At 57.9% G+C, this 230,686-nt stretch carries 203 protein-coding genes, 6 tRNA genes, 3 rRNA genes, 4 pseudogenes and 1 riboswitch (2 of these 217 running past the window's edge); of the genes and pseudogenes, 102 read left to right on the forward strand and 114 right to left on the reverse strand.

Annotated elements, in window-relative coordinates; genetic code table 11:
* Positions 1–1,480, reverse strand: partial view of a transketolase gene (tkt, locus tag ACKFRY_RS08120; protein ID WP_408923421.1) — the 5' portion only. The gene continues 593 nt to the left of window position 1, outside the view; the window shows 1,480 of its 2,073 coding nt (coding positions 1–1,480); its start codon is at positions 1,478–1,480; its stop codon lies off the left edge, out of view.
* Positions 1,481–1,828: 348 nt separating this feature from the next.
* Here tkt and ACKFRY_RS08125 point away from each other — a divergent pair, with 348 nt between their 5' ends.
* Positions 1,829–2,773, forward strand: a complete 945-nt coding sequence (locus ACKFRY_RS08125) for a heme o synthase (RefSeq protein ID WP_150850955.1) — start codon at positions 1,829–1,831, stop codon at positions 2,771–2,773.
* An 87-nt stretch (positions 2,774–2,860) separates the two neighbouring features.
* On the opposite strand, the gene ACKFRY_RS08130 is transcribed toward ACKFRY_RS08125, so the two are convergent.
* The 5 genes from ACKFRY_RS08130 to mptB all read right to left on the reverse strand — a co-directional run bounded on the left by ACKFRY_RS08130 (position 2,861) and on the right by mptB (position 8,483).
* A complete protein-coding gene (locus tag ACKFRY_RS08130) occupies positions 2,861–3,838 on the reverse strand; it encodes a quinone oxidoreductase (protein WP_200435647.1) in 978 nt (325 codons plus the stop codon).
* A gap of 64 nt (positions 3,839–3,902) precedes the next feature.
* A complete protein-coding gene (locus tag ACKFRY_RS08135; protein WP_408922636.1) occupies positions 3,903–4,931 on the reverse strand; it encodes a COX15/CtaA family protein in 1,029 nt (342 codons plus the stop codon).
* A 69-nt stretch (positions 4,932–5,000) separates the two neighbouring features.
* Complete coding sequence (locus tag ACKFRY_RS08140) at positions 5,001–5,765, reverse strand: ABC transporter permease (protein ID WP_200435645.1); 765 nt, start codon at positions 5,763–5,765, stop codon at positions 5,001–5,003.
* Between the two features lie 57 nt (positions 5,766–5,822).
* Positions 5,823–6,752, reverse strand: coding sequence for an ABC transporter ATP-binding protein (locus ACKFRY_RS08145; protein ID WP_408922637.1), 930 nt, complete (start codon positions 6,750–6,752; stop codon positions 5,823–5,825).
* 6 nt (positions 6,753–6,758) lie between these two features.
* Complete coding sequence (gene mptB / locus ACKFRY_RS08150; protein WP_302257751.1) at positions 6,759–8,483, reverse strand: polyprenol phosphomannose-dependent alpha 1,6 mannosyltransferase MptB; 1,725 nt, start codon at positions 8,481–8,483, stop codon at positions 6,759–6,761.
* A gap of 269 nt (positions 8,484–8,752) precedes the next feature.
* Here mptB and ACKFRY_RS08155 point away from each other — a divergent pair, with 269 nt between their 5' ends.
* The 9 genes from ACKFRY_RS08155 (at position 8,753) to ACKFRY_RS08195 (ending at position 18,100) form a co-directional block, all read left to right on the forward strand.
* Positions 8,753–9,490 carry a metalloregulator ArsR/SmtB family transcription factor gene (locus tag ACKFRY_RS08155; RefSeq protein ID WP_005324839.1) on the forward strand — a complete coding sequence of 246 codons (738 nt, stop codon included), beginning with the start codon at positions 8,753–8,755 and terminating at the stop codon, positions 9,488–9,490.
* On the forward strand, positions 9,487–10,926 hold the full coding sequence (sufB, locus tag ACKFRY_RS08160) for a Fe-S cluster assembly protein SufB (RefSeq protein ID WP_275431205.1): 1,440 nt from the start codon (positions 9,487–9,489) through the stop codon (positions 10,924–10,926). The genes ACKFRY_RS08155 and sufB overlap by 4 nt, the downstream gene beginning before the upstream one ends.
* A 5-nt stretch (positions 10,927–10,931) precedes the next feature.
* Positions 10,932–12,086, forward strand: a complete 1,155-nt coding sequence (gene sufD, locus ACKFRY_RS08165) for a Fe-S cluster assembly protein SufD (RefSeq protein WP_005324835.1) — start codon at positions 10,932–10,934, stop codon at positions 12,084–12,086.
* 30 nt (positions 12,087–12,116) lie between these two features.
* The gene (sufC, locus tag ACKFRY_RS08170) at positions 12,117–12,875 is read left to right on the forward strand and encodes a Fe-S cluster assembly ATPase SufC (protein ID WP_005324834.1); all 759 of its coding nucleotides are present in this window, start codon (positions 12,117–12,119) and stop codon (positions 12,873–12,875) included.
* Positions 12,876–12,920: 45 nt separating this feature from the next.
* Complete coding sequence (locus ACKFRY_RS08175; RefSeq protein ID WP_005324833.1) at positions 12,921–14,168, forward strand: cysteine desulfurase; 1,248 nt, start codon at positions 12,921–12,923, stop codon at positions 14,166–14,168.
* A complete protein-coding gene (sufU, locus tag ACKFRY_RS08180; protein WP_005324831.1) occupies positions 14,165–14,617 on the forward strand; it encodes a Fe-S cluster assembly sulfur transfer protein SufU in 453 nt (150 codons plus the stop codon). Before ACKFRY_RS08175 ends, sufU begins: the two co-directional genes overlap by 4 nt.
* The gene (locus ACKFRY_RS08185) at positions 14,618–15,025 is read left to right on the forward strand and encodes a metal-sulfur cluster assembly factor (RefSeq protein ID WP_005324830.1); all 408 of its coding nucleotides are present in this window, start codon (positions 14,618–14,620) and stop codon (positions 15,023–15,025) included. It begins immediately after the preceding gene.
* Between the two features lie 114 nt (positions 15,026–15,139).
* Complete coding sequence (locus tag ACKFRY_RS08190; RefSeq protein ID WP_005328391.1) at positions 15,140–16,771, forward strand: ABC-F family ATP-binding cassette domain-containing protein; 1,632 nt, start codon at positions 15,140–15,142, stop codon at positions 16,769–16,771.
* 6 nt (positions 16,772–16,777) lie between these two features.
* Complete coding sequence (locus tag ACKFRY_RS08195) at positions 16,778–18,100, forward strand: DUF2254 domain-containing protein (RefSeq protein ID WP_005324828.1); 1,323 nt, start codon at positions 16,778–16,780, stop codon at positions 18,098–18,100.
* Positions 18,101–18,124: 24 nt separating this feature from the next.
* Here the strand turns inward: ACKFRY_RS08195 and ACKFRY_RS08200 are convergent, their stop codons facing one another.
* Both ACKFRY_RS08200 and ACKFRY_RS08205 read right to left on the reverse strand, forming a co-directional pair.
* Complete coding sequence (locus ACKFRY_RS08200; protein ID WP_250408547.1) at positions 18,125–19,489, reverse strand: PFL family protein; 1,365 nt, start codon at positions 19,487–19,489, stop codon at positions 18,125–18,127.
* 1 nt (position 19,490) lies between these two features.
* Positions 19,491–19,760: an ACT domain-containing protein gene (locus ACKFRY_RS08205; RefSeq protein ID WP_250408549.1), complete on the reverse strand. Its 270-nt coding sequence runs from the start codon at positions 19,758–19,760 to the stop codon at positions 19,491–19,493.
* 104 nt (positions 19,761–19,864) lie between these two features.
* Here ACKFRY_RS08205 and ACKFRY_RS08210 point away from each other — a divergent pair, with 104 nt between their 5' ends.
* From ACKFRY_RS08210 to ACKFRY_RS08230, 5 genes are all read left to right on the forward strand, one after another.
* Complete coding sequence (locus ACKFRY_RS08210; protein WP_005324825.1) at positions 19,865–20,539, forward strand: NAD(P)H-binding protein; 675 nt, start codon at positions 19,865–19,867, stop codon at positions 20,537–20,539.
* Between the two features lie 21 nt (positions 20,540–20,560).
* Positions 20,561–21,532, forward strand: a complete 972-nt coding sequence (locus ACKFRY_RS08215; protein ID WP_408922638.1) for a nucleoside hydrolase — start codon at positions 20,561–20,563, stop codon at positions 21,530–21,532.
* Between the two features lie 182 nt (positions 21,533–21,714).
* A complete protein-coding gene (locus ACKFRY_RS08220; RefSeq protein WP_179387566.1) occupies positions 21,715–22,425 on the forward strand; it encodes an ECF transporter S component in 711 nt (236 codons plus the stop codon).
* Positions 22,425–23,117 (forward strand): energy-coupling factor transporter transmembrane component T family protein, encoded by a 693-nt coding sequence (locus ACKFRY_RS08225; protein WP_408922639.1) that lies wholly within the window; start codon positions 22,425–22,427, stop codon positions 23,115–23,117. Before ACKFRY_RS08220 ends, ACKFRY_RS08225 begins: the two co-directional genes overlap by 1 nt.
* A complete protein-coding gene (locus ACKFRY_RS08230) occupies positions 23,108–24,244 on the forward strand; it encodes an ATP-binding cassette domain-containing protein (RefSeq protein WP_408922640.1) in 1,137 nt (378 codons plus the stop codon). The genes ACKFRY_RS08225 and ACKFRY_RS08230 overlap by 10 nt, the downstream gene beginning before the upstream one ends.
* Before the next feature lie 77 nt (positions 24,245–24,321).
* On the opposite strand, the gene ACKFRY_RS08235 is transcribed toward ACKFRY_RS08230, so the two are convergent.
* Both ACKFRY_RS08235 and can read right to left on the reverse strand, forming a co-directional pair.
* Positions 24,322–24,897, reverse strand: coding sequence for a TetR/AcrR family transcriptional regulator (locus ACKFRY_RS08235; RefSeq protein WP_204609017.1), 576 nt, complete (start codon positions 24,895–24,897; stop codon positions 24,322–24,324).
* Between the two features lie 191 nt (positions 24,898–25,088).
* Positions 25,089–27,902, reverse strand: coding sequence for an aconitate hydratase (gene can / locus ACKFRY_RS08240; RefSeq protein WP_408922641.1), 2,814 nt, complete (start codon positions 27,900–27,902; stop codon positions 25,089–25,091).
* Between the two features lie 328 nt (positions 27,903–28,230).
* On the opposite strand from can, the gene ACKFRY_RS08245 reads away from it, so the two are divergent.
* From ACKFRY_RS08245 to ACKFRY_RS08255, 3 genes are all read left to right on the forward strand, one after another.
* A complete protein-coding gene (locus ACKFRY_RS08245) occupies positions 28,231–28,695 on the forward strand; it encodes a DUF6676 family protein (protein WP_040425242.1) in 465 nt (154 codons plus the stop codon).
* A gap of 1,717 nt (positions 28,696–30,412) precedes the next feature.
* The gene (locus ACKFRY_RS08250; RefSeq protein WP_200435639.1) at positions 30,413–31,867 is read left to right on the forward strand and encodes an NlpC/P60 family protein; all 1,455 of its coding nucleotides are present in this window, start codon (positions 30,413–30,415) and stop codon (positions 31,865–31,867) included.
* Positions 31,868–31,898: 31 nt separating this feature from the next.
* A complete protein-coding gene (locus tag ACKFRY_RS08255) occupies positions 31,899–32,972 on the forward strand; it encodes a ferrochelatase (protein WP_200435638.1) in 1,074 nt (357 codons plus the stop codon).
* On the opposite strand, the gene ACKFRY_RS08260 is transcribed toward ACKFRY_RS08255, so the two are convergent.
* Positions 32,969–33,742, reverse strand: a complete 774-nt coding sequence (locus ACKFRY_RS08260; protein ID WP_200435637.1) for a hypothetical protein — start codon at positions 33,740–33,742, stop codon at positions 32,969–32,971. The two genes, ACKFRY_RS08255 and ACKFRY_RS08260, sit on opposite strands and share 4 nt — an antisense overlap.
* Positions 33,743–33,775: 33 nt before the next feature.
* On the opposite strand from ACKFRY_RS08260, the gene ACKFRY_RS08265 reads away from it, so the two are divergent.
* Entirely contained in the window at positions 33,776–34,615 is an 840-nt protein-coding gene (locus ACKFRY_RS08265) for a DUF3097 domain-containing protein (protein WP_200435636.1), read from the forward strand.
* Here the strand turns inward: ACKFRY_RS08265 and ACKFRY_RS08270 are convergent.
* Together ACKFRY_RS08270 and ACKFRY_RS08275 are read right to left on the reverse strand one after the other, a co-directional pair.
* Positions 34,612–35,190 carry a MarR family transcriptional regulator gene (locus ACKFRY_RS08270; RefSeq protein WP_198493063.1) on the reverse strand — a complete coding sequence of 193 codons (579 nt, stop codon included), beginning with the start codon at positions 35,188–35,190 and terminating at the stop codon, positions 34,612–34,614. The two genes, ACKFRY_RS08265 and ACKFRY_RS08270, sit on opposite strands and share 4 nt — an antisense overlap.
* A gap of 53 nt (positions 35,191–35,243) precedes the next feature.
* A complete protein-coding gene (locus ACKFRY_RS08275) occupies positions 35,244–35,960 on the reverse strand; it encodes a TVP38/TMEM64 family protein (protein ID WP_005324807.1) in 717 nt (238 codons plus the stop codon).
* A gap of 252 nt (positions 35,961–36,212) precedes the next feature.
* Between ACKFRY_RS08275 and ACKFRY_RS08280 the strand changes: the two are divergent.
* Positions 36,213–37,415 (forward strand): annotated as a pseudogene (locus tag ACKFRY_RS08280) (IS481 family transposase).
* A gap of 53 nt (positions 37,416–37,468) precedes the next feature.
* Here the strand turns inward: ACKFRY_RS08280 and ACKFRY_RS08285 are convergent.
* Positions 37,469–37,554 (reverse strand) — tRNA-Leu (locus ACKFRY_RS08285).
* Between the two features lie 227 nt (positions 37,555–37,781).
* On the opposite strand from ACKFRY_RS08285, the gene ACKFRY_RS08290 reads away from it, so the two are divergent.
* Complete coding sequence (locus ACKFRY_RS08290) at positions 37,782–38,321, forward strand: YbhB/YbcL family Raf kinase inhibitor-like protein (RefSeq protein ID WP_005324806.1); 540 nt, start codon at positions 37,782–37,784, stop codon at positions 38,319–38,321.
* Positions 38,321–38,713: a hypothetical protein gene (locus tag ACKFRY_RS08295; RefSeq protein ID WP_150850323.1), complete on the forward strand. Its 393-nt coding sequence runs from the start codon at positions 38,321–38,323 to the stop codon at positions 38,711–38,713. The genes ACKFRY_RS08290 and ACKFRY_RS08295 overlap by 1 nt, the downstream gene beginning before the upstream one ends.
* A 90-nt stretch (positions 38,714–38,803) precedes the next feature.
* Here ACKFRY_RS08295 and ACKFRY_RS08300 read toward each other — a convergent pair whose 3' ends face one another.
* Together ACKFRY_RS08300 and ACKFRY_RS08305 are read right to left on the reverse strand one after the other, a co-directional pair.
* Entirely contained in the window at positions 38,804–39,919 is a 1,116-nt protein-coding gene (locus tag ACKFRY_RS08300) for a quinone-dependent dihydroorotate dehydrogenase (RefSeq protein WP_005329660.1), read from the reverse strand.
* A 4-nt stretch (positions 39,920–39,923) separates the two neighbouring features.
* Positions 39,924–40,970, reverse strand: coding sequence for a hypothetical protein (locus tag ACKFRY_RS08305; protein ID WP_408922642.1), 1,047 nt, complete (start codon positions 40,968–40,970; stop codon positions 39,924–39,926).
* Between the two features lie 66 nt (positions 40,971–41,036).
* Here ACKFRY_RS08305 and ACKFRY_RS08310 point away from each other — a divergent pair, with 66 nt between their 5' ends.
* The 9 genes from ACKFRY_RS08310 (at position 41,037) to ACKFRY_RS08350 (ending at position 50,738) form a co-directional block, all read left to right on the forward strand.
* Positions 41,037–41,891 carry an undecaprenyl-diphosphate phosphatase gene (locus ACKFRY_RS08310; RefSeq protein WP_200436122.1) on the forward strand — a complete coding sequence of 285 codons (855 nt, stop codon included), beginning with the start codon at positions 41,037–41,039 and terminating at the stop codon, positions 41,889–41,891.
* Between the two features lie 25 nt (positions 41,892–41,916).
* Positions 41,917–43,155, forward strand: coding sequence for a cysteine--1-D-myo-inosityl 2-amino-2-deoxy-alpha-D-glucopyranoside ligase (gene mshC / locus ACKFRY_RS08315; protein ID WP_200436123.1), 1,239 nt, complete (start codon positions 41,917–41,919; stop codon positions 43,153–43,155).
* Between the two features lie 24 nt (positions 43,156–43,179).
* Positions 43,180–43,563, forward strand: a complete 384-nt coding sequence (locus tag ACKFRY_RS08320) for a hypothetical protein (protein ID WP_005324796.1) — start codon at positions 43,180–43,182, stop codon at positions 43,561–43,563.
* Between the two features lie 124 nt (positions 43,564–43,687).
* On the forward strand, positions 43,688–44,410 hold the full coding sequence (locus tag ACKFRY_RS08325) for an HAD family hydrolase (protein ID WP_408922643.1): 723 nt from the start codon (positions 43,688–43,690) through the stop codon (positions 44,408–44,410).
* 52 nt (positions 44,411–44,462) lie between these two features.
* Complete coding sequence (locus tag ACKFRY_RS08330) at positions 44,463–44,726, forward strand: phosphoribosyl-ATP diphosphatase (protein WP_005324793.1); 264 nt, start codon at positions 44,463–44,465, stop codon at positions 44,724–44,726.
* 29 nt (positions 44,727–44,755) lie between these two features.
* Complete coding sequence (gene hisG, locus ACKFRY_RS08335) at positions 44,756–45,601, forward strand: ATP phosphoribosyltransferase (RefSeq protein ID WP_005324791.1); 846 nt, start codon at positions 44,756–44,758, stop codon at positions 45,599–45,601.
* A 110-nt stretch (positions 45,602–45,711) separates the two neighbouring features.
* Positions 45,712–47,271 carry an aspartate ammonia-lyase gene (gene aspA, locus ACKFRY_RS08340; RefSeq protein WP_005329649.1) on the forward strand — a complete coding sequence of 520 codons (1,560 nt, stop codon included), beginning with the start codon at positions 45,712–45,714 and terminating at the stop codon, positions 47,269–47,271.
* 353 nt (positions 47,272–47,624) lie between these two features.
* On the forward strand, positions 47,625–48,932 hold the full coding sequence (locus tag ACKFRY_RS08345; RefSeq protein WP_040425300.1) for an anaerobic C4-dicarboxylate transporter: 1,308 nt from the start codon (positions 47,625–47,627) through the stop codon (positions 48,930–48,932).
* 138 nt (positions 48,933–49,070) lie between these two features.
* Entirely contained in the window at positions 49,071–50,738 is a 1,668-nt protein-coding gene (locus tag ACKFRY_RS08350) for a formate--tetrahydrofolate ligase (RefSeq protein WP_408922644.1), read from the forward strand.
* Positions 50,739–50,750: 12 nt separating this feature from the next.
* Here the strand turns inward: ACKFRY_RS08350 and ACKFRY_RS08355 are convergent, their stop codons facing one another.
* Positions 50,751–51,581, reverse strand: a complete 831-nt coding sequence (locus ACKFRY_RS08355; protein WP_250413096.1) for a RecB family exonuclease — start codon at positions 51,579–51,581, stop codon at positions 50,751–50,753.
* Between the two features lie 46 nt (positions 51,582–51,627).
* Between ACKFRY_RS08355 and ACKFRY_RS08360 the strand changes: the two genes are divergently transcribed.
* The 13 genes from ACKFRY_RS08360 to ACKFRY_RS08420 all read left to right on the forward strand — a co-directional run bounded on the left by ACKFRY_RS08360 (position 51,628) and on the right by ACKFRY_RS08420 (position 66,871).
* Positions 51,628–52,881 (forward strand): M18 family aminopeptidase, encoded by a 1,254-nt coding sequence (locus tag ACKFRY_RS08360; RefSeq protein ID WP_250413097.1) that lies wholly within the window; start codon positions 51,628–51,630, stop codon positions 52,879–52,881.
* 28 nt (positions 52,882–52,909) lie between these two features.
* Positions 52,910–53,746 carry a tRNA (adenine-N1)-methyltransferase gene (locus ACKFRY_RS08365; protein WP_005324783.1) on the forward strand — a complete coding sequence of 279 codons (837 nt, stop codon included), beginning with the start codon at positions 52,910–52,912 and terminating at the stop codon, positions 53,744–53,746.
* An 85-nt stretch (positions 53,747–53,831) separates the two neighbouring features.
* Complete coding sequence (gene arc / locus ACKFRY_RS08370; RefSeq protein WP_408922645.1) at positions 53,832–55,397, forward strand: proteasome ATPase; 1,566 nt, start codon at positions 53,832–53,834, stop codon at positions 55,395–55,397.
* Positions 55,394–56,926, forward strand: coding sequence for a depupylase/deamidase Dop (dop, locus tag ACKFRY_RS08375; protein WP_408922646.1), 1,533 nt, complete (start codon positions 55,394–55,396; stop codon positions 56,924–56,926). The genes arc and dop overlap by 4 nt, the downstream gene beginning before the upstream one ends.
* Positions 56,927–56,970: 44 nt before the next feature.
* The gene (locus tag ACKFRY_RS08380) at positions 56,971–57,162 is read left to right on the forward strand and encodes a ubiquitin-like protein Pup (RefSeq protein WP_005329640.1); all 192 of its coding nucleotides are present in this window, start codon (positions 56,971–56,973) and stop codon (positions 57,160–57,162) included.
* A 38-nt stretch (positions 57,163–57,200) separates the two neighbouring features.
* A complete protein-coding gene (gene pafA / locus ACKFRY_RS08385; protein WP_408922254.1) occupies positions 57,201–58,580 on the forward strand; it encodes a Pup--protein ligase in 1,380 nt (459 codons plus the stop codon).
* A 36-nt stretch (positions 58,581–58,616) separates the two neighbouring features.
* Complete coding sequence (locus tag ACKFRY_RS08390; RefSeq protein WP_408922647.1) at positions 58,617–59,603, forward strand: helix-turn-helix transcriptional regulator; 987 nt, start codon at positions 58,617–58,619, stop codon at positions 59,601–59,603.
* 2 nt (positions 59,604–59,605) lie between these two features.
* Positions 59,606–60,562: a helix-turn-helix transcriptional regulator gene (locus ACKFRY_RS08395; protein ID WP_408922648.1), complete on the forward strand. Its 957-nt coding sequence runs from the start codon at positions 59,606–59,608 to the stop codon at positions 60,560–60,562.
* Between the two features lie 98 nt (positions 60,563–60,660).
* Positions 60,661–60,924: a Sec-independent protein translocase subunit TatA gene (tatA, locus tag ACKFRY_RS08400; protein WP_034668719.1), complete on the forward strand. Its 264-nt coding sequence runs from the start codon at positions 60,661–60,663 to the stop codon at positions 60,922–60,924.
* A gap of 108 nt (positions 60,925–61,032) precedes the next feature.
* Complete coding sequence (gene tatC / locus ACKFRY_RS08405) at positions 61,033–62,127, forward strand: twin-arginine translocase subunit TatC (protein ID WP_408922649.1); 1,095 nt, start codon at positions 61,033–61,035, stop codon at positions 62,125–62,127.
* A gap of 21 nt (positions 62,128–62,148) precedes the next feature.
* The gene (locus ACKFRY_RS08410; RefSeq protein ID WP_408922650.1) at positions 62,149–64,965 is read left to right on the forward strand and encodes a DEAD/DEAH box helicase; all 2,817 of its coding nucleotides are present in this window, start codon (positions 62,149–62,151) and stop codon (positions 64,963–64,965) included.
* Between the two features lie 32 nt (positions 64,966–64,997).
* On the forward strand, positions 64,998–66,125 hold the full coding sequence (locus ACKFRY_RS08415; RefSeq protein WP_408922213.1) for a M24 family metallopeptidase: 1,128 nt from the start codon (positions 64,998–65,000) through the stop codon (positions 66,123–66,125).
* The gene (locus tag ACKFRY_RS08420) at positions 66,125–66,871 is read left to right on the forward strand and encodes an SDR family oxidoreductase (RefSeq protein WP_408922214.1); all 747 of its coding nucleotides are present in this window, start codon (positions 66,125–66,127) and stop codon (positions 66,869–66,871) included. The genes ACKFRY_RS08415 and ACKFRY_RS08420 overlap by 1 nt, the downstream gene beginning before the upstream one ends.
* Positions 66,872–66,884: 13 nt before the next feature.
* Here the strand turns inward: ACKFRY_RS08420 and ACKFRY_RS08425 are convergent, their stop codons facing one another.
* On the reverse strand, positions 66,885–67,670 hold the full coding sequence (locus ACKFRY_RS08425; protein ID WP_408922215.1) for a precorrin-3B synthase: 786 nt from the start codon (positions 67,668–67,670) through the stop codon (positions 66,885–66,887).
* 85 nt (positions 67,671–67,755) lie between these two features.
* On the opposite strand from ACKFRY_RS08425, the gene ACKFRY_RS08430 reads away from it, so the two are divergent.
* The 3 genes from ACKFRY_RS08430 to ACKFRY_RS08440 are packed head-to-tail and all read left to right on the forward strand — an operon-like array spanning position 67,756 to position 70,786.
* Positions 67,756–68,358 (forward strand): FxsA family protein, encoded by a 603-nt coding sequence (locus tag ACKFRY_RS08430; protein ID WP_005324766.1) that lies wholly within the window; start codon positions 67,756–67,758, stop codon positions 68,356–68,358.
* Positions 68,358–69,887 carry an apolipoprotein N-acyltransferase gene (gene lnt, locus ACKFRY_RS08435; protein WP_005329610.1) on the forward strand — a complete coding sequence of 510 codons (1,530 nt, stop codon included), beginning with the start codon at positions 68,358–68,360 and terminating at the stop codon, positions 69,885–69,887. Before ACKFRY_RS08430 ends, lnt begins: the two co-directional genes overlap by 1 nt.
* Before the next feature lie 5 nt (positions 69,888–69,892).
* Positions 69,893–70,786, forward strand: a complete 894-nt coding sequence (locus ACKFRY_RS08440) for a polyprenol monophosphomannose synthase (protein WP_005324764.1) — start codon at positions 69,893–69,895, stop codon at positions 70,784–70,786.
* 79 nt (positions 70,787–70,865) lie between these two features.
* On the opposite strand, the gene ACKFRY_RS08445 is transcribed toward ACKFRY_RS08440, so the two are convergent.
* On the reverse strand, positions 70,866–71,249 hold the full coding sequence (locus ACKFRY_RS08445; protein ID WP_005324763.1) for an RNA polymerase-binding protein RbpA: 384 nt from the start codon (positions 71,247–71,249) through the stop codon (positions 70,866–70,868).
* 130 nt (positions 71,250–71,379) lie between these two features.
* Here ACKFRY_RS08445 and ACKFRY_RS08450 point away from each other — a divergent pair, with 130 nt between their 5' ends.
* From ACKFRY_RS08450 to ACKFRY_RS08465, 4 genes are all read left to right on the forward strand, one after another.
* Positions 71,380–71,721 carry a hypothetical protein gene (locus ACKFRY_RS08450; RefSeq protein ID WP_034655353.1) on the forward strand — a complete coding sequence of 114 codons (342 nt, stop codon included), beginning with the start codon at positions 71,380–71,382 and terminating at the stop codon, positions 71,719–71,721.
* A 3-nt stretch (positions 71,722–71,724) separates the two neighbouring features.
* Positions 71,725–72,426 carry a YceI family protein gene (locus ACKFRY_RS08455; protein WP_005324760.1) on the forward strand — a complete coding sequence of 234 codons (702 nt, stop codon included), beginning with the start codon at positions 71,725–71,727 and terminating at the stop codon, positions 72,424–72,426.
* A 14-nt stretch (positions 72,427–72,440) separates the two neighbouring features.
* Positions 72,441–72,605, forward strand: coding sequence for a hypothetical protein (locus ACKFRY_RS08460; RefSeq protein ID WP_040425296.1), 165 nt, complete (start codon positions 72,441–72,443; stop codon positions 72,603–72,605).
* Positions 72,606–73,694: 1,089 nt separating this feature from the next.
* On the forward strand, positions 73,695–74,603 hold the full coding sequence (locus ACKFRY_RS08465) for a Dyp-type peroxidase (RefSeq protein ID WP_408922651.1): 909 nt from the start codon (positions 73,695–73,697) through the stop codon (positions 74,601–74,603).
* Positions 74,604–74,614: 11 nt separating this feature from the next.
* Here the strand turns inward: ACKFRY_RS08465 and ACKFRY_RS08470 are convergent, their stop codons facing one another.
* Complete coding sequence (locus ACKFRY_RS08470) at positions 74,615–75,928, reverse strand: class I SAM-dependent methyltransferase (protein WP_408922652.1); 1,314 nt, start codon at positions 75,926–75,928, stop codon at positions 74,615–74,617.
* 233 nt (positions 75,929–76,161) lie between these two features.
* On the opposite strand from ACKFRY_RS08470, the gene ACKFRY_RS08475 reads away from it, so the two are divergent.
* The 4 genes from ACKFRY_RS08475 (at position 76,162) to ACKFRY_RS08490 (ending at position 80,720) form a co-directional block, all read left to right on the forward strand.
* Positions 76,162–77,505: an NAD(P)/FAD-dependent oxidoreductase gene (locus ACKFRY_RS08475; RefSeq protein WP_408922653.1), complete on the forward strand. Its 1,344-nt coding sequence runs from the start codon at positions 76,162–76,164 to the stop codon at positions 77,503–77,505.
* Positions 77,506–77,664: 159 nt separating this feature from the next.
* Positions 77,665–77,762, forward strand: a riboswitch (TPP riboswitch).
* Complete coding sequence (gene thiM, locus ACKFRY_RS08480) at positions 77,750–78,562, forward strand: hydroxyethylthiazole kinase (RefSeq protein ID WP_408922654.1); 813 nt, start codon at positions 77,750–77,752, stop codon at positions 78,560–78,562. (Overlaps the previous riboswitch by 13 nt.)
* Complete coding sequence (gene thiE / locus ACKFRY_RS08485) at positions 78,563–79,192, forward strand: thiamine phosphate synthase (protein ID WP_408922655.1); 630 nt, start codon at positions 78,563–78,565, stop codon at positions 79,190–79,192.
* The gene (locus tag ACKFRY_RS08490; protein WP_408922656.1) at positions 79,185–80,720 is read left to right on the forward strand and encodes a bifunctional hydroxymethylpyrimidine kinase/phosphomethylpyrimidine kinase; all 1,536 of its coding nucleotides are present in this window, start codon (positions 79,185–79,187) and stop codon (positions 80,718–80,720) included. The genes thiE and ACKFRY_RS08490 overlap by 8 nt, the downstream gene beginning before the upstream one ends.
* Here the strand turns inward: ACKFRY_RS08490 and ACKFRY_RS08495 are convergent.
* Positions 80,717–81,319 (reverse strand): bifunctional 2-polyprenyl-6-hydroxyphenol methylase/3-demethylubiquinol 3-O-methyltransferase UbiG, encoded by a 603-nt coding sequence (locus ACKFRY_RS08495; RefSeq protein WP_005324750.1) that lies wholly within the window; start codon positions 81,317–81,319, stop codon positions 80,717–80,719. The genes ACKFRY_RS08490 and ACKFRY_RS08495 overlap by 4 nt on opposite strands.
* A gap of 108 nt (positions 81,320–81,427) precedes the next feature.
* Here ACKFRY_RS08495 and ACKFRY_RS08500 point away from each other — a divergent pair, with 108 nt between their 5' ends.
* Positions 81,428–82,501 carry a magnesium and cobalt transport protein CorA gene (locus tag ACKFRY_RS08500; RefSeq protein WP_005324749.1) on the forward strand — a complete coding sequence of 358 codons (1,074 nt, stop codon included), beginning with the start codon at positions 81,428–81,430 and terminating at the stop codon, positions 82,499–82,501.
* 23 nt (positions 82,502–82,524) lie between these two features.
* On the forward strand, positions 82,525–83,691 hold the full coding sequence (locus ACKFRY_RS08505; RefSeq protein ID WP_408922657.1) for a saccharopine dehydrogenase family protein: 1,167 nt from the start codon (positions 82,525–82,527) through the stop codon (positions 83,689–83,691).
* Here the strand turns inward: ACKFRY_RS08505 and ACKFRY_RS08510 are convergent.
* A complete protein-coding gene (locus ACKFRY_RS08510; RefSeq protein WP_408922658.1) occupies positions 83,688–84,134 on the reverse strand; it encodes a PaaI family thioesterase in 447 nt (148 codons plus the stop codon). The two genes, ACKFRY_RS08505 and ACKFRY_RS08510, sit on opposite strands and share 4 nt — an antisense overlap.
* A 59-nt stretch (positions 84,135–84,193) precedes the next feature.
* Between ACKFRY_RS08510 and gndA the strand changes: the two genes are divergently transcribed.
* From gndA to ACKFRY_RS08530, 4 genes are all read left to right on the forward strand, one after another.
* On the forward strand, positions 84,194–85,645 hold the full coding sequence (gene gndA / locus ACKFRY_RS08515; RefSeq protein WP_150851504.1) for an NADP-dependent phosphogluconate dehydrogenase: 1,452 nt from the start codon (positions 84,194–84,196) through the stop codon (positions 85,643–85,645).
* A 109-nt stretch (positions 85,646–85,754) separates the two neighbouring features.
* Positions 85,755–87,053: a DEAD/DEAH box helicase gene (locus ACKFRY_RS08520; RefSeq protein ID WP_250413108.1), complete on the forward strand. Its 1,299-nt coding sequence runs from the start codon at positions 85,755–85,757 to the stop codon at positions 87,051–87,053.
* A 19-nt stretch (positions 87,054–87,072) separates the two neighbouring features.
* The gene (locus ACKFRY_RS08525; RefSeq protein ID WP_250413109.1) at positions 87,073–87,921 is read left to right on the forward strand and encodes a 3-methyladenine DNA glycosylase; all 849 of its coding nucleotides are present in this window, start codon (positions 87,073–87,075) and stop codon (positions 87,919–87,921) included.
* Between the two features lie 40 nt (positions 87,922–87,961).
* A complete protein-coding gene (locus ACKFRY_RS08530) occupies positions 87,962–88,807 on the forward strand; it encodes a hypothetical protein (RefSeq protein ID WP_250413110.1) in 846 nt (281 codons plus the stop codon).
* 282 nt (positions 88,808–89,089) lie between these two features.
* Here ACKFRY_RS08530 and ACKFRY_RS08535 read toward each other — a convergent pair whose 3' ends face one another.
* From ACKFRY_RS08535 to secA2, 5 genes are all read right to left on the reverse strand, one after another.
* On the reverse strand, positions 89,090–89,653 hold the full coding sequence (locus tag ACKFRY_RS08535; RefSeq protein WP_005324738.1) for a MerR family transcriptional regulator: 564 nt from the start codon (positions 89,651–89,653) through the stop codon (positions 89,090–89,092).
* Between the two features lie 146 nt (positions 89,654–89,799).
* On the reverse strand, positions 89,800–90,393 hold the full coding sequence (locus tag ACKFRY_RS08540) for a bifunctional nuclease family protein (protein ID WP_408922659.1): 594 nt from the start codon (positions 90,391–90,393) through the stop codon (positions 89,800–89,802).
* 38 nt (positions 90,394–90,431) lie between these two features.
* The gene (locus ACKFRY_RS08545) at positions 90,432–91,178 is read right to left on the reverse strand and encodes a MerR family transcriptional regulator (protein WP_408922660.1); all 747 of its coding nucleotides are present in this window, start codon (positions 91,176–91,178) and stop codon (positions 90,432–90,434) included.
* Between the two features lie 98 nt (positions 91,179–91,276).
* Positions 91,277–91,711 carry an oxoglutarate dehydrogenase inhibitor Odhl gene (gene odhI, locus ACKFRY_RS08550; protein WP_005324732.1) on the reverse strand — a complete coding sequence of 145 codons (435 nt, stop codon included), beginning with the start codon at positions 91,709–91,711 and terminating at the stop codon, positions 91,277–91,279.
* Positions 91,712–91,796: 85 nt separating this feature from the next.
* Complete coding sequence (gene secA2, locus ACKFRY_RS08555; protein WP_408922661.1) at positions 91,797–94,088, reverse strand: accessory Sec system translocase SecA2; 2,292 nt, start codon at positions 94,086–94,088, stop codon at positions 91,797–91,799.
* Between the two features lie 87 nt (positions 94,089–94,175).
* On the opposite strand from secA2, the gene ACKFRY_RS08560 reads away from it, so the two are divergent.
* From ACKFRY_RS08560 to ACKFRY_RS08570, 3 genes are all read left to right on the forward strand, one after another.
* A complete protein-coding gene (locus tag ACKFRY_RS08560; protein ID WP_408922662.1) occupies positions 94,176–95,333 on the forward strand; it encodes an alpha/beta hydrolase family protein in 1,158 nt (385 codons plus the stop codon).
* The gene (locus ACKFRY_RS08565) at positions 95,333–95,722 is read left to right on the forward strand and encodes a YchJ family protein (protein WP_179386485.1); all 390 of its coding nucleotides are present in this window, start codon (positions 95,333–95,335) and stop codon (positions 95,720–95,722) included. The genes ACKFRY_RS08560 and ACKFRY_RS08565 overlap by 1 nt, the downstream gene beginning before the upstream one ends.
* 71 nt (positions 95,723–95,793) lie before the next feature.
* Positions 95,794–95,867, forward strand: a tRNA-Pro gene (locus ACKFRY_RS08570).
* Positions 95,868–95,918: 51 nt separating this feature from the next.
* On the opposite strand, the gene ACKFRY_RS08575 is transcribed toward ACKFRY_RS08570, so the two are convergent.
* Positions 95,919–96,491, reverse strand: coding sequence for a cadmium resistance transporter (locus tag ACKFRY_RS08575; protein WP_179386484.1), 573 nt, complete (start codon positions 96,489–96,491; stop codon positions 95,919–95,921).
* Positions 96,492–96,582: 91 nt separating this feature from the next.
* Here ACKFRY_RS08575 and ACKFRY_RS08580 point away from each other — a divergent pair, with 91 nt between their 5' ends.
* Genes ACKFRY_RS08580 through ACKFRY_RS08595 form a run of 4 tightly spaced genes read left to right on the forward strand, consistent with a single transcriptional unit; the run spans position 96,583 to position 100,083 of the window.
* Positions 96,583–97,506 (forward strand): ABC transporter ATP-binding protein, encoded by a 924-nt coding sequence (locus ACKFRY_RS08580; RefSeq protein ID WP_408922663.1) that lies wholly within the window; start codon positions 96,583–96,585, stop codon positions 97,504–97,506.
* Between the two features lie 39 nt (positions 97,507–97,545).
* Positions 97,546–98,337, forward strand: coding sequence for an ABC transporter permease (locus tag ACKFRY_RS08585; protein WP_408922664.1), 792 nt, complete (start codon positions 97,546–97,548; stop codon positions 98,335–98,337).
* Positions 98,337–99,482 carry a sensor histidine kinase gene (locus tag ACKFRY_RS08590; protein WP_408923422.1) on the forward strand — a complete coding sequence of 382 codons (1,146 nt, stop codon included), beginning with the start codon at positions 98,337–98,339 and terminating at the stop codon, positions 99,480–99,482. Before ACKFRY_RS08585 ends, ACKFRY_RS08590 begins: the two co-directional genes overlap by 1 nt.
* On the forward strand, positions 99,475–100,083 hold the full coding sequence (locus tag ACKFRY_RS08595; protein WP_408922665.1) for a response regulator: 609 nt from the start codon (positions 99,475–99,477) through the stop codon (positions 100,081–100,083). Before ACKFRY_RS08590 ends, ACKFRY_RS08595 begins: the two co-directional genes overlap by 8 nt.
* A 45-nt stretch (positions 100,084–100,128) precedes the next feature.
* On the opposite strand, the gene ACKFRY_RS08600 is transcribed toward ACKFRY_RS08595, so the two are convergent.
* Complete coding sequence (locus tag ACKFRY_RS08600; protein WP_408922666.1) at positions 100,129–101,517, reverse strand: hypothetical protein; 1,389 nt, start codon at positions 101,515–101,517, stop codon at positions 100,129–100,131.
* Positions 101,518–101,715: 198 nt separating this feature from the next.
* On the reverse strand, positions 101,716–101,889 hold the full coding sequence (locus ACKFRY_RS08605) for an antitoxin (protein ID WP_408922667.1): 174 nt from the start codon (positions 101,887–101,889) through the stop codon (positions 101,716–101,718).
* 336 nt (positions 101,890–102,225) lie between these two features.
* Here ACKFRY_RS08605 and ACKFRY_RS08610 point away from each other — a divergent pair, with 336 nt between their 5' ends.
* The gene (locus tag ACKFRY_RS08610; protein WP_250413118.1) at positions 102,226–103,485 is read left to right on the forward strand and encodes a site-specific DNA-methyltransferase; all 1,260 of its coding nucleotides are present in this window, start codon (positions 102,226–102,228) and stop codon (positions 103,483–103,485) included.
* Here the strand turns inward: ACKFRY_RS08610 and ACKFRY_RS08615 are convergent.
* The 3 genes from ACKFRY_RS08615 to ACKFRY_RS08625 form a co-directional block, all read right to left on the reverse strand.
* Positions 103,482–104,249 carry a PHB depolymerase family esterase gene (locus ACKFRY_RS08615; RefSeq protein WP_285440142.1) on the reverse strand — a complete coding sequence of 256 codons (768 nt, stop codon included), beginning with the start codon at positions 104,247–104,249 and terminating at the stop codon, positions 103,482–103,484. The two genes, ACKFRY_RS08610 and ACKFRY_RS08615, sit on opposite strands and share 4 nt — an antisense overlap.
* A gap of 188 nt (positions 104,250–104,437) precedes the next feature.
* The gene (locus tag ACKFRY_RS08620) at positions 104,438–106,180 is read right to left on the reverse strand and encodes an ABC transporter ATP-binding protein (RefSeq protein WP_408923423.1); all 1,743 of its coding nucleotides are present in this window, start codon (positions 106,178–106,180) and stop codon (positions 104,438–104,440) included.
* Positions 106,180–107,520 (reverse strand): ABC transporter transmembrane domain-containing protein, encoded by a 1,341-nt coding sequence (locus ACKFRY_RS08625; protein ID WP_408922668.1) that lies wholly within the window; start codon positions 107,518–107,520, stop codon positions 106,180–106,182. The genes ACKFRY_RS08620 and ACKFRY_RS08625 overlap by 1 nt, the downstream gene beginning before the upstream one ends.
* Before the next feature lie 127 nt (positions 107,521–107,647).
* On the opposite strand from ACKFRY_RS08625, the gene ACKFRY_RS08630 reads away from it, so the two are divergent.
* A complete protein-coding gene (locus ACKFRY_RS08630) occupies positions 107,648–108,454 on the forward strand; it encodes a class I SAM-dependent methyltransferase (RefSeq protein WP_408922669.1) in 807 nt (268 codons plus the stop codon).
* Here the strand turns inward: ACKFRY_RS08630 and ACKFRY_RS08635 are convergent.
* The 5 genes from ACKFRY_RS08635 to scpB all read right to left on the reverse strand — a co-directional run bounded on the left by ACKFRY_RS08635 (position 108,451) and on the right by scpB (position 113,782).
* Complete coding sequence (locus tag ACKFRY_RS08635) at positions 108,451–109,836, reverse strand: anaerobic C4-dicarboxylate transporter (RefSeq protein WP_150850987.1); 1,386 nt, start codon at positions 109,834–109,836, stop codon at positions 108,451–108,453. The genes ACKFRY_RS08630 and ACKFRY_RS08635 overlap by 4 nt on opposite strands.
* 156 nt (positions 109,837–109,992) lie before the next feature.
* Entirely contained in the window at positions 109,993–111,573 is a 1,581-nt protein-coding gene (gene der / locus ACKFRY_RS08640; protein WP_408922670.1) for a ribosome biogenesis GTPase Der, read from the reverse strand.
* Complete coding sequence (gene cmk, locus ACKFRY_RS08645) at positions 111,566–112,261, reverse strand: (d)CMP kinase (protein WP_408922671.1); 696 nt, start codon at positions 112,259–112,261, stop codon at positions 111,566–111,568. The genes der and cmk overlap by 8 nt, the downstream gene beginning before the upstream one ends.
* On the reverse strand, positions 112,261–113,172 hold the full coding sequence (locus ACKFRY_RS08650; protein ID WP_005324678.1) for a pseudouridine synthase: 912 nt from the start codon (positions 113,170–113,172) through the stop codon (positions 112,261–112,263). Before ACKFRY_RS08650 ends, cmk begins: the two co-directional genes overlap by 1 nt.
* Positions 113,173–113,227: 55 nt before the next feature.
* A complete protein-coding gene (gene scpB / locus ACKFRY_RS08655) occupies positions 113,228–113,782 on the reverse strand; it encodes an SMC-Scp complex subunit ScpB (RefSeq protein WP_408922672.1) in 555 nt (184 codons plus the stop codon).
* A gap of 88 nt (positions 113,783–113,870) precedes the next feature.
* Here scpB and ACKFRY_RS08660 point away from each other — a divergent pair, with 88 nt between their 5' ends.
* Entirely contained in the window at positions 113,871–114,437 is a 567-nt protein-coding gene (locus tag ACKFRY_RS08660) for a GNAT family N-acetyltransferase (protein ID WP_250413124.1), read from the forward strand.
* Here the strand turns inward: ACKFRY_RS08660 and ACKFRY_RS08665 are convergent.
* From ACKFRY_RS08665 to ACKFRY_RS08730, 14 genes are all read right to left on the reverse strand, one after another.
* Positions 114,434–115,231: a segregation and condensation protein A gene (locus ACKFRY_RS08665; protein WP_408922673.1), complete on the reverse strand. Its 798-nt coding sequence runs from the start codon at positions 115,229–115,231 to the stop codon at positions 114,434–114,436. The genes ACKFRY_RS08660 and ACKFRY_RS08665 overlap by 4 nt on opposite strands.
* A 6-nt stretch (positions 115,232–115,237) precedes the next feature.
* Positions 115,238–116,110 (reverse strand): ParA family protein, encoded by an 873-nt coding sequence (locus tag ACKFRY_RS08670; protein ID WP_040425292.1) that lies wholly within the window; start codon positions 116,108–116,110, stop codon positions 115,238–115,240.
* Positions 116,111–116,237: 127 nt separating this feature from the next.
* Positions 116,238–117,245 carry a hypothetical protein gene (locus ACKFRY_RS08675; protein ID WP_408922674.1) on the reverse strand — a complete coding sequence of 336 codons (1,008 nt, stop codon included), beginning with the start codon at positions 117,243–117,245 and terminating at the stop codon, positions 116,238–116,240.
* Between the two features lie 12 nt (positions 117,246–117,257).
* Positions 117,258–118,148 carry a site-specific tyrosine recombinase XerD gene (xerD, locus tag ACKFRY_RS08680; RefSeq protein WP_408922675.1) on the reverse strand — a complete coding sequence of 297 codons (891 nt, stop codon included), beginning with the start codon at positions 118,146–118,148 and terminating at the stop codon, positions 117,258–117,260.
* Positions 118,145–118,783, reverse strand: coding sequence for an NUDIX hydrolase (locus tag ACKFRY_RS08685; protein WP_284766435.1), 639 nt, complete (start codon positions 118,781–118,783; stop codon positions 118,145–118,147). The genes xerD and ACKFRY_RS08685 overlap by 4 nt, the downstream gene beginning before the upstream one ends.
* 3 nt (positions 118,784–118,786) lie before the next feature.
* Positions 118,787–119,689, reverse strand: a complete 903-nt coding sequence (locus ACKFRY_RS08690; RefSeq protein WP_408922676.1) for a copper transporter — start codon at positions 119,687–119,689, stop codon at positions 118,787–118,789.
* Between the two features lie 3 nt (positions 119,690–119,692).
* On the reverse strand, positions 119,693–120,844 hold the full coding sequence (steA, locus tag ACKFRY_RS08695) for a putative cytokinetic ring protein SteA (RefSeq protein WP_200436154.1): 1,152 nt from the start codon (positions 120,842–120,844) through the stop codon (positions 119,693–119,695).
* A gap of 18 nt (positions 120,845–120,862) precedes the next feature.
* Positions 120,863–122,533: a DNA repair protein RecN gene (gene recN, locus ACKFRY_RS08700; RefSeq protein WP_408922677.1), complete on the reverse strand. Its 1,671-nt coding sequence runs from the start codon at positions 122,531–122,533 to the stop codon at positions 120,863–120,865.
* Positions 122,533–123,417, reverse strand: coding sequence for an NAD kinase (locus ACKFRY_RS08705; protein ID WP_005324660.1), 885 nt, complete (start codon positions 123,415–123,417; stop codon positions 122,533–122,535). Before ACKFRY_RS08705 ends, recN begins: the two co-directional genes overlap by 1 nt.
* On the reverse strand, positions 123,414–124,220 hold the full coding sequence (locus tag ACKFRY_RS08710; RefSeq protein ID WP_408922678.1) for a TlyA family RNA methyltransferase: 807 nt from the start codon (positions 124,218–124,220) through the stop codon (positions 123,414–123,416). The genes ACKFRY_RS08705 and ACKFRY_RS08710 overlap by 4 nt, the downstream gene beginning before the upstream one ends.
* Positions 124,220–124,381, reverse strand: coding sequence for a hypothetical protein (locus ACKFRY_RS08715; protein ID WP_005324658.1), 162 nt, complete (start codon positions 124,379–124,381; stop codon positions 124,220–124,222). The genes ACKFRY_RS08710 and ACKFRY_RS08715 overlap by 1 nt, the downstream gene beginning before the upstream one ends.
* Positions 124,372–125,355: an HAD-IIA family hydrolase gene (locus ACKFRY_RS08720; protein WP_408922679.1), complete on the reverse strand. Its 984-nt coding sequence runs from the start codon at positions 125,353–125,355 to the stop codon at positions 124,372–124,374. The genes ACKFRY_RS08715 and ACKFRY_RS08720 overlap by 10 nt, the downstream gene beginning before the upstream one ends.
* Complete coding sequence (locus ACKFRY_RS08725) at positions 125,355–126,164, reverse strand: hypothetical protein (RefSeq protein ID WP_239229680.1); 810 nt, start codon at positions 126,162–126,164, stop codon at positions 125,355–125,357. The genes ACKFRY_RS08720 and ACKFRY_RS08725 overlap by 1 nt, the downstream gene beginning before the upstream one ends.
* Positions 126,165–126,605: 441 nt before the next feature.
* Complete coding sequence (locus ACKFRY_RS08730) at positions 126,606–127,055, reverse strand: hypothetical protein (RefSeq protein WP_200436160.1); 450 nt, start codon at positions 127,053–127,055, stop codon at positions 126,606–126,608.
* A gap of 46 nt (positions 127,056–127,101) precedes the next feature.
* Between ACKFRY_RS08730 and ACKFRY_RS08735 the strand changes: the two genes are divergently transcribed.
* Positions 127,102–127,278, forward strand: coding sequence for a hypothetical protein (locus tag ACKFRY_RS08735; protein WP_408920016.1), 177 nt, complete (start codon positions 127,102–127,104; stop codon positions 127,276–127,278).
* Here the strand turns inward: ACKFRY_RS08735 and rrf are convergent.
* From rrf to uvrA, 21 genes are all read right to left on the reverse strand, one after another.
* A 5S ribosomal RNA gene (gene rrf, locus ACKFRY_RS08740) occupies positions 127,267–127,384 on the reverse strand. The genes ACKFRY_RS08735 and rrf overlap by 12 nt on opposite strands.
* A 137-nt stretch (positions 127,385–127,521) precedes the next feature.
* Positions 127,522–130,590, reverse strand: a 23S ribosomal RNA gene (locus ACKFRY_RS08745).
* Positions 130,591–131,043: 453 nt separating this feature from the next.
* A 16S ribosomal RNA gene (locus tag ACKFRY_RS08750) occupies positions 131,044–132,561 on the reverse strand.
* Together the 16S, 23S and 5S rRNA genes form the textbook arrangement of a ribosomal RNA operon.
* A gap of 642 nt (positions 132,562–133,203) precedes the next feature.
* On the reverse strand, positions 133,204–134,463 hold the full coding sequence (gene tyrS, locus ACKFRY_RS08755; RefSeq protein WP_250409247.1) for a tyrosine--tRNA ligase: 1,260 nt from the start codon (positions 134,461–134,463) through the stop codon (positions 133,204–133,206).
* A 23-nt stretch (positions 134,464–134,486) separates the two neighbouring features.
* Positions 134,487–134,660 carry a Trm112 family protein gene (locus ACKFRY_RS08760; RefSeq protein WP_005323252.1) on the reverse strand — a complete coding sequence of 58 codons (174 nt, stop codon included), beginning with the start codon at positions 134,658–134,660 and terminating at the stop codon, positions 134,487–134,489.
* Between the two features lie 56 nt (positions 134,661–134,716).
* On the reverse strand, positions 134,717–135,754 hold the full coding sequence (locus ACKFRY_RS08765) for an ornithine cyclodeaminase (protein ID WP_005323253.1): 1,038 nt from the start codon (positions 135,752–135,754) through the stop codon (positions 134,717–134,719).
* A gap of 12 nt (positions 135,755–135,766) precedes the next feature.
* Entirely contained in the window at positions 135,767–137,284 is a 1,518-nt protein-coding gene (locus ACKFRY_RS08770; protein WP_200435249.1) for an amino acid permease, read from the reverse strand.
* A gap of 219 nt (positions 137,285–137,503) precedes the next feature.
* The gene (gene argH, locus ACKFRY_RS08775; protein WP_408922680.1) at positions 137,504–138,934 is read right to left on the reverse strand and encodes an argininosuccinate lyase; all 1,431 of its coding nucleotides are present in this window, start codon (positions 138,932–138,934) and stop codon (positions 137,504–137,506) included.
* A gap of 6 nt (positions 138,935–138,940) precedes the next feature.
* Positions 138,941–140,161, reverse strand: a complete 1,221-nt coding sequence (locus ACKFRY_RS08780) for an argininosuccinate synthase (RefSeq protein WP_150850449.1) — start codon at positions 140,159–140,161, stop codon at positions 138,941–138,943.
* A gap of 81 nt (positions 140,162–140,242) precedes the next feature.
* Entirely contained in the window at positions 140,243–140,725 is a 483-nt protein-coding gene (locus ACKFRY_RS08785) for an arginine repressor (RefSeq protein ID WP_005327871.1), read from the reverse strand.
* Between the two features lie 3 nt (positions 140,726–140,728).
* Positions 140,729–141,649, reverse strand: a complete 921-nt coding sequence (gene argF / locus ACKFRY_RS08790; RefSeq protein WP_408922681.1) for an ornithine carbamoyltransferase — start codon at positions 141,647–141,649, stop codon at positions 140,729–140,731.
* A complete protein-coding gene (locus ACKFRY_RS08795; RefSeq protein ID WP_408922682.1) occupies positions 141,646–141,972 on the reverse strand; it encodes an aminotransferase class III-fold pyridoxal phosphate-dependent enzyme in 327 nt (108 codons plus the stop codon). The genes argF and ACKFRY_RS08795 overlap by 4 nt, the downstream gene beginning before the upstream one ends.
* Before the next feature lie 143 nt (positions 141,973–142,115).
* Positions 142,116–144,629 carry a phenylalanine--tRNA ligase subunit beta gene (pheT, locus tag ACKFRY_RS08800; RefSeq protein ID WP_408922683.1) on the reverse strand — a complete coding sequence of 838 codons (2,514 nt, stop codon included), beginning with the start codon at positions 144,627–144,629 and terminating at the stop codon, positions 142,116–142,118.
* A gap of 24 nt (positions 144,630–144,653) precedes the next feature.
* A complete protein-coding gene (pheS, locus tag ACKFRY_RS08805; RefSeq protein ID WP_005327862.1) occupies positions 144,654–145,700 on the reverse strand; it encodes a phenylalanine--tRNA ligase subunit alpha in 1,047 nt (348 codons plus the stop codon).
* 103 nt (positions 145,701–145,803) lie between these two features.
* A complete protein-coding gene (locus tag ACKFRY_RS08810; protein ID WP_005323262.1) occupies positions 145,804–146,607 on the reverse strand; it encodes an RNA methyltransferase in 804 nt (267 codons plus the stop codon).
* Positions 146,608–146,715: 108 nt separating this feature from the next.
* Positions 146,716–147,168, reverse strand: coding sequence for a TM2 domain-containing protein (locus ACKFRY_RS08815; RefSeq protein ID WP_005323263.1), 453 nt, complete (start codon positions 147,166–147,168; stop codon positions 146,716–146,718).
* 152 nt (positions 147,169–147,320) lie between these two features.
* Positions 147,321–147,704, reverse strand: a complete 384-nt coding sequence (rplT, locus tag ACKFRY_RS08820; RefSeq protein ID WP_005323264.1) for a 50S ribosomal protein L20 — start codon at positions 147,702–147,704, stop codon at positions 147,321–147,323.
* Between the two features lie 55 nt (positions 147,705–147,759).
* Entirely contained in the window at positions 147,760–147,954 is a 195-nt protein-coding gene (rpmI, locus tag ACKFRY_RS08825) for a 50S ribosomal protein L35 (RefSeq protein WP_005323265.1), read from the reverse strand.
* A 36-nt stretch (positions 147,955–147,990) separates the two neighbouring features.
* Positions 147,991–148,512, reverse strand: a complete 522-nt coding sequence (gene infC / locus ACKFRY_RS08830; RefSeq protein ID WP_080970442.1) for a translation initiation factor IF-3 — start codon at positions 148,510–148,512, stop codon at positions 147,991–147,993.
* 270 nt (positions 148,513–148,782) lie between these two features.
* Positions 148,783–149,631 carry a hypothetical protein gene (locus ACKFRY_RS08835; RefSeq protein WP_408922684.1) on the reverse strand — a complete coding sequence of 283 codons (849 nt, stop codon included), beginning with the start codon at positions 149,629–149,631 and terminating at the stop codon, positions 148,783–148,785.
* A 7-nt stretch (positions 149,632–149,638) separates the two neighbouring features.
* On the reverse strand, positions 149,639–152,479 hold the full coding sequence (uvrA, locus tag ACKFRY_RS08840; protein ID WP_408922685.1) for an excinuclease ABC subunit UvrA: 2,841 nt from the start codon (positions 152,477–152,479) through the stop codon (positions 149,639–149,641).
* 65 nt (positions 152,480–152,544) lie between these two features.
* Here uvrA and ACKFRY_RS08845 point away from each other — a divergent pair, with 65 nt between their 5' ends.
* The 4 genes from ACKFRY_RS08845 (at position 152,545) to ACKFRY_RS08860 (ending at position 157,667) form a co-directional block, all read left to right on the forward strand.
* The gene (locus tag ACKFRY_RS08845) at positions 152,545–153,147 is read left to right on the forward strand and encodes an MBL fold metallo-hydrolase (RefSeq protein ID WP_005327847.1); all 603 of its coding nucleotides are present in this window, start codon (positions 152,545–152,547) and stop codon (positions 153,145–153,147) included.
* Positions 153,148–153,224: 77 nt separating this feature from the next.
* Positions 153,225–154,241: a DoxX family protein gene (locus ACKFRY_RS08850; RefSeq protein WP_005323270.1), complete on the forward strand. Its 1,017-nt coding sequence runs from the start codon at positions 153,225–153,227 to the stop codon at positions 154,239–154,241.
* A 163-nt stretch (positions 154,242–154,404) separates the two neighbouring features.
* On the forward strand, positions 154,405–156,630 hold the full coding sequence (locus ACKFRY_RS08855; RefSeq protein WP_408922686.1) for a HelD family protein: 2,226 nt from the start codon (positions 154,405–154,407) through the stop codon (positions 156,628–156,630).
* Between the two features lie 20 nt (positions 156,631–156,650).
* Complete coding sequence (locus tag ACKFRY_RS08860) at positions 156,651–157,667, forward strand: App1 family protein (protein ID WP_408922687.1); 1,017 nt, start codon at positions 156,651–156,653, stop codon at positions 157,665–157,667.
* Positions 157,668–157,734: 67 nt separating this feature from the next.
* Here ACKFRY_RS08860 and ACKFRY_RS08865 read toward each other — a convergent pair whose 3' ends face one another.
* From ACKFRY_RS08865 to rpsA, 7 genes are all read right to left on the reverse strand, one after another.
* A complete protein-coding gene (locus tag ACKFRY_RS08865; protein ID WP_005323273.1) occupies positions 157,735–158,175 on the reverse strand; it encodes a universal stress protein in 441 nt (146 codons plus the stop codon).
* An 83-nt stretch (positions 158,176–158,258) separates the two neighbouring features.
* On the reverse strand, positions 158,259–158,711 hold the full coding sequence (locus ACKFRY_RS08870; protein WP_005323274.1) for a universal stress protein: 453 nt from the start codon (positions 158,709–158,711) through the stop codon (positions 158,259–158,261).
* A 129-nt stretch (positions 158,712–158,840) separates the two neighbouring features.
* Positions 158,841–160,934 (reverse strand): excinuclease ABC subunit UvrB, encoded by a 2,094-nt coding sequence (gene uvrB / locus ACKFRY_RS08875; RefSeq protein ID WP_005323275.1) that lies wholly within the window; start codon positions 160,932–160,934, stop codon positions 158,841–158,843.
* Between the two features lie 40 nt (positions 160,935–160,974).
* Positions 160,975–161,337: a DUF4259 domain-containing protein gene (locus ACKFRY_RS08880; RefSeq protein ID WP_005323276.1), complete on the reverse strand. Its 363-nt coding sequence runs from the start codon at positions 161,335–161,337 to the stop codon at positions 160,975–160,977.
* 90 nt (positions 161,338–161,427) lie between these two features.
* Complete coding sequence (gene coaE, locus ACKFRY_RS08885; protein ID WP_150850372.1) at positions 161,428–162,027, reverse strand: dephospho-CoA kinase; 600 nt, start codon at positions 162,025–162,027, stop codon at positions 161,428–161,430.
* Between the two features lie 81 nt (positions 162,028–162,108).
* A complete protein-coding gene (locus tag ACKFRY_RS08890; protein WP_408922688.1) occupies positions 162,109–164,160 on the reverse strand; it encodes a glucose PTS transporter subunit IIA in 2,052 nt (683 codons plus the stop codon).
* A gap of 297 nt (positions 164,161–164,457) precedes the next feature.
* Positions 164,458–165,918: a 30S ribosomal protein S1 gene (gene rpsA, locus ACKFRY_RS08895; RefSeq protein WP_005323279.1), complete on the reverse strand. Its 1,461-nt coding sequence runs from the start codon at positions 165,916–165,918 to the stop codon at positions 164,458–164,460.
* A 250-nt stretch (positions 165,919–166,168) separates the two neighbouring features.
* Here rpsA and ACKFRY_RS08900 point away from each other — a divergent pair, with 250 nt between their 5' ends.
* Both ACKFRY_RS08900 and ACKFRY_RS08905 read left to right on the forward strand, forming a co-directional pair.
* Positions 166,169–166,900, forward strand: coding sequence for a methyltransferase domain-containing protein (locus ACKFRY_RS08900; RefSeq protein ID WP_250410847.1), 732 nt, complete (start codon positions 166,169–166,171; stop codon positions 166,898–166,900).
* A 9-nt stretch (positions 166,901–166,909) separates the two neighbouring features.
* A complete protein-coding gene (locus ACKFRY_RS08905; protein ID WP_408922689.1) occupies positions 166,910–167,380 on the forward strand; it encodes an RDD family protein in 471 nt (156 codons plus the stop codon).
* Positions 167,381–167,777: 397 nt separating this feature from the next.
* Here ACKFRY_RS08905 and ACKFRY_RS08910 read toward each other — a convergent pair whose 3' ends face one another.
* Positions 167,778–168,737 (reverse strand): DNA glycosylase AlkZ-like family protein, encoded by a 960-nt coding sequence (locus tag ACKFRY_RS08910; RefSeq protein WP_408922690.1) that lies wholly within the window; start codon positions 168,735–168,737, stop codon positions 167,778–167,780.
* Complete coding sequence (gene polA / locus ACKFRY_RS08915; RefSeq protein WP_408922691.1) at positions 168,721–171,369, reverse strand: DNA polymerase I; 2,649 nt, start codon at positions 171,367–171,369, stop codon at positions 168,721–168,723. Before polA ends, ACKFRY_RS08910 begins: the two co-directional genes overlap by 17 nt.
* A 149-nt stretch (positions 171,370–171,518) precedes the next feature.
* Here polA and ACKFRY_RS08920 point away from each other — a divergent pair.
* Positions 171,519–171,592 (forward strand) — tRNA-Leu (locus tag ACKFRY_RS08920).
* A 127-nt stretch (positions 171,593–171,719) separates the two neighbouring features.
* Here the strand turns inward: ACKFRY_RS08920 and ACKFRY_RS08925 are convergent.
* The 4 genes from ACKFRY_RS08925 to ACKFRY_RS08940 form a co-directional block, all read right to left on the reverse strand.
* Positions 171,720–172,244, reverse strand: coding sequence for a site-specific integrase (locus tag ACKFRY_RS08925; protein ID WP_408921180.1), 525 nt, complete (start codon positions 172,242–172,244; stop codon positions 171,720–171,722).
* A 7-nt stretch (positions 172,245–172,251) separates the two neighbouring features.
* On the reverse strand, positions 172,252–172,545 hold the full coding sequence (locus ACKFRY_RS08930) for a hypothetical protein (protein WP_408921181.1): 294 nt from the start codon (positions 172,543–172,545) through the stop codon (positions 172,252–172,254).
* A 17-nt stretch (positions 172,546–172,562) separates the two neighbouring features.
* Positions 172,563–172,883, reverse strand: a complete 321-nt coding sequence (locus ACKFRY_RS08935; protein ID WP_408922692.1) for a DUF6973 domain-containing protein — start codon at positions 172,881–172,883, stop codon at positions 172,563–172,565.
* 314 nt (positions 172,884–173,197) lie between these two features.
* Complete coding sequence (locus ACKFRY_RS08940; protein ID WP_408922693.1) at positions 173,198–173,713, reverse strand: hypothetical protein; 516 nt, start codon at positions 173,711–173,713, stop codon at positions 173,198–173,200.
* 191 nt (positions 173,714–173,904) lie between these two features.
* Here ACKFRY_RS08940 and ACKFRY_RS08945 point away from each other — a divergent pair, with 191 nt between their 5' ends.
* A complete protein-coding gene (locus tag ACKFRY_RS08945; protein ID WP_150850365.1) occupies positions 173,905–174,087 on the forward strand; it encodes a hypothetical protein in 183 nt (60 codons plus the stop codon).
* A 105-nt stretch (positions 174,088–174,192) separates the two neighbouring features.
* On the opposite strand, the gene ACKFRY_RS08950 is transcribed toward ACKFRY_RS08945, so the two are convergent.
* Positions 174,193–176,376, reverse strand: coding sequence for a LamG-like jellyroll fold domain-containing protein (locus ACKFRY_RS08950; protein ID WP_408922694.1), 2,184 nt, complete (start codon positions 176,374–176,376; stop codon positions 174,193–174,195).
* Positions 176,377–176,802: 426 nt separating this feature from the next.
* Between ACKFRY_RS08950 and ACKFRY_RS08955 the strand changes: the two genes are divergently transcribed.
* From ACKFRY_RS08955 to ACKFRY_RS08970, 4 genes are read left to right on the forward strand one after another with little or no spacing between them, the layout of a single operon-like run.
* Positions 176,803–177,639: a DUF368 domain-containing protein gene (locus tag ACKFRY_RS08955; protein WP_179386439.1), complete on the forward strand. Its 837-nt coding sequence runs from the start codon at positions 176,803–176,805 to the stop codon at positions 177,637–177,639.
* Entirely contained in the window at positions 177,639–178,526 is an 888-nt protein-coding gene (locus tag ACKFRY_RS08960; protein ID WP_302257579.1) for an ABC transporter substrate-binding protein, read from the forward strand. Before ACKFRY_RS08955 ends, ACKFRY_RS08960 begins: the two co-directional genes overlap by 1 nt.
* Complete coding sequence (locus ACKFRY_RS08965) at positions 178,519–179,472, forward strand: amino acid ABC transporter permease (protein WP_150851377.1); 954 nt, start codon at positions 178,519–178,521, stop codon at positions 179,470–179,472. The genes ACKFRY_RS08960 and ACKFRY_RS08965 overlap by 8 nt, the downstream gene beginning before the upstream one ends.
* Entirely contained in the window at positions 179,472–180,236 is a 765-nt protein-coding gene (locus ACKFRY_RS08970) for an amino acid ABC transporter ATP-binding protein (protein ID WP_005323289.1), read from the forward strand. The genes ACKFRY_RS08965 and ACKFRY_RS08970 overlap by 1 nt, the downstream gene beginning before the upstream one ends.
* A gap of 85 nt (positions 180,237–180,321) precedes the next feature.
* On the opposite strand, the gene ACKFRY_RS08975 is transcribed toward ACKFRY_RS08970, so the two are convergent.
* From ACKFRY_RS08975 to ACKFRY_RS09010, 8 genes are read right to left on the reverse strand one after another with little or no spacing between them, the layout of a single operon-like run.
* On the reverse strand, positions 180,322–181,065 hold the full coding sequence (locus tag ACKFRY_RS08975; RefSeq protein WP_408922695.1) for a sulfite exporter TauE/SafE family protein: 744 nt from the start codon (positions 181,063–181,065) through the stop codon (positions 180,322–180,324).
* Positions 181,062–181,535, reverse strand: a complete 474-nt coding sequence (gene coaD, locus ACKFRY_RS08980; RefSeq protein ID WP_005323291.1) for a pantetheine-phosphate adenylyltransferase — start codon at positions 181,533–181,535, stop codon at positions 181,062–181,064. The genes ACKFRY_RS08975 and coaD overlap by 4 nt, the downstream gene beginning before the upstream one ends.
* 26 nt (positions 181,536–181,561) lie before the next feature.
* Positions 181,562–182,143: a 16S rRNA (guanine(966)-N(2))-methyltransferase RsmD gene (rsmD, locus tag ACKFRY_RS08985; protein WP_408922696.1), complete on the reverse strand. Its 582-nt coding sequence runs from the start codon at positions 182,141–182,143 to the stop codon at positions 181,562–181,564.
* Entirely contained in the window at positions 182,144–182,356 is a 213-nt protein-coding gene (locus ACKFRY_RS08990) for a biotin/lipoyl-containing protein (RefSeq protein ID WP_005327804.1), read from the reverse strand.
* Positions 182,357–182,375: 19 nt separating this feature from the next.
* The gene (locus ACKFRY_RS08995; protein ID WP_408922697.1) at positions 182,376–184,508 is read right to left on the reverse strand and encodes an ATP-dependent DNA helicase RecG; all 2,133 of its coding nucleotides are present in this window, start codon (positions 184,506–184,508) and stop codon (positions 182,376–182,378) included.
* Positions 184,509–184,510: 2 nt separating this feature from the next.
* Positions 184,511–185,854 (reverse strand): DAK2 domain-containing protein, encoded by a 1,344-nt coding sequence (locus tag ACKFRY_RS09000; RefSeq protein WP_408922698.1) that lies wholly within the window; start codon positions 185,852–185,854, stop codon positions 184,511–184,513.
* Between the two features lie 10 nt (positions 185,855–185,864).
* On the reverse strand, positions 185,865–186,503 hold the full coding sequence (locus tag ACKFRY_RS09005; RefSeq protein ID WP_408922699.1) for a uracil-DNA glycosylase: 639 nt from the start codon (positions 186,501–186,503) through the stop codon (positions 185,865–185,867).
* A 2-nt stretch (positions 186,504–186,505) separates the two neighbouring features.
* The gene (locus tag ACKFRY_RS09010) at positions 186,506–187,543 is read right to left on the reverse strand and encodes a thiamine-phosphate kinase (protein ID WP_200435227.1); all 1,038 of its coding nucleotides are present in this window, start codon (positions 187,541–187,543) and stop codon (positions 186,506–186,508) included.
* Between ACKFRY_RS09010 and ACKFRY_RS09015 the strand changes: the two genes are divergently transcribed.
* The gene (locus ACKFRY_RS09015; protein WP_408922700.1) at positions 187,491–188,390 is read left to right on the forward strand and encodes a DUF3515 domain-containing protein; all 900 of its coding nucleotides are present in this window, start codon (positions 187,491–187,493) and stop codon (positions 188,388–188,390) included. The genes ACKFRY_RS09010 and ACKFRY_RS09015 overlap by 53 nt on opposite strands.
* Before the next feature lie 13 nt (positions 188,391–188,403).
* Here ACKFRY_RS09015 and ACKFRY_RS09020 read toward each other — a convergent pair whose 3' ends face one another.
* Both ACKFRY_RS09020 and ACKFRY_RS09025 read right to left on the reverse strand, forming a co-directional pair.
* Positions 188,404–189,465, reverse strand: coding sequence for a D-alanine--D-alanine ligase family protein (locus ACKFRY_RS09020; protein WP_408922701.1), 1,062 nt, complete (start codon positions 189,463–189,465; stop codon positions 188,404–188,406).
* A gap of 22 nt (positions 189,466–189,487) precedes the next feature.
* Positions 189,488–190,486 carry an NAD(P)H-dependent glycerol-3-phosphate dehydrogenase gene (locus tag ACKFRY_RS09025; RefSeq protein WP_005323300.1) on the reverse strand — a complete coding sequence of 333 codons (999 nt, stop codon included), beginning with the start codon at positions 190,484–190,486 and terminating at the stop codon, positions 189,488–189,490.
* A 161-nt stretch (positions 190,487–190,647) separates the two neighbouring features.
* On the opposite strand from ACKFRY_RS09025, the gene ACKFRY_RS09030 reads away from it, so the two are divergent.
* Positions 190,648–191,646: an NUDIX hydrolase gene (locus ACKFRY_RS09030; RefSeq protein WP_408922702.1), complete on the forward strand. Its 999-nt coding sequence runs from the start codon at positions 190,648–190,650 to the stop codon at positions 191,644–191,646.
* A gap of 104 nt (positions 191,647–191,750) precedes the next feature.
* Here the strand turns inward: ACKFRY_RS09030 and ACKFRY_RS09035 are convergent, their stop codons facing one another.
* From ACKFRY_RS09035 to ACKFRY_RS09045, 3 genes and pseudogenes are all read right to left on the reverse strand, one after another.
* On the reverse strand, positions 191,751–192,629 hold the full coding sequence (locus ACKFRY_RS09035; RefSeq protein ID WP_200435223.1) for a hypothetical protein: 879 nt from the start codon (positions 192,627–192,629) through the stop codon (positions 191,751–191,753).
* 201 nt (positions 192,630–192,830) lie between these two features.
* Complete coding sequence (gene leuD / locus ACKFRY_RS09040) at positions 192,831–193,421, reverse strand: 3-isopropylmalate dehydratase small subunit (RefSeq protein ID WP_408922703.1); 591 nt, start codon at positions 193,419–193,421, stop codon at positions 192,831–192,833.
* A 21-nt stretch (positions 193,422–193,442) separates the two neighbouring features.
* Positions 193,443–193,697: pseudogene (locus ACKFRY_RS09045) on the reverse strand (aconitase family protein); the annotation flags it as partial.
* Positions 193,698–193,746: 49 nt separating this feature from the next.
* Here ACKFRY_RS09045 and ACKFRY_RS09050 point away from each other — a divergent pair.
* Positions 193,747–194,972 (forward strand): IS3 family transposase gene (locus tag ACKFRY_RS09050; RefSeq protein WP_100619247.1). Its coding sequence is split into 2 segments (ribosomal slippage): positions 193,747–194,026 and positions 194,026–194,972, totalling 1,227 coding nucleotides; the frame shifts between segments, so codons are not numbered across the junction.
* A 30-nt stretch (positions 194,973–195,002) separates the two neighbouring features.
* Here ACKFRY_RS09050 and leuC read toward each other — a convergent pair.
* Positions 195,003–196,172, reverse strand: a pseudogene (gene leuC / locus ACKFRY_RS09055) (3-isopropylmalate dehydratase large subunit); the annotation flags it as partial.
* Positions 196,173–196,224: 52 nt separating this feature from the next.
* Between leuC and ACKFRY_RS09060 the strand changes: the two are divergent.
* The 4 genes from ACKFRY_RS09060 (at position 196,225) to ACKFRY_RS09075 (ending at position 202,466) form a co-directional block, all read left to right on the forward strand.
* Complete coding sequence (locus ACKFRY_RS09060; RefSeq protein ID WP_408922704.1) at positions 196,225–196,908, forward strand: IclR family transcriptional regulator; 684 nt, start codon at positions 196,225–196,227, stop codon at positions 196,906–196,908.
* 184 nt (positions 196,909–197,092) lie between these two features.
* Entirely contained in the window at positions 197,093–197,386 is a 294-nt protein-coding gene (locus ACKFRY_RS09065) for a hypothetical protein (protein ID WP_234447205.1), read from the forward strand.
* Between the two features lie 217 nt (positions 197,387–197,603).
* A complete protein-coding gene (locus ACKFRY_RS09070; protein WP_408922705.1) occupies positions 197,604–200,255 on the forward strand; it encodes a YhgE/Pip family protein in 2,652 nt (883 codons plus the stop codon).
* A gap of 3 nt (positions 200,256–200,258) precedes the next feature.
* On the forward strand, positions 200,259–202,466 hold the full coding sequence (locus tag ACKFRY_RS09075) for a YhgE/Pip family protein (protein WP_408922706.1): 2,208 nt from the start codon (positions 200,259–200,261) through the stop codon (positions 202,464–202,466).
* Between the two features lie 421 nt (positions 202,467–202,887).
* Here ACKFRY_RS09075 and ACKFRY_RS09080 read toward each other — a convergent pair.
* The 4 genes from ACKFRY_RS09080 to gltX all read right to left on the reverse strand — a co-directional run bounded on the left by ACKFRY_RS09080 (position 202,888) and on the right by gltX (position 205,531).
* Positions 202,888–202,963, reverse strand: a tRNA-Glu gene (locus ACKFRY_RS09080).
* Positions 202,964–203,615: 652 nt separating this feature from the next.
* A tRNA-Glu gene (locus ACKFRY_RS09085) sits at positions 203,616–203,688 on the reverse strand.
* 39 nt (positions 203,689–203,727) lie between these two features.
* Positions 203,728–203,799: transfer RNA gene (locus ACKFRY_RS09090), tRNA-Gln, on the reverse strand.
* A gap of 238 nt (positions 203,800–204,037) precedes the next feature.
* Complete coding sequence (gltX, locus tag ACKFRY_RS09095; protein ID WP_408923424.1) at positions 204,038–205,531, reverse strand: glutamate--tRNA ligase; 1,494 nt, start codon at positions 205,529–205,531, stop codon at positions 204,038–204,040.
* A 232-nt stretch (positions 205,532–205,763) separates the two neighbouring features.
* Between gltX and ACKFRY_RS09100 the strand changes: the two genes are divergently transcribed.
* From ACKFRY_RS09100 to ACKFRY_RS09130, 7 genes are read left to right on the forward strand one after another with little or no spacing between them, the layout of a single operon-like run.
* Entirely contained in the window at positions 205,764–208,205 is a 2,442-nt protein-coding gene (locus tag ACKFRY_RS09100) for a choice-of-anchor M domain-containing protein (protein ID WP_408922707.1), read from the forward strand.
* Positions 208,206–208,241: 36 nt separating this feature from the next.
* On the forward strand, positions 208,242–209,843 hold the full coding sequence (locus ACKFRY_RS09105) for a choice-of-anchor M domain-containing protein (RefSeq protein WP_408922708.1): 1,602 nt from the start codon (positions 208,242–208,244) through the stop codon (positions 209,841–209,843).
* Entirely contained in the window at positions 209,843–211,351 is a 1,509-nt protein-coding gene (locus tag ACKFRY_RS09110) for an anchored repeat ABC transporter, substrate-binding protein (protein ID WP_408922709.1), read from the forward strand. The genes ACKFRY_RS09105 and ACKFRY_RS09110 overlap by 1 nt, the downstream gene beginning before the upstream one ends.
* Positions 211,344–212,222, forward strand: coding sequence for a choice-of-anchor M domain-containing protein (locus ACKFRY_RS09115; RefSeq protein WP_408922710.1), 879 nt, complete (start codon positions 211,344–211,346; stop codon positions 212,220–212,222). Before ACKFRY_RS09110 ends, ACKFRY_RS09115 begins: the two co-directional genes overlap by 8 nt.
* Positions 212,215–212,943, forward strand: a complete 729-nt coding sequence (locus ACKFRY_RS09120; protein ID WP_408922711.1) for an anchored repeat-type ABC transporter ATP-binding subunit — start codon at positions 212,215–212,217, stop codon at positions 212,941–212,943. The genes ACKFRY_RS09115 and ACKFRY_RS09120 overlap by 8 nt, the downstream gene beginning before the upstream one ends.
* Positions 212,940–213,848, forward strand: a complete 909-nt coding sequence (locus ACKFRY_RS09125) for an anchored repeat-type ABC transporter permease subunit (protein ID WP_005323315.1) — start codon at positions 212,940–212,942, stop codon at positions 213,846–213,848. The genes ACKFRY_RS09120 and ACKFRY_RS09125 overlap by 4 nt, the downstream gene beginning before the upstream one ends.
* Complete coding sequence (locus ACKFRY_RS09130) at positions 213,845–215,326, forward strand: choice-of-anchor M domain-containing protein (protein ID WP_408922712.1); 1,482 nt, start codon at positions 213,845–213,847, stop codon at positions 215,324–215,326. The genes ACKFRY_RS09125 and ACKFRY_RS09130 overlap by 4 nt, the downstream gene beginning before the upstream one ends.
* An 85-nt stretch (positions 215,327–215,411) precedes the next feature.
* Here ACKFRY_RS09130 and ACKFRY_RS09135 read toward each other — a convergent pair whose 3' ends face one another.
* Complete coding sequence (locus tag ACKFRY_RS09135) at positions 215,412–216,551, reverse strand: alpha/beta hydrolase-fold protein (protein WP_325162601.1); 1,140 nt, start codon at positions 216,549–216,551, stop codon at positions 215,412–215,414.
* A 100-nt stretch (positions 216,552–216,651) separates the two neighbouring features.
* On the opposite strand from ACKFRY_RS09135, the gene ACKFRY_RS09140 reads away from it, so the two are divergent.
* Positions 216,652–217,755 (forward strand): isochorismate synthase MenF, encoded by a 1,104-nt coding sequence (locus ACKFRY_RS09140; RefSeq protein WP_179386419.1) that lies wholly within the window; start codon positions 216,652–216,654, stop codon positions 217,753–217,755.
* Positions 217,756–217,971: 216 nt separating this feature from the next.
* On the opposite strand, the gene ACKFRY_RS09145 is transcribed toward ACKFRY_RS09140, so the two are convergent.
* From ACKFRY_RS09145 to ACKFRY_RS09180, 8 genes are all read right to left on the reverse strand, one after another.
* Positions 217,972–218,781 carry a fumarylacetoacetate hydrolase family protein gene (locus ACKFRY_RS09145; protein WP_408922713.1) on the reverse strand — a complete coding sequence of 270 codons (810 nt, stop codon included), beginning with the start codon at positions 218,779–218,781 and terminating at the stop codon, positions 217,972–217,974.
* Positions 218,782–218,956: 175 nt separating this feature from the next.
* Entirely contained in the window at positions 218,957–219,976 is a 1,020-nt protein-coding gene (locus tag ACKFRY_RS09150; protein ID WP_408922714.1) for a 3-isopropylmalate dehydrogenase, read from the reverse strand.
* Positions 219,977–220,093: 117 nt separating this feature from the next.
* Positions 220,094–221,680: a phosphoglycerate dehydrogenase gene (gene serA / locus ACKFRY_RS09155; RefSeq protein ID WP_408922715.1), complete on the reverse strand. Its 1,587-nt coding sequence runs from the start codon at positions 221,678–221,680 to the stop codon at positions 220,094–220,096.
* Between the two features lie 64 nt (positions 221,681–221,744).
* The gene (locus tag ACKFRY_RS09160; protein ID WP_236587080.1) at positions 221,745–222,650 is read right to left on the reverse strand and encodes a hypothetical protein; all 906 of its coding nucleotides are present in this window, start codon (positions 222,648–222,650) and stop codon (positions 221,745–221,747) included.
* Positions 222,640–224,430, reverse strand: coding sequence for a DUF262 domain-containing protein (locus tag ACKFRY_RS09165; RefSeq protein WP_408922716.1), 1,791 nt, complete (start codon positions 224,428–224,430; stop codon positions 222,640–222,642). Before ACKFRY_RS09165 ends, ACKFRY_RS09160 begins: the two co-directional genes overlap by 11 nt.
* 112 nt (positions 224,431–224,542) lie before the next feature.
* Entirely contained in the window at positions 224,543–225,556 is a 1,014-nt protein-coding gene (ilvC, locus tag ACKFRY_RS09170; protein WP_408922717.1) for a ketol-acid reductoisomerase, read from the reverse strand.
* Between the two features lie 99 nt (positions 225,557–225,655).
* On the reverse strand, positions 225,656–226,174 hold the full coding sequence (gene ilvN, locus ACKFRY_RS09175) for an acetolactate synthase small subunit (RefSeq protein WP_179386415.1): 519 nt from the start codon (positions 226,172–226,174) through the stop codon (positions 225,656–225,658).
* Positions 226,175–226,176: 2 nt separating this feature from the next.
* The gene (locus ACKFRY_RS09180) at positions 226,177–228,027 is read right to left on the reverse strand and encodes an acetolactate synthase large subunit (RefSeq protein ID WP_408922718.1); all 1,851 of its coding nucleotides are present in this window, start codon (positions 228,025–228,027) and stop codon (positions 226,177–226,179) included.
* A 196-nt stretch (positions 228,028–228,223) separates the two neighbouring features.
* Between ACKFRY_RS09180 and ACKFRY_RS09185 the strand changes: the two are divergent.
* The 3 genes and pseudogenes from ACKFRY_RS09185 to ilvD form a co-directional block, all read left to right on the forward strand.
* A pseudogene (locus tag ACKFRY_RS09185) lies at positions 228,224–229,520 on the forward strand (IS3 family transposase).
* A gap of 258 nt (positions 229,521–229,778) precedes the next feature.
* Complete coding sequence (locus ACKFRY_RS09190; RefSeq protein WP_005323328.1) at positions 229,779–230,321, forward strand: PH domain-containing protein; 543 nt, start codon at positions 229,779–229,781, stop codon at positions 230,319–230,321.
* Between the two features lie 52 nt (positions 230,322–230,373).
* Positions 230,374–230,686: the beginning of a dihydroxy-acid dehydratase gene (ilvD, locus tag ACKFRY_RS09195; protein ID WP_408922719.1), read on the forward strand. It continues 1,541 nt past the right edge of the window; the window shows 313 of its 1,854 coding nt (coding positions 1–313); its start codon is at positions 230,374–230,376; the stop codon falls past the right edge of the window.

Here is a 230,686-nt window from a genome sequence, read left to right on the forward strand (position 1 = left end):
GGTGGGTCGGGCCATCCTCGCCCAAGCCGATGGAGTCGTGGGTCCAGACATAGTAGGTATCGGTAGACATCAACGAGCCCAGGCGGACAGCGGGGTACTGGTACTCGGAGAAAATAAGGAAGGTGCCGCCGTAAACGCGGGTATTGCCGTGCAGAGCAATACCGTTCATGATCGCAGACATCGCGTGCTCGCGAATGCCGAAGTGGAGGTTGCGGCCATACGGCTGAGCCGACCACATATCGGTGGTAATGGCTGCGGGGCCGAAGGAGTCCGCGCCCTTAATCACGGTGTTATTGGAGCCGGCAAGGTCAGCAGAGCCACCCCACATCTCAGGAAGGGAAGCGGCCAAGGCTTGGATGGTGGCCTCAGAAGCCTTGCGGGTGGCCAAGGATTCACCCGGTTCCCACACCGGCAATTCAGCGTCGAAATCTTGCGGCAATTCGTGCGCCTGCATGCGGTCAAAGAGTGCCTTATTCTCCGGATTAGCCGCAGCCCACTCGTCGAACTTCTTCTGCCATGCGGAGTGCTTCTCTGCGCCGCGCTCGCGCAGCTTGCGGGTATGTGCAATGACCTCGTCGTCGATGTGGAAGCTGCGCTCCGGATCGAAGCCCAAGACCTCCTTGGTGGCAGCCACCTCGTCATCGCCCAGCGCAGCGCCATGCACGCCGCCGGTATTCATCCTATTCGGGGCCGGGTAGCCGATGACGGTCTTCACACGGATGAAGGAAGGGCGCTCGGTCTCTGCCTGTGCGGCCTTGACGGCCTCCTCAATGGCTACGACATCTTCGCCGGATTCGACCGTTTGGACGTGCCAGCCGTAGGCCTCGTAGCGCGCTACCACGTCTTCGTTGAAGGCAATATTCGTATCGTCCTCAATAGAGATGCGGTTATCGTCCCAGAAGACAATCAGGTTGCCCAGCTTTTGCGTACCCGCCAGGGAAGAGGCCTCAGCGGTAACGCCCTCCTGCAGGTCACCATCGGAAGCGATGGTGTAGACGTAGTGGTCGAATGGGGATTCACCGGCCGGTGCCTCTGGATCGAAAAGCCCGCGCTCCTTACGTGCGGCCATGGCCATGCCCACGGAGGAAGCAAGGCCTTGGCCAAGGGGTCCGGTGGTGATTTCCACGCCATCGGTGTGGTGCACCTCAGGGTGGCCGGGCGTGCGCGATCCCCATGTGCGCAGCTGCTTGAGATCGTCCATCTCCAAACCAAAGCCGCCCAGGTAGAGCTGGATGTACTGGGTGAGGGAGGAGTGACCAACCGAAAGAACAAAGCGGTCGCGGCCGGCCCAGTGCACATCGGCGGGATCATGGTTAATGACGCGCTGATACAAGGTGTAGGCGAGGGGAGCGAGGGACATTGCCGTGCCTGGGTGGCCGGAACCGCATTTTTGTACAGCATCTGCGGCTAGTACTCGCACGGTGTCGACGGCGCGGGTGTCAAACTCCGACCAATCCTCCGGGTAACGGCGCTCGACCATAGTTTGGAGTTCTGGGGACAACTTATCTTTCGACACTGGAAAGCCTCGCTTACGTCTAGGCAAAAAGTACTTAACTTTATTCAGTCTAGTAATTTTTTAACCGGCGGTGCGCAATTATAGAAAGCTAGGCATAAACGGTATGCTGGCATGGCTAAGTGGAGTGCGCGTAGGCGCTAGAGCGCGCACTGAATCTAGCGGCCATAGGTCTGTAGTCTTTCGCCCCGGCGCCGAAAACTGTGAGTGAGAGAACTGGAACTTTTTCACGGGCATGTGCGACCGCTAGGGGTGACCGCGCGCAGTAAGTGCGCGGGGCACAGTTCACCAACGTTCAGATAGTGGAGGAATCCCTTGGAGACCATCAAGGCCTATTTTGCGCTAACGAAACCGAGGATCATTGAACTCCTCCTCGTGGCCGCAATCCCGGCGATGCTCCAAGCGCAACGCGGTGTGGAGGCCGTTTCAGACAATATCTGGCTTATCGTGTCGACCATTTTCGGCGGTTGGATGGGCGCTGCTGCTGCCCACACGTTCAATAACGTCGTGGACTATGAGCTGGATCAAAAGATGCAGCGCACTAGGGCCCGACCACTGGTGAGGGCTAAGATTTCCAAGCGAAACGCAGCAATTTTCGCGTGGATAATGCTCATTATCTCCGTGCTGTGGTTGGGCGTCCTAGCTCATTCCTGGCTGGCGGCCTTCTTCGTGGTTTTGACGAACTTCTTCTATGTCTTCGTCTACACCAAGTTTTTGAAGATGCGCAATGCCCAAAACATTGTCTGGGGCGGCTTGGCCGGCTGCATGCCGGCGATGGTCGGCTGGGCAGTTATCCGGGATAACGCTCCTGCTGGAGAGCCTGACCGCTGGTGGCAGGCAATCGTGCTCTTCCTCATCATCTTCTTCTGGACTCCGCCACACACGTGGGCGCTGGCCATGAAGTACAAGGAAGACTACCGCAAGGCCGGCGTGCCGATGCTGCCCGTAGTGGCTGATGAAAAGGAAGTCACTCGACAGATCGTGTGGTATACCGTGGGCACGGTTATCGTGACCCTACTTATCGTCCCCGCTGCCTCGTGGATCTACTTGGTCGCAGCGCTTGCCTCCGGAGCGGTATTCCTGTGGATGGCTATCCGCCTGCACAAGGGAGTCAAGAACGGTGCCAAGGTTAAGCCGATGCGCCTGTTCATTTACTCCAATAACTATCTGTCGGTGCTCTTTATCGGGTTGTCCATCGACGCAGTATTGGGCTGGGAGCCACTAGGCCGGATGCTCGGCTGGTCGGCCACGTTATTTTAACTGTGCCCAAATACCTAGGATAGGAACCAGAAAGCGCGGGAAGGCAAGGCAAATGCTTTCCCGCGCTTTTGGTGTTCGTGGGTGGGTTTAGGCTTTATCGCCAGCTTGGACGCGCAGCACGATGGAACCGGTAGTCTTGCGCTCTTGGAGATCGCGGTGGGCTGCAGCGGCATCTTCCAGTGGATAAGACGCCGTGACGTTGAAGCTCAGATCGCCGTCGATAACAGCTTGGACGACCGCCTGGGCACGCATTTGGAATTCGCCTTCCTGGGCTGTCCATGCGCCGATGGAAGGCCGGGTGAGGAAGATAGACCCATGCTTGTTCAGTAGCTGCGGGTCGATAGGCTCAACTGGGCCAGAGGCGGCGCCGAAGAGCGCGACGGTGCCACGGGGGCGTACTGCTTCGAGTGACTCGTGGAAGGTCGCCTTGCCGACGCCGTCGTAAACCACGTCAACACCCCTATCACCGTTGTAGCGACGAACCTGCTCGGCGAGTCCGTCGCCATAGCGAAATACCTTATCCGCACCGGCCGCGTAGGAGAGTTCTTCCTTTTCGTCCGTGGAGACCACCGTATAGACGGTAGCGCCGAGCGACGATGCCATTTGGGTGAGGATCTGGCCTACACCGCCGGCGCCGGCGGTGATCAGGCAGGAAGCGCCTTCACCTAGTTGATAGACGCCATGCGCCAAATAGTGTGCAGTAATGCCTTGCAGCAACATGGAAGCAGCGACTTCTGGCTGGAAATCATCCGGGACTGCTACTAGTCCCTCGCGTGGGACGCAGACCTGCTCGGCGTAGGAGCCGAAAGCCTGGTTCCAGGCCACCATCGTGCCCTCGGCAACTTTCCCCTTGGGGTCGTGGACTACGCGCCCGGTGCCTTCGAATCCGGGAATGAACGGGGTGGCCGCGTTATAGATACCCTCACGATAGTAGGTATCGATGTAGTTGACGCCAGCCATGATGACGTCCACCAATACCTCATCGTCATTAGGGGTGGGGGCGGGTACTTCGGTATAGCGAAGTACTTCTGGTCCGCCGGTTTCTGTGACCTGAATTGCGTGCATATAGCCAGGCTAGCGCAAAAAGCCGGCCGAGTGCAGTACTTCGGTCGGCCGTGAGCGTTACGGGTTAAGCGTTCGCGCGCTCCCGCTCGAGAGAGGCTTGACGCGCCGCGTACTTCTCATCGCCGCTGGGAGAGCCGGTGATGAGATCTGCGGTGCCATCGGTGCGGCGTACACCGTGCGCCCACAGCAGGGCGGTATACGCGGTGACGAAGGAGGAGAGGCCAATATGGAACGGTACAGTCCAACGCGGAATGCCCATGTAGAACTGGTAAACGCCTACTGCCCACTGAATGAGGATGCATACAACGAGGACCCATCCTGCCTTCTTGGCATCCTGTGGCGCCCGGTTCTTGTAGAGCAGGAAGACGGTAATAACAGTGAGCGTCAGATAGACGTACATGCACATGGCGTGGGTGACGGCCATGGCTTCGGTATCTACCTGCAGGCGGCCTTCCATTCCCACCCCGGAATCGCCAGAGTGAACGCCCGAACCGGTAACCATCGTGCCGGTGATGAGCACAACGCTCAAGGCAACGGTAGCGACGGCTGCAAGCAGGCGAATCGCTTGGGGGAAACGAGCGCGTGGCGTTCCGTCATCGGGTTCCAATATGCGGGAATAGAGCATTGCCGCCAGCCATACCAAGAGCATGGAAGGGAGGAAGTGCAGCGCCACGGACCACCAGCGGAGGTCCAGATGGACAGAAATGCCGCCAATGACCGCCTGCAGAACGATGCCGGCGACGTTGAGCCAGGCGTACACCTTGAGCTCTGTGCGGCGACGCGCCATGCGCATGGCGATGACGGCGGCAACCGCTGCCGCAGAGACGACAAAGGTCAGCAGCCGGTTACCAAACTCAATGGCCTGGTGGAGAGCAGGCGCGGCGCCTTCCATAGGGACAAGGGAGCCTGGTTGGCATTCCGGCCAGGTGGGACAGCCCAATCCCGAGCCGGTCACGCGGACAATGGAACCAGACACGGTGATGCCACCCTGGCACAAGAGGAGGATGAGCGCGATGAGGCGCTGCTGTTGCAGTGTAGGGGCGGCTTCCTTAAAGAAGCGCTTGATCTTCGTCCAGTAATTCACGCATTGCATCCTACTAGTCGGGAGATTTTGGGCATAAAAATTCCTCTCGTTTCGAAAGGAACCGGACAAAAGTCACATTTAGCCATCGAAGCGGAACCAACGGACCGCAGCGAACGACGCCACCGCAAGCCACGCCAACAAGGATAGGAGCTCGAGGCCGGGAAAGGTGGAATTAGAGGCGTCGGTAAGCGCGCCTGCTAGGGCGACGGTCGGCACCGCGTTGAGGATGCCATTATCGCCCAGTCCCTGGGAGTAGAGGGTCCACCCGACTACGCCGAGGAGCAGGAACCAGATGAGGTTGGCCAGTGCGAGTACCACCTCAGAGCTGAGGGTGCCGCCGAGCAGCAGCCCCATGGCGGTAAAAGCCGCAACACCAAAAAATAGCGAAAGAATCATGAGCAGCACCCCGCCCAGGCTGATGCGGAGGCCCAGGATATAGGCAGCGATGCCCAAAACGAGGATTTGGAATACCACCATGGTGAGCACGCCGAGGATCTTGCCGCCAATAATGGCCCATGCGGGCACGCCGGACGCGCCGGTGCGTTTAAGGGCCCCGTAGCGCCGGTCAAAGGCAAGCGAAATGGCCTGACCGGTAAAGCCTGCGGAGGTGGCAGCTACTGCAAGCACCATGGGAAATACCTCGTGCAAGCCATGTCCGGTGAGCGACTCCAGGTGGGCCGCGCCAATGAGCAGGGCCAGCGGAATGATGACGCTCAGCAATTGCTGCTCGCCGTGGCGCAGCATGAGTTTTGCTTCCATCTTTCCTTGCGCGAGCAACATGGCGCCGGCGCTAGCCCGTTTCGGGGCCGGGGTAAAGGTTCCAGTGTTAAAGGTAGTGCTCATGTGGTGGCTTCTTTCCGCAACGCAGTTGATTGAATTCGATCTTGGCGGAGGGCGCAGCTAACTGCGCAAATGGCGCCCGGTGAGGTCAAGGAAGACCTCCTCCAAGTTGCGGTGGGCTGCGTCTAAGCGCCGCAGCAGGACTCCTTGGCGGGCAAGTTCGGCGCTCAGCGCGGCAATCGTCTCGGGCGTGCCGGACTTGGTTAAGCGGTAGTGCAACGGTCGCGATTTGGTCGCTCGAATTCCAGCCTTAGCCAGAGCCTCCACATCAACATCGATATCGGTGCTGAAACTAAGCCCTGCCGAGTCCGACTGGGCGGTAAGTTCCGCGGGAGTGCCGTGGGCTACGAGCTCGCCATGATCCATGATGGCCACTCGGTCCGCTAGTGACTCCGCTTCATCCATGAGGTGGGTGGTAAGAACAATGGTGACGCCATCGTGCCTAAGGGCTCGAACAAGGTCCCAGACCGCCAACCGGGATTGTGCATCCATGCCAGCGGTGGGCTCATCCAGGAAAACCAGCTCGGGCCGGCCGATGATTGCTAAGGCGAGGGAAAGCCGTTGCTGCTGCCCGCCGGAGAGCCTGCGATAGGGAGTCCGGGCTACCCCTTCCAGCCCGAGCGTTTCCAGTAGCCAGCGCGGGGAGAGGGGATGGGCGCTGTAGCTAGCGGAAAGTTCAAGCATTTCCAGAACACGGATGCCGGAGTAGGAACCACCACCCTGCAACATGATGCCGACCTTTTCGCGCACCTTGTCCGGTGCGGAACTCGGGTCTAGCCCGAGGACGTCGATCGTGCCGCTGGTGGGGTGGATAAAACCCTCTGACATCTCAATCGTCGTGGACTTTCCGGCGCCATTAGGGCCAAGGAGGCAAAAGACCTCACCTGTGGCAACGCTAAGGCTTAGACCATTAACGGCGGTGGTGGAGCCATATTTTTTCACCACGTTGTCCACGGTGAGGGCTGGGCGATCGGCTGAAATGGAATTCACGTGGGATTAGTTTAGGACACGGATTCCGCTGCGCCGCACTGCAACCCACCACAGGGTGGCGATGACTGCGAAAGTGCAGGCTGCCGACACATAGATGACGATGATGGTGCTGGGCGGTAACCCGAGCCCGCGTGGCAGCACAAAGAAGCTCATAGCTGCCGAATAAGCCACGACGCAGAACCGGAAGATAAGCCGGTTGGCCCATGCAGCCAAAGGCAGTACCGCCCACAGGATGTACCACGGATGGACCACGGGAAAGAAGATAACCAGCACTAAGGAGGCGGTGCCGAGTCCTCCCACAGGGTGGATGCGGCCGCGCAACGTTGCAAAGAGCATGCGGGCCATGAAAGCTACTGCCACCAGCACACCAAAGGTACGGGTTACGGTGAGAATAGCTTCGGTGTGGTCACCTAGGCCCAGTAGCATTCCGATAAAGCCGGTACCCACGCCTACGGCGGTGGAGGTAGAAAGCCACGAGCGGATGGAGGCCGCCCCGCCTTGTCCTGTGATCCACCCCAGGCCAATGCCGGTCAGGGCGCTAATAAGGGCGATGGTTGCAATTAAAATGACTAGCTGCAGAGCAATGGCGTAGGCCAAGGCCTTCCAGCGTGATGCACGCTCCTTGTCTATCAGGTGGCGGGCATATGCCATCCCTACAAAGCCCAGCCCGATAAAGCCGGTAACCTTGACCATTCCGGCGCAGGACAGGAAAACTCCAGAAGCAATGAGTGCTAGGTAGGCGCTGCGCGTGGACTTTTCTAGCTTGTCGACGCCCCGCAGGCCCAGCTCCATACCCACCAAGAGCAGGCCCAGCATGATGGATTCATTATGGATTCCGCCCACCAGGTGCAAGATGGTCAGTGGGTTGAGAATGCCGAGCCACAGGGCAGATTCTGGAGATACCCGGCAGCGCCGCGCGAGACAGCTGATTGCCCACCCAGCAACCATGATGCCGGCGATGGATAAGAGCCGGTGGGCGATTACTCCCAAGAGGATGGAATTAGAGGTAACTGCGCTCACCACTCCAGCGAGCCCGAGTGCTACGGGGCCATAAGGGGAGGGGGAGTTGGCCCAGATAAACGGTACGGATCGGGCGAGCTCATCACCCGCGCCAAGCAATTGCACCGGTCCTGCAGAATAGGGATCCATGCCTTGCATCACGATGGAACCGTTGGCCAAGTAGGAGTAGATGTCCTGGGTAAAGAGCGGGGCGGTAAAAATCAGCGGGATGACCCAGCCGGCCCACGTGCGCCACAGTTGGTGTGTGGTCACGAGCCGGCGGGCGCGCGTTGGGGTGAGCGAACCTTCCTGGGGTTGGCGCAGCGGAGTGCCCACAAAAGGGGCAAGGAACACCCAGGCGGCCACCAACAGCCCTACTCCCACCATGACTATGGCAGAAGAGGTCTGCAGCATGCGGGACATGAGGGAGCCAAAAGGCACGTTGTCATAAGGGTTTCCCACTACTGGGAGGGCACCGGCGCCCAACGCGCCGAAGGCGATAAGCAGGGATCCAACTGTGCCCACCCAGCGCAGGATAAAAAATGTCCGCCACTGTGCGGTGGTGGTGCGCTTTAGGCCATCTTCTTTGGCGGGGACAAAATCAAAACGAGAATCAGGCTCCGCGGCTCCGGTGTCCTCGGCGTGTAGTCGCGCAGACCGAGAACCAGCGGTGCCCAGCTGCGGCAGCTCGGCCTTGACGCCGGAAAGGAAGCCGCGGAATTTGCCTGTCATGGGTTAAGACCTTACGCGAATCCTCCGCCCCAACCCCAGCAGGCCCGCCCTTTTAACGCGCGCAGCACCGCCAGTTGTGGCGATGAGGGGAGTTAGCCACCCCCGTGCCACGCCGAAGAAAGGCCAATGGTGGCATTCCGGAATGAATTAAGGAACACTAGTGTTGTCTAATAAAGGAGGCGCAGTTGGACTGCGGCGCGACTCTCGGAATTACGGGAGCCGGCTGCAGGGCGGCTGTAAGTGAGCGAAGCACGAAGGGAGGTCCCGGCATGAGCACACCTCAGCGCGTAGAAACTACGCACAAGGCGGCTAAGGAATCCCGCACTACGGATGGCGATACCCGCCGGCAAGTGATGCTGTTGCTGCTGAAGGACGGGCCCGTTACCGCTTCCCACTTGGGTGAACGCCTTGGCCTTTCTGCTGCCGGAATCCGCCGGCACTTAGACAATTTGGTGGAAGAGGAATTGACGGAGGTTGTGCGCCGCCGCCCAGTTACCCGCGGTTCAGCGGGTAGCGGCTCTGGTCGCGGGCGACCAGCCAAACATTTCCGCCTCACCGATCGTGGCCGAGCGCAATTCGGCCACGCCTACGATGATTTGGCCTCTGATGCCTTGACGGCGCTTCGCGACGTCGGCGGGTCTGAGGCCGTTAAGCGCTTTGCTAAGGTCCGCTTCGAGCGACTCGTTGCAGATGTGCGCCCCCTCGTAGAAGAGGGCGAATCTGTAGAGGATGTGGCCCGTAAGCTGGCCGAGGTCTTGGACGAGCACGGGTATGCCGCCACGGTGGACCGCGCTGGTCAGGGAGTGCAAATCTGTCAGCATCATTGTCCGGTCTCCCATGTGGCGGCCGAGCACCCAGAGCTGTGTGAGGCGGAACAAGAAGTCTTTTCTGCTCTATTAGGCAAACACGTACAGCCTTTGGCCTCCATCGCCGGAGGCCACGGGATCTGTACCACAAACATCCCCTTGACACCCGTTAATACAAATACTGAAAGGAGCGAGTCATGACCCAGGCACAATCGGCACCCGAGAACAAGATGACCGATGATGAAATCATTGATTCCATTGGTGCATATGAGTACGGCTGGCACGACTCGGACGCGGCTGGTGCTTCTGCTCGCCGCGGCTTGAACGAAGATGTAGTTCGCGATATTTCCGCCAAGAAGGGCGAGCCGGAATGGATGCTTAACCAGCGCCTGAAGGCACTGAACATCTTTGATAAGAAGCCCGTTCCCACCTGGGGTGCGGATTTGTCTGGCATCGACTTCGACCAGATTAAGTACTACGTGAAGTCCACTGAGGAGCAGGCCCAGACCTGGGACGAACTCCCTGACGATATCAAGGCCACCTACGATAAGTTGGGCATTCCAGAGGCTGAGAAGCAGCGCCTCGTTGCCGGTGTGGCCGCCCAGTACGAGTCTGAGGTTGTCTACCACCAGATCCGTGAGGACCTGGAAAGCCAGGGTGTCATCTTCGTCGATACTGACACCGCGTTGCGCGACTACCCTGAGCTTTTCAAGGAATACTTCGGCACCGTTATCCCAGCCGGTGACAATAAGTTCTCCGCGCTGAACTCCGCAGTGTGGTCCGGTGGTTCCTTTATCTACGTGCCCAAGGGCGTGCATGTAGATATTCCGCTGCAGGCTTACTTCCGCATCAACACGGAAAATATGGGCCAGTTCGAGCGCACCCTCATCATCGTCGACGAGGACGCTTATGTTCACTACGTCGAGGGCTGTACCGCTCCTATCTACAAGTCTGATTCCCTGCACTCCGCAGTAGTGGAGATCATCGTGAAGAAGGGCGGCCGCTGCCGCTACACCACCATTCAGAACTGGTCCAGCAACGTCTACAACTTGGTGACCAAGCGCACCAAGGTAGAAGAAGGCGGCACCATGGAATGGGTCGACGGCAACATTGGCTCCAAGGTGACCATGAAGTACCCGGCCGTATGGATGACCGGTCCTTACGCCAAGGGTGAGGTTCTCTCCGTTGCCTTTGCTGGTGAGAATCAGTTCCAGGATACGGGCGCCAAGATGACTCACATGGCTCCGCACACCTCTTCCAATATCGTGTCTAAGTCGGTTGCCCGTGCCGGCGGCCGCGCCGCGTACCGCGGCTTGGTGCAGGTTAATCAGAACGCGCACCATTCCACTTCTAACGTCGAGTGCGATGCGTTGCTGGTGGACAATATCTCGCGTTCGGACACATACCCGTATAACGACATCCGCAATGACCACGTCACGCTGGGCCATGAGGCAACCGTTTCCCAGGTTTCTGAGGAGCAGCTGTTCTACCTGATGTCCCGCGGTATTGCGGAAGAAGAAGCAATGGCGATGATCGTGCGTGGCTTCGTTGAGCCGATTGCTAAGGAGCTGCCGATGGAGTACGCCCTCGAGCTCAACCGCCTCATCGAACTGCAAATGGAAGGATCGGTCGGCTAAAGAAAATGGTCGCTTCGAACGAATTCAATCCGGATAAGATCACCAAGGGTGACGTCTTTACCTCCACCAACGTGGAGGACTTCCCGGTGCCGCACGGCCGCGATGAGGTGTGGCGCTTCGTCTCCCTGCGCAAGCTCCGTGGACTACACAATGGCGAGTTCGCTGAGGTAGTGGCACAGGATGTCACCGTGAGCGAACATCCAGGCGTAAGCTCCGAGACCGTCGCTCGCGATGACGAGCGCTTGGGCCGCGTTGGTACCCCGTCTGACCGCGTTGCGGCTCAGGCGTGGACTTCTATGCCTGAAGGCCAGGTTGTCACCATTGACGCTGAGGCTCAGGTGGAAGAGCCCGTAGTCATTACCTACACCGGCAAGGGCGAGGGCGTAACTTCCTTTGGCGCTACCTCCATCGAGGTAGGCCACCACGCGGAAGCCACCGTCATCCTGAAGTACGTCGGCTCTGGCACCCACGCAGATAACGTCGAGTTCATCGTGGGCGATGGCGCTCACCTGACCGTCGTCGTTGACGTTGATTGGGAAGACGATGCCGTACACCTGTCTAACCACGTGGCACAGCTCGGCCGCGATTCCGTGCTGCGCCACAACTCCGCCATCTTTGGCGGCGAGGTGGTACGCATCGTGCCTCGCGTGAACTTCACCGAGCAAGGCGGCGACGCAGAGCTGCTGGGCGTCTACTTCGCTGATGAAGGCCAGTACTTCGAAAACCGCATGTTGGTGGATCACTCCGTCCCTAATTGCCGCTCCCACGTCCTTTATAAGGGCGCACTGCAGGGCACCAAGGACAATGAGGCCCGCACCTGCTGGGTAGGCGATGTCCTTATCCGCTCCAATGCACAGGGCACCGATACCTACGAGACCAACAACAACCTGATCCTGACTGAGGGCGCTCGCGCGGACGCAATCCCTAACCTGGAGATTGAGACCGGTGAAATTACCGGTGCAGGCCACGCGGCCACCGTTGGTCGCTTCGATGACATCGAGTTGTTCTACCTGATGTCTCGCGGCATTCCAGAGGCTGAAGCACGCCGCCTCATCATCCGTGGCTTCTTCAATGAGGTCATCCACCGTATTCCGGTGCAGTCCCTGTCCGAGGAATTGGAAAACCGCATTTCCGAAGAACTGGAAAAGATCTCCGCCTAACTCTTTCATAGAAGGAAACCCACACACATTATGTCTACTCTGGAAATTAAGAACCTCCACGCCCAGGTGCTGCCGACGGAAGAAGGCGGCGAGCCGAAGGAAATCCTCAAGGGCGTTAACCTGACCATCAACTCCGGCGAGATCCACGCCATCATGGGCCCGAACGGTTCCGGCAAGTCCACCTTGTCCTACACCATCGCCGGCCACCCGAAGTATGAGGTCACCGAGGGCGAGGTGCTTCTCGACGGCGAAAATCTGCTGGAGATGCCCGTCGATGAGCGCGCTCGCGCCGGCCTCTTCCTGGCGATGCAGTACCCAACTGAGGTACCGGGTGTAAAGGTCTCTCAGTTCATGCGCTCCGCAGTCACCTCCATTCGCGGCGAGGCACCGAAGCTGCGCGAATGGAACAAGGAGCTTACCCAGGCCCGCGAGAACTTGAAGATTGATAAGTCCTTCATCTCCCGCTCCGTAAACGAAGGCTTCTCCGGCGGTGAGAAGAAGCGCCACGAGGTCATGCAGCTGGATATCCTGAAGCCGAAGTTCGCAGTCATGGACGAGACCGACTCCGGCCTGGACGTTGACGCTCTGCGCATCGTGTCTGAGGGCATCAATAGCTACCAGAAGGAAACCAATGGTGGCATCTTGATGATTACCCACTACAAGCGCATCCTGAACTATGTGAAGCCGGACTTCGTCCATGTCTTCGCTGACGGCCACGTCATCAAGACCGGTGGCGCTGAATTGGCGGACCAGCTCGAGTCTGACGGCTACGACCAGTTCCTCAAGTAAGGACCGACCCTCGGCCGGTCAACCGCGACTATCCAAAGAAGATTCATGTCTGGATTTGATGTAAACGCAATTAGGGAACAGTTCCCGATTCTCCAGCGCACGGTGCGTGGCGATAAGCCACTGGTGTATCTGGATTCGGGTGCTACCTCCCAGCGCCCGCTGCCGGTATGGAAGGCGGAAGAGGAGTTTGTGCTGCACACGAACGCCCCTGTTCACCGCGGTTCCTATCAACTGGCAGAAGAGGCCGATGATGCCTACGAGTCCGCGCGCCAAGCTATCGCCGCATTCGTGGGCGCGGACCGCGACGAGATCGCCTTTACCAAAAATGCCACTGAGGCCCTGAACGAAGTTGCCTATGTGCTTGGCGACGAGCGCGCGGGGGACCTCTACGTGGGCGAGGGCGATACCGTTGTCATCACCGAATTGGAGCACCACGCCAACTTGGTGCCGTGGCAGGAGCTGTGTGCTCGCACCGGCGCTACGTTGAAGTGGTATTCCATGACCGAAGACGGCCGTATTGATCTCGATTCGCTCGAGCTCGATGATTCCGTCAAGGTAGTTGCGTTTACTCACCAATCCAATGTCACGGGTGCCGTGGCGGACGTGGATGAACTGGTGCGCCGTGCTCGCGCGGTGGACGCCATGGTTGTCCTCGACGCCTGCCAGTCGGTGCCACACATGGCGGTTGATTTCCATGCTTTGGACGTGGATTTCGCGGCCTTTTCCGGCCACAAGATGTGTGGCCCCAGCGGCGTTGGTGTGCTGTACGGCAAGGATGAGCTGCTCAAGAAGCTGCCACCTTTCCTGACCGGTGGCTCCATGATTGAGATCGTCAAGATGGAAGAGACCACCTTTGCCGAGCCGCCGACGCGCTTTGAGGCGGGCACGCAGATGACCAGCCAGGTGGTTGGCCTTGGAGCCGCGGTGAAGTTCTTGGAAGAAGTGGGCATGGACAATATCCACGCGCACGAAAAGAAGCTCACCGAGCGCGCATTGCGCCAGCTCAAGGAAATCCCGGGTCTGCGCATCATCGGTCCAGAGACCACCGAAAATCGCGGTGGCGCCATTTCCTTCACTGTGGAAGGCGTTCACCCGCACGACTTGGGCCAGGTCCTCGATGACCACGGTGTGTCCATTCGCGTTGGCCACCACTGTGCGTGGCCACTGCACCGTGCCTGCGGCGCACAGTCCACCGCCCGCGCTAGCTTCTACCTATATAACACCGAGGAAGAAGTAGATAAGCTGGTGGACGCAATCAAGGCTGCCCGCGAATTCTTTGGAGTTGCCTCATGAACCTAGATTCCATGTACCAGGACGTCATCCTGGATCACTATAAGAACCCCCAACACGCCGGCCTGAGGGAGCCATATCAGGCCGAGGTTCACCACGTGAACCCGTCCTGCGGCGATGAGCTCACCCTGCGCGTGCGCCTTTCGGACGACGGCAAGACCGTCGAGGACGTCTCCTATGACGCGGAAGGCTGCTCCATTTCGCAGGCTTCTACCTCGGTTATGGCTGAAGAGATCGTTGGACTGCCGCTTGCGGAAGCCAACGAGAAGCTGGCCGAGTTTGAAAAGATGATTACCTCTCGTGGCCAAGAAGAGGGCGATGAAGACCTCATCGGTGACGGCGTTGCCTTCGCCGGCGTGTCCCAGTACCCAGCGCGCGTCAAGTGTGCGCTCCTCGGATGGAAGGCCTTCCAGGCTGCATCCGCCGATGCACTAACTGAAGTGGAGAACTAGATGACGGAACCCGTAGATCCTTATCAGAACGAGAACTCTTCATTCTCCGGCAGCGGCGAGCGCCCGGAGCAGACCGAAGAGCAGATCTCTAAGGCCTTTGACGTCACCGAATTCATGCGCGATGTCATCGACCCCGAGCTCGGCATTAACGTCGTCGACCTGGGCCTTGTCTATGACCTCTGGTTTGAAGAGGACAATGGCAAGGAAATCGTCATGATCAATATGACGCTGACCTCGCCGGCCTGCCCGCTGACCGATGTCATTGCGGAGCAGGTCGAAGACATCGTCAAGGCCAATAAGCTGGCCGATGCCGTCCGCATCAACTGGGTATGGATGCCGCCATGGGGACCGCAAATGATTACTGAGGAGGGCCGCGAGCAGCTTCAGGCCCTCGGTTTCGCGGTTTAAAATCGCGTATTAATCACACGCCCCCAGCAGCGCATTTCTCGGATTCGGGAAGTGGCTGTTGGGGGCGTTAGTGCGTCTTAGCGTTGGCCGCGTCAATTGCTAGACTATTTCTTCGTGATTGTAACCAATGATTTCGAAGTCAGGGTAGGAGCGCGCACGCTTCTCGACGCCCCCGGGCAGCACCTCCGCGTGCAGCCCGGCGACCGCATTGGCCTCATCGGCCGCAACGGCGCGGGCAAGACGACGACCATGCGCATTTTGGCAGGGGAGACGGAGCCTTATGGTGGTTCTGTGACTCGCTCGGGCCCCATTGGTTATCTGCCCCAGGATTCCCGCGAGGGAAATATCGAGCAAACGGCGCGCGAGCGCGTTCTCTCCGCACGCGGCCTGGATGATCTTAAGCGCCGCATGGCGAAGCAACAAGAGCTCATGGAATCGGCCACGGACGATAAGTTCCGGGATAAGGCTATCCGTAAGTATTCCCGCTTGGAGGAGCAGTTCGAGTCGCTCGGCGGCTATGAAGCCGATTCCGAGTGTGCGCAGATTTGCGATAATTTGGGCCTGCCACAGCGTGTCCTAGACCAGAAGCTCAAGACCCTCTCAGGCGGCCAGCGTCGCCGCGTGGAGCTGGCACAGATCCTCTTTGCAGCTACTGAAGGCTCCGGCAAATCCCAGACCACGCTGCTCTTGGATGAGCCGACTAACCACTTGGATGCCGACTCTATTACGTGGCTGCGCCAATTCCTGTCCAAGCATGAGGGCGGGCTCATTATGATTTCCCACGACGTCGAACTGCTGGAGGCCGTGTGCAACAAGGTGTGGTTCCTTGACGCGGTCCGCGGCGAGGCCGACGTCTACAACATGGGCTATAAGAAGTACCTCGATGCCCGTGCTACCGATGAAGCGCGGCGTCGCCGAGAGCGTGCCAATGCGGAAAAGAAGGCGTCTGCACTGCAAAAGCAGGCTGCCAAGCTCGGTGCCAAGGCAACCAAGGCCGCCGCGGCAAAGCAGATGCTCCACCGTGCTGAACGCATGATGAGCGAGCTCGACGAGGTCCGCGTGGCCGATAAGGTGGCCAATATTAAGTTCCCCGAGCCGGCGCCGTGCGGCAAGACGCCCATGAATGCCAAGGGTCTGACCAAGATGTACGGCTCGCTGGAGGTTTTCGTGGGCGTAGACCTCGCTATCGACAAAGGCTCTAGGGTGGTTGTTCTCGGCTACAACGGTGCAGGTAAGACCACCCTGTTGAAATTGCTTGCCGGCGTGGAACGCACCGATGGTGAAGGTGGCATCGTCAGCGGCCACGGCCTGCGCATCGGCTACTTCGCGCAGGAGCATGACACCATCGACCCGGATAAGTCCGTGTGGCAAAACACTATCGATGCCTGCCCAGACGCGGATCAGCAGGAGTTGCGCAGCCTGCTTGGCGCCTTCATGTTCTCCGGTGAGAAGCTGGAGCAGCCTGCGGGTACCCTCTCCGGCGGTGAGAAGACGCGCCTTGCGCTAGCCGCCTTGGTCTCCAGCCGCGCGAACGTCCTGTTGCTAGACGAGCCGACCAATAACCTGGATCCGATTTCGCGCGAGCAGGTGCTTGATGCACTGAAAACGTATACGGGCGCTGTGGTGCTGGTGACGCACGATCCGGGTGCGGTTAAGGCACTGGATCCGGAACGCGTGATCATCATGCCCGATGGTGATGAGGACCTGTGGTCCGATGACTATATGGAGATCGTGGAGCTAGCTTAGGGATTTATGAAGACACTGCTGGAGAGGATGCCCGCTTGGCGGGAGAAGTTTTGGCTCATCCCCGCCGTGGCGGTGGCCATCGCCGCGATCGGCGCGGAATTGCTCATTGCGGTTGGTAGCAATTTTGACGTGTCGGACACGCCCTTTTATGACGGCAGCGCCGATAGCGCGCAAGGGATTTTAAGCGCGGTAGCAACCTCGTCACTCTCCTTGGCCGGCACCGTCTTTTTCATCACGCTGACCGCGCTATCCGGTGTCGTCACGGTGATGGGCCCGCGCCTCCTGCACGAGTTTTTAAAGGATCGCTCCATTCAATCCACGTTGGCGATCTACCTGGCAACCTTTATTTTTGCGCTCCTATCCCTGCGCGCGGTTCGTACCGGCGGCGGTGGGGTAGAAGAATACGTTCCTTCCCTCAATGTAGCCGTCACAGTGCTGCTGGCCATCGCCTGCGTTGTCTTCCTCATCTACTTCATCGTGCACATTGCGCAATCCATCAGCATGTCCCACGTGGTGCACGTGGTTGCCCAAGACGTAGAAAGCCACATGCGCCGGCTCATCCGCCGCGGTGAGGAGGAGGAGAAAGTAAAAGCGCCGGGGCCAGAGTTCTACACGAACGCGCAAAAGCGCCGCAGTAGTGAGACTGGCTATCTCAAATTCGTGGACTATGACGCCATCGCGCAGGCTGCAGCGCAAGAGGATTGCGCGGTGCACCTCGGCGTGGCACCGGGAGACCTCGTATTGGAAGGCGAGGTCATTGCCCACGGCGTGCCACGTTTGCCGGAAGATATTGAGCGTCATATCGTGCTCACGCAACACCGCGAAAACGCCTCTGCCCACGATCCTCGGTTTACCGCTCGGCACCTTGCAGAAATTGCTGCCCGCGCTTTGAGCACCGGCGTTAATGACCCATTTACGGTAATTGACATCATTGACCGCTTTACCCAGATTCTCACCGTGATTGGGGATAAGCGGCTTCCGCAGGGCATTGTGCATGTGGACGGCGAATTTCGGCTGGATTATCAGACCTTTAGCTATGACGAGATCGTCGAGGCGATGTTTACACAGATTCGGCGCGATGCGGCCGATAATGCGGAGATCTACCTCAGCATGCTGGATAACCTCGCTAAGGTGGTTGCCCTCCTTCGCACAGCGGAACGCCGGCGCGTGCTTGACGACGCCGCCCGGGCCATCTACTCCGATGCCCGCCGCCAGGTAGGCGGTGAGGTGGAGCTGAAACAGTTGGAGGCCTCCTACCAGCACTTCCAGGCCAACCTAGCTGCGTGGGCGGAATCCGATAAGCCAGGCGAGGAGCACGCCGCGGATTAGACCGCGGCGCGGTTGTCGCTGGCGCTAGTTGCGGAATCCATGCACCGGGGCGGGGATGAAGCCGCCGCGGTTTATGAACTGCGTATTGCCCACCTGATTGACCGGGATGACAGGGGCGTAGCCAAGAAGCCCGCCGAAGCTGACCTCGTCGCCTACCTGGGCGCCAGGTACCGGAATGACGCGTACTGCGGTGGTTTTATGGTTCATCACGCCAATGGCGGCCTCATCAGCGATCATGCCCGAGATCGTCGCGGCCGAGGTATCGCCCGGCAGGGCAATCATGTCGAAACCAACCGAGCAAATAGCGGTCATGGCCTCCAGCTTGTCCATGGAAATGGAGCCGGACTTGACCGCGTCGATCATGCCTTTGTCCTCGGAAACGGGGATGAAGGAACCTGACAACCCGCCCACGCGGGAACAAGCCATCATGCCGCCCTTCTTAACGGCGTCGTTAAGCAGAGCCAAGGCTGCAGTGGTTCCGTGGGTGCCTACCTGGTCTAGGCCCATGTGCTCCAAGATGTGCGCAACCGAATCGCCCAATTCGGCGGTGGGGGCAAGCGAAAGGTCGATGATGCCGAAAGGAACGCCCAGGCGCTCCGAGGCCATGGTGCCTACCAGCTGCCCGGCGCGAGTGATCTTGAAAGCAGCCTTCTTCACCTCTTCTGCAACCTGGTCTAAGCTGGCCCCCTCGAGCGAGCCCAAGGCACGGTCGACCACACCCGGGCCAGAAACGCCCACGGAGACCACACAATCGGGTTCCTCAATGCCGTGGAAGGCGCCGGCCATAAAAGGATTATCTCCCACGGAGTTAGCAAAGACCACGAGCTTGGCGCATGCAATGGCAGAATCATCCTTAGTCAGCTCGGCCGCTTCCTTGATGACCTCGCCCATCTTCTTCGCCGCATCCATGTTGATGCCGGCGCGGGAGCTGGCGATGTTTACGGAGGAACACACGACGTCCGTAGTAGCCAGCGCCTCCGGAATGGAGCTGATGAGCTTTTGCTCGGCGGTGGTAGCGCCCTTTTCTACCAAGGCGGAATAGCCGCCCACGAAGTTGACGCCGACCTCTTTTGCCGCCTTGTCCAGCGCCTTCGCTGCATCAACGGGGTTTCCCTCTACGCCGGCCACCACCAAGGAGATGGGGGTTACGGAAATGCGCTTATTGACGATGGGGATGCCGAGCTCGCCCTCGATGCCTTCGCATACCTCGACGAGGCGCCCTGCCTGCTGGGTGACCCGGTCATAGATGGCCTGGCAGGTAGCCTCCATGGTGGAGCGGGTGCATCCGAGGAGCGAGATGCCCATGGTCACGGTGCGGATATCGAGACGATAGTTCTCAATCATCTCGATGGTGTCCAAGATATTGGTGGTATTAAAACGCGTACTCATATTAAATTTCGTTCATGGCGGTGAAGAGGTCTTCGGACTGAATGCGGATGGACTGGTGCTTTTCCTCCGCCACCGGGCGCATGTGCTCCTTGATGGCCTGGATGGAGACCTTGTCCGCATCGAATTCGACGCGCAGGATCATGGTGAAGTATCCGCCCATGAGCGTCTGGGAGACGTCAATGACGTTGATATCGAGTTCTGCAAGGGTAGTGGTCACCGCGGCGATGATGCCGGTGCTATCGGCTCCGGTGACGGTCATAATGGCATACATGCGTGCAATTCTATCTGCTTGCCGAGCGCGCCGCGGTGGTTTGTGCGTGCCGGAGTAAGGAGGCCGTCTGCACGCCGGCCGCGCCGTTGTTACGGTGGGGCGGTATGACTGATAAGAAGAAGATTCTGTACATCGGTGGACACGGCAAGGTCGGGCTGCTGACCGCCCCTAAGCTGGTTGACGCCGGCCATGAGGTCCACTCCCTCATCCGCAACCCAGAGCAGAAGGCCGAGATTGAAAAGCTCGGCGCGACCCCGGTTATGGCTGATATTACTGAACAAACCGTGGATCAGTGGGCAGAGCTTTTCGCCGCTTATGACGCTGTAGTCTGGGGCGCTGGCAATGGCGGCCGCGGTGGGGCAGACCTCACCTGGGCCGTCGACCGCGATGGCGCCCTCGCTACCCTCGACGCCATGGACAAGTTGCAGCAGGAGGGCAAGAATGTGCCTGCCTATGTGATGATCTCTTATGTCGGCTCCCAGGTAGCAACCACGGATCCTGCCGATGAGAAGTGGTATGCCTACGTGGAGTCCAAGAAGGAAGTAGACAACCGCCTTGTACAGGCCAGCTACCCGCACCTCATCCTCAAGCCAGCGATGCTGACCGAGGAACCAGCCAAGGGCATTGAGCAGATTGAGGATAAGAAGCTGAAGGAGTCTCTGACTTCTTCTCGCGAGCTGGTTGCGGACGTCATCGTCGAGTCCCTTGGCCGTGAAAACCTGCCGGGATCCCCGCTTGCCTTCGTTGATGGCGACAATCCGGTGAGCTCCATCAAGTAAGGCGCTAGACTGGCTGGCATTATGACTGCTAAGCCACCAGCTGTACTTATTGATTGCGATCCCGGCATCGATGATTGCCTCGCCCTTATGTACCTGGCGGGGCTGCATCATGCCGGGGAGATCGAGCTGGTGGGGGTTACCACCACGGCCGGCAACGTCGAGGTCCACCGGACCGCGGATAATGCCCGCTGGATTCTGGACCTGTGCTCGCTTTCCGACGTCCCCGTAGCCCCCGGCCTACCCCAACCCCTCAAGGTAGATCTCACCACCACCCCTGAGACCCATGGCCCGACAGGGCTGGGCTACGCACACGCCCCCGCTGCCGCCGCCAAGCTACAACAGCGCGATTGGCAGCAGGTATGGGAAGAAGCATTAGCCACCCATGACGATCTGCAGCTGATCGTTACTGGACCGGTCACCAACCTTGCGGCCTTCGAAGCAACCCATAGCGAGGCTGCCGCGCGCTTCGGTGCCATCACCATCATGGGCGGCGCGGTCAATTACCGCGGAAACACCACGCCAACTGCCGAATGGAACTTTTGGGTGGATCCGCACGCCGCCGCCCAACATTTTCATTCAAACGCCCCACGCGTTCTCACCACGCTGTGTTCCCTCGAAGTAACGGAACAGTTTCTCATTACTCCGCAGCGCCTAGACGAGGCCTTGGAATTGTTGGGGGAGCACCCCACGGCACAAATCCTGCCGGACGTGCTGCGTTTTTATTTTGAATTCCACCAGGCACAGGGGGAGGGATATCAAGCTCAGATTCACGACCTCTTGACCTGCATGATTGCACTCGGACGCATCAATTTCGACGCGATAGAAACCACCATGGACGTCGAGGCGGAATCGCCACTGCTGCGTGGTACGAGCGTCGCAGATTTGCGCAACCATTGGGGCCGCGCCCACAACGCGCGGCTGGTAACAAGCGCAGACATGGAGGCCGCACACCACGAATGCGCGCGGGCATTGACGCTATTGGTTTCGCATTAGTGGCTTTTAGCACGCAGAGCCTCTACTATTATCCGCGGCGCACGTGCCGTGCGAGCTCGCTTTCCGAGGTGACATAGGAAAGCAGCACCATCCGCGGTCGGCGTTTATTTTGCCCATTTTTCGGTATATGGATTTGGACTTTTACTGTGTCACAGCTTTCTCTCACCCCCGTCCGCAAGGCTATGGTCATCGCGGGTGCACTCATCGTCGCCGCAACCTGGATTTATCTGGTTCTTCTGCGTCCTACTGATTGGGAATCCGTTGCCGGCTCGACCGAGGCGCTCATTACCCTCGCCGGCTACCTCGTTGGCGCCGCGCTCCTTCTCACCGGCACCGTTCCGGCATTACCGGCGCGAACCATCGCCATCATCCCGGTAGCACTAGTGCTCAATATTGTTGTCGGCGAAATCATCGGTTCTATCGGTGTTCCGCTGTATATCGACTCCGTGGGAACGATCCTGGTAGCCGCGCTCGCGGGACCCATCGCCGGATTGGCTACTGGTACCTTGTCCTCCGTCGTATGGGGACTGTTGAACCCCGCCGCTTTGCCCTTCGCCGCCGTGTCCGCCGCCACGGGGTTCCTCTCCGGACTGGTAATCAAGAAGGGCGCTTTCACTAAGGTGTGGTGGGTCATTCTCAGCGGCGCCATCATTGGAATCATTTCCGGCATGCTCGCCGCACCAGTGGCTGCCTTTGTTTATGGCGGTACCGCAGGTCTTGGTACGGGCGCGGTTGTTTCGCTGTTCCGAGAACTGGGCAATTCCCTCATCGCCTCGGTTACGCTGCAGTCCTTTATTTCGGATCCCCTGGATAAGGCACTGGTCTTCCTCATTGTCTGGGCAGCGGTCAAGGCATTGCCGCAGCGCACCCGAGAATCCCTCCAGCCACGGTAATGCAAGGCCTTCATCCCGCCACCGTTGTCACCATCGCGGCCTGCGGCTGGGTCCTTACTTTGGCGCTAAATACCCCGGTGGCGTCGGCAAGCGTAGTGCTCATCGCCCTAGCCTGCGGTACCGCCGCTACCCGCAACGCCTCCGTAATTTTGACAACATTGGCGCTAAGCGCCCCAGCGGCCCTTTCCATGCTGGTCATTCACGCCCCCTACGGTGATGACCCGGTGCTGCCGCTGCTAACTAGCGACGGCCTGGTTCTCGCCGCCACCCTCACCCTCCGGTTCTGCGCCCTCATGGCCTGCTTCATCGCGGCCATGGCAGTGCTGCGCATTGCTGATATCGCCAAGTGGCTGCAAGTTTCGCGCGCTGGCCACAAGGTCGCGTATATCGTTGGAGCCTCCCTACAAACCCTGCCCCAAGGTGCGCACGCTTGGCGTTGCGTCCGTGAAGCCAACCAGCTCGCCGGCATTACCGTGACTTGGCGCAATACCATCTCGCGCGTCATTATTCCCGTCATCGCTCGCCTCCTTACGCAAGGAACCCAACGTGGCCAGGCCTTAGCCGCCGTCGGATTCGACCAAGAAGGGCAACGCACCCTACTGCGCCCCGTTACCGATTCCATGGTCTCCCGCGTCTTACGCTTCGTCATTCCGCTAGTTAGCCTTGTGGTGGTGATTGCTACATGGATCTAGCCCGCATTGAGCCCACCCCTGGGGCCATTTATCAAGTACTCGTCGAACCTGACACAGCCGTCGAAGACGTTGCCGTGGAACTAGCCGAGCACCTATCTACCGAAGCCATCATCGGTACGGATGCCTCAGCACAGATTAGCTTCCTGCGGGAAACCTGTATCGAAGAAGTAGTTTTAGGCCTCGAAAATGCCGGCGTGCCTGCCTCTGAAATGCAGCGGCGCGGGGAGCGAATGCTTCGCGCTGTGGGCCTGTCTGACTACTGTGAACATAACCCAACACAGCTATCCGGTGGCCAAACGCGCAGGTTGGCGGCAGCCTGCGTTGCCATTCGCGAGCCAGAAGTCATGATTGTGTGCGAGCCTGCAGCCGGGCTGGACGCTAACTCGCGCACGCAAGTGGTTCGCCTCTTGCAGGAATTGCCGGAAACCTGCGTCATTTCTATATCCAGTGCTTCCTGGCAAGAATTGGGTGGGCACATCATTGGAACAGGCCCACTCGTAGCGGCCGTAGACTTACCGCGGGTTTCTGCAAGCCCCCGGACAGGGAGTATCGGTCCGCTAACGGCACGCCGGGGTGCGGCAAAGAAGAAATGGTGGCACTTTTCTCAGCCCAGTGGCACGTCCTTCAGCGTCGGACCGGTGGAAATCCCCATCGCGGAATCCGCGGTTACGTGGCTGCGCGGCGATAATGGCAGTGGAAAGACCACGCTCCTGCGCGCCGCGGCTGGGCTCGATGGCGCCGGAGTTGTCTCGAATCCACCCGCTCTTGCCCTGCAATCGCCGTTTGATCAGGCAGTATTCCCAACGGTGGAGGAATTCGTCCCCAATGACACCGTGCGCAACCTGCTGGGACTAAACCCCGCAGACCATCCTCTCGATCTATCATCGTCTCGCCTGCGGCTTGCGCAGATTGCCCACGTGATCGGGCAGCAGCGACCGGTGGTTCTGCTCGACGAACCAGACACCTTGCTTTCAGCTGCCGACCGCTGGCTCATGCACCAACTCATCCACTACGCACTGCAGTCCGGCAGTTCCCTCGTGGTTACCTGCCACGATCCTAAGTTTGTGGCTGAAATAGAAACCTATGCTGAAGTAGCGGAAAAGACACTGCCGGCGCCGAAGCTATAAGCGCATACAAAACTGCTCCCGGCTCTTTCCAAGATCAGTTAAGAAGCAGCCGGGAGCAGGATTGGATGTACGGGGGATTACTGTGGGCTCGCCTGAGCACCGCGGATGGATTGCTCTACTAAGTCAAGAACATTTTCCAGCTCCGCGGTATCGCCCAAGGCAAGTCGATTAATGAATCCGTCCATAAATACCTCAAGATAGATGGCTAAGGTATCGATTCCTACATCATCTCGTAGGCGACCCTTATCCGCATTAGATGCCAATCGTGCGCGAACGGCTTCATCACGAACCGATTGATTTTCTTTCCACCGAGCGGCGAACGAAGGGTCCGTGCGTAGCAGGGAAGTGATTTCCAAGCGAGTGGCCAGCCAATCGTGGCGCTCTGGATGCTGGAGCATTTCCCGCATGACTTCTACCAAGCCATTTTGAGCCACGACTTCGGCCTGACGAGCGGCATCTTCTTGCGCCAAGGCAAGGAATAGTGACTCTTTGTCACCGAAGTGGTGAAAAATTGCGCCACGTGACTTACCCGTCGCTTGCTCGAGTAGCCGAACAGTAGCTCCCTCGTACCCGTGCTCTGCAAAGCAGCGGCGGGCACCTACGAGAATGTCGTGCCGGCGGCGACTAAGTTCAGATTCGCTCACGATGGGCATAGTAGGGAACTCTCCTTAATGGGGGATATCTAAAGATTGTTTAATCAGTAATTTTAAATAAGAAATAAAATCGACGTGACGAAACGCGGGGCCGCATTGCCCTTCCTGAGAGAGGGCGGTGCAACCCCGCGTTGTCGACTGAACTTAGTCCTTTAACCCATCGGTTGGGCTAAAGGACTGCGCGAAGACGCTTAGTTCTTGACCATCTGACGCAGAACGTACTGCAAGATGCCGCCGTGGCGGAAGTAGTCAGCCTCACCCGGGGTGTCGATGCGGACGTCGGCATCGAACTCGACGGCCTCGCCGGACTCCTTGGTAGCGGTGACGCGGACGGTCTTCGGGATGGAACCATCGTTGAAAGCGGAGATGCCCTCGATGTCGAAGGTTTCCGTACCATCCAGGCCCAAGGACTCGTGGGACTCGCCCTGCGGGAACTGCAGTGGGATAACGCCCATACCAATCAGGTTGGAACGGTGGATACGTTCGAAGGACTCAGTAATAACAGCCTTCACGCCAAGCAGGTTGGTACCCTTGGCTGCCCAGTCACGGGAAGAACCAGTGCCGTACTCCTTGCCGGCGATGACAACGAGCGGGATGCCGGCTTCCTTATAGTTCTGGCAAGCATCGAAGATGAAGGCCTGCGGGCCGCCTTCCTGGGTGAAGTCACGGGTGTAGCCACCGGTGACGTCGACCAGCTGGTTGGCCAGGCGAATATTCGCGAAGGTACCGCGCATCATAACCTCGTGGTTACCACGACGGGAGCCCAGGGAGTTGTAGTCCTGGCGGGCAACGCCGTTTTCATCGAGGTACTGCGCAGCCGGGGTGCCCGGCTTAATAGCGGAAGCAGGGGAGATGTGGTCAGTGGTGACGGAATCGCCCAGCTTTGCCAGCACGCGTGCGCCCTTGATGTCCTCAACCGGGTTCGGCTCGGTTGGCATGCCGTCGAAGTAAGGAGCCTTGCGGATGTAGGTGGAATCTTCATCCCACTTGAAGGTCTCGCCCTCCGGCACGTCCAGGTTGCGCCAAGCATCGTCGCCCTTGAAGACGTCGGCGTAGTCAGCCTCGTACATCTCGCGAGAGATGGCGGACTGGATGGTGTCCTCAATCTCCTGTGGGGAAGGCCAGATGTCCTTCAAGAAGACATCGTTGCCTTCCTTATCCTGACCCAGCGGCTGTGCATCAAAGTCAAAGTCCATGGTGCCGGCGATGGCGTAGGCGATGACCATGATTGGAGAAGCCAAGTAGTTCATCTTGACATCCGGGGAGATACGACCCTCAAAGTTGCGGTTACCGGAAAGTACCGCGGTGGCAGCGAGGTCGTTCTCGTTGATGGCTGCGGAAACCTCGTCCGGCAGTGGGCCGGAGTTACCGATACAGGTGGTGCAGCCGAAGCCGGAGAGGTAGAAGCCCATGGCTTCGAGGTCCTTCCACAGGTCTGCACGCTGGAAGTAGCCATCAACAACCTGGGAGCCAGGAGCACAGATGGTCTTAACCCATGGCTTGGACTGCAGACCCTTTTCTGCTGCCTTACGGGCGATAAGGCCTGCGCCCACCATGACGGATGGGTTAGAGGTGTTGGTACAGGAAGTGATGGAGGCAATGGCAACCATGCCGTGGTCCAAGGTGAACTCGCCACCGTTTTGGGACTCAACGGTAATTGGGTTGGAGTGACGGCCCTTCGCGCCGGTAGCCGAGGACTCGCCGTGACCCTCACGAGCCTTGTTCAAGCCGCCAGTGACGTCCTCCATAACTGGAGCGCCGCCTTCTGCGGACATGCGCTTTGCCTCGACAGAGGATTCGTCAACGCAAACCTCGTCGGTGGTGTAGTTAGCCAGATCCTTGCGGAACTGCTCCTTGGCCTCGGTCAGCAGGATGCGGTCCTGCGGGCGCTTCGGGCCGGCAATGGAAGGAACAACGGTGGACAGGTCCAGCTCGAGGTACTCGGAGTACTTTGCCTCTGGAGCGTCCTCTTCCAGCCACATTCCCTGTGCCTTGGCGTAGGCCTCGACGCGGTCAATCTGCTCCTGCGGGCGGCCGGTGAGCTCGAGGTACTTGGTGGTCTCCTCGTCAATCGGGAAGATCGCAGCGGTGGAACCGAACTCAGGGGACATGTTGCCGATGGTGGCGCGGTTTGCCAGCGGGACAGACTTAACGCCGTTGCCATAGAACTCAACGAACTTCTGAACAACGCCGTGCTCGCGCAGCATCTCGGTGATGGTAAGAACGACGTCGGTTGCAGTGACGCCGGTAGGAATCTCACCGGTCAGCTTGAAGCCTACGACCTTCGGGATAAGCATGGATACCGGCTGGCCGAGCATGGCAGCCTCTGCTTCGATGCCGCCGACGCCCCAGCCCAGAATGCCCAGGCCGTTTTCCATGGTGGTGTGGGAGTCAGTACCGATACAGGTATCCGGGTAAGCGAGGCCCTCGTTGTCGAATACAACGCGGGACAGGTACTCGATGTTTACCTGGTGGACGATGCCGGTTCCTGGAGGAACAACGCGGAAGTTGGAGAAGTTCTCAGCACCCCAGCGGAGGAACTGGTAGCGCTCTTCGTTGCGCTGGTACTCAATTTCAACGTTCTTTTCCAGCGCATCGGTAGAGCCGAAAGCCTCAACGATGACGGAGTGGTCAATGACCATTTCGGCCGGGTTGAGAGGGTTAACCTGATCCGGGGTGCCACCCAGTGCGGAGACGGCCTCACGCATGGTAGCGAGGTCAACAACGCAAGGAACACCGGTAAAGTCCTGCATGAGGACGCGTGCTGGGGTGAACTGGATTTCGGTGTCCGGCTCTGCCTCCGGATCCCAGTTTGCCAAGGCGTTGATGTGGTCCTTGGTTACGTTCTTGCCGTCCTCGTTACGCAGCAGGTTTTCTGCCAGCACCTTGAGGGAGTAAGGCAACTTCTCCAAGCCGGAGACGGTGTTGATGTCAAAGTAGTCATAAGACTTGCCGTTGACGTCAAGGGTCTTCTTGGCCTCGAAGGAGTTCAAGCTTTCAGTCACAGGGAGCTCCATTCCTTGTTAATAAACAGTGTGTTCTGTTTGGTACTCGCCGCCAGTCGTCACCGCGGGGCAGTGCTCGGCATCATTGGTCACTGGTGTGACGCGACGCGACCATGGGGCCCGCTGTGTTGAAGGCGACAAAGAACGCGATGGTTCACCTAGATATTGTAGAGGCTAAAACCTTCGGTCGCTGCCATTGTAACAGTACAAGCGTTCTGTTTTCACCTTTTCGAGAAATTCGGCGAGTTGAGGGGAAGGACGTCTGTGGCCCGCCCGTATCTTGGGGGAGAAGAAGTTTAGGAGCCCTATATATAAGGAAGAGATACACATGGTTCCCGCGGGCGTAGATGTAGCTGATTTGGCAGGCCAGCTGGAAGAGGATGGCGTGGCCTACACGTCCCCAACGCTCAGCCAAGATGCACAGCTCAACGCGGAGGTAGCTCAAGGCTTGCGAGACGGTGACGGAGTGGCCGTGGTTGATGTGGTGGCTGATCGGGCACCTGATGTCCGTGACATTGCCCAAGAGCTCCAGGATGCGACAGGCTTGAATACCGTCATCGTACAAACCCCTCGCCATGTTTCTTCCGTTAGTGACACTTATAGCCGTGCCGACATTGAGTCGGTGCAGGCACAGATCCCGCCTGGGGTTGAACAAGTAGACCTTCTGTCTGAGTACTACAGGGGGCTAGACCAAATCAGCTTCCCGGTCGGCGCAGTGGTGGGGGCAGTTGCCGTAATCGCCGTGATTGTATTGGTTGGCTCTTTCCTAGCGGCCGGCCGTCGCACGCTCTAATAGTTGAAAAGAACCTACGGAAGCTGGGCGTGCGAGACGGGCTAGTGATGAAAGCCGGGCGAGAAACGTGGAACTTGGCTTTTCAGAATTCGACAAATAGTCCCTGAAAATTAAGTTTGTTCGAGAAAGTATCACGTTAGAGGGTGAAACTTTTGCGGGCCTTTGATGCGCGGAAAACTCGGGCAACTGACCCGAAGGCGTGTACTGAAGGACTCCGGGCGAATGTGGATGACGCAGTTTCGTTCACTCACGGGGTGCCGGGAGAGTCGGTTGCGGATTGGGGAGGCAGAAGTTCGGCCTGGACTTAACGTGAGCCGGATACCTAATTGGGGATCGTGGATGGGGCGGGGGAGTGGTCAAAGTAAACCCTTAGGGGTTGACATCCGGTGGGGGAGTGGTTGAGTTGTCCTGGTTATGGTCAGACTCGGGGCTAGTAGGGCGTATGGGGCTCCGGTTGTCTAGTGATTAAAGTCACAATAACGGGATGGTAACAAAATCATTGCAGGTTAGGTGCACATGTTGAGTCATGTGAATTAACTTGACTCACGTGAATTGCGGGAAAATTGTGCGAAACGGGCGTGTCGTGACGTAAGGTTCGATTGTCGACTCAGGAGACATTTCTTGCTTCCTGGGTTCATGGGCTTAGCCTTGACTGTCACGAGAGAACTCGCACGGGTATGTGGGGAAGCACGCCTCGAGCGAAAGTTAGAACGTCGAGTGGCCGTTCTTGGAAGTCAATGAACCGGGACCTTTCGATAGCGATTGGGAACGCAGGCAAAGAACTTGAGCGATTACAATGTTCGAAAAATTACACATCAACCCACCTTCCGTTTATGAGGTGAGACGGGTTCATTAGAACTCCACCGTGTGGAAATTTTGGTGCGAACCTTTATATGGCTAAGGCTAAAAGCCTGTTGTTACAGAAGGTGCGTACGGAGAGGTCCATAGGGATAGGGTCCGGGAACGCCGAATCACTCCACAAGGGTCAGCTTCGTGCGGCCTGTTCATGGTTTGTGGCTGCTTGCCCTCGACGGCTCGGTAGTGCTCAAAAGGTTAGACCTTTTGGACTCCAGTTGGCGCCGCGGCGAGGTCTGCCAGAACCCGTAGAGCAGTTCTCACGGTGCTCAGTGCAACGAAGACGTGATCGGGGCATACGGAATCGCGGGTTGTAAAACGCACCCTGGAGCGTATGTCGCGCGCAGCGCAAGAATAGAAGTGGATTTCACAGTCGTGGGACTTTGTTTGAACAGAGGATAGTTGTAGACCATCTGTGTCCGGCTTGGCGGACTCGCGCAAGTAGACCTTTAGGCTCTCTTGCCAGAGTGCAAATTGTCTGGATATCGCTGTTGTGGGGAAACAGTAGCGGTTAGAGTCGTCCAGTATCGGCGCAGCAATCGTCCTCAACTGTCTCTAGTTCCAACATGAAAGCCCTAAGTCTGCTGAGCGTCCACAGAATGTGCACACCCGGAGTGAAGTCTCAGCCGAAGTAGGCAGTCTATCAACAATTACCGCTCTAGTGTCTGCGGGCACCAGGGGGTTAGCTTCGCGTATCTATTGATATCTACCCAAGGCGAACCTCTAGGCCGCCCAATAAGGCATGCGATAACGCCTGTGTTTGTGCGAAATATACAGGCGGGGATCCCGGGCATACCTATGTCCGGAGTCTTCATGGACTCTCACTAAACGAGCAGCGTGGGCCCAAACTAGGAGTATTTCAGTGGCCACCATTCGCCTTCCGCGCATTCGACATGTTCGCGCTTTCATTGCTGCAGTAGCAGGTACCGCAGCTATTTCAACGCTTTCCACCGTAGCCCCAGCGGGCGCCGATGAAGTATCGACGCCAAACCCAGGTACGGTCCAGGACCAAAACTCAGACCACGTAGCAATTGACCGTGCGGTTGCCAATGCAGATTCGCTGCAGGCCGCTGTAGAGGAGTCCCGGGCAGAGCTAGGTCGCGCGGAAGCGGATGTTTCCGGAGCGGAAGACCGTATTGCTCAGATTCGAACCCAATTGGAACAAGTGAACGGCGAGCCGGGCACTAATGAAGAGTATGTTGCCAGCTTGGAAGATGAGCTGCGCCAGGCGGGGGAGGAAAAGCGAGAAGCCGAGAGTCGGGTCGCGCAGGAGCGTCGAGAGCTGGCCCAGAATGAAGCTCGACTAAACGCTACCCAAAGGTTTGCGGAGGCCACTTTTGCCCGCCAGCAGCAGGCTGCGCGCCAAGAGGGGGCAGCAAGCGGGATACAGCTCTCGCAGCAGGATTCTCTTCCAACCTCGCCAAATCAAGTTGATAATCTTGATTCTGCAGCTTCGACTAACGCCTTTACGGTCAACTCTGAAGACTTGACTTCCGAGGACAAGTCTCAGGGCTTTACAGATGAGGTAGTAGATCGGGGCTCGCTTGAGGCTCCTGGCAGTGCGGACGTTGCCGATAATCCGGAGGCTCCATCCGTTGCTGAGCAGGAGAAGACTACTCCAGAAGCGGACTTCGGAAACGCCCTCAACAAGGGTACAACGCCGACGTTCCAGAACGTCGATTTTGGCACTGGATCCTCCGTGAACGATGCGCTCGGACTTGCGAATGATATCGCCGCAGCCGTTGATGAGGACGATGTGCGCACCCTCATGCAAGGTTCATCTGACTTGCTTGGTTTGGGCAGTCCGAACACTGCACCTGCCGCCAGTGTTGACGCTCCCGAGGTGGATGAGGTAACTGAGTCCGAGGAAACCACCACTGGTGCAGATGCGGGCCGAGACGCTCAGATCGAGGCCGTCATTTCTCGCGCCGAGTCTCAGGTCGGCGTCCCTTATGTGTGGGGTGGCGGCGATAATAATGGTCCTACCGGTGGGCTTCGCGATGGTGGCGTGGCTGATTCCTTCGGGGACTTTGGACAGTCTGGCTTCGATTGCTCGGGGCTAGTCAAGTACGCCTACGCGGCAGCCGGCCTGGACCTTCCTCACTACACTGGTGCGCAGTACCAGCAGGGCACGAAGGTTCCCCGCGAGAACGCACAGCGCGGTGACCTTATCTTCTACGGAGCTGGTGGAAGCCAGCACGTAGCTATCTACCTAGGCGACGGCCAAATGATTGAAGCGCCACAGTCGGGTCAGACTGTTTCAGTAGTTCCGGTTCGCTGGGGTGGCGCTACTCCCGATGTCGTGCGCCTTCTCTAATCTCCAACTTTTGGTTGGTATGGTTTAGGGCATGACTGACGCACAACAGAATGCCCAAAACTTCGACGCCCTCCTCGTTCTTTCTTTCGGTGGCCCGGAAGGAAACGAGGAGGTCGTTCCTTTTTTGGAGAATGTTACCCGAGGTCGAGGCATCCCTCGCGAGCGGCTAGAAGTGGTGGGCGAGCATTATTACCACTTCGGAGGGGTAAGCCCGCTCAATGCGCTTAACCGCGAAATCATCGATCATGTCCAAGGCGAGTTGAGAAAACGCGGACATAATCTACCGGTCTACTTTGGCAATCGAAATTGGCATCCCTTTGCCAGCGAGACTGCGGAGAAGATGTCTCAGGACGGGGTGCGCAAGGTAGCTGTCTTCGCTACCTCTGCATGGGGTGGGTACTCCGCATGCCGGCAATATGATGAGGATATTCAGCGGATGCGCGAGCATCTGGCGGAGCAGGGTCTGCCGGACATTGAATTTACTAAGATTCGCCAATTCTTCGACCATCCGAAGTTCGTGGCCGAAATGGCAGCCGCTGTCACGGAGGTCTGGGGACAGGTTCCGGAAGAAAAGAAGGAATCCACTCGCTTGCTATTTACCGCCCATTCGGTTCCCGTCGCGCACGATAACGTGGGCGGAGCGGAAGGCGATAAAAACCTTTACTCCCGCCAGGTGGCAGAGGCGTCGCGGTTGGTGGCCGCACAAGCCGGTATTTCTGGCTATGACCTTGTATGGCAGTCACGTTCGGGCAATCCACGCACTCCGTGGCTCGAGCCAGACATTGTTGATAAAACCACTGATATCCACCACAACGAAGGCATCGACACGGTAGTGGTGTGTCCGATTGGCTTCATCTCCGATCATATGGAGGTTATCTGGGATCTCGATTCCGAGCTGCAGAAGGCAGCCGAAGAGATGGGCGTCAAGGTCCTGCGCACTCGTACAGCGGGTCCGACTCCACGGTTTGCGGAGATGGTCGTTGATCTCATCGATGAGCTAGAGCAGGGCCGCGAGTGGGAGACCAGCGGGAGCGTCACGGTGCAAGGGTGCACAGTCAATGGTGAGCCGTGCGCGGCGGGGTGCTGCGATATCTGGTCGCGTTAACGGGCAAACTCTCCAAGCGCATAAGACACGCCCGTCATGCGGGCCTGGCGGATGTGGCGCCACAAGCGAAGCAATTGTGGATCAAGGCTGTGGTCATTGATGCGGTCAGTGACGGTTTCGATGATCGCGGCCACTCGGTCGGCACGGGCAAAGAGCTTGGCTGCTCGAGCTGGCGTTGAACGGGGAAGTCCGGGTGTGTCATAGAAGTCGCTCAGGGTTCCCACGGTGAGGCGTGGGTTGGGCAATGCCTCGGTGCTATACCCGGTTGCCGCGATGAGCTGGGCGGACTCATTGGTTGCTTGAGAAAGGAGTGCGTCGGCTTCACCGGGGCTTAGCCAGGCGGGTGCGGGGAGCTGCTGCTTTTCGACGACCACTTGCCACGCTGTATGGCTGTGGCGAATGTGGGGGATGAGGACTAAGTTACGCAGGGGATCATTGGTGCGAACTATGATTGCTCCGGCGGAACTTTGTGTAGCCGCGCGATAGGACTCCGATCCCGCCGGCAATGCAGGCGGCTCGCCTGGCCCGGACAGTGCGAGGCGCACGATAGGTTCTGCACGTACACCGCGATGAGCGGTAAGCTCGGAGGTCTCCGCGCGCAGCATGGCTAACACATCGACGAAGGGGGATTCGTCCAAGCATTCTGGACGTCCGCCTAGTTCAGTAAGCGCGTCCAGCAAGTCATCGGTGGTTTCATGTCCCCACAGCCACGAGCCAAGCCAGACGGCGGTGTTTTGTAAAGGTGACCATACTTCGGCGCGCATATCCATGGCGAGCCAGTCTAGTAGATAGACTAACGGGCCATGAGTTTTGATCCTTATGGCGGAGATATTTTTGCTGGCCACTCGCGGTCGAAGCCGCGCCAGTACCCGGAAGTACCAGCCGAGCCCGGAATGGTAGTGGAAGTGCGCGGCGATGACTTTGTGGGGGCTGTTATGGGCGTGGATAAGACCGTTTTCGGTGAGGTGGTACGCCTTGAGGATCGCCATGGCGTAGAACGGGTCTTTAACCTGGTTAAAGGCGGGTTCCTAGTGGAAGGCAAACCAGTAACGCTTACCCGGTACGTCGAAAAGCAGGCTCCCCGCAAATCCAACTCCGGCTCCCGCCGCGTAGAAAACGTGGAGGCAAAGGTTGCCGCGCCATCGCGCATTTGGGTGGAGGGCGTGCATGATGCCGCCATTGTGGAGAAAGTGTGGGGTCACGACCTGCGTGTGGAAGGCGTGGTCGTCGAATACCTCGAGGGTTTGGACAACTTGGAGGCGCGCCTCGCAGAATTTCAGCCAGGGCCGGGCCGCAGGGTCGGCGTATTGGCCGATCACTTGGTTCAAGGCTCCAAGGAAACCCGATTAACGGAAACCGTGGGAGAGCATGTCCTGGTCACTGGACACCCCTTCATCGATATCTGGGCGGCGGTAAAGCCGCAGCGCGTAGGCCTGCGCGAATGGCCAGATGTGCCCTACGGCGAGGATTGGAAAACCGGTATTTGCCGCCGCGTAGGGTGGAGCGACCCGAAGGATGGGTGGCGTCATGTCTATAACGCCGTGCATTCCTTCCGTGACCTGGACTCCAGCCTGATCGGTGCCGTGGAGCGCCTCGTGGACTTCGTTACTACACCTGAGTTGAGCAAGTCCGACTTGCTCTAGGGGTGGGCAAGGTTGGCGCGTTCAATGAGGTTGACGGCCAACTGCCACCCCGCCATCTCCGCGCTCCATCCGGCCGCCTGGAGGCGTTGCGACATGGCTTGCTTGGAAATTCCTAGCTCTTCGGCGGCCTCATTCTGGTTGAGTCCTGCGCGGACGAGCGAGGTTGCTTCGCGCCCTTCGATGGTGCGCTTGTGCAGAACGTACCCAAGCAGGGCAAAGGTAGCTGCGATATCGCTCGCCTCCGAGGCACGGCCGCGCTTATTGAGTTTGGCGTAAACCTGCCCCATGCGGGCGGACTTCCGCAATGCGGCGGTTGCTACCTGGCGCGCGCCTTCCTCATCTTCCTGGTTGCCGGGGCTAATGCCGATGCCGATAGCCCAGTCGCCGTCGGCAAGCAAGGCCATGACCACGTCGCACACGGCAGTTGCTGAATCTACTACGGCGCAAATATCTTCCACGCCGAGCACGTGGAACTCGCCCACACCATTGAGGGTGGATAGCGCCGTTGCAGAGCGTTGGACCAACTCTGCGCGACGCACGGAGCGGCCCCGGTAGCGAGCGTGGACAGCAAGCACAGAAATCCTCCTTAAGGAACCAATTGCGAAATAGTCTACCGCTCGTACTTGACTTATGGGCGAGTGGGTAGGCGCGAATCCATATACAGCCCGCCCATACCGATGGCGGCAAAAGCTACCATGGCGACAATGATGCTGGGCGAGGTGTGGCCGGTGAGGGCATCGCCGAAGAAGACGCCGAGGGCAGTAGTCGGGATGGAACCGAGGAGGGTGGCCACGGTGAAATGGCTAAGCTTCACGGGTGTTAGTGCGGCAACATAATTCAGGAGACTGAAGGGGACGCCGGCTACCATTCGCAGCGAAGCGATGGCCAGCCAGCCGCGTCGCTCCAAGTGGGCATTGATTTTAAACACTGCGGGGTGGGTTAGGTGCGGCCGGATCCAGTCTCCAAGGAGCGTGCGGACGATGAGGAGCGACAGGGCCGCAGACACCGTCAAGGCGCACAAGGAGAGGGCGAGGCCCTTCCATGGGCCAAAAAGTATTCCTGCGGCTACCGTCCAAAACGTTCGGGGGAATGGAAGCTGCGTAAATATGACATAACCTAGGGTGAAAAGGAGGGGGAACCAGGCGCCATAGCGGGTGGAGGCCTCGCGAAGTTGAGCCACGTCCGGCAGATCAAAGAAATAAAGGAGGGCCACGACGGTGAGGATGGCCGCGAAGAACGCCAGCCAACGCCGTATCGACCACTGGAGGATTGACCGCCAAGCGGACCGGGCGAGCGACATGAGGAAATGGCCGAAGCTGCGCGCCCAACTCAAAAGTGTGGTCATGGGGGAGATCGTAGTCCTTGTGGGAGTACTGAATAGAAAAATCCGGCGGCTACCTTAGTGGTAACCGCCGGTCCGTTGTGCCCGAGGGGGTGTCTGGTTCGGAGACATCGTTCCGCATGTCTTATGAGATAGTGCCGGTCTAACCAGCACTAATGTCTCATTACATCGATCCGGTAGAAAACTCTGAAGTTAAATTTGCCCGGCCGCGACAAAAAGTGATGTCTCGAGACATCGATCCTCCATGCTTTAAAAATGGAGCAGAAATCAAAACCAAGCCCAAAAATCATCATCGAAACCATGCTTGCTACCGGCATGACTCAAGCCGAAGCAGCTGACCATTTCGGCGTCAGCACCAGATGGATCCGAACACTTCAAGCCCGCTACCGAGAAGGCGGAATCAACCGCCTAGAACCACGCTCTAAACGCCCGCGCACTAATCCCCGAGCGCTCAACCCCAGCACTGTCGACCGCATACTTAAACTGCGCCAGGACCTCACAGAACGCGGCACTAACGCCGGAGCCCATACAATTCGCTGGCACTTGCAGCAAGAGGGAATCGACCCACCACCAGCACCATCCACAATCCACCGAGTGCTCGCAAACAACGGTCACGTCATCGCCCAACCATAAAAGCGTCCTCGCAGCTCATGGATACGATTTCAAGCAGATCAACCCAACGAAACATGGCAAATGGACTACAGTGACTGGACCATCGCAGGTCACAAGCGAGTAGCTATCCTCACTATCTTGGACGACCATTCCCGGTTCATCATCTCCTGCTGTGCCTACAACAATGCCACCGTGGGAAACGTCATAGAAAGCTTCATTAATGCAGGCCAGACACACGGCTACCCCCAGTCCACCCTCACCGACAACGGCCGAGCATTCACAACCAGCACAGACCGGACAAACCCCGCGCGAAACGGATTCGAGCAACTGCTCATAGACCTAGGAATCAAGCAGAAAAACGGTAAACCCTACCACCCCCAAACACAAGGAAAAGTTGAACGCTTCCACTACACCCTTAAACTAGCCCTAGCAAGCAAAATACCAGCTCAAAGTCTCGATGAACTCAACTCTCAGCTAAAAGAAATCATCGAATACTACAACCACAAACGCCCCCATAGAGCCCTAAACAGAACCACCCCCGCAGAAGCCTACACAGCACTGCCCAAAGCTCTCCCAGCAGACATCAAACCAGACCACGACTACCGCCTACGCACTGACAAAGTAGGCACCAACGGCAAGACAACCCTGCGATGGGGTGGCAAACTACGCCGCCTCTACATCGGGCGCCGATGGGGCGGCGAACCAATCACCATGGTCTGCATCGACAACCGCGTAAGCATCAAAATAACCACCACTGGGGCACAAATCGCCGCCTACACACTCACCGAAGAAAAAATCTATTACAACAAGAAAGACAACGAACTTGACCCCCAACAGGGCAACTGAAAACGAAAAATCTCGAGGCATCGACCGGAACGATGTCTCGAGACTTCACATTGTGCCCGAGGGGGGACTTGAACCCCCACGTCCGTTAATAGGACACTAGCACCTCAAGCTAGCGCGTCTGCCATTCCGCCACCCGGGCAGGGTGTTTATCAGCCTCTCGGCTGGGCACTCCGATACTGTATCCTGCTCGAGGCTTGCTTTACAAATCGCCAGCGTAAGGCGTGAAAAAGCTACCGTTTACGGCGTGTGGAAATACATGGTTGTAAGTCTGGGTGGGGGCTTTCCGCGTGTGCGGCAAATAATATGCAGGGTGCGGCGGTTACACCACATCGACAGCGGCTTGTGAGGTGGGGTACAAAGGGGTCTATGACTTCTTATGCAGATGATTCCCGCTTTCCCGGTCCAGATCCTTACGCACCGCTGCGCGATGTCCCTTCCTTCGTTCTCTCGTCCACTGATGTGGTGGAAGGAGACGAGCTCCAGGAAAAGCTCCGCGCCCCAGAGAGCGTATCGCCTCAGCTAGCGTGGTCCGGACTGCCGGAAGGCACTAAGTCCCTGGCCGTAACTTGTTTCGACCCAGATGCGCCAACGGCGTCTGGTTTCTGGCACTGGGCGGCGTTCAATATTCCCGTCGAGGTAAGCGAGCTGCCTACCAATGCCGGTGCTGCAGAGGACTTGGGCATTGACGGCGTCATCAGCTTGCGCAACGATTCCGGCGAGCGCACCTACTTCGGCGCTAACCCGCCTGCCGGACACGCCCCGCACCGCTACCTCTATGCCGTCCACGCAGTTGACGTAGAAAAGCTCGACATCGACCCAGATGCTTCGCCGACCGTGCTTGGGTTCAACCTGCATTTCCACGCCCTTGGCCGCGCCATTTTGTGGGGCTGGTACGAGGCGAAGTAATGGCGAGTAGCTCTACTTCATCGCAGCCTAGTCCGCCGACGGCGCTGCGGGTGGGCGGCGCCTTCATGGTGGTCGCATTCGTGCTGGTGCTCTTTGCGTTAATCTCCGTCTTCACGGATGGTTGGGGTGCCGATTTCGAATGGACGTATTCCAAAGTGGCGATTATTGTTGCCGCGGTCATCGTCGGGGCCTTTAGCACCATGAGCAAAAGTCAGGCGGGAAGTCGCGCGCAGGTTGCCGCATTGGTCATCGCCATTGTGATCATTGCAGCCAGCCGCTTTGTACCCGGCGATATCCTATTCACTCAACCACAGTATTGGGTCGTGTTCTACGCCGGCTTTGCGGTGTTGTGCGCACTGGTTCTCAGGCGCAGCGTTATGGCGCAGACCTAGTCAGCACAGCAAAGACAAAGGGTCCGCCTACTTCCTCTGCGTGCAGCAGGAGAAGTAGGCGGACCTTGTGTTGAAAAGCCTTGGGCTGGACTAATCCAAGGGCTTCCAGGGGAGGCCGGAGCCTACGGCCTGGGAAATATTGCTCAAACCGTGGGCACGGATTTGGGCGGCAATGCCGCGGTGGATATTGCGGATCCAGTCCGGTCCGCCGTAGATGAGACCGGTGTAGCCCTGCAGTAGGGAAGCACCGGAAGTGATGCGCTCCCATGCCTGTTCTGGCGTGGAGATGCCGCCCACGGAGATGAGGGTGAGCTGGCCGCCGACTCGCTCATTGAGGCGGCGCAGTACCTCTAGGGAGCGCTCGGCTACCGGAGGGCCGGATACGCCACCGGCACCCATGTCCTTTACCTCGGCAGCTGGGGTCTTAAGGCCCTCGCGGGAAATGGTGGTATTTGTCGCTACGATTCCGTCGAGCCCGAGTTCAAGGGCTAGGTCTGCCACGGCGTCAACGTCGGCATCGGAAAGGTCTGGGGCAATTTTCACCAGCACCGGAACCGCGGTGCATTCTTGCACGGCGGAGAGAATGGGGCGCAGCGATTCTACTGCTTGCAGGTCGCGCAGGCCCGGGGTGTTCGGCGAGGAAACGTTGACCACCAAGAAATCTGCCAAGTCGCCCAACACCGACGCGGAGCGGCGGTAGTCTTCTACAGCATGCTCGGCAGGGGTGACTTTGGTTTTGCCAATATTGATGCCAATGACATCGCTGTAGCGACGCTTGCGCAGGTTTTCCGCGGCGGCCGCTGCACCTTTATTGTTAAAGCCCATCCGGTTCAAGATGGCCTTATCGGCCTTCAGGCGGAAGAGTCGCGGAGCAGGATTGCCGGGCTGTGCTTGGGCGGTGACGGTGCCCAACTCTGCATAACCAAAGCCAATGGGAGTCCACGTATCAGCAGCCGCGGCGTTTTTATCAAACCCGGCGGCAAGTCCCAGCGGGCGGGGGAATTCTACTCCGAAGACCTCTTGGCGCAGCACTGGATCGTTGACCGGCAGGATCTTTGCCAGGGCTCGGTTGGCTGGCCCGGCGGCTTGGAGTCCGCTGAGCGCAGTGTTGATAATCTCGTGGATGCGCTCCGGGCTCAGTTTAAACATGCCCCGCAAGGCAAGCTGGTAAGCCTGCGCGCGCAATTGGTCAATAGTGCTGGTCATAGTGTTAAGACTCCTTCTTCAGGTGCGGGGCGTCCACGAACTGCAGCCCGTGGCCGGTGGCGGAGGCGGCGACAAAGGTGCCGTCGCCAAGCAGGGCAATATTCTGCGCATCCGGCACGGTGGAGAGATCTCCGCGCAGCTCTGGTACGCCTTTGCCAATTTCATAGGCATAAGCCTTATTGGTATCGGTGGCGCTCACCCACGCCAGATTGCGCTTATTATCCCAGGCTACGCCCCATGGGGTGCCCTCAACGTTGCCGTATTGATGCAGGCGGACGACGTCATCTGAGGTGTAGACGGCCAAGCGGCCGCCCTCGGTATCGGAGGCGAGGACCACGCCGTTATCGCCCACCGCGATGCTGCCGACTCCCTGGCCAACGCGCAGTCGGCCGCCCGCGCGATCATTCGTCCAGTCCACGTTCTGGATGGTGGAATCCTCTCGGTGGATGCGCACCACTCCGTCATCGCCTGAGGAATTGGGCACGGCCAATAGCTGGTCCGAGCCGGCCTCTACCTCGATATCTCCGTCGCGCTTTCCGTCTTTATAGATGCCTACCGTGGTGGAATCGGCCGAGGTGGCAAAGATCTCGCCGCTGGATAGCTGGGTGGCGGCGGTAACGGGGGAGTCCTCCTCCATGTGGACCTCCTGGGGAGAATCCGGGGATGCAGGATCGATGAGGAGAACCTTATCCGGGCAAGCGAGCACGAAGCCCGACTCCGAAGAGCTGAGGTCACCACACTCCGCAGAAATGTCTAGCGAGGTAGCCTTCTGCCCCTCAAAATCCTTCTGGCTACCGATGAGAAGCTCGTCCTTGGTGCGCACTGCCACCGAGTCATCAAAGGCGGCAAGGTCAGTGATGTCTGCCTTAAGGTTGACCACAGTGCCTTCCGGATCCGCCTTAGCCGGGGAGACCGCTGGGGTGGCGTTGCCCTTGACCGCGGTCTCTGGATCGGCGCCCACGCCCACTTCGGGCTGGCAGGCGGCCAACGCGGTGGCGCTAAGCGCCAGCAAACTGGAAAAGATAAGTGCGGAGCCAGATTGAGATTTCACGGCTACTAATCCTAACAGTGCGCGTTGTAAAAACTCGAAGCCCAGCGCGGCTGTAGTGTGAAGCGGGTGATTTCTAATACCGCAACTGACGCTGTTTCTTGGGCGCAGGTCATTGTTTTGTCCATCGTGCAGGGGCTTACCGAGTTTCTTCCGGTAAGTTCCTCCGGTCACCTGCGCATTGTTTCCGAACTTTTTTGGGGCAACGACGCCGGCGCGTCCTTCACCGCAGTTATCCAGCTGGGCACGGAGCTGGCTGTGCTGGTGTATTTCGCCCCAATGATTTGGCAGATTCTCTCCGGCTGGTTCCGCGGCTGGGCCGATAAGTCCTCTCGCGGCCAGGACTGGCGCATGGGGTGGATGGTCATCGTGGGTTCCATTCCTATCGGCATCATCGGCTTCGCATTCGAGGACGCTATCCGCGGCGCCCTGCGCAACCTGTGGATTACCGCTGCCATGCTCATCCTATTCTCCTTTGTCTTTATCGCTGCAGAAAAGATGGGTAAGAAGGAGCGCAGTTTTGACCAATTGACCATGAAAGACGCCATTATTATGGGCCTGTGCCAATGCTTGGCGCTCATCCCGGGTGTCTCCCGCTCCGGCGGCACCATTTCCGGTGGTCTATTCCTGGGTCTGGACCGCGAGGTGGCCACTCGCTTTAGCTTCTTGCTCGCCATTCCAGCCGTGCTGGCTTCGGGCCTTTTCTCGCTTCCCGATGCCTTTTCTCCCGAATCCGGCCAAGCAGCCTCCGGCCTGCAGCTTCTCGTCGGCACCGGCATCGCCTTTGTACTGGGCTACGCCTCCATTGCGTGGCTACTAAAGTTCGTGGGCAACCACTCCTTCTCATGGTTTGCCGCTTACCGCATCCCGGTCGGCGTGCTCGTCATGATCCTCCTTGCATTGGGAGTCCTGCAGCCGCTCTAAGGCACACCGCGTTAGGATGGTGGCTATGCATTCTTGGCCAATACCTTCCTTCCGCCCTGTGCCGGGTGATGCGGCACAGCTGCGCTTGTACGATTCCGCGAACCAAACCATCGCTCCCGTAGAGGTCGCAGGGGATACCGCCACCATGTACGTGTGTGGCATCACGCCCTATGACTCCACCCACTTGGGCCATGCCGCCACGTACCTGACCTTTGACCTCATCTACCGTGCATTCCTGGATGCCGGGAAGAAGGTTCACTACGTCCAAAACATCACCGACGTCGATGATCCGCTATTCGAACGTGCTGAACGCGACGGTGTAGATTGGCGTGAGCTCGGCACTTCTCAAATTGATCTCTTCCGTTCCGATATGGAGCTGCTCTCCGTTTTCCCGCCGCAGGACTATATCGGCGCCATGGAAGCCGTCGATGAGGTTGTGGAGATGGTGCAAAAGCTGCTTGATGTCGGGGCGGCCTACGTCGTAGACGACCCTGAGCACCCAGATATCTACGCCTCCATCGAGGCCACCGAGCGCTTTGGTTATGAGTCCAATTACTCTGCCGAAGAGATGCGCACCTTCTTTGCCGAGCGCGGCGGCGACCCCGACCGCCCAGGGAAGAAGAATCCGCTCGACGCACTCATCTGGCGTGCCCACCGCGAGGGCGAGCCGGCATGGGATTCGCCCTTTGGGCCTGGTCGCCCGGGTTGGCATATTGAATGTTCCGCCATCGCTACCAACCGCTTGGGATCAACCTTTGATATCCAGGGTGGCGGCAGCGACCTGAAGTTCCCACATCATGAGTTTTCCGCTGCCCACGCCGAGGCCGCCCTCAACGTTGAGCGCATGGCACAGTTCTACGTGCATACCGGCATGATCGGCCTCGACGGGGTCAAGATGTCTAAGTCCTTGGGCAACCTCGTCTTCGTCCACAAGCTCGTAGGAGCGGGTGAAGATCCCTCCGCTATCCGCTTGGGCGTCTTCGCAGGCCATTACCGCGACGAGCGCGACTGGTCCGACGAGGTGCTCGACGCCGCTAAGCGCCGCCTCGCCGCGTGGCGGGAGGCTCTTGAGCAGCCGGGAAGCATGGCAGGGGCCGAAGAGGTCGTCGCCAAGCTGCGTGCCGCAATCGCCAACGACCTTGATACCCCGGCCGCGCTCGCTGCCGTGGATGAGTGGGCAGAGGCCGACCGTGGCACGGACGAGGACGGCGCGGCCGATTTGGTTCGCACCGCACTAAATTCGCTCCTCGGCGTGCAGGCTTAGGCAAGATAGGGCAGTATCTACAGCATGAGCATTCGCGCCGATTTCCAGCCCACCGTAGATGAGTTCATTAGTGACCTGAAGTCCTTCGCCACCGGCGATTACCTCAAGGAAGAAGAAAAGGAGTTTTGGGAGGCACCGTTTGACGCCAACGTCCTCCCAGAGCTGCGCGGCCACCTTGAGCAGATGCTCGATGGGCTGGATGCTCTTCCGGACGATCCCGACGGACCACAGTTGGTCACCGTCTTGTCCAAGACCGTTCGTAAGTTGGCAGATTTTAATCGCGCTCAGCACGATGCCGTTCTCGAGCCAGAGGAAAAGGAAGAGCTCTCTGAGCTTATCTATAACGCCAGCGCGGCCACCGGAGCAGACGACGAAGCCCTGTCGCAGATTCCGGAACTGGACTTCTAGGTCCTTTCCTTCCGCATTAGTGAGTGCTAGTTTGCGCCATCCGCGCAGCCTAGCGCTCACCGCCGTGTGCCTCCAACGTGGACGGTGCCACTTTTTCCTGATAGAGAAAGCTAGCTTTATTCCCGTGTCGAACTCCACCGCCGCTTCCAGCCGGACTAAGCCCGCCGCCATCTTCTGGGATATGGATGGCACCCTCACCAATTCGGAGCCCCTCTGGGCGGAGGCAACGTTTTATCTTTCAGAACTGCTGGGCAAACGGCTCACTCCCACCCAACGCCTGGCTACTGTGGGCGCGACCTTTGATACCACCTTGGCAATCTGTGCGGATAATGCGGGGGTGACGCTGCAACCTGGTGACAGCGAGCGTTACCGCGCCCGAATGTTTGACTATGTCAAAGGCCTTTTTGCTCGCAAGTTGGAGATCTTTCCGGGAATTCCCGCCTTGCTCCAGGAGCTAAAGGCGGATGGGGTGCCCATGATGGTCACGACGAATACCGAACGTAATGTTGCCGATGCTGCTATCACTGCGTTGGGGCGGGACTATTTCGTCGATACTATCTGCGGCGATGAGGTTCCTGCCGGCAAACCAGCGCCGGATATGTACCGCGAAGCCGCCCGCCGCATCGGAGCAGATCCCGCAGAGTGCTTAGTTTTCGAAGATTCTGCAACCGGCATGCGCGCCGCAGTTGATGCCGGCTGTGCGGTGATCGGGCTGCCAGAAGATGACCAGGTTGAGATACCGCCAGAGATCACCGAAATTTCTCGCCTCCGCGATTCGCGGCATCTCGCTGGGGCTAAGGCCACCGACGTATATGAGTGGTTCGCTAAGATTTCGGCGGGGCAGTAGAAATTCAGAGTTCCCCTACATTCTCTAACTACCTGTGGAACAATAGGTAGGCGTGAAGAACTTTGAGACTCTTTTTACCGAGTTAGCCGAGAAGGCCGACCAGCGTCCAGCTGGTTCTGACACCGTTGCCGCGCTGGATAAAGGCGAGCATTTCATCGGTAAAAAGATCATCGAAGAAGCCGGGGAAGTATGGATCGCCGCCGAATATCAGTCCGACGATGAGCTGGCGGAAGAGATGTCCCAGCTGCTTTATTGGACTCAGGTCATGATGCTTAAGCGCGGACTTACCCCTGAAGACCTTTATAAGTACCTCTAGGTAACTCCCCACAGGATGGAAGGATCCGCATGATCAAGATTGCTGTACCGAATAAGGGCACGTTGTCAGAAGCTGCCGTGGAGATCCTTTCAGAGGCCGGTTACAAGGGCCGCGGGCATTCCAAGGCGCTCAACGTAGTGGATTCCGATAACGGGGTCGAGTTCTTTTTCCTGCGGCCGAAAGATATCGCCATCTATGTTGCCCGCGGGGTCTTAGACCTAGGCATCACTGGCCGAGACTTGGCGCTTGACTCTAAAGCGAGCTTTGATGAAGTGCTGCCTTTAGGCTTCGGCGGCTCCACGTTCCGGTACGCAGCCCCGCAGGGGGAGGAGTGGGATATCTCTCAACTGGTTGGGCGGCGGATCGCGACGTCGTACCCCAATCTCGTCCGCGCCAACCTTGCCGCACATGGGATTGAGGCCGATGTTATTCGATTGGACGGCGCCGTAGAGATCTCCATCCGGCTAGGCGTTGCCGATGTTATTGCTGATGTCGTGTCAACTGGTACTACTTTGCGTCAGCAAGGCTTAGCGCCGTTCGGGGAGCCGATCATTGAGTCCGAAGCTGTAGTCATTAAGCGCACAGGGGTAGAAGTTACCGAGGAAGAGCAGGTAGTGCTCGACCGCATTCAGGGAATTCTGCACGCTCGCACCTATCTGATGATCGACTACAACATTGCTCAATCCAACCTCGACGCAGCCACTGGTATTACTCCAGGATTAACCGGTCCTACGGTGTCGCCGTTGGCGCGTGAGAACTGGGTGGCAGTGCGAGCGATGGTTCCGAAGAAGCAAGCCAACCAAGTCATGGACCGACTTTCCCAACTTGGAGCGGAGGCAATTTTGGCTTCCGATTTGCGCATCGCCCGCTTTTAGGGGGATCAATTTCTCTGGGTCGGCCCAAATAGATTCAGTCGTGGCTAACATTAGCGCTTGAGGTTACTCATTCGAATATAAGTCTCGACAGGCAAAGGAGCCGAGCCATCATGGCAAAGTCCTCTAAGAAAGAAGAAAAGGACACCAAGTCTGCAGCAAAGGACGTGAAGAAGAAGGAAGCTGACACTTCCACTCACGCCGCACAGCAGAAGGTGGCCGAACAAAAGGCACCTAAGAACTCCAGCAAGAAGACTCGCACCGAGACCGACCTTCTTGGCTCTTTGGAAGTTCCCGCTGACGCTTACTACGGTGTGCACACCGTACGCGCCATGGAGAATTTCCAGATTTCTTACGTGACCATCAACACCATCCCGCACTTCATTCGCGGAATGGTCCAGGTCAAGAAGGCGGCCGCCATGGCAAACCGCCGCCTGCACGTACTGCCGAAGAAGAAGGCTGAAGCCATCATCTGGGCCTGCGACCAGATCCTGGAAGAGGGCCGCTGCATGGATCAGTTCCCGCTGGACGTTTTCCAGGGTGGCGCTGGTACCTCGCTGAACATGAACACCAACGAGGTTGTTGCTAACCTCGCGCTGGAGTACCTCGGTGAGGAGAAGGGCTCCTACGACATCATCAACCCGAATGATGATGTGAACATGTCCCAGTCCACCAACGATGCTTACCCGACCGGCTTCCGCTTGGGTCTGCACGCAGCAGTTGATCACCTCATTGAGCGCATGGATGGCCTGCGTGCCGCATTCCAGGTCAAGGGCAATGAGTTCCAGGACATCCTGAAGATGGGCCGTACTCAGCTCCAGGATGCGGTTCCGATGACCTTGGGCGATGAGTTCAAGGGCTTTGCCAATAACCTGAACGAGGAGCAGGCATTGCTGCGCGATGCACAGCGCCGCCTGCTCGAGATCAACTTGGGCGCAACCGCGATCGGCACCGGCGTGAACACCCCGGCCGGCTACCGCCACCAGGTCACCGCAGCTCTGTCTGAGGTCACCGGCCTGGAGATGAAGACCGCCCGCGATCTCATTGAGGCAACCTCTGACTGTGGCGCTTACGTGCTGCTGCACGCCACCATCAAGCGCGCGGCGATGAAGCTCGCCAAGATCTGTAATGACCTGCGCCTGCTGTCTTCCGGCCCACGCGCTGGCCTGGCTGAGATTAACCTGCCTGCACGTCAGGCCGGCTCCTCTATCATGCCGGGTAAGGTTAACCCGGTTATCCCGGAGGTTGTGAACCAGACCTGCTTCAAGATCTTCGGCAATGACCACGTCGTCACCATGGCCGCTGAGGCTGGCCAGCTGCAGCTCAACGTCATGGAGCCGGTCATCGGCGAGGCACTGTTCCAGTCCATTCGCATCATGGGCAACGCCGTCGATGCCCTGCAGGAAAAGTGCGTCACCGGAATCACCGCCAACCCGGATGTCTGCCGTGCCTACGTGGAAAACTCCATCGGTATCGTCACCTACCTCAACCCGTTCATCGGCCACCACAACGGTGACCTGATTGCCAAGGAGTCCCTGGAGACCGGCAAGGGCGTCAAGGAACTCGTCCTGGAGAAGGGCCTGCTGGATGAAGCAACCTTGAACAAGGTCCTGTCCGTTGAAAACCTCATGCACCCAGAGTTCCGCGGTCAGCTCTTCATCGACGAGGACTAAAGTCGCGGCTTTTGAGAAGCAGTAGGGCATAGCGCCCCGCATCTTAGGCCCCCACGGTCTTTGCCACTTTCACTTCATGAGAAGGAAATCTGGCGAAGGCCGCGGGGGTCTTTTGCGTGTTTGGAATCGGCGGTTGCTAGTTTCCTTTTACGTCCCTGTGCAGGGAGAATGCGGAGAAGGATACCGACCGTCTTATAACGAGACGCTAAATACATGTGGGAATCAACACAAACGGACAATTCGAGTGAATAAATCGACGTGACAGGTGCAAAATAGAAGATGTTGAGGACGGCATGCACTCTGTATGGGGATGCGTGCCCTTAGTTTGCATACAGAGCGTATGGAGTATGTCCATGGTTATTGTTCATATAGTCATCGTTCTCGCCGCCATTTTCTTGGGCGCGAGGATTGGTTCAATTGGTATCGGTATGGCCGGCGGCCTCGGTGTGTTGGCCCTTGGTCTCACCGGTGTCCCGGTTACTAGGGAAGACATCCCGTTCGACGTCATCGGTATCATCATGACCGTTATTGCCGCCATTGCCGCAATGCAGCGGGCTGGTGGCATGGACTACCTGGTGCACATTGCAGAAAAGTTTTTGCGTAAAAACCCAAAGCGGATTACGTTCTACGCGCCCATCGTTACGTGGTTGATGACGGTGCTGGCCGGTACCGGCCACACTGCATTTTCTACGCTGCCGGTCATTGTTGAGGTAGCTAAAGAAGGCAAGGTTCGCCCGTCACGCCCGCTTTCCATTGCGGTAGTTGCCTCTCAGATGGCAATTTGTGCCTCGCCTATTTCTGCCGCAGTGGTACTCCTAGCCAGCCTGTTGGAACCAGCTGGAGTGGGCTATTTGCAGGTGCTGGCGGTCGTCATTCCGGCAACGTTCCTGTCTATCTTCCCGGCTGCGTGGATTGCTAATAAGTTTGGCAAGGAACTAGATGATGACCCGGTGTATCAGGAGCGCAAGGCGCAGGGCTTGGTTAAGGAACCACTAGGCGCTGAAAACTTCGCGGCGCAGAAGGGTGCCAAGGCCTCTGTTCTGGTTTTCCTGGTAGCCATCGTCATCGTGATGGCCTGGGCCACGCTGACCTCGGAGCAGGTTGGCCTCATTGCAGAACCAACCCTGCCACGTAATGAGGCCATTATGACGGTTATGCTTACCGCGGCCACCATCATCGTCATGATGACGAAGGTTCCGGCCGGAGATGTTCTCAATACCCCGGTATTTAAGTCCGGTATGTCCGCATGTATTTGTGTGCTGGGCGTTGCTTGGTTGGGTACCAGCCTTATCAACCACTACATGGACGATATTCAGTCCATGGCCGGCAGCGTTATTGAGTCTTCGCCGTGGCTGCTCGCGGTGGTCTTGTTCTTCGCCGCAGCGCTGCTGTACTCGCAGGCCGCTACGACCAAGGCCCTCATGCCAGCAGCCCTGGCTCTGGGCGTAAGCCCCCTTACTGCAGTTGCTGCTTTCCCGGCCGTCTCGGCGCTATTTATCCTGCCGACCTACCCAACGCTGCTGGCAGCAGTGGAGATGGACGATACCGGCTCGACTCGAATCGGCAAGGCTGTATTCAACCACCCATTCCTTATCCCAGGCACGGTCAGCATCGTGGTTTCTGTCCTCTTGGGCTACGCGTTCGGCTTGGTCATCCTTTAAGAGACAGACGACAAGTCCACCTGCAAGGCGCCCTGTAGGGCGCCTTTTTGGATCGCAGCGTGAATAGGAAGATTGATTCACTTCACTTTCTTGGAAAAATGCGGGTTATTTAACTTGCGAGCTCGGTAGGCTAAGAACATGACTACTCAGCCATCCGATGTTGAAATTGCCCAAGCCCACCAACTGCAGCCAATCGCGGAGATCGCGGCCAAGGCAGGCATTCCTGCCGACGCCGTGATTCCCTACGGCACCACCAAAGCCAAGGTAGATATCACCAAGGTGGACTATTCCAAGGAAAACCAGGGCAAGCTGGTGCTTGTCACCGGCGTATCGCCCACACCTGCCGGCGAGGGCAAGTCCACCGTACTCATCGGCCTTACCGACGCCCTAGATCAGTTGGGCAAGAAGGCCATCGTTGCCCTGCGCGAGCCCTCCCAAGGACCAGTGATGGGTATTAAGGGCGGCGCGGCTGGCGGCGGCTATGCACAGATTGTCCCCATGGAGGACATCAATCTTCACTTCACCGGCGATTTTCATGCCATTACCTCTGCAACCAACACCCTGGCCGCCATCATTGATAACCACATCCACCAAGGCAACGCCCTGGGCATCGACCCGCGGCGCGTGACATGGCAGCGGTGCATGGACGTCAACGACCGTGCCCTGCGCAACGTGGTGACCGGTCTGGGCGGGCCAGCTCACGGTGTGCCTGCAGAAACCGGTTTCACCATTACCGCGGCCTCCGAAATCATGGCCATCTTGTGCTTGGCCACGAACCTCGAGGACCTAAAGAAGCGCCTCGGCGATATCACCATCGGCTTCACTTATGATCAGCGCCCTGTTACTGCGCGTGATTTGAATGCGGAAGGTGCGCTCACGGCGCTTATGCGTGATGCCCTCAACCCCAACCTTGTACAGACCCTTGGCGGCGTGCCGGCCTTGGTGCACGGTGGGCCATTCGCCAATATTGCGCACGGCTGCAACTCCCTGCTGGCAACCCAAACCGCGCTCCAATTTGGCGATATCGTCTTAAGTGAGGCCGGCTTCGGTTCGGACCTAGGTGGCGAGAAATTCGTCGACATCAAGGCGCGCTTTGGCGACCTAGATGTTGCTGGTGCTGTGGTCGTAGCCACCATCCGCTCCCAGAAATACAACGGCGGTGTGGCCAAGGATAAGCTCACCGAGGAAGACCTGGATGCCCTCAAGGCGGGCATAGTCAACCTAGAGCGCCACGTAGAAAACCTGCGCAAGTTCGGGATCAAACCGGTAGTAGCGCTCAACCTCTTTTGGTCCGATACCGAGGCAGAACGCGAGTTCATGCGGCAGTGGGCCGAAGACTTCGGCGTGGCCTTGGAGGAAGCCAACGTGTGGTCCGAGGGTGGCGCGGGCGCTACCACGCTGGCAGAGACCTTGCTGGAGAACCTGCAGGGAGGCGCCAAGCAGCTCTATGATCCGCAAGAGGGAATCGAGGCCTCCATCGAGACCATCGCGCGCGAGATCTATCGCGCAGACCGTGTGGAATACGGGGCAAAGGCGCTCAAGGATCTTAAGTACATCCAGGACAATGGCTGGGACAAGCTGCCCGTGGTGATCTCTAAGACGCAGTACTCCTTCAGCGACGATGCCTCCGCCCTAGGGGCGCCGGAAGGCCATACGCTGCACGTGCGCGAATTGCTGCCGCGCACCGGTTCGGGATTTATCGTCGTGCTCACGGGCAACGTCATGACGATGCCGGGGCTGCCGAAGAAGCCGGCGGCCAATAATATCGACGTCGATAAGCAGGGCACCATTTCGGGCCTTTTCTAGGCAGGTGGGGCGCTAGTCCTTTGCGTCCGCCGCGGAACCCGGCCAGCCCGGGTACTGCGGTGGAGTGCCGCCAAACTCCGGACAGAGATCCTGGTGGGCGCACCAGCCGCAAAGCTTAGAGGGCTTCGGGCGGAAGTCCCCGGCGCGCCCATCGGCCTCAATTTTGGCCCACAGCTCGCCGAGATCGCGCTCGAAGTATTCGAGCTCCTCTCGGTTAGGCATAAGAAACATCGAGTCCAACACCTTGAGATACATCAGGCGCAACTGGTGGGGAATGGTGCCTAGAATGCGCCAGTAGACCAGCGCATAAAAGCGCATCTGGAACTGTGCATCGTGGGAATAGCGGGGCAGGGGCTTCTTGCCTGTTTTATAGTCCACGACCCGGACCTCGCCGGTTGGTGCGCGGTCCACGCGGTCGATGAAGCCGCGGACGGGGACGCCATTGGGCAGGACCGTGTTGACGTACATCTCGGTTTCTTGGCAATCAAAGCCTTGTGGATTTTCCATCTGGAAATAGCCTTTGAGCAGTTGCCTGGCAGCGACGAAGAAGTCGTAGGTGTCTTCTTCTGGCACGAGCTCAAGCAGCTCATCATCCTTGGAGGTCATCTCTGCCCAGGAGGGCTTAATCATCTTCACCGCAGCGGGATAGGTCCGCTCTTCGCGCGGCAGTTTGTGCATCTCTTCCAGGACGGCATGCACGAGGGTTCCTTTGACCTGCGCGATGGTCTTGGGCTCGGGCAACTTGTCAATGGCGCGGAAGCGATAGAGCAGCGGGCACTGCTTATAGTCGGAGGCGCGCGAGGGCGACAGGGCGAGTGGGCGGGGTGTAGATGAAGTAGCCATGGTGTATCTAGCCTATCGCCGCGCGATTCGTGGCAAGCTAGAAGGTATGAGTTATACCGCAGATTTCCTAGATTTCATTGCTGCTTCTCCTTCTTCGTACCACGCTGCCGATGAGGTATCCCGCCAGCTGAGCGCGGCGGGTTTTGAGGTACAGGATGAGGGAACGCAGTGGTCCGCTGCGCCTGGCGGCCACGTCATGGTGCGCGGCGGCGCGGTAGCAGCATGGTACGTGCCAGAGGGTGCAGATAAGAATTCTGGTTTCCGCATCGTGGGGTCCCATACAGATTCGCCGGGCCTGGTGCTGAAACCCACGCCGGACTTTTCCGCGGCCGGCTGGCAGCAGGTGGCAGTAGAGGTCTATGGTGGCGCGCTACTGCATACCTGGTTTGACCGGGAGCTGACCGTGGCCGGGCAGATTGTCACCAAGGATGGCACACGACACCTGGTCAATACTGGCCCGGTACTGCGCCTTCCGTCCCTTGCCATCCACCTCTACCGCAAGGATGAGTTTAAGCCGGATCGCCAGCACAACATGCAGCCGGTTCTGAGCGTCGGTGACCCAGAGGCATCGATCTTGCAGGTAGTGGGGGAGAAGGTGGGCGTCGCCAAGCAGGATATTGCTTCCTTTAACCTGATTACGGCCGATGCTGCTCGCGGCGAAGTCTTTGGCGCGGGCGAGCAGTTCATCGCGGCCGGACGCATGGATAACCTTTCTTCCGTACATGCCTCGTTGGCAGCGATGAAGAAGGCCGCCGAGGAATATCAGGGCAAGGATATCTTGGTCATGATGGCCTTTGACCATGAAGAGGTGGGCTCCAGCTCGCGCTATGGTGCGGGCGGTCCCATCCTGGCGGATGTACTTACCCGCACGGCGCGGGCGCTGGGGGTCAACGAGGAGGAACGCTTTCAGATGTTCTCCCGCTCGAGCTGTGTCTCGGCCGATGCGGCGCATTCGGTGCACCCAAACTACGTGGGCAAGCACGATCCCACGCACCATCCGATCGTTGGCAAGGGCCCGGTGACCAAGATCAACGGCAATCAGCGCTATGCCTCCGATGCCACCACGGTGGCGTTATGGGAAGCAGCGTGCGAGAAGGCAGGCGTGCCAGTACAGCGCTTTGTGGGCAATAACGATGTGCCCTGTGGCTCGACCATTGGTCCCATTACGGCGACGCGTCTGGGCATCGACACCGTGGATGTGGGCGTGCCCATGCTGTCCATGCACTCGGCGCGGGAAATGGTGGGCGAGCGGGACCAAGTATGGCTCGCGCAGGCACTTGAGGCATACTTGGTGGGATAGTAACCGCAACCTCGAGGAGTCTTGAGACATGGCTTATTCCGGCCCCTTTGCTTATGGCGACCGCGTGCAGCTTACCGACGCCAAGCGGCGCCACTACACGGTCATTTTGGAAGAAGGAGGCCAGTTCCACTCCCACAAGGGCATCATTAACCATGATGACATCGTGGGTATGGACGAGGGCTCGGTTATTGAGTCCACGCTTGGCTCCTCCTTCCTGCTTTTCCGCCACCTGATGGTGGACCACGTGCTGTCGATGCCGCGCGGTGCCGCGGTGATCTACCCCAAGGATGCGGCGCAGATTTTGGTAGAGGGCGATATCTTCATGGGTGCGCGCGTGCTCGAGGCCGGTGCCGGTTCGGGTGCGCTGTCCATGTCGCTGCTGCGCGCCGTGGGCCCAGAGGGGCATGTGTATTCCTATGAGGTGCGCGATGATCACCTGGAGTATGCGGTAGATAACGTCAAGGAATACTTTGGCGAGCAGCCCGAGTGGTGGTCGCCGCGCCTCGGCGATCTAGGCGATGTCACCGCTGAGGACTTGGGCGGTCCGGTCGACCGCGTGATCCTCGATATGCTCGAGCCCTGGGAACACTTGGAGACCGTGCGCGATCTTCTCATCCCGGGTGGTGTCTTCATGACCTACGTGGCAACGGTGCCGCAGTTGATGAAGGTCATGGAAGGCATCCGTGAGCTCAAGTGCTTTACCGAGCCCAAGGCCTGGGAATCTCTGGTGCGCGAATGGAAGGTGGAAGGCCTGGCTACCCGCCCGGAGCACCGCATGAATGCGCATACCGCCTTCCTTATCTGGACCCGCCGCTTGGCCGATGGCGTGACCCCTCCGCGCCCGCAGCGCCGCGCCCGCAAGTAGAGCTGGAAATAGGCTCACCTCAGCGCCCAGAATTTAAAGCGCAACTGCCCTCTTTCGCCGACTGGGCCGCGTTAGAGTAGTGGGCATGGATGAAGCCACGGACTATAAGCGGCAGATCAGCCAGCTTGCTGCCCGCAATCAGAAGTTGGCGGGCTTATTAGAGGAATCGCGTGGGAAGCTCGAACAGCTTTTTGCGGAGCTTAACGCGCTGGCTGAGCCGGCATCGACCTACGGCGTTTTCTTAGGCTATTCGCCTACCCACAGCGAGGTGGGAACCACCGCGGAGGTCTACACCAACGGCCGTGTGATGCAGCTAAAAGTCTCGCCCAACGTGGAACCAGGCAGCCTAGTGGCAGGCCAGCAAGTTCGCTTGGGCGATGGCTTCGTAGTGGTGGAAGGGTGCGCGCCCGAGCGCACGGGCGAGCTCGCCACCGCGGTAGAGCGCCTAGGAGATAAACGCCTCATCGTGGCAAATTCCTCCGGCGAGGAAAAAGTGGTGCTGCTATCGCAGGCACTGCGCCAGGAAACCCGCGTGGCAGCAGGCGAGATAGTGCTGGTCGAACCCAAGGCTGCTATCGCGCTGGAAAAGGTGGAAAAGACGGAGGTCTCCCAGCTCTCCCTTGAGGAGGTCCCCGATGTGCGCTACGAGGACATTGGCGGACTAGACGAGCAGATTTCCCAGATTCGCGATTCCGTGGAACTGCCGTTTATCCATCCGGACCTCTATCACCACTACGAGCTGCAGCCGCCTAAGGGCGTCCTCCTCTATGGCCCGCCTGGGTGCGGAAAGACGCTCATCGCCAAGGCCGTGGCCCATTCCTTGGCGCAGCAACTGGGCGGCGACGCCCCGAGCTACTTCCTCAATATCAAGGGCCCAGAGTTGCTCAATAAGTATGTAGGTGAGACGGAACGCCGCATCCGCCTCATCTTTGAGCGCGCCCGCGAACTAGCCCGGCTGAGTTCTGACCGGCCGGTGGTCATCTTCTTTGATGAGATGGAATCCATCTTCCGCACCCGTGGCTCAGGCGTGTCCTCGGATATGGAAACCACGGTGGTGCCGCAGCTGCTTACGGAACTCGACGGAGTAGAAAGCCTTTCCAATGTGATAGTCATCGGCGCGACCAACCGCGAGGAGCTCATCGATCCCGCCATCATGCGCCCCGGCCGGCTGGATATCAAGATCCGGGTCAACCGCCCGAATAAAGAGGGCGCCCGCGAGATCTTTGCCCGCCACTTTGCAGAATCCGTGCCGCACCAGGGCACGCTAGAGGAACTCATCGGCGCCGCGGTGGACGAGCTTTATGCTGATCGCCCCTTTGTGCAGCTGCACTTTTCCAGCGGCGAGCGCGAGGTATTGCACTACCGGGACTTTGTCTCCGGCGCGATGATTGCCAATATCCTCTCCCGCGCCAAAAAGCTGGCTATTAAGGACGAACTGCAACAGCGTGCGGGCAGTGAGCAGGGGATAGGCGGGCGCCACGGGGGCATCGCCAAGCAGCATTTGCTCCAGGCCATCGCGGCCGAGCGCGCCGAATCCGAGTACGTGCCCACCTCTACCAACCCGGAGGAGTGGACCAAGATCATCTCCCAAGACCATGCAAGTGCCCGCGTTGAGCGGGTGGAGCTACTGACCGCTAGGAGGAGCGCATGAGCCGCGTTGTAGGTACCGAGACCGAGTACGGCATTGCCACCCCGGAGCTGCCGGAGTATTCGCCCATCATTTCGTCCACGCACGCCGTGGTAGCGTATGCCGCGCTGCACACTGGGGCGCGCTCGCGCTGGGACTTTGCCGAGGAGCACCCGCTGCGCGATTCCCGCGGCTTCGATCTCAAGCGCTACCAGACAGTTCCCGTGGTCGATCCCAACGCCATCGGGGTGGCCAATGTGGTCACGGCCAATGGCGCGCGTTTCTATGTGGACCACGCCCACCCAGAATATTCCGCGCCGGAATGCACTAATGCTTGGGACGCCACGCTTTACGACGCCGCAGGTGACGCCACGCTCCTGCAAGCCGCCGCGTCCGTAGCGTGCCTGAGCGCGCAAGGAAAGTCCGTCCTTGCCAACCATGACACGTGCCCTGCCTTGCGCTTCTATAAAAACAACGTGGACGGCAAGGGCGCGTCTTATGGCTCGCACGAGAACTATCAGTACTCCCGTGCCACGGACTTTGACACCATGGCGCAGGCCCTTATCCCGTTTTTCGTGGCCCGCCAGGTAGTCATCGGCGCCGGGCGCATGGGGATCGGCGAGTTTGGCGAGGAGCCGGGATTCCAGATTTCCCAGCGCGCTGACTATATTGAGCAGGAAATTTCGCTGGAGACCACCCTTAATCGCGGCATCATCAATACGCGCGATGAGCCGCATGCGGTGCACGCGGACTTTGGGCGCCTCCACGTCATCATTGGGGATGCGAATATGTCGCAGACTTCCACGCTGCTTAAACTGGGCATGACCTCGCTGGTGCTCGATGCGATTGAGCAGGGTGTGGACTTTAGCGATCTCCGCTTGCAGGATGCCGTGGCGGAAGTTCCGCGCGTCAGCCGCGATCTCTCCCTTCAGCATCGCCTCGAGCTTGCCGACGCCCGCCAGCTCACCGCCCTAGAAATCCTCGCCGAATACCGCGCTCGCGTCACCCCACGCACCGACGCAGACCACAAGGTGCTTGCGGCTTGGGACGAGGCCGTAGCACTTCTGGCAAAGGACCCGATGCAGGCCGCGCACCTTCTGGATTGGGTGGCGAAATATCGCTTGATCAAGGGCTACCTCGACCGCGGTATCGATCCGGCAGACCCAAAGCTGCGGCTCATTGACCTGCAATACGCGGAGATCGATCCTGCCAAATCGCTCCATCACGCGCTGGTGCGTAAAGGTCAGATGCGGCAGCTCTTTAGCGCTGCAGAGATTGAAGACGCCGCCAGCACCCCTCCGGAGGATACCCGCGCGTATTTCCGCGGCCGAGTGACGCAGAAATTCGGCGAGGACATCATCGCCGCGAGCTGGCAAAGCCTCACCGTTCGGGTAGGCGAGACAACCGCGGCACCCTGGGCCACGGTTCCGATGGATGAGACCACCGGCCTGACCCGCGCCCAGTGCGAGGAGATCATCGACACCGCACGTACGGTGGAGGATCTCCTCCAGGGACTCACTGACAGCGGTATCCAGCCCGAGTACCGTAATTGATAACCAAGCAATTAGGCAGAAGCCAAAGAAAGGACTTCCTCCCTATGTCTACTCACCAGTCCCAGGTCACTGGCGGCAATGGCGGCGATGACTCCACCGGCGATGAGGAATTTACCTCTACGCAGCTGAGCATCAACACCACCGGCACCGATGAATTGCTCGATGAGATCGATGGCCTGCTAGAAAACAACGCCGAGGAATTCGTGCGCTCCTATGTCCAAAAGGGCGGGCAGTAAGGGTGAGTGACCAGCGTCCCGTCTTCGCCCGTCGCATCATGGGCATCGAGACGGAATATGGCTTAACCACCAGCGCGGGCCCAGGAGAACGCGCCCTGAGCCCCGATGAAGTGGCGCGCGTGCTTTTCCGGCCCATCGTCCAGGAACATTCTTCCTCTAATATCTTTTCCACCAACGCGAGCCGCCTGTACCTCGACGTCGGATCCCACCCCGAGGTAGCCACCGCCGAATGCGATAGCTTGAGCCAGCTTCTAGCCTATGAATGCGCCGGCGATGCAATAGTCAACCGGCTGGGCGAACAAGCAGAGCAGGCCTTTGCCGCCGAGAGTCACCCGCGCGCGGTGTACCTGTTTAAAAACAACGTGGATTCAGCCGGAAACTCCTTCGGCTGCCACGAAAACTACCTCATCAGCCGCCACATGGTGCTCAAGGATTTGGGGCTGGCGCTCCTTCCGTTCCTTATTACCCGCCAGCTCATTTGCGGCGCCGGCATGGTGCAGCCCGCAAAGGGCGATAAACCCGCCCAATTCCTGCTCTCGCAGCGCGCGGACCAGGTGTGGGAGGGCGTATCTTCGGCCACCACCCGCTCGCGTCCGATCATCAATACCCGTGATGAGCCGCACGGCGATTCCAAACGCTTCCGCCGCATGCACGTCATAGTGGGTGACTCCACTATGGCCGAGCCCACCATGGCGCTAAAGGTTGGCTCCACGCTGCTCATCTTGGAAATGCTGGAGGCAGGATTTGAGTTGCCGGAGTTCGACATCGAAAAACCCATTCACCATATCCGCGCCATCGCGCGCGATATGACGGGTTTGACCGAACTACCACTCGCAGGAGGGGGATCCGTCACCGCGCTCGAGGTCCAACAGCAACTGTGCCAGCGCGCAACCCAATGGTTGGAAGAACGCGAAGACGCCGGAACTCCCACGGCAGAAATGCGGCGCGTGGTGGATCTCTGGCAGCGCACGCTGCACGCCATAGAGACTCAAGACTTCTCCGGAGTGGACCGAGAAATCGACTGGGTCATTAAATTGGGACTGCTCGAGCGCTACCGCGCACGGCTAGGCGGTCACTGGGGACACCCCAAGCTCGCCCAGATTGATATGACCTACCACGATATCCGGCCGAGCCGCGGGCTCTACCATGTCTTGCTGCGCAAGGGCCTTATCGAACGCTGGATCACAGACTCCGAAATCGAACGAGCCATGGTCACAGCGCCTGCCACCACCCGTGCTGCGCTGCGCGGCCAGTTCCTTGCCGCTGCGCGTAGCCTCGGGGCCAACGTCACCGTTGACTGGACGCGCCTCAAGGTCAACCGCCCAGAGCCACGCACCGAGGAGCTCCTAGACCCCTTCGTAGCCGACGATGATCGGGTCGAGGCGTTGCTAGACTATATGCGTCTACACCACAGCTAGAAGCACACGAGCCGCACCAGGGAGACAACACAACACGTGGCAGCACACAACCCCGCGCCGAAACGGCATGATGAGGCGGTAGAAAGACTCACCAACCTCTCTTTCGCGCTACAGGGCGCCGCAAACTCCGGCGGTAGCCCGGACCGCACCGCCTCCTGGATTCGCCGTCATGTAGCAGGATACGGCGATAAATCAGACGAAGCCTTCGCCAAATCACTGGCACGAGATATCGCAACCCTCCAGCGCGCCGGGGTGCCCATTGTTCATTCCGGTAGCGAAAGCGGTGCGCGCTATCGCCTGGACCCGAGCAGCTACCAGCTTCCTCCGGTGGAGTTTTCCCCTGAGGAGGCCATGGTTCTAGGCATTGCAGGAGGCGTGGGTACCACCGGCGGCTTAAGCGATTTTTCCCTGTCGGGATGGACGAAGATTGCTGCTAGCGGCGCCTCCCGCAACCTAGCAGGCGCACCGGTATACACGGCGGTCAATGACATCACGCGACTCGCCCCAGAAATCATCACCGCGGTGCTTGCTGCGGTGCGCAATCAGCTCCGCATTACGTTTTCTTACCGTGCTAATCCGGCTACTGAGCCGGTACGCCGTGTCATGGACCCCTGGGGAGTGGTCAACCGGGACAGCCGCATCTACCTCGTAGGATTCGATGTGGGCCGCAACGAACCGCGCGTCTTTCGTGCCCTCCGCGTCTCTGACATCAAACGCTCGCACGATCCCGCGGAGCACACCAGCCCAACTGAAGACCTGCAGGTGTTAGTAGAGCGTGCACTGCAACGCGGGAAGAAGATCGATGCGCGCCTTGTCATCCCAGAGGGGCAGGCGAGGGAGCTCATGGATGCTGGCGAGAAACAACCCGATGGCACGGTATTGCTGCAGAAGGTAGATAAGGATTGGGTCGTGCGCACTGCGGCCGGCTACGCCCCAGAGGTACGGGTGCTCGAACCAGCCGGGGTCCGCCAAGAGGTCATCTCCCTTTTACGCAAGGCGTCACAATCGCAGGAGGAAGGCTAGACATGGCTGACGGATCGCTAAAGCTCCAGGCGCTAGTGCGCTCTTTGAACCTGATTCCATACTTTAAAAACCATCCCGACAAGACGCCTATGGAAGCGGCCAAAGATTTGGGTATGGATCCTGGCGAACTGAAGGATGCTCTTGACCGGCTCTTTTGTTCCGGCACTGGGCGCAATACCGAGGATCTCATTGATCTCACCTTCAGTTATCGCGATGGGGTAACCATTCACAACGATCAGGGCTTGAGCCAAGCGCTGCGGCTTACCCCAACGGAAGCCGGTGCTTTGCTCCTTACCTTGGAGTCCTTGCAGGCGATGCCCGGGCTAATCGACGCCCACGCTGTCGAATCCGCAGCCGCTAAGCTGCGCGGCATCATGGATGAAAAGACAGTCGCCATCTATGAGTCGCTGTCTACTCCAGCCCCTGAAGAGACGGATATCCAGGCGCTTTTGACCCAAGCCGTCAATGAAAGAAAGCGGGTACGGCTGCGTTACTGGAGTGCTTCCTCAAATGCTGAATCCGAGAGGGTGGTGGACCCAGCCCGCATTTTCATCGTCGATTCCGAGCCTTACTTGGCCGCTTGGGAGGAAGCAAAGCAAGCGCATCGCACCTTCCGCATCGACCGCATTAGTAAGGCTCGTATCGTGGAGGAAAAATCCCAGCCGCACCTGAAAGATCTCGACTTTGATGCCGCATCACCCTTTAATTTGGGCGATGCGGACACCGTGCAACTAGCAATTAACCAAGAATTCACGTGGCTGGCTGAGTATTACGATATGCGGCTGGGTGAAGACTTAGGAAATGGGGAAGTAGCTGCAACGATGCCTATGGGATCAGTGGATTGGCTTATTCGCTTTGCCCTTGGTCAAGCTGATAGGTTGCGGGTAGTGGCTCCTCAATCCGTAGTAAATCTCATTGCGGAGCGAGGAAACACCGCGTTGAGCGGCTATACTCAGTAGCCAGTTACTTGCCCGTTTACTGCGCCCGCCCGCCGGCAGATAAGTTGGCGGTGATGCTTCCCGGCATGCTGGTGCACTAGTTGAAAAGAGGTTTCTCCATGAGCATAGGGCCTATGGAAATTGGCGCAATTGTTCTTGTCATCGTCTTGCTATTCGGTGCAAAGAAGTTGCCGGAATTGGCACGCTCTATTGGCCGTTCCGCGCGCATCTTCAAATCTGAGGTCAATGAGATGCATTCCGAGGATGCCCAGCGTTCTCAGTCTCAGGCGCAGCTGAACCAGAAGCAGCAGTCCGATGAGGAATTCTGGAACCGACCAGACATGCAGCCGGGCCAGCAGAGCAACACCAATACTCAGCAGTAAACGCCCCTAACCTGTCGTCGCGCGAACACCCCTGCAGCGCGCGGATATGCATCCGCAATCCGTGCAGTAGGGAAGTGTTCGCTTCTTTGCGTTGAAAGAGCCACACTGATGTCGTCACAGTCACAGCCTGTACCTGCCCAGAAGGCAAGCAAGAGCGTGAAGGGTAAGCTGCGCTTTTCGCGCAAGCAGAAGAACCCTACCGGGGAGATGACCTTGGTGGAGCACCTGCAGGAGCTGCGCCGCCGCATCATTATTTCCGTGCTAGCGGTTGTCGTCGGGGCCATCATTGGGTTCATTTGGTACCAGCGAGCACCATTTGGGCTGTCTCCGTTGGGTGAAATTCTACGAGAGCCGTATTGTGCGCTGCCCCCCGATAAGCGAGCATCCTTCAGCGCGGACGGTGAGTGCCGTCTATTGGCCACCAGCCCGTTTGAAATGCTCCTATTGCGCCTGAAAGTAGGCGCTTTGGCCGGCACTGTATTGTCCTCGCCGGTGTGGCTGTATCAGGTCTGGGCCTTCGTTGTGCCTGGTCTCCATAAGAACGAGCGCCGCTACACGTTGAGCTTTGTCAGCGCCGCGGTGGGTCTGTTCGTTGCCGGCGCAGTGTTGGCGTACTTCATTTTGTCCGTTGGTCTGGAATTCCTCATGGGAATCGGCGCCGAGTATCAAACAGCGGCCCTGACCGGCGAGCGCTATTTCTACTTCCTCTTAGCCCTTCTTCTCATCTTCGGCATCAGCTTTGAAATCCCACTGCTTGTCGTGTCCCTGAATCTCATTGGCGTACTCGAGTATGAGCACGTCAAGGACAAGCGACGTCTCGTCATCGTCATCGTGATGATCTTCGCCGCCTTCGTCACCCCAGGCCAAGATCCTTTCTCGATGGTGGTACTGGCTGGTTCACTCATCTTGCTCATCGAGATCGCATTCCAGTTCTGCCGCCTCCACGACAAGCGCATGCAACGCGAACGCCCCGAGTGGATGGATCTCGATGATGAGACTGCTTCGCCGCTTGGCGCTGGACCAGGAGCCATCGGCGGGCCAACCCCTGTCGAGGCGCCGAGCAGAGTAAACCCTTCACCGGGGCCCTCGCAGCCCGTTTCACAGCCGGTACAACAGGCACAGCAGCAGCCGCAGCAGACATGGAGCACTGGTGCCAGTGGGACTTCGTCGACAAGCGGCGGCTTTTTCGACGATGTCCTTTAGGCACGGGTAGCCTGGGGAGTCATGACTGAAACTCATCTGGATTCTTTTACCGCAGCCCTGCCATACCCGTTGGATGAGTTCCAGGTAAAGGGCTGCCAGGCCGTGGAAAACGGTCACGGCGTACTGGTCTGCGCGCCGACTGGCGCCGGCAAAACCATCGTGGGTGAATTTGCGGTTTCCTTGGCACTGAGCCGGGGAACCAAGTGCTTTTATACGACGCCGATTAAAGCCTTGAGCAACCAGAAGTACCACGACTTGGTGGAAGAGCATGGCGAAGAAGCCGTAGGCCTGCTCACCGGTGATGTATCGATCAACTCTGACGCTGAGATCGTCGTCATGACCACAGAGGTGCTGCGCAATATGATTTACGCAGAATCCGCGGCCCTCGATCGCTTGACCCACGTGGTCATGGATGAGATCCACTTTTTGGCTGATGCCTCCCGCGGCGCAGTGTGGGAAGAGGTCATCCTCAACCTCGCGGATCATGTCTCCATCATTGGCCTATCTGCTACCGTGTCCAATTCGGAAGAATTCGGCGATTGGCTTTCTACCGTGCGCGGCGATACCACCGTCATCGTCTCCGAACACCGCCCAGTTCCGCTCGACCAATGGATGATGCTGGGGCGCAAGATTTATCCGCTCTTCGAGCCAGAATCTGGCGGCCAGGTCAACGCCGAGCTAGAGCGTAGGATCCAGCGCCTCGAAGCCGGCGATACGGACGATGGTCGCGCGGACTATAAGTCCAGCAAAGGTTTTCGCGCCCGCGCCCGTCACAAGGGCGGCGGACGCAGCGAATTCCACGGTAAGGGAAGGGGACGCTCCGGCGCCGCCCGGCAGCAGGATCGCTATCGCCCCTTGGGCCGCCCAGAGGTATTGAAGGTATTGCAATCGCAGGACATGCTTCCGGCGATCACCTTCATCTTCTCCCGTGCAGGCTGCGATGGCGCTCTCTATCAGTGCCTGCGCAGCCGGATGGTGCTTACCTCCCAAGAGGAAGCACAGCAGATTAAAGACATTGTCGATGCGGGTGTGGAAGGTATCCCTGAAGAAGATCTGCAGGTTCTAGACTTCAAACGCTGGCGCGAAGCCCTGTCCCGTGGCTTTGCCGCGCACCATGCAGGTATGCTGCCCGCCTTCCGGCATATCGTGGAAGACCTATTCGTACGCGGGCTCGTCCGCGCCGTGTTCGCAACCGAAACCCTTGCTCTCGGCATCAATATGCCGGCGCGCACCGTGGTGCTAGAAAAGCTCATTAAGTTCAATGGTGAGGCGCACGTCGATCTCACCCCAGGCCAGTACACGCAGCTGACTGGCCGGGCAGGACGCCGTGGCATCGATACATTGGGCAATGCAGTTGTGCAATGGGCACCCGCCATGGATCCGCGTCAAGTAGCTGGCCTTGCTTCTACCCGTACGTATCCTCTCATTTCCACTTTTGCACCGGGCTACAATATGGCGATCAATTTGCTGGGAATGCTTGGTTTCGAGGAATCTCTCCGCCTTTTGGAAAAGTCCTTCGCACAGTTCCAGGCCGATGGCTCCGTCGTGGAGGAAACTCGCGAGATTGAACGCGCGGAACATCGCGTGCGCGAGCTGCGCAACCAGCTCGATGATGCCGTGGCGTCGCTTGCACCACCTGCTAAAGACGGGGAAGATCCCGCCGAGGTTCTCATGGACTATGTCCGCCTGCGCCGCGAGCTCACAGCGGAGGAAAAGCAATCAAAAATCGATAGTGCCAATCAACGAAACCAAGAGGTTATCGCGGTACTGGGGCGCCTGCAGCTGGGCGATGTTATTGCCATGCCCGGCAAGAAGCGTCCAATTCTCGCCGCGGTTGTTACTCCCGCTAACCAAACCGCGGATCCCCGCCCGTGGATTACCACTGAGTCCGGGTGGTCGGGACGTATCGATGCAACCGGAATCAATAACCCACCGATCCAAGTCGGTAGCATCAAGATCCCCAAGCCGGTGCGCAAGAATCCGCGCCGCAATACCCGATATGTGCAAGATGTCTTGCACCGCGAACACTTCGACCGGCCCAAGCGCATGAAGTCGCACACCCGCGCTCGGCCAAATAAGCGGGTAGGTCAGTTGCGCGACGCACTGCGTGCTCATCCAGCTCACGATTGGCCGGCTACTGACCGCGAACAGCTGGCGGGCCTGGCACAAAAGCTTGCACGGCGCGAGCGCGATCGGGACAAGCTGCAATCCAAGGTCAATAAGGCTACGGATACATTGGGCCGCACCTTCGAACGCATCGTGGATCTCCTCGCAGAAATGGACTACGTTGAGTTCACCGGGGCTGGCGCGGACCGCACGCCGGTCATCACCGAAGAAGGCGAACGCCTTGCCAAAATTCACAGCGAATCCGATCTGCTCGTCGCCCAATGCCTCAAGCGCGGAATTTGGGATGAACTCGATCCCGCAGAGCTTGCCGGCGTTGCCTCCCTGTGCTGTTTCGAAAACCGCAAGGCCACCAGTGGGCAACCGGAAGCAGCCACCGAGCGCATGGCTGACGCTATGAATGCCACGTGGCGCGTGTACACCGAACTTACCGCTGATGAACAGCGCCACCGGCTGCCACCTACCCGAGAGCCGGAAGCCGGATTCGCCTTGGCGGTACACCAATGGGCGGCCGGCGCACCCTTGGGCTACTGCATGGCTGCGGCAAACGAAGCCGGCGCCGAACTCACCCCGGGTGATTTTGTCCGTTGGTGCCGCCAAGTCATCGACCTGCTGCAACAAGTGGCTAAAACGGGGTACGATGGCGAAATTCAGCGCAACGCCCGCCGGGCCATCGACGCAATTCAGCGCGGTGTCGTAGCCATTGGCGCCTAAAATCCGCGGCGCGGACGAGTAGACTCTGGGGCATGACTGATACTCAGACTTTTTCCGCTGATGTCTACGCCCAGCGTCTGCACGCCGCCCAAAAGGCGGCTGCAGACAAGGGCATCGATCTGCTCCTCATTGGCACGGGGCCAGACTTTGCCTACCTCACCGGCTCTTGGGTTTCTTCCCACGAACGCTTGACGGTCTTGGTTGTGCCGCAGCAGGGCAATGCATGGATCGCCGCGCCCAATACCGATATCACCGATATCAAGGCTGCTCCAGTAGGTGAGCTGGATGTGGAGTTGCGTGGCTGGAATGACGGAGAAAATCCTTATGAGCTTGCACTGCGTGGCGCAGGCGACGGACTAGGCAAGGTAGCGCTGGGACAGTCGCTGACGGCAGACCACGTGCTGCGTTTCCAAGATCTGCTTCCACACGCCAGCTATGAACTGGCCACTTACGCACTGGCCGAACTCTTTACCCGCAAAGACGAGGCTGAGATTGCTGAGCTGCGCAAGGCTGGCCATGCCATCGACGCAGTCCACGCGCAAGTTCCACAGCTTTTGCAGGCCGGTCGTACTGAGGCCGAGGTCGCCCACGAACTGGAAAAGCTCATCCTGCAGGAGCACTCTGTTATCGATTTCGTCATCGTCGGCTCGGGCCCGAATGGCGCCAACCCGCACCATAGCTTTTCGGATCGCGAGTTGGCTGAGGGCGAGCCAGTCGTCGTCGATATCGGAGGCACTTTGCCTTCCGGCTACCACTCCGATTGCACCCGCACCTACGTAGTGGGCGGGGATATTTCCAAGGCTCCGCGGGATTTCCAGGATGCCTATGCCGTGCTTGCCGACGCCCAAGCTGCCGCCCGCGCCGCAGCCCACCCCGGCAGCACCGCCGCAGACATCGATGCCATCACCCGCCAGGCGATCTCGGCAGCCGGTTGGGGCGACTACTTTGTCCACCGCACTGGACATGGCATCGGCCTGTCGACGCATGAGGAGCCTTTCATCATGGAAGGCAACGATCTCGCCTTGGAAGAGGGCATGGCCTTTTCCATTGAGCCGGGTATCTACTTGGAAGGCAAGTGGGGCATGCGTTTGGAAGACATCGTGGTGCTGACCAACGATGGCTACGAGTCCCTGAACCAAGCTCCGCGTGACGTCCGTTAATGGCTGGCGTACTGATTCTGGGAGGCCGCAGCGATATCGGCGGAGAAATCGCTAGGAGAGTAGCCCCAGGCCAAGATATTGTGCTCGCCGCTCGTGGCACCCACGGTATGGAAGACGTGGAAGGCCGGCTCCGGGCGGCGGGTGCGCGCAGCGTGCATCTGCTCGATTTCGACGCCGCAGATTTTCCGTCCCACGCCGGTGTGGTCGATCGCGCCATAGAGCTGGCAGGCCCCCTTGAGCTTGCTGTCGTCGCCTTTGGCATCTTGGGCGATCAGCAGCGGGCAGAACGCGATGCTTCCCACGCGGTCGACATCGCCACAATCGATTATGCCGCGCAGATTTCACTGCTTACGCTGGTTTCCCAGCGAATGGACCGCGGCCATATCATCGCCTTTTCCTCGATAGCAGGCTGGAGGGCCCGCCGGGCAAACTACGTGTACGGATCTACCAAGGCCGGTCTTGATGCCTTTTGTCAGGGGCTGGCGGACAAGCTGCACGGCAGCCAGGTAGGCCTTATTACCGCGCGTCCTGGCTTTGTCATCGGCAGCATGACCGAAGGAATGAAGCCGGCGCCGCTTTCTGTGCGTCCGGCAGATGTGGCCGAGGCAGTTGTCGGTTGTATTGACCGCGATGCACGGCGCGGTAAGCCGCGTTCGCGCACCGTGTGGATTCCTCGCGCCCTCCAGTGCCTCGCGTGGGTCATGCGGCTTGTACCGCGCCCAATATGGCGGCACATGCCGCGCTAGATCCTGAGTTCTTTTAATCTGCGCGCAGCAGGGGAGAGTTGATGTCGAAGATAAAACCGCGTGGGGCGAGTACGCGCAGTACCACTTCGGCGTCACCCTCGGCAATATTGTGAAAGACTAATCCGCCCCATGGGGTGACGGTGATGTCAACCTCTAACTGGCCGATGAGCTGCGCAAACTCAGCAGGGATGGCGCCGCGGTGCACGCCCGCGCCGAGGTCAACTACGCCCGCAGGCAAATGATCATCTAACCAGCCGATGGGGCCTGGTTCTGCCAGAGCGGAGACATCATGCTCTAGGGATTCGGCGCCTTGGAGCACCGCCTCATAGTGCCGGGCGGCAGCATGCGGAGTCAGTGGGGCAGAGGGGGCGTCGCCAAGCGGGGAATGCTCAAGGCGCAGGGCTCCGTCCCCGTCGATGCTAAGGCTGACTGCGGCCGCGCCGGTCGGTACGTCGTCGTGGGCGATAACGGCCAGTCCGGGACCGCCTTCCGCCGCTCCCAGCTCAGCCGCGATGTCCTGGGCCGTGTGCTTGGCCTCCGCCGACAAAGGCGAAGCCAGCACCGGCGTCGCCGCGGCGCGCAATTGCAACTCCTGGAGCTGCTGAATGAGTGCCTCCGCATCCTTAATGCCGCGCAACTCGATTGCGGAGAACCGGTCGATGTAGACATACCCATCCGCACCAGCACTGGCGCACTGCGCCAAAGTGACCCAGTCCTGGGCGTGGGTGCTGCCGCCGGCAACGTGGATGCGGATGCACGTGCCGTATTTGGGGTCTTCAAAAAGCGCAGGAGTAAACATGCGCACTAGTCTAACCTGCCGCGGCTGCAGCTTCCCGCATGAGTGTTGCCAGCACTTTATCAGTCTGCCTCGTTAGACTGAGGCCATGCCGTTTATGTATTTTGCTCTCTACATGGTCGCAGAGACCCTGACTTTTTGGGCCGTCTCAAAATGGATCGGCGTTGGCTGGGCGCTTATCGCACTCTTTGTCACCATGTTCTTCGGAATGTCCATCGCTGGCCTTGAAGTGCGCCGCTTGATGGGAAAGCAGGTCGAACGCACAGGGGACGGTACATACGTCGTTCACGCCGGCAATGTGGGCAAGACCGCCAGCAATGTGGGCCTTACCTTGGTAGGCGGCATGTTGCTTTCTTTGCCGGGCTTCTTGACGACGATCCTCGGAGCCCTCTTTATCTTCTCGCCGACCCGCGCCGTCTTGCGCACGGTGCTAGCGGCCTCCTTGTACCGCAAGATCGAAAACATGGGCGTTAAGATCTACGAGGCCACCCCAATGGCACAGCAGCACGACTCTTATGGCGACTTTGGCTCCTTTGGTCGTGGCCAAGCAACACAAAGTGGGCACCCCAGCATGCAGGATGCTGGCCCGCATGAAGTGTTGGATGAGGAAGAGATCCGCCGTTGGAGCGAGAACCTGGATCCAGATGACTTCGGACCCTCCGGTGGCGAGTCCAAGGGCGGAAAGAGCTAGTGGTGCTAACTCTTGCCCGCCTCGTAGTGGCGGGCCTTTCCGGTCTGCTCACCTATGCCGCCATAGAGCCCCGTGGCTGGTGGTGGGCTGCCATTGTGGGCGTGGGCTTGCTGTACGCGAGCTTGCTGCCGTGGGGAACTAGGCACGTTACCGCCCGTGTGGGCGCGCTTCTTGCAGTCGCGCATTCGCTCGTGCTGTACCTGCTGACGCTGCCATGGATCGGCGAATTAGTGGGCAGTGGGCCATACATCGCTTTGGCTATATGGCTTTCGGTATACGCGATTCTACTGGGCATTGGCGGCGCGGCAGTAGCGCGGTGGAAATACGGTTTTATTGCCTTCCCGTTCTTCTACCTCGCGGTGGAGGTGTTGCGTTCTTCGGTACCTTTCGGCGGTTTTTCTTGGGTGAAATTGGCTTGGGGACAAATCGACGGACCGCTAGCCAACCTGGCTCCGTGGGGTGGAACCTCGCTCATTACCGCAGCCACGGTTCTGTGCGGTTGCGGTCTCGCTGCACTGCTGATTCAACGCGGATGGAAAGCCAAAAGCGCCGCATTCTTAGCAGCTATCCTTCCCCTTGCAAGCGCAACGGTGGCAGGTCTGGGAATCAACCGAGACGATTCCACTGTCGGGGAAGCAAAGGTTGCCGCTATCCAAGGAAACGTACCACGCATGGGCCTAGACTTTGCCGGGCAACGCCAAGCGGTCCTTAACAACCACGTGGCTGAGACAAAGAAGCTGGCCGCACGCGACAAGGACATTGACCTAGTCATCTGGCCCGAAAACTCCTCTGATATCAACCCATTCCGTGACGGCAAGGCAGCCTCGGCGATCAGTGGCGCCGTCGATGCGATAGACGCACCTGTTTTGGTTGGCACCGCTACGCGGGATGAGGTGGGAGCCCGCAACACAATGCAGGTCTTTGCTCCCGGGCATACGGTAGGAGACCACCACTATAAGAAGTACCTGCAGCCCTTCGGTGAAACCATGCCCATGCGGGACTTCTTTGCCAAATTTTCTGACTATGTGAATCTAGCCGGTGACTTCAAACCCGGCGACGGCCCAGGCGTTGTCTCCATGGCGGGAGTGCCGGTAGGCGTGGCAACGTGCTACGAGGTCTCCTTCGATAACGCCTTTAGGGAGTCGGTGAAAAATGGTGCACAACTACTGACTACTCCCACCAATAACGCCACCTTTGGCTATTCCGATATGACCTACCAACAATTGGCCATGAGCCGATTGCGCGCCATGGAGACGGACCGAGCCGTGGTGGTGGCGGCGACCTCTGGAGTATCCGCCATTGTTCACCCAGATGGCCACGTTAGCCAGTCCACGGAGATTTTCACGCCGGACGCGTTAGTAGAGCAGTTGCCCTTGCGTAGCGGAGAGACCTTTTCCGTGAGGTTTGGTTCGCCCCTGCAATGGCTCATGGTTATTATTGGAACAGTCTGCGCACTGGTAGCTTTGCGCACAAACCGCCTGCGACGCACCCCGCGCCGCTCCGGCACAGATACATACGTAGGAGCATAAACACTGTGAGCACGCTTGAATCCTCGACCTTGGTCATCATCCCGACCTATAACGAGATCGAAAATCTTCCTCTCATTACTGGACGCGTCCGTGAGGCCGTCCCAGAGGTCCATATCCTCATCGTGGACGATAACTCTCCCGATGGAACTGGTGACAAGGCCGATGAGTTCGCAGCACAGGATGACCACATCCACGTTCTTCACCGCGAGGGCAAGGGCGGTCTGCTAGGCGCTTATATCGCCGGCTTTGAGTGGGGATTGGAGCGCGACTACCAGGTGCTGTGTGAGATGGATGCAGACGGCTCCCATGCGCCGGAACAGCTTCACCTGTTGTTGGAAGAGGTGGACAAGGGCGCGGACCTAGTTATCGGCTCCCGCTACATTCCGGGTGGCGAGACCGTCAACTGGCCGGCTTCTCGTGAGTACCTCTCCCGCTTGGGCAATATTTACATCTCCGTAGCGCTGGGCGCTGGGCTGTCCGATATGACCGCCGGCTACCGTGCGTTCCGCCGCGAGCTGCTCGAGTCCATCGACTTTGATGAGCTGTCCAAGGCCGGCTACATCTTCCAGGTCGATTTGGCCTTCCGTGCCGTCAAGGCTGGCTTTGACGTTCGCGAAGTTCCCATTACCTTCACCGAGCGCGAATATGGCGAGTCCAAGCTGGATGGTTCCTTCGTGAAGGATTCTTTGCTCGAGGTCACCAAGTGGGGCGTTGCTCATCGCGCTGAGCAGCTGCAGGACTTTGGCGGCGCGGTGTCCAAGTTGGTCAACCGTGAAGTCAAGGACGGCTCCATTCATGACCTAGGCGTTCAGGCCCGTAAGGGCGCCGGCTGGGTTTCTGACTTCGCCAGCGAGATTGGCCATCTGGCAAAGCACCAGATTGCGCAGCTGAAGAAGTAGGCGCCACCGCAACGCATAAGGCCCGTACCGTCCCTTAGTCAGACTAGGGAGGTACGGGCCTTTTTGCTGCCGCAGAACTTTAAGAGTTATTTTGCTGCTGCTCCTGCTGTTCCTTCAAGAGGCGAGCTGCGGAACGGCGGCGGGAGCGCAGGTGGTTAATGCGCTCTTCAAGCAGCTCATCGAGCTCCTCGATGGAGCGGCGCTCACGCAGCATATCCCAGTGGGTGCGTGGTGGCTTAGCGGGCTTAGACTCAACGCCTTCACCTTCTACTAGGTGGCCCAGCTTGCCGTTCTTGCACATCCATTCTTCAGGGATTTCAGCATCATCCGCGAAAGGCACCTCATAAATCTCGCCGTCTTCGGTGCGGTACTTCACCATCTGGCGCGGTGCGAGGTCGTGGTCGCGGTCGGTTTCGTAGCTGACTGCGCCCATACGGCTGCCACGGAGTACGCGATCTGCCATGCAACATCATCCTTTTCAAAGAGATCCCTGATTGAGTGCGAAGCAAAACTTCGCCTAAGAGCTACTAATTATAACGAACACCCACGCGTCTTTGTTCCCAGCCCGCCCAAAATGGACTAAAGTGTATCGGGTGATCCGTACAGCTAGTCGTGAACGCAACGTCGGTTCCTGCCAATGGTGTGGGAAGGACATTGACCAAGGCGGTAGGGGACGGCCACGGAAGTTTTGCAGCGCCTCCTGCAAGCAGCGCGCTTATGAGCAGCGAAATAACGTCAGTGGCACGGGGATTCCCGCCAATGCCGTGATCCTTACTCCAGAAAAGGCAGAGAGTTTGCGCGACGGACTTTTTGAACTACGTTGTTCCGCAGAAGATATCAATACCGCCGCGGAGGAAGGCGCTAGTGCGCAGGAGCTTGCCGGTTTGTGCGAAGAGCTTGTTGCCCTGGCGCGACGCCTAGAAGGACTTCGATAGCAGATGAAAAAGCTTTTTTATAACCGCAAGCTCGTCATCACCATCTTTGTGGTGCTGATTGTGTTGCTCACCGCCGTGGCCATTGGCCCGATGGTGTATTCGCTCCTCAAGGGCGCCGGAGTAAAGACCGAACCAGTTTCCGCCGACGGCGCAAAGGCCGCATCAACGGAGCTCGATGGCACCTGGGAGGTAGCCAAGGGACGCGCCAATAACCATACCTCGGTTGGTTTTACCTTTAATGAGGTTCTACCTGCGGAAAAGACCACCACATCGGGTTCAACCACGGAGGTCACCGGCCAGGCGGATATTTCTGATTCCACCCTGAAAACCGCCGCGGTCACTGTTGATATGGACGAGCTGACCACGGACAAGAAGGTCCGCGATCAGAACATGAAGTCCAAGCTCTTTGAGACCCAGCTTTTCCCAGAGGCATCCTTTGAGCTCACCGAGCCAGCCTCGCTTGCCGACGTCCCGGATGACGGCACCATTGGCACAGTCAAGCTCACCGGAGATCTGACTATCAAGGATGAAACGCACGAGATTTCCCAAGACTTCGACGTTCTTCGCGATGGCGATCAGATCGTCATCGGCGGCACCGTGCCAGTTGATCGCCTTGATTATGGCGTGGAGACCCCGGAGATGCTCGCCGCGAAAGTCGAGGAAAAGGGCGAGGTAAATCTCCGCATTTCCTTTGAGAAAAACTAGCGATGGTCAAGCCAGTGAATTCCCGTCAGATTATCCCGTTTATGTGGCTGCGCCTCGTCGTCGTCATCGGCTTTACCATTTTCGTAGCCGTTCAACAGATGTGGGTCATTGTGGCCATCTCGGTTCTTTTGGCGCTGTTGACTATGTGGCAGCTGTGGAGCGCTTACCGTAATTCCTAGTTGAGGCCTTCACGGCGTGGGTAGAGTTCCCCGAATAACGTCAGTGTGACGTTATATAGTGGTGTAGTTGGCACCGCCAGTAGGGCGTATTTTCGCCCAATATCAGGTTTTTCGGTCACCGAACGAAACACCGCCACCAACGGTTGACCCCCTGAATGAAGAAGTCCCGAAAGATAGATGGGGCCCGCTGTAGTAAAACCGAGCCCCAATGAGCTACAGCCGGAATCCATACCTGCGCCTGAGTCTGGCGGTCGGCGGAGGGCGCGACAGAGACCGCGGGGCGTCGCCAAGCAAAGCGTCGTAACATCGCGTGGAGGGTTAAGGGAGCTGAACCGGAAACCAATAGATGGGCCGGGAAGATGTGTAAGCACTCGGGCGCTTATGGTGGCGACGAACGATGACCCTCCCGATATCAGTATTTGTCCGATAATGTACATTATGTCATTTTAACTAGGGGTGGCATTCCCCCATTTAGTTTCTGACTCCATACATTGATACCTGCACCTCGCATCTGCCGTTTGCTCCTGCCAACACGCGCCCGAATGAAGCTTCCCAGATGTGCCATTCCTTCACGACAATTGGGCTCTCGTCATTTCTCAGACGGCGGATGACTTCTTTTTCGGCTAGGCCTCTCGTAGCACATGCGGCCTTAAGCTCTGGATCGAATTCAGCGCTCGACGGATCCGATCCCTGCGCGTGTCCACCGCTAAAAACCAGGTAAACCACTTCCGGATGGTGTTCTGCGTCCAGTGAACCTTTCCACCCACGCAGGCGTGCTTCTTCAGTCCAACAGGTTACCCCCGAGCGGTCTACGCATTGCCCCATGGCTTTTTCTTGGGCGCGCGTCAGTGCAACGCCTGCAAAAGACTCATCATATGAATCGTCGTTCCGCGCAAATAATACGAAGATCCGCGCGGTGCTTTTTCTTCTGCTCCTTCGTATCCTTGTCCACATCTTCTCACCCGGCTATCGGTTAGTCTTCGACCAATACGCACATTAGCGCATATAACGACCAAGATGGCCTCTATCAGGGGCGATTCCAAGCCGGCGAACGGGCCTGATTACCACAGGGTGCGTAAAATTGGCATCATGACGATTCAGCATGTAGTAGATAAGCCTTCCCGCGCAGCTCTCTTTCTTGTCCTTGAAATCAAGGACGGCGGCGAGCAAGCCACCCGCGATATGCTCACGGGGTTTGCCGGACTGTTTAAGTCCGTCAACTTTCGCTATAACGAAGGCGAACTTTATACCGTAGTCGGCATTGGTGCCTCCATGTGGCCACGTTTGACCAGCGCGCCTATGCCGGAACGCCTGAAGGAATTTGAGGCAATCGATGCCGCGCATAAGGCCCCGGCCACGCCAGGCGATATTCTTCTCCACTTCCGTGCGAATACCTATGACCTGTGCCATGAGATGGCCCGCCAGGTACTGGATCAGCTGGGCGATGCCGCCAGGGTTATCGATGAGACCCACGGCTTTAAGTACTTGGACCAGCGCGATTTACTAGGCTTTGTGGATGGCACCGCCAATCCCCTCGCCGAGGAGGCTTTGGATACCGTGCTGCTTGGCGACGACGCCGATTACCCCCGTGGCTCCTACGTCACCGTTCAAAAATATATCCACGACCTAGCCAAGTGGAACGAGCTGAGCACCGAGGAGCAAGAAAAGGTCATCGGCCGCACCAAGGCCGACGATATCGAGTTGGATGACGATACCAAGCCCACTAATTCTCACGTGGCCCTGAATGACCTAGAGGAAGATATTTACCGCGAGAACATGGTCTTCGGCTCTTTCGCCGCGGGTGAGATGGGCACTTACTTCATCGGCTATGCCAAGGACCCAGAAAACGTCATGGAGCGCCTGCGCAATATGTTCATTGGCAAGCCGGAGGGAAACTACGACCGTATCTTGGACTTCTCCACCGCGCTTACAGGCACCAATTTCTTTGTGCCCAGCGCGGATCTGATGAAGAACTTCGACGAGCTGCCGTCGGCCTAAGGGCCACCTGCCTAACGCCGGCCCCCGCGGTTGCGGTGGGCCAACCCAAATTGCACCGAGTCAATCATCCCGAGCGTCATAAGGGCCTCGCGGAGGGCAAATTGGAAGGTCCACAAGCGGCGGAAGACTGGGTCGAACCCAGCGGCCGCTGCTTCCCGCAGGTGACCGTCAAAAAAGGAACGCTGCTGACGCAGGGACTCCAAGTAATGGGTGCCCACGTGTGTTTCGGACACGATGCGCAGGTTAGAGTTCTTATCTACTAGCTGGTGCATCTCCGTGGTGCGCGGATAGTCCAATCCCGGCCACACATAGGCTCGTAAGGCCTGAAGCGATGCCTTACCGGCCTCCGTCATTGACTCGGTCGCCACGATGGACTGGATTCCTGCCCGCCCATTAGGCGTCAAGAACCGGTCGACTGCGCGGATATATTCTTTGCGCTCGCTAGCGCTGAGTTGCTCTACCTTTTCTACGGTGAGGATGGCGTCATAGTGCCCGTGCCACTGCTTGGGGTTCGGGACGACGCCGGGAATGCGCTCGACATGGATGGAATCGTCTGCCCCCTCTAGTACGAGGGCCTCGCGCATGTGGCTCATTTGGTCCACATCACTGGTCAAAACGTCCACCGTAGCGCGTCGCTTAGTCGCCCGCATCGCTGGCTGCAGTCCGGCAGCCGGGTACACCAACAGGTGGGTTCCGGCGCCGGTACGGGTGACGTCAAGCAGCCAATCCGCCGCGCGGCGCTGCGCATCTCCCAGATCATCCCTGTCCACACTCGTGGGCTCACTCAGCGTCGTGACATCGACGAAGTGGCTCTTCGGCTCCTTGCGGCCAGCCTTGGGGCTATAGCTTTCCACCGTTTCCCTTATGGTGGTCGGTACACCACTGGAGAAAATTCCACCGACATGGCTTAAACCATCGCCGGCATAGAGTCGAACCAATTCCAGCGGCAGCTCCCCTGGCTCCGACTTACCGGCACCCAGCATCTTGGCTTTGGGGAGGTAACCCACTCCCAATAGGCGGCCGAGGACTTTTACCAGCTGCGAGGAAGAGGTAACGGTCCACTCTCCTGCCATATAACTTTCTGCAAATCCCAGCCAACCGCTAGCGGCAATGCGCTCAAACAAGGCGTCATGGCCCACCTTCAGATCTGGTCCGCCTTCGGCTTCTAGGTCTAGTTCTAGTCCGGCATCATCGCAGGCCTTGGCAAATTCTACCTCTGCCCGGCGGGCTTTCATTCCAGGCCAACGAGGTGCGGGAACCGTAGCCACATTGGGCCAGGATTCTGCATCGATAGAGCTCAAATGCTCAGGGCGGATAAAAGTCATAATGCCAGGTGCGCTCCTTGGTGGGCGGAGGAAGTCACTATCCGGAACAACCTTAGTCAGCTTTGTGCGCACCCCGGTTTAGGCGCTCCGCACAGCCGCGCCGGTTCTTCCCACGGAAACCGCAACGCAGCGGCGGAAGTTTATCAGTCATTAAGTATGCGCGTTCTGTTTGAAGTGTTTAGACTGTATGGGTACTAAACATTAGCTTTCTTAAGGAAGGTCGCATTAAATCCATGACTGATACCCCTTATCGCCCTAACGGTGGCCGCCACCACGTCGTCGTGGTTGGCGCCGGCTTCGGTGGCCTCAACACCGTTCAGAAGCTGAAGAACGCCGATGTGGAAATCACCCTCATCGATAAGAAGAACCACCACCTGTTCCAGCCGATGCTGTACCAGGTAGCAACCGGCATGATCTCCGCCGGTGAGGTTGCCCCTTCCACCCGTCAGCTACTGCGCGATCAGGACAACGTCCACTTCGTCAACGCCGAGGTTACTGATATCAACCTGGCGGATCGGACGGTGACCGCCGAGCAGGACGAGTTCTCTCGCACCTATGCTTATGACTCCCTGGTTGTCGCCGCGGGTTCCGGTCAGTCCTACTTTGGCAACGACCATTTCGCTGAGTTCGCCCCAGGCATGAAGACCTTGGACGATGCCCTGGAGCTGCGCTCTCGCATCATCTCGGCATTTGAGAAGGCTGAGCTTACCGACGACCCTGCGGAGCGCGAGCGCCTGCTTACCTTCATCATCGTTGGTGCTGGCCCAACCGGCGTTGAGCTCACCGGCCAGATTGCCGAATTGGCAAACCGTACCCTCAACGATGTCTATTCCAACTACGGCACCACCTCTGCCAAGATTTACCTGCTCGATGGTGCCCCACAGGTACTGCCGCCATTTGGCAAGCGCCTGGGCCGCAAGGCTCAGCGCACCTTGGAAAAGGAAGGCGTACAGGTTCACCTGAACGCTATGGTGACGGATGTAACCGCGGACACCGTCACCTACAAGGACATGAAGACCGAGGAGGAGACCACCCTGACGGGTGCTACCAAGATCTGGTCTGCTGGTGTGGCCGCTTCCCCACTGGGCAAGATGGTTGCAGAGCAGGCTGGCGTCGAGGCCGACCGCGCAGGTCGCGTCTCCGTCAACGAGGACCTGACCGTAGGCGAGCACAACAACGTCTACATGATCGGTGACATGATCTCCCTCAACCGCCTGCCAGGTCTGGCACAGGTTGCTATCCAGGGTGGCGCGCACGTCGCTAAGCTCATCCAGGCCAAGGTGGACGAGGAATCTACCGCAAATGAGAAGGAAGCCTTCGACTACTTTGACAAGGGCTCCATGGCCATCGTCAAGCGCTTCAACGCCGTCGTTAAGCTGGGCAAGACCGAGTTCGGTGGCTTTGCAGGTTGGGTTGCATGGCTCGGCCTGCACCTGACCTACGTCATTGGTCTGCGCAGCCGCTTGGCCGTGCTGGTTAACTGGGCAACCAATATCCTTTCCCGCGATCGCGGCAACCTGGAGATCACCACCCAGCAGCGCATCGCACGCAATATCATTAACAAGAACGAGAAGTAATACCTCCTCGCTCGCATCGCCGCCCCAGCTGCTGCACGCAGGCTGCGGGCGGCGATTTTTATTTTCCCGGACTACCCGTTATTAGCGCCGGCGATTCCACACCTGGATACCCGGACGCCGGTTTTCGCACATAGTTTCCGTGACCTTTGTTAGGCTGAGACACGCAACATGGGGTGCCGCACACGGTGCGGCTGAGAAATACCCATCGAACCTGCACTCAGTTAGAACTAGCGAAGGGATAGTTGTGGATTATGCTTTTCTGCGCGCACACGACGCTGTGCGCGAGTCCACGCCGCTTATTCAATGTTTGACCAATAAGGTCGTCAGCAACGTCACCGCCAATGCCCTGCTGGCCATCGGGGCTAGCCCGGCAATGGTCGATACGCCAGAGGAATCGCGCGAATTTGCGCAGGTAGCCAGCGGCGTACTCATCAATTGCGGTACGCCCAGCTCAGAGCAATACGGCGGCATGCGCGAGGCCATCACTGGGGCGAACTCCGCGCACACCCCCTGGGTACTTGATCCGGTAGGCGCCGGCGGCCTGAGCCGCCGCACCGACTTCATGCGCGAGGTGCTGCCACTTGGCCCGGGCGCGATCCGTGGCAATGCCTCAGAAATCATTGCCCTCGCAGGAACCGGACGGGGCGGCCGAGGCGTCGAATCTACCGATGGCGTGGAAGCCGCCCTGGATTCGGCAGTAGCACTTTCCAGGGATACCGGCGCTGTCGTGGCCATTTCCGGCCCGCGAGACCTTATCGTCCACGTCGGCGATACAACGCGTGCCGTCTACCTCGAATCAGGGCACCCGATGCTCCAAAACGTCATCGGTACTGGCTGTTCCCTCGGTGCTATCTGCGCCGCATATCTGGCCGCGTGGGAGGATCCTTTCGAAGCGATCATCGCCGCCCACGCGCACGTTGGCGCGGCGGGTAGCTTGGCCGCCGAAAAGCACCACGCCCCCGGCTCCTTTGCCGTCGCTTGGCTGGATGCGCTCTACGATGTCCCAACGGCGGATATTGAGGGCCTGGTCAAGCTCACTGATGCGGAGGAGGTTTAAGTGGCTATTGACTGGACGCTCTATCTGGTCACCGATCCAGATCTGGCTGGCGGGCGAGACAACGTGGTCCCCATCGTGCAGGAGGCTGTACGCGGCGGTGTAACCGTTGTCCAGCTCCGGGACAAGGAAGCTAGCGATGAACAGATCGAGCGCACCGCACGCGAGTTGCTTGATGTACTGGGCGATGTCCCGCTATTTATCAATGACCGCGTAGAAGTGGCCGCAAAACTCGGCTGCCACCTGCACATTGGGCAGGATGATATGGCTTTTCGCGAGGCCCGGGAGAAGCTGGGTGAGGGCCAGCTTATTGGCTTATCCATCGGCAGCCACGAGGAGCTTGCTGCTATAGCGGACGATGCGCGCCCAGATGTCATTGGCATCGGGCCCGTGCATTCGACTGCAACGAAGAAGAACGCCCCAGCCGGCATGGGTACGGCTGCAGCCGCAGCACTCGCTCACGCCGCACGTGAGCGTGGCATCGAGTCCGTCGCCATCGGCGGGATCAAGGCCCATAATGCGCACGAGCTGGCGGGCAGCGACTTTGCCGGAATTTGCGTAGTCAGCGACATCATGGCGGCCGAGGACCCCGCAGCAGCTGCCGCCCACCTTAAGGAGGCTTTCCATGGCTAAAGGCATCTATCCCCGAGTACTGTCCATTGCCGGCACCGATCCCACTGGCGGAGCAGGCATTCAAGCCGACCTGAAATCCATCTCTGCCGCAGGCGGCTACGGCATGAGCGTGGTGACTGCGTTGGTGGCTCAAAACACCCAAGGTGTCCGCAGCGTCCACGTACCGCCGCTGGACTTTCTGCAGGAGCAGCTAGACTCCGTCATCGACGATGTGGAGATTGATGCGGTAAAGATTGGCATGCTTGCCGACGCCGCCATTACCGCCAAAGTCGCAGACTTCCTGCGCCGCCTGCCGGACGGTGTTCCCGTGGTACTTGATCCGGTCATGGTGGCTACCAGCGGAGATCGCCTGCTGGAAAAGGAAGCAGAACAGGCCGTGCGCGATCTCTGCTCCCAGGTAGATCTCATCACCCCGAACTTAAAGGAATTGGCAGTCCTTACCCAGACGGACGAGGCGGGCGATCTTGAGCAGGCCATTGCCACGGCGAAGGAATGGGCGAAGGGTGCTGGTACCGCGGTCGTCGTCAAGGGCGGGCACCTCGATGCCGACATCGCCGACAATGCGGTGGTTAATGCGGATGGGGCTGTGCACCGCGTTGCTTCCAGCCGTGTGGACACGAAGAACACGCATGGTACTGGCTGTTCCCTTTCCTCTGCCCTAGCCACCCGCCTGGGAGCCGGCGATAGTCCCGCGGCAGCTCTAACGTGGTCCACCCAGTGGCTGCACGAGGCCATTGCCCATGCGGATGCGCTTCACGTGGGCAGGGGACACGGGCCCGTGGACCACCTGCACCGCTCGCAGCGCCTTATGCAGGAGGCCTCTACCCTGCCCCAGCCGTATTTATCCGGCAGTTTGGAAGAACCGGAAAACGTTGACCAGCCGCGCGTTCCCGCGGCCGGCCCGCACACGCAACGCCTGTGGAACCTAGCCGGGGATCACTGGGAGGCCATTAAGGCGCTGCCCTTTATTCGGGCCTTGGGCACGGGAGCGTTGGAAAAGGATGCCTTTGGCTTCTACCTCGACCAAGATGCTCAGTACCTGAATGCCTACTCCAAGGCGTTGGCTCGCCTCGCCAGCCAAGCCCCAGAAGCGGCACAGCAACTGCATTGGGCTGAGGGAGCGCATGATTGCTTGGCAGTGGAGGCCGAGCTGCACCGCGGCTGGCTCGAGAGCGATATCACGACTGCAGCCTCCCGGGTAACTAGCGCCTATACGGATTTCCTGATCCGTTCGACCCACACGGATGACTACGTGGTGGGCGCTGCGGCGGTACTGCCCTGCTACTGGCTATATGCAGAGGTAGGCCTCCACCTCGCAGAATTTGATTCCCCCGAACACCCCTATCACTCATGGCTTTCCATGTACGGCGGCGAGGACTTCCTCAACGGGGTTCGCGCTAGCCTCGAGATCGTCGAACAAGCCCTCGCCGGGGCGGATGAGCGCACCCGCCTGCGGGCCGAGCGCGCCTATATCACCGCTAGCCACCATGAGGTCGACTTCTTCGACCAAGCGGATAGGCGTTTTTAAGCCAGCAGGTCTGAGCCGGGTCGCGAAAGGACGGCGACGAGGAAGGTGGAATGCTCCGAGAAGAGCTTCATATCCCACGAGGAGAAGGTGAAGTCTACTCGGTAGCCCACCTTCTGCGCCATGTCGAGGAAATCAGCAAATTCCCAGCCACGGCCTTCGCCAAAACCGGTGACGAGGCGACCACCGGGCTTGAGGGAATTATAGATATTGCGCAGGGCGGGCTCGCGACCTTCCTTTGCTAGAAAGCCCATCACATTGCCTGCGGACACGGCGATATCAAAGGGGCCTTCTGGCACCTCTTCCTCGCACAGATCTCCCACGAACCATTGCCCCTCCGGGAAATCGTGCTCAGCGTGCTCGATAAGAATGGGGTCTACATCGACGCCCACAACGCTATGGCCGCGGCGAAGCAGCTCGCCGCCCACGCGGCCGGTGCCACAGCCGGCATCGAGGATGGTGGAGTTGCGCTCCACCATGGCGTCGATAAGCCGGGCCTCGCCGTTGATGTCTTTACCCTGTGCGGCCAGCACCTTCCATTTGCGAGCAAAGTTATGGGAGTGCTCGGGATTAGCTTCGGTTACTTCTTTCCACGTAGGCATAGATTCGATTATATTACCCGCCTTCGGTGTAAGATTTACCCGCTGCGTAAAATCGCCGCCTGCCCATTGGGAAAATATCCGCACTACCGCGCAAAGGAGGCTGAAAAGATGCCATCCGTACCTTCACCCTTTAGGGGCCGCAAGAAACCCGAGCCTCCTAGTAAGCCCACTTCCCTGCCGGTACCACCGGAGCGCGCCATCGAACACTGCCGCGTCTTTGTGGATGGCGAAGCACTTCCTGGAGAATATTCCACCAGCTCCGCGCTGGAAGCCATTGAGGAATACGGCCGCGGATTTATTTGGGTGGGACTGCATGAGCCCTATGAATCCCAGATGACTAAGGTGGCCTCCCAGTTTGGCATCCACGAACTTATCGTGGAAGACGCCGTTATGGCCCATCAACGCCCTAAGCTCGAGCGCTACGATGATCAGCTCTTCGTTGTCGCACGATCCGTGAACTACCGCGATCATGATGAGGTCACGGATAAGCGCCAGATCATTTCCACCGGTGAGATCCAGATGATTATGGGCTCCAACTTCATCATCACCGTCCGCCACGGCGCAAAGCTGCCCAACCTGGCATATACGGTAGAAGATGAGCAGGACTTGGTGGAGCTTGGCCCGGTGGCCATGGCCTGGAAGATCCTGGATATGATGGTGGACCGTTACTCGGAGATTTCCCGCCTTATCAGCATCGAGGTCGATGAGCTGGAAGAAGAAATCTTCACCCCGAACCTCAAGTTTGATGTGGACCGCATCTACATGTTCAAGCGTGAGGTGCTGGAGATGAAGCATGCCATTGACCCGCTCTCGGTGGCACTGAAATCCATGGTCTCTGACCACAAGGATCTAATTTCCAAGCAATTGCGCTCCTACCTGCGCGATGTCAACGACCATGAGCTTGTGGTCAAGGACCAGGTATCCAGCTTCGATGAGCGCCTTACCTCGCTTATCGACGCCTCGGTAGCCAAGGTAACGATGCAACAGAACTCGGATATGCGCACCATTTCCGCGGTCGTTGGTATGTGGGCCGCGCCTACCCTGGTGGCGGGTATCTACGGTATGAACTTCGACATTATGCCGGAGCTGCACTGGGCGCTGGGATACCCCACGGCGATTATCATTATGATCTTGGTCGTTGTGGGCCTGTGGGCTTGGTTCCGAAAGAACCACTGGCTCTAATCCCTCCGGTACGCTCGTGCATTATGAGCGATATCACTGTTTACGGCGCTACCGGGCTGGTCGGCCAATTGGTGGCGCGCTACCTTGCCTCGATTAACGCGCCCTCTGTGACTCTGGCCGGCCGGAACCGACCGGTGTTAGCCGCGCTGCGCGATGAACTCAATCCGCACTGGGACATCGCCATCGCCGCCGCCGATGATGCCGCCGCTGTGGAGCGCATGGTGGAAGGTACCAAGGTGCTAATCACCGTGGTCGGCCCCTACAGCCTGTATGGTGGCCACGTCGTTGCCGCTTGCGCGCGCCATGGTGTGGACTATGTTGACCTCTGCGGTGAGGTTCCCTTTATTCGCCGGAGCATCGACTCCCACCACGCCACTGCCCAATCCACGGGTGCGCGCATCGTTCACTCCTGCGGCTTTGATTCCGTGCCCTCGGATATGGGCATGCTTAATCTCTATCAGGCGGCAGGAAAGCCGTTTGCACGGGTGCAGATGGTCGTCGACAAGCTCAAAGGCGGAATCTCACCGGGCACCATCGAGTCTTCCCTGCAGGTCTCGCACGCAGCGCACGCGGATAAAGAGGTAGCCCGCAACCTGCACAATCCTTACTCGCTGGACCCGGATCCCAAGGCCGGGCCACGCTTAGACGGCCTCCAGAATGACTTCGAAATCAAAGAAGTCGACGGCGTGGGCTGGGTAGGGCCATTTTTCATGTCCATGTTCAATACCCGCGTGGTCCGCCGCTCTAACGCTCTGCTAGGGCGCGCGTGGGGTACACGCCTGTTTTACAAGGAAGCATGGTGGGCTGGCACCGGTCTTCCCGGTCGCGCCCGCGCCTATGGGCTGGCGCTCGCCACCAAGCTACTCTTTGATGGCACTCAGTCGCGCCTGCGCCCACTGGTGGAAAAGGTCCTGCCCACCCCCGGAACTAGCGGTGGACATTTCCAGGTCAGCCACCACGGCATTACCGAAGATGGCCAACGCTGGCGAGCAACTGTGTCGGCGCAAGGCGACCCGGGCTATGAAGTCACCGCAATGATGCTGAGCCAGGCTGCGCTCCGCTTGCTCGATTCGCGCTCCGGTACTAGCCGCGCAGGCGGCGTACTCACCCCGGCCACCGGACTTGGAAAGCCTTATCTGCAGCGGCTTTCCGCCCATGGCATGTCTTTTACCGCCGCTAGGATGAACTAGCGCAGAATCATAGTGCGCAAGGTGGTCCGGGCGATTAGCTCGCGGCCTTGCCGCATCTCGACGCTCCACACATGGGTGCGGCCGCCTAGCTGCACCGGCGTGGCCACGGCTTCCAACTCGCCCTCGCCTGTGGAGCGAATGAAGTCGCTGGAGTTATTGACGCCGACTGCGGGGGCGTCGGCAGCCGCCACGCTGGCAATGGAAGCCACGGTTTCTGCGATGGAGCAATACAACCCGCCGTTGGCTACTCCCCAAGGTTGGTGATGCTCCGGCAGCACCTGCAGTTTCGCACGCGCCTCGCGCGGGCCCACGTGGGTGAACTGCAGTCCTAGCAGTTCCGCTAGGCCGCCGTTTAAGGCATTGAGAGACTCCAGTTCTTCTGCATTGAGCACTCGCGTATGCGCGACGTGGAGCAAGTCATTGAGTTTTTGCGTATCCGACATAGTCCACCAGCCTAACCGTCGGTGCCAGCGCTGCGCTCTAGTGACGTAGGATAGGCAGCATGACTGATAAGAATGAACTTGCTCAGATTGGCGTCGTGGGATTGGCGGTCATGGGCTCTAATTTGGCCCGTAACTTTGCCCGCAACGGCAATACCGTAGCGGTGTATAACCGCAGCCCTGAAAAGACTCATGCACTCATTGAGGCCCACGGCGAGGAAGGCAACTTCGTGCCCTCGGAAACCATCGAGGACTTTGTGGCTTCCTTGGAGCGCCCGCGCAAGGCAATCATTATGGTCAAGGCTGGCAAGGCCACCGATGCCGTCATCGATCAGCTGGCCGAGGCCATGGATGAGGGCGATATCATCATCGACGGCGGCAATGCTTTGTTCACTGACACCATTCGCCGCGAGAAGGACGTAGCCGCCCGCGGCAAGCACTTCGTCGGCGCCGGAATCTCCGGCGGCGAGGAGGGCGCGCTCAACGGTCCGGCCATCATGCCTGGCGGCCCCAAGGAATCGTGGGAGACCCTCGGCCCGATTCTTGAGTCCATTGCCGCCAACGTGGACGGCACTCCGTGTGTAACCCACATTGGTGCGGACGGCGCCGGCCACTTTGTCAAGATGGTCCACAATGGTATCGAGTATGCCGATATGCAGGTCATCGGCGAGGCTTATCAGCTGCTGCGCTATGGCGCGGGCATGGAACCGGCCGAAATCGCAGAGGTGTTCCGCGAATGGAACTCCGGCGACCTTGATTCCTACCTCATTGAAATCACCGCCGAGGTTCTGGCCCAAAAGGATCCGGAGACTGGCGCCCCGCTTGTCGACGTCATCGTGGACGCTGCCGGCCAGAAGGGCACCGGCCGCTGGACCGCCATCAACGGCCTAGAGCTCGGCGTTCCGATTACCGGTATTGCCGAATCCGTCTTCGCCCGCGCGCTGTCCTCCTCCACCGCGCAGCGCAGCGCAGCGCAAGAAGGCCAGCTTCCCGCCGGCACCATCAAGGCGCTGGACGTGGACAAGGCAGATTTCATCGAGGATGTGCGCCGCGCGCTCTACGCTGCCAAGCTCATTGCCTACTCCCAGGGCTTTGACGAGATTAAGGCTGGGTCCGAAGAATTCGGTTGGGACGTTGACCCGCGCGATCTAGCAACCATCTGGCGCGGCGGCTGCATCATCCGCGCCAAGTTCTTGGATCGCATCCGCGCAGCCTACGACAATAATGCGGACCTGCCCGCCCTCATTCTCGACCCCTACTTCAAGGGCGAGCTGGAAGACCTCATCGACCCTTGGCGCCGCGTGGTCGTCGCCGCTACCCAGCTGGGACTTCCGGCACCGGTCTTTGCGTCGTCCCTCTCCTACTACGACAGCCTGCGTGCCGAGCGCCTGCCGGCCGCTCTCATCCAGGGCCAGCGAGATTTCTTCGGCGCCCACACCTTCAAGCGCACCGACAAACCAGGTACCTTCCACATTGAGTGGTCCGGTGACCGCAGCCTGACCCAAACCGACTAGATTCGCAGTGACGTGATTAGGGGCCCTTCGGGGCCCTTTCGCCTTTTCCAAGCAGGTCTTTCTCATGGAATGCGGCGATCCGCCGCGCTGCCGATAGGATGGGAAAGCGATGACTACCTTTGCCGATCTCGGCCTTCCCCAGCGCCTAGTACACGTTCTGCACAACGAAGGCATTACCGAACCGTTTCCTATTCAAAAAGCCGCGATTCCCGACGCCCTGGCCGGCAAAGACGTACTCGGCCGCGGCCCTACCGGGTCGGGCAAGACCTATACCTTTGGCTTGCCCATACTTGCCCGCCTTGCCGGAACAGGTGCATCCAAGCCTGCTCATCCCCGTGCGCTTATCCTCGCCCCGACCCGCGAGTTGGCCACTCAGATTCACCAGCGCCTTGATGAACCAGCGGCAACGCTGGGCTTAAGAGTGCTCGCTGTCGTGGGCGGGGTAAATATCAATCACCATATCCGCTCCCTCGCCCGCCCCGTCGATGTACTTGTCGCTACCCCTGGCCGTGCCCAGGATCTAATTGACCAGGGCAAGCTGCATTTGGATGCGGTCCAGATTACTGCACTGGATGAAGCCGACCAGATGGCCGATATGGGCTTTTTGCCCCAGGTACGCAAGCTGCTGCGCCTAACTCCGGCTAAAGGCCAGCGCTTGCTGTTTTCGGCGACGCTTGACGGCGACGTCAACAAGCTGGTGGAGCAATTCCTCCACGAACCGGTGGTCCACACCACTGCGCCGGTGCAAGCTGCAGTGGATTCCATGTCCCATCACCTCTTTTTCGTCGGCGAGCGGACCGCCCGCAACGAGGTGGTGCTGCGCATTGCTGCCCGCCAAGGCAAAACCATCATGTTCATGCGTACGAAGCACGGCGTGGACAGGCAGGTCAAGAAATTGCGTCGCTCCGGCATCAACGCTTATCCATTGCATGGCGATAAAGGCCAAGGCGCGCGTACCCGCGCAATCGAAGGCTTCGCCGATGGCAGCATTCCAGTCTTGGTCGCCACCGATATTGCCGCCCGCGGTATCGATATTGCAGACGTTTCACTCGTCGTTCACGTCGATCCGCCCGCAGAGCACAAAGCCTATCTCCATCGCGCCGGTCGCACGGCACGCGGCGGTGCTGCGGGTACCGTGATCACTTTGGTCATGGATGAACAACGCAAAGAAGTAACTGCACTCATAAAGAAGGCTGGTGTCACGGCTACGGAGCACGATATTTCTCACCGTGACAATCCTGCAGGTGCGCCGGTACTTAAGGAGATTACGGGTGCTCGCAAGCCCAATGGTCCTGCGCTTCCGCCACCGGGGCAGGACGCGCCTCAGAAACCGGCGAAATCTGTCAAGAAATCTCATTCCCAACGCCGCCGCTCAGGCGGCAAAGTCGCCCGCCGCCGACGCCGCTAAGTCAAGGAGGTTAACTCTCATGCGTATCTTGAGCCCTGAGGAATGGAGTGCTCAACAGCATGAACACGAAAAGCAAGCCACCGACCGCTTGGAGCGCTTCCGACATCCTGGCAGCTACCACCCTGTTTTCGATTTTCTCTTTGAGTACTACCCCGTACGCCCTTCTCACCTAAAGCGCTGGCACCCAGGTGTAGGAACTGCGCTAACGGGCACTCCTCCGCATGCCGAATGGCGGGATTACCACGCCACCTCAGACGGCATCACCGTCGACATCGGCAGCTTTCTAGAGCGTCGTGGTGACTCGGTTCGGTATATTTCTAATCTGCTTCGGCGTTCCGCTACCAATCCGGCCCACTTTGACTGCTTCGGTCTGCATGAATGGGCAATGGTCTACCACACGGATTCCCCGCGACATTCGCTGCCCTTGCGGCTTGGTGCGGACGGGACCAATCGGGTTGTCGATGAGCACTCAATTAAGTGTTCTCATTATGATGCCTTCCGGTTCTTTACTCCTCCCGCTCGCCCTCTTAACCTCACTGTCCTGCATCGTGAGGATCAGCCCGACAATGACCAGGCAGGCTGCGTACACGTCACAATGGATTTATATAAGTGGGCCTGGAAGCTGGGACCACTGGTTCCAGGCGAACTTTTCCTTGAGTGCCTGAATCTGGCGATTGAAGCGCGCATCCTTGACATGGAGGCGTCCCCTTATGACTGCCGTGATTGGGGACTTGGCGTCGTGCCCATCGAAACACCTGAGGGCAAGGCCGAATACGTCTCGAGGCAAAGAACGCTGGCGCACAAAGCTGAACCACTGCGAGAACGGCTTGTCGCTGTGATAGATCAGGCACTTGCCCCGCTAGAATGAGCCACTAACAACGGCAGTTTGCTTGGGAGGAAAACACCACATGGCACGGCATTCAAACGGGAAAAATAGCTTCGCAGTAGCGGGATGGGTTATTGCGGTGGCTATTATCGCGCTGCTGGCCATAATCGCCCTGGTTACCTTCCTTTTACGCGGCGCGGGCAACGACGACGGCGAAGACTCCGCCGCACCCGGCGCAGTGGAAACCAGCACCGAGGCTGCACCGGAAACCAGCACGGCAGCTGCTTCCAGTGCTTCCACGTCCGCTGCGCCTACGAGCTCTTCGTCCCCGAAGAGCTCCGCTCCAGCGACGAGTTCCGCAGCAGCTCCCACGCCCGATGTGACGATGGCGGCAAATACGCTCCTGCTCTTGGATACTTCTTCGGCCATGGCGCCGATGTACGGCCCTGTATCCGAAGCCTTGGGCACCACTGCTTCTGACCTAGCCGCAGACGGCGGGGCAGTCTCGTTGTGGAACTACTCCTCTCCTATCTCAGAGACCGCCACGGTTGGCTTCCGTCAAAACCTGGGCTTTGGCGATGGCAACGCTGTATCCGGCACGCTCAGTGGCTTTGGAACTGGCGGTGTTCCGCAAACGCGCAGCGCAGTGGTAGCGGCAGTAGCCAATGCCGCCGACCAAGCTGCAGGCAGCGGCGATAAGGCGCGCGTGCTTGTCGTAACTACCGGCACCGAGCAAGACATGGATGATGCTCAATTCACGTCCGCTCTTGACGACGCCGCCTCCAAGGACGTTTCTCTCAGCGTCGTTCATGTCGGTGAAGGCAATGTCGATGCCGCACTGAAGTCCGCGGCTGATAGCTTCACTTCCGTTGATTCCACCGATGAGACCCAGCTTTCGGGAGCAATCAACAAGGCCGTCGGCATTTAACGAGGAACCGATTTTTCCCAGCACCGTACGAAGTCTCGTGCGGTGCTTTAATTTTTTGCCCTTAAAAAGACTAGAGCTCTCATACACAGCCCACCCACGGGCACTCCACCCAATTTAAGCACAAGGCCGGCACGGGTTCTAAGGCAGAGCTCGACCTCGATCCCGCGAGCCACACAGCGCGGAAAAGAACTGTCTTGCATTGTTGTCTCAAGACGATAGAGATTAAAATCCACCCTTCTTCCCCGTGAGCTGGGAAGGAGGGTGGATTCTGTGTGGACGAGCTTAGGAGCTCTTGCGCTTGCGACGAGCAGCCAACTCGTCGAGGCCGACCACGTTGTCCTCGGCGAAGTCATCGATGCGCTCCGAAGGGAAGGAAGAAATGGTGCCGGACAGCTCCTTCAAGATGCCCGGAACCGCAATGCCAAAGACGCCCTGGCCGCCAGCGAGCAAGTCAATGACCTCATCGTTGGAACGGCACTCGTACACGGTGGTGCCATCGGAGACAAGGGTCAGCTTTGCCAGGTCATTTACGCCACGATCGCGCAGGGATTCAACTGCCAAACGGATATTCTGCAGGGAAATACCAGTATCCAGCAGGCGCTTCACGATCTTGAGTACCAGCACATCCTTGAAGGAGTACAGGCGCTGGGAGCCGGAGCCACGCGCCGTGCGGATGGAAGGGTTGACCAGGTTGGTGCGAGCCCAATAGTCCAGCTGGCGGTAGGTGATGCCGGCTACCTGGCAAGCGATGGGAACGCGGTAGCCCACTTCTTCGTCAGGTCCGACGTCAAAAAGTGATTCCTGCACGTAGGTGGATTCGGACTGGGAGTCCTCGTTAATGCTCACGTAATTACTCCAATGGGGTTTGTTGGAAGTTCTAAAGATCAATTAAAAGCCACGCACATACGCCCGTCAAGCGCTGCTTGCTCAACTGTCAAGTACAACTTTAGACTTCTCAAACCCCATTGTCACCATTAGTCACACGCGTGTCATTAATTTTTTTCGTCGTCATCCCCCGAAAGGAAATCCTTTTCGTCCATACCCAAAGACCTCATCATGGCTTCAAAATCTGCATCTGCCTGCGCATTTCCTGACGCCGAGGTCGAGGAATCATTGTTTTCGCTGGTCGATAGATTATCGGCTGCGGCGGGGGTGGAAATTTCCAGGTCGAAGTACTCTTTCACATCCGCATCGCTGGCATAAACGGACACCTGGGCAAGGAGATCTGCTTCGGCTGAAATCGGGACGTTGAAATATTCGGACACTGCAAGTGCGTCGCTTAACCGAGAGTCATAAACCTCTCCGTTCGGAGCCTTGATATCTACCATGAAGGTTCCCTGGTGGTAGTTGGCAATTTCAATGGCCTCTACCCCGCCAGAGCCCTCTAGCACCTCGCAGATAAGATCGTGCGAGGTGGGACGGTTTGGCTGGTGGCCGTCTAAGACTGCGGCCAATTGCATGCCCTCAATGGGAGAAAACCACACGGGAATCAAGCGATTTTCTTCCGGCCAGCGCAGCAAAGCGCACACATCGTCTTCGGGGCCGACTTGGTGGATACCGTGGAACTCTAGGGTTACATCACTCATAATTACCACTCTCCCACAAAGACGGGAGCACGTGTGTATTAGGAGTGGTATTCCTCGCGCAGATCCGACTTCACCAGCGTCGCATGCAAGGAGACCACGAGAGCGGTCATTTGCTGGGAGATTTCCTCCGCCTTCTGATGCGCGGTATCAGAGTTTGAGTGCGCCACAGGAGCAGCCGCCTGGGAGATCAGATCTGCCTGACGGCGGGCGTTATTGCGCAGGGACTTAAGTTCACGGGCGCCAAAACCAAATGCCTTAAGCGCCACGGCGGCAGAGACAATAGCCACGTCATCGGTATTGAAAAATCCGGCGGCATCCGGGCGGATGAGGCCATATTTAACCAAGGAGGCTACATCATCTTCGCTGGCACTAGCCTGGGTAGCTACCTCTACATCGGTCAGGCGGGTGACCACAGGGGCCTTAAACTGCTGCGGGGAAAGCAGGGTTTCCGCATTTCCCGCAGACACGATGGCGGTCACCTGGCCGGAATCCATGGCTTCTAGCTGCTCACGAATAACCTTCAGCGGCGTATAGTTATCGCGCTGAGTGGTGAGGATATACCGCAGTCGGTCCACGTCCTCTTGGGTGAACCGACGGTAGCCCGAGGCCGTGCGCTGTGGACTGATGAGCCCCTCAGATTCAAGGAAGCGAATCTTAGACACCGTGACGTCTGGGAATTGCTGATTCAACGTTTCTAAAACCACGCCAATGGACATGGTCTTAGGCTTCTTAGCTTTAGTGCTGGTGCGGCGTACTGCTGCTGCCGAAGAATCTGCTGCGCTCACTGTGTCTATCTCTTAGGGGGTACTGAAAGTTCTTATCGTGCCATAAGTAGACTACACCGCCCCTCCTAGTAAGGAAGCGCGGCTAGTCTACGTAAAAATTAGCTCTGGTTAGCGATGAAAACCAAGCGGAACTTGCCAATCTGGATTTCGTCTCCCACCTCGAGCACCTGGGAGTTGCGGGGCTCGCGGTTAACGTAGGTTCCGTTCAGGGATCCCACATCAACTACCTCAAACTTGCCGTCATCATTCTTGCGAAACTCCGCGTGGCGGCGGGACACCGTAACGTCATCGAGGAAGATGTCTGCCTCGGGGTGGCGGCCGGCGGTAGTAGTCGCCTGATCCAGCAAGAAGCGGGCACCCGCGTTCGGGCCACGCTTTACCACGAGGAGGGCCTGACCTTCCGCCAGGTTGTCGGTGCCGGCAGCGGTAGCATCATTGCCATTCGCGCCGTTTTCCATCTCCTTGAGCAGGTCTGCGCGGAATACAGATGTGGTCTCTACCTGTGGTTCCGGGGTTCCGGTGTTCTCGCTCATTGTTACCTCCGGGGATTAGTTACGAGTTACTTATAACAATACTAGCGACTCATGTGAGTCCGTGACCCCTTCGCGGGGAATTATTTCACCGGAAAATGTTTCCGATGCCGCTCAGCACGGAATTTCCCTTGCCGGCAAGGGGGTTATCGGAGACCATGTAGGTCCATGTAGCACTCGGACGAGCGAGGCCGGCGTCATCGAGGTGTGCCCCAGCGGCGTCGATAAGCACTGTGCGGAAAGTCTCCACAGACTTGTCGACGGCCCTCTGAGCCAAGTCCTTAAACTCCCTCACCGCAATGCGGTGGTACTCATCGATGGGCGTCTCACGTGCGATGGCGCGCAGGTGGATGGACTCGCGCACATCGTCCATAAGCTCCAGGTGGTCGGCCCAGGCCAAGTCCAAGTGATAGAGCATGATTTCGCGCGCGGCCTTGATGCGGGCTTCCTCAGGAACCTCCGTGAGCTCTGCTGCGCGCTCTGCGGCGCGCTGGGATAGTTCCTGCCAGGCTTGATCAGTATCCAGTAGTTTGGCTCGGCGCTCATCAATAATAATGCGCTGATCCGCCAGGAGCTGGTTATACTTCCAGGTCTGGGCATGAATTTCGAGTAGTTGGCCCTCGGTCACGCGCTGGCAGTGGGCCACGAAATCGCTCACTCGCTTGGATTCAATGCGCCCGTCTTCTGCTGGTTGGGCACGCACAGTCTCGCCGTCGCCGCCTTGCTGGACCACATCGTCTTCAAGGGAGACGAAGAATAGAGACAGGCCCGGATCGCCCTGCCGGCCTGCACGGCCGCGCAATTGGTTATCCAAGCGGGCGGTGCGGTGGCGGGAGGTACCGATAACCGCCAAGCCTCCCAGCTCCGCTACGTCATCGTGGTCAGCTTCGTTAGCACCGCCCAACTTAATATCGGTGCCGCGTCCGGCCATCTGGGTAGAGACGGTAACGCGTCCAATATCGCCGGCCTCGGCCACGATCTCTGCCTCCTGCTCATCGTTTTTAGCGTTGAGCACATTGACGTCGATGCCGCGCTCGCGCAACGCATCCGCCAGATCTTCCGACTCGGCTACATCCTGCGTGCCCACCAGGATGGGCTGACCCGTAGCGTGAATGGTGGCTATTTCCTCCACGATGGCGGCGGATTTATCATCGACTGTCGCGAAAATGCGGTCTTGCTCGTCAAAGCGCTGCAGCGGCTTATTGCGGTCGATCACGGATACATGAAGACCATAGAACTGCCGCAGTTGATCGGTCGCCTCCACCGCGGTACCAGTCATGCCGCACACGAGTGGGTAACGCCGCATAAGCTCTTGCAGCGTGATGGTGTCGAGGATGCGACCGCCTTCGGAAACCTCTAGGCCTTCCTTGGCTTCTACTGCCGCTTGGAGCCCGTCGGGCCAGCGTTGTAGGTCGGCAACGCGGCCCCGGGAGGCGTCGATAAGCTGCAGCTTGCCATCGACCACGATGTAGTGGATGTCCCGGATAAGCAGGGCCTTGGCATGCAGGGCGAGGTTGACCTTCACCAAGATGGTGCCGATATTCTCCTCCGAATAGAGCGAATCAATGCCCAATTCCTGCTCCACGCGGCGTGCACCAGTCTCGGTCAGCTGAACGGTGCGGCCGTCCTCAGAGATGGAGTAGTCCAGCTTCTCGCGCAGGCGGGAAACCACATTGGTGATGTGCCCGGTGGGGGCCTCACCCGGCCGATTCCCGGCCAGCACTAGGGGCACAAGCGCCTCATCCACCAAGACGGAATCGGCTTCATCCACGAGGGCAACGTCGCCGGCAGCCTGCACCGTGTGGGAGCGGTCGGTAATTTGATTATCGCGCAACAAGTCAAAGCCCAGCTCGTTGACCGGTGCGTAGATAATATCCTGCGCGTAGGCAGCGCGGCGCTCGTCCGGTGTCATGCCCTCTGTTACCGAGGCAACGCTTAAGCCAAAGAACTCCACGACAGGGCGCATCCATTCAGCGTCGCGGGCGGCGAGATAGTTATTGACGGTAACAACGTGGACGCGTTTGCCACTCAACGCGAAACCTGTAGCCGCCATGGCGCCAACCAAAGTCTTGCCTTCGCCGGTTGCCATCTGGATGACGTCTCCGGTGAGCAGGCGCAGGACTGCCTGGGATTGCACGTTGAAGGGATTCATGCCCAAGGTGCGCTCGCACGCTACGGCCAGGGCCGCGAGGAACTGCGCCTTATCCGCAATCTCGCCGCCTTTCACAGCATCGCGTGCGGCTTGGGCTACAGCTGCGTCGTCTTGCTGGCCCAATGCCCGTGCCGCTTCATCGGCTGAACCCACGATGGCCTTGGATTTCTTATCGTTACGTTCGCTTTGCGAGCCCATTGCCTTCCAGAACCAATCGAACGCGCCCATACCTCATCCTCCTTATTTGGATTGCTCCTATCGACTGTAGTCAACCTGGTATGGCTTGCGGGTAAGAGGCCCGTTATTCTAGTTCTCATGCAATCCGTCAATGTTAAGCTGCCTTCGAGCCGGGGTACCGAGATGGCCGGAACCATCGACTTCCCGGATTCTCCTCCGATCGCCTATGCCATCTTTGCCCATTGCTTCGCCGGCTCCCGCCATACTCCCGGTGCTGCCCGCACCGCGAAGCAGCTCACCGAGTTCGGCATCGCCACTTTGCGTTTCGATTTTCCCGGCCTTGGCCAGTCCGCCGGTGAATTTGGCGATACTACTTTTAGCCAGAACGTTGAAGATATTCATGCCGCTGCCGCCTGGCTGACGGAGAACTACTCTGCCCCACAATTGCTCATGGGCCACTCGCTAGGTGGCGCCGCCGCGTTGAAGGCGGCCACCACCATGAAATCACTCAAGGCGGTAGCCACCATTGGCGCCCCCTTTGATCCTGCCCACTCCGTGCTTCACTATGCGGACAAGATCGGCGAGGTCGACGCCAACGGCGAGGTAGAAGTCATCCTCGGCGGCCGCGGCCTTATCATTTCCCGCAAGTTCTTGGAGGACTTGGCAGATACCAATCCCGAGGAATATCTGCCTAAGCTACGCAAGCCTTTGATGGTATTGCACTCGCCCATTGACCAGACGGTGGGTATTGACAATGCGCAAAATATCTTCCTGCTCACGCGCTACCCCAAGTCCTTGGTCTCCCTCGACAAGGCCGACCACCTGCTCACCAAGCAAGGTACGGCCGCTCGTGCAGCGGATCTCATCGGTGCATGGGCCGAGCAGTTTATCGTTCCTGACTACCGCCCAGAAGAAGTAGGAACCGACGCCGCAGTTGCGCAGCCGGCTACCGGCACCAAATTCGGCGTGGTCGTGCGCCACAATGACCATAGCCTCAGTGCCGACCGCACGAAGAAGAATGGCGGCAAGGGTAAGGGCTTTACCGCAGAGGGCCTTATTATGTCCGCGCTGGCCACGGCGGCTACCCAAGCAGTCAAGGATGCCGGCAAGAGGCTTGCGCTTGACGACGTCCACGTGAGCATCACCCAAACCGGCCCCGCCAGCTTCGAGCGCCGCATCGAGCTTAAAGGGAACCTGTCTGCATCAGAAGAATCCACGCTGCGATCCGCCGCGAAAGACACCGATGTGGAGCGCATGCTCGGCAACGTCACCATCGTGGACGTGGACGCGCACTAATGGCAGCCTTTGATTCCTCGCGCCGCTGCCCGTGCGGCACCGGCCTGACCTACGGAGAGTGCTGCGGCAAGTACCATGCCGGCACCAATGCGCCTACCGCTGAGGCGCTCATGCGCTCGCGCTTTAGCGCCTTTGTTACTGGCGACGAAGCTTATCTGCTCCGTACGTGGGATCCCGATACTCGCCCTGCAACACTCGACTTGGCTGATTCTCCCGTCCGGTTTTACCGCCTTGATATCCTAGACACCCAAGCAGGCGGATTGCTCGATAATTCCGGCGTGGTGGAGTTTGAGGCCTTTTATAAAGGCGCGGCCGTTGGCTCACAACGCGAGCGTTCTTCGTTTCGCCGCGTGGGCGGCGCTTGGGTCTACTCCAGCGGCGAGTTTTAGCGCAGGTTACACCCCAAATTTCACAGTAGAATCCTACTGATGTAATCTAGACAAGTCGCACAGTTCGACGGCGGGCTATGGCGCAGTTTGGTAGCGCACTACACTGGGGGTGTAGGGGTCGCAGGTTCAAATCCTGTTAGCCCGACAAAAAGTTCAGCCGGCACCGTGAAGGTGCCGGCTTTTTCTATTCTGCGGTTTACACCGCAAACAAGATCGCAATTCCTAACAGAATTAAAACCGCGGGAAACAGTACGCTTTCCCATTTCTCCAGTGCTTCTGCAATGCCCGGCCGCGTGGCCACAAACCGCGCTGCCCACACTAGGGGCGCCACGAGGATTAAGAAGGCCACGCAATAGATCGCTACCTCAGCCGGCGCAGAGGTGGTAAACACTGGTACATAGACGCCGATATTGTCGCCACCGTTGGCGAAGGTCACCCCGGCTACCGCAAGTGCGCTCAGCCTTTTGCCCGAAACGTCCTCATCGTCATCCTCACCCCGGAATGCCTGCCACGCTGCCCATAGGCCTAAAAGCAATGGAATGAGACCAAAGTAGCGAATCAAATCCTCAGGTAAAACAGCATTAAAGCCCAGTCCGACAATGGCAGAGGCCGCTAGTATGCCGAGAAACCCCACATACTGACCTACCAGAATCGCGGGCGTCGTGCCCTTGCGCCCAGCACCACGGGCGAAGAAGAGGGACAACACCACAATGTCATCGATATTGGTGGCCACGAATAGTCCAGTAGCCGCTGCGAGAGTAGTAAGCACTTTCCTACCTTATCGCGGCATGACACTTGTCATGAAAATGTGTTGACAGATCCTATTCATCATCTTTGCTGGCTACGGATACTTTCCAGGTATGAGAACTACAGATCCATCTACCGGACAACCGCCAGCTATAGACGTATCCGGAGTCAGTAAAGCCTTTGCCACGAGATCCTCCCATCCCGTCCATGCGCTCAGGGATATTTCCTTCAGCATCGCCCAAGGCGAGATCGTAGGCCTATTAGGCACCAATGGAGCAGGCAAAACCACCCTATTCGATCTCATCCTCGGGCTCACCACACCCTCCTCCGGCAACATTTCCGTGCTCGGACACACACCGCACGCTGCGATCCGCGCGGCGCAGATTGGAGCCGTGCTGCAAACCGGTGGCCTGCTACCTGAGCTCACAGTCCTGGACACCCTGAAGATGATTTCCTCTATCTTTCCTGAACCCTTGCCTGTCGAGGAAGTTTCCAGACAGGCCGGCCTAGACCTTATCCTGCACCGCCCAGTGGGCAAATGCTCTGGTGGCGAGCAACAACGTGTGCGATTCGCCCTAGCTCTTGTGGGCAATCCCCAAATCCTATTGCTCGATGAGCCAACAGCTGGCATGGATGCTCATACACGCCGTGAATTCTGGTCCACCATGCACAGACAAGCAGACCAGGGACGCACCATTGTCTTCGCTACGCACTTCCTCGAAGAGGCAGACAATTTTGCAGAAAGAATAATTCTCCTGCATGAAGGAAAGCTGCGCGCAGATGCTAAGGCCACAGAACTGCGCGAACAGTCGGGCAAGCGCATAGTCGAGGCGAAATTCGACGGCACACCTTTAAATGCGAAAGAGCTACCCACCGTCGCCGAGGTTTCCTTGTCTAACGGCTACGCCCAGATGACCACCCGTGACTCCGATGTACTTGCGAATTATCTTCTCAATCACACCTCGGCCCATGACCTGACTATTCGCACACATTCCTTAGAGGACGCATTTCTTGCTTTGACGTCATCCCAGTCCTAACCCGTCTCTCCGTTGGCTACTTCGTGAAAGGAATATTCAATGACTGCACAGTCAGCAACAACCAGTGCGCGCACTTTCGGGTTTGCCATCCATAACTTGTTGCGCCTTCGCCGTAACCTTACCCCGCTGTTTTTCAGCACGTTCTTGCCGGTATTTTTCTACCTGCTCTTTGGCACCATGATGGATTTTGGTGACGCCTCCTTTAAAGGCGGAAACTTCGCCGCCTTAGAGATGATCAGCATGGCCCTTTACGGCGGCGTCGCTGGTTCCGTCTCCGCCGCTGGCTCCGCCGTGACAGATACCAAGACTGGGTGGGCGCGCCAATTAGCACTTACTCCCCTGCATCCACGGCAGATTCTGTGGGCAAACCTGATATCCATCGGCTTTCAGGCACTGCTTCCCATCACCGCGGTGTTTATCGCCGGTGCCATGACACAAGCTGCAATGCAACCACACCAATGGGTTTTAGCCATTATCGCCTGCGTCCTAGTTTCCATTCCCTTTGGCTTTTATGGCTTGGTGTGGGCCATGGCTTTGCCCACCGACAATTCTGTCGCAATCGCCTCGACCTCCGTTGTCCTCTTCCTCTTTGCCGCCAATGTATTCACTCCCCTTACCGAGCCGCTGATGGAATTGGGCCGCTTCACTCCCCTCTTTGGCCCCGTTGTGCTCGCCCAGTGGCCCCTTGCAGAAGGCATGCAGTTTCTTAACGGGGAGGAAGGCACCGTGTCGCACCCTATGTGGGCCGCATGGTTAAACTTCGCGGTATGGACGACCATCTTTCTCACCGCTTGCCTGGTGCTGCGCTCCCGCGAAAAGGCGCGCCGTTAATGGGCCCCTTTCGCGAGCCGTGGCGCGGTTTTAGCCTCCATAGCGCTCTTTTCGCCAGCGTATGGTTGGTCTTCCTCATTCCCGGGTTGGGCATGACCTTTGCCGCGCCGGGCACGACGCTCGCTGGACGAATTGGGGCTTCTGCGTGCGTTTTAGCGTTTAGTACTGTCTACTTCTTTTCTTTTGGCGCTGTGGGCTACTACCCACGCGGATGGCGGTTAGGACAGCGGGTCGGGCTTTATTGGGTGTTACTCGCGGCCATCGCAGCGACATCAATTGGTTTCTTCGGGATTATAGCCGTCACGTTTGTGCCTTACCTGGCGGCACTGCTCGGCTTTAACCTTCCGCTACGCCGAGCATTAGCGCTAACCCTGCTAATGGGGACCGTGCTCGCCACCACCTCGTGGTTCTTCGCTCCTGAAAGCACCGGCTGGGCCCTGATAGTCCTCTTCGCCTGGCCGATACTACTAGTACTGCTAGGTACGTTTTCCCAGCGCGAAGATAGTCGCGCTGAATTAGAACATGAATTGGACTTGGCACGCCAACGCGAGGACATCGCTACCGATGTTCACGACCTCTTGGGCCACTCTTTAACCGTTATCAACCTCAAATCAGAGCTTGCCCGCCGTCTAATAGATTCGGATCCGCAACGGGCGCAGCAGGAGCTCCAGGAGGTGAGCGCGCTTTCTCGGAAAGGCTTGGCGGAAGTCCGCTCCACAGTAACCCGGATGCGCATGCCCACTTTTGAAGGAGAAATCCACGCGGCTCAAAGGGCCCTCGACACCGCAGGCATTGCATCGCACTTGCCCTCTGCGGCCAAAACTGCTGAGCTTTACGACGCCGAATTTTCCTGGGCTCTGCGCGAGCTGACCACAAACGTGGTCCGCCACTCAGGCGCAGCGCACTGTTGGGTCCAGGTGACAGACCACCAACTCCAAGTGGTGGACGATGGCTGCGGGTTTGACGCTGACGAAAGCCTTTCTCGTACCCACGGTGGGATTGTCGGTTTGCGCAAACGCATAACAGATACTGGCGGACAGCTGCTCTTTGCGCGCCGCAAAGGCTGTACTCTGGCCTTGGTTACTATGAATGGCGACACGGACTTTCTTCCTTTTGCTACCGCCGGAGGCTCAGGCAATGACTGATCCCATCCGAGTTCTCATTGCTGAGGACCAATCATTGGTGCGTGGGGCGCTCGTTGCCCTCTTGGAGACAGAGCCGGATATCAGCGTTGTAGCTGAGTGCGCAACGGGCGCGGAGGTTGCGGGGCTCGTCGCCAAGCATAGCGTCGACGTTGCTTTACTTGATATTGAAATGCCCGTTAAGAACGGTCTTGATGCGGCCGCTGAACTAGAGGGCACGGGTTGCCGCAGCCTGATTGTCACGACCTTTGGGCGCAGTGGCTACGTCAAACGTGCTTTGGAAACGGGCGTAGCTGGCTTCGTAGTCAAGGACACCCCACCCGAACAACTTGCCGAAGCCATTAGGCGAGTGCACGCCGGTCTAAAGGTCATCGACCCTGCACTGGCCCAAGAGACTATTTTTACGCCCGACAATCCACTAACCGCACGCGAAAAGGAGGTCACACGTCATGTCTTGGAGGGGAGCGACACCCGCCAGATTGCCGGGCACCTCCACCTGAGCACTGGCACAGTGCGCAATATTGTCTCTTCGCTCATCGCCAAGACAGGAACTGGGAACCGCTATGAGGCAGCAACTACGGCACATGCCCAGGGATGGATATAGAAAACAAGGGGAGCCCGCTGCGGGTCCCCTTTATTGCTTGACTTCCTATTCTGGCTTCTTTAGCTCAAGGACATTGACCATGCCCTGAAGAACCACATCCATCACCTTGGAAGCTAGGCTGAAGTAGAAATTAGCCGAGTGATAGCGCAGGGCTCCTACGGTACTCAACTGCGAGAGGCCGTGGATGCAGGCCCACAGCGCCGCAATCTGGGTAAAAAGAATCCATGGCGATCGAGGTCCATTCGACTCAGAAATGGCATCGCGCACCAGATTCATGATGAAGGTAAAGGCCTTACCCATATCAAATGGCTGCTCACTATCGCCGGACTCATCGAAAGAGACGGGCACGATCGAGCGGCTCGAAACCTCAATGAGGGCGACAAAGCCGACGGGGTCTTCTAGCGCATACTCCAAATACCCGAAGCCGGTTGCCTTAATATAAGCCAGTCCGTGGGACCCTTCCGGCACGGCCTGGTTCTGGCGCATGATTGCTAGCGTATTGGCTTCATCCAAAGACTCTTCCAAAGATTGCAGCAGGTGAGAATTACCATCGAAAAGATGCTCCGCATCTGCCAAATCCACGCCTGCTCGTGCAGCAGCAGAACCGAGATGCAAGCTAGGCAATCCATTTTGGGCTATCTCTTCGGCCGCACCGCGGAAAATGGCTGCACGCTTTTCCTCAGCCGTAGACTTTGGCATGTCCTTGGCTGCTATAGTAAACGGTTCCGCTGGTTCGCCAACGAGTGCTAGCGGTTCAAAGGGCGCAATCTCCCCGTCACGCAAGCTAACTTCCAGCCCAGAGAATAAAGTCTCAATGCAAGCATTGAAGGTCTGCTTCTTCGCCGTGGGCGAGAGATGACGCATAATGCCGAACGTGGCCAAGTGAGTAATGCCCTGCAACTCAGACAAGAAAGAAAGTGCTTGGATCACTACCAGGCGGTGCTCAAAATCGCCGCGTGCTGCAATAGCTGCTTCCCGCATGTGTTCAAGCATCCAGCGGAAAGTGGGCGGGAAGGCATCAAAGCTTCTCGACTCTTCGATGCCGTCCTCAAAGTTGGGAAAGCTCGTTGCCGTCTCGGAGTTGTTATAGGCGGCGAAGTAGGTGGGGTTATCAAGAGCCAAATTGAAGTAAGCCTTGGCAGACTCGCGAAGTTTCTGAATCGCGGACGCGTCATCCGGCAGTTTATCGAGTGCCCCGTAGGCAGCTACTAGGAGACGCTCATCCAAGAACTGGCTGGTCTGAATGTAAAGGTCGTGGTCATCTTCAAAGAAAGACTTAGCTTCTTCGACTGGAACAGCGATCTGCTCCGCCACAGCACAAACCTTTAAAGCGTCGCGCCCACCCTTAGCCAGGATACGGGCACTCTGCTCCAGCAAGCGCTGCTTAGTGGAGCCCGCATCGGAAACGGTGCCTTCAAGATTGTTCACAAACATAATCCTAGCGATTTCATGCAAATTTGCTTGGGATACGTTCACTTTTTAAGTTGAGTCACCCACAAACAGGTGGGAGCACCAATATAGACCTTTCCCGGCTTTGAGCCACTGGTCTTCATATAACTTTGGCCCCCAGCCCTTGCGGGCTGGGGGCCAAAGTAGAAAGTAGCCATTCACCCTTTAAGCGGGCGAAGCTATTTACTCGGTACCAAGCTTGCCGTCAGCTGCGTCACGAGCCTTGTCGATCTGCTCAGCCTTGTCCTCGCCGAGCTTGCCCTTAGCTGCGTCAGCTGCCTTGTCCAAGCCCTTGTCGCTGAGCTCTTCGCCCTTGTCGGAGTTCAGTGCGTCCTTTGCCTTATCGAAGATACCCATGTGGTTATCCTTTCTTCCAGTTCTAGCTTTATCTAAAAGCTGCCGTGTCCGGCAACACACCCCAACGTACCGACAATTGAGCCAACATGCCACCGAAAAGTCTCTTCGGCCACTAGACCAAATAAATTTTACCGCCCCGCACCGCGATTGTTCTCAGGGGCATCCAGACACCCCCGCAGCCAATCGAGCACCCAATAAGGCCTGCTGCTTTATCCCTACCCCAGCGAAGTATAAGCAAAATCGGGGTGCATATTTTAACTTCAGGCCAATTTTCCTCAGTCTTGCAAATGATAGCGTTAGACGGTAACGACGATTTACCAACGAAGGCTTCGCACCATGGCTTCAACTACCCCAGCGCCGCCGTCCACCCCGGAACCGGGCACGGAATTCTTTGGCTTAGTATGGCCAGGTAAAGAGGCTGCCCGAGCAGCTGCCAGATCGCCGCTGAGCCGACGTTTCACGCGTGATTCCGCGCTCAGCACAGCCTGCGACACGGACAACGCGATTATTGCGGCAGATAATCTTCCGGTTCTGCAAAGGCTCACCTCCCGCGGAGAACTCTTTGACGTTATCTATATCGACCCGCCTTATAACACGGGCAAAGACTTTGTCTACCGCGATAACTACCGATTGCGCCGCCAGATGCGTTCCGGAAGCTATGCAGAATGGCACTCGCAATGGCTGTCGATGATGCTTCCCCGACTCATCTTGGCCCGAGACGTACTTTCCGCACAAGGTTTCATTTTTGTCTCCATCGGAGAAGACGAAGTGGCCAATACGCGCAAGGTACTCGATGAAGTTTTTGGAGAGGAGTGCTTTGCCGGCCAATTGATTTGGAAAAAGGCCGGCACCGGCAAGAACGATTCTAAGTACGCGGTGGTAGAACACGAATATATTCTGTGTTACGCCCGTACTCCCGACAATCCGGGGTTCAATGTCGATCTCCACGGTCACACTTCTACCAAATACAACCATGAGGATGACAAAGGGAAGTACTCCTTGGTGCGTTTAGACTCTAAGACCCTTGGGTACCTTCCCTCCCTCGACTTCCCTATCTCTGGGCCCGACGGCAAGGAATATTGGCCGGACCAGCCGGTGGGAAAAGAAAAGGTCGCCCGTTGGCGCTGGGGACGGGATAAGGTTGAACAGCGCTTCGATGAGCTCGTCTTCCGGCGAGGTTTTGTCTATACCAAGAACTATCAGAAGGTGGGAGCGCGCCCACGCTCCATCTTGGACGGCGAGCGCTTTGGGGTGACCCGCACTGGCAGGCGCGATGCTGAAGACGTCATGGGGATAGAGGGCGTTTTCGAGTTTCCCAAACCGGTGCGCTTGATTAAGCACCTCATTTCCATTGCGGGTGGAAAGAATGCGCGCGTCCTTGACTTTTTTGCGGGCTCCGGCACCACTGCCCAGGCGGTAGTGGAACTCAATAACGACGATGGGGGCACTCGGTCTTTTCACCTTGTGCAAATTCCAGAGCCAACCTCCCCGCGTAGCGCTGCTCATCGCGCGGGCTTTTCTACCGTGGCAGACATTTGCATTGAAAGGGTGCGCAAGGTTCCAGGCGCTAACTTTCAGGTCTATCGCCAGGACTAAGTCTGTGCGGTACCGGACGGGCGACCGGGAATGCCGAAGAAGTCTAGGACGCGGTCGGTGGCAAAGAATTTGCCTACCTCATTGTGCGCGTCTGCTGTACCACCAGGCCATACGTGTGAGCCTCCGGCGATACGGATGTGTTCAAGCGGTGCGGTACAGCCGCTCCACTTCATATCGAGTGCATTGTTGACCAGGCGGGTCATATCGACATTGGTAGAGCAACCATTGCGTTTACGGTCTTGTTCCAGCACGGATTCCACAGAATAGTACTTGGTCTTATGGCGCGTTCCACCGTAGTAGCCCACCACGGGGTCCACGGTGCCGTGCATATCCAATCGGCCCACGGGTGAATGAGCACAGTCTTTGAGAATATCTTTGTAGTAGGCGGCGGAAACTGTAGCCACGGATTTAAAGACATCGGGCATCTGACAAGCCAGGTAGGCGGCAAACCCGCCACCGTTCGACATCCCGGTAGCAAAAATCCGGGAGTCATCTACCCGATACGTTGCTCGAACGGCATCAATGATGTCGCGAACAAATTTCTTGTCCTCTGCCGTTGACGTCTTGGCATAGGGAGCAGGGCTCCAAGCCTTCTTTTTACCTTCTGCGAAAACAGTGATGGCATCAGCGGCATCGAGGCGGGAATAGCCGCGGAGATTCTCAGCAGATTGTCCCCAGCCTGGAAAGGCCAGGACCATGGGCCACTTTTTCTCCCCAGTGTAGTCTTTGGGCACGCTGAGGATAAAGGAACGGCCCGAGGGCAGATTAACTGTTGTATAGCTTCCCGGCTCTGGTCCGCTCAAAGGTGCGGAGGTTGGAATCCCTAGGTTTTTCGTCTCAGTTGGGACTGCTTGAGGCGCGGAGTCGGGCGAATCGGCCGAACATGATGCGCCGGCAACCGCAAGGAAACAAACTGCTACCGCACCAACCACGGCCCGTAGCGACCTCGCGTTCATCTTTGTCGTCCCTTCTGCCATGCGGTCCATAGTTGCTTATAGCGGCCACCATAATTTAACAGTTCGTGGTGACTGCCTTGCTCCACCACCCGCCCGTTATCCATCACGGCGATGCTATCGGCTCGTGCGGCTTGGTCTAGTCGGTGCGCCACTACCAGTGCGGTTCGCCCACGGGTGACCTCTGTGGCGGCTTCTTCCAGAGCTTCTGCCCCCACCGATCCGGCCTCTGCGGTGGCCTCATCCATGATGACGATCTTGGGATCTAAAAGCAATATTCGCGCCAGCGCAAGCTGCTGCGCTGCTACTGGGTCTAGGTGAATCCCCTGTGCGCCAATGACCGTATCTAGGCCCTCTTCTAGCTGCAGATACCACTGTGCGCCGACGCGCTGTAGTGCAGTTTCCATTTGTGCGTCTGAGGCTTGCGGGGCGGCCAAGGACAAATCTTCGCGCAGGGTTCCTGAGAATACGTGGACCTCTTGGGAAATCATCGCTAAACGCGCCACCCGTTCGGAATCAGAAAGGGCCGATACCTCTACTCCATCGACCACGACTGTTCCGGCAGCAGGCACCCGCAGCCCGGCTAGAAGAGCAGCAACCGTGGTCTTTCCCGCACCAGAGGCTCCCACTAAAGCTACGGTGTGTCCAGCGGGAAGCTTAAGGTTTACGTCCCTCACGGCCCAGCCGCCGTCTTCGTAGCTGAAGCTCACTTCTTTTAATTCGGCAACTCCACCTGGGGTCGGGGCGCCGAAGTCTGGCACCGCCCGTGGCGGATCCATGACCACCCCAACTATCCGTGACAGGGAGGCATAGCCGGATTGAACGGTATCGATGACTCGCATCAATCCCATGAGCGGACCGCGCAAGCGAATAAGAAGGAGCATGGCCGCGGTGACTGCGCCAACGGTGAGGGCCCCAGACTGCACCACCCAAAAGCTAACGACCAGACCGCAGACCAGCATGACTAGCTCAATGACCGTCATCCATAGCTGCAGGACCATCATTGTCCTTCGCGCAGCGTAGCCCTTGTCCACCACCTGTGCGGAGGCACGTTCAATACCGGCATGCATCTGGTCTTCCATGCCAAAGGCGCGCACAGTCTCTCGCCCGCGAATTGCCTCCAGGAGCCTGCGTGCCCGTTCCGCCATGGCAGCGCGTTCGTCGGTATAGCGCTGTGGAGCGCGCTGCAGGTACTGGCGCGCAGCAATGAAATATAACGGCGTAACTGCGCCTACTACCAGTAAGTATTGCCAATTGAGGCTGACTAGTGCCACCCCGGTGGTTGCGATGGCGAAGACGGATTTCGCCAGCACAGGAACGGTCTCGGTTACGGCTGCCGATAGTTCTGCTACGTCGTCGGTCGAGCGAGAGACCAAATCCCCAGTGCCGGCTTCCTCCACACGGTGGGTAGGCAGGCGGAGAGCGGTAGAGACCATATCTTCCCGCAAAGCGGAGATCACGCGCTCGCTCAGGCGCGAAAGGACATAGAACCCCGCAGCGGAAAACAGTGCGGAGACCACAGCCACCAGCACCAGCGAGATACCGATGGGTGCGATGGCGCCGTGATCAATGACAGCGTCAACGATCTTTCCCAACAGGATGGGGATAGCTACATTGCTGCCGGCGCCTGCGGTAAGCAAGGCTAAGGCCGCTGCGGCTTGGGGGCGAGCACCGGGGACGTCGGAAAGCTGGCGGCCCACTTCCTTACGCACTTGGGGCCAAGAGGCCGTGGGAAACCGCATCATAGCTCCGCCCCCACTGTTGCCCACGCCGGCGAAGTGGTGAAGACAAGCGTGGGCTTAGACCCGCGGTGATGCGCCACTCGCTGCGCAATTTCCTGCTCGGTCACCGAATCCACCGCGGTAGTTGGGTCGGCCAAAACTAAAATCTCTGCGTCGGCAGCAATGGCTCGTGCAAGCGCCACGCGCTGTTGCTGTCCACCAGAAAGGTTTCGGCCGCCTTCTCCCACCTCACGGTCCAACCCGCCCGGGATATCTTCCCCTGCAGCCACGTAGAGGGCTCGTTGTGCACCCGCGCGATCCGGATGAATATTGTCCCCCACGGTCCCCTCGAAAAGCATGGTTTCGTGTGGAACAACCAGGAATCGCTCGCGCGGCAAGAATTCGAGATCCTCTGGAACAGGTTCGGGCACCACGTTGACCCCAGGAGCGAGAGCCGGAACCTCCGGTTCACTCTTCTCCACCCCGGGGGCGGCGAGGAGGGCGGTAATGCGCTCAGCGCTTGCCTGTGCAGCCGCCCACCGCGAGGCGATATTTCGGCCCAGCATCGTCATCGGGGTGATAATGAACTGCGTAAGGCCAATAACCGTAATGAGTTCACCTACGCTAATCATGGAGCGCATAGCCATCATTCCTGCACCAATACCCACCGCAATGACATATACCGAGCCCAAAATCTCCGTGGTCGCATTAAGTCGGGCTTGGGCACCATTGGCTTCTACCGTTCGCGCATAGGCGTCACCAGACACCGCGGAATAACGCCTACTCACTGTGGCTACAGCGCCCAGGCCCTTAAGGATCCGCAGGCCCTGGACCACATCGGTGGCCATGGAGCTGGCCTTCGCCAACGCCGCTTGGCGGATTCCGGAACGCGTACGCAGAGGCTTTGCCGCGCGCACTGAGCCCCACACCATCAACGGCCCGCCACACAAAATGGCAATGCCTAAAGGCAGGTTAATACGGCTAGTCATAATCGACACATACACAATGGCGGTGATCTCAGCGACGGGAAAGACCGTCATCATAACGGCATTCTGCACGCGCCGTGCGTCTGTGGAGGCGATGGCAAGCAGCTCGCCGGCGCTGCGGGGCTCACCCGCAAGGCCCCGCGGGTCCTGAATCCTATCCGTGATGGCCATGCGGACATCGTGCCCAATTACTAGCATGGCTCGCGCGTTGAGGCCGCGTCCGAACCATGCGGCTATGGCATTCAGACCAAAAGCTGCCCCCAATACCACCAGCCACATGCCTAGTCGGTCAACGGATCCTTTCGACACAGCTTCATCAATGGCATGTCCCACGATCACTGGAGTCGATCCGTTAAGCAGAAAAGAGACAGCCATGCAGACTGCGGCCGGCACAGTGAGTGCCGGACGAGAAAAGACGGTCTTTAGCAGCCACCTGGGATCTGATGGCGCAGGAAGTGTCCTCATAGGCTGCCATTCTAATTCGCGGTAGGTTAGATGAGCTATGTCGACTCGCCGCCCCGATCCCAGCCACTTCCCTAGCTACCGCAAGGCCTCCACTAGACAAGGCCCCGGCTTCCGCAATGCCGCGCAACGCACCGCTTCCGCCCAGGCCTTCCGCCGCGGCGCGAGCACCTATCACGATGTGCGCCCCGGCTATCCGGACGAGGTTTCTGCCCTTATTGCTGACGCCCATACCGTTGCCGATATTGGCGCCGGTACTGGAAAACTCACCGAGTCCCTACCCAATGCCCGGGTTGTGGCTCTGGAGCCCTCCGCTGATATGGCCGGAATCCTCGCAGCCCACCTCCGCCTGCCCGTCCTTCGTGCTACGGCCGAAAACACCGCGCTTGCCGACGCCTCCTTAGACGCCGCCTGCCTCGCCCAAACCTGGCACTGGGTCGACGTGCCAGCCGCCTGTGCAGAGCTTGACCGCGTCCTCGCGCCGGGCGGGAAGATTCTCCTGGTGTGGAACACGCTCGATGTCAACGCGGACCCCTGGATCCTGCGGCTATCTCGCATCATGCACTCCGGCGATGTACATAAGCCAGGCTTTTACCCGGACTATACGGCGCCGTGGTCTTTAGACCGCGAGCTGCGCTTGACCTGGGAGAACAAACTTACCCCGGAGCAGCTTCACCAATTGATGCATACCCGCTCCTATTGGCTGCGCAATGGCGAAGCCATCCATGAGCGTATGACCCACAACCTGGATTGGTACCTCTACGAGCACATGGGATTTAAGCCGGGGCAAAAACTACGCATCCCGTACCGCACGGATGCCTTCGTGCTGGTACGGGATTCGGATTAGAGCAGGACCTGCGCCAGTAGCGAGCCCACCACGCAGGAGGTGAACACCGAGATGGCGCCAGGGACAAGGAACGAGTGGTTGATGACGAACTTGCCAATGTGAGTGGTGCCCGTGCGGTCGAAGCCGATGCAGGCCAGGTCCGAAGGGTAGGTTGGCAAGATGAAGTAGCCATACGCTGCGCCGTAGAAACCAACGATAATGGCGGGGTCAATTCCCAGCTGCAGGCCAATCGGAGCGATGGCAACCAGGGCGGCGGCCTGGGAGTTAACCAGCTTGGACACGATGACCAGTACCACCGCGTAGGCCCACGGGGCGGCCTCGACCACGGACCCGAGGTTGGATTCTAGGGCATCGATATGGGCTTCGAAGAAGGTATCTGCCATCCATGCCACGCCAAAGACCGAGAATACTGCGGTCATACCGGCCTTAAAGACTGGCGTGGACGCGATCTTCTTCGGGTCAGCCTTGCAGCTAAGCAAGATGATTGCGCCGGCAACAAGCATGACCATCTGGATAACCAGGTTCATCGACAGCGGGCTCAACTCGCCATCATCGCCTGGGACGAGTGGGCGCAGGAATTCGAACGCACCGAGCGCGACCACGCTGGCGATAGCCACGAGGAAGATAACCACTGCTCGTTTTGCTTCTGGCGAAAATTCTTCATCCATCAGCGATCCGGTGGACTGGTGAATGCTTTCTGCAAACTCCGGATCCTTCATGCGCTCCTGGAATGCCGGGTCCTCGTCCAGGTCCTTACCGCGGCGCAGCGACCACAGCGAGGCAAGAATGACACCGGCAAGCGAGGCGGGCATAGCCACCATGAGGATCTGCGGAATGGAATAGGCGTGATCGATAGCACCGGCGTTTTCCGCGATGATGGACGCTAGGGATACGGTGGCCACAGATACTGGCGAGGCCGTAATACCCATCTGAGCCGACGTTGATGCCACGGCCATGGGGCGCTCTGGGCGGATGCCCTTCTTCAGGGCAATGTCCTCGATGATCGGAAACATCGTGTAGACCACGTGGCCCGTACCGCACAGGACCGTCAGGAACCAAGTGGTTAGCGGCGCGAGGATGGTAATGCGCTCTGGGTGGGCGCGGAGAAATTTCTCGGCAAATTGCATCATCACTTCTAGGCCGCGCGCCTGTTGCAAGGTGGCGGCGCAGCCGATGACCGCAATGATGGTCAGCATCACGGATACCGGCGGCTCACCCGGGGCGAGGCCGAAGACAAAGACCATGAGCATCAAACCGATGCCGGAAATAAGTCCTAATCCGATGCCACCATAACGAGTGCCCAGAAGCAGGGCACTGAGAATGATGATGACCTGGAGCACGATGGCCAGAATTGAATCTGGCGCAATTACGCTGGCTAGCATGCTGAGCCTTCCATCACGAGAGAACTTTTGACTGGTTATATCCTATCCAGGCCCACATGATCGGACATAAACGGAAAGGCGAGCGAATTCTCACACCGTGTCCGGTGCAATAATCGCTCGCCTGAGTGCTATAATCCCAGCGTAACGGGCATACTGCTAGCGCTTCTTGCCGCGCTTTTCCCTCACTCGCACTGCGATGCGGATAGGCGTTCCGTGGAAACCGAACCGCTCGCGGAACTTGCGCTCAAGGTAGCGGCGATACGCCGCGTCCAAGAAGCCCGTCGTAAACAAGACGATAGTCGGCGGCTGAGTCGAGGCCTGCGTAGCGAACAATACGCGCGGCAGGCGGTTATTCTTCATCGGCGGCGGATTAGCCGCGATAGCCTCCCGCAACCAGTTATTCAGCTGGCCCGTGGACACACGCTGATCCCAACTTTCCAGTGCCTCAATCATGGCCGGCTCCAGCTTCTGCAGCGCGCGGCCCGTTTCCGCAGAGATATTCACGCGCGTGACCCACGGCAAGTGGCTCAGCTGCTGATCAATCTCGCGGTCCAGGTAGTAGCGGCGATCCTCATCCATGAGGTCCCACTTATTAAACGCAATAACTAGGGCCTTGCCCGCCTCGAGCACCATATTGAGCACGCGCTGGTCTTGCTCGGAGATCTCCTCAGAGGCGTCGATAAGCATGATGCAGACCTCGGCCGCATCGATAACGCCGCGGGTACGCAGGGACGCATAGTACTCATGCCCCTGCGCATTCTTCACCTTCTTGCGCAGGCCAGCGGTATCAATGAACTTCCACAGCTGATCATCCAGCTGCACCAGAGAGTCCACCGGATCCACGGTCGTTCCCGCGACGTTGTCGACCACGGAGCGCTCCTCGCTGGTGAGCTTATTCAGCAGCGAGGACTTGCCCACGTTAGGCTTGCCCACCAATGCGACGCGGCGAGGTCCAGAGGTAATCGCGGTCTGTCGGGGCTCTTCAGGGAAGACCCGCAAAATCTCATCGAGCACGTCCGCACCGCCGCGGCCATGCTGGGCGGATACGGGCCACGGATCGCCCAAGCCCAAGGCATAAAACTCCGCCATATCCGCGTACTGATTATCGGAATCGAACTTATTCGATACCAAAATCACCGGCACAGGCGATTTCTGCAGGCGGCGGGCCATGACCTCATCCGTCTCCGTGATGCCCACCTTGGTGTCCACCACCATAACGATGACATCGGCGGTTTCCATGGCTACTTCTGCCTGGCGGGCAATCGCCGCATGGATGCCCTTCACGTTGGGATCCCAGCCACCGGTGTCCTGTACCAAAAAGCGCTGGCCATTCCAGTCCGCTACGTAGGAAATTCGGTCACGGGTAACGCCAGGGTGGTCCTCTACCACCGCTTCGCGGCGGCCAAGGAAACGGTTAACCAAGGAGGACTTACCCACATTTGGGCGACCGACAACGGCCACCGTGCACAGGGCTTCTTCGGTGTGGTCATCGGACTCCACGCCAAAGGCACGGGAGAGTTCTTCCCACTCCTCTTCACTCAGAGGCTCTTCTGCGTGCGCATCGTCGCTATAATCTGCCTCACCAAATTCCGAGTCATCAAAGTCATAGTCGAATTCCTCGGTATTGAAATCATCGGCGGCCCAACCAGGAGAGGCTTCTACCACCTCGTCATCGAACTTACCGGCTGGGTAATGGAACTGAGTCTCCGACTCTTCCTGGGGATCGTGATTAGTCATTGACAGACTCCTTTACCACGTTAATCAGAGCTTCCAGCACATCCTCTGGGCTCATATTGGAGGTATCGACTAGGGTTGCGTCTTCCGCTGGGCGCAAAGGTGAGGCCTTGCGGGAAGAATCCGCCGCATCACGGCGCTGGACATCTGCGAGCACCGTCTCGTAATCCGAAGCGATGCCCGCCTTTTCATTCTGGGTTTGGCGGCGCTGCGCGCGGACCTCGGCAGAGGCAGTCATGAATGCCTTAGCGGGGGCGTCGGCAAGCACCACAGTGCCAATATCGCGCCCTTCTACAATCGCGCGGTGCGCTTCGCGGGCAAGCTTGCGCTGCAGCGCTACCAGATTCTCGCGCACCTCCGGAATGGCTGATACGGCGGAAACATTACGGGTGACTTCGTCTTCGCGAATAACGCGCGAGACGTCCTCGCCGCCGAGGAGAACTTCAGTGGAGTCCGGGTCATCGGATACTCCCAAGGGCAGATTGGCCGTAGCCGCAATAACCGCGGCGGTGTCAGCAGGGTCGACGCCTTCACGCAGCACCGCAAGCGTTGCCACTCGGTACATCGCACCAGTGTCGACGTACTTTGCATTCAGCTGCTTGGCCAGCGCACGGCACGTGGTCGACTTTCCAGTTCCAGATGGGCCATCCACGGCAAGGATGAGACCGTCATTCGGCATATTAGAAATCATTACATCTCCACCGCCTTGTACAGGCTAGTCAGCTCGCTGGAATTAAGGGCACGCAGACCTCCAGGCTTCATATCGCCCAGCTGGACTGTATGCAGCTTGGTGCGCACCAGGCGCTGCACGGGGAAGCCGGCCTCCTTCAACATGCGGCGCACGATATGCTTGCGGCCTTCATGCAGTTCAAGACGCACCAAGGAATAACCCTGGTTGGTATCAACTACCTGTGCAAAGTCGGCCTTTGCCAGTCCGTCTTCCAGCTCGATGCCTTCCTTGAGCTGTCGCACGAGCTTCCTATCGGCCTCACCCAATACGGTGGCGAGGTAGGTCTTGGTCACCTCGTACTTAGGGTGCATCAAGCGGTTGGCCAACTCGCCATCATTGGTGAGGATGAGCAGGCCTTCCGTATCGGCGTCGAGGCGGCCGACGTGGAAGAGTCGTTGGCCAGCTGCGACCTTTTCTGACACCACGTCGCCCACGCACGGTCGCCCCAGGTCATCGGACATGGTGGACTGCATGCCGCGCGGCTTATTGAGCACAAAATATTCGTGCTCCTCATTGACGTTGACGCGCACGCCGTCCACTCGGATGACGTCGACGGAGGGGTTTACCTTGACGCCTTGCTTGGCGATGATCTTGCCGTTGACCTCAACTCGGCCGGCATCGATGAGGATTTCTGCGTGGCGGCGGGAAGCGACGCCTGCCTTGGCGAGCACCTTTTGGAGGCGCTCTCCCTTGGGCTTGTCTTCATCGACCAGCCAATCGGCACCCAATTCGCGGGCTACGGATTCTGCAGTAGCCTTCTGCTTTTTCTTTGACACATGCTGGTGACGGGCCGGCTTGGCATTGGAGACAATGATGTCACTGTCTCGCTGCTTCTTATCCGGTGTGCCGTCACGGCGAGCGGGAGGAGTCACGTACGTGTCCTTTTCTCTCGAAGATATGAAATTACCTGGGCAATCCTACCCCACGCTAGTACTCTTCGTCGATCGCCTCGACGTCAGGCAACAGCGGCGCCAAGTCAGGCAGGCGCTGCAAAGAATCGATCCCCAATAACTCGAGAAATAATTCCGTTGTCTCGTACCGGTGCGCGGCGCCCTCAAAATCATCCTGCGGCAGCTCCCGGACCAATCCGCGCAGGTTAAGCGTTCGCATTACACCATCGACATTGACGCCGCGAACCGCCGCCACCTGCTGGCGAGTAACGGGCTGACGATAAGCCACTACCGCCAAAGTCTCTAGGGCAGCACGGGAGAGTTTGGTTTGGGCGCCATCTAAGAGAAATTCTTCTACCGCCCCGGCATTTTCGGTGCGCGTATAAAAGCGCCACCCCTCTTGGGTCTCGCGAAGGTCAATACCAGAACCGCGACTATCCAACTCCCGCTGAATAGAACGCAAGCAATCACTGACGACGTCCCTTTCTGCCCCCAGCGCACGCGCCAATAACTCCACAGAGGCTGGGGAGTCGAGCACGAGCAATATGGACTCAAGACGGGAACGCAGCTGCGAAATGAGGGGAAGATCCATAGCGCCCGAGTTTACTGGAGAGGAAAAAGTAGCAGAAAATTCCCCAAATCACTTTCGTTCCCCACTGTGACTCGGCTAACATATTGTCATGGAAACCATCACTCGCACCGACAGACTCATCCTCATCCCGCTGTCCGCCGCTAATACCGAAGAGACCCACAAGGTCTACAGCGACGGACGTATCTGGAGCCACCGTCCCAATGGGCGCTTTGCCGATATCCGCACCACGCGTGCACTCGCACAAGCATCCTCCCAGTCGTGGGACGCTCACCACTTCGGCCCTTGGGCCGCGTATATGCGCCACAACCCTTCGGAATTCGTCGGCGTCGGCGGTGCAATCTTCGTCGAAGAGGCAAACTTCTGGGACATCAAATACCGCCTGCGCCCCGCCCATTGGGGTGCCGGTTTTGCCACCGAGATCACCTCCGAGGCGGTGAAGAGCATCCGCCAGGTGGACCCCAACTCCCCGATTACCGCCCGCGTGACCACAAATCACCCGGCGGCCATCCGGGTCATCGAAAAGCAAGGGCTCCAACAAGTATGGGAAGGGCGCCGCATAGGCACCGAGGACAACCCCGAGGAACCAGACGTACGCGTCTACTCCGACCGCGATCTCTCCCCCGAGACGCTGGAATTCATCCAGCAGCGGCCTTAGTCCCAGTTCGCTGCGGCAACTACCGCTGGGTCAACATCCAGGCCTGTCCACGATAGGTCCAGCTGACCCAGCGCTTCTTCTTGTTGTGCATCAACTGCCTTGGCTTTGTACAACTCCAACAGGGCCAAGAAACGCCCCACTACCTGCATAGAAACCGTACAGTCGCGGGTTAGCGCACCAAAGCTGGTCCATTGGCCCGCACCGAGTAGCTTGAGTGTTTCCAAAATCTTGCCGGCCTGCTCCGGTACAGATACTGCTACGGCGTGCACGTGACCGGTTGCCACTTCCTCCGGTGGCTTGGGGCGGAACACGCCCGCGGCAAGCTCAGCAAAGCTGGCCGACGTATGACCGAGCGAAACTGGAGGCAAGAGTTCAGCAAACCTCTCCTCGATGGAAACCGCTCGCGGATAGCTACGCTGTGCCTCGCGCTGCCACACGGCGAATTGGTCCGCTGCTTGCTTATAAGCCTTGTACTGCAACAGACGGGCAAAAAGGAGGTCGCGCGACTCCAGCAGTTCCAGGTCTTCAATATCGTCGACATCACCGCGCGGCAGAAGCCGCGCCGCCTTCAAATCCAAAAGCGTAGCTGCCACCAACAAAAAATCAGTGGTCTCATCCAGATCGGCGGACTCTCCCAGCTGGCGTGTATACGCCACGAATTCGTCCGTTACTTCTGACAGCGCAACGTCAGTCACGTCCATCTTCTTGGACTGAATAAGCTGCAAAAGCAGGTCAAAAGGGCCTTCAAAATTCCGCAGTGCAATGCGAAAGCCCGTAATCTCCGGCTGGGTCACGATACCTTAAACGGTCGAGCGCTCGATGACCTCTTTGGCCAGGTTCCGATACTGCTGTGTGGCCGGGGAGCTTGGTGCCCAAGTAGTAATCGGCTCGCCGGCTACCGAAGTCTCTGGGAACCGAACGGTCCGGGTAATGACGGTGTCAAAGACCTTATCGCCAAAGTAGTCCACCACTCGGGACATAACTTCCCGGGCGTGCTTGGTCCGGCGATCAAACATGGTCACTAGGATTCCCATAACCTCAAGGTCAAAGTTAATGCGATCAGAAACCTTTTCCACGGTATCGGTCAACAGCGCCAAACCGCGCAGGGAGAAGAACTCGCACTCCATAGGGATGATCACACCCTGTGAGCAAGCAAGGGCATTGACGGTGAGCAGGCCCAAGGAAGGCTGGCAGTCAATAATGATGAAATCATAATCGCGGCGCACGGGACGCAGGGCGCGGGCAAGGGTGTGCTCGCGACCGACTTCATTGACCATCTGTATTTCCGCAGCGGAAAGGTCGATATTCGCCGGCACCAGATCTAAGCCCGATACCCCGGTGTGCTGGATAGCGGAATGAATAGAGGTGTGGCTATCGAGCATCACGTCATAGATGGTGTCCTCGATATCGTCATGCGTGAGCCCGAGTCCCGCCGAAAGCGCACCCTGGGGGTCAAGGTCAACCAAGAGGACTTTACGGCCGTACTCGGCCAAGCAGGCGCCCATATTGATGGTTGAGGTGGTTTTACCTACGCCACCCTTTTGGTTACACATCGAAATGATGGTGGCCGGCCCATGCTTTTCCAAGGGTGCGGGTTCTGGCAACTCACGGATAGGACGACCGGTCAGCCCCACCTCTACGTCAGAGGCAGAAAATAGACCCTCTTCGCTCACAGTCACACCTGCTTCCTTGACGCCAAGTTCCGGACCATGACACTTGGCTTAGGGTTGATTACAACGTTGTCATTAAAGCGTACCCGTTACAGGTTAAAAGTACCGAGACTTAGCCTATATCAAGCGTTTAGCGTTGACTAGAACGGCGTTTGCGGATTGCCACCAGAGCTATGAGCGCGATGAGTACCGCCGCGGCTGCCCCTCCAATAATCCAGCCCAAATGTGAGCCGCCGTCTTCTTCTTTGGGGTCCTTTTGCTGGCGCTCATCGAGGTTTTCCGCGGCGGATTGATAATTAGGGTCCTGCAGCGTGACGATGAGTGCGGCCCCAGAACCGTCATTGCGTAGCAACTGCATGATGAAGGGATTATCAGGCGCCTCGCCCTCCGGATAGGTCAGCGTGAGGGTTCGAGAAGAGGCGTCCACATCACGCTCTACGCCTTGGATAATATTGCCCTCGCCATCGAGGTAGCGCAGCGTGACGTCATTTTCTTGCGTGTCCTTGAACTGCTGGTAGAGGTCATAGGCCTGCTTGAGGCCCATCTTTGCGGTAATAGTATTGCCTTCGATTTTGGATTCGAGATTGACGTATTCCGCACCGTCAAGGTTGGCTTCCCCAGCAGGCTTGCGCTCCGGCTTTTTACCTGGAACAACAGGCAAGTTGCTATTTTCTTTCGCCGGCGCGGGCCTGTCATCTCCGCCCTCGGCATCTTTTCCGGCTGGCGCCTTGTCACCTTGAGCCGGCTTATCAGAGCCCGGATCCGGCGCTGGCGCTGGGTTCGGGCCGCCTTCCGCGCCGTCAATTTCTTCCTGAATGTCCTCCTGCGCAACCGAACCATCGGCTACCAGCGTCAGGGTTGCATTCATGCCTTGGGCGGAGACAGGAACCGAGATTTGGCCGCCATCTGCCGGGGCGGTGATGGTAGCGGAGGTACCTGAGGCAGACACGTTCCACCCATCGCCGGAGTAGTTGGCTTCGGCCGGCACGGGCAAGCTTACAGTCGTGGTCTGGCCGGCAGGAACCGAAATGGGAGCGGCAATAGCTGCCTCTACCTCTGGAGGCAGCTGCGCGTGTGCCACCGCTGGGAAAAACAAGGCGGTAGAAAGCACCGCGCCAGCTACACGAGTTGAAAACATATAGGTCCTTTCTTAGGCACGAGGGTGCGCAGTGCGCCAAACCTCACGCAAGGAATCGGCAGTGACGTGAGTATATATTTGCGTTGTTGTCACCGAGGAATGTCCCAGTAATTCTTGCACGGTGCGCACATCTGCGCCGCCTTCAAGCAGGTGCGTCGCAAAAGAATGCCGCAAGGTGTGCGGAGAAATGGACTTTCCCAGTTGCGCCCGCTGCGCTGCAGTCTTCAACACAGTCCACGCACTTTGACGTGATAAAGCCCCGCCGCGGGTATTGAGAAACAACGCCGGCGTCTTACCTTTGCTCAGCGCCGGTCGCGCCCGCACCAAGTAGGCATCGAGAGCCTGACGGGCATGCGAGCCCACCGGCACAATCCGCTCTTTGTCTCCCTTGCCCCGCAGGCGTATTACTTCCTGCGCGGCGGACACGTCATCAACGTTCAGGGAGATGATTTCCGAGATTCGCGCGCCGGTGCCATAGAGCATCTCCAGCAGGGCGCGGTCGCGCACATCTACCGGGGTCTCAGTAGGAGTCGCTTCAATGAGGGCGGTGACCTCATCTACCGATAATGTCTCCGGCAAATGCTGCCCGGTTGACGGAGGGGTTACCTCAACCGCAACATCGACGTCCACTACGCCTTCTGACACGGCAAATTTATGCAGTCCGCGAGCAACGATGAGCGCTCGGTTGGCCGAGGACACAGCCATGTGTGAGCGCAGGTCTTTAAGATAAGCCTCCACCATCGGTCGCGTCACCGACCGCAGATCCTCTACCCCGTTATCCCCCAGCCACGCAAGGTAGCGGCGGACATCGCGGCGATAGTTGCTCAAGGTATTGGCAGAAACGCCGCGCTCGACTGCTAGATGATTAAGCCACGTCTGCGCTATGTTTTCTAGCGCACTCACAGCTGCTTTAGGTCCGCACCCGTGCGGCGGGAGCTCATTGAGGTAGGTCGAAGGTCGAACGGCTCCTCCACGCTGCGGGTCTGCTTCCCGCCACGCAGCACAGCGTAGGCCGCCAAGATGCCGCTGCAGGCGATGGAATTGACGATGTCACCGCGCAGCACCTTGTCTACGGCCTCGTCGAGGCCCACCCAGGCGACTTCCATATCGGCCTCTTCATCCCCGGTAGCCTCCATCCGGGGGACGTCGGAAAGCCCCGAGGCAAGGAATACGCGAACCGCCTCCTCGCAGAAACCCGGCGAGGTCACAAGGTCCGTCAACACGGACCACGTCTGCGCGCTCAGGCCGGCCTCCTCCTGCAGTTCACGCTGGGCGCCGGTCAGCTCATCCTCACCGCGTACGTCGAGCAATCCCGCCGGCAGTTCCCACAGGCGCTTTCCCACGCTGTGTCGGTACTGATACACCATCGCAATACGCTCGTCTGAGTCCACTGCCACGACGGCCACAGCACCTAGGTGCTCGACTACTTCCCGGGAGGCAGAAACGCCACCGGGCATGACTACTTCGTCGCGGCGGAGGGCGAGAATGGGGGCTTCGACAAGCAGCTGCGAATCAAGCACCTTGAAATCATGCGCCATGGGCTATTCCTTTCCCGGCAAGGCGGAGTCAGCAGTTTCGGTGGCGCCATAGTCACCCTGGCCACCATCAAGTTGTTCCTGGGTGGCCAGAATGACCGCAATGCGCTCCACTGCCCGTTCGGTGCTATCAACCGTAGACAGCTCCTCGCCCTGATCACGCACCTGGGCTAGCGCCTTATCATCCTGGGTCTGCTTGGTGCGCCCGCTCAACACCACGGAACCATTGACATCATCCAACCCGGTGGCAAATTCCGCCAGCGCGCTGGACGGGTAACCACGCAGGCCATTGCCAGAGACCACGATAATGGCCTGGGCAGGAACGATGGTTCCATCTTCGTAATCAATAAAGCCCTCGTCGCGCAGCTTATGGAGCACGTCTGCACGCTCTTCCACTGAAGCCAAAGGCTTCGTGCTCTCAGGATCCATAGACAGCGCAGTGCCTAGCACCTCACCGCTGAGGGCTCCTGCAGAATCCAAGTCCTTGATATCTGCCTTCTTGGGCGCAGTATCTTTCAAGATGGGAAGCAGCTTGTCCTTAGTTTCGGGGCGCAAAAAGTCCTTGGTCAGCTTAATCTCACCGGCCTCCGTGGCATCGGAAGACTCCAAGAGCTTCCGGATCGCGTCTACATCGCCGCCATTGGCGTCATCGGTGGTCACGATGAGTACTGGGCGCTGCGACAAGACTCCATCAACCATTTCCGCCCCAGAATCGGCCACGATCTTGTCGCTGGCGTCATTTTGGGTCTGCAGAATCTTATTGTCCTGGACCACCTTGCGGTGCTCCTCGCGGATGGGATCGTCGTCTGCCATGCTGGTGGTCAAGTTCGGCGCAATCACCAAGGCGCCCAAGGCTACGCCTACCGCAGCGCCGAAGCCCAAACCTGCTACAAGCTCAGTCTTTGCCATGCCCTATGCGCCCCCAAAGAGGCTGGACCAGGTTTCGCTGAGGTTGCTAGCAAAGTCCTGGCTGCCGCCGAAGCCGACGATGAGGATGACCGCCGCAATGGCAACCAGAATTCCCAGCACTGCCCATAGCCAGCCTAGGTTGGAGGAAGGCGCACTGTAGAGATTGATTACCGCATCGGCGTCGACCACCTTGGTACCGGCCTTGAGGCGGGACAGTACGGCAGAGGGGTTGGTGCGGTCAGCAAAGATATCATCGAGGTCCACCCCGCCGCCGGCCTGCACAATGAGATCGGCGCCGTGGTAATCAGCAAAGAGCAGGCCCAAGTCGGTACCGGAATGCGTTGCTGCGGGGAAGGTCATCGCACCAATGCCCAGGTCCTGAATGCGGTCGAGGCCTTCTACCTCACCTTCCGGGTCCGCAGGCACGATTACGCGGGCGCCGCAACGCAGAGCTTCATCGCTCACGCTATTGGGATCCCCAATAATGAAATCTGGCTTATACCCTTGGGCCAGCAAGGAATCTGCCGCCGATCCCACTGCAATCAGCAGCGGCTCATACTCGCGAATAAAGTTGCGCAGCTGCTTGAGCTGTTCGCGGTGCCTATCGGTAGGCGAAAAGAGGACAACCTTGCGGCCGGCGATTTCGGAGCCGGAGGCGGGGACACCGAGGCCGTCGATAAGCAGCGGCCCTTCCGAGTTAATAAAATCGATGGAATTGCCAAAGAAGGATTCCATATGGTCAATCAGCGCACCCTGCGCCGCGGTGAAGTTCTTTTCTGCTCGCTCACGAGTTACCACCCGGCCGGTGCCGAGCGCTTTATCGCCGCTAAAGACGGTGCCGTCCTCCCCGATACGCGCCTTTTTGCCCTCCTTGAACTCCGAAACAAAGGACTGCCCCACGCCCTCGAGGAGAGTAATGTCGGCGTCAAGCAACATGTGCGGACCATAATTTGGGACCGTGCCGGTAGAAAATTCCGCCACGTTAATGACTGCGGAGGGCTTAAGGTCTACGAGGGTCTGAGCCTCGTGGCGAGAGATATTAGCCGCATCAATTACGGCGACATCGCCTTCACTAAACTTTTTCATCCCCTTAGCGCCTGGAGTGCAATCGCGCAGTGCACCAGGCTGCTCGGGGTTACGGGAAAACAGAGCCATGGCCCTATTGTGGCGTGATTATGGTTTCGAGTGGGCGAGGCGCGCGGAAGCTTCTTCCTGTGCGCGGTCAAAAAGCTCCTGCGCGTGCGCGCGGCCGGTCTCGGTATCGTCCAACCCCGCCAGCATGCGAGCCAATTCCTCTACGCGCTCCTCCTGTGACAGCTCGGCCACGCCAGAGGTGAATTTCTCCTTCGATACATGCAGGTGCGCATCCGCGTACGCTGCTACCTGCGGCAGGTGCGTTACCACAATCACTTGGTTATGCACCGCCAAGCGCGCCAGGCGGCGGCCGATCTCTACCGCTGCGCGGCCACCCACGCCTGCATCGACCTCATCGAAGACCAAGGTGGCGCCGTCCTCGTCTGCCAGCACGACCTCCAAGGCCAACATGACACGGGAAAGCTCGCCGCCCGAGGCAGCAGAGGCGATCGGCTTACCATTCAACTGCAGCTCGGCTGCGTCTGCACCGGACTTAGAATATTTCGCCTGCGTAAGCTCGACCGACAGAGTCGAATTCGGCATGGCTAAGCCGTGGAGCTCCTGCGTTACCTGCTCGCCCAGGGCCTTCGCCGCTTTCCGACGCCCCTTTGTCAGCTCCCCTGCCCGCTCAATCATTACCGCTTCAGCGTCTTTGACCTGCTTTTTCAGATCCTCCAGGGCTTCTGTGGAGGTATCCATGGACTCCAGTTTTGCCGCTGCCTCATTGCGCCAGGCGAGCACGCCATCAATATCCCCCGCGTACTTCCTGGTCAACGTGCGCAATTCCTGCTGCCGCTGGAGGGACTTTTCCAACAGGTGTGGATCCGCCGGAAGTCCGGCTAGATACCCACCGAGCTCGCCGGAGATATCGCCCAGCTGCGAAGTAATCTCGCTAAGCCGCTCGCCCAAGGCCGCTAGTTCCTTATCGGTGGATCCCGCCAAGGCAGAAACCGCCCGGCCTAGCAGTGCCGAGGCGGCCTCCTCCAATTCCTCGGTGCCGTCGATGGAAGCCAGGGCAATTTCCGCGGACTCGCGCAGCCCATCGACGTCTTGCAGCTTGCGAACCAGCTGCACCAGTTCTTCATCCTCGCCGGGTTCTGGGGCGATGCCATCGATCTCATCGACAGCGAATTGCAGGCGGTCAACCTCTTGCGCCAGCTCGCGGCGCTGCTCCGTGCGCCGCTTATAGTCCTTGGCAAGGCTGCGCCACTCTTTGAAGGCCTCGGTATAGCGCTCTCGCACACGCGCCAATTTCGGATCCGCACGGTCTACCGCACCCAGTTGTTCCTCGGGCGCGAGCAAACGCAGCTGATCATTTTGCCCGTGGACCGTTATAAGCTCGCGCGCGAAATCGCCCAGAGTTGCAGCCGGCACCGCACGGCCGCCTAAATAGGCCCGCGATCTTCCGGCGGCAGAGACCGTGCGTGAAACGATATACTCGCCATTTTCGTCAGCATCGCCGCCGACCGACTCCACCAACTCACGGATGGATTCTTTCGACGAAGAAAAGTGCCCCTCCACTGCAGCCTTCTTCGCGCCATCGCGCACTCGAGAGGCGTCCGCGCGACCACCGGCTAAGAGCCTTAAACCAGTAACCACCATGGTCTTACCCGCACCGGTTTCACCGGTAAGCACGGTAAGGCCCGCGGATAGTTCCGCAGAGCTCTGGCTAATGACGCCCAGATCATTGATGGAAATATCGACGAGCACTACTTCTCCTTCGGCCCGCGCCACCCTTCTACGGGCAGGCGCAGCTTCGAGACTAAACGGTCAGTAAAAGGTTGGTCATCCAAGCGTACCCACCGCACCGGACGCTCGCCTCGCACTACTTCCACACGTGCCCCTGCTGGCATCGCAAATTCGCGGAAGCCATCTAATATCACGGTGGCGGGAGTCGTGCGCATCGTCGATTCGACGGCTACTAAAGAATTGGGCGATACAACCAATGGCTTGGTAAACAGCGCATGCGCATTATTCGGCACTACCAAGATTGCATCCAGAGAGGGCCACAACACCGGACCACCTGCGGAAAACGCATAGGCGGTCGATCCAGTGGGCGTGGAAATCAGCACCCCATCGCAGCCAAAGGACGACACTGGCCGGCGGTCGACTTCCAAGATTGCATCTAGCACGCCGGAGCGGTTTTGGTTTTCTACCGAAGCCTCATTCAAAGCCCAGCTGCGGTTGAGAAGGGTTCCCTCCTCATCAAAGATGGACACATCAATGGTGAGGCGGTCCTCAATGCGGTAGCGCTTTTCAATCACGCGCACCAAGGCCTGATCGAGGGATTCGACCTCCCACTCGGCCAGAAATCCCACGTGTCCTAGGTTGATGCCCAGCACCGGAATATCTACGGCACGCGCCATGTCGGCGGCGCGGAGGAAGGTTCCATCGCCGCCTAAAACCAACACCAATTCGCACCCGTCGGCCGCATCTTCGGTGTGAGGTACATGCTTCAATCCCGGCAGTACCTTTTCGTCCGCGCACACTCGTACGGTAATTCCCGCATCTTGCAAAAGCTCAGCTGCACGCGACGTCGCCTCCAGGTTTTGCTGGCGGTTGGCATGAGGCACCAACAGGATTTCACGGGTCATCGCGGGCCTTCCTCGACTGCGCGGTCAATCATTTCTTCCACTCTAGCCAGATCTGTTGGCTGACCGTCTTTTTTCAGCCACAGGAAGTACTCCACATTGCCGCTTGGCCCAGGCAGCGGGGATGCCACAGCCCCATGCATGCTAAGCCCCAGGGACAACGCAAATTCAGCGACTTCCTTGGTTACTTCTTTGCGCAACTCCGGCGAACGGACCACGCCACCGCTTCCGAGGCGCTCCTTGCCCACTTCAAATTGCGGTTTCACCATAGGCAACAACCAAGCGCCGTCCTTCAGACAATCCACCATGGCCGGCAATACCAAGCGGAGGGAAATGAAGGACAAATCGCCTACCATACCGTCGCAGGGGCCGTCGGTAAGCTCCAGCGTTAAATTCCGGATATTCGTGCGGTCTAAAACGGTTACGCGATCATCGTTTTGCAGGCGCCAGAGCAGCTGCCCATAGCCCACGTCGACAGACAGCACTTCCTGCGCACCGTGTTCCAGGCACACGTCTGTAAAGCCACCGGTAGAAGCGCCGGCATCGAGGATGCGGCCGTTCATGTCGACGTCGAACTCGGCCAAGGCACCCAAAAGCTTGTGAGCGCCACGGGAAGCCCACTTGTCTTCTTCGGCTTCCTCTACCTTGATGGAAACCTCGGGCTCTACAATCGACGCCGGCTTGTGCGCCTTGAAGCCACCCACCGTGACACGGCCGGACTTAATCATCTCCCGTGCCTGCTCACGTGACCGGGCAATCTTTCGGCGCACCAGCTCCGCATCTAACCTACGACGTTGTGGGGGCATTAATTCTCCTGCAATGCATCGCGCAACACATTGTGAGCGCGATCAAGCTGATCTACTTCAGCGGCCAAATCCGCTGCGTCTTCTCCAAGGATCTCTGCTACTTCCGCATCGATCTCTGCCGGTTCCTTGACTGCTCGAAAGTCGTGCGGCTTTACCGCCATTGCGCAACAACCTTTTCCGCACGCTCGCTACGCGGTTGAATATAGCGCGGCGGCGACGGCATGGCCCATGCAACTTCCAACACAGTGCGCAATGCCTGAACAGAGGTAGCCTTTTCGTCGCCGCCCTCGAGCAGAAGGTCATGGCCATCGCACCGCGCCGTAAATCCACCCTGTGCTCCGGGACGAGCGACAGAGACAGGAAGGGCAAGCTCGTGCATTCCTGCGCCAATAAAGTTGGGGCGTGCCTCCACAGGTGCCTCAATCAGCTCCAACTCACCAGAAACGCCGGTAAGCACATGGAAGGTATCCATTGCAGCAGAGTTACCTCCTGCAATATCAGTATCCAGACGGTCGCCCACAGCAAGTGGCTTCTTCGCGCCGATTTGCTTTGCCGCAAAAGTAAACATTGCCGGCTCGGGCTTGCCAGCAGATACCGGCTCTACCCCGGTGGCTGACTGGATGGCGGCAACCAGAGAACCATTTCCCACAGCAAGACCTCTCTCAATTGGCAAAGAGGTATCGAGATTCGAAGCAAAGAACTTGGCTCCCTGGCGGATGGCCAAGGCACCTTCAGTCAAGTGCTCCCAGCCAACCGAGCAGTCAAAGCCTTGCACAACGGCAGCAGGCTTGTCATCGGCGCTGGAGACTACCTTGAAGCCCATCTCTCGGGCCAAGTCACGGAGGGAATCGGCCCCGATGATAAGCAGCTTTGCCCCAGCTGGGACCTCTTCGGCCGCTAGTTGGAGAACCGCTTGCGCAGAGGTAACGATCTGTTCTGTACCCGCGGTGAGACCGATGTCCGCCAGCATCTTCGCCACTGCCTGTGGGCTGCGCGAAGCATTGTTGGTCACATACACTGCCGGCACTCCGCAGGTGTTGATGACGTCCACCACGTTAGAAAGGGGTCGGCCGCCTTCCCACACGGTGCCATCGAGATCGAGAAGCAGAGCGTCGTGCTTGCTTAGAACCGTCACTACTTGCACTCCTCAAGGCGCTCGGCAGCATCAGTCCAGTCGCCTTCATCAATAGAAACTGCGTGCTCAAACCAGTCCCGAGCCTCTTCCTTTCGGCCTGCTTCGAGCAGAGCATTACCGTAGGCATAAGCAAGACGGCACGCGCTTACCCCGCGGGCATCGCGGTCAGGATGTGCGCGCTGAATGGTGACAACCGCGGACTCAGCTTGACCCATATCTAGGCGGGCGCCGGCCAAAACAATGGCCAGCTCAATCTTGGACTCTTCATCAAGTTCCGATGCTTCCTCCGCACGACCTAGCTCCAGCGCCTTCTCCGGGCGGCCCAAGCCGCGCTCGCAATCAGCCATTACTGCAAGCATTCCGGGGCCACCGGAAATGCGGCGCGCGGCACGCAGCTCAGCAAGCGCTTCCTTCCACTCGCCCGCACGATACGCAGCAATTCCATTGACCTCACGAGCAATGGCGACGCGGCCAGCGCGGTCCTTGGCGGCGCGCGCATGCCGCAATGCAAGCTTGGGATCATCTTCCATCCAGGTCGCAGCCATGATCATATGCTTAGCGACGGCCTCGGAGTTCTCCTTCGATAGCGACTTCAGGTCCTGCAGCACCATCGGGTCCAGGTCGTTGACATCTACCTCTGCCGGGATGTCTGGGTCACTCATGCGACGGTTAATGCGTTCCTCACGGTAACCGGAGCGCTGCGGCGAAAAAGACTTCTTCTTCCGGGAATCGCCCTTAAAATCACGGCCCTTGTTATTGCGTGGCTTACGGTCACGTCCGCCTCGCCCATTGTGATTGCGCTCCGACATTCAGCCCTACCCTTTCTTGGTTGGAACTAGCACAGAAATACCGGCCCTATTCTACAACCCGCAAACCAAAAGCCGGAATTTAGATCCTGACGGGCTGCCGCAGCGCTACCCAAACATTACTCATCAAACCAACCCAGAGGCACACCGTGACGAACCGGATGCTACCACCAGGAACAAGTAGCGCGCCTAGAGCCCCGTAGACAACAAATAGCAGGCCCCACAGCGCTTGACGACGCACCGCCTTCCTCAATGCAGCCCAACCGAGAAGAATCACTGCGATCAGAATCAAGACCGCGCCAGTCGCAGCGTCCCACCAGCCCTCACTGCCACCTTCACACGAAATAGACAAGAGCAAAGATCCCGGCAGCGCAGTGCCGATACCGAATAAGACCCTAGTTCCAGAAACATCTAGCGGTCTTTCAGAAGAGAAGCCAGACACCGTTAAATCTCCTTCAGCCGCTGCGAAAAATAGTCACGGGCATCTTCTTGATTCTCAGCGAATTCCCTGAGCACACCTGGCCAAGTCGGATACGCATCAATTAGGTTCTCTGCGACATTCAATAGTGGTGAGAATGCAATTTCTCCCCATCTAACGCCTATTCCTACCCGTTCGGAGTATGCTGTACTGCTCAATGGGCCTAGTGCCCACTGACTACCGGACGCAGCATTCATCCATGTACCGCTGATAGCCAGTATTCGGGAGCCCTTGTCTTCGTAGCTGTGCTTGGAGTTTAAGACGTCTAGCACCGCGCCGAACGGAAACTCTTTAGAGCCCTGGGTGACTTGTTCTTCCTGCTCCGGCGATAGCTCCGCGAGCATCGAAGGAATCGCAACCGCGTGAAACTCTTCTAGGCGTTTTCCAAACTGCCGATGATAGCCGTCGAACCACATGAGTTTCCTCCCAAACTATTGAGTGGATAAGTGTAGCGAAGATGCAATGAAAAAGTTTGCTCTTCAGGACACCATTCGGAATAGCCTTCAAGATGGCCTCACAGACAATCGCGGTAAAACGACAAATGAAGCCGTAGAGGCTTTGGCACTTAGTGGTGCGCTGTCTTCTACGGCTTCATCATTGCTGTATTTTGTTGTTTTTGTTGTTTGGTGTCGGCGGTGACTTACTCTCCCACAACCTCCCGGTTGCAGTACCATCAGCGTGTGCAGGCTTAGCTTCCGGGTTCGGAATGGGACCGGGCGTTTCCCTGCAGCTATTGACCACCGACAAACATACGAAGCAAAAATACCCTTTTTGGGTGCCCTTTTGCTCTGGGTGTTGTGTCAGATACTGCATAGTGGACGCGGTCACGACAGTGACTGTTTCTTCTTCTTTTATTCTTTTTGCCAGTACACGAATGTGTGTTGGTGTTTGTTGTGGTCAATTAGTACCAGTAGCCTTCACACCTTACAGTGCTTCCAGGTCTGGCCTATCTACCCTATCGTCTTTAGGGGACCTTAACGAAACCTCATCTTAAAACAGGCTTCCCGCTTAGATGCTTTCAGCGGTTATCCCTTCCGTACGTAGCCAACCAGCGATACCCCTGGCGGGATAACTGGCACACTAGAGGTACGTCCGTCCCGGTCCTCTCGTACTAGGGACAGCTTTCTTCAAGTTTCAACGCGCGCGGCGGATAGAGACCGAACTGTCTCACGACGTTCTGAACCCAGCTCGCGTGCCGCTTTAATGGGCGAACAGCCCAACCCTTGGGACCTACTCCAGCCCCAGGATGCGACGAGCCGACATCGAGGTGCCAAACCATCCCGTCGATATGGACTCTTGGGGAAGATCAGCCTGTTATCCCCGGGGTACCTTTTATCCGTTGAGCGACACCACATCCACAAGTAGGTGCCGGATCACTAGTCCCGACTTTCGTCCCTGCTCGACATGTCTGTCTCACAGTCAAGCTCCCTTGTGCACTTACACTCACCACCTGATTGCCAACCAGGCTGAGGGAACCTTTGGGCGCCTCCGTTACATTTTGGGAGGCAACCGCCCCAGTTAAACTACCCACCAGGCACTGTCCCCAACCCAGATCATGGGCCAAGGTTAGATGCTCAATCCGATCAGAGTGGTATTTCAACAACGACTCCACCACCACTAGCGTGATAGCTTCCAAGTCTCCCACCTATCCTACACAAACCGAACCAAACACCAATACCAAGCTATAGTGAAGGTCCCGGGGTCTTTTCGTCCTGCCGCGCGTAACGAGCATCTTTACTCGTAGTGCAATTTCACCGGGCCTGTGGTTGAGACAGCAGAGAAGTCGTTACGCCATTCGTGCAGGTCGGAACTTACCCGACAAGGAATTTCGCTACCTTAGGATGGTTATAGTTACCACCGCCGTTTACTGGGGCTTAAATTCTCAGCTTCGCAGTCAAAGACTACTAACCGGTCCTCTTAACCTTCCAGCACCGGGCAGGCGTCAGTCCATATACATCAACTTAACGTCTTCGCATGGACCTGTGTTTTTGATAAACAGTCGCTTCCCTCTATTCTCTGCGACCCCACAACGCTTCCAGCCGTAAAGACCTTCACGTCGTAAGGCCCCCCTTCTCCCGAAGTTACGGGGGCATTTTGCCGAATTCCTTAACCACAGTTCACCCGAACGCCTTAGTATTTTCAACCTGACTACCTGTGTCGGTTTAGGGTACGGGCCATACACACACATCGCTAGAGGCTTTTCTCGACAGTACAGGATCACCACCATCAACCCCAATGGGTCTACGCATCACGTCTCAACCACAATGTGCGGCGGATTTACCTACCACACGATCTACACGCTTACACCACCAATCCAATAAGTGGCGTGGCTACCTCACTGCGTCACCCCATCACTTGAACCACACATCAGGCCCCACGACATCAACACCACCAACACTCAAAGAGTCTTAGTAGTGCATCCGCGGTGGTTAGTATCAGTGCTTTATCATGGGCGCGCATGTACGGGTACCAGAATATCAACTGGTTATCCATCGACTACGCCTGTCGGCCTCGCCTTAGGTCCCGACTCACCCTGGGAAGACGAACTTGACCCAGGAACCCTTAGTCATCCGGCGGATAGGATTCTCACCTATCAATTCGTTACTCATGCCTGCATTCTCACTCGCACACAGTCCACGCCTCCTTACGGTAACGCTTCAACCCATGCACGACGCTCCCCTACCCAAACAAAAATTGTTTGCCGCGGCTTCGGCGGTGTACTTGAGCCCCACTACATTGTCGGCGCAGAACCACTCGACCAGTGAGCTATTACGCACTCTTTCAAGGATGGCTGCTTCTAAGCCAACCTCCTGGCTGTCTTCGCGATCCCACATCCTTTTCCACTTAGTACACCCTTAGGGGCCTTAACCGGCGATCTGGGCTGTTTCCCTCTCGACTATGAAGCTTATCCCCCACAGTCTCACTGCCGTACAACACAATTAGTGGCATTCGGAGTTTGGCTGACATTGCTAAGATTGTAGTCCCGCTCAACCAACCAGTCGCTCTACCTCCACCAAGCTATAATACGACGCTGCACCTAAATGCATTTCGGGGAGAACCAGCTATCACGGAGTTTGATTGGCCTTTCACCCCTACCCACAGCTCATCCCCGCAGTTTTCAACCTACGTGGGTTCGCGCCTCCACAACCTCTTACAGCTGCTTCACACTGGCCATGGGTAGATCACCCCGCTTCGGGTCCAGGACATGCCACTATACACCCCATTAGGATTCGGTTTCCCTACGGCTACCCCACACGGGTTAACCTCGCGACATGCCGCTGACTCGCAGGCTCATTCTTCAAAAGGCACGCCATCACACACAAACGGTGCTCTGACGGATTGTAAGCACATGGTTTCAGGAACTATTTCACTCCCCTCCCGGGGTACTTTTCACCATTCCCTCACGGTACTCATACACTATCGGTCACACTGAGTATTTAGGCTTACCGGGTGGTCCCGGCAGATTCACAGCAGATTCCACGAGCCCGCTGCTACTCGGGCAACCCAACAACCCACATGCCATTGTCTTCAACTACAGGACTCTCACCTTCTCCGGCAGGCCATTCCAAACCACTTCACCTAACAACAACACACGAGCACGATGATGGTAGTCACCGTCAATTAGGGCCCACAACACCGCACACACAACCCCTACCAGGTATCACATGCACACGGTTTAGCCTCATCCACGTTCGTTCGCCACTACTAGCAGAATCATTATTATTTTCTCCTCCTACGGGTACTGAGATGTTTCACTTCCCCGCGTAAACCCCCACAACAGCTATGAATTCACTGAAGGGTAACCCCACATAACCAGGGCCAGGTTTCCCCATTCGGACATCCTCGGATCAACGCTCAATTGACAACTCCCCGAGGCTTAACGCAGCCTTTCACGTCCTTCATCGGCTCAGCATGCCAAGGCATCCACCATGCGCCCTTAATAACGAACACACAAACCACCACACACAAACATGCGGGTGGCCACACAAGTGAACTTGACAAAAAATTGATTAAAGAAAAAAGAAATCACACAAACACACACAAACAAACCACAAAAGCAGCCTATCTAGTGTGTTTAATGCTCGCGTCCACTATACAGTTCTCACACAACACCCCAACCACACCCTGCCAACACAAAAAATGTCAACAAGACTCATGGTCAGGCACAAAAAAGGGGGATAATGCCCCAGACACCCAACAATGCACCAACATACAAACAACATTATTTCTTGTTCAACTGTGCATGGACAACGTGTGTCACAAAGCGCCATTCAAACACTTAGTTCGTCTCTTGAGCGTGTGTTTCACCCGGACAATTTTCAATTCAAAAAGGCCGGCAGTATGACACTCGCATACTCAACCAACCAAGGGTGCAACTGCACCCGAAAAATAAAAGCTCCTTAGAAAGGAGGTGATCCACCCGCACCTTCCGGTACGGGTACCTTGTTACGACTTCGTCCCAATCGCCGATCCCACCTTCGACGGCTCCCTAACAAGTTTGGGCCACCGGCTTCGGGTGTTACCAACTTTCATGACGTGACGGGCGGTGTGTACAAGGCCCGGGAACGTATTCACCGCAGCATTGCTGATCTGCGATTACTAGCGACTCCGACTTCATGGGGTCGAGTTGCAGACCCCAATCCGAACTAAGGCCGGCTTTCAGCGATTCGCTCCACCTCACAGTGTCGCTGCGCGTTGTACCGACCATTGTAGCATGTGTGAAGCCCTGGACATAAGGGGCATGATGATTTGACGTCATCCCCACCTTCCTCCGAGTTGACCCCGGCAGTCTCTCATGAGTCCCCAACCAAATGCTGGCAACATAAGACAAGGGTTGCGCTCGTTGCGGGACTTAACCCAACATCTCACGACACGAGCTGACGACAACCATGCACCACCTGTACACCAGCCACAAAGGGAAAGACTATCTCTAGCCCGATCCAGTGTATGTCAAGCCCAGGTAAGGTTCTTCGCGTTGCATCGAATTAATCCACATGCTCCGCCGCTTGTGCGGGCCCCCGTCAATTCCTTTGAGTTTTAGCCTTGCGGCCGTACTCCCCAGGCGGGGCGCTTAATGCGTTAGCTACGGCACGAAAGTCGTGAAAAGACCCTCACACCTAGCGCCCACCGTTTACGGCATGGACTACCAGGGTATCTAATCCTGTTCGCTACCCATGCTTTCGCTCCTCAGCGTCAGTAACTGCCCAGTAACCTGCCTTCGCCATCGGTGTTCCTCCTGATATCTGCGCATTTCACCGCTACACCAGGAATTCCAGTTACCCCTACAGTACTCAAGTTATGCCCGTATCGCCTGCACGCCCGGAGTTAAGCCCCGGAATTTCACAGACGACGCGACAAACCACCTACGAGCCCTTTACGCCCAGTAATTCCGGACAACGCTCGCACCCTACGTATTACCGCGGCTGCTGGCACGTAGTTAGCCGGTGCTTCTTATCTAGGTACCGTCACAAAAAGCTTCGTCCCTAGCGAAAGGAGTTTACAACCCGAAGGCCGTCATCCCCCACGCGGCGTCGCTGCATCAGGCTTGCGCCCATTGTGCAATATTCCCCACTGCTGCCTCCCGTAGGAGTCTGGGCCGTATCTCAGTCCCAATGTGGCCGTCCACCCTCTCAGGCCGGCTACCCGTCGCCGCCTTGGTAGGCCATTACCCCACCAACAAGCTGATAGGCCGCGAGCTCATCCTACACCGAAAAAACTTTCCAACCATCACACTAAAAATGGCTCCTATCCGGTATTAGACCCAGTTTCCCAGGCTTATCCCGAAGTGCAGGGCAGATCACCCACGTGTTACTCACCCGTTCGCCACTCGAGTACCCTGCAAGCAGGGCCTTTCCGTTCGACTTGCATGTGTTAAGCACGCCGCCAGCGTTCGTCCTGAGCCAGGATCAAACTCTCCACAAAAAAATTTCAGAACAAAATCCGAAACAGGCCGTGAAAAGCCCGAAACCCAACAAAAGAACAAACCACCACAAACCCAAGTGCACAACACACAAAAGGCTCATGCTGGCGTCCAAAAAATTACTACAAAGAAAAATACAGTTCCCTCAACCCGACGGGGTCAAAAAGAGGAAACCACAAAGTTGAACACAATCACATGCCAACCAATCCATCTCAATGCAGCCGAAACACCAAACAGCATTCAAATAGGTACGCGTTTCACATACCCAACCGGCACACACCAACCAACAAACCACTAAGTCCGCTGGCAGACAAACCAATCAACACACAACCATGCACACAAAAAATAAAAAGTACATTGGCACACTATTGAGTTCTCAAACATCATCCACACACCACAAGAAAATTAACTTTCCGTTAACCTCTCGTTGGCGGCTCGTACAAACTTACTCAACTCAATGAACCCTGTCAAATCCTCGAACCAAGTCCGCACGAAATTCGCTAAGAAGTAACCTCCCGGCTACCTCGCGGCGACTTGGATTAATGTAGTCCACCACAACCACACAACACAAACCCGCAGGACAGCGTACAAAAATGAAAAATGACGTCCTTCCAACGAGTGGAATGGACGTCATCTACTGCTGTTTAATTCAACTTGGCGCCAGCGAAGTTCTTCTTGCCTCGCCGCAGCACCAGCCAGCTTCCATGCAGGAGGTCTTCTGCAGAAGGTTCCCACTCTGCTGATTCGATACGCTGGTTATTCACGTAGGCGCCGCCTTCCTTAATGGTGCGGCGAGCAGCGCCCTTGGAATCAGCCAAGCCGCTAGCCACGAGAAGGTCAACAATGGTGCGCGGTTCGCCGGCGGCAACTTCGGCGACAGTAGTTTCAGAAAGCGCGCCGGCAAGGGTCTTCTCATCCAGCTCGGAGAGTTCCGCCTTGCCGAATAGCGCCTGTGCGGCAAGCTCGACAGCCTTGGTTGCCTCTTCACCGTGAACCAGATCGGTCATCTCTTGAGCCAGGCGGCGCTGAGCGGCGCGCTTATAAGGCTCTTCTTCTACCGCACGCTCGTATTCGGCGATTTCCTCCTGCGTCAGGAAGGTAAACCAGCGCAGGTAGTCGATGACTACAGAGTCTCCTGCATTGAGGAAGTACTGGTACCAGGAGTATGCGGAAGTCTTTTCCGGATCGAGCCAAAGCTTTCCGCCACCAGTGGACTTGCCGAACTTCTGTCCGGAGGCGTCGGTAACCAGAGGCACCGTAAGGCCATGGACCTTGGCGCCATCGATACGACGGTTTAAGTCTACGCCAGAGACGATATTGCCCCACTGGTCACCGCCGCCGATCTGCAATACGCAATCGCGCTCGCGGCGAAGCTGCACGAAGTCATTGGACTGTAGAAGCATGTAGGAGAACTCGGTGTAAGAAATGCCGTCGCCCTCGAGGCGCCGCTTGACGGTATCGCGATCCAGCATCGTGTTGAGGGAGAAGTTCTTACCCACGTCACGCAAAAAGTCGATGACGGACATGTTCATGGTCCAATCGGCGTTGTTGACCATGGTGGCAGCCTGCTCGCCGTCGAAGTCGATGAACCGACGCAGCTGCCCCTTGATGGCCTCGAGGTTATGGGCCAAGTCTTCCTCGCTCAGCATGGAGCGCTCGCCGACGTCGCGCGGATCACCAATAAAGCCAGTTGCGCCACCCGCCAATGCGATTGGGTGGTGGCCGGCGTTTTGGAAGCGGCGCAGCATGATAAGTGGGACCAAGTGGCCAGCATGGAGGGAGTCGCCCGTGGGGTCGAACCCACAGTACAGCGCGATGGGGTTCTCACATGCCTCGCGCAGGGCCTCAAGATCGGTGGACTGATTGATCAGTCCGCGCCATTGCAGTTCATCGATGATATTCATGGGGGTCTTTCTAAAAGTCGAAGTTAAGCTGGCCATTTCTGGGCGTGGTCTACAAGCATGACTGGGATGTCATCCTCAATGGGATAGGCAATGCCCAGCCGCTCGTTGACGAGGACCTGTTTATCTTCCAGATATGTCAAAGGGCCCTTGTCTTGCGGGCAGACAAGGACCTCTAGCAACTTCGGGTCAAGACTCATGCGTCTTATCTTAGCGGGTAGAGGAAGAAGTTGGATCCCTCTACCCCACCTTCGACTTAGAGCAGGGAGGGAACGTTTGCAACCAGGGAGAAGAGATCCTTCGGGTCATCCGGGTTGGCGATGATGTCGATCTCGGACTCCAGGTCGGTGCCCTTGACAGAATCGCGCAGGTAACGCAGGGCGGAGAAGTCGTTGATGGCGAATCCGACGTCGTCGAAGAGCGTGATCTGCTCATCGTCATCGCGGCCGGTGGCCTGACCAGTGAGCACCTGGTAGAACTCGACAACCGGGAAGTCTTCCGGCTTCTGCTGGATTTCACCTTCGATGCGGGTCTGCTCTGGGAATTCTACGAAGACCTTGGACTTGTCCAGGATGGAGCTCTCCAGCTCGGTCTTGCCCGGGCAGTCGCCACCAACGGCATTGAGGTGGACGCCTGGGGCGACGTGGCGCTCAGCCAGAATCTGGTTCTGAGCCTTGTCTGCGGTACAGGTGGTGATGATGTCTGCACCCAAAACCGCCTCGTCGACGCTGGAACAAGCAGTGATATTAAAGCCCAGTGGCTCCAAGTTGCGCTTGAACTTTTCTACCGCCTCAGGGTCGATGTCATAGATGGTAATGTCCTCAATTCCCATAACGCCGCGGAAGCCAAGCGCCTGGAACTCGGACTGGGAGCCCGCACCAACCATGGCCATGCGCTTGGAATCCTTGCGTGCCAAGTGCTTTGCCACCATGGCGGAGGTCGCGGCGGTACGCAGTGCGGTAAGCAGCGTCATCTCGGCTTCGAAGGTGGGGTAACCATTGTCGACGTCGGCAAGCACGCCAAAGGCAGTAACGGTCTGGAAACCGCGAGCTGGGTTGGATGGGTGACCGTTGACGTACTTGAAGGAGTACTCCTTGCCATTGGAGGTAGGCATGAGCTCGATAACGCCGAACGGGGTGTGGGAAGCAACGCGCGGAATCTTGTCGAAGCGCTCCCATTCGCGGTAGTCGGCCTCGAGGTAGTCCACCATTCCGGTAATGATGTTTTCTACGCCTTCGCGCTGAATCCAGCGCGCCATATTCTCTACATCTACGAACTTAACTGCGTGGTTCATAAAAGTTCCTTTCTATTTCTTTGGGTGAAGGTCTGTTTGCGGTGCAGCCGGGAAGCTGGAGGTTGGCAGGTGCTTGGCCTTCCTCTCTTCCGCGATGGCGCGAATGCGGTCGCGCCATGCGTACCACATTGCCATAAAGACCGGAACGAGGAGCAGGGTCGATGCAAGCGCAAAGGTGCCGATTGGATAATCAAAGGCCATCAAGATAATGACTAGGCCAATGAAGATGAGCACTGCCCAGTCTCCGCCTTCGCCAAACGGCGAGCGGTATCCCGGTCGGGTGTAGCTTCCGCTCTTGGCCAGGCGCACAAATTTGAGGTGCGAGAGCGCAACTGCCGCCCAGGACGCCAATGTGCCCAAGGCTGCCAGGTTAAGCACGATTTCAAACGCCATCTCCGGCACCACATAGTTGAGGAAGACGCCTACCAAGCCCACCATGGCCGCCATCACGATGCCGCCGTAGGGCACGCCCGACTTGGACATGCGAGCGCCGAACTTCGGGCCGGAGCCGGAAGTGGACATGTTGTACATAATGCGGCCGGTGGAATACAGGCCGGCGTTGAGCGAGGAAATCGCAGCGGTGATAACGACAAGCTGGAAAATCGGGGCCGCCGCACCTACACCGAGGGACTCAAAGAAGGTCACGAATGGCGACACGTCAGCGACGTAATCGGTGTACGGCAGCACGAGCGTGAGCAGCAGCACGGAGCCGAAGTAGAAAATCAGGATGCGCAGCAGCACGTTGTTGACTGCACGCGGAATGTGCTTTTCTACATTCTTGGTCTCGCCGGAAGTGGTACCAACGAGCTCAATGCCGGCATAGGCAAAGACGACACCCTGGACGACGATCACGGCTGGCATCAAGCCATTAGGTAACCAGCCGCCGGTGTCAGAAATGAGACTAAAGCCGGTCGGGTCGCCACTCGGGTGGCCAAAGATGAGGACGCCGATGGCTACCAACATGAAGATGATCAGCGCGACGATCTTAATCAAGGAGAACCAGTACTCCAGCTCGCCGAAGATCTTCACCGAGAGCATATTAAATACGAGGATGCCGCAGATGACCACGAGCGCAAGTAGCCACTGCGGGACGGAATCGAGCCACGAGGTGTATTGGCTAAACCATTTGATGTAAATGGCGACGGCCGTGCCATCCGCCACCAGAGTCATGGCCCAGTTTCCCCAGTACAACCAACCGGTGACGAAAGCGGTCTTCTCGCCATAAAACTCGCGAGCATAAGACACGAAGGAGCCGGAGCTGGGGCGATAGACGATGAGCTCGCCAAGTGAGCGCAAGATGATGTAGCCGAAGAAGCCACATACGAGGTACAGCACGGCGAGGAAGGGGCCTGCGTCCTGCAGGCGGCCGCCGGTGCCCAGGAGAAGGCCGGTACCGATTGCGGAACCGATGGCAATCATCTGCAGCTGGCGATTGCCCATTCCCTTTTGCAGGCCATGGTCTTCCGAGGCGTAGACCGCCTTTTCATTCTCGTGTGGCCCAGCTGGAGTGGGCGGAGAATTTACTGTCATAGGAGAGATCGTCCTTTCATTACGGTGAACGAGTCTGTTAGGTCACATTCCCTGCAAGAATACTAACGCACCACACTGTTACCCATGTCACCACTACCCCCATTGTGTTCAACAACGCAGTTGACAGGTTGGGAATGGGGGTCAATCTCCCACCCCCGCAGCGAGATAAAAAAGAACCGCATGGCCGAAGACCATGCGGTTTCTAAAGCGCACCGAGAATTAGCGCAGCGGCTTCTGCGCCCACGAGCGAGCAGCCGCGGCACGCTGGCGGACAGTCTCGCGCTGCTCAGCCACGCGGACACCAGCGGTGCCGCCCTTGGTGGCACGAGAGGCCACTGCCCCGTCGATGGTGAGTACTTCACGGACGCTAGGCTTTAGCCGCTTGTCGACGCCCGCCAACTCCTCATCGGTGAGCTCCACTAGGTCAACTCCCCGCTCCTCAGCGATGCGCACGCAGGCGCCGGACGCTTCGTGCGCCTCGCGGAAAGGAACGCCTTGGCGAACCATCCATTCGGCCAAGTCGGTAGCCAACGTGAACCCGCGCGGGGCAAGTTCGCGCATGCGGTCCTCGTGGAAAATCAGCGTGGACACCAGTCCGGTCATTGCCGGCAGCAGCAGGTTAAGCTGCGCCACCGAATCAACGATGGGCTCCTTATCTTCCTGCAGGTCGCGGTTATAGGCCAGCGGCTGTGCCTTCAGCGTAGACAGGAGGCCAGTGAGGTTACCGATAAGGCGTCCAGTCTTGCCGCGGGTAAGCTCCGGAACGTCCGGATTCTTCTTTTGCGGCATGATGGACGAGCCGGTCGACCATGCATCATCCAGGGTGACGTATCCGTATTCCGGCGTGCACCAATAGATAATTTCTTCCGAAAGTCGGGACATGTCGACGGCAATCTGGGCCAGCACGAATGCCGTTTCGGAGGCGAAGTCACGAGCCGCAGTGCCATCCAGGGAGTTCTCCGCGGCGGCATCAAAGCCGAGTTCCTCCGCAATGGCTTCAGGATCTAGCTGCAAGGAGGAGCCGGCAAGAGCGCCGGAGCCGTAGGGCGATACCGCCAAGCGCTTATCCAGGTCCTGCAGACGCTCAATATCGCGCAGAAGTGGCTGCGCATGTCCCAAAAGCTCGTGCGCCAGCAGAATTGGCTGTGCCGCCTGCGAGTGAGTTTTGCCCGGCATAATGGCGTCCGGATGTGCTGCTGCCCGATCAGCCAAGGCATCCACCAAGTCACTCACCTGAGCCGTGGTATCGCGAATGGCATCACGTACCCACATGCGAAACAGCGTCGCGACCTGGTCATTACGGGAACGGCCGGCACGCAGGCGACCGCCTACCTCCGGGCCTACAATCTCGATGAGCCCGCGCTCCATCGCACCGTGGACGTCCTCGTCCGTGGGCGCTGGACGGAACTCACCGGAGGCCACCTTCTCCCCTAGCTCGGTGAGGCCGGAGAGCATGGTTTCCAAGTCGCCGTCGGAAAGCAAGCCCGCTTTGTGCAGCACTTTGGCATGCGCCTTGGAGGCTAGGACGTCATATGGTGCCAGCACCCAGTCAAAGTGGGTGGACACAGAGAGGGCAAACATCGCCTCAGACGGTCCGCCGGAGAAGCGGCCACCCCATAGGGCACCCTCGTTAGTCTTATGCGGTTCCATGTGCTCCTACTTCTGCGCGCTGGTGGGGAAACCGCCGTCGCGGTCGCGCTGGTTAGAGATCTGGGTGGACAGGCCGTGCAGCTGCACAAAGCCCTTAGCTGCGGTCTGGTCGAAGGTATCGCCGGTGTCATAAGTAGCCAGGTCAAAGGAGTACAGCGACTGGCCGGAACGGCGTCCGGTGACCGTGGCGGTACCGGCATGCATGCTCAGGCGGATATCACCGGTGACGTTTTCCTGGGACTCCTCAACGAAGGCATCCAGGGAACGCTTCAGCGGCGAGTGCCAGAGGCCGTCATAGACCTCCTCGGACCAGCGGGCATCGGTCAAGCGCTTGTAGCGGGCCAACTCGCGCTCCACGGTGACATCCTCCAGCGCCTCGTGGGCCTGGATGAGGACCATGGCACCCGGAGCCTCATAGACCTCACGGGACTTAATGCCCACCAAGCGGTCCTCCACCATATCCAGACGGCCAATGCCCTGCGCACCAGCGCGGCGGTTGACCTCTTCAATAATCTGCAGCGGGGACATCTTCTGGCCATCGACTGCCACCGGGATGCCCTTCTCAAAGGAGATGATGATTTCATCCGGGGCATTACCCAGGCCTGGGTCCTCGGTATAGGCGTAGAGATCCTTTGTTGGCGGGTTCCACAGATCTTCAAGGAATCCGGTCTCTACCGCGCGGCCCCACAGGTTCTGATCGATAGAAAATGGCGAGGACGCGGACTGCTCAATCGGCAGGTTGATCTCTTCCGCGAAGGCGATGGCCTTATCGCGGGTCCACGCATAATCGCGTGCAGGGGCGATAATTTCGAGGGAAGGATCCTGGGCGCGGAAGGAAACCTCGAAGCGTACCTGGTCATTACCCTTGCCGGTGCAGCCGTGGGAGACGTGGGTGCCGCCGAATTCCTGCGCGGCCTTTACCAAGTGCTTGGTAATGAGGGGGCGGGAAATAGCCGATACCAGCGGGTACTGCTTCATGTACATGCCGTTTGCCTTGATGGTGGGAACGCAGTACTCCTCTGCGAACTCATCCTTGGCATCGATAACGATGGACTCTACGGCACCGCAGTCAAGTGCACGCTGGCGAACCGATTCCATATCTTCGCCGCCTTGGCCCAAGTCCAGGGAAACGGCGACTACGTCACCACCGGTCATTTTTGCCAGGTATGGGATGGCAACGGAAGTATCAAGGCCACCAGAGTAAGCCAATACTACGCGTGCGGACATGGTTAATCTCCTTGCTCTATTGGAAACAATTCATCCAAGTACATAATATACGCTGGTGGTGGGAATTGCCACCACCACCGTCTAAATATTCCGCGTGGTAAGTGTCACTGCCAGATCTGCACCCGTGACACCCTCGCGCGCCAAGACGAAGATGGTGTCATCGCCGGCGATGCAGCCAATGACATCGTGCAGCCCCACCCTGTCAATAAAGCTGGCAAGGTACTGGGCCGCACCGGCTGGGGTGCGCAACATGGCTATATTGCCGGAAGAATCATGGGATACCACCAGTTCATCGAGCATGCGGCGCAGCTTTTCACGGGGGCCGCCCACCTGGTCTTCAAATTGCTCCAGCTCACCGCCGACCACGTAGAAGGAACGGCCACCGTCGCGCTTTACCTTCTTCGCCCCCAGCTCATCCAAGTCACGGGACAAAGTGGCTTGCGTGATGTCGATGCCGTCTGCGAGGAGAAGCTCGGATAGTTGCACCTGGCTGGTGACGCGATTGCGATCCAAAATCTCTAGGATCTTGGCCTGCCGAGCATTGCGGGTGGTCGGGGTGTTCATTACTTAGTTGATCTCCTTATTTATTTCGAGCAACCAGACAAGAAGCGCTTTCTGCGCATGCAGGCGATTCTCCGCTTCATCAAAGACGCGTGACTGTGGTCCATCAATTACCTCAGCCGTGACCTCATTTCCACGGTACGCCGGCAAACAATGTAAGAATATTGCATCCTTATGCGCTTTGCTCATTATGGTCGAATCAACCTGATATGGCAGGAACGGCGTACGCCTATCGCGGCCATCATTTTCCTGCCCCATAGAGATCCACGTATCGGTGATGACTACGTCTGCACCTTCAACTTCATCCACGTCATCAGTAATGGTGATGTTGCCCCGCTTGCGCGCGCGGTCGACGAATTCCTGGCGCGGCTGGAATCCTTCGGGCGCGATAATAGAGAAGTCCATGCCGGCCGTGGCGAAACCAATCATGTAGGAGTTAGCCATATTATTATCGCCATCGCCCAAGTAAACGGCCTTTTTACCTTTGAGGTCACCCAAATTCTCGCGACAGGTCAGCAGGTCAGCCAGAATCTGGCAGGGATGCAGGTCGTCGGAAAGCGCATTGACCAGAGGAACGGTAGCGGTCTCCGCCATCTGGAGAAGATTGTCATGGTCAAAGGTGCGCCACACGATTGCCTCCACGTACCGCGAAAGCACCGCGGCCGTGTCCTGGTAGGACTCCCCCTTGCCCATCTGAGTGGTAGAAGTATCGACAGTAATGGCCTTGCCGCCCATATTCGCTACTGCGGTTTCAAAGGAAAAGCGGGTCCGCGTAGACGTTTTATCAAAAAGCACCGCCACGGTCTTAGGTCCCTCTAGTGGGCGCTCCGCAAAGGGATCCTTCTTGAGCCTTTCAGCTAGGTCCAAAACGGTTGCTTGTTCTTGTGGGCTGAGATCATCGTCAGCCAGAAAGTGTCGCAGGCTCATGCTAGTTCCTCCATTATCGTCCGAAGTGTTGTCAGTGCTGTGTCTAGTTCATCGTGGGAAATAACCATGGGTGGGGTGAGGCGGAGAACATTCTCACTGGGTGCGTTGAGGATGAGCCCCTGTGCAAGCCCGTCGCGCACGGCCTGCTTAGCCACCGGTTGTGCTAAAACAATGCCGAGCATCAGGCCGCGGCCGCGTACGCGTTCTACAAGCGGCAATTTTTCAATCTCTTGCCGCAGATAGTCACCCTTATGGGTAACTTCCGCAAGAAATTCCGCATCCACGTATCCGGTGGCGCCTGCAATTGCTACTGAAATCGTCATAGGGGTGACTATAGCAATAAATACACTCGACCGTATGTTATTCATACAATTTAGAAAAATGCCTGGTTAAAGCTTCGTCAGGAGCGGAAAAATGTATGAAAAAGGGGCGGTGAGCTAAATCTCACCGCCCCTTTTTGGGAAAGCTATGCGCGCATCTCTGCGCCCAAGCGCTGCTTAGCCAGCTCCGCTGCCGCCGTACGGTGCTCGTTGACTTCCTCATCGGTCAACGTGCGGTCCGCTGCACGGAACAGAAGCTGGAAGGCCAAGGACTTCTTGCCCTCACCCAACTGCTCACCACGGAAAATGTCGAAGAGCTCGACGGACTCGATGAGCTCACCCGCCCCCTCTTCCACGGTGGCGCGCACGCGCTCTGCTGGGACGTCTTCATCCACCACGAGCGCAATGTCCTGGTGCAACGCTGGGAAGGAGGACAGTACCGGCGCAGGGAATTTCTCTTCCAATGGCATAGCGGTAACGTCCAGCTCCATGGCGCAAGTACGCGCCGGCAGGTTCAGCGCCTCCAGGACCTGCGGGTGGAGCTCACCGGCATGACCCAAGACCACATCGGTGCCAGCCACCTTCACGGCAGCACAACGGCCTGGGTGCCAGGGAAGAACGTTCGCTGCCTCCAGCTCGATATCCACGCCGGCGGCGCGAGCGACCTGGCGGGCGGATTCGATAGCGTCGGCGTAGCTATATGCGCGACCCTCGCCCCACGGTCCCTCATGCTCAATATTGCCAGTGGCCACCGTTGCAACGTGCAGCGGCTGCTCAGGAAGGGTATCTAGAAGTTCGGAAACAACCTGCTCGGAAGGTCGCTGCTCTACAGAAGGCATGGGCGATGCCGCGGCGCGCTTGAATGCCACTTGCTGCAGACCATACAGGGCGAGGTCGCTGCGGCCACGCGCAACATTGCGGCCGATGGCCTCCAGCATGTTCGGAAGCAGAGTCGTGGACAAGATGGCCTTATCTGCCTCAAGCGGATTCTGCACCTCTACGGTGCGGCGGCGAGCATCATCCTTGTCCAAGCCCCACACATCAAAGGTGTCGTTCGCTACGAACGGGGCCGGCAATACCTCTGCATAACCGGCATAGGCGAGGCCGTGACCAATAGCGCGGCGACGCTTCTGCGCTGGGGTCAGACCGCGACCGCCGGCCGGAGTAGGCAAGACGGTGGGAATGTCCTCCAAGCCCTCCAGACGTAGGACCTCCTCAATGAGGTCTACATCCATGGAGATATCGGTGCGCCACGTAGCGGGCGTTACCTGCAGCATGTCACCCTCATCGGCGACAGTGCAGCCGACTTCCTCGAGGCGGGAAATAACGGTCTCACGGGAGTAGTCTACGCCTGCATACTCGCTAGCCTTTGCGGTGCGCAGGGCAATGGGCTCGCGCTTGGCGACGTCCCCGATAAGCGTCCGGCCTTCCTCAATGGTGCCGCCCGCCAGCTGCTGCAAGAGCGCACATGCGGTGTCTAGAGCGACCTCGACAATCGCAGGGTCCACGCCGCGCTCGAAGCGGCGGGAGGACTCGGACGACAACTTATGGCGGCGGGAGGTGCGCGCCACGGTGATCGGATCCCAGATAGCGGATTCGAAGACAACATCAGTGGTCTCCGCCGAGGTTTCTGAGGTAGTACCGCCCATGACACCGGCTAGCGACTGGATGCCGTTGTCATCGCAGATGACCACATCTTCTGCAGAAAGCTCACGCTTTACGTGATCCAAGGTCTCAAACTTCTCGCCTTCGTCCGCATTACGGACAACGAGATTTCCTTGGATAACGTTGGCATCAAAGGCATGCATCGGGGCGCCCAAAAGCAACATCACATAGTTAGTAATGTCCGTGGGCAGGTTTACGCTGCGCTGGCCGCAGAGCATGAGCTCGCGCTCTAGCCAGAACGGGGTGCGTGCCTGCGGGTCGATGCCGCTGACCTTGCGGAGCCCGAAACGCTGCGCCTTGGTCTCGGGGGTGAGAGTGACGTCGATAAGCGAGCCCTGCGCCGCTGGAACAGCAGAGGTATCAATGCCAGCGACTGACGGATCCTCGGCAATATCGGCAAAGTCCAAGTCGAAAGCCGAAGCGATCTCACGGCTCAAACCGCGCGCGGACAGGGCGTATCCGCGATCCGGGGTGATGTTGACGTCAAAGTCAGTATCATGCAGCCCAATAATCGGGCGAGCATCCTCGCCCACCTTATCGGCGACGTCATCGCCCAAGACGATGATTCCGTTAGCCTGTGCGCCCAAACCGAGCTCAGCGCCAGAGCACAGCATGCCATTAGAGATGTGGTCGTAAGTCTCGCGCGCCGCAATCTTGAAGCCGCCAGGAAGCTCCGAGCCCGGAAGCGCCACAACGACATAGTCATTCAAACGGAAATTACGAGCACCGCAAATGATGCCCTGCAGCTCGCCCGTGCCATTAGCCTGGCCTACATTTACCTGGCAGTAGCGGATGGGCTTTTTGAACTGCGTAAGTTCCTCGATCTCTACCACCTGGCCGATGACCAGCGGACCGGTGCTCTCCGGAACGGCAGCATAGCCCTCGGTTTCAAAACCGACGCGCACGAATCCGGAGTCCATATCGGCAGCGGAAACGTTCCAACCAGGGTTCTTAGCGCCCAGGATGCGGGTGACCCAGTCTTGGGAAATAAGCATTAGTGTGTCTATCCTTTCTGGGTTTTAGGCCTGTACGCCAAACGGCAGGGTGAAGCGGACATCGCCTTCGACCATGTCGCGCATATCGGTCAAGCCATTGCGGAACTGCAGCGTGCGCTCGAGGCCCATACCGAAGGCAAAGCCCGTGTATTCCTCTGGGTCAACGCCTACGGCGCGCAGCACATTGGGATTCACCATGCCGCAGCCGCCCCACTCGATCCAGCCAGCGCCACCCTTCTTATTGGGGAACCACACATCAACCTCGGCAGAAGGCTCGGTGAACGGGAAGTAATTCACGCGCATGCGCGTCGTAGTCTCCGGACCGAACAGCACCTTGGCCAAGTGCTCCAGGGTGCCGCGCAGGTGGGCCATGGTCAGGCCCTTATCCACGGCCAAACCTTCTACCTGGTGGAAAACCGGGGTGTGGGTGGCATCCAGCTCATCGGTGCGGAATACGCGACCTGGGCAAGCGATATACAGCGGTACATCGCGCTCCAGCATGGTGCGCACCTGTACCGGAGAGGTGTGCGTGCGTAGCACCTGCTTAGAGCCCTCGCCGGAGACGTGGAACGTATCCTGCAGGGTACGTGCTGGGTGATCCGGCTTAAAGTTCAATGCATCGAAGTTGAAGTACTCCGCCTCAACCTCGGGGCCATCCGCGATTTCCCAGCCCATGCCGACGAAAATATCCGCAATGCGTTCTGACAATGCGGTAATCGGGTGAAGAGCACCAGTCTGGGTGCGGGTGGTGGGAATGGTGACGTCAACGGTCTCTGCTCGCAACTGCTCCTCGCGAGCCTTTTGCTCCAAGACATCCTTAACCTGGGCAAAGCGCTTTTCCATCTTGCCGCGGGCCATGTTGACAGCCTTGCCAGCGCTCTTGCGCTGATCCTTGGGCAGCTGCCCCAAAGACTGGCGCGCCTGCGGAATATAGCCGCCATCTCCTAGGTGCTCGCGGCGGGCTGCAGCCAGCTCATCGAGCGTTTCGGCTGCGTCGAAGGCTGCGATAGCCTTATCGGCCGCGGCCCCAAGAGCCTCTTCGGTCAATTCGATCTGCGGTGTATCGGACACGTACTTCGTACCTTCTTCTCGCGCGAAAACTAACGCGTGCAATCTTACTCTGTCCCGGCTAGTCCGACCGCCCCAGGGACCCCCTTTTCATTCGGGGATCTGCTTAGCTGTGCTCTTGGGCTTTTGCTGACTCATAAAGACAAATGCTGGCGGCTGTTGCCAGGTTGAGTGACTCTGCTCGCCCACGCAGCGGAATACGCACCCGCATATCGGCTTCTTCCAGTAGCTCGCCCAACCCGTGGGCCTCGTTGCCAAAAAGCCACGCCGTTGGCTGAGATAGGTCTGCCTCGGCAAGGTCTACCTCGCCATCAGCGGCCGTCGCCACAATTTGCATGCCCGATTTACGCAGCTGCCCCAAGACGTCCTTAATATTGGGGTCTCGCGCTACCGGGACATGAAACAGCGAGCCGGCCGAAGCGCGCGCTACCTTGCAGCTGAGGGGATCGACCGTCTCGCCCGCAAAAATTACTCCATCTGCTCCCATGGCGTCGGAAGTTCTAATCAAGGTGCCTGCATTGCCCGGCTCCGAAGTGAGCACGGGAACAGAGACCAAGCTTGGTTTGCCGTTAAGGATTTTGCCCGCGGACCACAGGACCGGCTTGCACAGCGCGAAAAGCCCCGTGGTGGTGGCGGTATCAGATAAATGCTTAGCCGCTTTATCGGTGATGGGATGTACGTACACTCCCATGTATCCACAGGCGGTAATAATGTCACCGAAGCGTTCTGCGGCCTTTTCAGTGACGAAAACATCGACAGCAGCGCCAGTAGACACCGCAGCATCTACGGCGTTTTCTCCCTCAATCAGGAATTGCTTCGCCTTCTTCCGGTTAGCAGCGCGGTGCAGCTTGGCTGCATTAACAATGCGCGGGGTGCGTTCAGTAAAGGCAGAGTCAAAATCCAAATTCATGGCTCCTACCCTACCTACTAGTTGCCTAGTCCCAGACTCAGCCCCAGCTGCGTAGGCAAAACAAAAAATCCTGTTGCCGGTATAGCAACAGGATCACAATGCTGGGTGCTACTTAGCTAGTGGCACGCCGCGGGCGTCCTTGTCGTAATCACCGGCGCCGGCGATGATCATAATGAACTCAATGAAAACCCAGATTCCGACGATGGCCCAAAACGCGAACCCGAGCAAGAACCAGAAAGTAGCCCAGCCCAAGATATTAAGCACCAGCTGCGCTACGCCGAAGGTCGTGCGACCGGTATAGAAGTTATGCGCGCCGAAGGAGCCCAAGAAGAAGCACAGAAGCAAAGTCGCAATCCAAGACTTTTGCTGTCCCTGCGCCACATACTGCTGCTGCACCGGATAGGAACCCATATTCGGTTGTGGTGCATAGCCCTGGTTGTACTGCGGCTGGTAACCGGCCTGCTGGTCATAGGGGTTGTACTGCTGCCCCTGGTTGTTGTCATAGGACTGGCCAGAATACTCGCCATTTTCTGGTTGGTAGCTACCATTTGGGTTTGTCACAGGGAATCTGCTCCTCGGTCTCGGGGTCACTCGTGGTCTGGACTCAATGTAGCACGGGAGACCGAGCTCATTAGACAGATAGAGTATAAAACGACCAAAGCCCGCTTCGCCCGGCACATAAGCCGGAGAAACGGGCGTTGTATGCCTAGTAACTAGGCAGCCTTAGGAGCGTTGACGTCCTCAGGCAGAGCAGCCTTAGCAGCCTCGCACAGTGCGGAGAATGCCTCGAAGTCATTGACAGCAAGCTCAGCCAGGATCTTGCGGTCAACCTCGATCTCAGCCAGGCGCAGGCCGTGGATGAGTCGGTTGTAGGTGATGTCGTTCATGCGGGCAGCAGCGTTGATGCGCTGGATCCACAGCTTACGGAACTCAGACTTACGAGCGCGACGATCGCGGTAAGCGTAAGTCATGGAGTGCAGCCACTGCTCCTTCGCCTTACGGTACAGGCGGGAACGCTGGCCGCGGTAGCCCTTAGCGGACTTCAGAATCGCGCGACGCTTCTTCTTTGCGTTAACTGAGCGCTTTACTCGTGCCACAGTGATACTTCCTTAATTCAAATTGTGATGGCGGATGTGGGTTGATTCGGCGCTATTATGCGCGGCCGAGCAGGCGCTTGACGCGCTTGGTGTCAGGCTGTGCGACTGCCTCGGTGCCCTTCAGGCGACGGGTACGCTTGGACGGCTTGCCCTCCAGCAGGTGGCGGCGGCCAGCCTGCTCACGGCGCAGCTTGCCGGAACCGGTCACCTTGATACGCTTTGCGGTGCCCTTGTGGGTCTTCTGCTTCATGAGTATTAAGTCCTTAAATCCTACGTGGAATCTGGTCTACTTCTTGCCCTTGCGAACCGGACCCAAAACCATGGTCATATTGCGACCATCCTGCTTGGGGCGGGACTCAACGACGCCAACTTCAGCGACGTCATCAGCCAAACGCTCCAAGAGGCGGAAACCCAGCTCCGGACGCGATTGCTCACGACCACGGAACATGATGGTCACCTTGACCTTGGATCCCTTCTCGAGGAAGCGAACTACGTTACCCTTTTTGGTCTCATAATCGTGATCATCGATCTTCGGGCGGAACTTCTGTTCCTTAACCACGGTCTGCTGCTGGTTCTTACGGGCTTCGCGAGCCTTCTGAGCCTGCTCGTACTTGAACTTGCCGTAGTCCATGATCTTGGCCACTGGGGGCTTTGCCTTCGGGGCTACCTCAACCAAGTCAAGGTCAGCCTCGTATGCAAGCTTGCGAGCATCATCGGTACGGACGATGCCCACCTGTTCACCACCGGGGCCTACCAAACGGACCTCGGGTACTCGGATACGCTCATTGATGCGAGCTTCAGCGCTGATTGTGGTTCTCCTCGATTAGGGGGTGTATGAGTAAGTAGTTCACCTACCGGGACCACAAACGAATCAAACCCGGTCTGCCAAAGACAGCCGGGAGTTCTCACAGTGCCAAGCATGTTTGCTTGGTTACCTTTACCTTTATCCTACGAACGGTGTTCGCGGCATCGGGTGGGAGAGACTCCGCTTGTGACCCACGCACCTCGAAAAGGCGTCATGGGCGGTAGTGGCTTTGAGGATAGCAGCTTCTACCCTTTCCACCAAATCGCAACTCGCCTAGCTGTCCTTGCATTGGGCAGCTGGTTTGATATTGCCCTTCTCTACCCCTCTATCAACGATGTCCACCAACTCATGGGCGAGATACTCTACCGCTGGCTCGGCTTTGGCATAATCCTCGCCATCTGTAACCACAGATAACGCGACGCCGACGCGCTTGCCGACAACCTCATGAACTCCAAATTGGCGGTAGGTGTACTCATTGTCGTCCTCGTCCAAGCCCCAGCCGCTTTTAGCGCGGGTTCGTTTCTCTTTCGACAGGCCAATTTTCTGCCAGGACACAATGTCTTTGAGCACCTTGTGGACGTAGTCCGCCTCCTCAATGCAAGGCAATTCAGCACCGAAGACTGCTTGGTCTTTCAATGACCACGTGGAGTAGCCAAAAGCGGTGTCATGGATATCCGCGTGTGATCCATAGTCTTCGAGCAATTCCTCTACTGCCTTATCGGCGGAGCCTTCGCGCCATTTCACCTGCGACCATAGGGCGTAGGCGGCATCGTTATCGGATTCCTTGATTGCCAGGTCGACCAAGCTCTTATCTGCGCCGTCTTTCAGCGCCGCGATGGCGATAGGGACCTTTATGGTCGACCAAACAGGGCCTTTGCCCTTATCGCCCACAGCAATGGTGTCATCGCCGGCTGAAATAGCAACCCCAACCTTGGCGTGGTACTTCTTTGCGGTCTTGTCCACTGCGTGGTCAAGCTGAGTGCGCACTGAGTCCGGGTTGGGTGCCGGAGAGCTAGTCGACGGCGCAGGGACGTTCTCGGTTTCAGGATCGCTAGAGCAAGCGCTCACCATAAACAAGGTGAGCGCTGCCAACAGGCTGGCGCCGAGGCGGTAACTATTCACAGTGTCCCTACTTCAACATGTCCTTTAGGTAGCTACCGGTATAGGAGCCTTCCACCTGCGCAACATCTTCCGGGGTGCCCTGCGCGACTACGGTGCCGCCGCCGGCACCACCTTCCGGTCCCATATCCACGATCCAGTCCGCAGCCTTGATGACATCGAGGTTGTGCTCGATGACGAGCACCGAATTTCCCTTGTCTACAAGGCCCTGGATGACCAACATCAGCTTGCGGATGTCTTCAAAGTGTAGACCAGTGGTCGGCTCGTCCAGGATGTAGATAGTCCTACCGTTGGTGCGCTTTTGCAGCTCTGAGGCGAGCTTAACGCGTTGCGCCTCACCGCCAGACAGTGTGGTAGCGGCTTGACCGAGGCGGACGTAGCCCAAGCCGACGTCGACAAGCGTGGCAAGGTAGCGGTGAATCGAGTTGATGGGTTCGAAGAAGTCCGCTGCCTCAGAAATGGGCATGTCAAGAACCTCGGCGATGTTCTTTCCCTTGTAGTGCACTTCCAGGGTCTCGCGGTTATAGCGAGCGCCCTCACACACCTCACACGGAACATACACGTCCGGCAGGAAGTTCATCTCGATCTTGATGGTGCCATCGCCTTGGCATGCCTCGCAGCGCCCACCCTTGACGTTGAAGGAGAAGCGGCCGGCCTTGTAGCCGCGAACCTTGGCCTCCTGGGTTTCGGCAAAAAGGTTACGGATCTTGTCAAAGACGCCCGTGTAGGTCGCCGGGTTGGAACGCGGCGTACGGCCAATCGGGCTCTGGTCAACCTGGACCAGCTTATCCAGGTGCTCCACGCCCTCGACGCGCTTGGCGCGGCCGGGCACCTGGCGGGCGCGGTTGAGCTTATTGGCCAAGGTCTTGGCCAAAATCTCATTAACCACGGTGGACTTACCAGAACCAGAAACACCGGTAATGCATGCCAACACTCCCAGCGGGATTTCGACGTTAATGCCCTTCAGGTTATTCTCGCGTGCACCCACCACTTTCAGGGTGCGGCCCTTGTCGATCTCGCGGCGGTGATCCGGGACAGCGAGCACCTTCTTGCCAGAAAGGTACTGGCCAGTCAGGGACTCCTCTACCTTTTCAATTCCCGCCGGTTCGCCTTGATAGACCACCTCGCCACCATATTCACCGGCACGCGGGCCCACATCGACAAGCCAATCGGACTCTCGGATGGTGTCTTCGTCATGTTCGACCACGATGAGGGTATTGCCAATATCGCGCAAACGCTGCAGGGTCTTAATAAGGCGCTGGTTATCGCGTTGGTGCAAACCAATGGAAGGCTCATCGAGCACATAAAGTACGCCGGCCAAACCGGAACCAATCTGCGTGGCCAAACGGATGCGTTGTGCCTCGCCGCCCGAAAGCGTGGACGCACCGCGATCCAGGGTCAGGTAATTCAGACCGACATCGAGAAGGAAGCGCAACCGAGCCTGGGTTTCCTTGAGTACCGCACCGGCAATGATTTCCTCGCGGTGCCCCAGCACCAAAGAGTCCAGGAACTCAGAGGCATCTTCAATCGAAAGCGCACACAGCCCCGCAATGGACTGCTCACCGTGAGTAGTAGAGGCCAAGCGGACAGCCAAGATCTCCGGCTTCAAGCGCGTGCCTTTACAGGTGCTGCACGGCACGCGGCGGGTGTACTGCAGCAGGCGATCCTTTTGGGACTGAGAATCGGTCGTTTCCAGTTTGCGGTGAATGAAACCGGTCGCGCCCTCAAACGGCGCGGTCCAATTGCGCTGGCGCCCGTAGCGGTTCTTGTACCGAACCTGCACCTCCTCGTCCGTGCCATAGATGAGCGCATGGCGCTGCTCCTTGGTCAATTCGCTCACTGGCGTCTTAGGGTCAAAGCCCATTGCCTTGCCCAGACCCTCCACTAGTTTGACAAAGTAGCGGGAGTTGGGAGAGGAGTGCCACGGCTGAATCGCATCAACCGCCGGGGCATCCGGATCCGGAATAAGCAGGTCAACATCGACTTCCAGCTTGGTACCCAAACCATCACACACCGGGCAAGAACCAAACGGAGCATTGAAGGAAAAGGCACGGGGCTCATACTCTTCAATGGTCAAGGTGTGGCCATTGGGGCAGGCGGCCTTTTCCGAGTACGTGTGGGTGAGCTCTTCCCTATCTACGAACTCGATGGTGACCAGACCATCGGCCAAGCGCAGGGCCGTTTCCACCGAATCCGTTAAGCGTTGCTTCTGCGAGGCCTTCACCTGCAGGCGGTCAACCACTACCTCAATATTGTGCTTGATCTGCTTCTTTAGCTTGGGAGGATCACTGAGCTGATGGGTCTCTCCATCCACTCGCACGCGGGAATAACCCTGCGCCGAAAGATCCTGAAAAAGATCCACAAACTCGCCCTTGCGCTTGCGCACTACCGGTGCAAGCACCTGGAACTTCAGCTTTTCTTCTAGTTCCAGCACCGCATCCACGATCTGCTGCGGCGTTTGGCGCTCAATTACCGCATCGCACTTTGGGCAGTGCGGCGTACCAGCACGGGAAAAGAGCAAGCGCAGGTAGTCGTAGATCTCCGTGATCGTGCCCACCGTGGAGCGTGGATTATGGTTGGTGGATTTTTGATCAATGGACACCGCGGGTGACAGGCCATCAATAAATTCCACGTTGGGCTTATCCATCTGCCCTAAAAACATGCGGGCATAAGAACTCAAGGATTCCACGTAGCGGCGCTGGCCTTCAGCGAAGATGGTGTCAAAGGCCAGCGAAGATTTACCGGAGCCGGATAGGCCGGTAAAAACAACCATTTTATCGCGGGGGATATCGATATCCACGCCCTTGAGGTTGTGCTCGCGGGCACCGCGCACCACCAAACGATCAGCCACTGTGCTCAGACCTCCAGTACTAGGGATTGCAATCTTCCCTCGAATGTACCCGTAGGCTGGGACACATGACTAACGAGCTTCAGCTACATCAGATTTCCGTGTCCGAGATGGACAATAACTGCTACCTCCTTCAGGCGGGCGAAGAGGGCTTGCTTGTCGACGCCGCCGATGACGCGCCCGCAATCCTCGACATGGCCCGCAAGGCCGGAGTGAAAATTACCGCGGTGCTCACGACCCACCGCCACTGGGACCACGTGCGCGCACTCGAGGAGATTTTGTCCGAAACGGGTGCTACTCACTACGCCTCCTTCCTTGATTCCCCCGCCATCCCGGCTGAGGTAGACGTGGAGCTGCGCAAGGGCGATTCCATCGAGTTCGCGGGTCTTCAGCTGCCAGTCATCATCTTGCGCGGCCACACCCCCGGCGGTGCAGCCCTAGTTGCAAGCATCGATGGCGTCACCAATCTCTTCGTAGGCGATTCCCTCTTCCCCGGTGGCCTGGGCAAGACTACCTCTGAGGGAGACTTCGTCCGTCTATATAAGGACGTCACCGCGCGCATCTTTGATGAGTTCCCCGACAATACGATCGTGCGCCCGGGACACGGCAAGTCCACGACCTTGGGCGAGGAGCGACCCAAGCTTGGTGACTGGTGGGAACGCCGCTGGTGATCCAAAGGCGGTTTTCCGCGTACAATGGTCTAGCACACGATAGGTCTAGAACAACGAGCTAAGGAGCTTTAAGGACTATGATTCGCAAGCTTGCCCGCCCCATGCTGGCATCCGTATTTGTATGGGAAGGCGTAGACAACCTGCGCAACGCGTCCGAGCATGTCAAGGAGACCGAGGGTTTCCTCAAGACCGTGCGCAAGGCCGTTCCTTCTGAGTACCAGGGCTACATCCCCAATGACCCAGAACTAGTTACCCGCGCCATTGGCGGCGCTAAGGTAGGCGCCGGCTCCACCTTGGCTCTGGGCAAGGCACCGCGCACTTCCGCTGCGGTTCTGGCCGCCGCTACCCTGCCTAACCTGATTGGCAAGAATAACTTCTGGGCAGCAGACAACAAGGAAGACAAGGAATCCCGCCGCAACGGATTCGTTACCAACACCGCTTTGCTTGGCGCCCTGTTTATCGCTACCCAGGACACCGAGGGCAAGCCTTCCCTGCGTTGGCGCGCACAGAAGGCCGGCAAGCGCACGAATAAGAAGATTCAGCAGGCGCTGCCTACTAAATCTGAATCCGAGCAGAAGCGCGAAGAGCTCTCTGCCCGTGCTAACGAGCTGTCTTCCAAGGCCGGCGACTGGATCAACGAGACCTCTGCCAAGGCACAGGCTTATGTAGACGACAACAAGGATGACTGGCAGTCCACCGGCCGCGGTCTGCTGGATACCGCCAAGTCCTATGTTGACGATGCCAAGACCTACGTAGAGGACAACAAGGACGATTGGCAGGAGTCTGGCCGCGGCTTGCTGGGCAACGCTAAGTCCTTCATTGAGGACTCGGTCGACAACGCCAAGACTTACGTTGAAGACAATAAGGGTGACTGGCTCGAGACCGCACAGGCTAATCGCGACATCGCCCGTACCCGTGCTGTGAAGGCAGCTACCAAGGCTCAGGCACGTGCCGACAAGGCCGTCGCCAAGCTGGATGGCGCCAAGTCCAAGCGCGCAAACAAGAAGGCTTCCAAGCACGCTGACAAGCTGCAGCAGGAGGCAAATAAGAAGATTGAGGCAGCTATCAAGAAGCTGGAAAAGCGCTCTAAGTAGCCACATCTTCCTTGGCCGAGTATCTCGGCGATGACTCAACGGCCCAGCCTTATGCTGGGCCGTTGTTCTTTGTCACAGCAGGGTCTAAACTCATCTCTCCCCCTCGCCGGACAGCGTGCCCGGCACCTTCCACCCCATCAACGTCCAATCACCAAGGAGTCACGTGAACTCAGCATCCCAAAAGCACGCGGCGGCCGCAGGTTCCTCGGAGCGCGAAGCCATCGCTACGGAGCAAGATTATGTGGACGGCCTTTTCTCCCGCCTCGACGATGAGGTGGCTGCAGCAAATGAACGGCTCAATGAGGTGCAGGCGGACGTAGATCCCTCCACCCCGGACGCAGATGCCTTGGTACGCCGCGAAACGGAATACCACGGGCTCCAAGCCAAGCTGGATCGTCTCAATGTGGCCCAAATGGGATTGGTCTTTGGCCGCATCGATATTGACGCCCCCGGTGACAATCCCACCGCGGAAGGCCTAGATCGCCGCTACATCGGCCGCATGGGACTCGATGCGCGTGAAGAGGACTATCGCACGCTCCTTCTAGATTGGCGTGCCCCCATGGCACGGCCCTTCTACCTCGCTACCACCGCCCAACCAGAAGGCGTGCACACCCGCCGCCAAATCCGCACCAAGGGGCGCACCGTCACCGGCATTCATGATGAGGTCCTTGCCGGTCCCGGCGTGCGTGAAGAAGAGGCCGGCGTAGCGAGCGAATCCGCTCTCTATCACGCTATGCAGCGAGCCCGCACGGGCCACATGGCTTCCATTGTGGAGACCATTCAGCGGGAGCAGGACGAGATTATCCGCGATAACACCCGCGGCGTGATGGTGGTAGAAGGCGGCCCTGGCACCGGTAAGACCGCAGTTGCGCTGCACCGCGTTGCCTATCTGCTCTATACCCACCGCGAGCTGCTTTCTGCCACTGGCGTACTCATCGTTGGTCCCAATAGCAGCTTCTTGGACTATATTTCGCGCGTGCTCCCAGAACTAGGCGAGACCGGCGTGGTGCTCTCCACCATCGGCGGACTCTTCCCTGGAATCGAACCGGAACACGAAGAAGACCTGGTGGCTCGGGAAATCAAGGGCAGCGACGCCATGGTGGAAATCCTCTCCACCGCGGTCAAGGACTACCAGCTGCTTCCCGACGACCCGCGTGAACTGGCAGTCGACGGCCTGGCCCTAGAGGTAACGCCCAGCATGGTGAAAAGCGCCCGCACACGTGCACGCCGCTCGCGAAAGCCACACAATGAGGCTCGCGGTGCCTTCATTGAGCACCTCGTAGAAGACCTTGCCCAGCAAATGGCAGAAAAGGTAGGTGCCGATCCGCTTGGCGGAAAAAATCTCCTTTCGCGCGCCGATATTGATCAATTCCACGATGACCTTGCTGAGGACGCGGCGGTTACTGCCTTGATCGATGAGTTTTGGCCCGAACTACACCCCACCGATGTACTTGCTGCTCTAGTCTCCTCACGCGAGCGTATCGCTTCTGCCGCCCACGGATATGACGAGGAAACCCAAGAAGCGCTCTACCGCGCAGAGGGGCGAGCATGGACGGGTTCGGATGCGGCCTTGCTAGACGAGCTTGCCGTCCTCATCGGCCTACCCAACCCTGAAGAAAAGAAGGCAGCCGATGATGCGGCGTGGCGCGACCAAGTGGCTGATGCGGAAGACGCATTGGATATCTTGTCCTCCTCCGAGTCCACAGATAATGACGATGACATGTTTGAAGCAGAAATCCTCTCTGCCCACGATGTCATCGACGCCGAGACCTTGGCGCACCGCCAGGAGGTACGCGATAAACGCACCACTGCCCAACGCGCCCGCGAAGACCATACGTGGGCTTATGGTCACATCATCGTGGACGAGGCCCAGGAGTTAACACCTATGGAGTGGCGAATGCTCTTCCGGCGCTGCCCTTCCCGGTGGATGACTTTGGTGGGTGATACCTCCCAGACTGGTTCCCCGGCAGGTGTTGATGACTGGGGCGAGGCCCTCGAGCCCTTCGTAGCCCAGCGCTTCCGTCACCACTTCTTAACCGTCAACTATCGCACCCCGCAGCCCATCACGGATTTGGCCAATGGACTGTTGGAAATGATTAACCCTGATGCCATCCCGGCGACAGCCATCCGTGATGGAGTGCAGGTGCGCCGGCTTGAGCAGGGCAACTACGTCCCTGGAGTACACAGCGAAGAGGATGGCAGGCTCACAGCGGTTATTGATGCCGCCACTGCGGAGCGCTACAAGGGCCTCGAGTTTGATCACGTGGTCGTGCTCGATCCGCAGCGCATCGTGGATGCCTCCCCACAGGGATTGCAGAACCTCTATGTCTGCATCACTCGTGCCACTCAATCCCTCACGCTCGTTGGTGACTGCGGCGAAGTTCTTTAGGCTTCCGTAAGCTTTATGCCATGGCCTTATCTGACATCATGCGCAAAGCTGAAAGCTCACTTAACTCCATTACTTTGAAGCGCTCCCAACGGCGTGGATGGCAGCCCCTGATTGTGGGATATACAGGTTATGGCACCACCGATCAGGTGAGAGTCTTCGGCCGCGTACTCATGCATGATCCTGATGAAGGCAAGAGGGATACGTGGGGTGAGCGCGGCTACCAGCAGTTTCTTACCATTCAAGTAGGACACCACGACGTTTCGGTAACTATTGGGGAAAAGACTGTCACCGGCACCACCGATCGCAACGGATACATTGACTTACTAGTCCATGACCACGAACTAGAGCCCGGGTGGCATACGGCAACAATCGAGGCCGCACATGCGAAGGCTGTGGAAGTCCAACTACTTATCGTTGATCCGGCGGCCAAGATCGGCATTGTTAGCGATATCGATGACACGGTGCTTGTCACGTGGCTGCCGCGTGCGCTCACCGCGGCGTGGAATTCCTGGGCCAAGCGCCCTAGCAAGCGACAGGCCGTTCCCGGAATGGCTGAATTCTATGCTCAGCTACAGCAACGCTTCCCCCAAGCCCCAGTGTTTTATCTATCTACGGGCGCTTGGAATACCTTTGGCTCGCTCAAGAAATTCCTGTCCCACCATGGTTTCCCCGCGGGTCCCATGCTGCTGACGGACTGGGGCCCAACGGAAACGGGACTTTTCCGCAGCGGGCAGGAGCACAAGCGTGTTCAACTGCGCAATCTGCTCATTGCCTACCCGGATATGCAATGGATTCTCATTGGCGATGACGGACAACATGATCCATTAACGTACGGCGATGTGGCTAACGAGCATCCGGACCGGATACACTCTGTGCTCATCCGCAATCTGAGCCCGCAGGAGCAGTTGCTCTCCCACGGCTCCCTGAGCCCTTTGGCCGATGCCAATGAGGAGGGCCACTTCTCTATTCCCTTGATTCAGGGCGCGAACGGCAACGCCATTGCCGCCGCATTCAACGCTGCGCATCCTGCAGAGTAGGCAGCGCTTAACGACGAAACCCGCCTTGGCCTTCCAGCGAGACCAAGGCGGGTTTTAATCACCGCATTTAGCTGACGGTGTGAACGATCATTACATCGCAGTCGGACTGGCGAGCAACGTCTGCCGGCACGGAGCCCAGCAGGCGACCGGTCAGGGAGTTGATGCCGCGGTTGCCCACGATAAGCAGGTCAGCATCGTTGTCGTTGACGATGGACATCAGGGCCTGCACTGGGGTGCCCGGGCGAACAGCGGTTTCGACCTTGGAAGCGCCGAACTTCTCAGCGTGTGCCTTAGCATCCTTGAGGTTTGCCTCCGCCTTCTCATCGCCCAAAATGGTTACGGAATCCTGGCGCAGGGTCTTGGAAGCCTGCTCCTGGTTTTCGTAGTAAGCACAACCAATAATCAGATTGGAATCGAATGCGGCGGCGATCTTAGCTGCTCGCTCTACAGCGAGGAGAGAAGACTTAGAACCGTCAGTACCGACAACGATCGAGTTGTAGTCGCTCATGATGACCTTTCTTTGTGGGTGTGTACCCGGAGTGTTTATTTAGCCTACAGAGGCATTACTGCCAGTGTAACAACGAAAAAAGATTAACGTTTCTCGCTGGTATTAACTACGACGACGTCTACCTTTGACTTGTGGGTTAGTTCCGTTGGGACAGAACCAAAGACTCGACCACGAACGGAATTCACGCCGCGGTTTCCCACCACGAACAGGTCCACGTCATAGTCCTGACCTACTTCCAACAAGGCTTTTACTGGGTCTCCAGATTTCCCTACGATTTCAATGTGTTCCGCACCCTCCGACTCGGCGATACGGGTGGCATTGGTTAGGTAGGTACCGGCCATGTCCTCACTTACAACGGGCAGACCGGCTTCGTCGCCCCTCGGAGCACCAAGCATGGATCCAGCGTGGTTATAAAAAGCTGAGATAATAATCAGCTTAGCGTCGTACGCCCGTGCCATGGACGCCGCAGCGCGGACCGCGCGCAGGGAGGTTTCAGAGCCATCGGTGCCGACGGCAATGTTTTTATAAGTAAGCATTATTCTCCTTGCAGTTGAACTATTTCACAGTGACAACTAAACGGCGCTTCTGGCACTTATCCAGTATAACTAGCGCAGCCCTTAAGAGAAGTACCCGCGGAGCCAATCATCACTTTCAGGGGGAGAAAACTAAATTCCCGCTTCCTTCAATCCACGCAATTCCTTCTTTAGATCAGCAATCTCATCGCGCAGACGACCAGCCAGCTCGAATTTGAGCTCGCGCGCGGCGGCACCCATTTGGGCCGAGAGGTCGTCGATAAGCGCCTGCACCTCATCGGTAGCCATGCTGGAAATATCCCGCTTCTCCACCACTGCAGAGGGGTCGGAGTTGGCCTCCTCTTCCCCTCCGTCTTCATAGACCTGGTCAAGGATATCGGCAATCTTCTTCCGCAAAGGCTGCGGGTCAATGCCATGTTCCTTGTTATAAGCTATCTGCTTTTCGCGGCGTCGCTCCGTCTCCTCGATTGCCTCTTGCATCGAATCGGTGATTTTATCGGCATACATAATCACCTCGCCAGAGACGTTACGGGCAGCACGGCCGATGGTCTGGATAAGCGAGGTGGTAGAGCGCAAGAAACCTTCCTTGTCCGCATCCAAGATGGCAACGAGCGATACCTCGGGGAGGTCAAGTCCCTCACGCAGGAGGTTAATGCCCACCAGCACATCAAACTCGCCAAGGCGCAATTGCCGCAAAAGCTCGACGCGCTGCAAGGTATCGATATCCGAGTGCAAGTAGCGCACCTTAATCCCCTGCTCCAGCAGGTAATCGGTGAGGTCTTCTGCCATGCGCTTAGTCAGCGTCGTCACCAGCACTCGCTCTTGCTGCGAAATGCGGGTGCGTACCTCATCAATAAGGTCATCAATCTGGCCCTTAGTGGGTTTGACGGTAACCTTCGGATCCACCAGACCAGTCGGGCGAATAACCTGCTCCACGTACTCACCGTCCGAGGACGTGAGCTCAAAGTCGCCAGGGGTGGCGGACATGTAAACGGTTTGTCCCACGCGTTGTTCAAACTCATCGAAGGTCAGCGGGCGGTTATCCACTGCGGAGGGCAGCCGGAAACCGAATTCCACCAGGTTGCGCTTGCGGGACATATCGCCCTCGAACATGCCGCCAATCTGTGGAACCGTGACGTGAGACTCGTCAATGATGGTGAGAAAATCCTCGGGGAAGTAATCCAGCAGCGTTGCCGGTGCGGAGCCGGCCGGACGGCCATCGACGTGGCGGGAGTAGTTCTCGATGCCGGAGCAAAAACCTACCTGCTCGATCATTTCTAGATCGTATTCGGTGCGCATGCGAAGCCGTTGTGCCTCGAGCAACTTGCCGCGGTTTTCCAGATCTTCCAGGCGCTCGGCCAATTCCTCCTTGATGGCAGCCACAGCTTTTTCCATGCGTTCGGGTCCTGCCACGTAGTGAGTCGCGGGGAAGATGCGCACCTCGTCTACTTCCTCGATGACATCGCCAGTGACGGGGTGAATGTAGTAGAGGGAATCGATATCATCGCCAAAGAATTCAATGCGTACCGCACGTTCCTCATAAGCCGGAATGATATCGACCGTGTCACCCTTGGCACGGAAGGTACCACGGGTAAATCCCACGTCGTTGCGTTCGTATTGGATATCCACCAGCAAACGGAGAAAGCGGTCCCGGTCCAGCTCCTCGTCCACGGAAATAATGACTGAGCGATCCAAATAGGATTGCGGGGTACCCAAGCCATAAATGCACGACACGGAGGAGACAACCACCACGTCCCGGCGGGACAGGAGGGCCGAGGTAGCCGAGTGGCGCAGGCGCTCTACGTCCTCGTTGATGGACGAGTCCTTTTCAATATAGGTATCCGTCTGCGCGATATATGCCTCTGGCTGGTAGTAGTCATAATAAGAGACGAAGTACTCCACTGCGTTATGCGGCAGGAGCTGGCGCAGCTCGTTCGCTAGCTGCGCCGCCAGGGTCTTATTTGGCGCCATCACCAGCGTGGGCCGCTGCTGTTTTTCGATCAACCACGCAGCTGTGGCGGACTTACCTGTACCGGTAGCACCCATGAGTACAACATCGCGCTCATCGCGGTTGAGGCGTTCATTGAGCTCTGCAATAGCGGCGGGCTGGTCGCCGGCCGGTTCGTATTCAGAGACAACCTGAAACTCACCTGGGGTGCGCTCGACCTCGCTGACGACGCGGTGCTCGGAATTTGGGATAAGAGGATGTTCAGCAGCAAAAGCCATGCCCACTACTCTACTGCTTATACGGCGCAGCTAGCTATGTTCACGGCAAGGAGTCCTGCGCGGTGCGCAGCCACTCTTCCAGCTCGCCGGTGGTCTCCCACAGCGCATAAACCGAGGAGGTCTCTGGGCGCATCGCACTATTGATGCGACGGCGCAACCACGCTTTAGACTGCGGCGTATACAGAGGCGCAAGATCCTCGCGGTGGATTCCTTCCGGCAGCGCATCAGCTTTCAGCTTCAATAAGGCGCCCAGTGCGATCATGGTTTCCGCGTCATCGGAGTCCATGGGCTCTTCGGCGCATGACTTCTGAAAGGCTTTGAGATCGAACGAGCCATCACGCAAGCTAGCGAGCAGTTCTCGCGCTGCATGATTATCAAAAGGCCCAGTATCCCACGTTCCCACGGCGAGTAGCTTAAGACGCGAAAGTTAACACAACTTCGAAACTGCGTAAACTCTAATCACCCAACGGTTAAAGTTTGGGTGACTCCGCGTCTATGACTCCGCTTCTATGCGGTCCATAACTTCGGCCGCTCGCGCGCGTAGCTGCTCCAGCGTGCCGTTGTTGTCAATGACGTGCGTGGCTGCGGCTAGTCTCACCTCATCAGGTACCTGCGCTGCAATGCGACGGCGCGCATCGTCCTCTTCCAGCCCGCGTGAAGCTACGAGGCGGCGGACGCGCTCTTCTACGGCCACGTCGACCACGATGACGAAGTCCATGTCTTTGTCTAAACCGTTATCCACCAATAGCGGCATATCGTAAACGGCGAAGTCGGAGCCTTCCTCACGTGCCTCCGCGAACTGACGCTGCGTTTCCTCTTGGATGCGTGGATGGGTAATGGAGTTGAGCAACTCAGTGTGTTCCTTGTCCGCAAAGGCTCGCCGAGCCAATTCCTTGCGGTTGAGGCTGCCGTCCGGCAGCAAAATATCTTCTCCAAATGCTGCCGCCAGCTCCGCTAACGCAGGCCGCCCGGGCTTGACGACGTCGCGCGCAATGCCATCGGCGTCTACCACGCGCCACCCTCGTCCGCGGCAGATCCTCGCGACTGTTGACTTGCCACTGCCAATGCCGCCTGTAAGGCCAATGAGTTTCATGGCAGCCACCCTACGCGAAAAGGAACCCCGCCATACGCGATGGAGCGGGGTTCATCTGTCGCTATAGGTGTCAGCGTTTGTTTATTCCGCTGCTTCCTCTGGCTTCGGGGGAATGCGGAGCAAATCATCACTCGGGGTAACCTGGCCGGCTTCGCCAGAGACCGCGCCGAACTTGGCGGCGTTAGTGACCACAACCGGAGTAATCAGGTTATAGCCCTTGGACCGAATGAATTCCGGGTCAAAGCTAATCAACTTATCGCCCGCGGAAATGCGCTGTTTCTTTTCCACGTGCACGTCAAAGCCTTCGCCTCCCAGTTCCACCGTATCGAGGCCTACGTGGATGAGCAGCTGCACGCCATTGTCGAGGCTTAGGCCTACCGCATGGCCGGACTTTTGAACGGTGAGCACCTTGCCGTCGGCAGGCGCATAGACGGTATTGCCGGTTGGCTGGACTGCCATGCCAGGCCCCAGCTTTGCGCCTGCGAATATAGGATCCGGGACTTCCGAAAGGTCAACTGCCTCGCCCTCCAGGGGGGAATCTAACACGATGTCGTCCTTGCCACTCTGCTTGGCGGCAACACCAGTAGCAGCAGTGCCCGCAGCGCTGGCAGCAACGGCGCCACCCGCATTCGAGGGCTCTCCCTTCCCGGCCTTGGTGGGCTTGAACTCCGAACGAACAGCTACGTCATCCACAGATTCGCCCTGTTCACGGGCGATGCGCTCCAAGTCTGCCTGCTTTTCTTCTGCTGTGCGGTAGCCGAAGAACAAGGTCAGGAAGAAAGAGGTAAGGAATGCAGCCGTAATACCAAGGACGTAGCCCAGCTGCGGCGTCATAGCGCCAGTGGTCAACGCAGAGGTAAAGACAAAGGCCTCAGCGCGGACATCGAAGATACCGATGATTGCGCCGCCTACCGCACAACCTGGCAGCAACCGGTAGTAGCTGCGGCGGAAGCGCAACAAGATGCCATAGAGGGAAGGCTCAGACACGCCACCGAGGATGCCCGCTGCGAAGGCACCGATAGAAACCTGGCGCATGGCATTGTTCTTTTCCCTGAAGGAGATAACCATGACCGCGCCCACAACGCCGAAGCAGGCGAAGTTCCACGCACCCATCGGACCCTGAATGAAGTCGTAGCCGTAGGTCGCGATGTTCTGAATCATGATGACATTCAGCGGCCAATGCAGGCCCATCGGAACGAGGAACGGGTACAGCAGCGGAATGACGATAGCCAAGATGAACGGCGAGAAACCATTGATTTGGTACAGGACCCAGGAAATGCCATTGCCTACGCCAATGCCGAACGGGCCGAGCAGGAAGGCCGTTGCTGGAATCATGATGAGCAAGGAGAAGAACGGCACGAAGACCATATGAACTGCGCTCGGAATGATCTTCTTTAGCCCCTTTTCCACCCAGTACAGGCCGATTGCAGCCAAAATAGGCGGGAATACCTGGGAGCCGTAGGAGTTGATGACCAACGGCAGGCCAAACACGTTGACGGTATCGCCTTGCTCACCCAGCGACATGAATTCGGGGGTCAAAAGTGCCGCGGGAATAGCCGCGGAGACCCACATATTCGCACCCAGCTTCTGGGCCGCGGTTGCACCGACCATTACGGGCAAGAAATAGAAGACCGACTGGAACATGGCATGAGCCAGCCGGAAGCCCTCTGGCTGCTCCTCCAGCGGTGCGCGGAAATCCTGGATGTGCGCCGTGTCCGCCAGGATGAGCAGCATGATGATGAGCGAGGCACCCAGCAACGCCCACAAGACAGGGCGGAAGGTATCAGAAAGGAACTCGAAGCAGTAATCCACCCAGTCGTACTTACCGCGAACCCCGTCATATTCCTTCTTGGAGGACGCCTCTTTGTCGCCGGAGGCATGCACACCGGGCTGTTTGATGATCTCGTTGTAGTAGTCAGCGACGCCGCCGCCCATGACTACCTGGTAGCCGTGAGCCCCCTGGGGCACGGTACCAAGCACCGCTGGGTCGCTATCGAGATTTTCTTGGTCAACTTTCCCCGCATCGGCAAGTTGGAAGCGCAGGCGCGTTGCGCAGTGCGTCAGCGACGTGATGTTGTCGGCGCCGCCGATACTTTCAACGATGTGGGTGGAAGTGTCCTTGATAGATGCCACTTCTTACTCCTCAGTTCAAATACCACTTATAACCAGTACTGCACTGGCTATAACGTCAGGTTTGAGTATAAGAGGATTCCCACATGAACAAAAGCCCGTTTTGTTGGCCTTCCAGGGACTTTCTCTACCTGGGAATGCTTCACCGCTGGTCAACCACCTAGAGGCAACGATCATCCCGGCAAACGATTGCACAAACTGTCTAAAAGATCACAAAAGCCGCGCCCACCCCATCTAGGTGATGAAGTGGGCGCGGCCGTGAGCCAAGCCCTAAGGCCTAGCGGAAACTAAGCGGAAGCTTTAGTTGCCAGCGAGCTTGTCGCGCAGTGCAGCGAGCTGCTCGTCGGAAGCCAGGGAGCCGCCAACCTCTGCCTGAGTCTCGGATGCCGGAGCTGCATCGGAGGAATCAGAGGAGTAGTTGGAGGACTCTGTAGACTCAGCAGCCTCAGCGGCTGCGGCGCGGTTGCGCTCGATCTGAGCGGTGTGCAGGTTGAAGCGACGCTCGGACTCTGCGTAGCGTGCCTCCCAAGCCTGACGCTGCTCGTCGAAGCCTTCCTTCCACTCGTTGGTCTCAGGGTCGAAGCCCTCAGGGAAGACGTAGTTGCCCTGCTCGTCGTAGGAGTCAGCCATGCCGTACTTGGACGGATCGAACTCTTCGGTGTAGTCCTCGTCCGCCTGCTTAACGGACAGGGAGATACGACGACGCTCGAGATCGATGTCGATGACCTTGACCATAACCTCCTGGCCAACGGTGACAACCTGGTCCGGAACCTCGACGTGGCGCTGAGCCAGCTCGGAGATGTGAACCAGGCCCTCGATGCCCTCCTCGACGCGAACGAAGGCGCCGAACGGAACGAGCTTGGTGACCTTGCCCGGAACGATCTGGCCCACAGCGTGGGTGCGGGCGAATACGCGCCACGGATCTTCCTGGGTAGCCTTCAGGGACAGGGAAACGCGCTCGCGGTCCAGATCGACGTCCAGAACCTCAACGGTTACCTCGTCACCAACGGTAACAACCTCAGATGGGTGGTCGATGTGCTTCCAGGACAGCTCAGAAACGTGAACCAGGCCGTCGACACCGCCGAGATCGACGAAGGCGCCGAAGTTGACGATGGAGGAAACAACGCCCTTGCGGACCTGGCCCTTCTGCAGCTGGTGCAGGAACTCGGAGCGAACCTCGGACTGGGTCTGCTCGAGGTATGCACGGCGGGAGAGGACAACGTTGTTGCGCTGCTTGTCCAGCTCGATGATCTTTGCTTCCAGCTCCTGGCCGATGTACGGCTCCAGGTCACGGACGCGACGCATCTCAACGAGGGATGCAGGCAGGAAGCCACGCAGGCCGATATCCAGGATGAGGCCGCCCTTGACAACCTCGATAACGGTACCGGTAACAGGCTCTTCCTTGGCCTGCAGCTCCTCGATGGCGCCCCATGCGCGCTCGTACTGCGCACGCTTCTTGGAAAGGATCAGGCGACCTTCCTTGTCCTCCTTGGTGAGAACAAGTGCGTCAACCTCATCGCCGACCTCAACAACCTCGTCCGGGTTGACGTCGTGCTTGATGGACAGCTCGCGGGAAGGGATAACACCTTCGGTCTTGTATCCGATATCCAGCAGTACCTCGTCGTGGTCAACCTTGACGACGGTACCCTCGACAATGTCACCATCGTTGAAGTACTTGATGGTGGCGTCTACAGCTGCGAGGAAGTCCTCTGCGGTTCCGATATCGTTAATCGCAACCTGCGGGGTGTTAGAAGATGGCATATTGAAAAATGCTCCGAATAAATGTAGGAAATCGAAATTGGACAACTGCGCGTCTCTCGAAAAAAGCTTGCTAAGCTGCGCAAATGCAGCTAAAAAGAGAAATAATCGATCCCGCCTCGTGATTGCTTAAAGCCTTCCTACAGGGGCTTAGAACAACCCGTGGCATAGACACGCCCGTTCAACACTACATCTGTCCAGCTAAAAGGGCAAATACGCAGACCAACTATTTCGCAAAGGAATTTCTTCCACCGTGACTTCCCCCTCGCACGCAAACCAGGCCTACTGGGATAGCGACGCCGCCCACTACCACACCGAGCACCCCGACTACCTATCTTCCTTTTACTGGTGCCCAGAAATGCTGCACGAAGACCAAGCACACTTGCTAGGCGACGTCTCGGCTTCCTCCGTCCTCGAAATTGGCTGCGGTTCCGCACCGTGTACCCAATGGCTCCAGACACGCACGCACTTCGCCACCGGTTTCGATATTTCCCGCGGCATGCTCAACCACGCTGCACCCGGACTCCCCTTAGCCCAGGCCGATGCACTGTCACTCCCCTACGCCACGGGCTCTTTCGACGTAGCCTTCTCGGCGTTCGGCGCCTTCCCTTTTCTTGCCAACCTTGACTTAGCCCTAAGTGAAGTCTCGCGTGTCCTCAAACCTGGCGGTAGGTTCGTCCTTTCTGCCAACCACCCCATGCACTGGATATTCCCTGATGATCCCACCGATCTGACGGCCGATATCAGCTATTTCGATCGCGCTTATCTGGAGCAAGACCGCGAGGGCAACCTCACCTATGCGGAGTTCCACCGCACTATCGCCGACTGGTTTCAGGCATTACAGGGCGAAGGCCCGTTCCTAATCGAGGACATCATCGAGCCCGAATGGCCAAGGGAGCTCACCACTACGTGGGGCCAATGGTCGCCGGAGCGCGGCGAAATCTTCCCCGGCACGATTATTTTCGTCTGCCGGAATTGCCGCTAACCTATGGGCATGTTTCTGGATCGAATTGGCCTACTCCTACGCCGCGGCCTCGCATGGTGGATCGACGCCTTCCTGGCAGCGGCCGTTATCGTTGTGGTGCGCTGGGCAATCAATGCACTTGCCGACGCCCCCTTAACCGGCCACACCCTCGAGATTTACAACGCTGTGGCCCTCGCCCTAGTCTTCTACGCCTACCGCGTATGGGCCGAGGCCACGAAGACAACTTCGCTAGGAAAATGGTCACTCAAGCTGGAGATCATTGGCACCCAGCCCGGCGTGCGCGCGGCCTGCCTGCGCAATTCCTGGCTGTTACTTTCTATACTCACACTGACGGGAGTGCCGTTTATTGTGCCGTTGCCACTCGGCGTCCTAAGCGTGAGTGTCCTCGCCTTCGGCCAAACACCGTTCGACATGCTGGCCAATTGCCTAGTCGAGCGCCGATCTCAGATAGACACGCCTTCTTTTCGCGGCACCAAGTAATACAGGAGCGCAAGGACTACCAGGACAGCGAACATCCACGAAGATGGGAAGAGGAATGCTAGTGCCGTAGCTACCACCATCACCGCTACGGCCGTTAACCTCCTAACCTTAGGGTTAGGTGCCAAACGGGCGTTAGCCATGGCACCCCCAAAATACGCCACCGCAATAATTCCGTACCCGATTACACTTACCCTATATTCTGCAAGATACCGTTCGAGCCCGAAGTCAGCAATATCGGTGGCTGGAAAGATTACTTGAATGGCCCACAGGCTTTCAAAGACGCGGAGGGTCCACCTATTCGTCTTCTCTTCTAACGCCACGGCTCGGCAATTCCCTTCTTAGCTTTTCGACTTACACTCATAACTTTTTCCGCACAGAAAAGGCTACCTAAAAAAACTTAGTGCGCATCCCGCCACAACTTTTGAACTTTCCGCATTGCATAGCCGGGCATGCCCAAGTCTTCAATGGCTTGCTTATTCCACGTTCCGCGGACCTGTCCATCCACCACGATGGCGCGGCGAAATACTCCACGATTTCCCGGTACCAGTACTTCATGGACCTCGTTTGTCATCGCAAATAGACGGGCTTGATAACCCAAGATGTACTCGTCAAATGCTCCCAGCAGCAATACCGATTGCTTCTTTCGCGCTTCGGCCATTTCCACTATCTCAGCCGACACAAGGTCCTGGGAATCTTCGCCGCAGCGCACGATGTCCGGCGCGAGGTTTTCGGCTGCGGGCCGTATCAGTCTTTGTGGGAGCTTTGCCCACCAGGCAAAGTCCCGCAATGTTGCGGGACCGTGCGTTCGGAAGTACCGAGTCATCAGCTCCGCGGTCGCCGCGACTTTATCACCGTTGAAGGTCTCCTCTAGCCCCGGCAGATCCACCGGTGTGATGAGCTGATCGGCTCCTGAATAGACGGCGTGACCGCTTTCCATTGCTACACGCACAACATGCCAAAAGGGTACGTCGGGCAACGCTGTTGCAGCCCGCTCCTTGAGCTCGGCGCGCGAAAGCGGATTCTCAATGAGCTTGGTTACCCCTGCTCGCAGCTCGGTATCACCCTTGCGCCCCTTCGCGCAGAGTTCGGTTATCCAGCCTATGTCCTTGATAGAAGCCGCGAAAAGCGTATTGCGCATGGGATACCCACGCACAATGTTTCCAGCATCTGAATGGTCTTTCGCCCGCAAGGCCAGTGACCGGCGCACCGAATGCAAGTCTTGGCCTTGCATGACGCCGAAGGCGCGGGCTGTCTCCTCAGCGCTCTCCCACCGCCTCATGGTTAGGCCTTGCGAGGCGAGCCTCAAGCGCGCCTTTTCCCGGCGGGAGAATATAACCGAGCTAGTGGGCTGCGGCATCCCAATCCTTGCCTGCGCCGGCGGAGACCTCTAGCGGCACGTTGAGCTCGATGGCAGAGTCCATCTCTCGTTCGAGAATCTCTCGAACCGTGTCAGCCTCACCGGACGCCACCTCGACTACCAATTCATCGTGAACCTGTAGCAGCACGCGAGACTTCATTCCTTGCAGTGCGCGGTCCACACGAATCATCGCCACCTTAATGATGTCCGCGGCAGTGCCCTGAATCGGTGCATTAAGCGCTGCGCGCTCTGCGTTCTCGCGTGCTAGGCGGTTATCGGAGTTGAGCTCTGGCAAGTAGCGGCGACGGCCGAAGAGCGTTGCCGTGTAGCCATCCTTGCGGGCTTGGACCACGACTTCATCGAGGTACTTCTTCACGCCGCCAAAGCGCTCAAAGTAGCTTTCCATGATGGACTTTGCTTCCCCGGCCGGAATGCCCAATTGCTGGGATAGGCCGAAAGCGGAAAGTCCGTATACCAACCCATAAGACATGGCCTTAACCCGACGGCGCAGCTCGGGTGTCACTTGATCAACGGGAACGTCGAAGACTCGAGAGCCAACATAGTTGTGCAGGTCTTCGCCTTCCTTGTAGGCCTCGATGAGGCCCGGGTCAGCGGAGAGGTGCGCCATGACACGCATCTCAATCTGGGAGTAGTCCGCAGTCATGAGTTCATCGAAGCCATCGCCCACGATGAAGGCAGAACGAATCTGGCGGCCTGCTTCGGTGCGCACGGGGATGTTTTGCAGATTGGGTTCGGTGGATGACAATCGGCCGGTAGAGGCCACGGTTTGGTTAAACGTGGTGTGAATGCGGCCGTCAGGCTGCACGGTTTTGATGAGGCCCTCCAGGGTGGTCTTCATCTTCTGGTACTCGCGGTGTGCCAAGAGGTGATCGAGGAAAGGGTGAGGGTTTTTGGCCGCGAGCTGTTCAATCTCCTTGGCCGCGGTGGAGTAACCCGTCTTCGTCTTTTTGGTCTTGGGCAGCTCGAAGGTCTCAAAGAGCACGGTTTGCAGCTGCTTCGGCGAGTTGAGGTTGAGCTTGTCATCGCCGGCAAGCTCGCGGGCGGCGCGCTCTTGTTCGGCAACCTGCTCTACAAAGGCATCCTTTTGCGTTTCGAGAATGTCAACGTCAACGGCGATTCCGGTAGCCTCCATGCGCGCCAGGATGGTTACCAGCGGCAACTCGAGGTCGGTATAGAGCTCGAAGGAATCAATCTCCTGTAGCTCCGCAGTGAGCCGTTCTGCCAGCTCCATAATTGCCGCGGCTTGGTCAACCAGGGAGGAATTATCCAAAAGGGAAAGCTGCTCCGTGGCGGCGCTGAGGGTCTTTTGGAGGTGGCGCTGGTAGACGTCGGCAAGCGCGTAAGTGCGCTGACCTGGGCGAAGAAGGTAGGCGGCAAGGGCTGTGTCATGGGCAATGCCGGCCAGCTCTATCCCACGACCAGCAAGCATATGAAAGGCCGCCTTTGCCTCGTGGAAATACTTCGGCGCATCGGAGGCCAACCACTGGGCTAGGGCCTTATCGTCCTCAGCAGAAAGATCGCCCAGCTCCACTTGCAGGCCGTGGCGTTCCTGGTCCACGAAAGCGATCGCAGAAGCGTCGCCTTGTCCCGGGTTTCCCTCGCCTTGGACATACACCGCAACATGCTCGCGGCCGGGCAACCACTGGGACAATGGCTCGTCATCGATGACCGTCTCTAGCTCTTGGACTTGCTCTGCCTGCTCTGCTGCCTCAGCACCATCATTGGGAATGGCTGCGAGTACGCGATCGCGCAGGCTGGTACCAAACTCAAGGTCATCAAACTTGGCGGCAACGTCGGCGACCTTGGCTTCCTTAAAGGCCAAGTCATTTGGACCGACCTCTAGGTCCATGTCCGTAATCATCTGGGTGAGCTTGCGGTTCATCTGCACCTGCTCGATGCGCTCGCGGAAGTTATTGCCTACCACGCCCTTAATTTCCTCGGCGTGTTCTACCAAGGATGCCAAGTCTCCATACTTGACTATCCACTTGGTGGCCGTCTTCTCGCCTACCTTTGGGATGCCCGGCAAATTATCGGAAGGATCGCCACGCAGCGCGGCAAAGTCCGGGTACTGCGCGGGGGTGAGACCGTACTTCTCTTCTACCGCGGAAGGGGTAAAACGGTGGAGCGTGGATACGCCCTTCATGGGATAGAGCACCGTGGTAGACTCATTAACCAACTGCAGGTAGTCACGGTCGCCGGTGACGATCAGGGTCTCATAATCCTGCGCCTCGGTTGCGAGAGTGGCCAGGATGTCATCAGCCTCGAAATTCTCCCGGGACAGGGTGGTAATTCCCAGTACCTCGAGCACCTCGCGAATGAGGTCTACCTGCCCCTTGAATTCCTCCGGCGCGGCCTCGCGCTGGGCCTTATAGTCCGGGAACATCTCGGTGCGGAAGGTCTTGCGCCCCACGTCGAATGCCACCGCAATGGCGTCGGGGGTCTCTTCCGCCACGATATTAGAGAGCATCGATAAGAAGCCATACACGGCATTAGTGTGCTGACCTCCTGAGGTGGAGAAATTATCCACCGGCAGGGCATAGAAGGCGCGAAATGCCATGGAGTGGCCGTCAATGAGCAGAAGTCGAGGCTGATTAGTAGTCACCTGCCCCATCCTAGAGAAGCACGCCGACATCCGAACACCCCGGTGCAGATTTTGTGGATGACGTGGGCATTCCCCCGCTGCCCCTACCCAATTAGGAATTCGCCTAGTGCCTGCGCTACTATTTTCACAGTCAAAGGCAGTCCGCCTTTACACTGTGCGCCCCTGTAGCCCAATTGGCAGAGGCAACGGATTCAAAACCCGTCCAGTGTGAGTTCGAGTCTCACCAGGGGCACTTTTCGCAACAACCCTCTGACCGGGAACTTCCTGGCAGGGGGTTGTTTTTCGTGTTACGAAACTGCAGTCATTGCGATCATAACGATCAGGACGAGCATAAAATGTTGTCAGATGTTGTCACGGAATCAGGCCCACAAATCCGCCATTTTCGAGGACACAGACCCCAGGTCGTCGTCAAACAGGTCCGCATACGTGTTTAGTGTCATAGCCGCGTCCTCGTGCCCCAACTGACGGCTCACCACCAAAACGGTGGCCCCAGCACTGATCAGCAGAGACGCCGCGGTGTGCCGGAGTCCATGTGGGGTGATGTGTGGAAAACTAGGGTCTTCGGCCTGTAGACGTGCCACAGCCTCCGTAAACCAAGACCCCGAGTCCGGAAGACGCATGGGGGTAGACGGGTCTCCGGGGCTGTGGAAAAGATACTCCCCTGGTCCCACAGCCGCAGCCCGTGCTCGAAGATCGTCAGCCACTACATCAGAAAATGCGACTGTACGGATTTTGCGTGTTTTTGGTGGCCCCACGACGATTTTTCCACCCACGGTAGTAGCAGAACGCCGGACAACCAGCCTGCGAGTATTAAAACTGACGTCCTCGGGGGTGAGTCCGGCCAGCTCACCGAAACGCAGCCCTGTGGTCGCCAGTACCCGCATCTATAGGCTATGCGAAGTTTCCATAGCCAGAAATGGTGCTCACCCATAAGAACGCTGATACGACGAAAGCCGCAGCGAATGTGAAGGCAAAAGCACGCCATGATCGGCCGCTAAGCCGACCCTTTTTCAACATGTAGACAGCCATGGCTAATACACCCAACACCACCAATGAAGGTAGAGGTAGCCCATAGAAGACGAAAGGTATTGGAAGCCATGTGTAAAGGACCACTCCGCCGTAAAGGGTTGCGACGCCCAAGACAATTCCAAAAAGTATTCCCGGAATGATCGTTCTTTCTTTCACAACAAATTCCTTACCAATCAGTTTATCTTGATCAGACCACCGTTTTTAGCCTGCGCATGACATTCATTAATGGCGCCCGCTTCATCTCCTTCGTGTCGCAATCCAATGTGTCGACCGATGGCATTGTTTGTTTGATCCATGTGCCCAGCTTCAGGAGAACCAGGATGGTCTGTTTCGTGGGCATCGCCAATTTTTCGTGCAAAATCTGCGTTAGCCCGGATCGTTGTCAGCGCCTGCCACACACAATGCCTATCAGCGTCCTGAATGTTATCGTTCGTTACTTTGTTTGGAAACATTTGCGAGGAAATACGGTCCGCGTGTTCGGAATACCTAGGCATGGTGGTAGATTACCTTTCTTCCCAACCCAACCGGGCTGGATATCAGGTGTCTACCTAACAGGGGTCAGGTCCTTTGCTACTTTTTGCCGCAATGGGGTTCCTTTCTAACTTTGGATGTTTTTATCAGTATTGGTTTTGTGAGATTTTTGGGTATTGGCGTTGTCAAATCGTTGTCGCAAAACGTGGCAACATAAGTTACTCCCTGGTCAGACCCTTACATTACGTTAGTTGGTGTGAGTTCGAGTCTCACCAGGGGCACAAAGAGAAAAACCTCGGACCTTTCTTACTGATTAGGTTCGAGGTCCTTTAATGCTTCAGCCCTTCTCCTCGATTTCAGTTTGATCGGATACTTGGAAACGCTCGGGTGCTTTTAATCTTTCGGTGCCCAAATAGCCCGCCAGAGCAAGGCAGGCTACCGCTTGCACAGACCGCACAACCGCCAAGCTAGGCAATTCCGCCCTAAGGACGAGATATCCGAATCCTATGGTTGAAAGAACTGAGTACACCCCCATAATCAGCGACCTATTCCCGTCTGACTTCTTCAGCATTTTCTTCAAATAGAAAAAGGACGCTATCCACGACAGTGCTACCACTGAACGGATCAGTAGGAGCCCTCGCAGTATCCACCGCTCGACCTGTACATCTTCAATTCCGTTAAACGAATCTCGGTGAATCGAGACAAACGCATCGGCATATTCATCAAACGAGACAATACACAGGACCACATTCAGGGCAGAAAGCGCAAGAACAAGAGCAATAGTTGCTAAGAACACCTTTTCACGGCGCCCATTTGCCCCCAGGCTACTTCCATCATTTCGTTGATCAGACATTCCTCAAGCCTCTACTCCCAACAAACAGTGCCTCTAGGTTCACCCCAAACCTAGCTATTTACTTCTAACCTAAGACAGTTACCACAAAGTTACATTACCAATACAGAGTGTAAACTATTGTTGACATCAAGACGATATTCTTTTATATTGAATCGTGTAGATGCGATGTGTCTGTCACAATGAGGTGTTTTATGAAAAGGTTACGAATTGAACGCACGAAAGCGGCGGTATTCACCGCATTGGCAATCATCACGCTTCTGGGGGCATTAGTTCTTCAACAACCTTCACAGGTTTGGATATCAATTCTGCTGGGTGGAGCAGCAGCATGGTTTTGGTGGAAGGTACATTTCTATACAAAGCAGGAAGAGCTATAAAAACTAAATGTGCTTAAGCTCGCCCACATGGCGCGAGAAACCTAAGCACATTTGGAACGATTGCTTGCGCAATCCCACCGCCAAAAATTGGCCCTCTCACACAACCTAGTAAAGCTCAGGCAACGTAGGTAGATGGTACTTGCGCAGCGCTGCGTTGATCTGCGGGATGGAAGCCTTCAGCTGCGGTAGCGCTAGACCGATGAGTCCTGCCACGCCTGCGATGCCGAGGATTGCTCCCAAGATGGCGGGCTTCGAGCTCGTACTGGAGCCCAACTCGGAGCTACCTGCGGCCGGCTGCGTAGTATCGGCCGGTTTGCCGTCCCCGTGTGCACGGGCGGTAAGCCATTCATCCTTGCCCAGAACACCCTGGGTCAGGCGGGTCTCGCCGATCCAGCCGTACCACGGGTCCTGCGGGCGCTGGTTATCAAAACCACCGCCCATAACCCACTGCAGGTCGCGCGGGAGAAGGCCTTCGGCGCCTACGGCATTGCGCAAGATGGGTGCGCCGTTGATGAACATCTCCACGCTATCGCTTTGTGGATCATTGACCACGGCGATGTGCATCCACTCGTCCTTGGGCACCTCGTGGGACCATACGGTAGAACCGCTTCCCTGCTTCGGCTCCGCCCACCAGCGCAGCTCGCGGAGGTTGGAGATACCAAACATGACGGTGGGATCCGTGTCCTCAGAGCCGTCCACCAGCTTGTTGATGGCAGAGTCGCGGCTAAGCGCGCTTCCCCAGCCATGCTCGGCACCATTGAAGTCTTCAGGAATCTTGACGAAGGATTCGAAGGTGTACCCCTTGGTGGTGTCCACATTATTGGCGGCCGCTCCCTTGTCGGTGCGGAACTCGGCGTTGCCGACCTTACCGGCAGGGTCGGACCAGAAGAGGGAGCCGGCATCAGAAGACAGCGGGTGGTGATCGGAGCTATAGGTCACCCGATCACCTAGCATGGCGCCAGAGCGATGCAGGTCGCTGCCCGAATCGCTGGCAATATCGGGGATGGTGGTGCCGCGGCCGGCAGGGGCACCGTCGGCAAGCGCATGCCCGTCCTTGTCTTGGGCCTGGCCCGGGCGCCAGTGGAATACGGTGTGGTCGTTCTTGGCAAAGTCATCCGCGCCCGTGGGCAACTCATCCTCCGCGATGGTATAGGGCCTATAGCCTTCCGCGGCGATGTCGCGCGCACGCTGCGCTAGGTCCGGCTGGTGGCCCTCGCCCACGGTGAAATCCGGGGAAAAGGAGGAAAAGCGCTGCTCAAAGTCGAACGGAATGGCGTAGCTATCGCCCTGATCATCCAGGGTGAGCTTATCGAATTGCGTCAGCTCCTCGTGCGGCTTCTGCGCCACCCACGGCGAGAGCGCGGTCATCTCCAGCTGCTTGCCGGAAAGGTCGAACTCGAGCACGCCCAGCAGACCATTTCCGCCCTGATAGGCCATCTGATAGTCCTGCAAGATGGAAACGACATCGTGGCCGGCATCGTTCTTATCCACGCGGTAGCCCGCACCGTGGTGGTGGCCGCCCATCACCAGGAAGATCTGGTCGTTGCGCTTGATGAACGTATCCCACAGGCCCTTGCCATAGTCATCGGAATAGAAAACGTTGCCCTCGCCATCGATATTAAGGGCTTCGTGCGTCGTGACGATGACGGGGAGGTTGGGGTGCTTATCGATGATGCCTTGCGCCCACGCAAGGGCCTTCTCATCGGCGCGCCAGCCCAGTGCCAAGTTGAGGTACTTCTGACCCTCGGCTTCAAAGATGTGGGCCTCGGAGTCATTATTGACCGCAGTGTAGCGCTCTTGGAAGCTCTCCGGATTAGCGGCTTTGGCGCGATCGGCGCTAAACCACTTGTCATAAGGGTGGGCCGCCGCACCCTCGACGTCCATGTCGTGATTGCCGGGCAGGATGGAGTAGTTCAGGTCAGAATCGTCGAGGACCTGCATGGCCTTATCGGCTACCTGCCATTCGCCCTCCACGTTCCACTGGTCGACGACATCGCCCAGGTGGGTGACGAAGTCCATGTTCAGCTCGTCTTGGTGGTCTACCAACCATTGAGTTTGGGCCAAGTAGGGTTCGCTTCCGTAGCGAGCTTGGGCCAAGTTGCCGGTCTCCGGGGTGGAATAGCGCGAGTAGAACTGGGTATCCGGTAAGACGCCGATACTGAAACGAGAGCCCTCGCTTGGCGACGCCCCCTCGGCCCCAAAATCCGCAGCACTTGCGGCCGGTACAACAACGAGGTTTCCCACCACCGCGGTTGCAGTTAGCGCAGGCAGGACGAAACGATTTTTCATAGAGAGTCCTTTAAGACTGGAAAGGGATGCTTGCACAGGGGAGATGGCTGGGAATACGCGAGGAATTCTAGGACGTGAAGCTTTCAGCTAGTTGAAGCCCGCGTAAACAGGAGACTGAATAATGGGAAACTTATGGTTGCTTCTGAATGGACCATCCCACTGTGGCCAAGTCCGTATATCCTGCCCCAAACTGCATAGTTGCATTGGGGTGCATTAAACTGACAGAATATTCGTGAATACGGTTTTACCTCTACGGTTAGGGAGAAGATCCCCCTCTGCCGCGGCAGGTAGCTAACCGCCCTCTAATGAAAGATATGCATTACGCTTCACTGTGGTTCGCCTAGCCTCCCTCTTCGGCACTTTTCTGCCGCCTTGCTAGGCCAGTCGCCCTCCGCACCAGTCCCCTCCCAGGTAAATTTTTATTTTATGCAGTACATTTTGAACGCTATCCGCGGTGCCCTCATCGGCATGGCCGAGCTCGTACCCGGCATCTCCGGTGGCACCGTGGCGCTCATCGTGGGCATTTATGAACGCGCAGTCCACAACGCCAACGATCTCATCTCCGGCCGCTTCAAGAAGGTCGAATGGAGCTTCCTCCTCTCCGTAGCTATCGGTATGTTCATCGCCGTCTTCGGGATGTCCACCGTGCTTTCTAACTTCGTGGAAAATCACGTATCGGCTTCCGGAGCGCTCTTTTTGGGCATGGTGGCTGTGTCCATTTTTGTACCGCTATCCATGCTCTCCAAGCAGGAACGGCTGCGCCCCTCGTCCATCATCGCGTTCGTCGTTGCCACGATTGCGATCTTCTTTATCACCGGATTCACCTCCGAACCGCACGAGAACCCCAGCCTCATCGTGGTCTTCTTCGCCGCCGCCATCGCGGTATGCGCACTCATCCTGCCAGGCATTTCCGGCTCGCTCATCCTGCTGACCATGGGCCTCTACCAGCCCATCATTGGCGCGGTTTCAGATCGTGACCTAGGCACTATCGCCGTCTTCGCGCTGGGTGCCCTGTGTGGCCTCGCGGCATTCATCAAGGCATTAAATTTCCTGCTGGATCACCACCGCGCCCCCACGCTGATGGCCATGGCAGGTTTCATGCTCGGTTCTCTGCGCGCCCTATGGCCGTGGGGAGCTGACCAGGATGCCTCTAGCGGCATCATCATCGGCATGTTCATCCTCGGTGCACTCATCGTCTCCGCGTTCATCTTCGCAGATATGAAGAAAGCCCGCGCTATAGATGAAAGGACGGCGCAAGAGTAATGCCGCGTTCGTTTTCTCGCCGCACAATTCTCGCCGCGGTCCTCGTCCCCACGTTGAGCCTGGGCGCCTGCGTCACCAACGAGGAAGATTCCACTCCGGACGGCTGGGAAGAACCCCATTCCGCAATGGTGCCGGAAATTGCCGCCATGTATGACGACAACGATGGCGTCCTTACCGCCGGAACTAACCCGCCCTATGCCCCATTTCAGCTTAAGGATTCCCACGGGGCACTCCAGGGCGTTGAACTCGATCTTGCTCGCGCCGTTGCCGGCGTCTTGGGACTCGATTTCCAGCCCATGGAACAGGACTTCTCCATGATCCTGCCCGCCGTGCAATCGGGCCAGATTGATATGGGCGCATCCGGATTCACGGATAACCCCGAGCGCCGCAATGAATTCGACTTTGTAGATCACCTCTACGCCGGCATCCAGTGGGCCGAGCGAGTAGATGGCCCCAAGAAGGTTGACCCGGATAATCCTTGCGGCCTGACCGTCGCGGTGCAGCGCACCACGGTATCTGAAACCGACGATGTGCGCCCCAAGAAGGATGCGTGCAACGGCGATCTCACGGTTTTGTCTTATGACACCGGTGACAACGCCGCGCTGGCGGTACTTATGGGACGCGCAGATGCCCTGTCCGCAGACTCCCCAGTAACGGCGTGGGCGGTCAATCGCTCCGAAGGAAAGATGCGGCAGGTAGGCGATATGTTCCAAGCATCGCCCTATGGCTTTGCCGTACCCAAGGATTCCGATTTGGGCAAGGCCTCGGCTGCGGCACTGCAACACCTCATCGAAACCGGTGAGTATGCAGAAATTTTGTCCCGTTGGGGCATCGAGGATGGCTTAATAGACCAGGCAATGATTAATGAAAGGCCGATCAATGGTTAATGAAAATGCGGCGACGCCAGCTACGGCAGAGCCTAAGGAAAAGCCCGCCAAGATCGAGGCGCGACCTCTACGCCACCCGTGGCGCTGGGTATTCGCCGGCCTGCTTATCGTGCTCGGCGTGTGGTTCATCATCGCCTCCGCCCGCAACGAGGCCTTTGGCTGGGACACCTACTTCCAGTATCTCTTTGATAAGCGCATTGCGCTTGCCTCCCTGCACACCATTGCCATCACCATTTTGTCAATGATCATCGGCGTTGTGGGTGGTGCCATCCTTGCGGTTATGCGCATGTCCCCGAACCCGGTGCTGCGCAGCGTCTCCTGGATATTCCTCTGGGTCTTCCGCGGCACGCCGATCTATGTGCAACTGGTGTTCTGGGGCCTGCTCTCCGCCATCTACCAATCCATCAACTTGGGCTTTACCGAGGTGTCTTTGCAGACGATCCTCACCAACGCCTTCTTCCTTGCGGTGATGGGCCTGGGGCTTAATGAAGCCGCCTATATGGCCGAGATTGTGCGCTCCGGTATCACCTCCGTTCCCGAGGGCCAGAAGGAAGCTTCCAAGGCACTCGGCATGTCCTGGTGGATGACCATGCGCCGCACCGTCCTTCCGCAGGCCATGCGCATTATCATTCCGCCCACAGGAAATGAGTTCATTTCCTTGCTCAAGACCTCTTCCCTCGTGGTGGCCATTCCTTATACCGAGGAAATCTTCGGCCGTTCCACGGATATTTCCGCCGCGCTCTTCCAGCCCATCCCGCTGTTGCTGGTCGCAGCGTCCTGGTACCTCGTGGTTACTTCCCTGCTGATGGTGGGACAGTACTTCCTGGAGCGCCGCTTTGAGCGCGGTGCCACCCGCGAACTCACTGGCCGCCAACTTGCTGCGCTGGCAGACGCTGAAGGAACCATCCCCCGCAACGTATCCGTGATTTCGGAGGCTAAAAACTAATGGCTACTCCCATGATTTCCGCCCAGAACGTCCATAAGTCCTTCGGACAGCTCGAGGTCCTCAAAGGCATTGACCTTGAGGTCCAGCCCGGCGAAGTGGCCTGCCTGTTAGGCCCCTCGGGCTCCGGCAAGTCCACCTTCCTGCGCTGCGTCAATCACCTTGATAAGGCGACGGCGGGCCGCCTCTACGTCGACGGCGAGCTGATTGGCTACCGCGAAAAGAACGGCACCCTTTATGAGATCAGCGAGAAGGAAGCCGCAGAACAGCGCTCCGATATCGGAATGGTCTTTCAGTCTTTCAACCTCTTCCCCCACCGCACGGTGATTGAAAACATCATCGAGGCACCGGTGCAGGTGAAAAAGATTCCGGAAGAGACCGCCCGCGCCCGCGCTATGGAGCTGTTGGAGGACGTTGGCTTGGCGTCCAAGGCCAATAACTACCCGGTACAGCTCTCCGGCGGCCAGCAGCAGCGCGTGGCCATCGCTCGTGCAGTGGCTATGGATCCTAAGCTTATGCTTTTCGACGAACCTACGTCCGCCCTCGACCCCGAGCTCGTCGGCGAAGTGCTGCGCGTTATGAAGGACCTCGCAGCTGAAGGCATGACCATGCTCGTCGTCACCCACGAGATGGGTTTTGCGCGCGAGGTAGCCGATAAGGTCTTCTTCATGGATGGCGGCGTAGTTATCGAGTCCGGCAGCCCAGCTGAGGTGCTGGATAACCCGCAACAGCCACGCACCAAGGACTTTTTGGCGTCGCTACTCTAATTCCCGCAGCACTCCGCTGAGTGCCTTCAGCCCGCCGGTCCTCTTCCGCGAAGAGGACCGGCGGGCTTTGTCGTGGCTGACTCGTCTACGAAAGCGTCAAAATACCCCGAATCAGTGCGCTGGCCGCGCCCAACCCGGCAACGCTCAGTGAGAGCACGCGGGCCTTTTCTCGTGGAACACGCCGAGCAATGCGGGTGCCGGCCCAAATTCCGACGAGCATACCTAAGACTCCGGCGGGCCACATCACCCAAGGCAGGCCATCAAAATGCGCCGCACCAGTAAGCGTCTTGGTCATCACGGAAAAGAATCCGCCTACGACAAAAATCGGCTGCAGCGTAGCTGCGTAGACATGTTGGGGCCACTTTGCCGCCTGGGCGTAAACGGTAATAACCGGGCCGGCCACGCCCGCCAAGGTATTGGTAAAGCCGCCGAGAATACCGGCGGAGATGGCAGGGCCTTTGCCCTCCATCGGCGGGACAAACTTCTTTCCAAAAGTGACAACCCCCAGTGCGGCCAGAAGCGCAGCGCCCACTACGATCATGAGCCCTGCCGTGTCCATACGCCTAATGAGCAGCGCCGCGGCCAAGGAACCAATCACCATGACTGGGGCTATGAGTCCGAACTTCTTCCAGCTCACATTCTCACGCACGGAATAGGTGGTCAGAATCGCATTTATGCAGGCCAGAACATTAATGACGAGGATGCCTTCGACCGGCCCCATGATCAACATGAGGATGGGGCCGCCGATGAGACCGAGCCCCATTCCGGATACCCGCTGCAGTGTCGAACCAACGACAACGACGAGGAAAATAACCAGTGCGAGGCTCACTGCCGGTATTTCTCCTTTACCGCACGGCCTACGGATTCGGGGAACATCCCCGTTACGTCGCCGCCAAACTTCGCTACCTGCTTACACAACGAGGAACTGATATAGCCGTACTTCTCGTCCGTGAGTAGGAAGACAGTATCGATTCCCGAAAGGCGCCGGTTCATCTGCGCCATGGGCAGCTCATATTCATAATCCAGAGAGCTACGCAGTCCCTTCACTAGGACGTCTGCCCCATGCTCCGTGGTGTAGTCCACCAACAGCCCGGAGCAATAATCCACCTTGATGGAAGAATCCACGCTCTGGCGGATAAGTTCCATGCGTTCCTCCACGCTAAAAAGCCCTGAGGGCTTGTCGGGATTACCGGTTACCAACACGGTGACCTCATCAAACATCTGGTTAGCGCGATTGATGATATCGACGTGACCTAAGGTGACGGGGTCGAAGGATCCAGGGCAGACGGCCTTAGTCATGCTACTTTCGCTTTCTTTTCAGGGGTTTAGTCTTCGGCGTCCTCGCTGCCGGGACGGGTATAAACCGCCATATCCATGCGTGCGATGCCAAAGGTGCGCTTCTTAAGCTTTTGGCCGGTGGGCTCAAAACCTGCAGGCCACACCGTATCCGCGGAATCGACGTGGCGCTCAATTACTACCATTGCGCGATCGGTAAGCACTGGTTCGATGGCAGCAATGAGTTCATCCACTTCATCAAAAGCATAGGGTGGGTCCGCCAGCACCAAGTCAAAGTGTTTGCGAGGGGCACTAGCCAGGTAAGTGCTTACCTTCATCTCATGCACGCGCACGCCGGGATGCTTGACGACGCCCATGTTGTGCCGGATGATCTTTACCGCATCGCCCGAAGCTTCCACCAGTACTGCTTCATCTGCCCCACGGCTCGCTGCCTCAAGACCTAGGGCACCAGAGCCAGCAAAAAGATCGAGCACCGAAGATCCAGCAAAGCCCCACCGTGCAGTTAGGGATGAAAACAGCCCTTCGCGGGCGCGGTCTGCGGTAGGCCGAGTTCCTTCTGCAGGCACTTTAATGGTGCGTCCGCGGGCTTCGCCGGCAATAATGCGCGTCATTTATGCTTCTCCAATCTCCATCAAAAGGTCTCCGCCCACCACATCACTAAAGTCAGAGACCACGATACGGTGGACCTTTCCTGGTCCCGGGCTTTCTACGGGAGCCTCAAGCTTCGTGGCTTCGACAGTCGCAAGCGGGACTCCGGTATCAACAGTGTCTCCCACATTCACATGGCAACGGACGATGCCCGCGAAAGGGGCGTAAATTTTCATGCTTCTAGGTTAACCCGTCTTAGTTCTTCTCCAAGTATTCCTGTTCGCTTTCGCTCAAATTGCGCGTGAGTTCCTCAGCCAACTCGGGATTGCGCAACACCATGGCGCGCGCATCCGTGTGGGTGCGCTCCACAATGTCTTGGTCATCCGCCAAGTTCAGTAGCCGCAGTGTGCGGTGAGTTCCGGACTGCATGGTGCCCAAGATGTCGCCCTCTTGCCGCTGGCGCAAATCAAGCTCGGCCAGTTCAAAACCCGAGGACGTTTGGGCGATCTGAGTGATACGACGGAAGGACGGAGTGTTATCGGCTGCCGTCGTGTGCAAAAGGCAGACGGAGGCATTGCCGCCTCGTCCCACACGCCCACGCAACTGGTGCAACTGGGAAACGCCGAAATGCTCGGACTCGCGAATGAGCATCACCGTGGCATTGGGAACATCCACGCCCACCTCAATGACCGTGGTAGAGACCAGGATATCGATCTCTCCCCTGGCAAATGACGTCATTACCTCGTCTTTATTGGGCATCTTCCCATGCAAAATGGCGACCCGCAGTCCCTTGAAGGGACCGTTTTCTAACTGCTGTGCAAGCTCTAGCACCCCGCCTTTGCCTTCAATGCGCGGGCAAACGATATAGGCCTGATGGCCGTGGGCAACCTCCTCGCGTATCCGCTCGAGTGCGCGCAGCACCCAGGTCGGCCGCCACTCGGCCACCACTGCTGACTGAATAGGTTTGCGACCACCGGGCAGCTCGGTCAGCGTTGATACGGCGAGGTCACCAAAGACGGTCATCGCAATGGTGCGCGGAATCGGTGTTGCTGTCATCACCAGCACGTGGGGGCTGAGGCCTTCACGTGCCTTTAACCGCAGGCTATCGCGCTGCTCTACACCAAACCGGTGTTGCTCATCTACGACGACCAATCCCAGGTTAAAGAACTCTACGGTGTCTTGGATAATCGCATGGGTTCCAATGATGATGTCCGCATCACCGGAGACAATATCCAATAAAGCCTGCCGCTTGTCCGCCGTACGCATGGAGCCGGTCAGGAATACCACCTTGACCCCTTCGGGAACCGAGGTCCCGATGGAGGCAGCGTGTTGGGAGGCGAGTACTTCCGTCGGCGCCAACAGCGCGGCCTGCGTTCCTGCGTCAACAGCCTGCAGCATAGCGCAGGTAGCCACCATGGTTTTGCCAGAGCCAACCTCACCTTGCAGCAAGCGCATCATGGGCAGCGGACGAGCCAGATCGTCTTCAATCTCGCTGATGACGCGCCGCTGCCCTTCAGTCAGATCAAAGGGCAGATGGCTCAGCAGTTCTTCGCGATAGCCGCCCAAGGTTGCCGGCATGGTAGAAGCGGTCCGGGCTTCGGCATCTCGCTGGCGCAATGCCATCACCAGACCAATAGACAGAGCCTCGTTATACTTCAGCCTCTGTATCGCACGGTACGGGCCCGCCTCCCCCGGCTCATGGATTTCCCGCACTGCCTTATCGAGGCTGATGATCATCTGATAATCCAGCGGTTCCTCAATCGGCGGAGTCTTAGATAAGACGTAGTGGATAGCGCCCATGATGTACCACGAAGTCACCTTGGACGTGGCCGGGTACACCGGAATCCATTCGCGTTCCAAGAGGAGCTGATCGAGCCTGCCAAACTGCGACAGATTCCGCAGCGAGCCGGTGGCCTTCGGGCGATGCTTCTTGCCGGATTCGGCTGCTGGCTGGCGGTAATCATCCAGCTCGCCATCGGGGCGGCCGAACGCATCGATCTCTACGAAGTCCGGCTGCTGTAATTGAGGTTGGTTGCGGAAGAATTTGAGCTTGCCGCTCATCATGACGCGCTGTCCGCGGTGCAACATCCGCATCACGTAATTGGCATTGAAAAAAGTCGCAATGATGCTGCCATCGAGCTGCACATTGATGATGGTGGTCTTGCCCGAGTCGTGGCGGGTGAATCCGGTAATAGTTCCGGTAACCGTGACGATATCGCCCTCCGCAGCATCTCCTAGTCCGACGTCCTTGTTGTGGCGGATATAGTCTCGCGGATAGTGAGCTAAGAGCTCACCGCAGGTCTCATACCCCAGTGCTTTGGTAATCTTCGCGGCGTCTTTCGCCGCAAGCACCTCTGTCAAAGGGCGATTGTCCTGCCAGCCGAGCATTACTATTCCACTCCGATTTCGGTTGCGATTTCCGGCACTTTCAGTGCCATGACGTCCACGCCAAGCTGTTGAGCTAGTTCCTCCTGGTCTAGGTCTAGGGCACTTAGGACTGTGACCTGCTCACCGCCTTCTGCCAAGAGATCGCGGCAAGTGGCAATGATTGACTGCGGGGTTTCCTGGCTCGGGTAAGCCACTCGCATGGACTTGGCAGCATCACGCATGGCTGCAACGACGGCACCAGTATCTGGGTTATCCGGTTCATAAACGGAGATCGCGGCTAAGGCTGCAGCCAGCGATTGCGCGGGCACTACTCGCCCAGCAGCGGTCTGTGAACACACGCCGGTGGCAAGAACGATGTCCTCGTCCTTAGCCGCAATGGGATCATCCGGAGACACCACGCTAACCCCCGCAGATGCCAGCAGATCGCTGATAGGCCCGGCCGGTGCGGCAGCAAATACTCGGCGAGCAATAGGCTCTTCGGAGGCAGGTTCGGCGTGCGGGGGCAACGCTTCAAGGTGCAGGTTGGTTACCTTTCCCGTACCAAAGGCGGTTTCGATGACCTTGCCTGCCTGCCGGGAGTGGATATGTACATTAGCGCTGTCCTCGGTGGCGCGAGCGATGACGAGGCTATCTCCCATAGGGGAAATTGCTGTTTGCAGCGCGTCTATATCTCCCTCGAAGAAAAACACCACTTCCAGTTCAGTTGTCGGCTCCGCCTCGGGCAGGCCTGTGTGCCCAGTCGAGCCTTCGATCTCAGCAAGGAGAGACTCTAAGAGGATAACGAGACCAGCGCCGCCGGCATCCACCACTCCTGCCTCGCGCAGGGCTGGCAATTGCGAAGGAGTGCGCTCGAGGGCCGTTTCCGCGGCAGCGATTGCGGCACTCACAGTACTGTGCAAGGTTGCGCCTGATTGCGCTTGAGCGTCGCCGGCAGCCTCGGCTGCTGCCTTCAAGACCGTAATAACTGTGCCTTCCACCGGCTCGGCGATAGCCCGGTCCACCAGCTCCACGGCCTGCTTGAGGGAGCGGACAAAGACGGCACCGTCGATAACTGAGTCCACAGTTGACTCGGCCACGCCGCGCAGAACCTGCGAGAGCACCATTCCCGAGTTTCCGCGGGCACCACGCACCGCCCCGAGCGCGAGTGAATCGGCGACATCGCCACCATTGTCCAGCTCCGCAACCGCTGCCTCCATAGTGTGCGCCATATTCGAGCCCGTATCGGAATCCGGCACGGGAAAGACATTGAGCGCGTTGATCTCATCGCGGCGATGGGCTAATTCCCCCACGGCGCGGGTGGCCCAATTGCGCATTCCGTGGGAATCCAGCGTGCTGGGGTAGGACATGCGCAATAGTTTACAAGCGCCAGTCTATTTCCTGTGCGCCTTGGTCCCGCAAAAGGGCGTTTGCCCGGGAAAAGGGCTTCGAGCCAAAGAAACCGCGGCTGGCCGAAAGCGGTGAGGGGTGTGGAGACTTGATACAGGGGACGTCGGGAAGAAATCGCTCGCATGCTTGTGCATCCCGGCCCCAGAGAATCGCGACCATGGGGCTGCGGTTGAGCGCGCGAATGGCAGCCTCGGTGAACTCTTCCCAGCCAATTCGGCGGTGCGATCCGGCTTTGCCTGGGGCTACGGTAAGCACCCTGTTAAGCAGCAGCACTCCCTGGTCCGCCCAGGCGCTCAGGTCCCCGTCTTCCCGGCCGTTGATACCCAGATCATCGTGCAGCTCGCGGTAAATATTGACCAAGGAACGCGGCGGTTTCACACCCGGGCGAGTGGAAAAGGCCATGCCCATGGCGTGTCCTGGGGTGGGATAAGGGTCTTGGCCCACAATGAGCACACGGACCTCATCTAGCGGCATCTGCAACGCGCGGCAGACGTCCTCAGCCGGGGGCAAATAGTCCTGCCCCTCAAGAGCATGGGAGATCTGTGGCCATTGCTTTTCAACAACCGGCGCCAGCACCGGCTCCCAAGAGGGGTGGTAGGTGGGGTGCATGGTTAAAAGCTCAGCCAGCCTTTCTGATAGCTCGGTGTCGTGCCACCCAGCGTAACCCCGCAGCCGCGGGTTACGGTGCCAATCTTTCGGAATCCCGAGGGCGCTTCCTTTGCCGTCGTGCCGATGAGGGTGTGGTCTTCGCCGCCGCTGAGTACCCATTCCCACGGGTCGCAGTCGAGTAGATCCGCGGCTTGGCACAGCAATTCTTCCGGTTGCAAGGCCTGCGGATCCAAGTCCATGTGCACGCAAGAGTGCTCGGCCATTGTCGTACAGTCTTGAATCAGACCGTCTGAGTTATCGGTCATCGCGGTGACCCCCGCGGCACGGGCAATGACGCCGCGGCCGGGGTTGAGCCAGGGGGCACAGTGGGCGTCGATAAGCGGCTGCAGGTGCTCATGCCCTGCAGGAAGGTTCCGGCCAAAGCGCTCCAACAAGGCCAAGCCGGCGGCCGAGTGGCCGATCTTGCCGTGCGCTACCACCTGCTGGCCTGCCCGCGCTCCGTCCAAGGTCAAGGCAGGAAGGCTGCCGCCCAGGAAGCCTACGGCCGTGATATTGATGACCAAGAGATCCGACTTTGTAAGGTCGCCGCCTACCAACTCGGCGTTATAGAAAGAGCTATGCTCCGCGATTCCCTCGGCGATGCCACGCACGAAGGGCACCGGGGTATCGCCTGGGGCGGCGATTGCAAGGAGGGCAGCAACCGGGCGGGCACCCATAGCTTCCACATCGGCAAAGTTGCGCAAGATGGCCTTTTTGCCAATCTCGCGCGGGGTCGACCACTCGCGCAGGAAATGACGTCCCTCCACCATCAAATCAGTGGCCGCCACGGTGCGGGAATTCGGCGGCGCGCTGGGCAGTACCGCGGCATCGTCTCCATTGAGCCCACTGGAGGCCACGGAGGTAATTTCCCGGATGGCGGCGCGTTCTCCCACATCTGCGAGAGTCTGAGTTAAGTTCACCAGCTTCCTTTCGATACTATGAGCCCTTATGACATCCCAATTTAACCGCACCGCGATCTTCATTTCACTTGGGTTGTCCATAGTGATGGTTCTGGCGGTCCTTTTCGGCGCAAAATACGTATTCAATAACGTCGCCAAAGCACCAGTGGCGGTCTCCCCCGTGGAGTCTAAGGAGGCAGACTCGCAAGCCTGCCGCAGCTTTATCGACGCCCTTCCGGATCAGGTCATGGATAAGCCACGTGCCGATATTGCCGAGCCCGTGCCTTCCGGCGTCGCGGCTTGGGCCACTACCTCAGACGATAAGGTCACCGTGCGCTGTGGCGTGGATATGCCTTTCCAGTACACCGAGTACTCCCAGACCCAGGACGTGGAGGGCGAAAAATGGTTCCAGGTGCGCGATGCCACCCCTGGCTCGAACCTCACCACTTGGTATGCGCCGCAGCGCTTCCCCGTTGTCGCGGTCACTGCCTCCACTGACGCAGAGCCGGGCGAGCTGAACGACGCCCTCTCGTCCCTCGAAGAAAAGCCTGCCACTGCCCACGAGGCGCCACTTAAGGCTCTCAAGGCGGGGAATGACCAGATGTGCGTAGAAGTAGACAAGGCCCTGCCCGATTCGGTGGCTGAGGGCTACCGCCGCCGCGAGGTTGAGGAAAAGAATACCTATGTGTGGAGCGCCGATGGCCGCGAAGACATCGTTGCGCGATGCGGCGTAGCCAAGCCGGAGAACTATCGCGCCGGAGTCAAGCTCCAACAGGTCAACGATATTCCGTGGTTCGAGGACACCACCTTGGCCCATGGCACGACCGCAGGCACGTGGTTTGCCCTCGGCCGCGAGGACTACCTTGCGCTACACGCCCCACAAGATGCCGCGCAGGCGGCACTGGTGGAAATCGGCGACGTGCTCGCAAAGCACACGGCCGAAAAGTAGGCCACGCTTGGGCCTACTTGGCTAGGGCCTGCTCGATAAGCGCCTCGAGCAGCGCCGGGTACTCGACACCCGAGGCCGCGAGCACCTGCGGGTACATGGAGATCGGGGTAAAGCCCGGCAGGGTATTGATCTCGTTGATGTACACGGAGTCCTTTGTGACGAAGAAGTCGACTCGGGACAGGCCCTCACAGTTGAGGGCCTCGAAGGCGCGGATTGCCATGTCGCGTAGCTTCTCGGTCAGCTCAGGTGCGAAAGGCGCAGGGATTTCGGCAGTGACCACATTGTCGAGGTACTTGGTGTCGAAGCCATAAAAGCCCTCATCGGAATCATCGATCCCGGCGAGCAGCGCCGGGACGGAGGCCAGCAAGGTGCCATCGGCATAGTGGAGCACGCCGATTTCTACCTCTTGGCCAACGATTTCCGGCTCCACCAGGATCTTTTCGTCATCCTCTAGCGCCAGGTCGACGGCTGTGGGGAATTCCTCCCAGGTGGTGACCTTGGATACGCCAATGGAGGATCCACCGCGAGCAGGCTTGACAAAGACGGGCAGGCCTAGCTGCTGCTTTTCGTCCTCGCTTAGCTCGGTGCGGCCTTTGAGGATGACCTCGGGCGCTACTGGCAGGTCTGCCGCCGCCAGCACCTTCTTGGTAAATTCCTTATCCATGCCCACCGAGGACGCCAAGACCCCTGGGCCTACATAGGGCAGGCCGGAAAGCTCAAAGAGTCCTTGGACTGTACCGTCCTCACCAAAGGGGCCGTGCAGAATGGGAAATACCACGTCGACCTCTGCAAAGAGCGTGCCGTCGGTGACGTTATGGAATTGGCCCTTCGCATTGGGATCAAGGGAAAGGGTCAGCTCCGCACCAGGGCTGACCTCCGGCATAACACCATCGACAATTTCTAAGCCCTCAGTGGTGCCGGGCGTCCACGTGCCCTCACGGGTGATACCGATGGGCACCACCTCGAACTTCTCTGGGTCGAGGTGGTTCATGATCGCGCCAGCGGATACGCAGGATACGGAATGCTCGGTGCTACGGCCGCCATAGATAACGGCCACGCGGGTCTTTTCAGTCATGCCCGCAGATTTTACCCTCGACCTACTCCGACTTCTTGGACCGACCCATCAAAGCGATGATCATATCTTCTACCGCCACACCCTCGTAGCACACGCCATAAACGGCGTGCGTGATAGGCATCTCTACCCCGGCCTGCTGGGCGAGGCGATAGATGGAGTCACAGGAGTAGACACCTTCGGCGACCTGTCCATTGGTCGCGGCCTTGGCCTCTTCAATCGTGCCGCCTTGGCCCAGGCGGTAGCCAAAGGTGCGGTTGCGCGACAATGTCGAGGTGCACGTTGCCACCAAGTCGCCCATGCCTGCGAGGCCGGAGAAAGTAAATGGATCCGCCCCCAGCTCCACGCCCAGGCGGGTAATTTCCGCCAGACCGCGGGTGATGATGGTGGCCATGGTGTTATTGCCCAGCCCCTTGCCGGAGGCGATACCACAGGCCAAGGCGATGACATTCTTGCAGGCGCCACCGATTTCCGCGCCGATGACATCGGTATTGGTGTAGGGCCGCAGGTACGGCGCGGCGACCGCTGCTTGCACGCGCTGAGCGCGGTCTTCATCGGAGCAGGCAATCACCGTGGCGGCCACTTGGCCGGCAGCAATCTCCTTGGCCAAGTTCGGGCCAGACAGTACCGCCACGCGGTCTGCTGGCACGCCCGCCGCATCCATGATGACCTCACTCATGCGCTTGAGCGTGGCAGTCTCTACGCCTTTAGAAATAGACACCAGGGTCGCGTCCTCTGGCAGGTGCGGCGCCCACTTTTCCACGTTGGCGCGCAAGGTTTGGGAGGGAACGCCGAACACGACGACGTCGGCAAGCGCCAGCGCTTCGACATCATCATGGGTGGCCCGCACCGCGGCCGGCAGGCGGGTATCCGGCAAATAGTCCGGATTGGTGTGAGTCTCGTTGATGGCCTGCACCAATTCCGCGCGGCGCGCCCACAGGCGAACGTCATTTCCGGCGTCCGCAAAGACCTTGGCCAAGGTAGTGCCCCAAGAACCAGCACCCATCACGGCAACATTAACCATGGTGTCTCCTCCAAACGTGCAAATCTATAACCCCAACCTTAAAGCATGCCCGACCCCCGTGGGGCAAGGATGCACAACGCGCCTAACCCGTGGGACAATGGGCCCTTAGACGTTGTTCTTATAAACCCAATTACTGTGGAAAGGCCCCGTGGAGGCAGACGATGCCCAATATTAAAAAGATGCACGAAACCGACAAGGATCAGCAGCACGAGGAGTTTATTTCCGGCCGCCACCAGGAAATCCCGGTGGACCCCGCCAAGGAATTCCACCGCACTACCCTTGCCGCCGGCGCCGTAATCTGGCGCGGCTCCCCGCAGGACCCAGAAATCGCGCTCATCCACCGCCCCCATTACGATGATTGGTCCCTGCCCAAGGGCAAGGTCGATCCCGGCGAATCCCTGCCCACTACCGCGGCCCGGGAAATCCTGGAGGAGACCGGCTTTAGCGTGCGTCTAGGCAAGCTCATCGGCAAGGTAACGTACCCAGTCCAAGGCCGCACTAAGGTGGTCTACTACTGGGTGGCCAAGTACCTGGGCGGAACCTATTCCGCCAATAGTGAAACCGATGAGCTACGGTGGCTGCCCATCGATGAAGCGCAAGACCTCCTGTCCTACGACGTTGATACCGCGGTAGTGGCCAAGGCGGCTAAGCGCCTACGCATCGCGCCCGCTACCCGCGTGCTCTATGTGCGCCACGCACGCGCGCATGAGAGGGTGAGCTGGCAAGGCGATGACAACCTGCGGCCACTGGATAAGAAGGGCCGCCGCCAAGCAGAGATGCTGGTGCCGATGCTGAGTGCTTTCCACCCCACCGCCATTTACTCTGCCCTGCCCCAGCGCTGCCAGCAGACGGCTGCCCCGCTTGCCGACGAACTGGGCAAGGACATTTCCATCAACAAAAACTTTGGCGATGAGGCCTGGGAGAACGACCCAGAAGCAGCCAAGAAAGCTTTCCGCCGGGTGGTCAACGAAGGCGGCGTTCCTGTCATCGTAAGCCAGGGCGCCACCATTCCTGGCATCATCGAGGACCTCGCCCCAGAGTTCCTGAAAAAGCCGGTGGACAAGCTGAAGTTTAAGAAGGCTTCTGTGTGGGTCTTGTCTTTCAACAATGGCGAGCTCACCGGTGCCGATTACCTGGCTAGCCCACTGCCGGTGCGCTAGTTTTCTGGTTCCTCGCCGACCAACAATTAAGGCCCTGCCTTCCATCTCATGCGGTGGACGAGCAGGGCCTTATTTGCGCAACTATCGTGCGGCTGCGGGGTTTTCTAACCGCGCAAGCCGAGCGTGCGACGGACGAAGAGGACCAAAATGAGGGTATTCAGTGCTGGGTACACAAACATGCCGACTAGGGTAAAGCTCAACACTGCGTACAGGACGGCACTCAGGACGACTACCAAGATGGTCACTCCGACATTCTTCTTCGCTACCTCGATGGAAGCCCCAAAGGTCTCGCCAACGGATAGCTCAGGACGTACGGCCTTAACAGCCGGCATCCAAGTAAAGAAGAAGGCGGCGAAGAGTCCCGGAATAATCAGGAGAACGAAGCCCAGGGAAATAACCAGCCACGAAAGCACATTCACCGCCATGAGACCGGCGACATTTTTAAAGCTCAGAAAGTCCTTTATCTCCAGCATCCCGGTATCAACCTGTTTATTAGCAGCCTTGTACCAGGTGCTAATGGACCAAATAAACACTAGGAACATGGCGATAATGGCTAAGAACATTACCGCAATTAACCCACCAGTAAGTGCGGCATCGGAACCCGAGCCACTATTGGCTAGGGCATCAATGGATGTACCGCTGCCTGCTAGGACGAGGGTCAACAGCAAATAGAGAATGGAGACAATTACGATCTGCACCAGTGGACCGAAAATCCACTGCGCCCAATTGCGGCCGAAGTAGCGGAAGCTATCCGCGATTACCTGAATGGCGTCTACGTCACGACCAAAAAGGGAATCTTCTCCTTGGTAGGTGCTTCCGGCGTATCCGGGTTGCCCGAACTGTTGCTGACCGTACTGCTGCCCGTAGCCTGGTTGGCCGTTCGCGCCGTTTCCGTAGGGCGCAGATTCACTGGCAGGTCCGGGAGTACCTGGACCATTGTTTCCTGAATTAAAGGAATCATTATTCGAATAGGGATTGCTCATAGATTTAAAGCTAGGGGCATACTTTGTTACAGGAAACTGGAGCAGGTGATTGTTACTCTTACGTTACCAATTTTTACCCCCGCAGCTCCCCCAAGGTTTGTACTCAAGACTCATACCCAAATGCAAAGCACCCCCACCGCCCCTTCTTTAGAAAGAACTGTAGGGGTGTTGGCGCAAGTTCATCCCCAACCGCGCTCCCATTTATGGGGCGATAACAGAGGGCTTAAAGCCGGGGCGTCGCTTTTCATAGTCAGCAATATTGTCCTCGTTACGGAGGGTGATACCAATGTCATCGAGTCCCTCCATCAACCGCCAACGGGTGTAGTCATCGATGTCAAAGCGGTAGGTATTTTCTCCCACCGTGACCGTTCGCGCCTCCAAGTCAACGGTGACCTGGGTTTCTCCTGCCTCCAGCTGCTTCCAGATAAGCTCTATGTCTTCTTGTTCCATCAAGCCGGTAAGAAGGCCGGACTTTCCTGCGTTGCCGCGGAAGATATCTGCAAAGCGGGACGAAAACACGGCACGGAACCCGTATTCACTCAACGCCCATACTGCATGTTCGCGGGAGGATCCGGTGCCAAAATCACTGCCTGCAAAAAGCACCGACCCATCTTTAAATTGCGCTTGGTTGAGCACGAAGCTGTCATCGGAGCGCCAATTAGAAAACAACCCTTCAGAAAAGCCTGTACGCTTAACCGACTTCAAGTAACGCGCGGGGATGATTTGATCGGTATCCACATTGGAAGCGCGCAGGGGCACGCCCGTTCCCGTATGGGTAATAAACTTCTCCATTGTCAATGCCTTTCTTAGCGCTTAATCCAGGTCTGCAGGGCTAGACAGGTAACCGGTCACAGCAGTCGCGGCAGCCACCTGCGGGGAGACAAGGTGCGTGTGCCCACCAGGACCTTGACGGCCCTCGAAATTGCGGTTGGAGGTGGAGGCGGAGCGCTCGCCCGGAGCCAATTGATCTGGGTTCATGCCCAAGCACATCGAGCAGCCGGCGGTACGCCACTCCGCACCGAACTGTCGGAAGACTTCGTCGAGGCCTTCCTCCTCCGCTTGGGCCTTTGAAGCGTCCTGGGTTTAGTTCCTACCTCAGCTAAGGAAGGATTGAACTATGCCTAGAAAGTATTCCGTCGAGTTCAAGGAGAAGGCGGTCCATCAGATCATCGAAATGGTCCGCCTGGAGTCTTGCTCACTGCAACGCGCCTACACAGAGGTCGGTGAGCTGCTTGGAGTATCTCACCACACGTTGCGGGCCTGGTACCGTGACAGCGCCTCAGTACGCGATAATTCTGACGCTTCAGGCGGCGAAACAATGGAAGAAGAACTCAGGCGTCTGCGCCGCGAAAACCGCGAACTGAAACGAGCAAACGGGATTCTTAAAACTGCTTCGGCTTTTTTCGCAGCGGAACTCGACCGACCCACGACCAAATGATCTCCTACATCGACGCGTACAAAGATCAATTTGGGGTCGAGGCCATCTGCCGAGTCCTTAAACAAGCAGATCGTGGATTCATTACTTCACGCGGCTACCGCAAAGCCACCACACGTGTTCCCAGCGCAAGAGCCTTAAGCGATAGCCTGCTCATCCCAGAGATACAGCGTGTGCATGCGGAGAATTTCTCGGTCTACGGCATCCGCAAAATGTGGCACGCGATGAACCGCGAAGGCTTTCATATTGGTCGCGACAAGACCGCACGTCTGATGAAACTTGCAGGTGTTTCTGGCCGCAGACGTGGGCGAACCCCAATAACAACGGTAAGCCCGAAGACACCGGATCATCGCCCGGACCTAGTGCGCCGAAACTTCCGTGCGCAGGCACCAGGCAGGCTTTGGGTTGCCGACATTACCTACGTTCGCACCCTGTCAGGATTCGCCTACACCGCGTTTGTCGTGGATGTCTTCAGCCGAAAAATTGTTGGTGTTGCTACACGCTCGACAATGCGCACCGATGCGCTGCCCATGGAGGCATTGGAACATGCGTTAACGACTGCAGGACGAATCCATGGAAACCAACTAATTCACCACAGCGATCGGGGCAGCCAGTACGTGTCACTGAAGTATTCCACCGCGCTAGCTGAGTCAGGAATCCGCCCGAGTGTGGGAACAATCGGCGATTCTTACGACAATGCACTAGCCGAAACAGTCAACGGTCTCTACAAGGCGGAACTGATTCATGCCCAGGGCCCGTGGACGTCGGTCGGAGAAGTCGAACTGGCCACCTTGCGGTGGGTGCATTGGTGGAACACTAAGCGACTTCACGAAGCATTGGACTACGCCACCCCACAGGAAGTAGAAACCGAGTACTATCTCACCCAGCCCATCAACACAGGGCCGTAAAAGAAGCGGAACTAAACCCAGGACGCTTCACTTGACCAGGGTGGAGGACGGCACGACCATCATCCGCGTATCGGCAGCGATGGTGCGTCCCTTCACCACGTCGGCCGCAGCACGCAGGTCTTCGATGCGGGCATTGGTACAGGACCCGACGAAGACGATATCGATCTTGATATCACGCAGTGGAGTACCTGGCTGCAGGTCCATATACTGCAATGCCTTTGCCACAGTGGCCTTTTCATTATCGTCACCACAGTCTTCCGGATCTGGGACCTTCTCCCCTAACGGAAGGCCCTGCCCAGGATTGGTTCCCCACGTAACAAATGGGGTCAGCGAGGAGCCATCAATTTCCACAACGGTATCGAATTCCGCGCCCTCATCGGTGGGAAGCGTCTTCCAATACTCAACCGCAGCATCCCAGTCTGCTCCCGTGGGGGCGAACTCGCGCCCCTTGACATACTCGAAGGTCGTCTCATCGGGAGCGACCATGCCAGCGCGGGCCCCTGCCTCAATAGACATATTGCACATCGTCATGCGCGCCTCCATGGACATCTTGCGAATGGCCTCACCGCGGTATTCAATGATGTGGCCCTGCCCGCCACCGGTACCGATTTTGGCGATAATGGCCAAGATGAGGTCCTTGGCAGATACCCCCTCTTGCAGCTCGCCAGTCACCTCAATAGCCATGGCTTTAAATGGCTTCAAAGAAAGCGTCTGCGTGGCCATGACATGTTCTACCTCAGAGGTGCCAATACCCATGGCAATTGAACCAAAGGCGCCGTGCGTGGAGGTATGCGAGTCGCCACACACGATTGTCATACCCGGCTGGGTAATCCCCAGCTGCGGGCCAACCGTGTGCACAATGCCCTGCTGAACATCACCCATAGAGTGCAAACGCACTCCAAATTCTTCGCAATTCTTGCGCAAGGTCGATACCTGGGTGCGTGAAACCTCATCCTTGATTTCCAAGAGGTTGCCGGACTTGATGCCTTGCGTGGGAACGTTATGGTCCTCGGTGGCCAAGTGCAGCTCAGGGTGACGCAACGTGCGGCCGGCCAGCCGCAAGCCATCAAATGCCTGCGGACTGGTAACTTCATGTAGTAGCTGAAAGTCAATAAAGATGAGGTCTGGCGCCCCAGCATCGCCCTGTTGGACGACGTGATCGCGCCACACTTTTTCTGCCAATGTCAGCTTCTGGTTCATAAACGTCTCTCCACACTTGAAATCTCATAAGTTGGAACGTAGATTTCATTGTATGGGAGAGTATAGCGCAGTTTCCGGAATCAAGGTGTTGGATCGAGCAATGGCCATTATGATGGCCGCCGCCAACCACCCCTCCACCCTCAATGAATTATGCGAAACCACAGGACTACCTCGGGCGACAGCACACCGTTTAGCAACCGCGCTCGAAGCGCACCGCATCCTCGTTCGCACCCCCGATGGAAAGTGGAAGGCCGGCCCTGCCCTCCCCGGCAACCGCGATCACCTCCTCGAGGCAGCCGGGCCAATCATGGAGAAACTGCGCGAAGACACCGGAGAATCCATCCAGCTCTACGAGGTCACCGGAAATACCCGTACCTGCATTGCCACCAGGGAGCCGGAATCCGGCCTCCACAACGTCGTACCAGTCGGGCGCCAGCTACCGCTTAGCTCCGGCTCTGCCGCGCGCATCATTGCCGCATATGTAGACATCAATATCGAAGATGCCTCGTTTACCCAAGAAGACATTGAGGCGGCCAGAAACCAAGGTTACTCCGAGTCTATTGAGGAACGCGAAGCCGGCTTAGCCTCCATCTCCGCGCCGGTTTTCGATGGTTCCGGCACCTTCCTCGCAGTATTGTCGATTTCCGGATCTGCCGAGCGCTTCCAACCTTCCCCGGCCCAGAAATACGCCCACATGCTCACTTCCGCCGCACGCGAATTGAGCAACCGCCTCTAAGGCCCTCCCTAGCTTTACGACGCCCGCTTCCACCTAGCCCCAGGGAGGCGGGCCCTTTTTATTTCCAAACCGGAAAAATTAGAGAAACACACCCACACCTATTGAAACCGAAATGAAAATACGGTTTAATGAAAACACACTGAAAACGACGGGGAACGTCCCCTACCAGAGAGGATCAGGCATCATGACCCACACCACCCACGAAGACCATACCCACACCCACGGCGCCGATTGCGGCCACGTTTCCTTCCCGCACGGTGACCACACCGACTATCTCCACGAGGGCCACATTCACCGTGAGCATGATGGCCACTGGGATGAGTGCGAAACCACCGAGCACGTTGAAGCCGAGGCACACGCCGACCACACCCATGGTGAAGGCTGCGGCCACGTAGCAATCCCGCACGGCGACCACGTGGACTACCTGCACGACGGCCACCGCCATGCCGCACACGGCGATCACTACGACGAACACTAAACGCCACCCCGGGGCCCAGCCCCACGTGCTTGCCGCCTAGGCCCCTTGAACTATGGGCCTAGGCGGCATTTTCTATGCCCACTACTACTGCTGAAATCGTCCCCGAATTTCACACCAGAAACATATCTGCAAGCTCGACAGGACGCGCTCTCTCATTTCTGTTAAAACTGACAGTCAGACTATTAGTTCTTTCCGGTTGGGTGCTACGGTTTTTCGAGTGATTACTAGTTGGAAGATTTTTCTCCAAGATTTTGTCCGCTTGTGGCGGACCCCGCAGGTCTGGGTGATCCTCATTGGTTTGATGATCACCCCAGCCCTGTATTCCTGGGTAAACATCTCCGGTTTCTGGGACCCATACGGAAACACAGAACACCTCAAGGTCGCCGTAGTTAATGAAGACAAAGGCGCATCCTCGGAGATGACCGGCCACTTAGACGTCGGCGGGCAGATGATTGACAAGCTGCATGACAATGACAAGCTGGGCTGGCAGTTCATGGACCGCCAGGAAGCCGAAGACGCCGTTAAGAAGGGGGACGTCTTCGCCTCGGTAATCGTCCCCGAGGACTTCTCTGCCGATTTCGTTAGCCTTTTTAAAGGTACCTATTCTCAGCCCACGCTGGAATATCACGTCAATGAAAAGCTGAACGCCATTGCACCGAAGATTACTGATACTGGCGCTTCGACCCTAGACACCACCATTAGCTCTACCTTTAATGAGCAGGTAGCGGATTCGGTGGCTACGGAGCTAAAGAACTCCGGTGGCGATTTGAGCCAGAAGATTAACAGTACCGCAAGCAAGACCGCGGATTCTTTTTCAGATACTGCAGATACGGTAGCTAACTCCCGCAGCCAGCTTGCTGACGTGCATTCCACCATCGAAGACGCGCGCCCTACCATCGCGCAAGCCCGCGAGTCTTTGGGCACGGTGCAAAAGACCGTCGATGATGCCCAGACCGCCCTGGATGAACTTAACTCCATTACTGCAGAGGTCCAGCGGGAAGTCACTTCTTTCTCGGACGATGCCACCGCTGCCTATGTAGAAGGCACTACCGCCATGGCGGACGGCACCGCCTCCGCCAATGCCACCGTAGGCTCGGTCTCCGGCAAACTACGCGGCGCACTCAATCGCGTCGGTGCCGCATCTGCGGGCGCGTCAGGAATCGTCGGTGAAGCTGACCGGGCTATCGATCAGCTTGAAAAGCTTGCGTCTTCACCGGCCCTGCCCCCACAGGTTTCCCAACAGATTAAGGATCAGGTAGGAGACCTCCGCGAACGCAATGACCAGAATAAGGCCGTTCTCGGTGATTTAGATACTCTCAACGGCGATACGAACGACACCATCGATTCGCTCAATAAGACCACGGGCATGTTGGAAAAGATGGCCGCCCAAACGCGCGATGATTCCCACGCGCTGCGCGATAATGTGGCCGAAGGCCTGCCCAAGCTCAATGCTGCGCTTTCCGACGTCACCGCTACCGCCGGTAAGCTTTCCGCCTCACTCGAAAGCCAGCAGGCACTGGTAGGGCAAACCGATGGGCTCTTGGGCGGCGTCGACGAGCAGCTAAGCCAGGCCCAACAAGTAGTTGAGCGCTTTTCTGTGGACCTCGACGGTATTGAGGAGGGGCTTCGCGCCTCCCGCAGCGACGTGATTGCGCTGAGCAATACCGCCAATAACAATTCCATTCTGCAGTCTGTCAAGGGCCTGAACACCGATGAGGTGTCTTCCTTCCTTGCCTCCCCTGCAGAGATGGAAAGCCACGCCGTATTCCCTGTAAAGCACTACGGTTCCGGCATGTCCTCGCTCTTTATCAACCTCACGCTGTGGATCGGCGCGTTCATGCTGCTCATCATCTTCCGCGCTGAGGTAGACCCGCAGGGCCGCAAGAACCTCACCATTACCAAGGCTTACCTTGCCCGCTTCCTCTTGCTTTCCTTCTTTGCCATCGCACAGGCACTCATCGTGTCCATCGGCAACCTGGCCATTGGAGTTGAACATGCCAATGCATTGGCCTACGTCGCTACCGCAGTCATCGTAGGCCTGTGCTACCTGAGCATTACCTATAGCTTGGTTTCTACGTTTGGACACGTAGGCCGCGGCATCGCGGTGGTCTTCGCCTTCATCCAGATTCCGGGCGCATCCGGCCTCTACCCCATTGAAATGACGCCGGACTTCTTCCGCGCGGTACATCCATTCCTGCCCTTTACCTATGGCATTGATGCCATGCGCGAGACCGTTGGTGGTTTCTACGGCAACCACTATGCACGCGACCTTGCCGCGCTCATCGGCATGGCCGCGATCGCTTACCTCATCGGTACCGTTATGCGCCGCGGCTTGTCCAACGTCAATATGCTGGTCAACGACGAACTGCATAAGGGCGGTTTGGTTATCAATGAGCAGGTCCATCTGGTCGGCAGCCGGTACCGCTTTACCGACCTCCTCTATGCCTTGAATGACCGCGAGGCGTATCAACAAAGCTTGGAGGATAAATGGAGCATGGCGCGCAGGAATTACTCCCAGCTGATGAAGATTACCGTCGCGGTAGGCCTAGCGTTAGTCGTCGCTTTGGGCATCTACTCACGCATTAACCCTGAAGAAAAGGCCATCATCTTCGGCCTGGCCTGCCTGGTTACGCTCATTGCGGTGGGGGTTATCTGCTCCCTTGAGTACGTCAAGCAGAGCATCGCGCACGATAACCGCCTGGCGGATCTCAGCGATGAGGAAATCCAGGAGCACCTCGAGCACCAACAGGAACACCCAAACCGCTACCTCCTAGAGGACTTAGACGAGGAATCCACACTTTCTAATACCAGCGAGACCAAGGAAATGCCCGCCGTTGATGGTGATGACTCCGGAAAGGGAGGCGAGTAAGTCATGAAAAACATTCTGACCATTCTCCGCGATGACCTCCACGCCATTCGCACCAATGTAATGACCGCGGTCATCATCTTTGGCCTTGCCATCATCCCGTTGCTTTTCACGTCCTTCAACGTGCTGGCTAGCTGGGATCCTTTTGCTAATACCAACCAGCTCAAGATTGCTGTGGCCAGCGAGGATGAAGGCCACGAAAGCGACCTCGCCTCCCTGAAGCTTAATCTGGGCGATGAGGTGCTCTCGCAGCTCAGCCGCAATCACGATATCGATTGGGTCATTACTGATAGCGCCGATGCAGTTGAAGGAACAAAGTCCGGCGAATACTATGCCGGCATTGTCCTTCCCAAAGACTTCAGCGCGGACCTTCTCACGTTCTATGTAGAAGGAACCGAACCAAGCAAGCTCAACCTCTATACCAATGAGAAGAAGAATGCGCTGTCTACCACCATCACGCAAAAGAGTGCGGACGGCGTCATTCAGAAAATCGACGAGTCCTTCACCCGCGTGGTATCCAATGTCGGCCTTGGCGTCGTCTCGGATTTTGATAAATACCTCAATGAGGACGATACCCAGACTGCACTCAATAACCTGCACAATCGCGTCAATAACGTCAGCACTCGCCTCGATGCTGCGGCTGGCACCGTAGGTGCACTAAGCAATCTGGTCGACTCCACGCTGCCGCTTACGCAGGCTGCGGACAATATTCTCGCCGAGGCTGGCCGCCAGGCTACGGAGACAGACAATGACCAAGGCGAAAACCCCATCGACGTTCTGCGCTCTACCCTCAATGACTCGGCTGGTTCGCTCGACGCTTCCTTGGCTGCTACAACGCGAAGCTACGATGCGCTCTCTGCCCAGGTCGATGAGTTGCTCAATAATGCAAGCAACACCAGCGCACAAACGGCGCAGACCTACCGCACCGCCGCTGAACGGGTGAATGAGCAAACTCAGGCCTTTGAGGGAGTTCGCACTTCCATCAAGGAGCAAGCCGATAAAGTAGCTCTACCTGCCGCGGTCACGGGTGGATATAAGGCGATGATGGGCCAGATTGATGCCTCCATTGCCCAGAGCAACGCTCTGCATGATTCGCTCGTATCTACCGCCAATGACCTTGAGCAAGGCCGTGGCACGTCCCAAGACTCCCGACAGCGCACCAAGGATGCCATCGCCAATGCCAAGCAGGCTGCTGAAAAGGCACGTAATTCCTATAACGAGAACCTCAAACCGCAGCTAGATCAGCTCAACCAGAGCGTCTCGGTTGTCGCGGACGATATTGATGCTGTCAAGCAAGACATCGCAGGCATTCGCTCCTCGGTTTCCCAGGATGACGGGTCGCCACAGCAAAGCCTGGCGCGCGCCCGCGATACCACTGCCGGCCTCGCCGGCACCCTGCGGGAGCAAAGCGGCCGTTTTGCGGACATGGGCCGCAAGATCGACGAGGCGCGCCGTGGCGGCGATTTGGACAAGCTGGCGGATATCGTCGGCAACGATCCAGAACTGCTTGCCTCTCGCATCGCCGCTCCTGTGGCTGTAGACCGCCAGCCGGTCTACCCTGTCGCTGCCTTTGGCGTGGGCATGACGCCGTTCTACCTCGCCTTGTCGCTATGGGTAGGCGCCCTTCTGGCATGCGTGCTGGTGCATACCAATGCCGAGCGTAAATACTTGCGCAAGGACGAGAACGGGAAGTACGACGAGAGCGAATTCACCCGTGGTCAAGCGTTTTTCGGCCGCTTTGCCACACTCAGCCTGGTCGGCCTCGCGCAGGCCACCTTGGTGGTTCTCAGCCTCATCTTCTTCGTCCAGATCGAGCCTGCCCACCCATTCATGCTCATGTTTGCCGCATGGATAGTCTCGCTGGTGTTTATGTTGATCATCTATTCACTTGTCATCACCCTCGATAGTGCCGGCAAGGCCTTAGCGGTGTTGTTGCTCGTGATACAAGTCTCCGGCTCCGGCGGCGCATACCCGCTGCCTTTGCTTCCTGAATGGTTCCAGAACGTGAGCCCGTGGCTGCCAGCGACTTACGCTATCGATGCTTTCCGCAGCGCCATTGCGGGTACCTATCACGGCGATATTTGGCGCGAGTTGGGCATGCTACTGCTATTTACCATCCCTGCACTCATCGTCGGCCTCGTTCTCCGCCGCGCAATGGATGCCTACCACAAGCGCCTGCAGAAAGCGATTAAAAAGACGAAGGTTATGGCGTAGCCACGCTTGCCGACGTCTCCCCTCCCACCCTTCCTATACCGCCCACCAAGCCCTTTTCACGGCTTGGTGGGCTTTTTCATGGTCGGGTCCCACGTTAGTGCCCAAAAGACCTAGAAGGGGCTGGGAAAGCCGCATACGCATCCGCTAAGAAGGACCCAGATACCCTTTATCGCTAGGTCTAGCTCCTTCTTAAGGGATTCCCTCGAACGCAGCTATCGAGCACGTACCCACTTACAGTCCACCTGAGTCCCTACTAAAGGACCGCTACGGGAGTCTACGTCCCGCTTTACCTCAGCTCCCATACCGTCCCGTGAGCAGGACCGTTAGCCCTTGGACATCGAGGCCTGTCCTACATGCCGCTAGATCGCGCAGGTCTTAGGTAAAGAAAAAGCTGCGAGCCATGTGGCTCGCAGCTTTCCGTTGGTACCCCGTACGGGATTTGAACCCGTGTTACCGGCGTGAGAGGCCGGCGTCCTAGGCCGCTAGACGAACGGGGCGCGTTCGCAGCAATCGCACGCTGTGCGTTGCGGACTTGTTAAGAGTAAACGATGGGTTAATTCAGCACAAATCGCGCGGTCAAGGACGGTTTTGAGGGCAGGCGAAGGAAAACGCAAAAATTCCCGAGTCCGGTACTGCAGTGAGGGTTCTTCGTGGCCGAGGTGCGGATCGAATCAGTGGTTATTCCGCAAGCAATCTGTGGATAGTCCGTGGCCGAGAACGCTGTGCTAGTAGGACTCGGGATGGCGCTGTGCGTCGAAGTGCATATGCTGCAGGCTCCTATACTTCATACAAACGTTGGTGGGAAGGAAGTTGTGGATTATAGCGTTACTACCTGGCTGTGCTTTCGGGCTGTGCGCCTTGGCTGTGGTGCGTTTCGCTTTCTGTCACCCGCTCTCCTTTCTGTTTGTTTTCTGCTGTACTTGCAGTCTATGCCTGCACGTGCAGGACAGGAAGGGTTTTGCATAACTTCGCGGCGGTCTTAACCCTGGTCTCATTGGCAGCAGACTGCTGCCTGCGCGGACGAGTCCAATGGTCTGGGGTAGGTTATAACCAGTTTTACTTGCGTCGTGGTCGCACCCCAGACTGACGCTGGAAAAGATGTTTCCCCGGAAATGAAAAATCCTCCGACCTAAAGGCTGGAGGTCTTTGTACCCCGTACGGGATTTGAACCCGTGTTACCGGCGTGAGAGGCCGGCGTCCTAGGCCGCTAGACGAACGGGGCATAGAACTAGTGAGCCTGCCGTTTAAAGCATTTTCACTGCTGGCCTACCAGGACTCGAACCTAGAATGGCGGTACCAGAAACCGCTGTGTTGCCAATTACACCATAGGCCATTTGCTAACTTGCGTTGGAAGCTTACTGCCTTCCGGCCATGCTCCCTTGCTCGCTGCAACGTGTAATAACTATAATGATCAACGCGTAAACTGCCAAATCGCCAGCGCACACGCCATTTTCAGGCCAGTAGAGTGGTTAATAAAATGCGGCGAATGACAGCGCTGTAGTTCAGCTGTCATTCGCCGCATCGAAGGGCGGGATTAGATATCTATCGCCGCCTTACGGGAGGCGCTCCCCCTACTGTGCCGCCGGCACATAAGGAGTCACTTCACGGGCCGCACGAAGGCGGGCCAGGGTGGACTCCTTACCCAGCAGCTCCATGGACTCAAAGAGCGGTGGGGAAACCTGGGCGCCGGAAATAGCTACGCGCAGTGCGCCGTAAGCCTTACGAGGCTTCAACTCAAGGTCTTCAATAAGCGCCTTGGATAGTGCCGCCTCGATATTCTCGGTCTTCCACTCCGCAATACCCTCGAGGGTCTCGATGCCCACCTCGAGCGGCTGAATGGCCTCTTCCTTGAGATTCTTCTTCGCTGCCTTCTCATCGAGCTTTAGGTCGGCATCCGGGGTCACTAAAAAGCTCATGAGCCCGTAAGCATCAGACAGGGTCTTGATACGGGTCTGCACAAGATCTGCGGCGAAGGCGAATTTCTCGCCGTCATAGTCGGCCGGGAAATCCGTGTATTCGGTCAGGTAGTTACGCAGACGGAAGGCAAACTCTTCTGGGTCTAGCTGGCGGATGTGATCCGCGTTGATGGCCTCGAGTTTCTTCTGGTCAAAGCGTGCAGGGTTACCCAGCACGTCGTGGACGTCAAAGTTCTCCACCAAGTCATCCATGCTGAAGATGTCCTGGTCTGCGGACAGGGACCAGCCCAACAGGGACAGGTAGTTGAGCATCCCCTCAGGGATGATGCCGTTATCGCGGTGATTAAACAGGTTGGACTGCGGGTCACGCTTAGACAGCTTCTTATTGCCCTCGCCCATCACGAAGGGTAGGTGGCCAAACTCTGGGGTAAACTCGGCAACGCCGATCTTCTTGAGGGCGTCGTAAAGCGCGAGCTGACGCGGAGTAGAAGAAAGCAGGTCCTCACCACGCAGCACGTGGGTGATGCGCATCAGGGCATCATCAACCGGGTTAACCAGGGTGTAGAGCGGCGCACCATTGGAGCGAGCCACCACATAGTCCGGCTGGGTCTCAGACTTGAAGGTCATTTCCCCGCGCACCAGGTCAGTCCAGGTCCAGTCCTGCTCCGGCATGCGCAGGCGCCAGACAGGCTTGCGACCTTCGGCCTCAAAAGCATCGATCTGCTCCTGAGTGAGGTCACGGTCATAGTTGTCATAGCCCAGCTTCGGGTCACGGCCAGCAGCCTTGTGGCGCTCCTCTACCTCTTCAGCAGTGGAGTATGCCGGGTAGACAAATCCGCCGTCGATAAGCTTGTCTAGGACCTCCTTGTAAATGTCCATGCGCTGGGACTGGCGGTAAGGCTCGTGCGGGCCACCGACATTGATGCCTTCATCCCAGCCCAGACCAAGCCAGGTCAGGGAATCAATGATGGCTTGGTAGGACTCCTCAGAGTCACGGGCGGCATCGGTGTCTTCGATGCGAAATACCAGCTTGCCACCGGTATGGCGGGCATAGGCCCAGTTGAACAACGCGGTGCGCACCATGCCTACGTGCGGTGTGCCGGTTGGGGACGGACAAAATCTAACGCGTACTTCAGTCATGCCCACCATCGTAGTGGAGGCGCCGATTCCAGTCCGCACCAGCCCAAGCGCCCCTGAAACCTGCCCGGCGCGCGGCAATTTGCAGTCTATCCCTACACGCAAATTGGGGTAATTGGAAACGAGTTTCACTACAAAGCCACTGGTCAGTGAAATCGGTTTCCATTACGGCTAACGGGTTATGGGAATCATTTTCTATAGTTTCTAGTGAACTTGTGAGAACTGTAGAAAGGCCTTCCCAACTGTGGCTTCCCCACGCACCCGTTTCCTTGCCACGCTGAGCACTTTGGCACTTATCACTCCCGCCACGGCTGTCGCAGGCCCCGATGATGGCAAGCACATCGCTACCAATACCCACGTTGACTCCCCCAAGTCTTTCTGGGAGAACAACGATTTCGTCCTGAAGTCCGAGTTTGGTGGTCAAGAGCCCCCGATTGCAGACACTGTTGCCTGGGTGGGCAAGGGCTATAGCGCTACGGATAACAGCAACCAGTATCTCTATACGCTTCCGGCAAATGGGACCCAAGACTATATTGGGGCCCCTGGCACGACTTATTACACAGCGCCGCACCAGGTATCCGGTAATACTTCGCCCATTTGGCTGGGCTTTGGCGCAGATGCTTCCCTGCCCACTGACAAATTTCGGGATGGCGTAGCCTTCCTTGATTTGCTCAGCGTCGATGGTCCCGGCGAGGTGGAGCTTTTTACCAATAAAGATGATGAGGACGGCACCCAGCTGCACCGCATGCTCGGTTCCTTCCCGGATTCGCCGCACTCTGCTTACCTTGTTGCCGGCACACATACGCACAACTCCACTCTGTTTACCAAGCCAGGACGATACCGCCTGACCTACCGCACCAGTGCGCGCGGAAAGGATGGCCAGCTCATAGCCAATGAGCCACAGACCACCACCATCCAAGTTGGCGGGCAAAAGCCCAAAGAGGAAAAAACGCCGAGCCTCAAGGAGCGCTTCACACAGTCCGCGGCTGGCAACGCCGCTGCTGCAGGCTACAGCCTGCGCATGGCCCCCAAGTCCAATCCCGAAAAAGACGGTGACGACAAGCTCACCACCATTTCCTTCGACGCCAAGAACAAGGCACAAGGCACCCTCACGCTGCTTATCGACGGCTACTTCCTCACCGATCTCCCCGTTAAGGACGGGCATGCTCAGTGGGATGAATATATGGGCCCCGACCCGTCCCAGGTACAGGCCGTCTTTACCCCTGAGGGCGATTCCCCACGCTGGATATCCCAACCCCTTGACTTCCAACCCGGTAAATCCAGCCACACCGATTCTTCTGCCGCCGCTGATACGTGGCAGGAAACCTCCCAGCCGCGCCAGCTTGCCCCCACCGAGGAAACCGAGCTAAAAGAGCTGGGCTACACCATCCGCATGCGCAAGCAGGGCAATGGTGGCACCAAGATTGTGGTGGATACCGAGGATAAAAACTTCAATGGCCTTCTCACCGGCGGGCTCTATGACACGAAGGGGGCTAAATACCCCACTGTGGATCTGGAAACCCCTATTACTAACGGCCACGGCGAGGTCGCCTTTGATGAGGGCGAGTACTTCGAAGGCTATTTTGCCAAGGTTAACCTCTTCCCCCATTCCACCGTTAAGGCTGGACATGCTAGCAGCGTTATTACTGAGTCTTTTGCTTTTGGTGAAAACTATGAAGTCAGTGGGAAGTTCTCCACTTCCAATGAAGAACCGGAGGCTACCCCAGGCAAGGAAGACACTCCGTCTTCCGCACCGCAGCCAGGCACCGAAGAACCGCAAGCCGGCAATGCACAATGCAGCGAAAAGTACCTACTAGACCGTGGTCATGTAGACATCAAAGCCCAGCCTGCCGAGGGAGGCTTTGCAACGGTTCTGCGCGATGACACGGCACAGGTGGACAAGAAATCTGTTGACCGCAAACTCGATGACGTGGTGCTCGGCGTACACGATAATGCACTCACCCCGCGCAATAAGAAGCTCGCGGGCAAGGAGTTCGATTTCCTAGGAAAGCCCGGTGAGCGCTTCTATCACCTGCCACAAACCCAGGATCAAAACATCATTTGGCCCGGCTATAACACCCAGGACCTGGATTATTCCTCAACCAAGGACAATGCCGTCAACCTCAACTTGAAGCCCACCTCCACGCCGGACGGTGCCGAGTGGGGCGCATTTATCGATGGCACCCATGGCAAAGGTTTTTCGGTCCTCGCCAATTCTGCGGCTAAGGACTACACCATCGAAACCAACTTTCCGGCCCATACCCATACGCACTGGGCCTTTTCCAAGCCTGGCTTGTACACCTTTGAGGCTACTTATACGGCCACGGGTACGGACGGCAAGGAACTAAAGTCCGCGCCCCAAACCCTCACCTTTGCCGTAGGCGATAAGACATTGGACTCCTGTTCCTTCCGCGCGCCGGGCACGACCGGGAGCGGAGAGCCCAGCGAAAGTCCAACAGATAACCCTTCCGCGGAGCCTTCCCAGGAGCCTTCCACGCAACCGTCCGCCCCAGATACCCCGGACACACCAGCCCACCCCGGCCGGCCAGAAGAGCCCACAGGGTCCTCGTTTAGCCCGTGGAGCCTGGTCCTACCAGCGGTCCTCGTGGTGATTTTCAAGGCCTTTTATAACTTCTTCCGAGATAACGAGAACCTCATCCGCAAGCGCTTCGGCCTCAACTTCTAAGCCTCTTCTACCCCACCAATTAGACGGGAAACCACAATGCACTATTCACCATCTTTTGCCTCCCGGCGCGTCCCGCTGCGGCGCCGATTTATTCACGTATTTGCCGCGGTCTTTGCCACAGCATTGGCCTTCTTCTCCCCCGCCGCGGCACTTGCCTTTGATGAGGTCTTCGACTCTGGGCATGTAGACGCCTTCTATGTCACGGCCCCTGATGGCAGGCTGCACCTTTCCATGAAAGAAGACATCACTGGATCGGGCGTTCCACGCTCCGGCGATGACGTAGTGCTCAAGGTTGTCGAGGATGCCTGGTCGGATGCCACCGAGGCCGTGCCGGAGATAGGCCAGCCCACCTACTTCCTGCCACAATCGCAAGACCAGCGCATCATTTGGCCGGGCTGGGATACCCAGCCTGCACGCGATGGCGGCTTTGACAACGTTGACCTAGAATTCGCCGAAGTTTCCGGCCCGGGTTCGGTATATGTCTTTGAGACCAGCGGTTTCGGCGACATACAGGCGGTTACTGATTCCGGTTCAATGGAGCTGACCAGCGGCGAGGTTATCAACCAACCCAATCCAGCCCACCGGCACGTCAACTGGGCCTTTAGCGAAGCCGGCACCTACACCATGACGGTGCGCGCCCATTCCAACGGCGAAACCAGCAATGCTGTGACCTACACCTGGGAAGTGGGCGACGGCGGCGATGCATCCACAGCCGATCGATCGGCTGACACGGGCGAGGAAAGCAATGACCAAGAAGCTACGAACGCCCAACGGCCAGCAGACAGGGGCGGCGCTGCAGCTGCCGATAAGTCCGGCGCCTCCGCGAACGAAGAGTGCACCCCGGGAATGACTCCGCAAATCAAGGACGATACGGTCTCCCCCTCCCAGTGGCGCGATGCTGATGGCGCTACCTTTTATCTCTCCGATAAATCAAGCGTCGATCTGCCTCAAGAGGTAGGTCCAGTGCCAGCTGGTCAGGCGTGGATGATTGGTTCTACCCAGGTCGATGGTGTGCCGTGGCTCGGTGCTAATACCCAAAGTCCGACCATGCGCGAGAATATCCCTGGAGATGTCACCTGGGAGTTAGCAGGCTTCAAGGGGCCCGGCCCGATGATGGTCTACTCCCAGGGCGGCTTGGGAAAGATCGTGGGCGATGAGTGGTTCCGCGGCAATGCAGATGCGGCGGAAGGAACCTATTCGATTGCTCCCAATACGCACGTGCACCCCAACTGGGTCTTTGGTGCGCAGGGCACCTATGACGTCACCATCCGCCAGGTGGCCAAGACCGATGAAGGCAAGCAAGTTGCCGGTGAAGCGACACTTCACTTCGTGGTTGGCGGCGACAAGCCGGCTGAAGCCTTTGACAACGGGCACTTCGACTTGGGTGCTGCGGTAAATCCGGAGGGCGGCGACTGTGGGCATGGTGCTGCGGCAGGTGGGGCGCCGGCAAGCGCTGGTGGCTCTACCGCAAGTACCGGATCAAACACTGGCCAATCCGGGCAGGCACACAGCAAGGGCGGTTCTTTAGCCAATACTGGGACTCCTATTGTTCCCTTTGGTATCGGAGCGTTGGGCTTGGGCATGCTCTTTCTCGGCCTCGGCATTGCCCGTCTAGCTGTAGCTAAGGCAGCGGACTAATGGCGCGTGCGCTTTCTCATAGACGCAGGCTTCGGACCATAGGCGCGCTGCTGGGCTCCTGCCTGCTGGCCACTGGTTGTGCCCCTTCGGCAGCGTTGGATACCGGAAGCGGAGAAAAATTCGCCGTGGTGGCCACCACCCCGATCCTCGCGGATCTTGCGCGCAACGTCGCGGGAGAAGATGCCCGGGTACAAAGCCTTATCCCCAGCGGAAAAGATCCGCATACCTTTGAGCCAACGCTGCGCACGGTGCGCGATGTTGCCAATGCCGATTTGGCACTAAGCAATGGCTACTTGCTGGAGCCGCAGTCTCTCATCGATACGCTGCACGAATCCACCGATGCCCCCGTGGTGGAAGTCGCCGATGCTGCCTCCACCCGCGGTGCCACTCTGGTGCCGCTGGTAGAAGATGTCTCGCTCGAGGCAATTTGGCTGGGCCTGCGCATCAGCGGTGCACAGCAGCGCTCTTCCGGAGTGGACTTCCGCATGGTCTCTGCCGATGGGCCAGGTAACGTCGCGGCCTATGTGGTCTCTACTTTCGGCACCCCGGAGGTCCTTTTTAACTCGGCCGATGGCATCGATGAAAAAGACTCAGTGACCTTGCCGGCCAACGCTCACACGCACGTGTCTTGGGGATTTTCCCAGCCGGGAATCTACCACCTCGGGTTCCAAGCAGAGGGCACCGACATCCAACACCTCACTGTGGCCGTGGGAGTAAACCCACCTAAAGGCATGCACGTGATAGATTCCGGACACCTGGATATTGCAGGTGACTTAGCCAAGCACCGCATTGACCTGCGCGATCAGGACAAGCGCTTCGACCCTGCCACCACCGTGGTGTCAATCCCCTCTTCGGTACTGCAGCCCATACCGCCAGATCCGGCCTACCGCTTCCTGGGCAAGCCGGGATCGGATACCTACCTATTGCCGCAGGCGGTGCTGGGAAAACACATCCACGGCGAGGTAGACCCGCACCTGTGGCACAACGTGGACAATGCCATCGCCTACGTCGATGTCATTGCCGAGGAAATGGCGCAGGCAGATCCTTCCCACGGGGCGTCCTACCGCCAACGGGCGGAGGACTACACGCAGCGTCTGCGGAATACGGATACCTATGTTGACCGCGCCATTTCTTCTATCGCAGAAGAAAATCGGCACCTTGTGACCACGCACCACGGCTACGCCTATCTGGAGCAAGGTTATGACATGTCGGTGGCCGGCTTCGTCACTCCCAATCCGGCCATCGAACCTTCCCCACGCGAGGTCATTTCCTTGCGCCGCACGCTGGAGAACCTCCATCTACCAGCCGTGTTTGTAGAGCCCGTGCAGCAGGCAAGCACCGAGACCCTGAAGCAGGCTGCCGCGGAGCAAGGCGTGGAGCTGTGCCCCATCTACGGCGACACGTTCGATGACACCGTCAGCTCCTACATCGACCTTATGAAATTTAACGCTGATTCCCTGCAGCGTTGCCTGAACACCAACCCAACCCATGGAGATAAAAATGCTTAAATTCGCTACTCGTACCGCTACCCGCACCGCCGCCTGCGTCCTTACTGCAGGTCTGGTACTTTCTACCAGCCCTGCTTGGGCGGGCGACCTCGCGCAGGTGGTCGGTGCCGATGAACGCGTTGCCCCGCAGGGCGAAGAAAAGGTCATCGACACCGGTCACGTAGACGTTGGTGCCCTGCTTGATGGCACGGATTCTGAGCTTATGGCCCGCGATGATGCCGGCGATAAGCCAGTCTGGCGTCACTTGGACGACCTCGTGTTTTCCGTGGGCGATAAAGCACAGCAAACCCTTCCCGATACGGATGACTTTGGCTTCGTTGGCGCTGAGTCCGGCGATAAGGTCTGGGTGGTTCCCCAAACCGAGCAAGTCGGCGTTCCCTGGCTGGGCTGGAATACCCAGGCGCCCTCCCTTGTCGACGCCGCCGACCGCGGCGTCACCATGGAATTCCTCGGCCACTCCGGCCCGGGCGATTTCTCCCTCTTCTTACAAAACGGAGGCTTTGAAGCACCACAGCTCTTGTGGTCCACCGCGCAGAAGAGCGACGAGGACTTCTGGGTAGACCTCAATACCCACACCCACGCCAACTGGACGTTTACGGAGCCAGGTACTCACCAGGTAGGCATCAGGGTGAAGGGCAAGACCAAGGACGGTGCCGATTTCAACACCGATGGCGTGCTCACCTTCGCCGTGGGCGATGATGCCGACGTCCAAGCGGCCCAAGACACTACCTGGAATCCAGACGATGCCCAGACCGCGGGCTCCTCTATTCCCACCTGGGTCTTTGTCCTCGCCGGCGTCGGCGCTGTAGTACTACTGCTGGCCCTAGGGCTCGCCCTGCGTTCTGCCAAGCGGGGCGATAGCCGTGGATAAACCGCTTATTTCCGTTGCTGCACTAAACGTCTCGCTCTCGCACCGCAGCGTTATCACCGCTGCCAATCTAGAGGTCCACCCCGGCGAATTCATCGGGCTCCTCGGACCCAATGGTGCTGGTAAGACCACCCTCATGCGCGCCATTTTAGGGCTTATTCCTTCCACCGGAACTCGCAGCGTTTCCGGCACCGTGGGATATGTTCCCCAGCGTCACGAAGTGGAATGGGGCTTTCCCATCAACGTTTATCGCACCGTACTCAGCGGCCGCACCGGCCTTATCGGCTGGCTCAAGCGACCGCGCGCCACGGACCACGCCGCGGCGGCAGAGGCGCTTCAACTGGTTCACATGGAAGAATTTTCTACCCGCCCCATCGAAGAACTCTCCGGTGGTCAACGCCAGCGCGTGCTCATCGCCCGGGCCCTCGCCACACAACCACACGTGCTGCTGCTCGATGAGCCCTTTACCGGACTAGATGCGCCCAATACCGAATCGCTCCTCGAGCTTTTTGAAGAGCTTTCCCACCGCGGAACATCCATCATTATGTCCACTCATAACCTTTCTGAAGCCGCACATTCTTGCCACCGCCTCATTCTCTTTAACGGCACCGTAGTAGCCGATGATTCTGCCTCGACCCTTCTTCACCAGACGGATCCGTGGACAAAAACCTTTGGCGTGCGTGCCGGTTCCCCTTTGCTTTCTGCCATTGGAGTCACCGCATGATAGAAATTTCCTTCCTCGATTTCCTGCGCGACCTGGTCAATCCCCACCTTGACTTTCTCGCCCGCGCGGTAGGCATCTCCTTGCTTGCGGCCATCGTATGCGGCGTCATCGGCTGCTATGTCGTGCTACGCGGCATGGCCTTTATTGGCGACGCCGTCTCCCACGCCGTATTCCCAGGCCTAGCCATTGCCTTCGCCCTGCAAACCTCGGTGCTCGTGGGCGGCGCAGTCGCCGGTGCGGTTGTGGCCTTGCTCATCGCCGCCTTTTCGCAGCGCCGCCACGTGCGAGCGGATTCCATCATCGGTATCTTCTTCGCCGCGGCCTTCGCTTTGGGCATGGTGATAATCTCGCGCACCGATGGTTATAGTGCCTCGCTGACAAGCTTCCTCTTCGGCTCACTCACCGGCGTTTCCCGCACCGATATTATCGTCGCGGGCTGCGTATGCGCCGTAGTTGTCGCCATCGTTATTGCCTTTGGCCCCCAGCTCAACGCCACGTGCTTGGACCGGGAAACTGCCCGCGCAATGGGCTTGCCCGTATTTGTGCTGGACATCATTTTGTACCTGTGTGTCACGGCCGCAGTGGTCATTTCCGTGAGCACCATCGGCAATATCTTGGTCCTCGCGCTGCTCATCACTCCGGCCGCGACGGCACGCCTGCTTAGCACAAATCTAAAGACCATGATGTGCCTTTCTGCCCTCATTGGTGCGCTGTCGAGCTTCCTAGGCATCTACCTGGCGTGGGCCATTGACCTGCCGGCCGGCGCCACCATCGTGCTCACCCTCACCGCCATTTTCTTGGTTGTATGGGCCATCCATCCACTGCTCGGCGCCCGCAAGCACGCAGGTGCCTCGCTTTCCGACGCCCCACATCCCACCCCACGAAAGGAATCCGTCTCCTCATGAAACCTGTCTGCCGCACCGCGGTGGCCCTTGGCACCGCGGGATTGATAAGCCTCGGCGTCCTTCCGGGAGGGGGAGTAGAACTCTTCGAGCCCGCCACCGCATATGCAAAAGAATCCACCGATTCTTGCTCTGCCAGCGACTTCGACCTCATCACCAAGGGCCACCAGGATATGGCACTCAGCGGCGATTCCGGCGATCTCAGCTTCCAGGTCAAAGATGATGATAAGGACATCGAGCATGACTCTGAGTCCTTTGCCATTGAGGTATCTGATGACCTTAAACAACCGCTATCGGAGCTCGGTGATTCTTCCCTGCCCGATGAAGGTTGGATTCTGCCGCAAACGCAAGACCCCGATGCTCCTTGGCTAGGTTTTAATACCCAAGAGCTGTCTCAGGATCTCCTCACCGCTGGAGACACCGCTACTTTGAGCATGGCTATCGCACAGGGCCCTGAGGATGGCCGCATCCTGGCCTACCAGGTGAATCTTGGTGACCCCAAGGTGCTTATGGACACTGCCGATGGCTCTGCCTGGGACTACCCCGGCAACTCCCATTCCCACCCGGCCTTTGCCTTTACCGAGCCGGGTACTTACGCAGTGAGCTTTACCTTCGAGCTTCCCGACGGCTCCCGACACCACTTGCATGCCGGCTTCCTCGTCGGCGAGCAGGCAGATGCGAAGGATCTATGCGGTGTGGACTATGCCGATGCGGATGGTGCTTCCGGCAACAGTGGTGACTCAAATAGCCGCCCCAAGCAACTGGAAAAAGACGTCAAAGACGTAGACAAAGCCATCGCCGGGTTGGACAAAGAGCTCGACAATACCCTGCAGGAGGGCCAGAAATTCCTAGAAGGTGGCAAGACACAAGAAGACAAGAAGGGTTCTGACGAGGACAGCGCGGGCAAGCGCAAGCAGCCCTCCCGCACCAAGGAAAAAGACGCTGGGAAGGATGGAGCGCCACGTAAGACGCCGTCCACGGGTTCGGCTCACGCCTCTGGTACTACTCGAAAGTCTGGTGCTGGTTCTGGGGCTACGACCCACCATTCGGCTAGCCGTGTTAATGATTCTGCCTCCACTGCGAAATCCGGAAAAAGCGGAGGCGCTGGCACGGGCTCGCACCGTTCTGCTTCCACCAGCGGTTCTTCCCACTCGACGGCCAAAAAGTCCACCGGCTCTCGGGACGCAAAGTCCGCAAAGCGTACCAAGGGCAAGGCCGCAGGCACCGCTGGTGCACAGAGGGTGCCGGATGCTGGCGCTGCGGAAGGCAGGGACTCTGAGAATGTACTGACTAATGCCGCTGCGTATACCGCCACTCTGGCTAAAAGCAGCTTCTGGGCGGGCCTTTTAGCCGGACTAGGCGCATTCGCTCTGGTGCTCGGAATCGGCCTGTTGGTCTATGTCCAGTTCTTCCGCAAGAAGAAGGCCCCAGCGCAGCAGCCGGCCGATGATGCCACGGCAAACTTGCCGCGCGTCGACTAGCCCAGTGCTAGTCATCGGCCAACAATAGAACTAGGCCCAGAGGATCTCTCCTCTGGGCCTAATCCGTGGCTAAGCGCCGCTGTTTTTATACCCTGGTCTTGGACGAGAGGAAGTCCCAGACCACCCGTGGAGTATCTGGCTGCCAGAACCAGGTGTGGTCTTGCGGAACCTTAACCAGTTGCACATCCTTTTGGCAGCCGTTAAAGCTCAAGCGTTCTGAACCGCCAGCTTCCGGAGTGGACTGAAAGGTCATATCACAGCGATTGCGCTTAAGGTAGCCGCCGAGCACCGTACGCACAGGGAGGTATCCAGCCTCGTGCCGGTCACCGCCCTCATAGGTCATCATCTTGTCGTTAACGCCATGCATGATGAGGGTATTCATCGGCGCATCAGCACAGTTGACCTCAACTGGGTTGTAGAAGGCACCCGAAACCATAGCTACAGCGGCAAAGGTGTCCTGTGCGTGGCAGCCAAGCACCGAGGTAAAGCCGCCTCCGTTAGACATACCCATGGCGTATACGCGGTTTCGATCAACGTGGTAGTCCTTGTCTACCGAATCAAGAATGCGCTTGATAAAGCGGATATCCTCCCCATCGCGCGTCTTAGCATAAGGCGCCGCCTCCCAGGCGCGCTCGAATCCCTCTGGATAGACGATGATGGCCTCGTTATTGGCCTCAGTGGTCTGCATGCGTGCATAGCCGGAGTAGTTCTCCGGGGAATCTCCCCACCCACCAAAGCCGAAGAGAACGGGCGCCGCCTTTTCCGGCGAATAGTGGTTAGGAATACGCAACAAGTACCTGCGGGTCTTGCCCTCGTGCTCCATTTCTAGGGACTGCATGGAACCCGGCGCAAACGGCGGGGTGGGATTGATGCTGGTATCTACCATTGGCGGCTGCGGCGCTGGCTCGGGAAGAGATGATCCCTCCGGAACAGGCGCTGCATTGTCATCGCTGCTGCCGCCTTCTACAGGTGCCGGGGTGGATTCCTTAACACCTTCTGGAACTAGGTGGGACCCATCAGGCTGCGGGGTAACCGGCTTTGCATTTTCGGGAGCAGGTGCTGGAGCTGGTGCTGGCTGTGGTGCATTTTCAGGGCCAGGGGCGGGTGCGGGAGGTGGCCCTTCTTGAGCATGGGCAGGAGCGGCGCACACAAGCGCAGCGCTAGCCAGCGCAGCAGCGAGGATCAGGTATAGGGAACGATAAAGAAACTTAGTAACATTAGCCACAAGGTTAAAATTAACCACATCCTTCACTTGATTCACTGTTTACACGCCCAGTGCACACTCAATTCTGTAAGAAAAGCCCAAGGCACTAAGCTAGATCCCCATGCACGAAGACAGACCAAGCACCGCCCCCGATTTTTTGCTTTCGCGAGCAACGGGGTCTGTCCGTACCCAAGGTGCGCGCCACACTTTTAATGACACCGACGCGGCAATTTCCGCCCTGCGTAGCAAGGATGTAGACATGGTGGTCGGCGCGATTCCGTTCGACTCTGACACGCCCGCTGCACTGACGGTGCCGGAGGCCATCATCCGCGAAGAGGGCCCCTTGGAGCCGCACGCCTACTACCGCAATAAAAGCCTAAACTCGCGAGTGGTCGGATTCGATCCGGAACCCGAAGAGCACCTACGCCGCGTAGAGGCGGCTATCGGCACGATCGAGACCTCCAAACTGGACAAGGTGGTTTTGGCCCGCGCCGTAGATATCGAATTCCCTGAGGCTATTGATCCACGCCTCGTGGCGGCGCGCCTTATCGATCTTTCCGCCAACCGCGATGGCTTCATTGCCGATCTCTCCCCCGCTGGCCGGCCGGGCGCGATGCTGGTTGGTTCTTCCCCAGAGGTTTTGGTCAAGCGTCAGGGCTCGACTGTTTCTGCTTTCCCCCTGGCGGGCTCCTCTCCGCGCCGCACCTCAGCGGCTGAGGACCACATCGCAGGTCAAGATCTCTTGCATTCCGCCAAGGATCTCCACGAGCATTCCTTCGTAGTGGAACACCTGCGCCGAGTGCTTAGCCCACTGTGCGAGCGGCTAGACATTCCGGACACCCCGCAACTTATTAGCACCAATGAGATGTGGCACCTTGGCACGCCAATTTCCGGAACACTCAAGGATAAAGACTTGACCGCTCTTGAGCTTGCCCTGGCAGCACACCCCACACCAGCCATCTGTGGCACCCCTGCAGAGGCCGCCCAAGCCCTCATTGAGACTGCAGAAACGGACCGTGGATTCTATGCCGGAGCGGTCGGCTGGTGCGATAGCTCCGGCGACGGCGAGTACATGGTAGCCATCCGCTGCGCAGAAGTAGCCGGCGATGGTCTTTCCGCGCGCGCGTGGGCCGGCGGTGGCATCGTAGGCGATTCCGATGCCCATGCCGAGCTGGAAGAAACCACGGCCAAGCTGCGCACCATTTTGAAGGCACTTAGCCTCTAGCCCACACGCTTGGCGACGAGCACGACATCGCTTTGGTGGTGCGCACACGCGCCTTCCCCACATCCAATGCCGAGGGCGGTGCCGGGGTTAAGTCCCGCGGCGTACTCGACAAGGGTCTCATTGGGGTTGCCCGATCACACCCACCCAGAACTCTGGTAGTGTTCCCCCATTTCTTCGGAGGTGGGTACGTAGCCGCGGTGTTCTTGGTGGCTTGGGTTATGCACGGTGGATGGTATTGCGCAGGGTGCCGAGGCCCGGGATCTCGATCTCGATGGTGTCGCCTGGGACCATAGGAGCGGTGCCAGCCGGGGAGCCTGTGGTAATGACATCGCCGGGCAGCAAGGTATAGGCAGCGGAGATCTCCTCCAAAATGCCGCCCATCTTCACGATCATCTGGTCCGTATTGGAATCCTGCTTTTGCTCGCGAGAGCCCTCGTGCGTCAGATACGCATTAATCTTCTGATCGTCTAGATTCAAGCTATCCAGATCGGTTTCGATCCACGGGCCGAGCGGGCAGAAGGTGTCAATGCCCTTGGCACGAGCCCATTGGCCATCCGTAAACTGCAGGTCACGGGAGGAAACGTCGTTACAGATGGTGTATCCCAGCACGTGGTCTTTCCAGTTCTCGGCCTTGATGTTTTTCGACGGCTTAGAAATGACCACGGCAAGCTCGCCCTCAAACTCGACGTTGGTGGCGTAGTCCGGAATCTTGATTGCAGCATCCGGGCCAATGACCGCGGTAGATGGCTTGATGAAGATGGTGGGAGGAAGACTATCGGCAGAATTTTTGAAAACCTCGGCAACGTGGTCCGCATAGTTGCGGCCAAGTGCTACCACCTTGGTGGGAAGGGTCGGCGCCAAGAGGCGAACCTCGTTAAGTTTCCACTCGCGGCCGGTCGGCTCCGGTGGGGTGAAGGGCGTGCCGGCAATTTCCTTTGCTACTAGCTCTTCCATTGGGGCGTCTTTTGGCCCATCGATAATGGCGAAACAGATTCCTTCTGGGTGTGCAATTCGTCCTAAACGCATAGCGGCAATCCTACTCAATCGCCTCCTTCACATGTGCGCAAAGGGTACGGTGTTAATTAGTTAATTTGAGTAAATTCCCATTGTCCTTTAATCACCGTTGCTAACCCCAGTGCGGACTACGCCAGGACGCGGGGGTTGGGGACGTCGGCAAGCGCTTAGCGCAAAAAGCCCGCTTCTATTCGACGAGCAGCTGGACGATTCGGTCACCAACTTCGACGGTCTTTACCGGCCCATCGCCGCGGTGCGCAACATCTTGTACCACAGCATCCTCAATCCGCTGGGCGTTGGACTCATCGCCTACGTGGCGAAGCAGCATGGCGGCGGACAAGATTGCCGCCGTTGGATCTGCAATCCCCTTTCCCGCAATATCTGGCGCAGAACCATGCACCGGCTCGAACATGGAAGGATTCGCGCCTGAGGGATCGATGTTTCCGGATGCAGCAAGGCCAATACCGCCAGTTACCGCGCCCGCCAAATCGGTGAGAATGTCTCCAAAAAGATTATCGGTGACAATGACGTCATAGCGCGCCGGATCGGTCACCATATAAATGGTTGCAGCATCAATATGCTGGTAATCCACCCGAACCTCTGGAAACTCGGCGGCGACTTCATTAACGGTGCGCTGCCACAACCCACCAGCATTGACCAAGACATTTGTTTTGTGCACCAAGGTCAGATGCTTACGGCGCTGCGCTGCCCGCGCAAACGCATCGCGCACTACACGCTCCACGCCGAAACGAGTATTTTGCGATACCTCGCTGGCCACCTCGTGCTCAGTTCCTTCTCGCAAGGTACCGCCGTTTCCACAGTACAAACCCTCGGTACCTTCGCGCACCACAACGAAATCGATATCGCCCGGTTCAGCCAGCGGCGAGGAAGCGGTGGGATAGAGCCTGGAGGGGCGCAGGTTCACGTGATGATCCAGCGCAAACCGCATCTTAAGCAACAGCCCCCGCTCCAGCACGCCTGGTGGCACCTCACCTGGGGCGCCGATCGCTCCCAATAGGATCGCATCGTGTTCGCGCAGGCTCTTCAAATCAGCGTCCGTGAGAAGCTCCCCATTGCGCAGATAACGCCGCGCACCCAGGTCATACTCAGTGACTTCAATATCGGAGCGAACGGCGCGAAGAACCTTGAGCGCCTCGGCCGTCACTTCTGGTCCAATTCCGTCGCCGCCAATGACCGCTAGTTTCATTATGTAGGATCCCTTTCTCACAGAGTGGATATGGACTTACCCTACCAAAAAGAACCCGCGTAGCGCAGGCAGATACCTGTAACTACGCGGGATTAGATTCTTAGGCAGTCGGCGGGCCTAGGCTTCCATGTCTAGCTGCTCGCATTCGGCACCCAAGGCTGCGTTAATTTCGGCGATGAGATGCTCTGGTACCTCGGCTTCCACGCGCAGAATCAGCACCGCATCAGATTCCTGTTTACCGTGCGTAAGTGCGGCCGCCACGATGTTGATTCCCGCAGCGCCCAACTTGGTACCCACCGTTCCTAATGCACCTGGGGCGTCCGCGTAACGGAAGAAAAGATTGCGGCCGGTAGCACGCATATCTACGCCGCGGCCGTTGATGCGAATGAACTTTTCGGTTCCATCGACACCGATAAGTGCGCCGGTGAGCGAGGATGTCTCGCCATCGGCGCCAATAACCTTCACCTGCAGGGAAGAGCGGTGCCCCTTGGACTCCGTATTAGTAGATACCTCAACCTCTACCCCACGACTATGCGCGATCTGCATTGCATTGACAAAGGTCACCGGCTCTGAAGTCACGCCGCTAAACAGACCCCGGACGGCAGAAAGTCCTAGCACCTCTACATCTTCGGTAGACAACTCGCCACAGGCCTCCACCTCGACGGCAACGGGGGCCTGACCCAAAAGGCGGCCAGCAGTAAGTCCTAGCTTGCGGGCGAGGTCCAGCCACCCTGCAACCTCTTCTCTCACTGGCCCGCCGGAGACGTTGACCGCATCCGGCACAAACTCTCCTTCAAGCGCCTTCAAGACAGACTCCGCTACATCGCTTCCCGCACGGTCCTGGGCCTCTACAGTGGAGGCGCCTAGGTGCGGAGATACGGTGACTTGCGGCAGCTTAAAGAGCGGAGAATCAGTGCACGGTTCCGTGGCATAGACATCAAAACCCGCACCCCGGTGGTGCCCAGACTCGATAGACTCAGCCAGAGCCACCTCATCTACCAAACCGCCTCGCGCTGCATTAATGAGAATCTGCCCTTGCTTGGCCTTTGCCAAAAGCTGCCTATCAAACATTCCGGCAGTCTCCGGAGTCTTTGGCAGGTGAATCGTCACGAAATCGGAACGCGACATCAGCTCTTCCAGCTCAACTAGTTCCACCCCCAACGCTGCCGCGCGAGCCGGGTTGGCATAGGGATCGTGCGCGATAATGGTCGTTTCAAAAGACTTCAGGCGCTGGGCAAAGAGCTGGCCAATGTGTCCAAAGCCGACAATGCCGATGGTCTTTCCATAGACTTCTACGCCCTTGAAAGAAGAACGCTTCCACTCCCCTTCACGCAGGGATCGGTCGGCTGCTGGGATCTGGCGCGCCGTCGCTAAGAGCAGGGCAATTGCCTGTTCACAGGCAGAGTGGATATTCGATGTCGGCGCGTTGACCACCATAACGCCCTTGTCTGTGGCCGTCGGAATATCGACATTGTCCAGTCCCACCCCGGCACGGCCCACAATCTTGAGCTTTGTGGCCGCTTCCAATACCTCTGCATCAACGATTGTGGCAGAGCGCACGAGCAAAGCCTCTGCCTCCGGAACCGCGGCGAGGAGCTCGGCACGATTCGGCCCATCCACCCAACGGACCTCAACAGAATCCCCCAAGGCCGTAACCGTGGACTGGGCTAATTTATCGGCAATAAGGACTACCGGCTTCGACATATCTTCCTTCGCTTAAATAAAATGCGGTGCACGCGGGTTGCCCCGCGTGTCAAGGAAGTGTAGTTCAGTCAGGAGTGCCCTGCTTGATTTTTGCCTTAAATTCTTTCACTCGACCGAATTCCGGCCCCAAGGCCACTAAGGCGCCGTCCTCAAGGCCCGCAACAGCGGCCATACTGTGCTTATCCGCTAGCGGATCGGCAGTCGGCACGACCAAAACTCTTCCACCGTAGGCTGCCGCAGTAATAACGTTCGCGATGGGACTATCCTTAGTGGCAACGATATTTGGCGCCATCTGGCCGTCCCTGCGGGACTGTGCTGGGATGGGTTGGTTCTTTTCCTCTCCGGCATCAAGTTCGCCTTCATACGGCACCCAGGCAGGACGCAGCTCCATATGGGGAGTCTTATCTAGCTGGGCAATATCCTTCACCATCTGCTCCGGGGAAGCTACCACCTTAGAACCATATTGGAATGCCGTGAACTCCCCTAGTGCCTTATGCGTTCCTGGATCCTTGATCACGCTGAATTCACCAGAGGTTTTCGTCCACGGCACGTCACCTACTACCACCAAGCGACTTACTCCCAAGTCCGTGAGCAACTTATGGATCTCCAAACGCCTAGCATCGTCATACTGCACCGCTGGCAAATGCTGGTTTACCGCCAAGGTTGCTGCACGAAGAATCGATTTATCGTCCGGGGCAAAAAGGACAAGCGAATCCGAATCTTCAAAAAATAGTCGGCTGGCTTCAATTCCAATGGGGTCATTAACAATGACCAACTTGCCATCAAATTTCGGATCAATAAGACGGTTTTGGTTTTCCGCCTTGGCCTTGCTGAGATCGATTTCGGACTCATCCAGATCGGACAGACCACGCCTGACCAGCTTGGATTCTGTGACCGGAGTGCCACAGGCTGCTAGCGCAAGAGAAGCAACAAGCACTGTAGCGGCCAAGCGCACAGATTTAGCGATCAAAAGCTTGCGGACCTTCCTCTCCACCAAAAAGGTTTGCTTCATCCACATCGCGGATAACGGGTTTACCTAAAGCATATTCCACAATGCCCAAGAATCGGTGACGGCGGTCCGCAAGGAATTCACGCGGCTGCGATGCGCGCAGATATTCCAGGTTCATTTCGTGGGATGCTAGCACCTCATCAAATTGCGCATCTTCCATGATGGACTTGGACTGAACGCGAGGTAGGTAGCGGTTGGGAGCGAAACCGTCGAGCACTACCTCGGTTCGTTTGCCCATCGGGGTGTAGTTCATCACCGACTCAGCCAAGACGGGATCAACTCCGTGACGCTTGCACCAATTTAGCGGGAACACAGGGAAAAAGCCTGGCTTGAGCTCTTCAAAGGTATGCCGAGTGAAGGCCTTTCCAGTGCGCCAGTCCTTCGCGCCGCGCGCCATAAGGAGGGCATAGAGTCCGTGCCATACGCCATCTTTGCCATCTACGGAAAGCAGCCGGGATTCACGGAAGGTGGCATCAGCGACGGTCTTCGGCGTCTCGTCCGTTGCACCGGCTACCCATTCGGTGACCTCATCTACGTCGCGAGCTGCACGCAGCTGCACTGCAGAAGAGCCGTAGAGCTCGCCAAAGACGCCACACCAGAACCATTGGTTGATACGGTTCCAGGACTGCTCGGTAGAAAGCGCTCCCCCGCGCTTGGCCAAGCGGGCGATAATGACTGCCAGGGGAACAATCTGCTCATTAAACGGAACCTGATCCATGCTGAGGATGCACCGCTCCGCCAAGAACTCTGATACCTCACGGAAGGTAATGCGCAGATCGTTGGCTGCCGACTTGTACTCCGCCAATGACAACTTCAAAATATCCTCGCGCTGGCCACCTGCACAGCCCTTTTCACCGGAGACCAGAAGCGATACTGCAGAGAGGAACTCGGTGCGCCCAATTCCATCCAAGGCTGGGGACTTACGCAGATCCTTTTCCACTTCTTGCCAATCAGCGGCCAAGTGGAAGCTGGGGTCCTCAGAGGCAAAGACGGCAGTGAGCAGATCGAATACGTCCATCTGCAAGCCGGCCGAGTTCGCTTGGGCAAAAATCGAGCCGATGCCGGCTCGCTCCGTCTCGCGGGAAAGTCGAATCATTGGCAGGTCATAACCGGACAATGGTCGAACGATGCGATTATTAAAGGCCGCCAATTCCGCGCTGTATTCCTGCTTGGTCGCCGCAAGTTCAAAAAGCATGCCGACGCCGTCTTCACTTAGCAGAGAAGCCACGGGAATGCACATATTCTCTAGCGCATCTTCGCGCGTTAGGATATCGCTCTCAATTGCCGGTGCGAAGTGCGAGCGAATCTTGCCGTCTTGATTAACCGCGAAGATGGCATCATCCGGCAAAAGATCGCCGCGTACGGCTGCGCGAATATCGATAAAGAAGCGGCGGTGAATCTTCTTCTTGCGGAAATCAGTGGTATCTACAAAGCCCTCGCCGTTGAAGCAGTGATACAGGGTGGTCAGGCGCTGCTGCCCGTCTAAAAGGAGCAAGCCGGGGTCGACGCCAGTGTCAGGTGCGCCCGCAAGGGCACGGGGACGAAAGCGCATCTTTTCGTTTCGGGTGTCAAGAGCCATGAGCGCGCCGATGGGATAGCCGCGCAGCACGGAAACAATAAGAGATCGAATACGATCTTCATCCCAGGCATAGCTGCGCTGGAAGTCAGGTAACTGGATATCCCCGCGATCAATTCGTGCAAAAAGGTCTTTGAGATCATAGCTTGGCGTCGTAAAGCCCATGGCCCTCATCCTACTCCCCGCACCGGAGTTTTACCTGACACAAATAAGGCAAAACCCACGGTAAACATGCCTGTTCACCGTGGGTGTGCGCTGCAGACGCCGCTTTTTATTCCTAGGCCGTAGCATCCAGCGGGTTCTTGACCCAGCTCATCAAATCGCGCAGCTTGATGCCGGTCTTTTCAATGTCGTGCTGCGCAAATTCCTCACGCAGACTCTCCAGCTCCTTGTTGCCGCCCTCAATATTGGCCAGCAGGCGCTTGGTGAAGGTGCCATCCTGGATATCGGACAAGATATCCTTCATGCGCTGCTTGGCATCGGCATCAATAACGCGAGGGCCAGAAATGTAGCCGCCAAACTCGGCGGTATCAGATACCGAGTAGTTCATGTTGGCGATGCCACCCTCAAACATCAGGTCCACGATGAGCTTCATCTCGTGCAGCACCTCAAAGTAGGCCATTTCTGGCTCGTAGCCAGCCTCAGTCAGAACCTCGAAGCCGGTGCGAATCAGAAACTCTACGCCACCACACAGGACGGCCTGCTCGCCAAAGAGGTCAGTAACCGTCTCTGCTTCAAAGGTCGTCGGGATAACGCCGGCACGCGCACCGCCGATGGCTGCAGCATAAGACAGAGTCAGATCATGGCCTTCGCCTTTAGGATCCTGTTCGGTAGCGATGAGGCACGGAACGCCCTTGCCGTCAACGAACTGGCGGCGAACCAGATGGCCAGGCCCCTTAGGGGCAACCATGCCGACGGTGACATTGGCCTGTGGTTCAATCAGCTTAAAGTGGATATTCAAGCCGTGCCCAAACAGCAGCGCATTGCCGCCTTCCAAGTTGGGGGCAATTTCATCTTCAAAGATCTGCTTCTGAGAGGTATCTGGTGCCAGCAGCATGATTACGTCTGCCCACTTGGCAGCTTCTGCAACGGTCTTGACCTCAAAACCGACTTCCTCGGCCTTCGCCGCCGACTTGGAGCCTTCACGCAGACCAATAACAACCTCGACGCCGGAATCGCGCAGGTTCTGCGAGTGCGCGTGCCCCTGGGAGCCGTAGCCAATAACGGCTACCTTGCGACCCTGAATGATAGACAGATCCGCATCATCGTCGTAGAAGGTTTCAATAGCCATTTCGTAGTCCTCAATTCTGTAATAATTGTAAGTTCAATGAATCAACGGCCCACCTAGCACTATACCACTGTGCGAGACACGGTGACCATATAGTGGGATTTAATTTCGCGGAGGTGCCATCGCCTTGGGACCACGTCCTAAGGCCACGTCACCAGACTGCACCAGCTCGAGCACACCGAATGACTCCAGGACATCGAGAAGCGCCGCCAGCTTTCCAGGGGTACCGGTAGCCTCCACCACCACTGATTCTTGTGCCACGTCTACCACGCGGGCACGGAAGATATTAACGGCATCGACCACCTGCGGCCGGTTGGCATTATTCGCAGCCACCTTGACCAGCATCAGGGCTCGCGCCACGGTCGAGTCTGCTTCGAGCTCCACCACTTTAATGACCGGCACAATCTTGTTGAGCTGCTTGGTCACCTGTTCCATAATCCTTTCGGAAGCATCGACCACGATGGTCAGCCGGTTAATCCCTGGATTTTCCGTTTGTGCAGAAACCAGCGAAATGATGCTGTAACCACGCCGGGAAAACATGCCGGTCACGCGCGACAAGATTCCCTCTACGTCTTCTACCAGGACCGACAGGGTATGCCGGGAAACGTCACTGGGGGCCACGCCTATACCTCCTGGATAGTCTCGTCGATATCGGCAGGAGTTTCTGCTGCCGATTCATTTTCATCAAACAGCGGGCGCAAGCCGCGGGCATATTGAATTTCTTCGTTAGACGCCCCACCACCGATCATTGGCCAGACTTGAGCGTCCTCACCAACGATGAAGTCAATAACCACGGGGCGGTCATTGACTGCGCGGGCCCGTTCAATGGCCGGCACCACTTCTTCCTCACAGGTGACGCGGATAGCCTCGCTCCCCAGCGCCTCTGCCAGGCGGACGAAGTCGGGGGTATAGACATCTCGTTCTCGCAGCTTGGTATTGGAGTAGTTCTCATTAAAGAACAGTGTCTGCCACTGACGGACCATGCCGAGGTTGCCGTTATTGATGACGGCAACCTTAAACGGAAAGCCTTCCAATACGGCGGTGGTGAGCTCCTGGTTGGTCATTTGGAAGCAACCGTCACCGTCAATCGCCCACACTTCCTTATCCGGGCATGCTGCTTTGGCGCCTAAGGCCGCCGGCACGGCATAGCCCATAGTTCCGGCACCACCGGAGTTGATCCAGGAGCGTGGGTGTTCAAAGTCAATGAACTGTGCCGACCACATCTGGTGCTGACCCACACCGGCGCAGTAGATAGCCTCAGGACCTACGGTTTCACTCAGCTTTTCCAACACAAATTGGGGATTGAGATGCCCATCCGGAGTGGGATCATAGCCACGGGGGAACCGTTCCTTGAGCCCATCGAGGTAATCCCGCCATGGGCCTACTTCCGGAGATTTCACCGCGGAGTTCTTGCGGTACTCCTTTAAGAGACCTGCCAACACGTTGCGCGCATCACCCACGATTGTCACGGCAACGTCGCGGATTTTCCCAATTTCAGCCGGGTCAATATCAGCATGAATTACCTGGGCCTCAGGGGCAAAAGTAGAGGTATCACCGGTTACTCGATCATCAAAACGCGCACCGATAGTAATCAGCAGGTCAGCTCGCTGCATGGCCGCAACTGCAGGGACGGTGCCATGCATGCCCGGCATGCCCATGTGCAGCGGATGAGATTCCGGAAAGGCCCCCAAGGCCATGAGCGTAGTCACCACAGGAATTCCGGTAAATTCCGCAAACTCGCGCAGCTCCTTGGCCGCCTCCGCCTTGATGACACCGCCACCGGCATAGATGACCGGCTTTTCTGCCTGCGAAATGAGCTCAACCGCTTGCGTGATTTGGCGATGGTGCGGCTTGGTCGTCGGTTTATATCCAGGCAGATCAAACGTAGCCGGGAAGGAATATTCCAATTCACCGTTTTGCACATCCTTCGGAATATCCACCAAGACCGGCCCCGGACGGCCCGTAGAAGCCAGGTGGAATGCGGCTGCAATGGCAGCTGGAATCTGGCTCGGTTCCGTCACGATGTAGTTGTGCTTGGTAATCGGCATCGTCACGCCGCGGATATCGGCCTCTTGGAAAGCATCGGTTCCCAAGAGGTTGCTGCCCACCTGGCCAGTGATGGCGACGATGGGAACGGAGTCCAGGTTGGCGTCGGCAAGCGCTGTCACTAGGTTGGTCGCACCCGGCCCGGAGGTAGCAATGCATACGCCTACCTTGCCGGAAGCTTGGGCGTAGCCTTCGGCGGCGTGGCCGGCACCCTGTTCATGGCGGGTGAGCACATGGCGAAGCGTGGTTGAGGTGTGCAAGGCATCGTAGAGAGGAAGCACGGCACCGCCTGGAATGCCGAAGACGAGATCGGTTCCCAGGTCTTCGAGAGTGCGGACAATGGCGTGGGCACCACTCATCCGCTCCGGAGCGTGGGCACGTGAGGCCGCAGCCACCGAAGCGGGCGTGGGCGAAGTTGTCGTAACCACGGTTAATGTGCTCCTTGGATTGGTCTTTTACAGGTCCTGATCATCATCGGTACCGGCCCCAGATATGAACAAAGCCCCCGCGGGCTTATGAACTGCTCCCCATTAGTTGGACTGAGAAATCAGTTTCCGATTAGTGGGGAGTAGTTTTCATTGAGAGCTCGAAGTTTGGTGAGTGAGCATCAGCGGGAGCAGTTGGTTGAACTATTTGAGCAAGGCGTGGGCTATCGTGCCGCTGCTACTGCTGTTGGTGTCTCCACATACGCCGCCCGTATGCTCTGTCGTCGGTTTAAGCTGCATGGCAGACTATGTCTTGTGGAAAAACCGACTAAGCAGCAGTATTCGTTCGAAATCAAGACCGAAGTTGTCCAACGCCACCTTTCTGGTGAGACAGCGATGGATCTTGCGCGCGAGTTTGGCCTGTCATCAGAGCACTTGGTCGGCGGATGGTCGAGGAAATGGCGTAAAGGTGGCGATGAGGCACTAAAACCGAAGCCGAAGGGCAGGCCCAAGGGTTCGGGCACGCCGAAGCCGCTTTCGGAGGAAGCGAAGCTGCGTCGCCAGATCGCGCGGTTGGAAGCGGAAAACGCATATCTAAAAAAATTGCGGGACTTGAGGAATCAGGGACACGCCTGAAGGTCCAGGCGATTGTCATCCTCAAGTCACGGCATCGTCTGCACTACCTTTTGGATGCGGCCGGCATGCCGAGATCAACGTTTTTCTATCACCAGAAACGACTCAGCTATCCGGATAAGCACGCTGCGCTCAAAGACGCGATCCGGGGAAGCTTCGAGCGCAACAAGTATCGCTATGGCTACCGACGAGTGCTACTTGACCTGCGCAACCAGGGGTGGGTGGTCAATCACAAGCTCGTCTACAAACTCATGCGCGAGATGGGGCTTCGAGCCAAGGTCCGCCAGCGCAGGCCATATGTTTCTTATAACGGGACGATCAGCCACATTGCCGACAACACACTTGACCGCAAGTTCACTCCAGATAAGCCAAATACCGTCTTTGTTAGCGACGTCACCGAGTTCAGGGTCGCAGGCTGCAAGGTCTACCTGTCACCGGTGATGGATCTGTTCGACCGTTCAATCGTTGCCCACACCGTGGCTACATCGCCGTCGACAGCGTTTACCGCCGATTCTTTAACTAAGACGATTAAAACGTGTGCGCCTGAGCCTGGGTGGATGATGCATACCGATCAAGGTTTCCAGTACAAGCACTCATCATGGCGCACCCTGATTAGCCAGCACCAGGGAGTCCAATCGATGTCACGCAAAGGCAACTGCTACGACAACGCGGTCATGGAGAACTTCTTCGGCCACCTGAAAACCGAGATGTACCACGGAGAAGCCTTCGACACCGTCGCAGAGTTCAACCAGGCAATCGACGAGTACATCCAGTGGTACAACACCGAACGCATCCAACAACGACTCAAGGGCCTGACCCCGATGCAATATCGAAATCAGACCCTTGAAGCCCTAACCGCCTAGAATTAAACCAGTCCAACTTTCGGGGGCCAGTTCACTTATCTGTCTGCGGGGGCGAGAAGCGTCGACGTCACGAGGCGTCGCGGTCACCACCGCGTTGGTACTGCCTGAAGTCGAATAATGATCATGGGCCTGACTATACATTGATAGGTATTGCACTCGTGGTAATTACCCCCTTTTGGGATCCGATTCCCACCTGGTGGGACACGCCTGAAAAATAGGTTCGCCCTTGCCGGCCTTAGTGAATTAGGCTTGCACACTATGACTCCACCACCTAAGGACAACCAACCTCGTCAGTCCACCACCCAGGCAGAGGTTTTCAAGCCATCCCGCGACCACATCTTGGGCATCCTCATCCTGTCCGCCATTGCTCTGCTGAGCATCGGATGGGCCCCCAAATACCTCGCATGGCTGTTCATAATCCCCATCCTCGGATTGTGGTGGGTCATAAAATCCCGCACCAAAGTCTCCGAATCTGGAATCGCTATCTCTTACGCATTCCGGAAAAATATCCAGATCGCATGGGACGATTTTGCCGGAATCGGCTTCCAACGCGCCCGCACCTTCGCCCGCACCAAGGCCGGCGCGGAGCACAGCCTGCCCGGCGTTACCTTTAACTCGCTCCCGCGACTTTCGGAGGCCTCCCGCGGCCGCATCCCTGACGCCCTTACCCAGGGCCGTGAAGCGGCAGATGACAAGGTGGTAATTGTCCACCGTGACGGCCAACAAGTCCTCCTCAGCAAAGAAGAGTATGAGGACTACCTCGAGCGCCACCCCGAGCTCAAGCCTTCGGCCGAAAACTAAATACGCCGCCTACACTCCCCCCACATCCTTGAAGGAATGGTGACTGAAAACCATGTTCCCGCTGCGTTCAAAAGTAACTACCGTCGGCCGCCAAGCCTCTGGCGCCCGCGCCCTCTGGCGGGCCACCGGCACCAAGGAAAATGACTTTGGCAAACCGATCGTCGCCATCGCCAACTCCTACACCCAATTCGTCCCCGGCCACGTACATCTCAAAAACGTTGGCGATATCGTCGCCGACGCCGTGCGCGAGGCTGGCGGCGTGCCCAAGGAATTCAATACCATCGCCGTCGATGATGGCATCGCCATGGGACACAGCGGCATGCTCTACTCGCTGCCTTCACGCGAAATCATCTCCGATTCCATCG

Origin of the sequence: Corynebacterium tuberculostearicum, assembly GCF_046097255.1 — a bacterium.
Lineage (GTDB): Bacteria > Actinomycetota > Actinomycetes > Mycobacteriales > Mycobacteriaceae > Corynebacterium > Corynebacterium tuberculostearicum_J.

Excerpts from the sequence above, each read along its gene's own strand:
- ACKFRY_RS08205 (WP_250408549.1), bottom strand. The coding sequence starts at position 19,760 with ATGTATGCCATTATGACCGTCACCGGAGCCGATAGCACCGGCATCATC.
- ACKFRY_RS08415 (WP_408922213.1), top strand. The coding sequence starts at position 64,998 with ATGACTGATACTCAGACTTTTTCCGCTGATGTCTACGCCCAGCGTCTG.
- ACKFRY_RS09035 (WP_200435223.1), bottom strand. The coding sequence starts at position 192,629 with ATGAGCAATCCCTATTCGAATAATGATTCCTTTAATTCAGGAAACAAT.
- ACKFRY_RS08630 (WP_408922669.1), top strand. The coding sequence starts at position 107,648 with ATGTCGACTCGCCGCCCCGATCCCAGCCACTTCCCTAGCTACCGCAAG.
- secA2 (WP_408922661.1), bottom strand. The coding sequence starts at position 94,088 with ATGGGCGCGTTCGATTGGTTCTGGAAGGCAATGGGCTCGCAAAGCGAA.
- sufC (WP_005324834.1), top strand. The coding sequence starts at position 12,117 with ATGTCTACTCTGGAAATTAAGAACCTCCACGCCCAGGTGCTGCCGACG.
- ACKFRY_RS09125 (WP_005323315.1), top strand. The coding sequence starts at position 212,940 with ATGATAGAAATTTCCTTCCTCGATTTCCTGCGCGACCTGGTCAATCCC.
- ACKFRY_RS08635 (WP_150850987.1), bottom strand. The coding sequence starts at position 109,836 with ATGCTAGCCAGCGTAATTGCGCCAGATTCAATTCTGGCCATCGTGCTC.
- ACKFRY_RS09015 (WP_408922700.1), top strand. The coding sequence starts at position 187,491 with ATGACATCCCAATTTAACCGCACCGCGATCTTCATTTCACTTGGGTTG.
- ACKFRY_RS08735 (WP_408920016.1), top strand. The coding sequence starts at position 127,102 with ATGAAAAAGTTTGCTCTTCAGGACACCATTCGGAATAGCCTTCAAGAT.
- ACKFRY_RS08600 (WP_408922666.1), bottom strand. The coding sequence starts at position 101,517 with ATGTTTGTGAACAATCTTGAAGGCACCGTTTCCGATGCGGGCTCCACT.
- ACKFRY_RS08225 (WP_408922639.1), top strand. The coding sequence starts at position 22,425 with ATGCAAGGCCTTCATCCCGCCACCGTTGTCACCATCGCGGCCTGCGGC.
- rsmD (WP_408922696.1), bottom strand. The coding sequence starts at position 182,143 with ATGACGCGCATTATTGCCGGCGAAGCCCGCGGACGCACCATTAAAGTG.
- ACKFRY_RS09150 (WP_408922714.1), bottom strand. The coding sequence starts at position 219,976 with ATGAAACTAGCGGTCATTGGCGGCGACGGAATTGGACCAGAAGTGACG.
- mptB (WP_302257751.1), bottom strand. The coding sequence starts at position 8,483 with ATGACAGGCAAATTCCGCGGCTTCCTTTCCGGCGTCAAGGCCGAGCTG.
- pheT (WP_408922683.1), bottom strand. The coding sequence starts at position 144,629 with ATGCTTATTTCCCAAGACTGGGTCACCCGCATCCTGGGCGCTAAGAAC.
- ACKFRY_RS08380 (WP_005329640.1), top strand. The coding sequence starts at position 56,971 with ATGTCTACTCACCAGTCCCAGGTCACTGGCGGCAATGGCGGCGATGAC.
- der (WP_408922670.1), bottom strand. The coding sequence starts at position 111,573 with ATGACTAATCACGATCCCCAGGAAGAGTCGGAGACTCAGTTCCATTAC.
- ACKFRY_RS09020 (WP_408922701.1), bottom strand. The coding sequence starts at position 189,465 with ATGACTGAAAAGACCCGCGTGGCCGTTATCTATGGCGGCCGTAGCACC.
- ACKFRY_RS08710 (WP_408922678.1), bottom strand. The coding sequence starts at position 124,220 with ATGCCCCCACAACGTCGTAGGTTAGATGCGGAGCTGGTGCGCCGAAAG.
- ACKFRY_RS08175 (WP_005324833.1), top strand. The coding sequence starts at position 12,921 with ATGTCTGGATTTGATGTAAACGCAATTAGGGAACAGTTCCCGATTCTC.
- ACKFRY_RS08365 (WP_005324783.1), top strand. The coding sequence starts at position 52,910 with ATGGCTTATTCCGGCCCCTTTGCTTATGGCGACCGCGTGCAGCTTACC.
- ACKFRY_RS08155 (WP_005324839.1), top strand. The coding sequence starts at position 8,753 with ATGAGCACACCTCAGCGCGTAGAAACTACGCACAAGGCGGCTAAGGAA.
- ACKFRY_RS08200 (WP_250408547.1), bottom strand. The coding sequence starts at position 19,489 with ATGAGTACGCGTTTTAATACCACCAATATCTTGGACACCATCGAGATG.
- ACKFRY_RS08195 (WP_005324828.1), top strand. The coding sequence starts at position 16,778 with ATGAAGACACTGCTGGAGAGGATGCCCGCTTGGCGGGAGAAGTTTTGG.
- ACKFRY_RS08675 (WP_408922674.1), bottom strand. The coding sequence starts at position 117,245 with ATGTTTTCAACTCGTGTAGCTGGCGCGGTGCTTTCTACCGCCTTGTTT.
- ACKFRY_RS08425 (WP_408922215.1), bottom strand. The coding sequence starts at position 67,670 with ATGTTTACTCCTGCGCTTTTTGAAGACCCCAAATACGGCACGTGCATC.
- ACKFRY_RS08395 (WP_408922648.1), top strand. The coding sequence starts at position 59,606 with ATGGCTGACGGATCGCTAAAGCTCCAGGCGCTAGTGCGCTCTTTGAAC.
- ACKFRY_RS08770 (WP_200435249.1), bottom strand. The coding sequence starts at position 137,284 with ATGACAGTAAATTCTCCGCCCACTCCAGCTGGGCCACACGAGAATGAA.
- ACKFRY_RS08245 (WP_040425242.1), top strand. The coding sequence starts at position 28,231 with ATGGTTCCCGCGGGCGTAGATGTAGCTGATTTGGCAGGCCAGCTGGAA.
- ACKFRY_RS09105 (WP_408922708.1), top strand. The coding sequence starts at position 208,242 with ATGCACTATTCACCATCTTTTGCCTCCCGGCGCGTCCCGCTGCGGCGC.
- ACKFRY_RS08910 (WP_408922690.1), bottom strand. The coding sequence starts at position 168,737 with ATGCCGCAGCCCACTAGCTCGGTTATATTCTCCCGCCGGGAAAAGGCG.
- ACKFRY_RS08530 (WP_250413110.1), top strand. The coding sequence starts at position 87,962 with ATGGCACGGCATTCAAACGGGAAAAATAGCTTCGCAGTAGCGGGATGG.
- ACKFRY_RS08350 (WP_408922644.1), top strand. The coding sequence starts at position 49,071 with ATGACTACTCAGCCATCCGATGTTGAAATTGCCCAAGCCCACCAACTG.
- ACKFRY_RS08995 (WP_408922697.1), bottom strand. The coding sequence starts at position 184,508 with ATGCTCGGCTGGCAGGACAATCGCCCTTTGACAGAGGTGCTTGCGGCG.
- ACKFRY_RS08950 (WP_408922694.1), bottom strand. The coding sequence starts at position 176,376 with ATGAAAAATCGTTTCGTCCTGCCTGCGCTAACTGCAACCGCGGTGGTG.
- ACKFRY_RS08860 (WP_408922687.1), top strand. The coding sequence starts at position 156,651 with ATGGCCTTATCTGACATCATGCGCAAAGCTGAAAGCTCACTTAACTCC.
- rpmI (WP_005323265.1), bottom strand. The coding sequence starts at position 147,954 with ATGAAGCAGAAGACCCACAAGGGCACCGCAAAGCGTATCAAGGTGACC.
- ACKFRY_RS08475 (WP_408922653.1), top strand. The coding sequence starts at position 76,162 with ATGACTGATACCCCTTATCGCCCTAACGGTGGCCGCCACCACGTCGTC.
- ACKFRY_RS08565 (WP_179386485.1), top strand. The coding sequence starts at position 95,333 with ATGGCAGCCTTTGATTCCTCGCGCCGCTGCCCGTGCGGCACCGGCCTG.
- ACKFRY_RS08355 (WP_250413096.1), bottom strand. The coding sequence starts at position 51,581 with ATGGCTACTTCATCTACACCCCGCCCACTCGCCCTGTCGCCCTCGCGC.
- ACKFRY_RS08690 (WP_408922676.1), bottom strand. The coding sequence starts at position 119,689 with ATGGCAAAGACTGAGCTTGTAGCAGGTTTGGGCTTCGGCGCTGCGGTA.
- ACKFRY_RS09165 (WP_408922716.1), bottom strand. The coding sequence starts at position 224,430 with ATGGGCTTTACGACGCCAAGCTATGATCTCAAAGACCTTTTTGCACGA.
- ACKFRY_RS08940 (WP_408922693.1), bottom strand. The coding sequence starts at position 173,713 with ATGTCTGATCAACGAAATGATGGAAGTAGCCTGGGGGCAAATGGGCGC.
- hisG (WP_005324791.1), top strand. The coding sequence starts at position 44,756 with ATGATCAAGATTGCTGTACCGAATAAGGGCACGTTGTCAGAAGCTGCC.
- ACKFRY_RS08295 (WP_150850323.1), top strand. The coding sequence starts at position 38,321 with ATGGCGAGTAGCTCTACTTCATCGCAGCCTAGTCCGCCGACGGCGCTG.
- ACKFRY_RS08260 (WP_200435637.1), bottom strand. The coding sequence starts at position 33,742 with ATGGATATGCGCGCCGAAGTATGGTCACCTTTACAAAACACCGCCGTC.
- ACKFRY_RS08300 (WP_005329660.1), bottom strand. The coding sequence starts at position 39,919 with ATGACCAGCACTATTGACCAATTGCGCGCGCAGGCTTACCAGCTTGCC.
- ACKFRY_RS08505 (WP_408922657.1), top strand. The coding sequence starts at position 82,525 with ATGAGCGATATCACTGTTTACGGCGCTACCGGGCTGGTCGGCCAATTG.
- coaD (WP_005323291.1), bottom strand. The coding sequence starts at position 181,535 with ATGACTAAGGCCGTCTGCCCTGGATCCTTCGACCCCGTCACCTTAGGT.
- serA (WP_408922715.1), bottom strand. The coding sequence starts at position 221,680 with ATGTCGAAGCCGGTAGTCCTTATTGCCGATAAATTAGCCCAGTCCACG.
- ACKFRY_RS09130 (WP_408922712.1), top strand. The coding sequence starts at position 213,845 with ATGAAACCTGTCTGCCGCACCGCGGTGGCCCTTGGCACCGCGGGATTG.
- ACKFRY_RS08795 (WP_408922682.1), bottom strand. The coding sequence starts at position 141,972 with ATGACGATTTCAGTAGCAATTGCAGGCGCCACCGGATACGTGGATGCG.
- ACKFRY_RS08275 (WP_005324807.1), bottom strand. The coding sequence starts at position 35,960 with ATGACCACACTTTTGAGTTGGGCGCGCAGCTTCGGCCATTTCCTCATG.
- ACKFRY_RS09005 (WP_408922699.1), bottom strand. The coding sequence starts at position 186,503 with ATGCACCCCACCTACCACCCCTCTTGGGAGCCGGTGCTGGCGCCGGTT.
- ACKFRY_RS09065 (WP_234447205.1), top strand. The coding sequence starts at position 197,093 with ATGACCCACACCACCCACGAAGACCATACCCACACCCACGGCGCCGAT.
- ACKFRY_RS08905 (WP_408922689.1), top strand. The coding sequence starts at position 166,910 with ATGTTTCTGGATCGAATTGGCCTACTCCTACGCCGCGGCCTCGCATGG.
- ACKFRY_RS08625 (WP_408922668.1), bottom strand. The coding sequence starts at position 107,520 with ATGGCTGTCTCTTTTCTGCTTAACGGATCGACTCCAGTGATCGTGGGA.
- ACKFRY_RS08255 (WP_200435638.1), top strand. The coding sequence starts at position 31,899 with ATGACTGACGCACAACAGAATGCCCAAAACTTCGACGCCCTCCTCGTT.
- ACKFRY_RS08955 (WP_179386439.1), top strand. The coding sequence starts at position 176,803 with ATGCAGTACATTTTGAACGCTATCCGCGGTGCCCTCATCGGCATGGCC.
- ACKFRY_RS08945 (WP_150850365.1), top strand. The coding sequence starts at position 173,905 with ATGAAAAGGTTACGAATTGAACGCACGAAAGCGGCGGTATTCACCGCA.
- ACKFRY_RS09025 (WP_005323300.1), bottom strand. The coding sequence starts at position 190,486 with ATGGTTAATGTTGCCGTGATGGGTGCTGGTTCTTGGGGCACTACCTTG.
- ACKFRY_RS08595 (WP_408922665.1), top strand. The coding sequence starts at position 99,475 with ATGACTGATCCCATCCGAGTTCTCATTGCTGAGGACCAATCATTGGTG.
- mshC (WP_200436123.1), top strand. The coding sequence starts at position 41,917 with ATGCATTCTTGGCCAATACCTTCCTTCCGCCCTGTGCCGGGTGATGCG.
- argF (WP_408922681.1), bottom strand. The coding sequence starts at position 141,649 with ATGAGCCTGCGACACTTTCTGGCTGACGATGATCTCAGCCCACAAGAA.
- gltX (WP_408923424.1), bottom strand. The coding sequence starts at position 205,531 with ATGGTGGGCATGACTGAAGTACGCGTTAGATTTTGTCCGTCCCCAACC.
- dop (WP_408922646.1), top strand. The coding sequence starts at position 55,394 with ATGAGCCGCGTTGTAGGTACCGAGACCGAGTACGGCATTGCCACCCCG.
- steA (WP_200436154.1), bottom strand. The coding sequence starts at position 120,844 with ATGGCTCTGTTTTCCCGTAACCCCGAGCAGCCTGGTGCACTGCGCGAT.
- tyrS (WP_250409247.1), bottom strand. The coding sequence starts at position 134,463 with ATGAATATCATCGATGAACTGCAATGGCGCGGACTGATCAATCAGTCC.
- ACKFRY_RS08765 (WP_005323253.1), bottom strand. The coding sequence starts at position 135,754 with ATGAACCACGCAGTTAAGTTCGTAGATGTAGAGAATATGGCGCGCTGG.
- ACKFRY_RS08850 (WP_005323270.1), top strand. The coding sequence starts at position 153,225 with ATGATTCGCAAGCTTGCCCGCCCCATGCTGGCATCCGTATTTGTATGG.
- ACKFRY_RS08360 (WP_250413097.1), top strand. The coding sequence starts at position 51,628 with ATGAGTTATACCGCAGATTTCCTAGATTTCATTGCTGCTTCTCCTTCT.
- ACKFRY_RS08935 (WP_408922692.1), bottom strand. The coding sequence starts at position 172,883 with ATGCCTAGGTATTCCGAACACGCGGACCGTATTTCCTCGCAAATGTTT.
- ACKFRY_RS09010 (WP_200435227.1), bottom strand. The coding sequence starts at position 187,543 with ATGGACAACCCAAGTGAAATGAAGATCGCGGTGCGGTTAAATTGGGAT.
- ACKFRY_RS08810 (WP_005323262.1), bottom strand. The coding sequence starts at position 146,607 with ATGAATTTGGATTTTGACTCTGCCTTTACTGAACGCACCCCGCGCATT.
- ilvC (WP_408922717.1), bottom strand. The coding sequence starts at position 225,556 with ATGGCTATTGAAACCTTCTACGACGATGATGCGGATCTGTCTATCATT.
- ACKFRY_RS08990 (WP_005327804.1), bottom strand. The coding sequence starts at position 182,356 with ATGAAAATTTACGCCCCTTTCGCGGGCATCGTCCGTTGCCATGTGAAT.
- ACKFRY_RS08540 (WP_408922659.1), bottom strand. The coding sequence starts at position 90,393 with ATGAGTGATGTAACCCTAGAGTTCCACGGTATCCACCAAGTCGGCCCC.
- polA (WP_408922691.1), bottom strand. The coding sequence starts at position 171,369 with ATGGGGCAGGTGACTACTAATCAGCCTCGACTTCTGCTCATTGACGGC.
- ACKFRY_RS08520 (WP_250413108.1), top strand. The coding sequence starts at position 85,755 with ATGACTACCTTTGCCGATCTCGGCCTTCCCCAGCGCCTAGTACACGTT.
- ACKFRY_RS08445 (WP_005324763.1), bottom strand. The coding sequence starts at position 71,249 with ATGGCAGATCGCGTACTCCGTGGCAGCCGTATGGGCGCAGTCAGCTAC.
- ACKFRY_RS08290 (WP_005324806.1), top strand. The coding sequence starts at position 37,782 with ATGACTTCTTATGCAGATGATTCCCGCTTTCCCGGTCCAGATCCTTAC.
- rpsA (WP_005323279.1), bottom strand. The coding sequence starts at position 165,918 with ATGCCATCTTCTAACACCCCGCAGGTTGCGATTAACGATATCGGAACC.
- ACKFRY_RS08725 (WP_239229680.1), bottom strand. The coding sequence starts at position 126,164 with ATGTCGGAGCGCAATCACAATGGGCGAGGCGGACGTGACCGTAAGCCA.
- odhI (WP_005324732.1), bottom strand. The coding sequence starts at position 91,711 with ATGAGCGAGAACACCGGAACCCCGGAACCACAGGTAGAGACCACATCT.
- argH (WP_408922680.1), bottom strand. The coding sequence starts at position 138,934 with ATGGAACCGCATAAGACTAACGAGGGTGCCCTATGGGGTGGCCGCTTC.
- tatC (WP_408922649.1), top strand. The coding sequence starts at position 61,033 with ATGTCGTCACAGTCACAGCCTGTACCTGCCCAGAAGGCAAGCAAGAGC.
- gndA (WP_150851504.1), top strand. The coding sequence starts at position 84,194 with ATGACTGATAAGAATGAACTTGCTCAGATTGGCGTCGTGGGATTGGCG.
- ACKFRY_RS08510 (WP_408922658.1), bottom strand. The coding sequence starts at position 84,134 with ATGTCGGATACGCAAAAACTCAATGACTTGCTCCACGTCGCGCATACG.
- ACKFRY_RS09075 (WP_408922706.1), top strand. The coding sequence starts at position 200,259 with ATGAAAAACATTCTGACCATTCTCCGCGATGACCTCCACGCCATTCGC.
- sufB (WP_275431205.1), top strand. The coding sequence starts at position 9,487 with ATGACCCAGGCACAATCGGCACCCGAGAACAAGATGACCGATGATGAA.
- ACKFRY_RS08495 (WP_005324750.1), bottom strand. The coding sequence starts at position 81,319 with ATGCCTACGTGGAAAGAAGTAACCGAAGCTAATCCCGAGCACTCCCAT.
- ACKFRY_RS08140 (WP_200435645.1), bottom strand. The coding sequence starts at position 5,765 with ATGAGCACTACCTTTAACACTGGAACCTTTACCCCGGCCCCGAAACGG.
- ACKFRY_RS08960 (WP_302257579.1), top strand. The coding sequence starts at position 177,639 with ATGCCGCGTTCGTTTTCTCGCCGCACAATTCTCGCCGCGGTCCTCGTC.
- cmk (WP_408922671.1), bottom strand. The coding sequence starts at position 112,261 with ATGATTTCTAATATGCCGAATGACGGTCTCATCCTTGCCGTGGATGGC.
- ACKFRY_RS08925 (WP_408921180.1), bottom strand. The coding sequence starts at position 172,244 with ATGCGGGTACTGGCGACCACAGGGCTGCGTTTCGGTGAGCTGGCCGGA.
- ACKFRY_RS09030 (WP_408922702.1), top strand. The coding sequence starts at position 190,648 with ATGCCCAATATTAAAAAGATGCACGAAACCGACAAGGATCAGCAGCAC.
- ACKFRY_RS08320 (WP_005324796.1), top strand. The coding sequence starts at position 43,180 with ATGAGCATTCGCGCCGATTTCCAGCCCACCGTAGATGAGTTCATTAGT.
- ACKFRY_RS08845 (WP_005327847.1), top strand. The coding sequence starts at position 152,545 with ATGACTAACGAGCTTCAGCTACATCAGATTTCCGTGTCCGAGATGGAC.
- ACKFRY_RS08185 (WP_005324830.1), top strand. The coding sequence starts at position 14,618 with ATGACGGAACCCGTAGATCCTTATCAGAACGAGAACTCTTCATTCTCC.
- leuD (WP_408922703.1), bottom strand. The coding sequence starts at position 193,421 with ATGGAGAAGTTTATTACCCATACGGGAACGGGCGTGCCCCTGCGCGCT.
- ACKFRY_RS08620 (WP_408923423.1), bottom strand. The coding sequence starts at position 106,180 with ATGCGGTTTCCCACGGCCTCTTGGCCCCAAGTGCGTAAGGAAGTGGGC.
- ACKFRY_RS08235 (WP_204609017.1), bottom strand. The coding sequence starts at position 24,897 with ATGCCCATCGTGAGCGAATCTGAACTTAGTCGCCGCCGGCACGACATT.
- ACKFRY_RS09140 (WP_179386419.1), top strand. The coding sequence starts at position 216,652 with ATGCACGAAGACAGACCAAGCACCGCCCCCGATTTTTTGCTTTCGCGA.
- coaE (WP_150850372.1), bottom strand. The coding sequence starts at position 162,027 with ATGAAACTCATTGGCCTTACAGGCGGCATTGGCAGTGGCAAGTCAACA.
- ACKFRY_RS08870 (WP_005323274.1), bottom strand. The coding sequence starts at position 158,711 with ATGCTTACTTATAAAAACATTGCCGTCGGCACCGATGGCTCTGAAACC.
- ACKFRY_RS08685 (WP_284766435.1), bottom strand. The coding sequence starts at position 118,783 with ATGGCGCATGATTTCAAGGTGCTTGATTCGCAGCTGCTTGTCGAAGCC.
- ACKFRY_RS08420 (WP_408922214.1), top strand. The coding sequence starts at position 66,125 with ATGGCTGGCGTACTGATTCTGGGAGGCCGCAGCGATATCGGCGGAGAA.
- ACKFRY_RS08265 (WP_200435636.1), top strand. The coding sequence starts at position 33,776 with ATGAGTTTTGATCCTTATGGCGGAGATATTTTTGCTGGCCACTCGCGG.
- uvrB (WP_005323275.1), bottom strand. The coding sequence starts at position 160,934 with ATGGCTTTTGCTGCTGAACATCCTCTTATCCCAAATTCCGAGCACCGC.
- scpB (WP_408922672.1), bottom strand. The coding sequence starts at position 113,782 with ATGGATCTTCCCCTCATTTCGCAGCTGCGTTCCCGTCTTGAGTCCATA.
- ACKFRY_RS08455 (WP_005324760.1), top strand. The coding sequence starts at position 71,725 with ATGAAAAAGCTTTTTTATAACCGCAAGCTCGTCATCACCATCTTTGTG.
- ACKFRY_RS09190 (WP_005323328.1), top strand. The coding sequence starts at position 229,779 with ATGACTCCACCACCTAAGGACAACCAACCTCGTCAGTCCACCACCCAG.
- ACKFRY_RS08135 (WP_408922636.1), bottom strand. The coding sequence starts at position 4,931 with ATGCAATGCGTGAATTACTGGACGAAGATCAAGCGCTTCTTTAAGGAA.
- ACKFRY_RS08430 (WP_005324766.1), top strand. The coding sequence starts at position 67,756 with ATGCCGTTTATGTATTTTGCTCTCTACATGGTCGCAGAGACCCTGACT.
- ACKFRY_RS08500 (WP_005324749.1), top strand. The coding sequence starts at position 81,428 with ATGCCATCCGTACCTTCACCCTTTAGGGGCCGCAAGAAACCCGAGCCT.
- ACKFRY_RS08345 (WP_040425300.1), top strand. The coding sequence starts at position 47,625 with ATGGTTATTGTTCATATAGTCATCGTTCTCGCCGCCATTTTCTTGGGC.
- ACKFRY_RS08560 (WP_408922662.1), top strand. The coding sequence starts at position 94,176 with ATGCAATCCGTCAATGTTAAGCTGCCTTCGAGCCGGGGTACCGAGATG.
- ACKFRY_RS08465 (WP_408922651.1), top strand. The coding sequence starts at position 73,695 with ATGACGATTCAGCATGTAGTAGATAAGCCTTCCCGCGCAGCTCTCTTT.
- ACKFRY_RS09115 (WP_408922710.1), top strand. The coding sequence starts at position 211,344 with ATGCTTAAATTCGCTACTCGTACCGCTACCCGCACCGCCGCCTGCGTC.
- sufD (WP_005324835.1), top strand. The coding sequence starts at position 10,932 with ATGGTCGCTTCGAACGAATTCAATCCGGATAAGATCACCAAGGGTGAC.
- ACKFRY_RS09110 (WP_408922709.1), top strand. The coding sequence starts at position 209,843 with ATGGCGCGTGCGCTTTCTCATAGACGCAGGCTTCGGACCATAGGCGCG.
- ACKFRY_RS08585 (WP_408922664.1), top strand. The coding sequence starts at position 97,546 with ATGACTGCACAGTCAGCAACAACCAGTGCGCGCACTTTCGGGTTTGCC.
- ACKFRY_RS08410 (WP_408922650.1), top strand. The coding sequence starts at position 62,149 with ATGACTGAAACTCATCTGGATTCTTTTACCGCAGCCCTGCCATACCCG.
- arc (WP_408922645.1), top strand. The coding sequence starts at position 53,832 with ATGGATGAAGCCACGGACTATAAGCGGCAGATCAGCCAGCTTGCTGCC.
- ACKFRY_RS08220 (WP_179387566.1), top strand. The coding sequence starts at position 21,715 with ATGGTCATCGCGGGTGCACTCATCGTCGCCGCAACCTGGATTTATCTG.
- ACKFRY_RS08970 (WP_005323289.1), top strand. The coding sequence starts at position 179,472 with ATGGCTACTCCCATGATTTCCGCCCAGAACGTCCATAAGTCCTTCGGA.
- ACKFRY_RS08730 (WP_200436160.1), bottom strand. The coding sequence starts at position 127,055 with ATGTGGTTCGACGGCTATCATCGGCAGTTTGGAAAACGCCTAGAAGAG.
- ACKFRY_RS08760 (WP_005323252.1), bottom strand. The coding sequence starts at position 134,660 with ATGAGTCTTGACCCGAAGTTGCTAGAGGTCCTTGTCTGCCCGCAAGAC.
- pafA (WP_408922254.1), top strand. The coding sequence starts at position 57,201 with ATGGGCATCGAGACGGAATATGGCTTAACCACCAGCGCGGGCCCAGGA.
- ACKFRY_RS08130 (WP_200435647.1), bottom strand. The coding sequence starts at position 3,838 with ATGCACGCAATTCAGGTCACAGAAACCGGCGGACCAGAAGTACTTCGC.
- ACKFRY_RS08215 (WP_408922638.1), top strand. The coding sequence starts at position 20,561 with ATGACTGCTAAGCCACCAGCTGTACTTATTGATTGCGATCCCGGCATC.
- ACKFRY_RS08490 (WP_408922656.1), top strand. The coding sequence starts at position 79,185 with ATGGCTAAAGGCATCTATCCCCGAGTACTGTCCATTGCCGGCACCGAT.
- ACKFRY_RS09060 (WP_408922704.1), top strand. The coding sequence starts at position 196,225 with ATGGGAGAGTATAGCGCAGTTTCCGGAATCAAGGTGTTGGATCGAGCA.
- ACKFRY_RS08660 (WP_250413124.1), top strand. The coding sequence starts at position 113,871 with ATGGAAACCATCACTCGCACCGACAGACTCATCCTCATCCCGCTGTCC.
- ACKFRY_RS08715 (WP_005324658.1), bottom strand. The coding sequence starts at position 124,381 with ATGGCGGTAAAGCCGCACGACTTTCGAGCAGTCAAGGAACCGGCAGAG.
- ACKFRY_RS08705 (WP_005324660.1), bottom strand. The coding sequence starts at position 123,417 with ATGACCCGTGAAATCCTGTTGGTGCCTCATGCCAACCGCCAGCAAAAC.
- ACKFRY_RS09145 (WP_408922713.1), bottom strand. The coding sequence starts at position 218,781 with ATGCGTTTAGGACGAATTGCACACCCAGAAGGAATCTGTTTCGCCATT.
- ACKFRY_RS08230 (WP_408922640.1), top strand. The coding sequence starts at position 23,108 with ATGGATCTAGCCCGCATTGAGCCCACCCCTGGGGCCATTTATCAAGTA.
- ACKFRY_RS08785 (WP_005327871.1), bottom strand. The coding sequence starts at position 140,725 with ATGAACACCCCGACCACCCGCAATGCTCGGCAGGCCAAGATCCTAGAG.
- ACKFRY_RS08610 (WP_250413118.1), top strand. The coding sequence starts at position 102,226 with ATGGCTTCAACTACCCCAGCGCCGCCGTCCACCCCGGAACCGGGCACG.
- ACKFRY_RS08525 (WP_250413109.1), top strand. The coding sequence starts at position 87,073 with ATGCGTATCTTGAGCCCTGAGGAATGGAGTGCTCAACAGCATGAACAC.
- ACKFRY_RS08470 (WP_408922652.1), bottom strand. The coding sequence starts at position 75,928 with ATGACTTTTATCCGCCCTGAGCATTTGAGCTCTATCGATGCAGAATCC.
- sufU (WP_005324831.1), top strand. The coding sequence starts at position 14,165 with ATGAACCTAGATTCCATGTACCAGGACGTCATCCTGGATCACTATAAG.
- ACKFRY_RS08590 (WP_408923422.1), top strand. The coding sequence starts at position 98,337 with ATGGGCCCCTTTCGCGAGCCGTGGCGCGGTTTTAGCCTCCATAGCGCT.
- ACKFRY_RS08605 (WP_408922667.1), bottom strand. The coding sequence starts at position 101,889 with ATGGGTATCTTCGATAAGGCAAAGGACGCACTGAACTCCGACAAGGGC.
- ACKFRY_RS08580 (WP_408922663.1), top strand. The coding sequence starts at position 96,583 with ATGAGAACTACAGATCCATCTACCGGACAACCGCCAGCTATAGACGTA.
- aspA (WP_005329649.1), top strand. The coding sequence starts at position 45,712 with ATGGCAAAGTCCTCTAAGAAAGAAGAAAAGGACACCAAGTCTGCAGCA.
- ACKFRY_RS08780 (WP_150850449.1), bottom strand. The coding sequence starts at position 140,161 with ATGTCCGCACGCGTAGTATTGGCTTACTCTGGTGGCCTTGATACTTCC.
- ACKFRY_RS08210 (WP_005324825.1), top strand. The coding sequence starts at position 19,865 with ATGACTGATAAGAAGAAGATTCTGTACATCGGTGGACACGGCAAGGTC.
- ACKFRY_RS08865 (WP_005323273.1), bottom strand. The coding sequence starts at position 158,175 with ATGAGCGACTACAACTCGATCGTTGTCGGTACTGACGGTTCTAAGTCT.
- ACKFRY_RS08965 (WP_150851377.1), top strand. The coding sequence starts at position 178,519 with ATGGTTAATGAAAATGCGGCGACGCCAGCTACGGCAGAGCCTAAGGAA.
- ACKFRY_RS09000 (WP_408922698.1), bottom strand. The coding sequence starts at position 185,854 with ATGTCCTACCCCAGCACGCTGGATTCCCACGGAATGCGCAATTGGGCC.
- tatA (WP_034668719.1), top strand. The coding sequence starts at position 60,661 with ATGAGCATAGGGCCTATGGAAATTGGCGCAATTGTTCTTGTCATCGTC.